This window comes from Kribbella sp. NPDC003557, from assembly GCF_040610805.1.
GTDB lineage: Bacteria > Actinomycetota > Actinomycetes > Propionibacteriales > Kribbellaceae > Kribbella.
Window position 1 is genome coordinate 340782 of sequence record NZ_JBEXMY010000001.1, and the last position, 207442, is coordinate 548223.

Below are 207442 nucleotides of genomic sequence, written 5' to 3' on the forward strand. Positions count from 1 at the left end.
ACCAATGCACCAGACTCGTTGCCTCGCGCATCAGTTCGAGGGCGGGCAGCGCGGCCAGCTCGGCCTCGGTCAACGGGAACGCGTCGAGATAGCCGCGCTGGAAAGCCGCACTCGGGTGGCCGACCTCCCCGAAGAAGTACCTGCCGACCGCGAGATCCATGGCGCGGTAGCCGAGGCCGGCGGTCTCGAAGTCGAGGATCGCGCTGACGCGGTCGCCGATCATCAGCACGTTGGTCAGCGCGAAGTCGCCGTGAATGATCTGCTGCGGGAGCTCGGGCAGCGGCCCGATGTGTTTCAGGATCGGCGCGACCGCGGGGAGGGCGTCGAGCACGAGGTCGAGGTTCGGCACTTCCGGATGCACGGTGGTCAGGTCGCCGTTCCACACCGGTGACGTCGGCAGGTCGGCCGGGTTCAGCTCGGCGAGTGCTTGGTCCAGCTCGCCCAGCGCACGTCCGCACGCCTCGGCTCTGGCGGTGTCGCCGCGCGCTGGGTGCTCCCCCGGGATGCGCCGGCTCAAGCTCGCCAGGACCGGTTCGCCGTGGATTTCGCCACGGACCGCGGTCTCGCCGTCGGCCGGCACCGGTGTCGGTACGGCGAAGGGCAGGCCGGTTACTGTCCGCAGTACCGCGTGCTCGTAGGTCGGCGGGATCGCGTTGCGGTGGATCCGGAGTACGAACTCCTCACCGACGTAGTAGCCGGTGTTGTTGGTGCCTTCGGTGAGCGGGCGAACGTCTTGTCCCTGAAGGCCCCAGCGCCGCAGCAGAGTGTCCACCTGGGCATCTTTCCGTACGCCTTTCCGTACGCCGAAAACTGTCCATGGTCCCCGGTAGCGTCCCTTAGTGAACCCGGAGTCGAGGCCGGGGGCGGTTAGGGACTCGGATAGGTAATCCTCCGCATGTGTGAACCGGACCTCATGCGGGAGCGTATAGCTACCAGAACAGACCGGCAGGAGGAAGACGATGCGACAGCTGCAGATTCGTCGGCGCCCCCGCATCACCACGACGCGCCGTCAGACGCAGACTCAGACTCTCGACCTGCGGACGCCGTCCGGCCGCAAGCTGCCGTTCTGAAAGCCGATCGTCATGAAACTCCGACTGCATGTCCACCACGTCCGCACCGGCGGCTGGTGTGCCGATATCGACGACGACAACGACCGGCAGCCCGACGACCCGTACTGGTGCGTCGACGCTTGGCCGACCCTCGAGTCCGCCCTCACCGCCGGCTGCGCCCGCCTCGCCGAGCTGGCGAGCAGCACGACACCGTCCCGCGTCAGCGGCTACTACGAACCGGCCCTCGCCGCCTGAACCAACGACCACTCAACCAACGGGGAACGGGGAGGCCCGGCGAACCGCAGGGGGTTTGCCGGGCCTCACTTTTCGTGGATCCGCTCCCGCCGGTCCGCGGGCAGGTCGCCGAGGTCGGCGTCCCAGTCGTCGTCCCAGTCGTCGTCATCGTCCGGCAGGGTCGCCTCGTTGCGGCGGGCGATCCGGACGAAGGCGATGATCAGCAGGACCGGGCCGAGGACCATCGCCGTCTCGGGAATGCCGCCCAGGTGCAGCGCGATCATGACGCCGTCACCAGGGCGATCCCGCCGGCCGTGAAGGCGACCATCGCGGCCAGCATCGGGTACTGCGCCCGGCGCAGCTGACGCCGGCGGAACAGCTCGGTGGCGCGGTCGTGCGCGGACACGACCCCGAGCACGTGTCCGAGCACGATCGCGCCGATCTGGACCCCCGCGATCAACCCGGTGCCTAGGAACGCGTAGTCGACCGGCGTCCCGCTCGTCCCGAGCAGGTCCCAGCCGCGCCCGAACGGATCGGTCGCGAGCAGCCAGCCCTCCTGCCCCTGGAACATCGCGAACGAGAAGTAGTGCGCGACGGCGTACCCGATCGCGATCGGCACCAGCGAGTGCACGAACGCCCCGGGCAACCCTGCGGTACCGACCGCGCCGGGCCGGATCCGCGCCGCGCCGGTCGTCCGCGCGGCCAGCAGGAACAACCCGGTGACGATCGCGACCGTGACGACCAATCCCAGCGTGTACGCCGGAATGTGGGCGAAGCCGCCCGTCAAACGCGTCCACACCGACCAGCGGGAGATCCCGTCGAAAGCCGTCGACCCGAGCAGCAGACACAGCAGCCCGACAATCCCCGGCTGCCGCGGCATCGTCGCCAGCCCGGCCAGCGGGTTCCGCAACTCGAGCCGGCCCTCGGCACCGCGCCCGAGCGGGCTCAGCCGCGCCAGTACCTCGGCGTACACCTCGAAGCTGTCCCCGACGCCGAACCAGGCCGGCCCATAAACGATGCCCGCGGCAACATTCAGCACGGCGTACGTCGCGGTGAAGATCGCGACCACCCGCGGATCGGATCCCTCCGGGTACACGAGTTCCAGCCAGAGGAATCCGGCCAGGCCGGCGGCGGCCGGCCAGTACGCGATCCCGCGGGGCAGCGGCCGGTACGACGAGCGACGTACGACGCCGGCGATCGTCCGCAGCGGGTTCGCGAGCCGCCAGATCGGGCCGCAGAGCAGGGACAGCGGGATGATCCCGACCCAGATCCACACGTACAGCCAGGTCGGCGCCGGGTTCAGCGTTGGATTGCCGAACCAAGCGGCGCCGAGCAGGAGTGCCAGCGCCGCTAGCCCGACCAGCTTGAGGACGGTGCGCGTGGGCGGAGCGTCGACGACCCGCGTCAGGACGCCGAGCGGCCGGCCCGCGGTCCCCTCGAACCGCGGGCGCGACCAGAACGCGGCGAGCGCGAAGAACGACACCGCGACGGCGGCACCGGCGGAGTAGATCGCCAGCCACAGCGGCACCGGCAGGTCCCCTCGACCGCCGATCCCGTGCAGCGGCACCAGCAGCTCCAGCACGCGCGCCGCCTCCGATCAGTATCCGACCGATCGAATGTAACACGCACGATGTCACATAGAAAGCGTCTGATATTCCGCGGGATCGAAGCGCCGGGTCAGCTGCCGGAACCGGAAGGTGAACGACGGCCACAAGGTCGTGTTGCGCCCCTCCGAGTCCAGGTACCAACTGGTGCAGCCACCGCGGGTCCAGACCGTGTTCCGCATCGACGAGCGAACCCCGTCGACGAACGCGCGCTGCACGTCCCGCCGCACCTCGACCTCCCGGAGCCCCTGCACGTCCATGGTCTTCAGCGCGTCGAGGATGTACGCGATCTGGGACTCGATCATGAACACCATCGAGCTGTGCCCGAGGCCGGTGTTCGGCCCGATCAGCATGAAGAAGTTCGGGAAGCCGGCGATCGCGGTGCCGAGATGCGCCTCCATGCCGTCGGCCCAGGCCTCGCGCAGCGAGACGCCGTCGCGGCCGTGCACCATGTCCATCACCGGCAGGTCGGTGACCTTGAAACCGGTGCCGTAGATGATCGTGTCGACCTCGTGCTTCACACCCTCGGTCGTGACGACGCCGGTCGGCGTCACCTCGGCGATCCCGTCGGTGACCACCTCGACATTCGGCCGGGCGAGCGCCGGGTAGTAGTCGTCGGAGATCAGCACGCGCTTGCAGCCGAGCGTGAAGTCCGGTGTCAGCTTGGCGCGCAGCAGCGGGTCGCGGACCTGGTGCGCGAGGTGCTTCTCGGCCACCTTCTGCGCCTGCTTCATGATCGCGGGCAGCTTGGCGAACCCGAGCACCATCAACTCGCGGCCCCAGTAGATCCCGGCCCGGATGGCCTTCTGTACCAGCGGGAAGCGGCGGTAGACAGCCTTCTCGGCCGCGGAGATCTTGCGGTCGGGCCGCGGCATCACCCACGGCGGCGTCCGCTGGAACAGATGCAGTTCCTCGACCTCGGGCTGGATCGCCGGCACGAACTGGATCGCCGACGCGCCGGTGCCGATGACAGCGACCTTGCGGCCACTGAGGTCCAGGTCGTGGTTCCAGCGCGCGGAGTGGAAGACCTCGCCCTCGAAGTCCTCGATCCCGGGCAGCTTCGGGTACGACGGCTCGGCCAGCGGGCCCATGCCGGACAGCACGATGTCCGCGGTGAACGTCTGCTGGTTCGTGGTGATCTGCCAGCTGCCGTCCTGCCAGCGCGCCGACTCGACGGTGTTGCCGAAGCGGATGTGCGGGCGTACGCCGTACGCGTCGGTGACCTTCCGCAGGTAGTCCTCGATCTCGGGCTGCGGCGAGAACGTCGACGACCAGTCCGGGTTCGGGGCGAACGAGAACGAGTACAGGTGCGACGGCACGTCACACCGGCAGCCCGGGTAGGTGTTGTCACGCCAGGTGCCGCCGACGTCCTCGGCACGCTCCAGCACGACGAAGTCGTCGTACCCGGCCTGCTTGAGCCGGACCGCCATCCCGATGCCCGCGAACCCGGTCCCGATCACCACGATCCGATGCCGCTCGCCCATGCCTGGCCTCCGCTCGGCTGTAGAACTTACTCGTAGTAAGTTACTCGGAGTCAGTTAGACTGCGCAAGTGACCTCGACCACGGAACGTCCACCGAAGCGCCGCCGTGATCGCGCGGCCCGGGAGCGGGAGATCCTCGAGGCCGCCGAGCGGATCTTCGGCGAGCGCGGGTATCAGGGCACGTCGATGGACGACGTCGCGGCACAGGTCGGGGTGTCGAAGCCGCTGATCTACCAGTACTACGGCTCCAAGGACGGCCTGTTCCTCGCCTGCCTCGCCCGGCTCCGCGGCCACCTGCTCGACACCGTGGCCGACGCGGTGATGGCCGCCCCGAACGCCGAGGACGCGTTGTACGCCGGGTTCCTGGCCTGGTTCCGCTTCCTCGACGAGCACCCGCAGGCGTGGTCCGTGCTGGTGGACGAGGGCATGCTGAGTGCCGGCCCGGCCGCGGAAGCGACCGACGAGGTCCGCGCGGCCTTCATCGAACTGATCGCCACCATGGTCCGGATGAACCTCCCGGCCGGCCGCCCGGTCGACGACGACGAGGTGCAGATCGTCGCCCAGTCCATCTCCGGCGCCACCGAACGCCTGGCCATCTGGCGCACCCGCACCCCCGCCCCGCCCAGCCCCGAAAAGGTCGCCCGCACGCTCCAGGACCTCCTCTGGCAGGGCCTGCACACCATCAAATCGAGCTGATGCAGGTCGAGTCCTACCCGGAGGCCGCCGTACCCCCGGCCCTTCGCGCCCAGGTCCACGAGCTACAGAACCAGGCCTGGCCGTCCGATCCCCCGCCACCCGCCGATGCTCCGGTCCACGACCCGGCGCTGCATCCGCTCTCCATGCTGCTCGTCGACGAGGGGCTGGTGGTCGCCGCGCTGGACGTCCTGCGCAAACCGCTCGAGCACGGCGGCACCACCTTGCAGGCCGGGGGCCTCAGCACTGTCGTCACCCGCGAGACACTCCGCGGCCGCGGGTACGGTCACCGACTGGTCGCCGCGGCCCGCGACGCGATGGCCGACCTGCGCCTCGACCTCGGCCTGTTCACCTGCGACCGTGCTCTGCAGGCGTTCTACGAGTCAGCAGGCTGGCAACACCTCGCCGGCACGGTTCTGATCGGCGGCACGCCCGACGACCCGTTCCCCAGCGACCAGCCTGGCTTCGACAAGGTCACGTTGGCCACGTTCTTCACCTCGACCGCCCGGCAACTCGCCCCGACGCTCCACCACGCCCGCATCGAGCTCTACCCGGGCTCGATCGACAAGCTCTGGTGACGTCAGGCGCTCGACGTGAAGTCGCTCAGGATGTCGGCGACGGATTCCTGGCCGTCCGCGAGGGTGCCGGGGCGGCGGTCCAGGTAGTACGGGATCGCGATGACGACCAGGGACAGCGCCCAGCCTCGGGCGCGGAGCCAGGTGGCGTGGTCGATCTCGAGAGCCTCGCGGTACGCCGCCCGGGACTCGCCCTCGAACAGCCACCACGCGGGCAGTACGTCACCGGCGGGGTCGGCCGCGCTGGCGGTGGCGAAGTCGATCACCGCCGAGAGCTTGCCGTCAGCAACGAGTAGGTTGCCGGACATCAGGTCGCCGTGGATCCACCGCGGTACGCCGTCCCAGGTGTCGGCCGCCAGCGACTCCTCCCACGCGGCCGTGAGCAGGCCGGCGTCGAAGTGCTCCTTCAGTTGGTCCAGCGCCTCGCGGAACATCGCGTCGCGCGGCGCCAGCGGCGTACCGCGGGTGAACGGGTCGCCGTCCGGCACCGGCGCGCCGGTGGTGTCCACCTCGCGCAACGTCCGGACGAAAGCGGCCAGTTGCTGGGCCGCTCGTACGCCGTCAACCGACTCGGGCGTGAACGGTGCCCCAGGCAACCACCGGTAGACGCCCCAGGTGAACGGATAGACGTCGGACGGTTGCCCGAGCTCCAGCGGTTCCGGGATCGGCAGCGAGACGTGCGGCGCCAGACGCGGCATCCAGGCCAGGTCCTTCTCGACCTGCCCTTGATTGCGTACGGTGCGCGGCAACCGGACCGCCAGGTCGTCGCCCACGCGGAAAGTGACATTGTCGGTGCCCGACCGCTCGACCACGCGCACCGGCAACCCGGCCCACCGCGGGAGCTGCTCAGCCAGCAGCCGCTCCACCACGGCAGCGTCGATCCGCACCTCGTCGTCATGCAGCTTCGGCACACCCGTCACGCCCGCGACCCTCACACCCGCCACGCGCACGGTCAACCGATTTCGCGGAGCCCGACTAGAGTATTGACCTCGTGGAGCTTCCTGAGAAGTGGCAACGCGCCGTCGTACCGTCGCTGCCGGCAGCCGGTTCTGATGTCGTCGGCGAGTTCGCGGACACGATCTACGGCCGTACGCCGGACGGTGGTGAGCTGACCGAGTTGGTCCTGCGTTCGCGCGACGACGGCGTACTCGACGGCGCGGCCGACCGGTTGCGGCACCGCGCGGTGATCGCGTGTCCGCTCGGGGACGTCGTACTCGACACGCTCACCCACCGGCCGGCCGGTGCCGGCGCCGCGCCTGTCGTCGTGGTGCTCAACTTCAAGGGCAACGACGAGACGATCGAGACCTGGCCGTACGCGACGGCGATCGCGGCCGGGTACGCCGTACTCACCGTCGACTACCAGCAGATCGAGCCTGACGACCCGGCACCGGCCGCACCTGGCGTACGCGCGCGGTTCCCCGCCGAGACCTGGGGCGCGGTCGCGGCCTGGGCGTGGGGCCTGTCCCGGCTGCTCGACATCGCCGGGCGCATCCCCGGCGTCGCCACGGCGGGCGCGGTCGCGCTCGGCCACTCGCGGCTCGGGAAGGCCGCACTCTGGGCGGGAGCCCAGGACGACCGCTTCGCCGTGACGGCCGCGAACGGCTCCGGCTGCTGCGGCGCCGCGCTGTTCCGGCACCCGGCCGGCGAGGACATCGCGGCGATCACCACGAAGTTCCCGCACTGGTTCGTCCCGTCGTTCGCCGCGTACGCCGGCCACGAGAACGACCTCCCCGTCGACCAGCACCAACTCCTGGCAAGCATCGCCCCACGCCGAGTCGCCATCACCAGCGCCGAAGCCGACGCCTGGGCCGACCCGGTCGGCGAGCACCTGGCGGTCACCGCCGCCCGCCCGTCCTTCCCCCCGAACGCCATCGGCTACCACCTACGCCCCGGCACCCACGACCTCCTCGAGGAGGACTGGCGGTACGTGCTGGATTTCGCGAAACGGGGATGAGTCCCGGTCAGTCCCCGAACATTTCGTGGATGGCGGCTTCCTGGTCGTCGGTCAGGTCGGTGTGGATCAGCTTGGCGCGCAGGCCGGTGCGCTTGAAGGTCGCGCGGATCTGATCGGTCTCCTCCTCGCTGGACAGCAGGAACAACGCCGACGTCCCCGGCGTCACCTGCCGGCGGACCTCCTTGATGAAGTCGTCGTCGATCCCGACGTCGATCAGCGATCCCGCGACCGCACCCGCCGCCGCCCCGATCGCGGCTCCCGCCCACGGCATCAGGAAGATCGTCCCGAACAGCGCCCCCCAGAACATCCCGCCGAGCGCGCCCGGCCCCGTCATGTTCCGCACCTGCCGCGTCCGCGGCCGCCGCTTCTCCGGCTGCCACGTCACCGACGCCGCGTCGTGGATCCGGATCAGCTTCTGCTTGGCCAGACCCTCCAACGTCCCGATCGCCTGGTTGGCCCCGTCCCACGTCTCGAACTTCCACACCGTCAACGTCGCCATCCCACCGCTCCCCTCACACGCACCCGCCGTCTCCCCCCGAGCCTGCCCGTGCACACGGACCCGAACCCCCGCAGGCAACCCACCCCGAGTCCGCCGCACCACGACCCCACCGTGCACAACCCCCGCTACACCAAGCACCGCACCCACCCCGATCGCCTTCCCTTCCTCAACACTCCAGTGGACGCTCCCCAACCCCGATCAGTTGCCGATTCCCCACCCCGACCAAGCAGTCCACCACCACGAACCACGCGATGCCAGACCTCGCTTGCCACCGGCCCGGCAGGCGTACGCCGCCAGGCCTCGCACAGCCGGCGCGAAGCGCCGTCCTCGTCCCGGCCCACCACAAACCGCCGCCCAGCAACCCATCCCCGAACGACGTGCGGTGCTCGGCACCCGGCCTCCCGGCACTCGTCACCGGCACTCGGCAGGCGGCCCCCGGAACGCCGAGGACGTGGTGGAGATCAGTCCCCCGGCCACAGTCCCCACCCAGTACTGCTGTCCGCACCACCGCGTTCGCCGCACCAAGTTCTTAACACCAGAGAGCCCGCACCCAGCGCGGTCCTTCCCAGCCCACCAGCCAGCGCGAAGCGCCGCCGTTTTCGCTTCGCTTACCACCACTCCACGCGCCCCAGAAACCCTGCCAGCGCAAGCACCATCCTCTTTCCGGCCACGCCACAACCATCCGGCGCCAGCACAACCGCTCCAACACCGTTCGCGCGCCAAGAGCCGCCAGCGCAAAGCGCTGTCCTTCCCTCGCCTCACCACAGCCGCCACTCCACGCATCCGCCGTCACGACAGTCCACGCCCCAGAGGAACTGCCAGCGCGAAGCGCTGTCCTTTCCGCCCACCAGCCCCCTGCACCCAACGGATCCGCCGCCGGCACAATCCACGCCCCAAAGGAACAGCCAGCGCGAAGCGCTGTCCTTTCCGCCCACCAGCCCCTGCACCCCAACGGATCCGCCGGCGCCACAATCCACGCCCGACAGAACTGCCGGCGCGGAGCGCTGTCCTTTGAACCTCATGGGTTTCGGCTGACGGATGTCATGGGTGGGTCGTGACGGGCGATCCAGGGGTGTGGCGAGGGGTTCCAGCAGGCTTCTGGGTATGACGACAACGACTGCGGTCAGCCTGCGGGGTGTGACCAAGAAGTATGCGGATGTGCAGGCCGTCGCCGGGGTGGATCTGAGTATCCGGGCCGGTGAGGTGGTGGCGTTGCTCGGGCCGAACGGCGCGGGGAAGTCGACCACGATCGAGATGCTGCTCGGCCTGGTGAAGCCGGATCAGGGCACGGTCCAGGTGTACGGCGGTACGCCGACGGACGCGATCGCCAAGGGGCAGGTCGGCGTGATGCTGCAGAGCGGCGGGATCATCGAGGATGCCAAGGTCGGCGAGCTGCTGAACCTGGTGGCCGGCCTGCACAACGACCCGATGCCGGTCGAGGAGGCACTCGAGCGGGCCGGGATCGCGGACCTCACCAAACGGACGATGAAGGGCCTGTCCGGCGGCCAGAAGCAGCGGGTCCGGTTCGCGATGGCGATCATCCCGCAGCCGGACCTGATCGTGCTGGACGAGCCGACGACCGGCATGGACGTCGAGTCCCGCCGCGACTTCTGGGCGTCGATGCACGCCGAGACCGCCCGCGGCCGGACGGTGCTGTTCGCGACCCACTACCTGGAGGAGGCGGACTCGTACGCCGACCGCGTGGTGCTGATGCGCAACGGCAAGGTCGTTGCCGACGGCACCGCCGCGCAGATCAAGGCGAGCGTGTCCGGCCGCACCATCCGGGCCACGATCCCGGGCGCCGACCTGGCCGCCCTGGCGTCGCTGCCCGGCGTGCGGAACGTCGAGACCCGCGGTGACGTCGTGCTGTTGCAGTGCGCCGACTCCGACGGCACCCTGCGGCACCTGCTCGCGAACACGAACGCCCATGACATCGAAGTGACGTCCGCCGACCTCGAGGACGCCGTCCTCGCGATCAGCGCGGCCCAAGAGGAGAGCCTGGCATGAACCGCGACTACCTGATCTTCGACATCCGCCGCACGCTGCGGAACCGGCGGGTGCTGATCTTCTCGATCCTGATGCCGCTGGTGCTGTTCCTGATCTTCGGCCTGACGATCCCGCAGGACGCGAACGAGGCGGGCATCTCCGCGATCGCGTACGTGATGGTGAGTATGGCGATGTTCGGCTCGATGTCCGCGGCGATGAGCAGCGGCGGCGTGATCGCGGCCGAGCGCGACGGCGGCTGGAACCGGACGCTGCGGCTGACCCCGCTGAAGCCGCAGGCGTACGTCGTGAACAAGGTCATCCTGAGCCTGCTGCTGGCGATCCCGCCGCTGCTCGTGGTGTTCCTGTGCGGCATGACGTTCGGGCACGTGCACCTGGACGCCGACCAGTGGCTGACGGTCGCGCTGGTGTCCTGGCTCGGCGCGCTGCCGTTCGCCGCGATCGGCCTGGTCATCGGGTACATCGCGAAACCGGACAGCGTGCAGCCGATCACCGGTCTGAGCACGATGCTGATCGCGGCCTTCGGCGGCCTGTGGCTCCCGGTCGACCAGATGCCGTCGGTGATGAAGCACATCGCCCAGCTCACCCCGGCGTACTGGACCGGTCAGACGTCGCGGAGCGCGCTGACCCAGGGCGGCCTGGACACCCACGCGCTGCTCGTGGTGCTCGGCTGGACCGTCGTGCTCGGGTTCATCGGCCTGCGCCGGTTCCGCGCCGACACCGCCCGCGCCTGAGGAACCGAGCGATAGCGTGACCACCGTGAAGACTTCGCCGACGCTGATGGAGGCGCTCGCCGAGCGTAGCGGCCGCCCGGGACCCGGGCGGTGGGGCTGGCTGGCGGCCGGGGTCTGGCTGTTCTACCTGTCCCAGCCGTTCGAGGAGATCATCCACCGGCACGGGCCGACCCGGATCCTCGGCCTGGTCACGCTGTCCCTGTTCGCGCTGTCGTACCTCGGTTTCTTCGGCTGGGTCCGCTGGGTCGGCCTCGGTGCCCGGGGGATGCCGACCTGGCAGCGCCTGGTGTACCTGGGCGGCATGCTCGCCCTGTGCCTGCTGATGCTGCCGGCCGCCGGGCAGCAGGCGCTGACCTGCCTGGTCTACATCTCGGCGGTCGCGATGATGGCCGTCGACCTGCGGATCGCGATCGGTATCGTCGCGCTGCTGCTCGGCGGCGCCGAGCTGTCGATGCGGATCGTGCCGGGCTGGACCGACGACGGCAGCTACGGGTTCGCGATCTTCCTCGGCGCGCTGGCCGTGTTCGGGATGCGGCGGGCGATCCAGCGCAGTATCGAGCTGAACGCGGCCCGCAAGGACATGGCCGAGCTGGCCGTCCAGGAGGAGCGGAACCGGTTCGCCCGCGACCTGCACGACATCCTCGGCCATTCGCTGACGGTCATCACGGTGAAGGCGGAGCTGGCCGGCAAGCTGATCGAGGCGAATCCGGCGCGGGCGGCGGCCGAGGTCGCGGACGTCGAGAGCCTGGCGCGGGCGGCGCTGGCCGACGTCCGGGCCGCGGTCGCCGGGTATCGCGAGCTGAGCCTGGCCGGTGAGCTGGTCTCGGCGCGCGCCGCGCTGCAGGCCGCCGGGATCAAGGCGGACCTGCCGACCACGGTCGACGAGGTCCCCGAGGAGAACCGCGAACTGTTCGCCTGGGTGGTGCGCGAAGGCGTCACGAACGTCGTACGGCATTCCGGCGCGAAGCGGTGCACGATCCAGATCTCGGCAGTGCAGATCGAGGTGCTCGACGACGGCAAGGGTCCGACGCCGGGCGGCGGCGCCTCGGGCCACGGACTGGTCGGCCTGCGCGAACGGGCCGACCAGGCGGGCGCGGGCTTGCAGGTCGGTCAGGCGCCGGGCGGCGGGTTCCGGCTGGCGGTGAAGGTCGGCCTGTGAGGATGGTGCCGTGAGCATCCGATTGCTGATCGCCGACGACCAGGCGCTGGTCCGCGGTGCCCTGGCCGCCCTGCTCGATCTGGAGCCCGACCTGGAGGTGGTGTCCGAGGTCGGTCGCGGCGACGAGGTGATCGACGCGGCGAAGAACTCCCGGCCGGACGTCGCGCTCCTCGACGTGGAGATGCCCGGGCTGGACGGCATCGAGGCGGCCGCCGCGCTGCGCAGCGCCGTACCCGGGGTGCGGGTCCTGATGGTGACCACCTTCGGTCGGCCCGGGTACCTGCGCCGCGCGATGGAGGCCGGCGCGGCCGGGTTCGTCGTCAAGGACACCCCGGCGACCCAGCTCGCGGACGCCGTACGGCGCGTCCACCAGGGGCTGCGCGTGGTCGACCCGTCGCTCGCCGCGGAGACCCTGGTGGCCGGGACGAGCCCGCTGACGGGCCGGGAGTCCGACGTACTGCGGGCTGCTCGGGAGGGCGGCACCGTGGCCGACATCGCCAAGGAACTGCACCTGTCCGAGGGAACGGTCCGCAACCACCTCTCCGCCGCCATCGGCAAGACCGGCGCCCGGACGCGCGCCGAAGCCGCCCGGATCGCACTGGACAACGGCTGGTTGTAGCCGGTCTCTACCTCTAGGGTTGCTTCAGGGGAGGGATCTACGATGTCGATCGAGAGTTTCAGCGTTCGGGGGCGGTTGGCGGACACGGGTGAGGGGATCACCGCCGACGAGCTGCAGCTGGCGGCGCGCAACCACGGCATGCCGCTCGAGGGGCTGCGGTACGACGTGACCCCGCCGGGCCTGCACTACGTGCTGGTGCATTACGACATCCCGGCGACGAATGCGGGCGACTGGGAGCTGAGCGTCGACGGATGCGTCGAGCAGCCGTTGTCGTTCGGGCTGACCGAGTTGCGCGCGATGGGCCGCCGTACCGTGCGGGTCACGTTGGAGTGCGCCGGCAACGGCCGCGCGACGCTGCAGCCGCGGCCGATCAGTCAGCCCTGGCTGTCGGAAGCGGTCGGTACGGCGGAATGGACCGGCGTGCCGCTCGCCGACCTGCTGCGGCTGGCCGGGCTGCGCGAGGACGCCGTGGACGTGGTGTTCACCGGCGCGGACCACGGCGTGGAGCGCGGGGTCGAGCAGGACTACCAGCGCGGCCTGTCGGTGGCGGAGGCGATCGACTCGGGCGCGATCGTCGCCTGGGAGATGAACGGTGCGCCGCTGCCGCCACAGCACGGCTACCCGCTGCGTCTCGTCGTCCCGGGCTGGTACGGGATGGCCAGCGTGAAGTGGCTGCGCTCGATCGAGGTGATCGACCACGCGTTCGAGGGATTCCAGAACGCGGTGGCGTACCGGATCCGGGCCGACGCGGACGACCCGGGGACGGCGATCACCCGGATCCAGCCGCGTGCGCTGCTGATCCCGCCGGGGTTCCCGGACTTCATGAGCCGGCACCGGTTCGTTGCCGCGGGCACCGTCGCGTTGTTCGGCCGGGCCTGGTCCGGGTGGGCGCCGATCGAGCGCGTCGAGGTGAGCACGGACGCCGGCGTGAACTGGCACGAGGCGACGTTGGATGCCCCCAGCAACCAAGACGGGCCCGAGGAGCTCGCCTGGCGGGCGTTCGCCTACGACTGGGAGGCGACGCCGGGCGAGCACGTGCTCACGGTCCGCGCGTACGACGCCGCCGGGAACGAGCAGCCGATCGAGGCCGAGTGGAACCGCGGCGGCTTCAGCAACAACACGGCCCAGCGGATCACGGTCCTGGTCACCTGAACCACCGCGTGTCGCTGGCGCGTTCCTGCCGACCGCGGTCACATCCTGGAGACGTACACGGTTCTCACTTCCAGGAGTGGTGCGGTGAACGACAACCAGCTGCACGCGCGGGTCTTCCGGACCGCGGACGAGTGGTACGCCGACGTCGACGACGAGCTCGACCCCCAACCGGACAACCCCCTCTGGTGGGGTGCGTACGAAACCCAGCCCGCGGCGCTGGAGGCCGCCTGCGCCCGCCTCGCCGCGCTCCGCCAGGCGTCCTGACCTCAGCCGAACGCGATCGCCACGCCCATCCAGAGGCACAGCAGGCTGATCACGACGCCGAGCGGCCAGGCCCACCACGGCGTGGACCAGTCGACGGCTGCCGCGATCACGTACGACGTGTCCCCCGGGTCGGCGACCACGTCGATCCGGTCGCCGACCGCCGGCCTCGGATCGAGGTCGTTGCCGCCGTCCACCTCGACCGGTGTACCGTCGCCCGGTCCGGCCACCTTCACGATCACGTCGTCGTACTTGGACCACTTGTCCTCCTCGACCGACACGACCACGGCCTGCTGGACCGGCCCGTCGGCGACCAGTTGCCGGTTGTCGTTCCCGGCCGCGATCCCCAGCGGCACGATCGCCAGCGACCCCACCGCGATCGGAACCCCGACAAGCAGCCGGCCGGCCCTGATCAGCCCCTCACCCCACCCGATCCGGCGCTTGCGTCCGGTCCGGGCCCGGTGCCGCGCGTCCGCCAGGGCGCGGCTCAGCAGGCGGTCCCGGCGCGCCTGGCGGCGTTCCTCGAGGCGGTTCCACCAGGCGAAGCGTTCGGCCAGGAAGCGGGCGGGGTAACAGGCCCCGCCCGCGACGGCGGCGCAGATCAGCGGGTGGTCGTAGAGGAAGCTCGGGCGGGTGAGCCACCCGATGAGGTACAGCCCGCCGCCGACCGTGACGAAGAACGCGAGCATCAGCAGCAACTGACGGCCGTGCAGGTCGTCGTCGCTCATCGCAACATCATGAACGATGGACGCGCTCCGACGGGCGCCGGTTTCACTCCGGCTCGTTGTGCGAGTCGCCGCCGACGCGGTACGGCGTGGTGACACCCTCGTACATCAGGTGGGTCATCAGGCCCTCGGAGGCGTGCGGCAGGTTGTGGCAGTGGTCCATCCAGACACCGGGGTTGTCGGCCACGAACGCGATCTCGTACGTCTCGTCGTTCCCGACCTCGAGCGTGTCGACCCACCACGGCGAACCGGTCGCCGCGACCCCGTCCCGGGACAGGACGACGGCGTGGTGACCGTGCAGGTGCATCGGGTGCGCCTGGCCGCTGGTGTTGGAGATCTTCATCCGCACCACGTCCCCCTCGGCGACCATGAACATCGGCACGTCGGGGAACTTGTGGCCGTTGATCGTCCACCACAGCCCCGGCACACCGTCGAGGAACCCGGGCCGCCGCCCGATCCGGTACTCGAAGTTGCGGTCCGCCGTCGCCGGATCGAAACCGACCGGTGCGGATGTCCCGTACGTCAGTAGATCCACCGTCTCCCCCGGCAGGTCACCTTGCGCCGGGTCGCCCGGCCCGATCCCGAGCGACAACGCCGACGTACCGGCCACGAGCCGCATCCCGCCGGGCGGCACCACGGCCTCCAGGTCGACGCGGGCACCGGCCGCCAACGGGAACGCGGCCGTGACGGCCGTCGGACCGTGGACGTCGCGCCCGTCGACCGCGACCACCTTGTACGGCGTGCCGACCAGCCCGACCCGCAGGATCGCGTTGTCGGTGTTGATCACCCGCACCCGCGCCGTCGTACCGGCCGGCAGCTCGGCCTTCGCGGTCCCGGTGCGTCCGTTGATCGTCCGCTTCCCGTCGTACGTGTGGATCGCCGCCACCACCTCACCGGGCGACGGCGGCGCGATCACGATCGGGCCGAACAGCCCGCCCTTCACCTCGTCGCTCGACACCTGGTGCGAGTGGTACCAGTACGTGCCGCCCTGCTCCGCCTTGAACCGGTACACGTGCTTCCCGCCCACTGGTACGGCGTCCTGCGTCACCCCGGCGACCCCGTCCTCGGCGTTCGGTACGTCGATCCCGTGCCAATGCAGCGTCGCGCCGTCGGGCACGGACTCGTTCACCAGCGTGACCTGTACGAGGTCGCCGACGCGCGCCCGGATCAGGGGGCCGGGCGAGGTCCCGTTCAGCGTGTATCCGTCGACCGTCTCACCCGACGCCAGCTGGAACTTCTGCTTCCGCGCCACAAGCGTCACGTCGACGTCCGGCGTACCCGTCTTCGGACCGGCCAGGTCGACCACGCTCGTCCCGCCGTGGTGATGCTCGTGCCCCGCCGACGGGCCGCCGCCGTAGTCGGCGTACCCCATCTCGGCCGGGTTGTACTCGCCCGGGACCAGGCTGGTCGCCCAGAGGTACCCGAGCGGTACGAGTACCGCCAGGGTGATCCCCAGAGCGAGCAGCCGGCCCCACCGGCGCTTCTTGACGTCAGGCACTGGTCACAGGCTGTTTCGGTACGACGGCCCGCCGCGCGCCCGCACTCGCCACACCGGCGATCGCGAGTCCGTTGATGCCGTGCAGCAGACCGAGCGCCGGCACCCCGAAGGACACCACCGCGAGGACGAACTGCAGCGCCACCAGGCCGACGACGATCCCGGCCAGCACCCGGCCGCGCGGGACGTCGGTCAGGAACGACACGATCAGGAACGCCAGCGCGAGCAGCGCGATCACCGAGCCGGCGATGCTGTGGTAGCTCTGCCCGAAGTTGCTGTAGTCGGCGCCGATCGAGGTGCCGTCGTCGGCGTCCTTCGCGATCGTGAACCCGGCGAGCGCGATCGACGCGACCTGCAGCACGACCGCGACCGCGATCAGCAGTCCCAGCACGCGGTACACGTTCCTCATGCGCGACGCTCCGTCCGCCGCTTCCGCACGAACAGCACCGCTGCCACGATCAGCAGCAGCGGCAGCACCGGCGGATGACCACCGCCCACCACACACCCGACCGAGGCCAGCACGGCGAACGCCCCGAGCAGCATCAGCAACGGCAGCGGGATGCGGCCCAAGGGCCCCCGCGCAGCCCACGGCGGCCGGCCGGCGAATCCTCCCGCCGGACGTCCGGCATTCCCGGGATCGGCGTCGGCCGGAGCCGTCCACGGCGGCTTGCTCCAGCCCCACGGCCCGGCCCACCCCTCGCCGTCACCAGAACCGCCGGCGTCGGGGCCGGGCGGGGTCTGGTGGGAGCCGGGGAGGTCGGCGAAGAGGGTTTCCAGGTCCGCGCCGGTTCTGGCGCGGAGGGCCTGGTCGACGCGCTCCGAGTGTTCCTCGGCGCTCAGCCGGCCGGCTTCGTAATGCTCGCCCAGACGCTTGACGGCGTCCTCACGCTCACTGTCGCCGATGCGGATCGATCCGCCCGGCCTCTCGTCGTCCATGACACTCCTCGGTGCTCGTGGATCTTCCAACGGCACCAAGACTGGCTTTCAGACCCCTTTCACCGCGTCGGCCCAGCGGCGACACCTCCGCTACCCCCGGAGGAGCACGCTGCACCGCAGGACGCAGTACGACGTACTCCCCCGGGCGTAGACCGTCCCAGGGACAACCCTCAGCTGTTCGCGGACAGGATCTGGTTCACCTCGTCGTTCGCCTTCGCGAGCGACGACGGTTCGGCCTCGAACGACATCACCGCGTCCATCGCCGGCGTCATCACCGCGGTCACGTCGGCCGCGTTCGGGTTGGCCGGGTACGCGAACACGTCACCCGCCTCGACCGGTTCCAGGAACGGTGTCACGTCCCACCCGCTCTTCGCGAACGCCGCCTTCGCCGCCGGCATGCTCGCCGCCACCGCCGGGAACACCACGCCGGCCTGCGCGACGATGTCCTGCGCGGTCTGCGAGCCGAGGAACTTCACCCACGCCCAGGACGCGTCCCGCCGGGTGGTCCCGGCCCAGATCGTGTCCGCGAGCCCGTTCATCATCGACATCCGCTTGCCGACCGGACCGACCGGCAGCCGGGCGAGCTTGGTCTTCACCTGCTTCAGCCCGCCGTACGTGCCGAGCATCCAGGAGCCGTTCGGCGTGATCGCGTACTTGCCCGCGCCGAACGAGGTGGTCACGTCCACACCGGACTTCGCCTGCGCGTACGTCGGCATGTACCCCTTCGTGATCAGCGAGCGCCACCACCCGATCGTCTCGGTGAACTTCGGGTCGCCGTAGAAGAACTTCGTCCCCCACGGTTCGCCCTCGGAGTACTTCCAGCCGTTGCTCGCGGCGTACCAGCTCCAGCTGGTCTGACCGTCACCGCCGCCGGCGTCGCCGTACCCGAGTCCGTAGACCTTGACGTTGTCCTTGTCGAACCCCGGCTGGTCGCCGCGGCGGCCCTTGGAGTCCACCGTCAGCCGCCGGACGATCTGCTCGAACGTGCCGCCGTCCTGCGGGTTCCACGTCATCGCGTTGAGCTGGTCGGCGCTGATCCCGGCCGCCTCGGTGAACGCGCTGTTGTAGAAGTTGACCTCGGTGTCCCAGTCCTTCGGCAGGCCGTACCGCTTGCCGTCGGCCCCGATCCAGCGGTCCGCCAGGCCCTTCTGGTAGATGCTCAGGTCGACGCTGTCCCGGCTGACGTAGTCGTCGATCGGCAGCACCTGCCCCTTGTCCGCGAAGAGCGGGTACTTCGAGGAGTGCCCGGTGAACACATCCGGCGCGGTGTCGGAGATGAACCCGGTGACCAGTTTCGACCAGTAGTCGTTCCAGCCGTACTGCTCGATCTTCACCGAGTACTGCGGGTTCTGCTCGTGGAACACCTTCGCGCACTCGGTGTACATCGGCAGCTGGGCCGAGTCCCACAGCCAGTAGATGATCTCGCCGTCGCCGCGGGCCGCCGCGCCGTTGTTGCACGCGGCAACCGACGGTACGGCCAGCGCGGCCAGTCCGGCCTTCAGCAGGGTCCTTCGTGAGAGATTCATCATTTGATCCCCGAGAAGCCGATGGAGTTCGTGATCCGCTTGGCGAAGGCCAGGAAGAGGATGATCATCGGCAGCGCCGCGATCAGCGTCGCCGCCATCAGGCCGGCCCAGTCCGGCCCGCCCTGCGGCGTCTGGGACCGGAACACGCCCAGCGCGACCGTCAGCACCCGGACGTTCTCCTGCTGGCCGACCAGCAGCGGCCAGAAGTAGTCGTTCCACGAGTTGATGTAGGTCAGGATCGCCAGCGTCGCGATCGGCGCACCGCTCATCGGGATGATCAGCCCGAAGAAGATCCGCCGGTGCCCGGCGCCGTCGATCATCGCCGCCTCCTCCAGCTCCCGGTTGATCCCGAGGAAGAACTGCCGGAGGAAGAAGATCGCGAACGGCGTCATGAACGCGCCCGGCAGGATGATGCCGGCGAAGCTGTTCAGCAGCCCTAGGTTCTTGATCAGCACGAAGTTGGGCAGCGTGGTGAAGATCGGCGGCACCATCAGCGCGGCCAGGAACAGCGCGAACACCTTGTCCCGCCCGGGCCAGCGCAGCCGGGCGAACGCGTATGCCGCCATCGCGCTGAAGAACACCTGGCACACCGTCGTGATGGTTGCCACCACCAACGAGTTGCGCAGGTACAGCCAGAAGTTGACCGCGGCGCCGGAGCCGCCCTGGGCCTGCGCCTCCTCGATCGTGGACAGCCCGAGCACGCGCTTGAACGCGCCGAGCGTGCTCTCCACCGGCAGCAGCGAGCCCGGGTGACCGGGCAGCTGGGTGTTGTCGGAGAAGGCCGTCCGCAACATCCAGTAGAACGGGAACAGCGTGACGATCAGCAGGATGAACAGCAACACCCAGGCGACCGTACGGCCGACGCTCACCTGTCGCCTCATGCGAGATCACTCTCCTTGGCCCGCAGCAGCCGCAGCTGCACCAGGGACACGACGGCGAGGATCGCGAAGAGCACCAGCGCCATCGCGGACGCGTAGCCGAAGTCGAACCGCGTGAACGCCCGCTCGTAGATGTAGTAGTAGATGACCCGCGTCGCGTTGATCGGACCGCCCTGCGTGGTCACGGCGACCGTGTCGAAGATCTGGAACGAGCCGATCATGGTGACCACCAGGACCATCACCAGGACCGGCCGCAGCAGCGGCAGCGTGATCCGCCAGAACGTCTTCCACTCGGTCGACCCGTCCACCTCGGCGGCTTCGTAGACGTACGCCGGGATCGTCTGCAGCCCCGCGAACACCAGCAGCGCGGTGTACCCCATGTGCCGCCAGACGTTGATGCCGGCGACCGTCGGGATCGCCCAGTGCGAGTCGCCGAAGAACGCCACCGGGTCGATCCCGAGCCAGCTGAGGCCCTGGTTCACGATGCCGACCTGGAAGTCCAGCATCCAGTACCAGACCAGCGCGACGACGACGTTCGCGACCAGGTACGGCGCCAGGATGATCGCGCGGACCGTGATCGACTTGGTCAGCCGGTACATCACCATCGCGATCCCGACCGCGAGCACGGTCTGCACGCCGATGTTGATCACGACGTACTCGACCGTGACCACGAGCGCGTTCCAGAAGAAGCTGTCCTGCAGCATCCGCTCGTAGTTGGCCAGCCCGTTGAACTTCGGCGCCGACAGCAGGCTGTACTCGGTGAAGCTCAGGTAGGCGCCGCGCAGCGTCGGCCAGATGTAGAACACCACGAAGCCGAGCGTGGCCGGGGCGAGGAAGATCATCGCGACCTTGAGGTCGCCCAGGCTGCGCCGCCTCCCCGGCGGCGCCGCCTGTTCCCCGTGACTTCGTTTCCTGGTAGGTGGAGCGTTGGTGGTCGCGGTCACGGGGGATCTCCTTCTCTGGTCCGGCGATCGGGCGGGCTTACCCGATCGCTGTCACGTCCAGCAAGATCGCGCTCTCGGGCCACTGCGCCGGCATCAGCACACCGACCGAGGCGAGGGCGGCGCCGTTCAGTTCCACGCTTCCACCGTCGGCCGACCAGGCCGTGGACCGCGACTCGGGTCCGGGTGTCGCCACCTTGCTGATCCGGTACGTCCGGGCGGGGTCGAGCCCGGGCAGGCGCACCCGGCCGACGGCCGAGGTCACCGACTGCTTCGTCTGGACGACGCTGAACACCGCACGGGCAGCGTCCTGCGCGACGACGCCGTGCACCAGCACGTCCTCCGGGCCGCGGTCGGCGCGCACCACACGACCGGAGTGCAGCAACGGCCGCAGCTCCTTGTGCAGCGCGACCCAGCCCTTGAGCTCGGCGCGCTCCTCGGCGCTGGCCGACGCGATGTCCCACTCGATGCCGAAGTGACCGAACAGCGCGGTGATCGCGCGGAACGACAGCGTCTGCGTCCGGCCGGTGGTGTGCGCCCGCGGCGGGCCGACGTGGCAACCGATCAGCTCCGGCGGCAGCAGCAGCTGCGTGTAGCGCTGGATCGTCTGCCGCTCGAGCGCGTCGTTGCTGTCGCTGCCCCAGATCCGGTCGGTGCGCTCCAGGATGCCGAGGTCGACGCGGGCGCCGCCGGACGAGCAGGACTCGATCTCGAGGCCCGGGTGCCGGCGCTTCAGCTCGTCGATCAGCCGGTACACCGCCAGGGTCTGCTCGTGGATGCCCGCCGTACCGGTGTGCTGGTTGCCGCCGTCGACGAAGTCGCGGTTGTGGTCCCACTTCAGGTACGCGATGTCGTACTCGGACAGGATGCTGTCCAGCCGCTCGAGGATGTAGTCGTACGCCGCCGGGACGCCGAGGTTCAGGCCCTGCTGGTGGCGGGCGGTCGGCGGCATCCGGTCGCCGGCGGCGAGGATCCAGTCCGGGTGCTCGCGGGCCAGGTCGGAGTCCGGGTTCACCATCTCCGGCTCGACCCAGAGCCCGAACTGCAGGCCGAGGCTCTTCACGTGGTCGACGAGCGGGTGCAGGCCCTTCGGCCAGATCTCCTCGTCGACGTACCAGTCGCCGAGCCCGGCGTGGTCGTCGCGGCGGCCGCGGAACCAGCCGTCGTCCAGGACGAACCGCTCGGCGCCGACCTCGTGGGCCGCGTCGGCGAGGGCCTTGAGCTTGTCCAGGTCGAGGTCGAAGTAGACCGCTTCCCAGGTGTTGAGGACGACGGGGCGCTCGGTCGCCGGGTGGTTCGGGCGGGCGCGCAGGTAGTCGTGGAAGCGGTGCGAGACCTGGTCGAGGCCGACGCCGTACGAGCCGTAGATCCACGGGGTGCTGTACGTGCCGTTCGGGGCGATGCGGCCTTCACCCGGCAGCAGCAGCTCGCCGCCGCCGATCACGCCGTACCCGCTCATGCCGCGCTCGGCGTACGACCGGTGGTTGCCGCTCCAGGCGGTGTGCACGCCCCAGACCTCGCCGGTGCGGAACCCGAAGCTCTCGGTACCGGCGAGCAGCAGCAGGGTCGCGTCGGCGCCGGTGCGGCCGCGGCGGTTGTCGCGGATGTGCGCGCCCTGCGTGAACGCGTGCCGCTGCGGGTGCCGCTCGCCGATGTGCCGGCCGGTCATGTCGAGCAGTTCGGTCGCCTCGGTCGGGACCGGCAGCGCGAGGTAGAGCCCGTCGACCGTGTACGGCGTCGTACCCGTGTTGGTCAGGTCGGCCTGTGTCCTGACCAGGCCGGAGTCGGTCAGCTCGACGGTCAGCCGCAGCCGCAGACCGGCCTTGGCGTCGGCGGCGTCGATCCGCAAGGTGTTGTCGGTCCGGGCGACGGTGCTCAGTTCGAAGCTCGCCGAGAAGTCCTGTCCGTCGCGGTGCCCGTTCAGGCCCGGGAGGCCGAACCAGCCGGCCGAGTACTCCGGGACGATCCCGATCGGACGGTTCTCGTCCAGGCCGTTCCCGTCCTGGACCGCACCCGCGCCGCGGCGCAGCTCCAGCAGAGCGTTCTCGGTCAACTCACCCAGGTCCGCACCCCAGTGCAGCACGGACGGAAGGCCGGGACCGGAGCAGTCCAGCACCAGGCTGACGCCACCGGCGCGGAGCTGCAGAATCTCGATGTTCGACACTGTTGATTCACTCTGCTTTCTGATTGATTTCAGGACGGAACTATTTACCCCGCCGAGCCGGTTGTCAATGCTTCACGAAGTTAAGTAAATAGCTTAGAGCTGACAGCGCTGTCAGCACAGCACCTGCGGCAACCGCTTCCCCAGGGTCAGGCGTCAGCCGGGGTAGCCGAGGGCTCGCCTGTCACGCGTCGCCGAGACTTCTTCTCCGAACGGACCGCAGCCACTCGTCGACCCGCGTCACATCCGGGGTCGCCGGGAGGATCGTGCGCTGCAGGGCCTTGTCGAGTTCCTCGTGGAGGGAGAGGCGCCAGTGCTCGACCTCTTCCCAGGGCAGCTCGCCGCGTTTGATTGCCAGGAGGCGTTCGCGGTGCGGGCCGGCGTCGACGACGAGGGTTGCTTCGAGCAACAGCTCGCGGGCGGACAGCAGGAGCCGGATCAGGTGCATGACGTGCTTCCACTTCGGCGCACCGTCGCGGCGGAAGTCGGTCTCCAGCTTCTTGAACTGGCTGAGCACGTAGCCCGAGTACGTCTGGTAGGCCAGCTGGGACAGGAAGGAGCGACGCAGGCTCAGGAGCTCTTCGCCGAGCGGTGTCTGCCTGACAACGAGTGGTGAATGCAGGACCTCGAGCAGGTTCGGGTTCGACTTGAGCGCGAGCTCGCAGAAGCGCTCGATCTCCCAGGAGAACCATTCCGGCTCGGGCCCGTCGACGTGGGTCGGCGGCTTCGCGAGCGACCAGAACGCCTCGGTCGGGGCGACGTACACGCCGCGGGTGTCGGTGTCGGAGTCGTCGGTGTCGAGCCCGAAGGCCCGCGACCCGACGACGGCCGCGTAGATCGTGTGTTCGCGCACCAACCGGTCGCCGTCCGGCTGATCCAGCTCGATCGCCTCGTCCTGGTACGCCGTCCGCAGGCTGAGCTGATCGCGCCGGGCCAGCGTCTCCCGCCCGTCGACGAGCCGGACCGTGTAGCGGCCGTCGGCGGTGATCCCGGCGACCCGCCCGGTCGCCCCGCGCTGCGCCGTACCGCCCTGGTCGTCGGGTGCCGCGACGCGGATCACCACCTGCGTACCCACCGGCAACTGCGGACCCATGCGGGCATCGTGTCATCCGCCCGGTCGATCTATTGACAAATTTTTCTGTCAAGTGGAGATTGGAAGCATGCTGCGGTACGTCGACGAGCCCGAGAAGGTGCGGATGGCGCTGTCGCCGATCCGTCGGCGATTGCTCGACCTGCTGCGGGAGCCGGCCTCGGCGACACAGCTCGCCGCGGCGCTCGACCTGCCGCGGCAGCGGGTGAACTACCACCTGCGGGAGCTGGAGAAGGCCGGCCTGGTCGAGCTCGTCGAGGAGCGGCCGCGGCGCGGGTTCACCGAGCGGATCCTGCGCGCCTCGGCGGCGCTGGTCGTCGATCCGGCGGTGATGGGACAGGCGTTCACGCAGATCCAGGACCAGTACGCCGCCGAGCATCTCGTCGAGGTCGCCGCCGGGACCGTGCGGGACGTCGCGCGGATGCAGAGCGCCGCCGACGTGGACGGCAAGCGGCTGCTGACGTTCACGCTGGAGGCGGAAGTGCGGTTCGCGGAGCCGGGCGCGGTCCACCGGTTCACCGATGCGTTGACCGCCGCGCTCCAGCAGGTGGTCCAGGAGTTCGACAGCGAGGGCGGGCGGCCGTACCGGTTGATCGCGGGCGGGCACCCCGCACCCCGCCGTACCGAGGGAGGGACATGAAGATCGAGGTGACGGTGGCCGCGCCGGTGGCGTCGGTGTGGGACGCCCTGCGGAACAAGGACAAGATCCGGCACTGGCACGGCTGGGAGTACGAGGGCGGCCTCGACCAGGAGATCGACCTGATCTACTTCACCGACGCGGTCGAGGAAGGGACGACGCTGCGGCTCGGCAACGGCGACGAGTTCGCCGTGGAGCCGGCCGACGGCGGGTCGCGGGTCACGCTGACCCGTGCGCCGCTGGGCGCGAACCCGGACTGGGACGCGTACTACGACGACATCACCGAAGGCTGGATCACCTTCCTCCACCAGCTCCGGTTCTTCCTCGAACGGCACCCCGGAGACACCCGGCACACGCTGTTCTACTCGGGCACCGGTCCCGTCTCCCCGGTCGACGAGCTGCGCATCCCGGCCGGCGACGCCTTCGAGCTGGACCTGGTCGGGCAGCGGGTGAAGTGCGAGGTCTGGTACCGCTCCGACCACCAGCTCGGCCTCACGGTCGATGCCTGGGGCAACGGCCTGCTGGTGCTCAGCCACGTCCCACCCGGCGACCGGAAGCCGGACGGCGCCACGATGGCGATCCTGTCTCTGTACGGCGCCGTCGACCGCGATGTGGACCGCGACGCCGTGGACGCCCGCTGGCGCGCCTGGTGGAGCAAGCGCTGGCCGGAGGAGCTCAACCTCCCGGGCTGACCCCTGACACTGCGGTGACAGCGCGCAAAGATGTCAGCACGCTGAGTCTGCGGACGGTTGTTACCGGGAAGTATCTCGTCGGTGATCAAACGATCACTGAACTCCGGCGAGAGAGGCCTTCCGGTGATCACACCCCGAAGTCGTCGAGTGTCCGCAGCAATCCTCCTACTGTCCCTGACCGGGCTCGGCCTGGTCGCTCCCCCGGCGCACGCCGACGGTCCCGGTTCGGGGACGCCGTACGTCGTCACCGTCGGGGACTCCTACATCTCGGGTGAGGCCGGCCGCTGGGCCGGGAGCTCGAACGACTCCGAGACGCCGGCCGACGCCCTCGGCTCGCACGCCTATCACGACAACGCGACCCACACCGCCGAGGTGATCCCGCGCTGCCACCGCAGCCTGTCGGCGGAGGCGTACATCGGCGGCGGGGTCGGCGGGCTGAATCTGGCCTGCTCGGGTGCCCGCACCACGACCTCGACCGGCGACTACTTCAAGCCGGGCATCGACTTCTACGACGACGGCGCCGGCCACCAGGGTCAGGCGAAGATGCTGCAGTCCTTCGCGGCGACCCACAACGTGAAGCAGGTCGTCGTCTCGATCGGCGGCAACGACTTCAACTTCGCGTCGATCGTCACCCAGTGCGTGCAGGACTTCCTGCTCTCGCCATCCTGGAACCCCGACTACTGCAAGGACGACTCGTCCGTCGTCGCGAACTTCACGTCCGCCAACATCACGACGGTCCGCGGCAAGATCGCGACGGCGTTCCAGAACGTCCGGACGGCGATGCGCAACGCCGGGTACGGCGACAGCGCGTGGAGCCTGGTCGTCCAGACGTACCCGTCGCCGATCCCGGCGTCCAGCGGCTTCCGCTACGGCCAGTCCGGCTACACCCGGCAGAGCGTCGGCGGCTGCGGCTTCTGGAACGCGGACGCCGACTGGGCCAACGCCACCGCCCTCGTCACGATCAACAACACGGTCCGCGCGGCGATCGGCCAGTCCGGCCTCACCAACGCGCGACTGCTCGAACTGCAGTCCGCGTTCAACGGCCGCCGGCTGTGCGAGAAGACGGTCGGCCTGTAGAGGAGGTCGGCCTCAGCTCGTGGACGCAGCCGACCGCCGTCGACAAGACCGAGTGGATCAACCAGATCCGCACGGTGACGACCGTCGGCTCGAACTACTACATCCAGGAGTCCCTGCACCCGAACTACTGGGCCCAGCTGGCGCTGCGCTCCTGCGTCCGCCAGACCTACACCCAGAACCGCGGCGGCACCTGCTCCATCGCCGGCACCGGCCTCGCCAACGGCGAACCCCGGATGACGCTCGGCTGAGACATGAACCGGCCGCCGCACCCCTCGCCCGGGTACGGCGGCCGATTCAGCTAGCGGGTCAGCTCAGGTTGAGACCCGTGTCGTCGATGACGAACGAGGTCTGCAGCGAGATGTCCTCGGTGCCCGTGAAGCTGATGGTCACCGTCTGGCCGGCGAACGACGAGAGGTTGAACGACTTGAGCGAGTATCCGCTCGCCTTGTTCAGGTTCGAGTACGTCGCCAGCGTGGTCGAGCCCGCCTTCACCGTGAGCTTGTCGTACTGCGTGGTCGTGGTGGTCTCGGCGGAGTCGATGTGCAGGTAGAACGACAGCGTCGCGCTGCACCCGGCCGGGATCGCCACCGACTGGCTCAGGGTGTCGGTGTGGGTCGTGCCGTAGCCGTCCAGCCACGCCTTCCAGGTGCCGCTACGGGCCGGCTGGGAGGCCGTGTTGTCGATCACGCCCGCCGACGCCGACCACGGGGACGCCGTACCGGTCTCGAAGCCGGGGTTGCCGAGCTTCTGGCCGGAGCAGCCGCCGGTGCCGCCGATCGTGAACGTGAACGAGGTGTTGCCGGATCCGCCCGCGCTCGCGGTCGCCGTGACGGTGACGTTGAACGTGCCGCTCGCGGTCGGCGTACCCGACACGGTGCCGGTGGACGAGCCGATCGTGATGCCGGCCGGCAGACCGGTCGCGGACCAGGTGTACGGCGCGGTGCCGCCGGACGCGGTCATCGTGAACGGCGAGATCGCGGTGCCGACCGTGCCGCTCTTGTTGCCCGGGTTGGTGACCGTGACGCCTCCGGAGGTGGAGCAGGTCGGGTCGGCCGTCTGCGCCGGAACGCTGACCGCGTCCCAGGCCGCCTTCACGGTGTTGAACTCGGCGCAGCTACCCGGGTACAGGTTCTTGGCCGCGGTCAGCGTCCAGGTCCGGTACTTCAGGTACGAGCTGCTGCTGGTCTTCATCAGCATCGCGTTGTACATGATCCGGATGGCCTTCTGGATGCCGATGCCGGTCACGGTCGAGCTGTTGCAGGTCGGGCTCGACGGGGAGCCGTTGCTGCCCTGCGAGAGCAGGTAGAACCAGTGGTTGCCCGGACCGGCCGCCGCGTGCACCTCGGTGCCCGGGATCGAGCTCGAGTAGCAGTTCGGGTCACCCAGCGCGGACGGGTTGTACATGTTGCGGATCGGGCCCTGGCCGACCAGGTTGACCTCTTCGCCGACCAGGAAGTCCGGCGGGTCGTACTGGGAGGCCTGGTTGCTGTAGTACTCGGTCGCCGCGCCGAAGGTGTCCGCGACGAACTCCTGCGTCCCGCTGCCGGAGATCCCGCCCGGCGTGTGGTCGTCGATACCGTGACCCATCTCGTGCGCCACGACGTCCAGCGAACCGATCCAGCCGCCGGCGGTGTTCTTGCCGATCTGGACCTGCGTGCCGTCGTAGTACGCGTTCTGGTCGTTCAGACCGACGCGGATCGGCCAGGCGCCGCCGCTACCGTCCATCCCGTTGCGGCCGAGCCAGTCGGTCAGCATCTTCTTCTCGGTCTGGGCGGCGAACAGCGCGTCGACGCAGCCGGTCTCCTTGTTGGTCGCCGTCCCGTTGCCCCAGTTGTCGTCCGGGCCGGAGAACGTGGTGTTGTTCGCCGAGTCCTGGCAGGACAGGTTGGTGGTGGCGGGGTCCTTCATCGAGTACGTGCTGCCGGACAGGGTGGTGTCCAGGTGCACCGGGTTGGGGCCGCTGTAGACCGCCGTACCGTTGCCGGCCAGCACGTGTTCCTTGGTGCCGAGCACCTTGCCGCTCTGCGCGTCGACGTACACCGACAGGCTCGACGGCTCGTGGCCGTTGCTGCCGGTGACGCGCGACTGCCAGGCGAGCTTAGGCGTGCCGTTGAGGGCGTAGACCGCGAGCGTCGGCGTGGTCGAGCCGGTGACCTGCTTCAGCTGCTTGTTCGCCGTCTTCTGCGCGGCCGCGGGGGCCACCGTCGCGGTCGTGGACAGCTCCGGTACGGCGGTGGTCTGCGCGACCGAGGTGTACTTCACGGCCCCCTTCGCGTCCGTGACCACGACGAAGTCGCCGCCGACGACCGGGAGGCCCTTGTACGACCGCTCGTACGGGACGTACTGCAGACCGCTCTGCTCCGAGATCACCGGCTTCGCGACGAACTTGTCGTCCTTCGAGGCGTGCAGGGCGCTCGGACGCCCGGCCACCAGCGAGGACGCGGAGCCGGCCGCGAACGCCTTGGACTCCGCCTGGGTCGGCCGTGGCGGGGGTGCCGCACTGGGGGCCGCGCCGGCGGCTGACGAGCCGAGCCCGGCGAGTGCCGCCGCCGCGAGGCCGGTCAGCCCCAGGACGACAGCAGGTTTGCGGGAACGCTGGAACAAGACCATGGATGTGGTCCCTTCACGATGCGGTGCTGGGCGGGTTGCGCCTCGCCGGACTGCAGTCGGTGCACCACTCCGGCTGGAACCTCCGGCCTACTCATCGACCGGCTTGGTGGAGGACCCCGTTCCATCCAGCCCCGATGAATCGCGCGGAGGGACACTATGTCCGCCACCGCGGCCGGGCAAGGCGCTGTCGTGCCGTTGGCACGCCGATGACAACTGACCGCGTTGTCATCGCTACCAAGCGCTGACAAACCCGCCCCAATCTGAGAATCATCACGACCCGGGCCGGCCGGCGGGGATTGCGTGAGGGGTCTGTCGCGGAGGGTGCTGGGGTGGGGCTGGCGGTGGTCTGCGGCGGATGCGAATGGCAGAATCGCGCCGACGGGATGGCTGCCGCGGGGTGCGACGCGCCGGCGGCGCGACCGATCGCGATCAGACGACGCCGGCTGGGGTGTGAGTGGAAACCGAATTCGTGCTGTCGCTCGGTGAGCAGCAGTGGACACTGCCGGCCGGGACCGACACGATCACCATCGGCCGCGCCTCGAACGCCGACATCCGGCTGCAGGCCGACGACCAGATCTCCCGCATCCACGCCCGCCTCAACCGCGACGGCACCACCTGGACCCTCCACGACGAGTCCCGCAACGGCACCGGCCTCAACGGCCGCCGCCTCACCACCCCCACCCCCCTGAGCACCGGCGACCGCATCCACATCGGCCGCTCAGTCCTGACCTTCACCAAATCCACCACCCCCGCCCCCACCCCGCAGGCCCCACCCACCCTGGCGACCCCAGTACCCGCACCACCCGCGCCCCCGGCACCCGAACCGCCTTCCCAGAACGAGTACGGCGCCGCCCTCACACCGCCCGCCGACGAACAGCCGCCCAACAGCACCCCGTTCGCACAGCCAGACCAGGCCGACCCGTTCCCAGAGGCGGACCAGCCCCGCGCCGGCAGCCAACTCGGGCAAGCAGAGCAGGCGCGTGGCGGCGCCCCGTCCCCGGAGCCGCACCAAGCGCCGGACACATTCCCGGACGCGGAACGCGCGCGTAACGCAAGCCCGTTCACGCAGCCGGAGCAAGCCCCCGGCGGCGGCTCGTTCCCGGAGCCGGAGCAGGCACGTGGCGGCAGCCCTTTCCCGGACGCAGAGCAGGCGCGTGGCGCAAGCCCGTTCGCGCAGTCGCAGCAGGCCCCTGGCGACAGCGCGTTCCCGGGGTCGGAGCAGGCACATGGCGAGAGCCCGTTCGCACGGTCGGAGCAAGCCCCCGACGGCAGCCCGTTCCCGGAGCAGGCACGTGGCGGCAGCACCTCCCCGGAAGCGGAGCAGGCGCGTGGAGTAAGCCCGTTCGGGCGGGGGCGGGTGGGGGATGCGGAGGAGTATGGGGCTGCGGGGGTGGTTCCTGGGTTCGAGCGGGCGGCTGACGGAGGGTCTTGGGCGGCTTATCCGTCTGCGGATGTTGCGGAGCCGGTGCGGTCGCCGTCGGAGGTTTCCGGGCAGATCGCGCATGCCGAGCCGAACTGGAACGAGTCGGCCAGCTGGCCCGACCCCACCCCGCCCACCGTCGACCGCCGGACCGGGGCCGACGCACGAACCGGCGGAGACCCGCGAACAGGCGCGGACCGGCGTACGGGTGCCGACCGACGCGGCTCGCGCCGGGACCGCCGGGCGAGTGCCGCCCAGCCAGACGCAGACGGCTACGGCTCGAACGGGTACGGCGTGGACGGCTCAGACGGGTACGGCATGGACGGCTCGGGCGGGTACGGCGCGGCCGGCCAAGGCGTGGACCGCTCGGGCGGGTACGGCGCGGCCGGCCAAGGCGTGGACCGCTCGGGCGGGTACGGCGCGGACGGCCAAGGCGTGGACCGCTCGGGCGGGTACGGCGCGGACGGCTCGGGTGAATACGGCGCGGGCGGCGCGGGCGTAGGCGGCGCTGGCGTGGACAGCCCGGTCGGCTACAGCTCAGACGGCTACAGCTCAGACGAATACGGCTCCGGTGGTCATGGCGCGGAGGGCTCGGACGAATACGGCTCGGGCGGCTCGGGCGGGTATGTGTCGGGGCGTGGTGGGCGGCGTTCGGGTGGGCGTTCAGGTGGTGCGCAGCGGTTGCCGGGGGTGGATGACGTCACGGGCGACGCCGTGGGGAGTGTGCGGCTGGCGCGGTTGCTGGTTGTGGCTGGTGGGATTGTCGGGCTCGGCATTGTCGTGAATCTTGTCGTCACGTTCCTTGCCGACGGACCGGGTGGAGCGCTGCGGTGGCTCGTGCCGCCGGGGATTGCGCTCGTCGTGGCGATGGTGCTCGCGCTGATCGACGCCGCCACACCTACGGATCGCCGCGCAGGGCGCCTGGACGTGTCGGTGCTGGTTGCGATCGCGGTGGTGCTCGTCGGCGTCGGCGTCGGCGGGTTCGCGCTCTCGGCCGGTGCGGAGTACGTCGGCGGCTACCTGACCGGCAACGAGTCCGGCGAGGACCGTCTGGTCAAGCCGGTCGCGAAGGCCGGCACCGACGTCACGATCACGGTCGAGAACGTCACGTACACGAGCCATTTCACCCGCGTCGAGGTCAAGCTGACCAGCTCCGCCAAGGAGGCGGTCAAGATCCCGATCGACGGTACGACGTTCACCGCCGCCGACGGCACCGCCCTGCGCGCCGACCCCGGCAAGAGCGCGTGGCCGAGCCGGATCGCGGCCGGCGGTACGGAACACGGCACGATCACGTTCAAGGGCCATCTCCCGGACAGCGCCGACGCGGCGGTTCTCGCGTTCAAGTCGGGTAACACCACGTTCGCGGTCGGAGTTGCCCTCAGCCACTGAAGTATATCGATTTTTGATATAGTCGCGTCCGTGCCCGACCTGGACGTCGACCGCTTGACCACGGTCATCGAGGACTTCAACACGATCTTCATCCGGCTGCCCTCGGTGCGGCGGCTGAACTTCTCAGCCCTGTCCGTCCTGCACACACTCGGCCGGCGCGGCCCGCTGCGGCTCACCGACCTGCTGGCGACGGAGCAGCTGAAGCAGCCCGCCCTGACCAGCCTGGTCGCGAAGCTGGAGCAGGACGGCCTCCTCCAGCGCCGTCCCGACCCCGCCGACGGCCGCGCCAGCCTGCTGTCGCTGACCCGCACCGGCCGGGACCTCGTCCGGTCCCGCCACGCGAACCGGGTCGAGAAACTGGCCGCCCTGGTCGCGCGGCTCACCCCCGACGAGCGCGCGGTCCTCGCGGGCTCGATCGACGTATTGCACCGCCTGACCGACCTCGCGGAGGACCCCGCATGATTCCCACGCCCGTCGCCGTATCCGATGACGTCCTCGCCGACCTCCGCCGCCGGCTGCGCGCGACGAAGTGGCCGTGCGACGCCGGGAACGACGACGGCTTCTACGGCGTACGACGGACCCGGCTGCAGCCGCTCGTCGAGTACTGGGCGGACGGTTTCGACTGGCGTGCGGCGGAGCGGAAGATCAACGCGTACGAGCATTTCCGCGTCGACGTCGGCGACGTACCGGTGCACTTCCTGCGCCGGCCGGGCGTCGGCCCGCGGCCGGTCCCGCTGATCCTGAGCCACGGCTGGCCGTGGACGTTCTGGCACTGGTCGAAGGTGATCGACCCGCTCGCCGACCCCGCGGCGTACGGCGGTGACCCGGCCGACGCGTTCGACGTGATCGTCCCGTCGCTGCCGGGATTCGGCTTCTCGACGCCGACCCGGCCGGACATGAACTTCTGGAAGATCGCCGACGTCTGGCACGAGCTGATGACCGGCGTCCTCGGCTTCCCGAAGTACGCCGCGGCCGGCTGCGACGTCGGCGCACTGGTGACCGGGCAGCTCGGCCACAAGTACGCCGACGAGCTGTACGGGATCCACATCGGGTCGGCGCTGAAACTCGATTTCTTCAACGGTGACCGCGGGTGGGACCTGAGCGGCGGCCGGCCGATCCCGCCGGGGCTGCCGCCGGAGATCCACGACGGCATCGTCCGGTTCGAGCGCCGCTTCGCCGCGCATCTCGCGGCGCACGTGCTGCACCCGACGACGCTCGGCTTCGGCCTCGCCGACTCCCCCGCCGGCATGCTGGCCTGGATCATGGAACGCTGGCTGAGCTGGTCCGAGGGCGACGACGCGTTCACCGACGACGACCTGCTCACGCACGCGACGATCTTCTGGGCCGGCGACGCGATCGACACCTCGATCCGCACCTACGCGAACAACAACCGCTACCCGTGGACGTCGTCCCACGACCGCACGCCGGCGGTCGAGGCCCCGACCGGCATCACCTTCGTCGGCTACGAGAACCCGCCCGGCGTCACTACTCCCGAGGAGCGCGTGCAGAACTTCCTCGCGAGCGACCGCGCCGCCTGGTACAACCACACGAACGTCACAGCCCACCCGAGCGGCGGCCACTTCATCCCGTGGGAGGCCCCGGACGAGTGGACCACCGACCTCCGCCGCACCTTCCGCCCACTCCGCTGACGCGTGCCCGGCAGCGACGCACGACGGAGGTCGTGCAGACGATTCTGATCACCGCCCCGAACCTCCCGACCGGCCGCTACTTCAACGGCCTCCGTGAGTCCCGCGCCAACGACCAGGCATACGGCGCCGATGCCCGCGACCGCCTCCGCGCCCTGTCGGACGACCTGATCGCGCTGCGCTGGTGGTCCAGCGCGCGGCGCTCGGCGCGGACCAGGTGCAGGCGGAGTTGCTGGGCGATCGTGTCGGGCGCGCTCTCGTCCGGCGCGTTGTGGTCGAGGCCGGGCAGGATCCGGTACTCCGCGTTCGGCAGGATTCCTGCGAGGCGGGGGATCACGCCGGTCAGGTACGCGGGCGACTTCTCACCACCGAGGAGAAGGGTCCGCGACGCGATCCCGGCGTACCGGCTGCCGTCGGAGTCCAGGCGGACGATCTCGCCGATCTCGGCCGGGGTCGTCGGCATCAGGTCGCGGGTCTCGCGCCCGCCGGCGCCGCGCAGCATCAGGAAAGAGATTGCCCAGAGCAACGGAGCGGACCGGAACCGCAACAGGTCCGTGCCTTTGAGGAAGGTCGTCATCGCGCCGACGCGCTGCCCAGCACCGAGCTGCCGGGTGAAGTCCGCCAGCCAGCCGCCGTCGAAGGACCCGCCGATGCTCACGCCCGGCTCATACGCGATCAGCTCATCCAGGGACTGCCGCAACCCCACGTGCAAGGCGATCAACCCGCCGTAGCTGTGCCCGAACACCACGCGTGCACCGGTGTGTTCGAGGACCGCAAGCACATCGTCGGCTTCGGTCTCGATGCTGTACGTCGGACCGCGCGCCGCGCTCGCCCCACGCCCGCGCCGCTCGATCACATGCACGGTATTCGCCCCCGCCAGCCCGCGCGCCAACTGCTCGTAGTGGTGCGATCGCCGATTGTTGCCCGGAATCACCACCACCCCGGGCCCGGCCCCGGTCGTCGAGACCTCGACCCCCGCGACCAGCTCCCGCTCCCACTCCTCCGTGCGCCCCATCCCCGGACCTCCCTCGTTCACACTCCCCAGGATGTCCAACAGCACTGACACCTCACTGTCTTCCCACTGGCACGAAAGTCGGGCCGGATCAGCGGTCCGGACCGCTCACCGTCCGGTAGCCGGTCGGCGGTACGCCGTACCGGCCGCGGAACCGCCGGGAGAGGTGGAACTCGTCGGAGAAGCCGATCCGCCGGGCGATCTCCCGGCAGGTCAGATTGGTCGCCCGCAACAGGGTTGCCGCGACCTCGAGGCGCCGGTCGTTGCGGAACGCCAGCGGCGACCGGCCGAAGCGCTCCCGGAACGTCCGCCGGAACCGGTCGTACTCGAGGTCGAGCCGGGCCGCGACGTCGCGCATCTCCAGCTGGCGTGGCAGGTCCTCGCCGAGCAGTCGCGCCGCCCGGTCCCAGAGCGCCGTCTCGTCGTCGACGGACGGAGCGAGCGCATCGGACAGCCAGGACGCCAGCGCCCAGATCTGCTGCTCGGCCCCCGACCGCGGCGGCGCGTTACGGAGCAGCAGCGCCAGATCGGCCGACCGGACACCCCGCGGGAGCGGCCGCGGACCGGACCAGGTGAGCCGGCCGGTCTGCCGTACGAGGTCGAACGCCGGCCCTTCGACGACGGCGAACCATTCGCTCCAGCGCTCACCGGGGCGGGTCCCGTACCAATGCTGCTCGCCCGGCAGCACCACCGTGAGCGAAGGCCCGGCGATCGGTTCGGTGCGCAGATCGGCGTGCCGGTAGAAGCCGGTGCCGGCCGTGACCAGCGAGATGACCGTGCCGGGGAGCGCGTGCAGTGGCCCGGGCACCAGCGGCTCGGCATCGGAGACCTCCCCGGCCAGCAGCACCCTGCCGAACGGGGTCGGGTCCTGGTCCGACATCGTGATCCGCTGGAAGCCACCGGCCATCAACGTCACCCTCCCTGCCAGAACGTACATCGAACAGCCACCGCGAGCATTCCGCCGCCTGCGGCCGGTTTGCCAGAGTGATCATCATGACGCAGACGCAGAATTCCCCACTGGTCTCCGACGAGCAGGTCGCGCAGTACGCCGCGGAGGGCTACTTCGTCCTCGAGAGCGTGATCGGCCCGGAGGACCTGGAGTTGCTGCGCGGCGCCGCGCAGTTCTCCATCGATCGCCTCGACGCCGCGATGGACGCCGCCGGCGTGGACCGGATCGGCATCAACGCCAAGGGCAAGCGGTACTTCAGCAACATGATCTACCAGCAGCGCCCGGAGCTCCGGAGCTTCATCTTCGGCCCGGTGATGGAGCAGATCTGCCGCCGGGTGCTCGGCGACGACGCCTACCTGTTCTGGGAGCAGTACGTGATCAAGGCGGGCGACCCGGACACCACCTTCGCCTGGCACCAGGACTCGGGCTACGTCCACGAGAACCACACGCCGTACCTGACCTGCTGGATCGCGCTCGACGACGTGACCGAGGAGAACGGGTCGGTCTACCTGCTCCCATACAGCCGCTCGGGCATCAGGTCGTACATCAAGCACGTCCCGATCGAGACCGGCGACCGGGTCTGCTACTTCGGCTCCGATCCCGGTCTGCCGGTGATCGTCCCGGCCGGCTCGATCGTCTGCTTCTCCAGCACGGTCATCCACCGCAGCGGGGCCAACCTGACCGACAAGCTGCGCCAGGTCTACCTGCTGCAGTACTCCCCCGAGGTGATCATGAACGCCGAGGGTACGGCGCCGCACGGATCCTTCGAGGCGTTCCTGGTCGGCGGCGAGGTCACCGCCGACCGGTCCTGACCGTTCAGGCGCGGGTCGCGGCGAACGGATTCGGGATCGCATCGAGCAACTGCCGGGTGTAGTCGTCGCGGGGCGAACGGATCACGTCCAGGGCGAGTCCCTGCTCGACCACCTCGCCCTCGTTGAGCACGACGACCTCGTCGCAGAGCATCCGGGCGCTGAGCAGGTCGTGGGTGATGTAGAGGATCCCGACGTCGCGCTCGTGGACCAGCTTGTCGAACAGTTCCAGTACCTCGGCCCGGGTCGACACGTCGAGGCTGGAGATCGGCTCGTCGGCGACGATCAGCTCGGGTTCGACGGCCAGCGCGCGGGCGATCACCACCCGCTGCCGCTGGCCCCCGGACAGCTCGTGCGGATACCGGTTGACGAAGCGTTGCCCCGGGGACAGCGCGACCGTCTCCAGCAGGTCGATCACCCGTTCCCGGAGCTCGTCGCCGCGCAGGTGCTGGTAGTTGATCAACGGCCGGGCCAGCGCGGCGCCGAGGGTCTTCGTCGGGTTGAGCGCCGAGTACGGATCCTGGAACACCATCTGGACGCTGCCGCGATAGTCGCGCAGCCTGCGACCGCGCATCCGGGCGACGACCTGATCGCCGTCGGAGCCGTGGAAGGTGATCCGGCCCGAGGTCGGCGCGTCGACCCCGGTGATCATCCGGGCGATCGTCGACTTCCCGCTGCCGCTCTGCCCCACGAGTGCCGTCACGCCGCCGCGGCGGAGGACAAAGCTCGCGCCCTTCACCGCCTCGGTACGGACAGCGTGCAGTCCCTGCCTGCGGACGTACGTCTTGGACACGGCGTCGACCGTGACCAGCGGCTCGCTCCGGATCGCCGCTGCCGAGTCCGAGGCGGCCTTCACGAACTGCGGCCCCGCGAAGGTCCGGATCGGCGGTCCGACGTCCACGCCGGTCGCGTCGTCGGCGGCACTGCGCTGGATGGCGGCGACGTGGCACGCCACCAGCCCGTCCCCGATGACCGTACGGGCGGGCTCGATCTCGGTACAGCGCTCGATCCGCTCCGGACAGCGGGCCGCGAACGCACACCCGTCCGGCCGATGCGCCAGGTCCGGCGGCCGGCCCGGGACGTAGGTGATGCGGACGGTCTCGGCACGGGGGTCGCCGTACGAGCCCAGCAATCCCTTGCTGTACGGGTGCAGCGGATCGTGGAGCAGTTGCCGGGTGGCCTGCTCCTCGGCGAGCTTACCGGCGTACATCACCAACGTCCGGTCGGACAGGTCGAGCACGGTGCCGAGGTCGTGGCTGATGAACAGCACCGCGAAGCCGAGCTCGGCCTGCAGCCGCCGGACGTTCTCCAGGATGTTGTGCTGGACCACGACGTCCAGCCCGGTCGTCGGCTCGTCGAGGACCACGAACCGGGGCTCGATGGCCAGCGCCAGGGCCAGGTTGACCCGCTGCCGCATACCGCCGGACAGCTCGTGCGGGTAGGCGGTCATGAACTTCGGGTCGATCAGCACCATGTCGAACAAGGACCGGATCCGGTCGGTCACCTCCCGGCCGCGCAGCGCGGTGTGGCACTGGATGACGTCGGCGAACTGCGCCTCCACCCGGGCTACCGGGTTCAGCGCGTTCATGCTGCTCTGGAAGACCGTCGAGATGTCACGCCAGCGGTAGGTGCGCAACTCGTCCTGGCTGAGATGCGCGATGTCGGTGCCGTCGAAGGTGATCGAGCCGCCGGTGATCCGTCCCGGCCGCTCGAGCAACCGGAGCACGGCCATGCCGACCGTGGTCTTGCCCGAGCCGGACTCGCCGATCAGGCCGACGAACTCACCCTCGTCGATGCTGAAGCTGAGCCGGCTGACCGCGTCGACGGCGGCCCGCTGCTTGGGTTCGTAGCGGATCGACAGCTCGCGGATGTCGAGGAGCGCCATGTCTCAGTCCTCCCTGAGATGCGGATTGCTGAGCAGATCGATGCCGAAGTTGACGAACGCCATCGAGGTGATCAGGACGGCCAGCACCAGACCGGGGACGAACACCCAGGCGAACAGCCCCTGGGAGATCGCGCCGGCGGCGTCGGCCTGGTAGAGGATCGTTCCCCAGGACACCGAGTCGTTGCTGCCGAGGCCGAGCACCGCCAGCCCGGCCTCCGCGCCGATCGCGCCGGTGGCCGCACCAACGAACGCGGCGGCGACCAGCGAGGTCATGTTCGGCAGGATCTCGGAGAAGATGATCCGGAACGCGCCGTCCCCGGAGAACTTCGCCGCGGTGACGAAGTCCCGGTTCCGCAGCGTGATGATCTGCGCCCGCTTCGACCGCGCGGCGCCCGCCCAGGACGTGATCGCGATGACGCCGACGATCAGCGGGATGCCCCGGGTGTTGGAGTACGCGACGAGTGTGATGATCAGCGGCAGCACCGGGATCACCAGCGCGGTGTTGGTGAGGAAGGTCAGGACGTCGTCGACGACGGTGCCCTCCGCGTAGCCGGAGACGAGCCCGATCAGCAGCGCGATCACGGTCGCGAGCAACCCGCCGAGCAGCCCGACGATCAGCGAGACCCGGCTGCCGTAGATCACTTGGGAGAACACGTCGACGCCGGCCACGTTCGTGCCGAGCAGGTGCTGCGCCGACGGTCCGGTCAACGGGGTGAAGGAGCCGTCGGTCGGCCCGTACGGCGCGATCACCGGGGCCAGCAGCGCGACCAGCGTGTAGAACGCCACCACGATGATCCCGACCCGGGCCTTCTTGCTGCTCCACACCACCCGGTACCAGCGGTCGACGGCGTCCGGTCCTGCGGCCACGGTGCTCATGTCGCTGCCCTCCTGGCGCGGGGATCGAGGACGCCGTACAGCAGGTCGGCGATCAGATTGGCCACCAACGTGGCGACCGCGGTGAGCAGCATCAGGCCCTGCAGCAGCGGGTAGTCCTTGATGCCGACCGCCTCCCCCATCAGCCGGCCGAGGCCGGGATAGTCGAAGACCGTCTCCACCAGGATGGTGCCGCCGAGGACGCCGCCGAGCGCGAGGGCGAACCCGGCCACGCTGGGCAGCAGGGCGTTCCGGGCGGCGTACCGCAGCGCGACCATCCGGTCCGGCAGCCCTTTCGCCCGGGCCAGCCGGATGTAGTCCTCGCCGAGATTCATGATCATCGTGTTCCGCATCCCGAGCACCCACCCGATCGGCGTCACGATCATCAGCGTCACGGCCGGCAGGAACGCGTGCGACACCGCGTCGTACACGAAGGCTCCGTTGAAGCCCGGTGTCGACGCCTCGTAGCCGCCGGCCGTCGGGAACCAGCCCAGGCCGTAGCCCAGACCGTAGATCAGCAGCAAGGCGATCCAGAACGGCTGCAAGGTCCCGACGAAGGTGGAGATCACGGTCACCGAGGTGTCGAACCGGCTGTTCCGCCGCCAGGCGGCGAAGGCGCCGAGCAGGATCCCGATGACGAACGACAGCACCTGGACGGTGCCGACCAGGATGACGGTCCACCAGAACGACTTCCCGATCACCTCCGCCACGGTGTACGGGAAGTACGTGTAGGAGACCCCGAGGTCGCCGTGGGCCAGCTGCGCGAGGTACCGCCCGTACTGGTCGACGAGTGAACCGGACGGGGCGCCCAGCAGGTCGCGCATGGCCTCCACCTGGGCGCGGTTCAGTTGCGCGTTCTTGCCGGCGAGGTTCTGCACCATCAGCTCGGCCGGATCCCCCGGCTGCAGCCGGGGGATCATGAAGTTCAGCGTGACGACCGCCCACAAGGTGAGCAGGAAGAAGCCGATCTTGCGGGTGAAGTACCGCATCGGGCTACTTGGACGACGGCGCGGTCAGGTGCGTGATCCACACCAGCGGCTGGTCCTGCGGGTTCGCGTACGGGTCCTCGGCGGACGGCCAGCCGACGGCGTGGTCGGTGCGGTAGATGGCCCGGGCCGGCGCGTAGAGGATCGGCAGCACCGGGAAGTCGGTCATCATCGCGTCCACCATCACGCCGACCTGTTCCTTGGTCGCCGGCTCGTCGGTCGCGGCCGCGAGCGCCCCGATCGCCTTGTCCACGGCGGGATTCGTGTAGCGGCCGACGTTGCCCTTGATCGTGGTCCGGTCGGGAATCTCGGCCGTCGAGATGGTCGCCCCCATGCCGTGCGCGTAGTCACAGCCGGCGTCCATGTAGTTGATCATCAGCTGGAAGTTGCCGCTCTTCTTCTGCTGGTCGACAGCCTCCGGCGGCATCTTGCTGCCCTTGACGTCCAGCCCCAGCTTGCGGAAGTTGCTGGTCAGCTCGTCGGCCATCGCCTCGTAGTCGATCCAGCCGGCCTGGATCGAGAAGGTGATCTGCAACGGCGAGCCGTCGGGGTTCTGCCGCAGGCCGTTCGAGCCCTTCCGGTACCCGGCCGCGTCGAGCAGCTGGTTGGCCTTGGCCTGGTCGAACGGGAGCACGGTGCTGTCCGCCGGGTACTTCGCCGGCAGCAGGTCGTCCTTCTCCGGCAACGGCAGACCGGACTGGCTGGCGACCTTCATCAGGCCGTACGTCGCCTTCTGGGTCGCGCTCTGCTTGTCCATCCCGTACGCCAGCGCTTCGCGGAACTTCACGTCGCTGAACGGCTTCTTGGCCAGGTTGGGCGCCGCCACGGTGACGCCGTTGGGCGCGTACCAGACGTGGTTGGTCTTCGGGTCGGCGGCGACGAACGCCTTCTCCGGGTTGGGAATCTCGCCGCTGTAGAAGTCCAGCTCGCCGGCCTTGAGCTTGGCCGCCGCCTGGTTGGCGTCGTAGTTGCCCTCGAGAACCAGCTTCTGGACCTTGATCTTGTCGGCCTGCCAGTAGTCGGGCCGGCGCTCGAGCTCCAGCCGCCGCCCGTTGTACGAGGCGATCTTGAACGGCCCGGTCGAGATCGGGTCCTTCGAGACGTACTTGGCCGGGTCGCCGGCGGCCGCGAACTCCTTCTCCGACACGATCTTCTGACCGATCAGGTAGGGGAACTTGGTGGCCGCCGGGCCCGCGAACTCGAACGTCACCTTGTCGCCGTCGGCCGTGACCGACGTCGCCTTGGCCCCGAAGGTGTCGTTCCAGACGCCGGCCAGGTCGATCGCCGGGTACTTCTTCGTCAGGTTGTAGGTGAACGCGACGTCCTTCGCGGTGAAGGGCGAGCCGTCGCTCCACTTCACCCCTTGGCGGATCGTGAACACGAGCTTGGTCGCGCTCTCCCAGGTGTAGCCCGTCGCCAGCCACGGAACGACCTTGCAGTCCAGGGAACTCTGCTGCATCAGCGGCTCGAACAGCCAGGTCCGGACTGTCTGTTGCGGCGCGAACGGGTTGTAGTTGACCAGACTTCCCATCGACGCGTCGGACTCGGTCGACAGATTCAGCTCCGGGATCGTGCCCGCGGCCCCGGCCGCCGAACTCCCCTGCTGCTGTTGCTTCTCACCGGCGACCCGGCTGCCGGCACAGGCCGGCAGCGCCAGAACGGCCATCGCCGATACCGCGACTAGGACCCCCCGCCATGACCGCTGCCCTCGTCGGATGCGGAACGAAGTACTTGCCATGACGACACCTCCGTGTGTCAGGTTGCTACCTGGTTCGGATGCTGCGCTGGAAGTTGTTTCGAATCAGCTCTCGCAGCCGCAGCTGGCTCTCCGGACCAGCCGCGACGGAAGGACGGTCTCGGGTGCGACCTCCGCACCGTCGATCAGGTCGAGCAGCAGCCGGGTCGCTGTCGCTCCGAGCTCGGCCAGCGGCCGGGCAACTGTGGTGAGACCGGGACTCACCAGCGAGCTCATCGCCACGTCGTCGACGCCGGTGATCACCAGGTCACCGGGAACCCGCCGGCCACGTCCGAGAGCCGCCATCATCAGGCCGAGTGCGGTTTCGTCGTTGCCGCACACGGCACCGTCGTACCCGCCGGCCAGTACCTCGTCGGCGGCCTGTACGCCGTGGGTCTGCTCGAGGCCGGTCCGCAACTGCTTCCCCGGCCGGAGCCCGAGCGCCGCGTGCGCGGCCACGAAGGCCTCCCAGCGCTCGGTCAGATCCGGTGACCCTTCCGGATTTCCGACGAAGATCAGCTTCCGCAGGCCGTGATCGGCCAGCAGGTGGGTGACCAACTGCCCGAACGCCTGCTGATCGGTCCGGACGACGACCGGCGCCGGAGACGGATCCGGACCGATCATCACGACCGGATGACGCGCCGCCAGATCCTTGATCACCGCCTTCGGGACGGTGCCGCCGTGGATCGCCATCCCGTCGACCCGCCGGGCGATGTCGAGCAGCTCGCCCGGCGCCTCGCGGCGGAGGTGGGTACCGATGACGTGCACGCTCATCTGCCGCGGCACGGCGACCGTCTCGACGCCGTTGATCAGCTCGGCGAAGTACGGCCCGGACAGGCCCGGGAACACCACCGCCAGGGCACCGTGGCGCCGGTTGGCGAGGGCCTCCCCGAGGTGGCTGGGCCGGTAACCGTACTGCTCGATCGCGGCCTGCACCTTCGCCCGGGTGGCCGGTGAGACGCTGCCGATCCCGCGGTAGACGCGCGACACGGTGGCAGTGGAAACGCCCGCCAGCTTGGCGATCTCGCGCACGCTCATACGGTCGTCGGTCACTGCCACGCCTCCTTCTCCGGACCGGGTAAGGGCTTGCCGGGTTGGGAGTGTAACCGGTTACAATTCCAACCGCCAGAGCTCGTTGCCAGACCCGACCGGAGCGTCACCGCACCGTTGAAGGAGCCTCATGAGCCCAGCAGCCGAGAGCGGCCAACGCCCCGGCGACGCCCCGCGCCGCGGGCGGATCGCCTTGCGGGCAGGCCGGATCGAGATCGATGGACAACCCAACGTGCTGCTGTCCGGCGAGGTGCACTACTTCCGGCTGCGGCGCGACGAATGGGCCGATCGCTTGACCCAGGCCAGGGACGCCGGGCTGGACACCATCGCCAGCTACATCCCCTGGATCTGGCACGAGTTGCCGGACGGCGAGCTCGATCTCACCGGCCGGACCTGCCCGGAGCGGGACCTGGCAGCCTTCCTCGACCTGTGCGACTCGCTCGGCCTGCGGTTCCTCGCCCGGCCCGGCCCGTTCGTGATGGCCGAGCTGAAGAACGAAGGCATTCCGTACCGGATCTATCGCGAGTACCCGGATGCCCGGCCGACCGGCTGGGACGGCGTGGTCGCCCGGACCGAGGACCTCGACTATCGCCACCCCGGCTTCCTGACCGAGGCCAAGCGCTGGCTCGACGCCACGTTCGAGGTCCTTGCGCCGCGGCAGGCCCCCGACGGGCCCGTCGTCGGCGTCCAGCTGGACAACGAGGTGGGCATGCTCGCCTGGGTGTCGAACACGCCGCATCTGGACGAGCAGGCCGCCGGCGATCCCGCGCCGACCCTCGCCTTCCACCAGGAGCTCGGGCTGAAGGCCCGGGACGACTTCGCGAGCTATCTGCGCGAGCTCGAGTCCTTCGCCCGCGACCGCGGCATCGCGGTGCCGTTGCTGATCAACGTGCACGGAACGGGTGGCGGGCGGGGGACGACGTTTCCGATCGGGATCAGTCAGCTCGCTCCGGCCTATCGGGGCCGCGACGGTGTGCTGGCCGGCTCGGATTACTACCTCGGCGAGCTGACCGTGCAGAACGTCGCGGATCTCTATCTCTGCAACGCGATTCTCGCTTGCGTCAACGGGCCGGACCAGCCGGCGTCCTCACTGGAGTTCGAAGTCGGCACGGGTGACTACGGCGACAACCTGGACGCACTCAGCTCGCCGGAGTCCGGAGTGAACAAGACGCTGCTGACGCTCGGCCAGGGCAATCGGCTGATCAATTACTACCTGCTGACCGGCGGCCGCAACCCGGTCCTCGACGGCTCGCCGGACGACGGCATCCCGCGAATCGCCTTCACCGGCGAGCGGCACGGTTTCGCGGCGCCGATCGATCCCGAGGGACGGACGACACCGGCCCTCGACGCGCTCGCGGAGCTGATCAAGGACATTCGCACGTACCAGCCGATCCTGGCGACGGGGCGGCAACTGACCGACGAGCTCGGCTTCGGCTTCGTCGCCGATCACTACCTGACCGAGTACGCGCATCCTGCGGCCGCGGACCGGCGTGAACAGGTCGCCGACCTCGAGCGCTATCGCGGCTTCGGCTCCCGGGACGCACTCGGCCGGGCGATCGTGCTCGGCGGCTACCACGTCGACGCCGTCGACCTGCAGGCGATCGCCGACCCGGAGTCGGCCTGGGCCGCCGGCACGACCGCGCCCGAGGCACCGCGGACGATCGCCCTGAGCACCCCGCGGACGCTGGGCGCGAAGGTCCAGAGTTGGCTGACCGAGTACGTCCGCGACGGCGGCAACCTGCTGCTGACCGGGCTGTTGCCGGACCGCGATCACGACGGCACCCCGTGCACGATCCTGGCCGACGCCTTCGGCCTGTCCTCGGCCGGTGTCCTCGCCGACCGGCGAGACGAGGCGGGACCGTACTGGCCGACAGTGACCGGAGCCGGCGGCTTCCCGATCGACGCCGACCTCCGGATCAGTTCCGCGCAACTGCTCCAGACTCCGGCCGAGGCCGAGGTGCTGCTTCGCGAGGTCGGATCCGGTCTGCCGTGCGCGGTCCAGGTGCGGCTGGGCGCGGGCTCGATGATCTTCCTCGGCTGCGACCTCCCGGCCGCGCACCTCGGCAACTGGCGGACGCTGTTCGCCAGGCTCGGCGTACGGTCCCAGGTCGGGATCGACGCCGACCGGCCCGGACTGGTGACTGTGCCGGTCACCTCCGAGCACGGCAACCTGCTGATCGCCGTCAACGTCGCGCCGTACCCGATCAGGGCGTCGATCAGCGTCGACGACCGGCAGGTGCAGTCACCGACGACCTTCCCCGCCCGCGGCCACGCGCTGCTGCCGTTCTGAACCCTCGCCGAAAGGACCGCCCATATGACTTCCTCGACCCCCGCCCCCCAGCACTTCCTCTGGGGCGCCGCGACCGCCGGCCACCAGATCGAGGGCGGCAACACCAACACCGGCCACTGGCTGCTGGAGCACGCACCGGACACCTGGGCCAAGGAACCCTCGGGTGACGCCTGCGACTCCTACCACCGGTACGGCGAGGACATCGCCCTGCTGGCGGAGGCCGGCCTGAAGGCGTACCGGTTCTCGCTGGAATGGTCGCGCATCGAGCCGGCCAAGGGCGAGGTGTCCCGGGCCCAACTCGACCACTACCGGCGGATGATCGACACGTGCCGGTCGGCCGGCGTCGAGCCGATCGTGACACTGCAGCACTTCACCGTGCCGCTGTGGCAGCACCAGGAAGGCGGATGGTACGCCGCCGACGCCGTCGACCGGTTCCGGATCTTCACCGAGACCGCGACCCGGATCCTCGACGACGTCAGCTGGGTGGTGACGATCAACGAGCCGAACATGATGGTCAACCAGACCGAGGCGCGGATCGACACCGAGGTCGGCGTGAACTTCCCCGGCCCGTCCCCGCACGCCTCCCGGGTGATCGCCGAGGCCCATCACGCCTCGGTCGAGGTCCTGCGCGGGCTCGGCCACATCCAGGCCGGCTGGACGGTCGCCAACCAGGTGTACCAGGCGGTGCCCGGCCACGAGAAGGAACGCGACGAGTGGGGCTACTGGCGCGAGGACTTCTTCCTCGAGCAGAGCCGTGGCGACGACTTCGTCGGCGTGCAGTCCTACCTGCGCACCATCATCGGGCCGGACGGGCCGGTGCCGTTCGCCGACGGTGTCGAACGCACCCTCACCGGCTGGGAGTACTACCCGGAGGCGCTCGGCCAGGCGCTGCGGCACACCCGCGACGTCACCGGCGGCGTACCGATGCTGGTGACCGAGAACGGTATGGCCAGCGCCGACGACGCCCGGCGGATCGACTACACGACCGGGGCGCTGAGCGGTCTCGCGGACGCGATCGACGACGGCTGCGACGTTCGCGGCTACCTGCACTGGTCGCTGCTCGACAACTACGAGTGGGGTTCGTACGAGCCGACGTTCGGGCTGATCGCGGTCGACCGCGAGACCTTCGTCCGGACGCCGAAGCCGAGTCTGGCGTGGCTCGGTGAGCTTGCCCGGCGCAACGAACTCCCGCGGGTTCCGGAACGCCCGGAGGCCGCGGCGAACTTCGCCGCGGCCATTGCCCGTTAGGCGATAGGTTGCTGCTCGATTCCGAACCCGTGGCTCCGGTAGATGTGATCTGACGGCTGCTCGGTGAAGCGTGCGGCTGTGGTCAGTAGCGGGTGCTCGAAGAACGACTTGCTCGAGGCCGGGAACTCCAGCGGGGTCCCGGCCTCCAGCCAGTGGCTGACATGCACCATGGCGATCATCGGCCGCGGCCGGTCGGTGTGGTTGGGCATCCCCGCGTGCCACAGCCGGACGTCGCGGATCAGCACGCTGCCGCGCCGGATGTCCGGCTGGATCGGCGGCGAGATCGCGCGCCGGGCCGCCAGCGCGTCAGGCGGTACTTCGATGTCGCCGCCGACACCGACCGTGAGGTCCAGATGCGTTCCGGGCCAGATCTCGGTGGCGCCGTTCTCGGCCGAGACGTCGACCGTGGGCACGTTCACGACCAGCTGGGCCGGCGGATGCGCGACCTCCATCGCGCCGGACGGCCACAGGTGACCCATGTCGGCGTGCACCGGCTGCCGGGTGTCGCTGGGCAGCGAGGTGTTCCCGCTGTACATGACGTTGCGCAGGCCGGGCCCGAGGATCGCCGACGTCACCGCGATCACCTGCGGATTCAGCAGCACGTCCTCGAACAGGTACGGCGCGAACGGCGGCGGGTCCTGCTGGATGTTGCCCGCCGTCCAGTTGTACGGCGCGTCCGGCCGCGCCCGGAGCAGCGCCAGATCGCTGACCATGCGTTCGTGCAGAACGTCGAGGTGCTCCAGGTCGACCACATCGGCCAGCACCAGCAGGCCGTCGGTCCGCAGCGCGTCGAGCGCCGCCTGCAGCTTCTCCGGCGCCAGCCCGCCGGACGCCCGGTCGGCTTCTCCAACGTCGATCGTGATCACGGTGCTCCCGTTTCGCTCGCCAACAGGTCCGATGATCACTTTGGCAGCGCAGCCCGAGCCGGCGGAATGACCGCCCTGGCAGACGGATGAACGTTCTGGCACCTGCCGGCATCGTCGGCTTATGATCCACCGACCGGCGGCCGGGAGGAGCTGTGATCGTGCGTCCAGTCGGAGCGGTCCTGGTGTGTGCGGGTCTGTTGCTCGCCGGGTGCTCGGAGCCGTCCGCCCCGGAGTCCGCCGGGACGCCGTCGCCCAGCCCGGCGTCGCCCAGTCGGCCGTCGCCCAGCCAGGCGCTTCAGACGCCGTCGCCCTCGGTCGAGCTGACCGCGTTGGCGGAGAGGTGCGGCCTGGCGGGTCAGCGCGCCGCCGCGACTCCGCGGGTGGTGAAGGTGAGCAACGACGTCCAGCTGTACTCGGCCGGCGCGGGCCGTGGGAGGCTTGGTGTCGTGCTCGTGCACGGCTCGGGATCGCGGGGTATCTGCAACTGGGCCGTGGAGATCGGCTGGCTGGCCGAGGCGGGGCTGAACGTCGTCGGCTACGACCAGACGTGTGTCGGCGCGAGTACGTGTGTCGACGAGGTCCGGCCGGTCGAGGACCTGCTCGCGGTGGTCGCCGACCTGCGGGCGCGCGGAGCCACCCAGGTCGTGGTCGTCGGTGCGTCCGCGGGCGGTTCCATCCCGCTCGTCGCCGCGGCCCGGCCCGACTCCGGCATCACCGCGGCCGTCTCCCTGTCCACCGCCGGTCTGGCGACACCGCTCGGCACCGCCGACGCTCCCGACACGAGTGCCACGTCGGTCGCCGGAACCATCCGCCAGCCCGTCCTGTACGTCCTCGCCCGGGACGACACGGCGTCCTCCGTCCCGGAGGTCACGTCGATCAGCAAGGCCACCAAGCGAGCCCGCCTGGTGCTCCTCCCCACGGGCTCCGGGCACGCCCAGGAAGTCCTCTACACACCCGGCGGCCAGACCTCGTCCCCGTTCCGCCAGACATTCCTCAACTTCCTCCGCACCCCGTCCGCCTAGGACCTTCGACGACCACGGCCGCGGCGAGGCGTACCAGATCCAGCGCCGGTGCTGACCGCTCAGAGGGTGTGAAACGACGAAGTGCCTGGTCGATCTTGCTCTGACCAGGCACTTCTTCGAGGGGTGGAGGTGGCGGGAATCGAACCCGCGTCCTTCGGCGTCGCTTCAAGACTTCTCCGGGCGCAGTCTGGATGTCGCTTTTCTCAGCCCCAGCGTTTGTACAGACATCTCGCTGACAGGCTCAGTCACTGTAAATGTCCCGTGTCAGCCCCGTGACCGGGCTAACAAAGCAAGCTCCCTAGATGAGGCCAGGAGCCGGGGCGGGAGCATCCCCGGGCTGACCGCTTCTTTAAGTGCTCAGGCCGTCAGGCGGCGAGAGCGAAGCTACTGCGCTTGGTGTTGGCAGTTATTGGTTTCCAGAGATCGTTAACGAGATAACCCTGGATCCTCGGCCCGCTTCCCTTGGAACGTACGTCCAAAGTCGAAACCGTTCACCCCCTGTTGAGTTGTCAAACTCCCACCCGCTACCGGCGGTGGAAGATCCACACTACCAAGTCCAACAGGCTGCCCGCACCTGACATTCCCCCGGCCGCCTACTTGATCAGGCGCAGCGTGAACGGGTAGCGGAACTTGCCGCCGGCCGCGGTGGCCAGGCCGCCGATGCCGGTGAGCAGGAACCACAGGATGCCCAGGACCGGGAACAGGAACGACAGGAACCCGTCGGTGATGCCGGTGGCGATCCCCAGCAGCGCGAACGCCCCGAACGCGGTGAGCTGGAAGTTCAGCGCCTCGACGGCGTGCCGGCGGACCGCGGGGTTCTTCTGGCCGGCGCTCGCGACCACCAGCGCCGGACCCACGAAGAACGTCGGGTACCCGAGCCAGTGCGCGACCGTGCCCATCCCCCGCCCGTCGCCACGGTAGGTCTGCAGCGGCGCCGGCCGGGTGAACGCGGCCGGGGCGTACGTCGGCACCGGGCGCGACACCAGCCCGTCGAACGTGCTGTTCAGCTCGGCCCGGGTCCGCGCCTTGAGTGCCTTCTCCAGCCGGAGGTCGAACTCCATGTGGTCGAGGCGGCCGTCGGCGTACATCTCTTTCAGGATCTCGACGGCCCGGTCGCGCTGCGCCGTCGTCACCAGCAGCTCTGAAGTGGACATGGTTCCACTGTGCGCGCCGGACGCCGTACGCCCCATCGGGTTCAGCCCGGACGGACCCCTGACCGGACCCGGATCAGCGTGCTGGTTGCCCGTAGTCCGAGAGTACGAACGGCGGGATCAGGTCGACGACACCGCTCAGCACGGGCAATGCCGTCAGCGTCTGCGGCACCGTCCAGGGTCCGGCGGCGTACGCGACGATCAGGTTGCCGGAGAACCAGATGTTCAGCGGCGGCTGCCCGAGCAGCCACTCCATCATCCGCGGGTGGAGCACGGCCGACACGTAGCGCGCGTCCACGCCGGCTGCGCGGAACCGCCGGTTGAAGGCCTCGCTCTCCGTTTCGACCCACTCCATCCGCGGCACGGCGGTGTCATCGAGGACGGATCCGGAGCCGATGACCAGCTCCGGGCCGACGGCCAGCTCCGGCAGCCCGACGGGCAGCTCGATCGCGACCAGGTAGTTGACCCAGGTGGTCGGCGGGAAACCCTCGCCCGTGTGGACGAATTCGGCCATCCGGATCGGCCGGCTCTGGTACTCGCCGACCAGGATCCGGCGCAGACTCCCGTCCGGAGCGAAGATCCGGCACCCCGCGGCCAGCAGTTGCCCGTCGGCATCGGCCCCCGGGAGCCAGCCGTACCGCTCGGCACCGGTCTGCTCGCGTGCGAGCTTGGCCTTCGCCCGGTCGACCCACGGGCCGCCGACGCGCGCGATCAGCAGGCCGAGCACGACGATCCAGCCGATGAACAGGGCCATCCCGAGCAGGATTCCGCCCACGGCCTCGAGCCAGCGGGGCACTGCGAGAGCGAGCACGAACGCAACCTAGCTCACCCAAGGGCTGAGCTACCCCCGGCGACGCTCGGACAGTGCGCGCTGGGCTTCGCGGTTGGCCTGGCGCTCGGCCAGGGCGTGACGCTTGTCGTAGTCCTTCTTACCGCGGCCGGTGGCGAGCTCGACCTTCGCGTAGCCGTCCTTGAAGTACAGCGACAGCGGGATCAGGGACACGCCCTGCTGCTCCACCTCGCGGATCAGCTTCTGCACCTCGTCCTTGTGCAGCAGCAGCTTGCGGGTCCGGCGAGGCTCGTGGTTCGTCCACGTACCGTGCTTGTACTCCGGGATGTGCATGCCCTGCAGCCAGAGCTCGTTCCCGCGGACGGCGGCGAACGCGTCGACGAGGGAGGCCCGGCCCTGCCGCAGGGACTTGACCTCCGTCCCGGTCAGCACCAGCCCGGCCTCCACCACGTCGTCGATGTGGTAGTCGTGTCGCGCCTTACGGTTCTGCGCGATCGGCTTCTCCCGGCCGGACTGTTTCACCATCCGACCAGTATCCCAGATCGCCTACAGCCACTTCATGGGATTAACCACGCGGCCGTCCTGGTACACCATGAAGTGCAGGTGGCACCCGGTGGAGTAGCCCGTGGTGCCGGCGTACCCGATGATCTCGCCCTTCTTGACCCGCTCACCGACGTGCGCCTTGTACCGCGAGAGGTGGTTGTAGACGGTGGTGATGGACGAGCCGCCGATCACACCGTGTGACACGAACAGCCGGTTTCCGTAACCGCCGTTGTAGTACTTGTCCGTCACCTTCCCGTCGGCCGCCGCGCGGATCGGCGTACCGCACGGAGCGCGGAAGTCGGTGCCGTCGTGCAGCTTCCAGTAGTGCAGGACCGGGTGGAAGCGCATTCCGTACGGTGACGTGATGTAGCTGCTGACGGGATAGCTGAGCCCGCCGTCGCTGTCGCCGCCGCCCGGGTTGTCCGGGATCTTCCGCGGTGGCCGGCGCTCCTTGCGCGCCTTCTCGCGCTCCGCCTTCTCGGCCGCGGCCTTGCGCCGCGCCGCGGCGGCCTTCTCGGCCTTCGCCCGCGCGATCAGCAGCTGCTCGACCCGGTTCCGCTCGCGCAGCAGCGAGTTGTACTGCGCCAGCTCGGTGTTCTTCTCCTTCTCGGCGGCCTTGAACGCGGTCAGCTTGACCTTGGCGATCGCCGCCGCCTCGGCCCGGTCGGCCGCGACCTGCTTGGTCAGCTCGGTGACGCGCTTGACCGTCGCCGCCGCCTCGGCCCGGGCGCCCTCGGCGTCCTTCTCCGCGGCCGCGACCTTGACCCGCTTGCTGGCGAGCTGCGCCTGCGCGTTGTTCAGGTTGGTGATCGCGTTGCTCTGGATGCCGAACACGTTCCGCTGGACCTGCATCCCGGTCGCGATATCGGCCGGCGCGGCACCGCGCAGCGCGATCGTCAGCCCGACCAGGCTGTTCTGCTGCTGGTACGCCGAGCGGACGGCGCGGCCCGCGACGGCCCGCTTCTCCGCGATCAGCTTCTCACCGGCCTCGACGTCGGCCACCGCGGTCGTCAACGCCGCCTCGGCCGCGGCGAGCTTGCCCGCGGCAACCGCGTCGGCGGCCTTCGCGGCGGCCAACCGGCCCTGCGCGGCGGCGTACCGGACCTGGACGGCCTGGTACTTCACGACCGCTTGGTTGTACGCGGCAACGGACTTGCCGAGCTGGTCGGAGGCGTCGTCGAGATCGGCCTTCTGCTGACCGAGCTGCGCGTCGAGTTGCTTCTTCTTGGCGGCCGGGTCCGGCGGTTTCGCCTCCGCGGACGGAGCGGACGGAACCGCGGCCAGGACACCGGCGGACAGGGACAGGACAAGGCAGCATGCGGCGACCACCGTCTGCCGTCCCGGCGGTCGCGTGCGTGATCGCGGGTACGGCGCTGCGGAGGTGCCGGTGCTGTCGTCTCGCTTGATGCTCCCCCGCTCAGGCGGGTTCGCACCGGGGAAGTGCGGGACCACAGGTCGACCCCTTGCTCTGGATGAAGTTGTGCGGTACAGGAGTTACTCGTGTGACTCCTGATACTGCACGATAGGTCACCCGGGTCAGACTTTGAGGTATTTCCGCGTTGTCAGGAATGTCGGGATCACGGCGAGGATCACGCCGACCAGCACCATGTAGAGCATGGCGCGGAAGGTCTCGGTGGTGCCGACCCACTGCCAGACGCGGAAGGTCTCCTGCGCCCGCTGCATGACGATCAGGTACACCCCGAGCCACAGCGTGCCGCAGGCAAGCACCGCCCCGACGAGGGCCGCCAGCACCGCTTCCAGCAGGAACGGTAGCTGGATATAGAAGTTCGACGCGCCCACCAGGCGCATGATGCCGATCTCCCGTCTCCGGGCGTACGCCGCCAGCCGGATCGTGTTGAAGATCTGCATCAGGGCCGCGGCGAGCAACAGGCCGGCCGCGAAGATCGCGCCGATCTGCAGGCCGTTGAGGGCCTTGAACAACGGATCGAGGTACTGGCGGAGGTCCTGGACGGTGTCGACGCCAGGCAGGCCGGCGACGGCGCTGACCAGGTTCTGGTAGCGCTGTGGATCCTTCAGCTTGACCCGGAAGGACTCCTGCATCTGGTCCTCGGTGACCGTACTGACGATCGGCGAGTCCTTGTACAGCTTCTTGAAGGACTCGAAGGCTTCCTTCTTCGACTCCGAGAACACGCCGTCGGGCGCGGTGTCCGGGTTCGTCTGGATGACCTGCTGGATCCGGTTCTTCTGCTCCTGGGTCACCTCGGCGCCGGAGCAGCCGCGGCCGCCGGAGTCCTTGGTGCACAGGAACACCGAGATCTGGATCTTGTCGTACCAGTTGCCCTTCATCAGGCTGACCTGCGAGTTCGCCAGCAGCGCGCTGCCGAACAGCGCCAGCGAGACCCAGATCGTGACGACCACCGCGATCGTCATCGAGAGGTTCCGCTTCAGGCCGATGCCGAGGTCGGAGAGGATGTAGTTGAGGCGCATCTTCAGTCAGTCCCTGTGCTCGGCGATCAGTGCTGGTAGCCGTAGACGCCGCGCGACTCGTCGCGGACGACGTGGCCGTTCTGCAACTCGATCACGCGCTTGCGCATCTGGTCGACGATCGACACGTCGTGGGTGGCCATCACGACCGTCGTACCGGTCCGGTTGATCCGGTCCAGCAGCTTCATGATGCCGACCGACGTGCCCGGGTCGAGGTTTCCGGTGGGCTCGTCGGCGATCAGGATCATCGGCCGGTTCACGAACGCGCGGGCGATCGCGACCCGCTGCTGCTCACCGCCGGACAGCTCGTCCGGGAGCCGGTCCTCCTTGCCGTCCAGACCGACCAGCTCGAGCACCTCGGGCACCGTCTTGCGGATGTGCGAGCGCGGCTTGCCGATCACCTGCAGCGCGAACGCCACGTTCTCGGCGACGGTCTTGTTCGGCAGCAGCCGGAAATCCTGGAACACGGTGCCGATCTGGCGGCGCATCTGCGGGATCCGCCAGCTCGCGAGCCGGTTCAGGTCCTTGCCGGCCACCATGATGTGACCCTTGGTCGTCCGCTGCTCGCGCAGCACCAGACGAAGGAACGTCGACTTGCCGGACCCGGAGGTACCGACCAGGAAGACGAACTCGCCTTTCTCGATATCGACGTTGACGTTCAGCAGAGCGGCCCTGGACTGGCCCTCGTACGTCTTGGACACATTCTCGAAGCGGATCACGGGTTCATCCGGCCGTGGTCGGGAACAGGGAGCGACGCGACGGTAACCACGAAGTGCACCGTACGCCACCGGAGCGGCCGGCGATCAGTCTAGGCGCTCCACGGCGTGCCGCCGACCAGACCTGCCGGTCCGTACACCCCCGTCCGATACCCGGTCCGTTTGAAACAGGTGTACGACGCGGCGAGTCGCCCGCCGCCCTGACCTTTCCTGCTTGAGCGTATCCGTTCCGGCGATTCAGCGTGTGGGGTTGTCCACAGGCGTCACGCCGGAGCCGCCGCCGGGGCGCCGTTGCCGTTGTCGGGGCGGGCATCGGCGATCCGGGCCACACCGGCGTCGGGTTTGCGGCCGGCGCGGCGGGCGGCCTCGACGTGCAACCGGGCCAGCTCGACGGCCTGGCGGGAGACCTTCACGGTCCTCTTCTCAGCCATGGTCACTGTCTCCCTCGACGACCTCGATATCCGCGTCCGCGATATCAGCGTACGCGGCCGGGCCGACGCGGTCGATCGCAACGGCGGCGGTCAGCGCGGCGACCAGGTCGTAGTCCTCCGGCTGTAACAGCTCCGACCTCATCAGCGAACGCAGCGTCACCACGCCGGCATCCGTGCCGGCGTCCTCCCCCTCGAGGATCTGCTCGACCGCCCACCGGACCATCCGCATCGTCTCCTCACGATGCCGCCAGGTGTCGAGCTCGCGGTCGGACTTACGCGTCAGGTACGACCCGAGCAGCACACCGCCGAGAGCGAGCAGCGGACTCAGCACCGTCATCACGACCCCGACAACCGAGATCCAGGTAGGGATCACGGACACCCTCCCAATTCCGTGGTCTTGACCGGTCGATGATGCTACGAAAGAAGCATTCCACCCACCGCCGACAAAACAGGATGACAGGGAGCAGTGCCACCGTGACGGACGAGCAGGACCGCTACGACGTGTTCGTGCAGGGGACCGTGTTCCTCGACATCGTGATGACCGGCCTGGAGACCGCGCCCACCACCGGGACCGAGATCTTCGCCGAGGGGATGGGGTCGTGCCCGGGCGGCGTCGCCAACTTCGCGATCGCGGCCGCCCGGCTGGGCCTGCGGACCGGGCTCGCCTCGGTGTTCGGTGACGACGCGTACGCCGACTTCTGCTGGCGGACGCTCGCCGACCAGGAGGGTGTGGACCTGTCGCACTCGCGGCGGATCGGGCACTGGCACTCCCCGGTGACGGTGTCGATGTCGATCGACCGGGACCGGGCGATGGTCACGCACGCACACGAGGCGCCGGGCGACCCGAGCAAACTGGTCGGTCCCGGGCTGAAGACCCGGTCGGCGATCGTCCCGGTGGCCGACGAGTTGCCCGGGTGGACGGTCGAGGCCCGGGAGTCCGGCGCGCTGCTGTTCGGCGATGTCGGGTGGGACCCGACCGACGAGTGGTCGCCGGCGGTTCTCGACGTGCTGGAAGGGTTCTACTCCTTCACGCCGAACGCGGGCGAGGCGATGGCCTACACCCGGACCGACACCCCGAAGGCCGCGCTGCACAAGCTGGCCGACCGGGTGCCGCTCGCGGTGGTGACCAACGGCGCGGACGGCGTGCTCGCGATCGACTCCGAGACCGGCGAGGAGGAGCAGGTGCCGGCGCTGCCGGTCCGCTCGTACGACCCGACCGGCGCCGGCGACGTCTTCCTCGCCTCCCTCGTCCTGGGCACCCTCCGGGGCTGGCCGCTCGCCCACCGGCTCGCGTTCGGCAACCTGTGCGCGGGCCTCTCGGTCCAGCACTTCGGCGGCTCACTCGCCGCGCCCGGCTGGGGCGACATCATCGACTGGGTCCGCGACCACAGCCGCCACCGCCCCGGCGACGTCGACCCGGACGTCTTGCAGCACTACGCCTTCATCGGCGACGTCCTCCCGGCCGGCCCGGTCCCAATCGTCCGCCGCGCCTCAGCCACGATCGCCCGCCTGTCGGACGCCTGAGCACTGCCAGCGCGACCAGAGCCAGGAAGGTCCCGCCGGCCAGGAAACCCCAGGTCGGTGTGGACCGGTCGACGACCAGGCCGGCGAGGGCCGCGCCGGCTGCGGAGCCGAGGTTGTTGGTGGTGTTGATCCAGGTGCTTGCCTCGGTGCGCTGGTGCGGGGGCGTGACCTCGTCCGCGGCCAGGTACGCGACGACGAACATCGGTGCCACCGCGACTCCCGCGATCCCCAGCACCACCCCGAGAACGAGCAGGCCGGGCGCGAACGCCGCGACGACCAGTCCGGCGGCGAGTACGGCGATCAGCCCGGCGAGCTGGGTCGTCCACGGACCGGTGTGCGTACGGCGTGCCCAGAGCAGCCCACCCGCAACGCTGCCCAGCGCGATCGCCGCCTCGACGTACCCGGCCGAACCGGGATGGCCGGCCCGCTGTGCAACCCCGGCGACGCAGACGTAGGCCATGCTGAGCCCGCACGCTGCGCCCATGACGACGACCAGTACCCGGCGCAGCCCCCGGATCGCCAACGGGCCGAGTCGCGCCGCCGCGCCGGCAACAGCGACCGGAGCCGCAGTTCGCGTGGTGACCGGGCTTGTCACCATCGCCAGGGTGCCGACGAGCATCAGGGCAGCCGAGCCACACAGAGCCGCCGGTGCGGACACGATGCTCATCAGCGTGCCGGCGATCAGCGGCCCGGCAAGAAACAGGCATTCCTCGGAGACCGCGTCCAACGCGTAAGCGCGTTCCTTGAGCGCTGAGCCGTCGGTGAGCAGGCGCCAGTTCGACCGCATCGACGGTCCCAGCGGCGGCGCGAGCAGGCCGGTCGCGCCGACGAACAGCAATACGGCGGGGGCCGACGTACCGACCGTGGCCACGACCACCAACCCCGCCGAAGCGCCTACAGCGAGGAGCGGAAGAACGCGGCGCTGGCTGAAACGGTCGACGAGGCGCGCCTTGAACGGCATCGACAACGAGGCCGCGCCGAAGACGGCGACCGCGACGCCGGCTGTGGCGAACGAGCCGGTCGACGACTGGACGGTGAAGAGCAAGGACAACGGGAGCAGCCCGTACGACAGCCGGCCGAGCAGCGCGGGCACGAACGTGCGCAGCGCCGACGGCAACAGCAGGACAGCACGGTAGCTCCCGGCACGAGTGGTGCCGGACACGAGAACGCTCCTAGAGATTCACAACGGAAATGGGCTCCGACCACGCCAGGCGTGGGAGCCGTCTCTAGTCACGGGCGTAAGACATGGCGGAAGCATACCGTTCTCGACGGCTGGAAATCACGCCGTTCTGGGCCCGCGCGGTCGTAGGGTCGGTGGGTGGTGCGCGGGCTGTGGGACCGCGCCGGACGGAGGTACGTGAGATGACGATCAGTCGGCGGCAGGTCCTCGGGTTCGGGGCCGGCCTGGCCGCGATGGCGGTGGCGGGATGCGGATCGAACTCCGGGCGGCCGTCGTCCGGTGGGTCGGACGGGGCGAAACCGACGCTCCAGCAGTGGTACCACCAGTACGGCGAGGCCGGCACGCAGCAGGCCGTGGAGCGGTACGCGAAGGCCTACCCGGACGCGACCGTGAGCATCCAGTGGTCGCCGGGCGACTACGACAAGAAGGCGTCGACCGCGCTGCTGACCGACCAGGGCCCGGACGTGTTCGAGTACGGGAACGGGCCGACGATCGACATGATCAAGGCCAACCAGGTGGTCGAGCTCACCGACGTCCTCGGCGACGCGAAGGACGACTTCAACCCGGCGCTGGTCGAGCGGATGACGTACCAGGGCAAGCTGTACGGCGTTCCGCAGGTCGTCGACATGCAGCTGCTCGTGTATCGCAAGAGCCTGCTGAGCGCGGCCGGTGTCCAGCCGCCGCAGACCGTCGACGAACTGCTCGAGGCGTCGAAGAAGCTCACCAACGACAAGGTCAAGGGCCTGTTCGTCGGCAACGACGGCGGTGTCGGCATCCTCGGCGGGCCGGCGCTGTGGTCGGCCGGGCTCGACTACTTGACCGCGGACAACCAGTTCGGGTTCGACGACCCCGCGGCCGTCGAGTCGCTGCGCAAGCTGCGCGAGTTCTGGACCGCGAAGGTGCTGTTGCTCGGGGCCCCGACCGACTGGTCCGACCCGTCCGCGTTCACCCAGGGCCTGACCGCGATGCAGTTCACCGGGCTGTGGACGCTGCCCGCGATCGAGAAGGCGCTGCCGGGCGACTACGGCGTCCTTCCCTGGCCGAAGCTCAACGCCACCACCGGCAAGCCGAGCGTCCCGGTCGGCGCGTACGGGTCGTGCGTGAACGCGAAGTCGAAGAACGTCGACGCCGCGAAGAAGTACGTGAAGTGGCTGTGGGTCGACCAGACCGACGACCAGCTCGACTTCGCGCAGTCGTACGGCTTCCACATCCCGGCCCGCAAGAGCCTGGTCGAGAAGGCCGAGAAGCTGAAGTCCGGCCCGGCCGCCGACGCCGCCAAGCTGGCGACCGAGAACGGCCACGCGCAGACCCCGATCCTGTGGTCGCCGAAATCCGGTACCGCGTACACCGACGCGCTGAACCGGATCATCCGCAGCGGCGCCGACCCGGCCGCCGAGATCAAGAAGGTCAGGACGGTCGTCGACGCCGAGCTGAAGCGGATCGCCGGCTGATGGACCTGCGCCCGCTGACCGACGACGACCGCGCGCTGATCGAGCTGGCCCGCCGGACGGTCGATGCCAACACCGACGGGCCTGACGGGGTGTACACCATGGGCGCCGCGGTCCGCGGTGTGGACGGCCGGATGTACGCCGGTATCAACCTGTACCACTTCACCGGCGGCCCGTGCGCCGAGCTGGTCGCGCTCGGCCGGGCCCGCGCCGAAGGTGCCCGCGAGCTCACCACGATCGTGGCCGTCGGCAACGAAGGGCGCGGCGTCGTCGGCCCGTGCGGCCGCGACCGCCAGGTCCTGGTCGACTACCACCCGACGATCCGCGTGATCCTGCCGACGCCGGACGGTCCCGCCTCGGTCCTGGTCACCGACCTGTTGCCGGGCGCGTACCGCTGGACCCCGAACCCGTAGGAGTGCGATGACGTTCTCGATCGTGGCGTTCGACCCGGGCACCCGCTCCTGGGGGATCGCGGTCGCCTCGAAGTTCCTGGCGGTCGGCGCCGTGGTGCCCTGGGGACGGGCCGGCGCCGGCGCGGTCGCCACCCAGGCCACGGCCAACCTCTCGTACGGCCCGGACGGCCTCGATCTGCTGGCCGGCGGCGCGACCGCCGGCGAGGTGGCGGCCCAGCTGACAGGCGCCGACGACGAGCGCGACCACCGCCAGGTCGGCCTGGTCGACGCCGCGGGCCGTGGCGCCAGCTTCACAGGCCCGTCCTGCCTGGACTGGGCGGGCGGCGAGGCAGGCGACGGGTACGCGGTCCAGGGCAACATCCTGGCCGGTCCGCAGGTGGTGGCGGCCATGGTCGAGGCCTGGCACGGGCACGCCGACGAACCGTTCGAGCGACGACTGGTCGCGGTCCTGGCAGCCGGCGACCTGGCCGGCGGGGATCGCCGCGGGCGCCAGAGCGCGGCGCTGCGCGTGTGGCGTGCGGGAGCGGCGTACGGCGGAGTGCTGGACACGGCTATCGACCTGCGCGCCGACGATCATGCAGCGCCCGTCGACGAGCTGCGCCGCCTGCTCGACCTCCACGAGTTGTACTTCGGCAAGCCGGACCCGGCGACCCTGCTGCCGCTGGAAGGCCCGCTGGCCACCGAGGTGGCCGACGGCCTCGAAACGCTCGGCTACCCCACCGCCGGCGGAGCCGACCTGGCCGAGGCGCTCGGCACCTGGGCCGGCACCGAGAACTTCGAGGAGCGGCTGGTCGACGGCAAGCTCGACCCCGTGGTCCTGGAGCAGCTCCGCCGCCAGGTCAAACGGCCGGAATGATGTCCTTCCCGTACGACGCCAGGGTCTCCTCCTTGGCGTCGTGCTGGAGGTACAACGCGAACTGGTCGACGCCGAGCTCCTTCAGCTCGGCGAGCCGGGCCAGGTGGTTCTCGACCGGGCCGAGGATGCAGAACCGGTCCACGACCTCGTCCGGCACGAAGTCGGTGTGGGTGTTCCCGGCCCGCCCGTGCTCGGCGTAGTCGTACCCCTTGCGGCCCTCGATGTAGTCGGTCAGCGCCCGCGGCACGGCGCCGGACGCCCCGTAGCGCGCGACGATGTCCGCGACGTGGTTCCCGACCATCCCGCCGAACCAGCGGGTCTGCTCGCGCTGGTGCGCCAGGTCGTCCCCGACGTACGCCGGGGCGGCGACGCAGAACTTGATCGCCAGCGGGTCGCGGCCCGCCTGCTCCGCGGAACGCCGTACCGCCGCGATCATCCAGGCCGCGATGTCCGGGTCGGCCAGCTGCAGGATGTACCCGTCGCCGACCTCGCCGGTCGCCTTCAGCGCCCGTGGCCCGTACGCCGCCACCCACACGTCGAGTGCGCCGTTGTCGACCCAGGCGAACTTCAGCTGCTGCCCGCGATACTCGACGGTCTCGCCGCGGGTCAGCGAGCGCACGATCTCGACGCACTGCTTCAGCTCGTCGATCGTCCCCGGCTGCGCGCCGAGCGTCCGCAACGCCGAGTCGCCGCGCCCGATCCCGCAGATCGTCCGGTTGCCGAACATCTCGTTCAGCGTGGCGAACTGGGACGCGATCACCGTCCAGTCCCGCGTCCCCGGATTCGTCACCATCGGCCCGACCACCACCCGTTGCGTGCTGGCCAGGATCTGGCTGTAGATCACGAACGGCTCCTGCCAGAGCAGGTGCGAGTCGAACGTCCACACGTACCCGAAGCCGGCGTCCTCGGCCTTGCGGGCCAGCTCCACGACCGTGGACGCGGGCGGATCACACTGGAACACCACACCGAAGTCCACGTTCTCCCCCTTACATCAGGTAAGACGACAGACCGCGCTTCAGGAACTTCCCCCGGCCCTTCCGGCCATGGTAGTTGCCGTCAGCCACGATCACCTCTCCGCGCGAGATCACGGTGCCCACCCGGCCCTTGATCTCGACCCCTTCGTACGCCGAGTGGTCCATGTTCATGTGGTGCGTCTCGACCCCGATCCGGGTCGTGCCGTTCGGGTCGTAGACCACCAGGTCCGCGTCCGAGCCGGGCTGCACGATCCCCTTGCGCGGATACAGGCCGAACATCCGGGCCGGCGTGGTCGCGATCGTCTCCACCCAGCGCTCCAGCGACAGCTTCCCGTCCACCACACCCTGGAAGACCAGGTCGACGCGGTGCTCGACGCCGCCGATCCCGTTCGGGATCTTGGAGAAGTCGCCGAGGCCGAGCTCCTTCTGGTCCTTCATGCAGAACGGGCAGTGGTCGGTCGACACGATCGCGAGGTCGTTGTTCCGCAGGCCCTTCCACAAGTCGCGCTGGTGCGGCTCGTGCTTGCTGCGCAGCGGTGTCGAGCAGACCCACTTCGCGCCCTCGAACCCGGGCGCGCCGAGCTGGTCCTCCAGCGTCAGGTAGAGGTACTGCGGGCAGGTCTCGGCGAACACGTTGCGGCCGTTGTCCCGCGCCGCCGCGACGTGCTCCAGCGCCTGGCTGGCCGACAGATGCACGATGTAGAGCGGGCAGTCCTGGGCGACCTCGGCCAGCGCGATGGCCCGGTTGGTCGCCTCCGCCTCGAGCGCCGCGGGGCGGGTGATGCCGTGGTAGATCGGGTCGGTCTCGCCCCGCTGGAGCGCCTGCTGGACCAGCACGTCGATCGCGATGCCGTTCTCCGCGTGCATCATGATCATCGCGCCGTTCTCCCGCGCGGTCTGCATCGCCCGGAGGATCTGCCCGTCGTCGGAGTAGAAGACGCCCGGGTAGGCCATGAACAGCTTGAAACTCGTGATGCCCTCGTCGGTGACGAGCTGGTCCATCGCCTTCAGCGCGTCGGCGTCGACGCCGCCGAGGATCATGTGGAACGCGTAGTCGACATGGCACTCGCCGTCGGCCTTCGCGTGCCACGCGGCGAGCCCGTCCTGCACGACCTCGCCGGTCCGCTGCACGGCGAAGTCGATGATCGTCGTGGTCCCGCCGTACGCCGCCGCGCGGGTGCCGGTGTCGAACGTGTCGCTGGCCGCCGTCCCGCCGAACGGCAGCTCCATATGCGTGTGCGCGTCGATCCCGCCCGGGATCACGTACTTGCCGGAGGCATCGAGCACCTCGTCGACCGCGATCGTCGGGCTGAACGACGGATCCAGCACCGCGACGATCTTCTCGCCCTCGACCAGCACGTCGGCGACCCGGGTCCCGGTCGGTCCGACGACGGTTCCACCTTTGACGAGCAGCGACATTCGCGGTCCCCTCTATGGTTTCGTCAGGTCTCCGTACGCGTCGGGGCGGCGGTCGCGGTAGAACTGCCAGCGGTCGCGGACGGTGTCCAGCAGGCTCAGGTCCAGGTCGCGGACGATCAGTTCCGGATCGTGGTCGTGCCCGACGTCGCCGACGAACTTCCCCTCCGGGTCGACGAAGTACGACGTGCCGTAGAAGTCGTTGTCGCCGAACTCGGACTCGATCCCGACCCGGTTGATCGCGCCGATGTAGTACTCGTTGGCGACCGCGGAGGCCGGCTGCTCGAGCTTCCACAGGTACGCCGACAGGCCGCGGCTGGTCGCCGACGGGTTGAACACGATCTTCGCGCCGGCCAGCCCGAGCGCCCGCCAGCCCTCGGGGAAGTGCCGGTCGTAGCAGATGTAGACGCCGATCCGCCCGACCGCGGTGTCGAAGATCGGGTACCCGAGGTTGCCCGGCCGGAAGTAGAACTTCTCCCAGAAGCCCTTCACCTGCGGGATGTGGTTCTTCCGGTACTTGCCCAGATAGGTGCCGTCGGCATCGATGACCGCGGCCGTGTTGTACAGCACGCCCGGCTGCTCCTGCTCGTACACCGGCAGCACCATCACCATGCCGAACTCTTTGGCGAGAGCCCCGAACCGCTCGGTGGTCGGCCCCGGCACCGACTCGGCGTACTCGTAGTACTCGGCGTCCTGTTTCTGGCAGAAGTACGGCCCGTAGAACAACTCCTGGAAACAAATCACCTTCGCACCCGCCGCGGCCGCCTGCCGCGCGTAGTCCTCGTGCGCCTTGATCATGGACTCCTTGTCACCCGTCCACGACGTCTGAACAAGCGCAGCCCTGACAACCTCCGCCACAAGAACCTCCCCAAGTAGCTGAGCCCCCATGCTCCATCCGCCCCGGCCCACCCGTCAACGGATGCCGGGAACCGCGATCAGATCCTGATGGTGCGCGGAGCTTCGGGGAGGACGTGGCCGCCGACTGTGGCGTGGGTGGGTGGGTGCCAGGTGGTGTGGAGGTGGGAGCCGGTGCCTTGGACGACCAGGAGGTCTCGGGTGAGGTGGGCGGTCAGTTGGGTGACCGCGGAGCCGGTGGCCTCGTCTTCTTCGACGTTCATGGCGGGGGCGAAGGCTCGGGCGCGGATGATGCCGGCGGGCTCGTCCTGCCAGGACCAGAGGAAGGTGTGGCCGGCGGTGTACGTCGCGGGGTCGGCGGCCAGGACGTCGGCGGGGGTTGCCAGCTCGTGCCAGTCCCAGGTGCTGCCCCAGGTGGTGTCGGCTCGGACGGCGTAGAGGTCGCCGGAGCGGGTGACGGGGATGGCGCCGGCGGGGACGTGGAGCGTGTCGACCGGGTGGCCGTGGGTGTGCAGCCAGGCGGCGGCGCCGACGGTGGGGTGGCCGGCGAAGGACATCTCGCCGGTGGCGGAGTAGATACGGAGCGTGCCGGTGGCGGCGTCGTCGACGTACACGGTCTCGCTGTAGCCGAGCTCGGCGGCGACCCGTTGGCGGTCGCCGGGACCGACCAAGCGGCCGTCGACGATGCCGAGGGGGTTGCCGAACCGGCCGTCGGGGTCGGTGAAGACCCGGACGACCTCGACGGGGAGGAACAAGTCAGAGGACGGCGATCGCCGCGATGATCGCGATCAGCAGCACCGCGCCGCCGACGATCGCCAGCATCCGGCCGTTCACCTTGGGTTCGGCGGCGGCCTCGGTCTGGCCCTCGTTGACGAAGGCGCGGAACATCTGCGTGTTCGCGCCCGGGTCCTGCTCGTTCTCCACGTTCTGCGGGACGTTCTGGTCAGCCATGGCCCCAGACCCTACCTGCCGTGCGTGCCGGGACCGCAGACCGCCCGCCGAAGCCTCACACAGACCTGATGTACCATTTGGTACATGCGCTTCGATCACTCCAGCACGATCCAGGCCCCGGCCGACCGGGTCTGGCAGGTTTTCAGCGACGTCGAGCGGTGGCCCGACTGGACCCCGACCGTCGATTCCGTCGAGCGGCTGGACGCGGGCCGGATCCACGTCGGCGCCCGCACCCGGATCCGCCAGCCCAAGCTCCCGGTCGCGGTCTGGGAGGTGACGGAGCTGAAGGAGGGTGAGTACTTCGAGTGGGTCTCGAAGGCTCCCGGCATCAAGACCACCGGCGGCCACCGCGTCGTCAGTACGCCGGAGGGCACCGTCGCGACCGCGACGATCGTCCAGGAGGGCCCGCTCGGCTGGCTGTTCGGCCGCCTCTACGCCAAGCTCACCAGGGACTACATCGCCACCGAGACCGCCAAGCTGAAGGAAGTCAGTGAGTCGAGCAACCCTGCTGGATGACGCGATCGGGCACTTTGCGAAGAACGGGATCGGCGACGCGAGCCTGCGCAGTATCGCGACCTCGATCGGCACCAGTCACCGGATGCTGATCTACCACTTCGGCTCCCGCGAGGGCCTGCTCGCCGAGGTGGTGCGGACGGTCGAGCAGCAGCAGCGGGACCTGCTGGCCACGCTGTCGGACCTCCCGATCGCCGAGCAGGCGGAGGAGTTCTGGCGCCGCGTCACCGAGGCCGCGCTCGTCTACGGCCCGTTGTTCTTCGAGCTCAGCGCCCACGCGATGCAGGACCTGCCGCACACCGAACCCCTCAAGGCCGACCTGATCAACGTCTGGCTGCCGCCGCTGATCGAGCTCTGCGTCCGCGCCGGCATCCCGCCGGACCAGGCCCCGGCGTACGCGCGTCTCGGCCTGGCCGCCTCGCGTGGCCTGCTGTTCGACCTGCTGCTGACCGGTGACCGCGCGGGCGTCGACGAGGCGTCCGCGCTGCTCAACCGGCTGTTCACTCTCCCGGTTCGGTAGGCCGCTCGACCCGGCCCGCCACGATCGGCAACCGCGAGTCCCGCAGGACGGCGACGAACGCGAACGGCCGGTCCAGCGTGACCTCCAGCCGGCGCTCCTGCGACGTGATCATCGCGGCCCGCGTCATCGCCATCGCGGTCACCGCCGCGGCCTCGAACCCGGTCGCGAAGAACCGCGCGAGCACCTTCTGCTTCGCCTGCCCGAGCTGCAGCGGCGTCGGGCTGAGCGCGCTGAAATGCCCGTGCGCGCCGGGATCCGATGCGATCGCGGTCAACCCGAACAGCCCGGCGAATTCCAGCAGGTCGTGCTCGACCTCGATGTTGAACGACGGCAACGACACCTTTACGTCCGGCCGTCCCGCCGTCGTCCGCCCGATCGTCAACCCGGGCCCGGGCCGATCCTCGTCGATCAGCCGGCTTCCCGGTACGCCGTCGCCCGGCCGGGCCGCCGCCTCGAGCAGAGCGGGCAGCGCGTCGTCCCCGATCCCCAGCAGTACGTCGACGTCGGCGTCGCCGCGCACCGTGATCACGGTCAGCTCGCCGTACCGCCGGACCGAGTCGAGGTCGGTGTCCGAGCGCTCGAGCCAATGCCACGAACCGGCCCAGGGACCGTTGGCGATCCGGCGGATCTGCTCGGTGAACGGACGGTCCCAGGTGGTCCGCAACAGCAGTGCTGACGCCAGCACGAGCATCAGATCGGAATCGACCTCGAGCGGCATCTCGCGGATCAGGTCGTCGGTGTGTTCCGCGGCCCAGGCGTCGAGTTTCGCCTTGTCGACCGCGGGGTTGCCGGTCAGCAGACCGACGAGCGGCGCGGGCAGCACGCTGTCGAACGTCTCGGCCAGCTTGAGGTTCTCGCTGACCCACACGCCGAGCGCGGCGTTCAGGTCGGCGGAGTTCTCGATGGTCTCGACCAGCCGGATCGCGTTGGTCGCCGCGGTCGCCGGGTCCACTCCTGCCGCGGCGGCGAGCTCGCTGCGGCCCGGCTCGTCGGCGCCGGTCGCGAGCAGTGCCAGCAACGGCCAGAGGCCGAGCCCGGCCACCACCGTGTTCTCGGCCGGCAGCGTGCGGGCCCAGCGGGTGGTGAGGTCGTTGACTGCGCGCACCACGTCGGCATCCATACCCCCACACTGCCACACGCCCGACAATGACGGTGATTTTCATTTCCAAGGGATTTCTGCCAGCATTCCGCCCATGGCAACGGCCGAGCAGCAGGAGACCCACGAGGAGGCACCGGAGGAGGCACAGCAGGAGGCGGCACAGCAGGAGGCCCAGTCGGCCAAGGAGCCGTCCGGGTCGTCGATCGTGTTCACCGCGACGCTGGTGCTGCTGGTCGGGCTCGCGCTGTTCGGGCGGCGGCTGTTCAACGCGTGGTTCACCGGCGACGGGATCCGCACGTGGGCGACGATGTTCGTCGGCGTGACCGTGCAGGCGCTGCCGTTCCTGGTGCTCGGCGTGCTGCTCTCGGCCGCTCTCACCGCGTTCGTCCCCGCATCGTTCTTCGCTCGAGCGCTCCCGAAACGTCCCGCACTCGCCGTGCCGGTGGCGAGCGTGTCCGGGGTCGTGCTCCCGGGCTGTGAGTGCGCGTCGGTACCGGTGTCGGCCGCGTTGATGAACCGCGGCGTCACGCCGGCCGCGGCCATCGCGTTCCTGTTGTCGGCGCCGGCGATCAACCCGGTCGTGCTGGCGTCCACCGCGGTCGCGTTCCCCGGGCAGCCGAAGGTCGTGGTCGCCCGCGCGGTGACCTCGCTCGCGGTCTCGATGATCCTGGGCTGGTTGTGGTTGCTGACCGGCAAGGGCGGTTCGTGGCTGAAGATGCCGAAGAACCGGCACGCGCACGACGACGGCAAGTTCGAGGTGTTCCGGTCGGCGATGCTGCACGACTTCCTGCACGCCGGCGGGTTCCTGGTGATCGGCGCGGCGGCCGCGGCCACGCTCAACGTCGTCGTACCGCGCGCCTGGCTCGACCACGTCGCCGGCAACCTGCTGCTGTCGGTGCTGATCCTCGGGCTGCTCGCCGTCCTGCTGGCGATCTGTTCCGAGGCGGACGCGTTCGTCGCGGCGAGCCTGACCCAGTTCTCGCTCACCGCGCGGCTCGCGTTCATGGTCGTCGGCCCCATCGTCGACGTGAAGCTGGTCGCGCTGCAGTCCGGCACGTTCGGCCCGAAGTTCGCGGCCCGCTTCGCCCCGGCCACCTTCGTCGTCGCCCTCCTTGCCAGCCTGCTCGTCGGATGGTGGTTACTGTGAAGCGCAACGTCGCCGGTCTGGTGATTGTGTTCGTGGGGGCCGCGATGGTGCAGCTCGCGACCTCGGGGACGTACTTGCGGTACGTGAAGCCGGGGATGCGCTGGATGTTGTTCGCGGCCGGGCTGATCCTGATCGCGCTGGCGATCACCGACGTACTGGTGCGGACGCGTGCGGCGCACGGCCACGGGCTGCCGCGGGCGGCCTGGTTGTTGCTGGTGCCGGTGTTCGCGCTGCTCGTCGTCGATCCGCCCGCACTCGGCGCGGACGCTGCGCAACGGCAGTCGCCGGTCGCCGCGAAACCGGTCGCCCCGCAGGGCAACGCGTACTGGGACGGCGACCAGTCGCACGGCCCCAAGCCGATCGCGGTGCGCGACTACGCGGTCTGGGCGGTGTGGGAGAAGGAGACGATGAAGGGCCGGTCGTTCCAGCTGACCGGTTTTGTCACGCCGGCGAAGAACGGCGTCTGGTACGTGACCCGCATCGGCCTCACCTGCTGCGTCGCCGACGGTACGGCGTTCATGGTGGAGGCCCGCGGCCATGCCGCGCCGCCGAAGAACCAATGGGTGACCGTGACCGGCGAGTGGGCGGAGCCGACCCGCCGGGTCGACGGCGATGTCGCGGCGCTCACCATCAAGACGGTCAAGCCGGTCACCGCGCCGGCCAATCCCTACGAGTAGTTCACCCAGCCCGCGACCGCCGGCACACCCGTCGGCCGATGCACGGCGATGAACCCGAACGGCCGCTCGAGATTCACATACAGCGCCTTCGCACCGAACGCCGCAGAGCCGGCAGCCATCGGCATCGCCGTGACAGCGGCCGCCTCGAACCCGGTCGCCGAGAACCGCGCCAGCACGGCCTGCCGAGCCTCTCCGATAGCCAACGGCTGCGGGCTCAACCCCGGAAAGTGTCCTTGATTCGCATCGGACGCCGCGCTCAACCCGAACACCGCCGCATGCTCCAGCAGATCGTGCTCCGCCTCGATCTCGAAGTACGGCATCGACAGTACGACGACCGGCTGCACGGACTCGATCACCTCGACACCAGGCACCGGCTGCTCCGCCGCCAGCACCTCGGCCCCGCTCCGCCCGTCCCCGTAGAGCTCCAGCGCCGCGGTCAGCACCGCCGCCCGTCCGCCGTCCCCGATGACGAGCCGTACGTCGAACTCCCCGACTCCACGCACCGTCACCACGGTCAACGGACCCGTCGCCGTGTCGTACACCTGAAGGCTGTCCAGGTCCGCATCCGCCCGGCTCAACCAGCGCCGATCATTCCGCGGGTACTCCTCGAACGGCAGCGCCCACTCCGTCTTCAGCACCAGCGCCGACGCGAGCACCAGCAACACGTCAGGCGTGAGCTGGACCGGCATCCGGCGCAGCAACCCGTCCGTCCGCTCGACCACCCAGGCGTCCAGCGCGGCACGATCGGTCAGCGTGCCGCGGACCTCGGGCGGCAGGAAGCGATCCACGCCCGGCTGCAGCTCGATCTCCGGACGTGTCCACAGCCCCAGCGCCATCCGCAACTCGGACGATTGCAGCAAACCGCCGTACCGGCCGCCGGCGGCCTCGACGAGTTCGGTATAGGCAGGCTCGTCCGCGACCTCGGCCAGCATCGCGAGCAACGGCTGGACACCGAGGCCGGAGATCACCGTGCTGTCCTCGCCGGGCAGCTCGGCGATCCATCGTGCGGTCAGGCGAGCGACTTGGGATGCGTCCACTCACACATCCTGGCGCATTTCCGTTTCATCTCCATGAAGCGCACAGTCGAGCCCAAGGTCCTGTACTTCGGTACGCCGGTCGTCCTGATCAGCTCCGCCAACCCCGACGGCAGCACGAACCTCGCCCCGATGTCGTCCGCCTGGTGGCTCGGCTACACCGCGATGCTCGGGATGGGGGCGAGCGCACAGACCGTGAAGAACCTGACCGAGCGGCCGGAGCTGGTGCTGAACCTGGTCGACCCCGAGATGGTCGCGGCGCTCGACCGGATCGCGCTGCTGACCGGGTCCGCGGAGATGTCCGACGCGAAGCGGGCCCGCGGGTACCGGTACGAACCCGACAAGTTCGCGGCCGGCGGGCTGAGCCGGGAGCCGAGCGAGCTGTCCGGCCTCGATTCCGTCCAGGAGAGCCCGATCAACCTGGAGGGCCGGATCGAGTCGATCACCGGGATCGGCGGGCCGGACTCACGTCTGTGCGCGCTGGAGATGAAGGTCGAGCGGGTCCGGGTGCGCGAGGACCTGCTGATGAGCAACGAGCGCTACATCGACCCGCTGCGCTGGGACCCGCTGATCATGAAGTTCACCGAGTACTTCGCGGGCGGCGCACCGGCGTACCCCTCCTCACTTGCTCGGGGCTGGCAGATGCCGCCGATGGTCGTCGGCTCGAACGGCTGAGCGCGTCGCAGGCCGTCGGACGAGCGTGCAGGCCATACCGCCGATGACCAGCACCGCGGCGATCGCCTGCTGCGGTCCGACGGCCTCACCGCGCAGGGCCCACGCCGCGGACATGCCGACGACGGGCACGAGCAGCGAGAACGGCGCGACGGTGCTGGCGTCGTACTGCCGGAGCAGGTAGCCCCAGACGCCGAAGCCGAACAGGGTGGCCGCGAAGGCGAGGTACGCGATCGCGCCGATCCCGCTGAGGTCGATGGTGCGGAGCGCCTCGACGTCGGCGCGCGGCCCTTCCGTGAGCAGCGAGAGGATGCCTAGCGGTACGACGGCGACGGCGCTGACCCACACCATGAAGCGCAGCATGTCCGGCGGCTTGGCGTACCGGGTGATCAGGTTCGACACGCTCCAGGACGCCGCCGCGACGATCACCACGACGAGTGCGCCGAGCGGTGCGGACAACTGGCGGTCCAGCACGATCAGCACGATCCCGACGCAGGCGATCCCGATGCCGAGGACGTGCGTCGGCCGCGGGCGTTCCCGCAGGACGACGATCGCGACCAGGACCGTGAAGATCACCTGGCTCTGCAGCACGAGCGACGCCAGGCCGGCCGGGACGCCGTGGTCCATCGCGATGAACAGCAGCCCGAACTTCGCCACCCCGAGCGCGAGTCCGACGCCCACGACGTACTTCCAGGCGACCCGTGGCCCGCCGAGCACGAAGATCGCGGGGACGGCGGCGAAGAAGAACCGCAGCGCCGACAGCAGCAGCGGCGGCATACCTTCCAGGCCGACCTCGATCACCACGAAATTGATGCCCCAGACAACGACGGCGGCGAGGGCGAGGAGCAGGTCACGAGGGGTCATGCCGTCCAGTCTCAGCCGGAGTACACTTAAGGACCAGCACCGATTACTACCGCTATCGATGTAGGAGTGCTACATGATCGATCTCGGCCGGCTGCGCGCGTTGCACGCGGTCGCGCAGTACGGGTCGGTCAACCGCGCGGCGGAAGTGCTCGGCTACACGCCGTCGGCGGTGTCGCAGCAGCTGGCGAAGCTGGAGCGGGAGACCAGGACGACGCTGATCGAGCGTCAGGGCCGCGGGATCGTGCTGACCGACGCGGCCCGCCAACTGGCGGCGACGGCGGCGCGGATCCTCGAGCTGGTCGAGGACGCCGAGCTGACCCTGGAGGAGCAACGCGGCCAGGCCATCGGGACGCTCGGCATCGCGGCCTTCCCGACCGCGGCCCGCGGGCTGCTGCCGCCGGCCCTGGCTCGACTCGTCGACGACCATCCGCAGCTGGATGTCCGCGTGCTCGAGACGGATCCGTTCGAGGCCGTGGCGGCGGTCAACCGCGGCGAGATCGACATCGCGATCGTCCACGACTGGCACAACACGCCGCTCGCTCTGCCCGACGGGCTGTCGCGGGTGAAGCTCGGCACGGATCCCGCCGACGTCCTGGTGCCGGCGACGCATCGCCTGGCGGGCAAGGAGTTCGTCCGCGCGGAGGACCTCGTCGGCGAGCGCTGGATCTGTCAGCCCGTCGGATCGATCTGCTACGAGTGGCTGATCCGGACGATGCGCCGCGCGGGCGTGGAGCCGGAGGTCGCGTACTCGGTCGCGGAGTACCAGACCCAGCTGGCCATGCTCGACCGCGGCCTCGGCATCGGTCTGCTTCCCCGCCTCGGCCGCGGCCCGGTCCCCGCCGGCGTGGTCGCCGTGCCGTTGCAGCCCGCCCCGAGCCGCCGCCTGTACGCCGTCTGGCGCACGACGACCTCGCGTCGCCCGGCGATCACCGTCACGCTCGCGACACTGAAAGCCGCCTGGCCGGACCGCGACACCGCCTGATCGATTCTGATCACATTGCGCGACCGGTTGACAGCGTTCCGCGTCGGCCGCTACGTTCACGTGAACTATTAGGAAACCTTCCTAATGATCCTCCCCGACGCCCCCTCGGAGGACGTTCATGATCCACTCCCTGCTGGCCGGCGCGCTGCTGGCCGCTTCGACCCTCCTGCCAGTTTCCGCCCAGGCCGACGACACCCCGGTCGGCCGCAACGGTCAGCTGCACGTCTGCGGCACCAAGCTCTGCAACGAGCGCAACGAACCCGTCCAGCTGCGCGGCATGAGCACGCACGGCCTGCAGTGGTACGCCAACTGCCTCAAGACGGCCTCGCTGGACGCCCTGGCGAACGACTGGAACGCCGACATCCTGCGTATCTCGATGTACGTGCAGGAAGGCGGCTACGAGACCGACCCGGCGAAGTACACCAACCTGGTGAACAACCTGATCGAAGAGGCGACGAAGCGTGGTCTGTACGCGCTGGTCGACTGGCACCAGCTCGACCCCGGCGACCCGAACGAGAACCTCGACCTGGCGAAGCGGTTCTTCAGCGAGATCGCCGAGCGGCACAAGGACAAGAACAACATCATCTACGACATCGCCAACGAGCCGAACGGCGTCAGCTGGGCCGGCATCAAGTCGTACGCCGAGCAGATGGTGCCGGTGATCCGGGCCAAGGACCCGGACGGCGTGATCTTCGTCGGCACCCACGGCTGGGCGTCGCTCGGGGTCTCCGACGGCGGCAGCGAGGCCGACGTCATCGGCAACCCGGTGAACGCGTCGAACCTGATGTACACGTTCCACTTCTACGCCGCCTCGCACCAGCAGGAGTACTTCGACGCCCTGTCCCGCGCCGCGGACCGGATCCCGCTGTTCATCACGGAGTTCGGCACCCAGACCTACACCGGTGACGGCGGCAACGACTTCACCTGGTCGCAGAAGTACCTGGACTTCCTGGAGAGCAAGCAGATCGGCTGGACGAACTGGAACTTCTCCGACGACTTCCGCTCCGGCGCGGTCTTCACGGAAGGCACCTGCGACGGCGACGACTTCACCGGTACGGCGATGCTCAAGCCGGCCGGCGTCTGGATCCGCGACCACATCCGTAACCGCACCGCTTCCGCCGCGACCACCGACGTCAGCACCTCCGCGGAGCTGACGGCCGCGCTCGCCGACGCCGCGCCGGGCGACACGATCAAGCTCGCCGACGGCACCTACAGCGGCAATTTCAAGACCACCGTCGACGGCACGTCCTCGGCGCCGATCACGCTGACCGGCTCCGCGAACGCCGTACTGAAGGCCGGCGGCGGCTACGGCCTGCACCTGAACGGCGCGTCGTACTGGACCGTGCGCGGCATCACCGTGACCGGCGGCCAGAAGGGCATCATGATCGACAACGCCACCCGGGTCACGATCGACGGCGTCACCGTGCACGGGCTGGACATGGAGGGCGTGCATTTCCGCAACAGCAGCACGTACGGCGTGATCAAGAACTCGCGCATCTACGACACCGGCAACGACGGCCGCGGGATGGGCGAAGGCGTGTACGTCGGGAGCGCGGGCGGCACGTCGGACAAGTCCGACCGCGTGCAGATCCTCGGCAACACGATCGGCCCGGACGTCGGCGGTGAGGCGGTCGACCTCAAGGAGGGCACGACCGGCGGCCTGGTGTCCGGCAACAGCTTCGACGGCCGCGGCCTCACCGGCGCGAACTACGACGACAGCTGGATCGATGTCAAGGGCAACAACTACGTCATCGAGAACAACACCGGCAAGAACACCACGAACAACGGCTACGAGACCCACACCCAGCAGTCCGGATGGGGCTGCGGGACGGTGTTCCGCGGCAACAAGTCCGACCTCACCGGCGCCACCGGCAGCGGCCGGTACGCCTTCAACATCACCAACTACAACGCGAGCAGTTGCAAGGTCACCATCGACCGCACCAACACGATGACCGGCGGCAAGGCCCTGACCAACCCAGGCATCCCGGTCACCTGACAAATCTCCCCGGCCGCCCTGCCCGGCGGCCGGGGCCCCGGGCCCGGCTGGCCCGCCCCGTCAGCCGGGCCGCACGCCGACGATCGTGCGGAGTTTGGTCTCGGTTTCGTCGTCGCGGGCGGTGTAGACGGTGGCGCGGAGGGGGCCGAGTTGGGACAGCCAGAGGTTGATCGGCTCGATGTGCAGGATGCCGAAGCCGTCGATCTCGAGCATCTTCGTGCGGGTGCTCGGCGCCGCCACGTCGTAGCGTTCCCAGAGTTCGGCGAAGTACGGCGAGCTGTTCAGCAGGCCGTGGATCAGTTCCTGCCAGAGGGCGTCGCCGAGGTGGTCGGCGGATGCGGCGCGGAAGGCGGCGACCATGTGGTGCTTGGTCGTCTCCGCGTCGACGAAACTGCACTTCCACTCGTCGGACACGAAGTTCAGCCACAGCATGTTCCGCTCGTCGACCGGCACCTGGTCGAGGTCGAGGACCACCCGGCAGTACGCCTTGTTGAACGCGAGGATGTCGTACCGCTCGTTCAGCACCACCGCCGGGTACGGCGAGACGGCGTCCAGCGTCTTCTGCGCCGACGGGGGCAGCGCGGAGCACACACCCTGCGCCGGCCCGAACCGCAGCCCGGCCAGCCGGAACAGGTGACTGCGCTCCTGCCGGTCGAACCGCAGGGCCGTCGCGATCGCGTCCAGGACCTGCGCGGACACGTTGATGTCGCGGCCCTGCTCGAGCCACGTGTACCAGGTGACGCCGACCCCGGCGAGCAGCGCGACCTCCTCACGCCGCAGCCCCGGCGTCCGGCGCCGGCCGCCCGGCGCGAAGCCGACCTCGTCCGGCCGGATGCGCTCGCGCCTGCTGCGCAGGAACACCCCGAGCTCGCGGCGCTGGGCCGTTGCCGTTGTGTCGGAGGTGACTGTCATGCTTCCATCATGGACACGGGCCCAGCCGGGTGCCAGGTGCTGCGAGTAATAGGATAACCAGACTCTCACTACCAGTCTCGACGCGCCGTCAGGCTGGACGCATGACAGACCAGCTCCAAGCCACGACAGTCCCGGTCGCCGCCCGGTCACGGGCCGCGACAGGGCTGGGACCGGTGGCCCTCACCAGCCTGCTCTTCGGCTCGCTCCTGCCGATGCTCTCGTTCTTCATGGTCAACGTCTCGCTGCCCGCGATCGCGACGGACCTGCACGCGAACGCCGGCCAGCTCCAGCTCGTCGTCGGCTGCTACGGCATCGCGGTGGCCACGCTGCTCGTCGTCGGTGGCCGTCTCGGCGACAGCTTCGGACGCCGGCGCCTGTTCCTGATCGGCCTCACCGGATTCACCGTGTCGGCGCTGATCTGCGCGGTCGCGCCGACCATCGGCGTACTGCTGGCGGCCCGCATCGTGCAGGGCGTGTCCGGCGCCGCGATCACCCCGCAGGTCCTGGCGTCGATCACCAGCCTGCTCACCGGCGAGCGCCGATCTCGCGGCATGGCCATGTTCGGGGTCGCGAACGGCATCGGCGCCGCCCTCGGCCAGATCCTGGGCGGCGTCCTGATCGAGGCGAACCTGTTCGGGCTCGGCTGGCGCGCGGTGTTCCTCGTCTTCGTCCCGGTCGGCATCGTCGCGATCGCCACGGCGCTCCGGGTGCTTCCGGAGAGCAAGGCGGAGCAGGCGCACCGCGTCGACCTCGTCGGGGCCGCGCTGCTCGCACTGACGCTCGTACTGCTGCTCTTGCCGCTCACCGAAGGCAGGCCGCTCGGCTGGCCGCTGTGGACCTGGCTCAGCCTGGCCGCGGTGATTCCGGCGACAGCGCTGCTCGGCCTCCACCAGCACCGCGCCGAGCGGTCAGGCCACGCCCCGCTGATCCCGCCGACGGTTCTGCGCCTGCGCGCGATGCGAATCGGCCTGCTGCTGGCGGTCGGGTTCTTCAGCACGTTCGGCGGCTTCATGTTCTGTTTCGCGCTCGCGACGCAGGGCGAGGCGCACATGACTCCGCTGGAGGGCGGGCTCAGCCTGCTGCCGCTGGCGGTCGGCTTCCTGATCACCTCGGTCTACGCGCCACGTCTGCAGCAGCGGTACGGCGCTGGGCTCATCCTGCGCGGCTGGATCATCCAGGCGGTCGGCTACGCCCTGCTAGGCGTCGTCGCGCTCACCCTCTGGCCGCACGTCACCCCGATCACCATCGGCGCCCCGCTCCTGGTCGGCGGTATCGGCGCAGGCCTCGTCATGGTGCCTCTGATCGGCGTAGTGGTCGGCCAGGTCCCGCCGGCGCAAGCAGGCCTGGGCTCCGGCATCCTCCTGACCAGCCAGCAGACCTGCCTGGCACTAGGCGCAGCCACCGTCGGTACGGCGTACCTGTCCCTGGCCGGCACCTCCTGGGGCCAGGGCGGCGCACTGGCCGCGGTAGCCATCGGAATCGCAGCAATCTCGTTGCTGATGACCCCGGTCACCCACCAACTGCGGTCCGAGCGCCGCTGACTCTCGCTACAGTTCCCGCATGGGCAGCGGGGCAGCAAGGACGCCCTGGCGCCGGCTGGCCAACGCCGGTACCAGGGTCGTCAGCCTGACCTACCCTGTCGCCGCTCTTGTCATCCTCGGTCTGGCGATCGCGGATCTGCCGAACGCTCTGCACGCGGCGCGGAACGACGGTGCGCCCGGCACCTTCGTCGTGACACACAAGGACTGCAAGCCGCGGTGGGAGAAGGGCAGCGGGTGTGCCTCCTTCGGCGACTTCGTCAGCAACGACAAGACGATTGCGCTCCGCGGCGTGCGGTTCGAAGGCAACCCTGGTGAGGTCGGCGCAGTCGTGCCTGCGCAGGTTGTCGATCCTGACAGTGGCGTGATCGATCAGGTCGATTCCAGGGAGTGGATCTACAACGTCGCGATAGGACTCGTGGCGGCCGGGTATCTGGCCTGGCGGGTCGTGCGGTGGCTCACCAGTGCGAAGGACGGCTGAGGGCACTGGGGAGCTTGGTGCTGCGGTCGCCGCGGGCGGCGTTGAGCTGGGACTGGGTGAGGAACAAGGCGCCTGTGAGATCGGCGCCGCTCAGGTCGGTGTCTCGGAGGTCGGCGCCGATCAGGTCTGCCTGGCGGAGGTCGGCGTCGCGGAGGTCCGCGCCGATCAGGTACGCGCCGCGCAGGTTGGCCTTCGCGAGGTCGGCTCCGCGAAGGCGGGCGCCGATCAGGTCCGCGCCGCGGCGTTCCTTCTTCTTGGGTTGCTTGCCGCGGACGCGCCGGCTCGTGGTCAGAAGCAGCTCGTTGACCAGCGCCCGCTCGGCCGCCACGTCGACGGCCGTGAGGTCCGCCGTACGACTCACAGCCTCGACCCTGTCGATCGCGGGCCGGGCGTCCTCGGTGTATTCGAGCGCTTCCGTGAGGTACCAGAGCAGCTCGTGCAGCTGGCGGAGGATCGGGAGGGCGGCGAACATCTCCGGCCCCGGCTTCCCCATCCGCTGCGAGATCGCCTGGCCCGCACCGAAGCAGTCGTAGACCGTGCAGCCCGCGAATCCCTCGGCTCGCAGCGTGCTGTGGATCGTGCAGCGGTAGTCGTCGCTCAGGTTCGGGCAGGCCTCACCGGCGGACTTGTCGATCGCGAAGTCCGCCGACCTGGTGAACGTCAGCGCGACGCAGCAGAGGCCGAAGCAGCTACCGCAGTCCGCCTGGAGCTCAGTTCTGCTCGGCAACCGTCTGGCCGGTGCGGCGCCAGCGGATGCCCGCCTCGATGAACTCGTCGATCTCACCGTCGAACACCCCGGAGGTGTTGCCCGACTCGTACTGCGTCCGCAGGTCCTTCACCATCTGGTACGGGTGCAGGACGTACGAGCGCATCTGGTCGCCCCACGAGCCGGCCACGTCGCCGCGCAGCGCGTCCAGCTGGGCCCGCTCCTCGGCCTTCTTCAGCGCGAGCAGCTTGGCCTTCAGGATGACCATCGCGCTGGCCTTGTTCTGCAGCTGGGACTTCTCGTTCTGGCAGGAGACCACGGTGCCGGTCGGGATGTGCGTGATCCGGACCGCGGAGTCGGTGGTGTTGACGCTCTGACCACCCGGGCCGGACGACCGGTACACGTCGATCCGCAGCTCTTCCTCCGGTACGTCGATCTCGTCGGTCTGCTCCAGCACCGGGACCACCTCGACGGCGGCGAACGACGTCTGCCGGCGGCCCTGGTTGTCGAACGGCGAGATCCGCACCAGGCGGTGCGTCCCGGACTCGACACTCAGCGTGCCGTACGCGTACGGCGCCTTGACCGCGAACGTGGTGGACTTGATCCCGGCCTCTTCGGCGTACGACGTGTCGTAGACGTCGGTCGGGTAGCCGTGCCGCTCGGCCCAGCGCAGGTACATCCGCTGCAGCATCTCGGCGAAGTCCGCGGCGTCCACACCGCCGGCGCCGGAGCGGATCGTGACCAGGGCCTCGCGCTCGTCGTACTCACCCGACAGCAGCGTGCGGACCTCGAGGGACTGGATCGCCTTGGCGACCGACCCGATCTCCTTCTCGGCCTCGGCCAGGCTGTCCGCGTCGTTCTCCTCGCGGCCCAGCTCGACCAGCACGCCGAGGTCGTCCAGCCGGCCGCGCAGCGTGGTCACCCGCTCGACGTCCGCCTGCAGGCTGGACAGTCGCGACGTCACCTTCTGCGCGTTCGCCTGGTCGTCCCAGAGGTCGGGCGCAGCGACCTGCTCGCCGAGCTCGTCGATCTCCTTGCGCAGTGCAGGGAGATCCATCACTTTCTCGATCGAGGTCATCGTCGCGTCGAGCTGCTTCAGCTCCGCGTCAAAATCCAGTCCAGCCACAACTAAGCAGCTTAGCTCAGGCGAGCCCACGACGAAGAACGGCGAAGACCTGGGCGATCGCATGCTCCAGCGCCGCCTGGGCCCGGTCGAGCTCCGCCGATGACGCGTCGTCAGGCAGCACCGCCATCAATCGCTCCTCGAGAACCTTCTGCGCGGCGGCGTACAGGGCCGCGATCAGGCGGTTGCGCAGGTGATCCGGCGACCGCTCGTCCAGGGCCTCGGTCAGCGTCACTTCCAGCTGGTCGGCGTTCAGCCGTCGCCGGGCCTTCAGCGCCGGACTGTCCTCGATCGTGCGCACGAACTGCTTCCAGGTGGCCAGGTGCCCGACCGCGAGCCGGTCCCGCGTCTCGGCCAGGTACTGCGCCTCGAGGACGTCGACCGGATCCGCGTCCGCCGGCGCCTCGCGGATCGCGCGCGCCGGCCCCGCCCACCACCCCGGCTCGTCGAAGAACAGGTCCTCCTTGGCCGGGAAGTGGTTGAACACGGTCTGGACGGCGACATCGGCGGCCCGCGCCACCTCGGCGACGGTGACCGCGTCGAAGCCGCGCTCGAGGAACAGCGTGGTGGCCACGTCCGAGATGGCCTGCCGCGTCTGCTGCTTCTTGCGTTCCCGCCGCCCGAGCTCCATTGCCGGAACTGTAGCCGGTCTGCTTTACTGATTCCATTGTTGTAGTCACTACATTTTTGGAGCTCATCCAATGACTGTTCTCGTCACCGGCGGCCGCGGCGCGATCGCCCGCGCCGTCACCGCCGGCCTGATCGCGGCCGGGCAGGACGTCCGCGTCGCCAGCCGCGAGCCCTCGGCCCTCCCGTCCGCGGTCGCGTACGACCCGGCCGACCCGGCCCCAGCGCTGCGCGACATCAGCCAGGTCTTCCTGTACTCCGACCCCTCGACGGCGCCCGCCTTCGTGGCCGCGGCGGAGGCGGCGGGTGTGAAGCAGGTCGTCCTGCTGTCCTCGCTGTCGTCCCTCGGTGGACCCGAGGACCCGCACGCCAAGACCGAGCAGGTGGTGGCGAACGCGTCGTACGCGACCACCCGGCTGCAGCCCGGCGCGTTCATGAGCAACGCGAAGTACTGGGCGTACCAGGCGCGCGCGACCGGTCAGATCCGGCTGCCGTACCTCGACGCCGAAGAAGCGCCGATCCACGAGCAGGACATCGCGGACGCCGCGCTCCGGGTACTGCTCGACGGGCCGGGTCACGGGCACGACGGACGTGGGTATCCGATGACCGGACCGGAGTCGATGACGCGGCGGCACCAGATCGGGCTCGTCACCGAGGTCACCGGCGTGCCGATCGAGGCCGTCGACCTCACCGCCGACGAGGCCCGCGCCGAGATGCGGATGCGCGACGAAGGACAGCGCGAGACCCTGCTGGCCTACTGGGCCTCTCGGGTCGGCACACCGGCACCGATCGAGCCCGGCGTCGAACTCCTGACCGGCCACACCGCCCGTACCTTCACCACTTGGCTCAAGGACAACCCCGGCCTGTTCGGCTGACCGATCGGCTCTCGGCGGCGATCGGGTCTCAGCGGATCGGGACGATGGCGGCGGCCTCGGAGGCGACGGCCGCCGAGCCGGGGAAGCCGGGTGGGCGGAACGGCAGCTCGGCAGTGGAGCTCAGCCGCACCGTCACCGTCGTCCCCTCGACGTCCACGGACCAGTCGAGCTCGTCGAACCTGTTGCTCGCGGCAACATCGTCGAGGTAGTCCGCGGTCAGCTGCCGCGCCTGCTCGGGATCGATCGCGGCATTGCCGCCCGCACCCGGCTGGGCGTACACCGCGGCGAGCCCGTTGGCGGCCGCGAGCACCGCACCGTCGGCCGTGGCATCCAGGTCACGACGCACCAGGAACGCCTTCGAGATGTCCGTCACCACGACGACCATCAACAGCACGACCACGGTGAACCCGACGATCAGGACGGTCATCTGCCCTTCTTCACCCCGACAGCCGCGCCTCATCCGTCCCCCTTGGCCTGGCGGTAGTCACCGAACGACTCGGTGTGCGAAGCGCTGATCCGGATCGCCGGCGGTTCGCCGCCGAGCGCGTCCGGGATCAGCGGCAGCCGGACCTTGGTCTCCAGCGTCACGGTCACGGTCGAGCCCGGCTGCAGGCACGCAGGGTCGCAGGAGATCGTGAGTTCGTCGGAGCCGAGCTCCATGCCCTGGTCCTTCATCGCCAATCGCGCGGCGTCGAACGCGCGAGCCCGTGCCTCGGCCTCGGACACACCGTCCGGCACGATCACGAAGGCCCGCCCGGCGGCCCGGGTCGCCGCGGTCGCGCCGTACGACGCCCGCTGGACGTCGAACACGCCGAGCATGAAGTACACCAGCGGAACCAGCAGCAGGATCGCCAGCCAGGAGAACTCCACGACCGCGCTCCCGCGGTCGTCCCGGCGCCGCCTCACTCGCCGGTCTCCTTCACGGCATGTCCCTCGACGGAGAACGAGATCCCCGGTCCCCACAGCCCCAGCGGCGGCATGTGCGCGCGGACGGTCACCTCGACACCGGGCTGACCGTCGATATCGGTCTCCTCCGCGGACACCGAGTCGATCAGGCCGTCGGTCACCACGCCGTGGATCAGCTCGCGGGTGCGCGCCTCGCCGTCCGCGGGCGCCCGGTTGAGCACGGCCGCGTAGTGCGCGCCCTCGGACGCGGCGGCGGTCACGGTGTTGCGCACGTACAGGAACAGGCCGACCTGCAGGATGCCGAGGAACAGCGGCACGAGGATCGTCGAGACCAGGACGAAGTCGACGACAGCCGATCCCCGCTCGCCGCGCACGCGCATTACTTGTTGGAGACCGAACTCAGCGCGTCCGAGAGCATCTGCGCGAGCTGCTTGCCGGCGAGCTGCCAGATCGCGACGACCAGGCCGGCCGTCATCACGGTGATCAGCACCCAGCCGGGCACGTCGCCGCGCTCCTTCTCCGCCGGACGCGGCTTCAGCAACAGCGTCAGGAACAGCCTCGTCAGGTACAGGGTCATGACCTCTCCTCAGTTCATCCGGCGATCAGCCGGATTCCGACAGCGCCCGGGTAGAAGGCGAAAGCGATGGTCACCGGCAGGACCAGGAAGATCACCGGGATCATCATGGCGACCTCACGGCGCGCACCGGACTCGATCAGTTCGCGGCGCCCCGCTTCCCGGATGTCGCCGGCCTGCGCCCGCAGGACGTCGGCCAGCGGGGTGCCGCGCTCGAGCGCCACCGCCAGTCCGTCCGCGAAGCGCGAGAGCGCCAGCAACCCCGTGCGGTCCGCGAGCGCGTCGAGCGCGCGGACCAGTGTCTCTCCGGCCCTGGTCTCCGCCAGGACACGTTTCAGCTCGTCGGCCAGGTCGCCACGGCACGCCCGCGTCACCCGGTCGAGCGCGGCCGCGGGGCCCTCGCCGGCGGCGACCGACAACGCCAGCAGCTCGGCCACGGTCGGCAGCTCGGTGAGCAGCCGGCGCTCACGGCGACGGACCTGTGAGGTGAGATAGGTGTCCCGGGCAAGCACTCCGACGACCCCGAGGATCAGGCAGAACACCAGCAGGCCCACCGGATTCCCGACGCCGAACGCGACCGAGACGATCGAGATCACCAGACCGCCGCCGAAGGCGAGCGTCCCCCAGAGCAGCTGCTCGATCCGGAACTCCTCGACCGTCCGCTCCAGCCCGGCCCGCTGCATCCGGCGGCGGATCGTGCCCGCCCCGCCGAGGATCCGCTCCAGCCGTTGCGCGGCCGATCGCAGCGACGGCCCGAACAGCCGCAGGATCGCGTAGAACGGCGACCGCGAGTCCACCACGCCGACGAACACGTCCGGCGCGCCGAGATCCCGCAGGTACGGCGAGATCCGCTCGTCCACCGACGGTTTGCGCAGGAACGGCAGCCGCGCGACGACGACCAGCAGGCCGACACCGAGCAGCGCGCCGAGGAAACCACCGACCAGCACCGGGTTCATCGCAGCACCCGCTCCTGCTCGGGCAGCCGGCCGATCCGCAGCATCAACCGGTACGCGATCACGCAGACGACCGCACCGGCGCCGATGATCACCGCACCCAGCGGCGTGTTGTACCGCTGGATCACGTCGCCCTGGAACGACAGCAACGCGAGCACCAGCCAGGGTGCGGCAACCGCGACCCGCGCGCCGTTGACCGACCACGACTGCCGGGACTCCAACTCCGACCGGGTCCGCGCGTCATCGCGCAGGAACGACGACAACGACCGCAGCAGCCGGCCGAGATCACCGCCGCCGACCTCGCGCGCGATCCGCAGCGCCTCGACCACACGGTCACCGACCGGGTCGGCCAGCCGTGCCTTCAACCGGTCCAGCGATTCCGCGAACCGTCCGGTCGACGCGTAGTCCGCACCGAACCGGCGGAACGGCTCCCGCAGCGGCAACGGTCCCCGCTCGCCGACCTGGGCCAGTGCCTCCGACAACGACAGGCCGGCCCGGACCGCCGAGGCGATGTTGTCGACCACGTCCGGCCACAGCTCGCGGAACTCGGCGATCCGCCGCCGGGCACGCGAGCGCACCAACGCGATCGGCAGCCAGCCCGCCATCAGCCCGAACACCACACCGACCGGCGGCGCCTTGGACACCACGAACATCAGCAGGAACGCCGTCAGGCCGGTGATCGCACACGCGCCCATGAACGCGCCAGGTGTCAGGCCTTCGATCCCGGCGCTCGCGAGCAACTCACGGCTCTTGCCCCGCAGCCGGCCGTCCGCGCCGGGCGCCGCCTCGGCCGGCGCCACGATCGCCGCGATGATCAGCAGCAGACCGACGCCGAAGAACATCCCGATCAGGAGCCCCATCAGCCCGCCACCCCACGCGGCAGCTCGGTGAGCAGCCCGGCCACGTTGTACCCCGCCTGCTGGAAGCGCTCCGGATGCGGCAGGTGGCCCTCGGCCCGTCGCAGGTATCCGTCGTACGTCCCGAAGAGGGTCTCGGTCTCGATCGCCTGCTCCTCGACCCGCCCGGTGACGGCCACGATCTCCCGCACCCGCCGGTGCCCGTCGGCGGCGATGCCCAGGTGGACGACGAGATCGACGCAGCCGGCCACCGTCGGCAGCACGAACCGGGAGCCGATGTTCTCACCGGCCAGCAGTGGCAGCGTGCACATCTTGGTCAGCGCCTCGCGGGCCGAGTTCGCATGGATGGTGCACATGCCGGGGAGGCCGCTGTTCAGCGCGAGCAGGAGGTCGAGGCACTCCTCGCCGCGCACCTCGCCGACGATCACCCGGGACGGCCGCATCCGCAGCGACTCCTTCACCAGGTCGCGCAGCCGCACCTCGCCGGTGCCTTCGAGACCGGCCTGCCGGGTCTGCATCGACACCCAGTCAGGGATCGGCAGCTTGATCTCGAAGACCTCCTCGCAGCTGATCACCCGCTCGCTGCCGGGGATCGAACCGGCCAGCGCGTTCAGCATCGTGGTCTTGCCGGCCTGGGTGCCGCCGGAGACCAGCACATTGAGGCCGACGGCAACGGACGCCTCCAGCACCGCCGCCGCGTGCGGCGTCAGCGAACCGAGCTGGACCAGGTCGCTGATCCGGGTCGCGCGGACGGTGAACTTGCGGATGTTGATCGCCGCATACCGCTGGGTGATGCCGCCAAGGACGATGTGGACACGGCTCCCGTCCGGCAGCCGGGCGTCGGTGAACGGCTGCGAGACGTCGATCCGGCGGCCGGTGGTCTTCAGCATCCGCTCGACCAGGTCGCCGACCTCTTCCTCGGTCAGCACGGTCGTGGTCAGCTCGTGCCGGCCCTCGCGGGCGATGAAGACCCGGCTGGGCTCGTTGATCCAGATCTCCTCGACCGACGGGTCGTCCAGGTAGCGCTGCAGCGGCCCGAAGCCGGCGACGCGGTCGTGCACCTCCCGGCTGACCGCCTCCACGTCGCCGATCGGCGGCACCACGCCGGTCAGGCTGCGCTCGTCGTACTCCCGCACGACGGTGGCGACGATCGCGTTCACCGCGGCCGGGTCGCGGAGCGGGTCGATGCCTTCGCGGCGCACGACGTCGCGCACCTGGGCGTCGATCAGTTCCACGGCGCCGCTCCAGCTCGAGCGGTGCGCGTCGAGCCTGTCCGCAGTCATCGATCTCCCCGTGTGAGTCCCGTCCGGCGACCACGCCTGGTCACCCTGCGCGACCATCCTTTCAACCGTGGGGCATCGGGCGCCACTCGCGTCCGGCCGTCCTGTGGATAACCGTGACACGCCGCAGGCTCACTCACCGTATCGATCGGGTCACGAGCAGGTCCAGGAAATTGCACCTTGTTGCAATTCCGCCGGTAACAGAACCGCGACTCACGGCGTCGAACCGGATGACAGGACCTCGGGAGGGTGGCTTTGACACGGTCGACGGAGGATTTCGAGGAGTTCGCGAAAGCGCGTACGCCGCAGCTGTACCGGTCGGCGTGGCTGCTGGCCGGTGAGCACCACCTGGCCGAGGACCTGGTCCAGGAGACGCTGGCCAAGCTGTACCGCGCGTGGCGGCGGGTGGAGCAGGCCGACAACCCGGCGGCGTACGCCCAGACCGTCCTGGCCCGGACGTACATCTCCCAACGTCGCCGACGCAGCTCGACCGAGCGTCCTGTGGAGCGGACACCTGATCGCGCAGACCCGCCCGGCGACCACGAGCTCCGGCTGGCTCTCGTGCAGGCACTGGCCGAGCTGTCCCCGCTGGACCGAGCAGTGCTGGTGCTGCGGTACTTCGAGGACCGCAGTGCCGAACAGGTCGCGTACGACCTCGGCAAGAACACAGGCGCGATCAGGACGCGCACGTCACGCGCACTCGACCGTCTCCGGGCAGTCCTGGGCGATGAAGCCGTCCATCTGGCCGCACTCTGACCCGGGAGCCTCGATGAGCGACCTGCACGACCACCTCCCGGACCTGATGCGCCGGGCAACCGATGACCTCCAGCCGGCCACTACTGACCTGGTTGCCCGCGGCATCCGTCGCGGCAAGGTGCTGCGACGCCGGCGGACTGCGCTGGCGAGCCTGTCCGGCGCGGCCGCAGTACTGGCCACCGTCGGGATCATCATCAGCAGCAGCCAGGCACTGCGAGTACAACCTGCCACCCCGCCGCCCGTGAGCCCACCTCCGACGCACAAAGCGTCTGCGTCAGGTCCTGTGACGCCTGCGGAGACCCTGGCGACGTTGACCCGCCTGCTTCCGAACGGGCTCACACCGACGAGCTCTACGACGTCCGGCGGCTACGGTCTCGGTACCAACGAGGCCGGCGTGCTGCTGGACGACGGTGCCGGCGCCTCACTGCTGACGTTGAGCATCACGACCGCCGACGCGATCACCGACTGCAACCCGTTCCCGCCCGGCACCTGCACGATCCAGGCAGACCGCAGCGTGTACGTGGTGTACGACGACCACCCGGTGTACCCGGACGGCCCGAACCCGGGCGGTGTCCGGGAGACCATCGTCGAGCTGTTCCGTCCCAACGGCACTCAGATCAGCCTGACCAACTACAACGCGCCCAAAGAGAACGGCGAGCACACCCGCGCCAGTCCCCTACTGACAGCTGCTGAGCTCACCCGGATAGCCCGCAGCACGCACTGGGTCTTCCCACCCCGCCAGGCCGCAGACTTCCCCGGAACTCAGCGCTGAACCAGGGTGTGCTCGAACGAGTAGCGGCTCGCCCTGTACAGGTGCGAGCCGTACTCGACCGGCTGGCCGTGGTCGTCGTACGTGATCCGGGTCGTCGCCAGCAGCGGCGAGCCAGGCTCCTCGGACAGCAGTCGCGCCTGGTCGGGCGTTGCCGGTATGGCGGAGATGGTCTGGTGCGCCACCTTCAGCCGGACACCCTCGGCACGGAGCAGCTGGTACAGACCGCGCTCGGCCAGCGTCGCCGGATCGGTGTCCAGCATCTCCGGCGGCAGCCAGTTGCGCATCAGTGCGAGCGGTTCGCCGTCCGCGCGCCGCAGCCGCTCCAGCCGTAGTACTCGGTCGCCCTGCTCGCACTGGAGTGCTGTGGCGACCTCTGCGGTCGCGGGCGAGATACCGAAGCGCAGGACTTCCGTTTCGGGCTTGCGGTGCGCTGCGGTGAGGTCGTCGTACAGGCTGGTCAGTTCGAGCGAGCGACGGACCTGTCCGGAGTTGCCGACCACCTGGGTGCCGACGCCGCGCTTACGGACCAGGAGGCCCTGGTCGACCAGCCGGGCGATCGCCTGGCGGACCGTTGGCCGGCTCAGCCCGTACGCCTCGGCCAGGTCCACCTCGTTGCTCAGCCGGGACCCGACGGGCAGGTCACCACCCTGGATGGCCGCCTCCAGCTGCTGCGCCAACTGCACGTGCAACGGCGTACGGCTGTTCCGATCGACCTGGACCTGGACGGTGCTCATGGGCTCATCCTGAAGGCTGGACCGGAATCCGTCGACCCACCACCCGGATTTGATCAGACCTGCCCGGCACGGCGCCGATCGATGAACGTTCGGTGAACCGAGTCCGGATCACGGGCACGCGGTGTCCGCCGCCTGCGATCGTCAGGCAATATGGCACGTTCGCCGTCGGCGCGGGGGACTACCCTTACCGGCGGAACACGCCCCTCGGACGCTCCCGCCGTACCGGATCCGGAACGGCCGACCATCGAAGGAGAAGGCATGGAACCGCTGCGGATCGGCATCCTCGGTGCCGCCCGGATCTCGGGCCGGGCCATCGTCGAGCCGGCCAAGCTGACCGGCGCCCGGCTGGTCGCGGTCGCCGCCCGCGACACCGGCCGGGCCGAGGCCTTCGCCGCCGAACACGGCGTCGAACGGGTCCATGCGTCGTACCGGCAACTGCTGGACGATCCGGAGATCGAGGCGATCTACAACCCGCTGGCCAACGGGCTGCACGGGCCGTGGAACCTGCGAGCCCTTGCCGCAGGCAAGCATGTGCTGACCGAGAAGCCGTCGGCGGCCAACGCCGCCGAGGCCCTGCAGGTCCGCGACGCCGTGCACGCGTCCGGGCTGGTGTTCATGGAGGCGTTCCACTACGCGTACCACCCGGTGATGCGGCGGCTGCAGGAGCTGATCGCCAAGGGCGAGCTGGGCGACCTGCAGCACATCGAGGCGACGATGGTGATGCCTCCGCCGCCCGAGGACGACCCGCGCTGGTCGCTGCCGCTGGCCGGCGGCGCCGTGATGGACGTCGGCTGCTACGCGTTGCACGCGCAGCGGATGTTCGCGCCGTACGCCGGGGGCGCGCCGCGGCTACTCGGTGCCCGGGCCGGCGAACGCAAGCGGATGCCCGGCGTCGACGAATGGCTGAACGCCGACCTGGAGTTCCCGAGCGGCGCGACCGGTGCCGTGCGGACCAGCATGGCCGCCGAGGACGTCGAGTTCAGCCTCAAGGTCGTCGGCAGCCGCGGCGAGGCGTTCGCCCCGTTCTTCGTGCTCCCGCAGAACGACGACCGGGTGATCGTGACGACCAAGGAGGACACCTGGGTCGAGCACCTCGGCACCCGGACGTCGTACACGTATCAGCTGGAGGCGTTCGCGAGCGCCGTCCGCAACGGTGCTCCGCTGCTCACCGACGCCGACGACGCGTTGGCCACGATGGAGCTCATCGACGCCTGCTACGTCGCAGCGGGCATGGAGCCGCGGCCGGTCTCCACCATCTGATCGTCGCGGCCGGCGACCGCATGCGCGAACGCCTGGATGAACGGGTGTGGACGCCTGCCGTCGCCGGCCAGCTCCGGCTGGAACAGGGTGGCCAGGTAGAAGGGATGACCGGGCAGCTCGGCGACGCGCGGCTCACCTTCGTCGTCGTACCCGCTGAAGACCATGCCGTGCTCACGAAGCAGGTCGAGCTTGCTGCTGTCCAGGCCGTAGGAGCAGTGGTACCGCTCCGTTGACCGCTCCACGCCCAGTAGCTCGGCCGCACGGGTCCCCGGCCGTACGCGCACCGCGCCCTCGTGCCCCTCGAGCGAGCACTGCAGCGGCACGATGAGAAGGTCGTCGGCGTCCGGCGTACTTTCACCGTGCTGTACGCCGGTGGCGCCGCAGACGGTGCGCGCGAACTCGAGCATCGCGTGCTGGAACCCGCCGCAGGTACCGAGGAACGGGATTCCGCGCTCGCGGGCGATCCGGACCGCGCTGACCGCGCCGGCCTCGCTCCGGTACGGGCTGCCGGGCAGCAGCCACACGCCGTCGAAGCCCTCCAGCGCGTCATCCACCTCGTCGGTCGGGACCCAGTACACGTCGAGGTCCAGGTGGTCGCGCTGCTCGAGCGCGTCGAGCAGACCGGGAATCCGGGCGTGCGAGCGGACGTGCGGCGAGCGGTCACCGACCAGGGCGAGGCGTCCGGAGTAAGCGTTCATGGCTCCATCCTCGGGTCGCGGCCTGCATCAGCGCCAACGATGATCTCTGCATACTCGATCAGCGATACTGATGGGCGTGGATCCTCATCTGCTGCGGACGTTCGTCACCGTCGCCGCGTGCGGATCGTTCTCGGCTGCCGCTGCGCGACTCGGCTACACGCAATCAGCCGTGTCGCAGCACATCGCCGCCCTGGAGAGCGACCTCGGTACGCCGCTGCTCCGGCGACGGCCCGTGGAGCCGACGCCGGCGGGTGAGCGGCTGCTCGAACACGCCGCCCCGATCCTGCTCCGACTCGACGCCGCCCGCGCCGATGTTCGCCGTACCGTCGCGGACCCGCCCAGCACACTCACACTCGCCGCCTCTCCCCTGGCCGCCGGGCGCCTCGGGACCGCGCTGGCCGAGGTACGACGCTCCTACCCCGGAACCGAGACGTCACTGACCGTCTGCGGCCGCGCTCAGGTAGCCACTGGAGTCGCCGCCGGCACCTTCACGCTCGGCCTGATCGACGGCATAGCCACCCCCACCGACCCCCTCCACCTGACCACCGCCGTCCAACTCCGCACCACCCCCATAGCTCACGACACCCTGGCCGTAGCCCTCCCCAACCACCACCCGCTGGCCCTCCGCCCCACAACCGGCCTCCCCGCCCCAGCCTCCGCTGGCCTCCCCGCCCAAGCCTCCGCTGCCCAGCCCGACCAGGCCTCCGCCGGCCAGCCCGTCCCAGCCTCCGCCGGCCTCCCCGCCCCAGCCTCCGCCGGCCAGCCCGACCAGGCGTCAGCCGGCCAGCCCGATCAGGCGTCGGCCGGCCAGCCCGTCCGGGCGTCAGCCGGCCGACCGGACGGCGCCTCGCCGCGGGCACGGCGAGGGCTGGCGCTGGGGGATCTGGCTGATGCGCGGTGGATCGACGCCCCCGACCTCGCCGCGCCCCTCCCGGCCTTGCGCGCCGCTGCCGGCTCCGACGCGCTCCGCCCGGCCTTCACCTACAACGGCACCGACCTCCACACCCTGCTGAGACTCATCGCCTCCGGCCACGGCCTCGCGGTCCTGCCCCAGTCAGCAATCACCCCGGACCTAGCAGCCGTCCCACTCACCACCCCGCGCCTGGTCCACCGCACCGAACTCCTCCACGGCCACCTCACCGAACCAGCAGCCGAAGCCCTCGCAACGGCACTCTCAACCCACGAGTAGCCGCTCCAGGCCACCACAGGTCATCGGCCGATCAAGCACCCCGACAGCCTCCCGCTCGGCAAAGACCGCCCGGTCGGCATCCTCCGGGTCGATCGCCTCACACATCGCGTTGTACGACCAGTTGAGCCACCCGGAGATCGCGACGGCGAACGAGGACAGATCAAGCCTCGGCCACTCCCGCACCTCGCCGTACCCGTCCTTGAAAGCGTCGAGTCCGCGGACGTTCAGCTCCGGCCGCAGGAACCACTGCGTCAGCGCGGACCCGAGCTCGAGGTCCGGCGTGAGCGATCCGGCGAAGTCCCACTCCATCACGACCAGCCGACCGTGATGCCCCTCCCGCACGTGCGTCGGGATCAGGTTCCGGTGACACAACATCAGCTCGTCAGGTAGCTCCAGCTCAACCGCCTGGAGTTCGCGAAACGTCGGCAGCAGCGCGTCCAGCCGCTCCGCCCATGGCTTCTCCGCGGCCCGCGCACGACCGAGCAACTGCTGCCACTCACCGTCCGGGTGGCGATAGGTCAGATAACCGTGGACCGGCTGCTCACTCGGGATGGCCAGCGTGTGCAGTGTCGCGATCAACACACCCACGCGGCGGGCTACGGCCGCAGAGACCGGCAGTGCCGGCGACGGGCCGACTTCGAGCCACTGGTGCACACGCCAGCTCTCGCCTTGCACGGTCTCGACCAGCCGCCCTTGTGGACTCCGTGCGGCAACCGGCGCCACTACGCCGGCTGCGCTCGCGGCTTCCCGCAACCGCGCGCCGAGCTCCGCCTGCTCATTCGTGATCCACTGGTAGACGGTCGTTGCCAGCCACCGGCCACTGTCGGTCGTGAGCTCCCAGCAACGTCCCATCGCCGTCAGCATCAGCGCTCTCGGCGCAGCAGTCGGCTTGCCCAGGCCGAACACATCCGCCAGCTCCTCTGCCAGGCCTTCAGGCGCTGCCGGCGCGACCCGACGCTCCACCTCGGCCTTCAGCGCGGACCAGTCGCGCACGCCGTACTCCGCGGCCAACGCACGTTGCGCCTCCGCGAGCGACGTGTCCGGCCGGGATTCCCGCAGTACCGCGAGGAGATCCTTGGCTTCCTTGCGCAGGTAGTCGAGGCTCGGCCGATCAGGGAGCAGTTTCACAACGCGTCCTTTCACACCCGGACTCGCACGGGCCTGAAGGAGACGTCACCAACCGCGGTCAGCTTCGGAATCGAGGTGGCTTCCAGCCTTCCGGCGACTCTCGACGCGCCCTCGAACGCAGCCCGAAGCTACCCAACCGAACCGCCACCGGTCAACGGCTCCCGGGGCGAACGGGGAGCCGTCGACCGCCGGATCAGTCGTGCGTCGGGAAGCCGAGGTTGATACCGCCGTGGGACGGGTCCAGCCAGCGGGACGTGACGACCTTGCCGCGGGTGAAGAAGTGCACGCCCTCGGTCCCGTGCGCGTGGGTGTCGCCGAACAGCGAGTTCTTCCAGCCGCCGAACGAGTAGTACGCCATCGGCACCGGGATCGGGACGTTGATCCCGACCATGCCGACCTCGACCTCGTTCTGGAACCGGCGCGCCGCGCCGCCGTCGTTGGTGAAGATCGCGGTCCCGTTGCCGTACGGGTTCGAGTTCACCAGGTCGAGCGCGTCGTCGTACGACGACGTGCGCAGCACCGACAGCACCGGCCCGAAGATCTCGTCGGTGTAGATCGGCATGTCCGCCGTCACCTTGTCGAACAGCGTCGGCCCCAGCCAGAACCCGTCGGCCGCACCGTCGAAGTCGCCCGCGCGCCCGTCGACCACGAGCTCCGCGCCGGCCTCGACCCCGGCCGCGACGTACCCGGCGACCTTGTCCCGGTGCTCGCCCGTCACCAGCGGACCCATGTCGCAACCCCGGGTCCCGTCACCGGTCTTCAGCTTGCCCATCCGCTCCTTGATCTTGCCGATCAGCTCGTCCGCGATCGGCTCGACCGCGACCAGCGCGGAGATCGCCATGCACCGCTCGCCCGCCGACCCGAAGCCGGCGTTCACCGCCGCGTCCGCCGCGAGGTCCAGATCCGCGTCCGGCAGCACGATCATGTGGTTCTTCGCGCCGCCGAGCGCCTGCACCCGCTTGCCGTTGCGGGTGGCGTTCTCGTAGACGTACTTCGCGATCGGCGTCGACCCGACGAACGACACCGACTTGATGTCCGGGTGCTCGAGCAGCCGGTCGACCGCTTCCTTGTCGCCGTGCACGACGTTGACGACGCCGTCCGGCAGGCCGGCCTGCTTCCACAGCTCGGCCATCGCGTTGGCCGCCGACGGGTCCTTCTCGGACGGTTTGATCACCACGCTGTTGCCGCAGGCGACCGCGATCGGGACGAACCACATCGGCACCATCGCCGGGAAGTTGAACGGCGAGATGACCGCGCAGACGCCGAGCGGCTGCCGGATCGAGTACACGTCGACCTTCGTCGAGACGCCCTCGCTGTACCCACCCTTGAGCAGGTGCGGGATCCCGCAGGCGAACTCGATCACCTCGAGCCCGCGGGTCACCTCGCCGAGCGCGTCGGACAGCACCTTGCCGTGCTCGGCGGTGATCAGCTGCGCGATCCGGTCCTTGTCCCGGTTGACCAGCTCGCGGTACGCGAACAGGGTCTGCGCGCGTTTCGTCAGCGAGGTCTGCGCCCAGGTCTTCGACGCCTCGTGAGCGACCTTGACGACCTCGTCGACCGTGCCGGCCGAGGCCAGGTCCAGCTCGCCGGTGACCTGGCCGGTCGCCGGGTTGTAGACCTTGCTCGTCCGCTCGGCGACGCCGGTCCACGAGCTGCCGCCGACGAGGTGGGTGATGCGCTTGGTGTCAGTACTCACGATGTTTCCTCACTGCCGGGGGTGTTTCAGAACGCTGTCTTTCCTGCGGGCGATTCAGCCCAGAACCTTGGCGCGGTCGGCCAGCACGACATCGACGGGTTTGCCGGTGCTCAACGACTGCAGGCCGGCCTCGCAGACGGCTGCCGCCGCGTAGCCGTCCCAGGCGCTCGGCCCGTCGATCTCGCCGCGCGCGGTGGCGTCGACCCAGCGCTGCACCTCGATGTCGTACGCCTGCTCGAACCGGATCCGGAAGTCGGCCGGCATCGCGCCGCCCCACTTCGCGCCGGCCCGGGTGAAGACGCCGGACCCGAGACCGATCGTCGCGCTGCCGCGCTCGGCGACCGCCTCACACCGGACCTCGTACCCGACCTGGAAGTTCACGAACACCTCCACATCGGCCATCGCGCCGTTCGCCATCTCGAACACGGCGAGCTGCGGATCGAACACGCCGTCCGCGACGAGACTCGTCGGCGCCGGGGTGTGCACGGTGATCCGGGCGATCTCCGCACCGAACAGCCACCGGGCGATGTCCACCTCGTGCACCATCGAGTCCCGGACGATCATCTCGCTGCGGAACGTCGGCGCGGCCGACTTGTTCCGGTGCACGTTGTGCAGCAACAGGGTCCGACCGAGGTCACCCGAGTCGAGCAGCTGCTTCAGAGCGGCGTACTCCGGGTCGAAGCGGCGCATGAACCCGACCTGGATCAGCGGCCGCCCGAGCTTGTGCTCGGCCTCGACGACCCGCAACGCCGACGCGGCGTCCATGGTCAGCGGCTTCTCGCACAGCACGGGCCGCCCGTGGTCCAGGCAGGCGAACAGCTGCTCCGCGTGCGCGAATCCCGGCGACGCCAGGATCACCGCGTCGATGTCGTCGGCCGCGATCAGGTCCATCGGATCCTCGACGACGCGCACGGTCTCCGCGTACGCCGGGCCGCCCGGGGGCCTCGCACCGCTGTCGCGGGACGTCCGGCCCGACGATCCGTCCGACAACCGGGCGGCCAGCGCCTCCGCGCGCGCCTGGTCCGCGTCGGACACCGCGACCAGGCGTGCGCCGGCCGTCTTCCGCGCGATCCGCTCGGCATGGTCGGCGCCCATCACCCCCACGCCGACGATGCCGACCCGCAGCTCGCTCATGTCCCCGCCTGCCCCTTCTCCTCGTCGTCGGCCACCACCGTGTCCGCCGGCCGTCCCGCGTCCCCGTCGGCCGGCGCCACGACTACTCCAGGATCGATCTCCCGGAGCTCGTGACTCAATGCCTCGAGCTCGGAACCACCCGCCATCTCGGTCGTCAGCTGCTCCAGCGTGATGTCGGCCCGATGCGTGTCGAGCGCCACCCGGCCGAGCTTCAGGACGACGAAGTGGTTGCCGACGAGGTACGCGTGATGCGGGTTGTGGGTGATGAAGATGACCCCGATACCCGCGTCGCGCGCCTTCACGACGTACTTCAGCACCACACCCGACTGGTTCACGCCGAGCGCGGCGGTCGGCTCGTCGAGGATCAGCACCTTGGCACCGAAATGGATCGCGCGGGCGATCGCCACGCACTGCCGCTGACCGCCGGACAGCTTGCCGACCGGCTGCTCGAGGTCGGGGATCGAGATCCCCATCTTCGTCAGCTCCTCGTGCGCGATCCGCTTCATCTTCGCCGCGTCCAGCTGCCGGAACGGTCCCTTGGTGATCTCGTTCCCGAGGAAGAAGTTCCGCCACACCGACATCAGCGGCGCCAGCGCGAGGTCCTGGTAGACGGTCGCGATCCCGCTGTCCAGCGACTCCCGCGGCGAACCGAAGTGCCGCTCCTCGCCGTTCACCGACATCCGGCCGGAGGTGTAGTCGTGCAGCCCGGCGATGATCTTGATCAGCGTCGACTTGCCCGCGCCGTTGTCGCCGAGCACGCAGGTGATCTCACCCTGCCGGACCGCGAGCGACACCCCGCGCAGTGCATGGATGTTGCCGTAGCTCTTGCCGATGTCGTCGAGCAGCACGATCGGGGTGTTCGGGCTGGTCGCGGCGTCGTCCGCGAAGGACTCCGTGGTGGTCATCGTGCCTCCGCCCGCTTCTTGACGGTGAGATTGACGATGGTTGCCAGCAGCAACATGGCACCCAGGAACGCCTTGAACCAGTCCGGGTTCCAGCCGGCGTACACCACGCCCAGCTGGACCATCCCGAAGATCAGCGCGCCGACGGCCGCGCCGACGACGGACCCGTACCCGCCGGTGAGCAGACAGCCGCCGACCACCGCCGCGATGATGTACAGGAACTCCTTGCCGACGCCCTCGCCGGACTGCACCACGCCGTTCTGCACGAACAGCAACTGCATGCCGGAGAACCAGGCGAAGAACCCGACCGTCATGAACAGGCCGATCTTGACCTTCTTCACCGGCACGCCGACGGCCCGGGCGGCCGCCGCGTCACCGCCGACGGCGAAGATCCAGTTGCCGATCTGGGTCTTCAGCAGCACCCAGGCCGCGATCGCGACGAACACGATCCACCAGACCACGATGATCTTGATCGTCACGCCGCCCAGCTTGAACTCCGACGCGAACACGGCCTTCGCCGCGCCGAACCCGTCCATGTCGCTGATCGAGTTCGACGCGACGGCGCCGGAGGTGGACCGGGTGACCGCGATGTTCAGGCCTTGCAGGATGAAGAACGTCCCCAGCGTCACCAGGAAGCTGGGCAGGCCCGTCCGCATCAGCAGCCAGCCGTTGAACAGGCCGATCGCCAGCGAGACCGCCAGGGCGACGACGACGCCGACCCAGACGTTCACGCTGAACTGGTAGGCGACCAGACCCGCGGTCAGGCCCGATGTCGTCACCGCGACACCGGCCGACAGGTCGAACTCGCCGCCGATCATCAGCAGCGACACCGGCACCGCCATCACACCGATCAGAGCGGCCTGGTACAGGATCGTGCCGGTGTTGTTGATGTCACGGAACGGTGGCGCTGTGATCAGGAAGAACACCAGGATGACGGCCGCGCCGACGAGCGATCCGATCTCCGGCCGGCTGAGCAGCCGGGCGCCGAGGGACCGGGCGGAGACGCGGTCGTCCGCCGAGACGGGTGAGGTGATGGTCGATGCCATGGCGCTACCTCAGCGCGTCCCGGCTTCGGCGAACTTCTGCACGGCCGCGATGTTCGACTTGTCGATGAAGGCCGGCCCGGTCAGGGTCGCCTCACCGCCGCCGATGGTGTTGCCGTTGGTCCGGTAGAGCCAGATCCCGTCGATCGCCAGGTAGCCCTGCAGGTACGGCTGCTGGTCCACGGCGAACTGCACGGTCCCGTCGGCGACGGCCTTGGCCATCTCCTTGCTCATGTCGAAGCTGCCGATCTTCGCCGACGAACCAGCGTCCTTGGCCGCCTGAACCGCGGTCAGTGCGATGCCCGCGTTCAGCGCGACGACGTAGTCGGCGGTCTTGTCCGCCTGCAGCTTCGAGGTCAGGGTGGCCTGCGTACCAGGCTGGTCGGTGCCGTTGACGTTGACGTTCTCGACATTGCCGAACTTGTCCTTGATGCCCTGGCAGCGGGCCTCCAGGCTGACGTTGCCCTGCTCGTGGATGACGCAGATGACCTTCTTCGCGCCGAGCTGCTTGAGCTTGTCACCGGTCGCCTGGCCGGCGATCCGCTCGTCCTGGCCGAAGTAGCCGAGCGCGCCGGTGGTCTTCCACTGGTCGAGCCCGCCGTTCAGGATCGTCACCGGGATCCCGGCCGCGATCGCCTTCTTCACGTTCGGGATCACCGCGTCGGGCTTGTTCAGCGTCACCGCGATGCCGTCGACCTTGGAGTCGATCGCGGTCTGCACCAGGTTCGCCTGGGCCGCGCCGTCCGGGTCGGCGGAGTACTGCAGTTCGATGTTGTCCTTCTTCGCGGCCGCCTCGGCGCCGCGCCGGACGATGTCCCAGAAGGTGTCACCAGGACCCGAGTGGGTGATCAGGGCAACCTTCATCCGCGGCGTGTCGGCCACCTTGCCGCCGCTGTCGCCGGAGCTCTCCTCCTTCTGCTTGCCGCCGGAGGAGCTGCACGCGGCCAGCGCCGCGGCGAGCGCGACCGCCGCGACCGCGGCCGTCGCCTTCTTCTGCCACCGAACCATGAGTTGGTACCAGCCTTTCAGGTGTTCCGCGGTCAGTCCGCGGACTTGCGTGGGACCCGAGAGTGTCACACTCCCGCGGTCGTCATCTCGATCCGCCACCCCCACATCCAGTGAGATAGGCCAACGTCCGCTCCGCGATCGGCAGCGGCACATCGGGCGCGCACGGGTACATGTCCTGCTCGACGATCGCGAACACGTCGGCGTCCAACGCAGCCAGTGCGTCCAGCACCGGCGGCAGCTCGGGTACGCCGTTCGGCGGCTCGCACATCACGCCCCGCCGTACCGCTTCGTCGAAGCTCAGTCCGTCGACCTCGGCCAGGACCTTCGGATCCACCTGCTTCAGGTGGACGTAACCGATCCGCTCCGGATACTTCCGGATCAGCTCGAGGTTGTCGCCGCCGCAGTAGCTGATGTGCCCGGTGTCGAGGCACAGGTTGACGAAGGCGCTGTCGGTCTCCTCGAGGAAGCGCTCGACGGTGTCCTGCGTGTCGACATGGCCGTCCGCATGCGGGTGGTACTGCGTCCGGAGCCCGAACTCCTCCGCCAGCCGGCGCCCCAGCTCGGTCACGGCCTGCCCGTGTCTCGCCTGCCCTTCGCGGTCCAGTCGCTCCTCGACGACCTCACCGTTGTCACCGCGCCACATCGACGGCATCACGACGAGGTGCTTCGCGCCCATCGCGGCGGTCAGCTCGGCGGTCTTCACGACGTCGCGCCAGGTCGCGTCCCAGCCGCCGGCGCGATGCAGCTGCTCGAACGTCGTCCCCGCGGTCATCGTGAGGCCCCGTCGGTCGAGCTCATCCTTCAGCCGAACCGGATCTGTCGGCAGATAGCCGTACGGACCGAGCTCGATCCGCGTGTACCCGGCCGCGGCGACCTCGTCGAGGAACCGGGTCCACGGCGTCTGCTGCGCGTCATCGGCGAACCAGACTCCCCACGAGTCCGGCGCCGTACCGATGTCGACTCTGCCCATCAGCGGTCGCCTTCGACCGGAGCCAGGTACGCCCGCTGGGCCTTCTTGCTCTCCTCGTAGGTCGCGCTCGCGGCCTGGGTGGACTGCAGCTCCGAGACCTCGCTGACCGGGACATCCCACCAGGAGTCGCTGTCCGGCCCGCCCACCAACGGATCTGTGGTGACGTGGATCGCGATCGGTCCCGTGGCCGCCTTCGCGGTCTGGATCGCCTTCTCCAGCTCGGGCCGGCTGTGCACGTCGATCACGTCGACACCGAAGCTGCGTACGTTCGCCGCGAGGTCGACCGGTAGGTAGTCGCCGTCGAGCCGGCCATCGCCCGTGCGCTTGCGGTACGCCGTCCCGAACCGCTGGGAACCGAGCGACTCCGAGAGCGCGCCGATCGACGCGAAGCCGTGGTTCTGCACGAGAACCACGATGATCTTGAGGTTCTCCTGGACCGCGGTGGCCAGCTCGCTCGACATCATCAGGTACGACCCGTCGCCGACCATGACGAACACGTCGCGATCCGGCGCTCCGAGCCGCACGCCGAGCCCGCCGGCGATCTCGTATCCCATGCAGGAGAAGCCATATTCGACGTGGTATCCCTTCGGGTCGCGCGGCCGCCACAGTTTGTGGAGGTCACCCGGCATCGAGCCGGCCGCGCAGACAACCACATCAGACGCCGCCGACAATTCGTTGACGGCACCGATCACCTCGCCCTGTGTCAGCAGTCCTTCGGCCAGTTTCGCCGTGACTTCGGCGGAGGGCCGGAAAACTGCGTCCACAGTTCTGTTCCAGTTCCTTGTGAGTTCCTGCGCCTCAGCGGTGTACTTGGCATCCACGGACCACTCGCCGAGCGCGGATCCCAATGAAACAAGGGCTTCCCGGGCATCGGCCACTACCGGGAGGCCGGCATGCTTGTCACCGTCGAAGCGCGCCACGTTGATGTTCAGGAAGCGGACCCGCGGATTCTGGAACGCGGTTCGCGACGCTGTCGTGAAGTCGCTGTAGCGGGTTCCGATCCCGATCACGACGTCGGCGTCACGAGCCAGCGCGTTCGCCGCCGTGGTGCCGGTCGACCCGACCGCACCCACCGATTGCGGGTGATCGTAGGTCAGCGATCCCTTGCCTGCTTGGGTTTCCGACACCGGGATACCGGTCCGCTCCGCGAACTCCCGCAGCGCCTCCTCGGCGCCGGAGTAGTGCACACCGCCACCGGCGACGATCAGCGGTCGTTGCGCGGACCGTAGAAGCTCTACCGCCTTGTCGACAATTGATGTCTCTGGCAAGGGCCGTGCGACGTACCAGGTGCGCTCGGCGAACAGCTCCTCCGGCCAGTCGTAGGCCTCGGCCTGCACGTCCTGCGGCAGCGCAAGCGTCACCGCGCCGGTCTCGACCGGGTCGGTCAGCACGCGCATCGCGTTCATCAGTGCCGACGGCAACTGTTCGGGACGCCAGATGCGGTCGAAGTACTTCGACACCGGGCGGAAGGCGTCGTTGACCGACACGTCACCGGCACCGAAACTCTCCAGCTCCTGCAGCACGGGTGTCGCCACCCGCGTCGCGAACACGTCGGAAGGGAGGATCAGCACCGGCAACCGGTTGATCGTCGCCAGGGCCGCTCCGGTCACCATGTTGGTCGAGCCCGGGCCCACGCTTGCGGTGCAGGCGTAGGTCTGGAGCCGGTCACGGGTGCGGGCGAAGGCTGCCGCGGTGTGCACCATGGCCTGCTCGTTGCGGGCCAGGATGTACGGCAACGCCTTCGGGTCTTCGAGCTCGGACTGCAGCAACGCCTGGCCGAGCCCGGCCACGTTGCCATGGCCGAAGATGCCCAGCGAGCCGGCGATCAGCCGCTGCCGAACGCCGTCCCGCTCCGAGTACTGGACGCTCAGGAATCGCACCAGCGCCTGCGCGACCGTGAGACGTACCGTCATGAGTTTTCTCCTGTTTGTCCGAAAGGCAGGCGCGGATCGATATGTTGGGAGTTCCACAACTCGCGGACCCAGGCGTGCTGCGGGTCGTCGGTGATCAGCCACTGGCGTTCGGTGCCGGGGCCGGCCATCACGTTCAGGTAGTACATGTCGTAGCCGGGCGGCGCCATCGCCGGACCGTGCCAGCCGTGCGGGACCAGCACGACGTCACCGCTGCGGACCTCGGCCAGCACGTCGATCGGCCGCTCCTCGGTGCCGTAGACCCGCTGGTAGCCGATCGGGTCGTTGCCCTTGACACCTTCCGGCACGTCGTCGGACAGCTGCAGCTCGAAGTAGTAGATCTCCTCGAGCTCGCTCTCCTTCCCCGGCTTGTGCTCGTCGTGCTTGTGCGGCGGGTAGGACGACCAGTTCCCGGCCGGTGTGATCACCTCACAGGCAATGATCGAGTCCGCGTCGAGGACCCCCGGCGTGCCGAAGTTGCGGACCTGCCGGGACGCGACCCCCGCACCCCGCAGTTCGGTCTCGACCTCGTCGACGCCGATCCGCCGGAACGGACGGTCCGTCGCCGCCTTCGCGTGCGGGAACGCGATCCGCGCGCCGCCGGCGCTGACGACGGCGAAGGTCGAGTTGCGCGGCACGTAGGCCAGATCCGTCGCGCCGGCGAACACGTCGGCCCGGCCACCCAGCGGGACGGCCTCGCCGTCGACGATCACCTCGGCCGAGCCACTCAACGGAAGGACGATGTACTCACAGTCCCCGGTCTCGATCTCGACCGACTGCCCCGGCAGCAGGCTCCGCACCAGGAGCCCGCTGTGGTGCCACTGCGCCTCGCCCGGCCGCACCGCCAACTCGAAGCCGTCACTCGCCGCGGTCCCGGCCGGCCGAACCCATTCAGTCATCCCAACTGTCCTTCCTCGGAACGTCAGCAGTCCGGGTCATACCGCGTCGCCGTGGACAAGGGCGGCGGCCTGGTCGACGGCCGCGGCCACGTCACCGTCGGGCGGGAACAGCAGCGCACGTCCGACCACGAGTCCACGGACCGACGGCAGTTCGAGCGCCTTGCCCCACGAGGCGTAGGTCGCCTCCGGAGCGGCGGTCGGATCGCCGCCGAGCAGCAGCGTCGGCAACGTCGTCGCCTCCATCACGCGATCGAGCTCGTCCACGACCGGCAGCTTCAGCCAGGTGTACGCACTCGTCGCGCCGAGACCGGACGCGATCTGGATCGACTTGATGACCGAGTCGGGGTCGAGCAGGTTCGTGACCCGCCCGTCCTCGCCGCGCGTCGACCAGAACGGCTCGACCATCGCCATCAACTTGTGCTCGGCCAACCCGGTCACCGCCGCCGCGCTGCTCTCCAACGTCGCCACGGTCCCCGGATCGTCGAGGTCGATCCGCGTCAGCATCTTCCCGCCGTCGAGCCGCCGCGCCGCGACCTCGTCCGCAGTCCGGTACGCCGTGAACCGATCGTCCAACTCGAACGCCGCACCCTGCAGCCCGCCCCGATTCATGGACCCGATGACGACCTTGCCTTCCAGCGCGCCCAGCAGGAGCAGGTCCTCCAGCACATCCGGCGTGGCCAGCACGCCGTCGACCCCAGGCCGCTCCAACGCGATCATCAACCGAGCAATCAGATCCGCCCGGCTCCCCATCGCCATCCGATCCCCACGCACCCCCAGCGCTCCCCGCGCCGGATGATCCGCCGCCACGATCAACAGCCGCCCGTCATCCCCCACCAACGCCCGGGTCCGCCGCTGCAACCACCCTTCAGCCACCCGCTCCGGATGCCGAACCCGAACCTCAGTCAACTCCCCCAACCGCTCCCCGAACTCTCTCCACTCATCCCCCCACTCACGCCCACCAGAATCCCCCACAACTCCCCGCACACCGGCCAGACCCTCACCAGTCACCTCACCAGCCGACGCGTGAACAGCCTCGGCCTGCCCACTCCCACCACGAACTGCCCCCGTGGCAGGACCGACTGCCCCCACAGCCGCACCGACTGATTTCGCAGCAGCGCCAGCGTGCCCGCCGACAGAACCAGCCAGCTCCTCACCAGCACTCGCCCGCTCGCCGGCAGCGGCGGTCTCACCACCTGCATCGCCGTCCGGAGCACCAGTCGCCCCCGCAGTCGCCTCACCGGCCAGGCCCGCAGCACGCTCATCCGACAACCCAGCCGCGTCATCACCCGACAGCCGACTCGCCTCGCCCGCCACATGCCCAGCCGCCTGGCCACCTACACCTTCGTCGACATCTCCCGGTGACTGCCCGACCGAACCGCGCTCAACTCCAGCATCGGCCGCGTCAGGCGCCGTACCAAGAGCCCCCACCGCGCCGACCACTTCAGCTGCACCGACTACACCAACTGAACTCGCAATGGACCTGTCAGCCGCGCTGCCAGTACCCGCGGTGCCTGCGGCTTCTTGTTCGCCGGCATCCGCTCCATCAACCGAGCCAGCTCGTCCCGCGGGACTATCGGTCGATGCCTCGACGACTGGGTCGTCGCCGCCAGGCTCGGTCGCCGGAGCGCCTGCTCCTACCTCCGCGTCAGGCTGAGGTGCGCCGGCGTGCGCGGAGACGGCCGACTGCTCGGCAGTCTCGTCGTCGGTTGTCGGGATGCCCGACGGCGCGCCCGACTGTTGGTCGTCCGACGGGACCGACTGATCGACGAGCGGCTGACTTGCCGTGTCGGCTTCATCCGTGGTCGCGGCCTCTGCGCGTGTGCTTGCCGGTTCCAGATCGCGCGTCTGGTCATTTGCGAGCGCTTCTTCACTGGCGTTCCCACCACGCTCGGCTCGCGATGCGTGCGACGACTGCTCCGCCTGTGGAGCGGGTACGGTCGCCCGCTGCTCACCGCGTACGGTCACACCACTCAACTGATGACCAAGCGATGTCGCCGCCTCGCCGCGTCCCAGGCCGCCTCCAGCAGACACACCCGCAGCCTGCGCACGAACGCTCTCCTCGCCAACGCCCCGCTCACGCACGCCCTGCTCGCGGGCGGCTTGCTCACGCACGGCTGAGGTGGGAGTGGGGAGGCTGAGGGTTCCGATGACTGTTGTTTGGCCGTCGGGGGTTGCCTGAGCTTGGGAGGTGTCGAGCATTACTGTCAGATCGTCGGGGCTGGGGCTGTCTGCGCGGCGTACGGGGACGGTCGGGTCGTTCAGCCCTGCGGTCGGGTCGTTCACGCCTGCGGTCGGGTCATTCAGCCCTGCGGTCGGGTCGTTCACGCCTGCGGTTGGGTCGTTTAGGCCTGCGGTTGGGGCGTCCGGGTCGGCGTACTGGCTCGCGGCGGGTCCCGCGGACGCGCTTCCAGGCAACCGCGCGCTGGGCATCCCGGGAGCGTTCTGGGCTCCGGGTCCGGGTGAGGGCGTGGCCTGCGTCGGGCGGCTGCTGCGCTCGGCGGGTCCGCCGGACGTCGCGTGAGAGCCGTGCTGCGACGAGTCTGAGATAACTGTTGGGTCGTCGGGGCCGCCGACCTCGGGGCGGTGCGCGATCACCGTCGGGTCGTCTGACCCCACGTACGCACGAACTGCCGGATCGTTCGACCTGACATGCCCGGCACCCGCCGGACGGTTCGATCCCACGTGACCGATGATCGTCGGGTCATCCGACCCGTCGTACTCAGCAACCGTCGGGGCGCCCGCCCCTCGGCGGCCAGCACCCGTGGGGTCCGCCGGCGCGGTATGTCCAGCACCCCGCGGGCTGTCCGGCGCGGTGGGGCCGGGGGGCGTTGGGGTGTTTGGGTCTCTGTGCGCGACGACTGTTGGGTCGTTGGGGCCGGGGGTGAGGGTGGTGGGGTCGGGGTCTTCGGGGCGGTGGATGGGGATGGGGCGGGCGTGTTCGGTGTACTGGTCTTCGTCGTGGGGGGTCATGATTCGGCTCCCAGGTGGGCGAGGACCTCTTCGGTGGTGGGCATGGCGGTGGAGCATTCGAGGCGGGAGGCGACGATTGCGCCGGCGGTGTTCGCGAAGCGGATGATCTTCTCCAGCGGCCAGCCGGAGAGGAGGCCGTGGCAGAGGGCGCCGCCGAAGCCGTCGCCGGCGCCGAGGCCGTTGACGACCTCGACCGGGTACGGCGGGACCTCGACGCGCTCGTCGCGGGTGCGGGCGAGGGTGCCGCGGGGGCCTTGTTTGACGACGGCCAGTTCGAGGCCGCGGTCGAGGAGGGCCTGGGCGGCCTTGTCGGGGTCGGTCTCGCCGACGGCGACCTCACACTCCTCACGGTTGCCGACAGCAACGGTGCAGTACTCCAGCGCGCGCGAAACCTGCTCGTGCGCCTCGGTCGGATCCGCCCAGAACATCGGACGGTAGTCCAGGTCCAGCACCGTGAACCGGGGTCCCGAAGACCCACCGCCGGGAGTCCCGGAGGAGCCCGTCGCGGCGTTGCCCGGCGAGGGCGGTGTGGGGTTGGCGGCGTCGGCAGGTCCCGGGGTGGTGGAGTGTGGCGAGGTGGTTCTGCCGCGGGCTTCCCAGGCTGTGAAGTGGGCGGAGCGGGAGGGTTCGGCGGAGAGGCCGGTGACTGTGGACCAGTAGATTCTGGCGTCCCGGATGGCGGCCAGGTCTAGTTCTGAAGGGTTGATGACCAGGTCGGGGGCCTTCGGGAAGCGGTAGAAGTAGAGGGGGAAGTTGTCCGGGGGGAAGATCTCGCAGAAGGTGATCGGTGTCGGTAGGCCGTCTACGGGCGTGACGAAGCGGTCGTCGACGCCAAGTTCGCCGAGGGTGCGGTGGATGAACGTGCCGAACGGGTCGTTGCCCGTCCGGCTGATCACCGCCGTCTTCCGGCCGTGCCGTGCCGCTGCCACCGCCACGTTCGTCGCGCTCCCGCCGAGGAACTTGCCGAACGAGGTGACGTCTTCCAGATGTGTCCCGATCTGCAGCGGGTACAGGTCGACCCCGATGCGCCCGATCGTCAGTACGTCGTCCACCATCAGACCTTCCCATCCGCACGGGTCCCGGGGGCAGTCATCCCAGCTCCGCCGCGATCGACCGCAGGTGCGCGATACTCGCCCGTACGTCGACCACGGGCCCTTCGTCCACCGGGCGGGCCGGCAGGATCGTGTCCTGCTCGAGCACGTACCAACCGTCGTACCCGGACTTCTCCAGCGTGCTGACGATCGTCGTGATGTCGATGTCGCCGGCGCCCAGCGGCCGGTACATCCCGGCGCTCACGGCGTCGGTGTAGGTGACCTCGCCGGACTGCACCCGCGCGGCCCACGCGGCGTCCACGTCCTTCAAGTGCGTGTGCCGGATCCGGGCGGTGTGCTCGACGGCCAGCGCCACCGGGTCGACCCCGCCGATCAGCAGGTGCCCGGTGTCCAGGGTCAGACCGATGGAGGACCCCTCCAGCACCTGTGCGACGTCCGTAGCGTTCTCGACCATCGTCCCGACGTGCGGGTGGACGGTCGCGAGCACGCCGCGCGAGGCCGCAAGCGCGGACAGCTTGTCCAGGTTGGCGAGCAGCGTCCTCCACCCGGCCGAGTCCAGCTCCGGGCGTTCGTCGTAGCCGTCCTGGCCGGTCGCCGCGGCGAGGACCAGCGTCCCGGCACCGGCCGCGACGAATCCCTCCAACGCGGCGGCGACCTCCGGAGCCGGGTCGTGCGAAGGGTCGTGCAGGACGACCGGCACGAATCCGCCCACAGCCCGAAGGCCGACGTCCGCCAGCTTCTTCGCCTTGTCGGACGGGTCGTCGGGCAGGAAACCGTCCGGGCCGAACTCGGTCGCCGCCAGCCCGACCGTGCGCATCTCCGCGAGTACGGTCTCGGCGTCGTACTGCCAGCCCCAGCCCGGCACCTCGCACACACCCCACGAGATCGGGGCGCCGGCGATACGGGCGGCAAGTTCAGTCATGTCGAGGAGGCCCTTCACAGCGTGACGATGCGGTTCTCGTGGCGGGACAGTTCACAGGCGTCGGCGATCCGGAAGGCCGCGAGCGCGTCCCGGACCGTACACGGCACCTCGCGGGTGCCGGCGACGACCTCGATGAAGGCGGTCAGCTCGGCGACGTACGCGGGCTGGAACCGGTCCATGAAGGTCATGTGCGGCGGCCCCTCCGGGAAGCCGACACCGGGCTCGGCCGAGCGGAGCGCGGTGTGCGAGTCCAGGCCGACCGCGATCGAGCCGAGGCTGCCGTGCAGTTCCATCCGGACGTCGTGCCCGGCGCCGTTGTAGCGCGTGCCGCTGACCGCGACGAACGTGTTGTCGTCGAGCGTCAGCAGCGCCGCCGCCGAGTCGACGTCGCCGTACTCGCCGAAGAAGGTCTCGCCGCGGTTCGCGCCGGTCGCGTAGACGCTGACGACCTCGCGGCCGGTGACGTACCGGATGATGTCGAAGTCGTGCACGGTGCAGTCGCGGAAGAAGCCGCCGCTCTGCGGGATGTACTCGCGGTGCGGCGGGAAGGCGTCGTTGGTGTTCGCCCGGATGTGGTGCACGAACCCGAGTTCGCCCGACGCCACGGCCGCCCGCGCCGCCTGGTACCCGGCGTCGAACCGGCGCTGGAAACCGATGTGTACCGGCACCGTGGACGCCTCGACCAACTCCACCACCCGCGACGTCTCGGCGAGGTCCAGCGCGACCGGCTTCTCACAGAACGTGGGTACGCCGGCCGCCAGACCGGCCTCGATCAGCGCAGCGTGCGCGGACGTCGCCGCCGCGATCACGAACCCGTCGACACCGGACGCGAGCAGCGCCGGTACGTCGGGGGCGGACTCGACGCCGAGCTCCTTCGCGACCACCTCGGCCCGGTCCGGGTCGGCGTCGGCGACGACCACCTGATCCACCGCCGGCAAACCCTTCAGCGTCGCGGCGTGGAACGCCCCGATCCGCCCGACCCCGACCAACCCGATCCGCATCCGCGCTGCCCCTCTCGAGAACGGCGCGCCACAGTCCCCGCGGCGCGCTGGTTGCTCGTCAGCTTTCCGGCCGCGTGGCCCGGGTGTCAATACTTTGTTAACACATTCTCACGTCGGCACATATGCCTGTAGCATCCGTTCATGACCGCCATGCTGCCGATCCAGCTCGATCGGAGCAGCCCGGTGCCGCTGTACCACCAGCTGGCCGAGCAGTTGACGGCCGCGATCACGGAGGGCCGGCTGCGTCCGGGCGATCCGTTCGAGAACGAGATCGGCATGTCCGACCGGCTGAGCCTGTCCCGACCGACGGTCCGGCGGGCGATCTCGGAGCTGGTGAACCAGGGGCTGCTGGTCCGCCGCCGCGGCATCGGCACCACGGTCGCGAACCAGATGGTGCACCGCAAGGCCGAGCTGACCAGCCTGTACGACGACCTCGCCCGCGAGGGCCGGACGCCGCGGACCGAGGTGCTGGCGCTGGACTGCGCGGCGCAGGACGACCGCGCCGCCGCCGTCCTCGAGGTCCCGCCGGGCACGCCGCTGGTCGCGATCGTCCGGCTCCGGTACGCCGACGACCTGCCGCTCGCGATCCTGCGCAACTGGTTGCCGCCGGCCCTCAACGACCTGACGCTCGACGAGCTGACGAGCGACGGCCTGTACGCCGTACTGCGGGCCCGCGGCGTCCGGCCGACGGTCGCGCGCCAGCGGATCGGCGCCCGCAACGCGACCGCCGAGGAACGCCGCACCCTGCACATGTCGAAGGCGGAGCCGCTCATCACGATGACCCGCTCCGCCTACGCCGCCGACGGATCACCGGTCGAGTACGGCAACCACTGTTACCGCGCCGACCAGTACTCCGTCGACGTCGTCGTCTCCGAACGCTAAGCCTGGCTGGCGATCAGCGTCCGGACCAGGCGGAGGCCGACCGAGAGGTGGGCGAGTTCGGGGCCTTCGGTTTCGACGATCTCCTCGAGCATGGTGGCGGCGCGGGCCAGGGCCGTGGCGTTCTGGTCCTGCCAGGTGACGACCCGGTCCTCGGGGTCGGCCGACGGGTCGGTGGTCGCGAGGACCTGACGGGTCAGGCGGGCGTGCACCGCGTGCAGGTCGTCGCGGAGCGCGGCGCGGGCCATGGTCTGCCAGCGATCGGTCCGCGGCAGGCCGATGATCCGCTCCAGGAAGCGGCCGAGCTGCAGCCGCTCGCCGAGCGCGAAGTGCACCTTCGCGACCTCGAAGATGTCGATGTCGTCGCGCGACGCCGTCTCCACGATCCCGAGCCCGGCGTACGCCGGCGGCAGCACCGCGATCCGGGTCGCGAACTCGTCCGAGACTCCCTTCTGCACCAGGGCTTCGCGCCGCTGCTCGAACAGCGCCAGCTCGCGCCCGCGCAGTACGTCGGGCAGCGCCGCCGTCAGCTTCGCGATCCCCGGACCGAAGAACTCGATCAGCTCCTCGATGTCGACCGGGGGCCGCCGGTTGCTGACCAGCCACCGGGTCGCACGCTCGACCAGCGTCCGGGTCTCCAGCCGCATGTGCGTCTGCGTCCCGGCGTCCACGACGTTGTCCAGGTCGGAGTTCCGCGACAGCAGCTCGGGCTGCGCGAAGATCCGGGATGCGGCCAGGTTCGCCCGGACGACGTCCTCGACGGTCCCGCCGGTCTCCAGCGAGAGCCGGTGGTACGCCGTGATGCCGGACGTGTTCACGAACTCGTTGACCACCTGCGTGGTGATGATCTCGCGGCGCAGCTGATGACTCTGGATCTGGTCGGTGAACCGCTCCTGGATCGCCTTCGGGAAGTAGCTGGCGAGCTTGTGCTTCAGATACGCGTCGTCGGGCAGCGAGGTCTTGAGCAGCTCGGCCTCCATCACGATCTTGGTGTAGGCGATCAGCACCGACAGCTCCGGCGACGTCAGCCCGCGGCCCTCGGCCTTGCGGCGCTTGAACTCCGTCACGCTCGGCAGGAACTCCAGCTCGCGGTCGAGCAGGCCCTGCTTCTCGAGCCGCCGGACCCAGTCCTGGTGGACGTGCATGAGCGCGGCCGCCTGCGCGCCGGCGTTGGCGAGCGCGATGTTCTGCCGGTAGTTGCTCTTCAGCACCAGCGCGCCGACCTCGTCGGTCATCGACGCGATGATGTCGTTGCGCTGCTTCTCGGTCAGGTCCCCGTCGGCGACCACGGTGTCGAGCAGGATCTTGATGTTCACCTCGTGGTCGGAGGTGTCCACGCCGGCCACGTTGTCGATGAAGTCGGTGTTGATCCGGCCGCCGGCCGCGGCGTACTCGATCCGGCCGAGCTGGGTGCAGCCGAGGTTGCCGCCCTCGCCGACCGCGCGGGCGCGCAGCTCGGACCCGTTGACCCGGATCGCGTCGTTCGCCTTGTCGCCGACGTCGGCGTTCGACTCGGCGGTGGACTTCACGTAGGTGCCGATGCCGCCGTTCCAGAACAGGTCGACCGGCGCCTTCAGGATCGCGTTCATCAACTCGGCCGGTGTCATCGTCGGCGACGTGCTCTCGATGCCGAGCGCGGAGCGGACCTCGGCCGAGATCGGGATCGCCTTGTCGGTGCGCGGGAACACGCCGCCGCCGGCCGAGATCAGCGACGCGTCGTAGTCCGCCCACGACGACCGCGGCAGGTCGAACAGCCGCCGCCGTTCGGCGAACGAGGCGGCCGTGTCCGGCGCCGGGTCGAGGAAGATGTGCCGGTGGTCGAACGCCGCGACCAGCCGGATGTGCTCCGACAGCAGCATCCCGTTGCCGAACACGTCACCGGACATGTCGCCGACGCCGACGACCGTGAAGTCCTCGCTCTGGCAGTCGTGGCCCATCTCGCGGAAGTGCCGCTTGACCGACTCCCACGCGCCGCGGGCGGTGATCCCCATCGCCTTGTGGTCGTAGCCGACCGATCCGCCGGAGGCGAACGCGTCGCCGAGCCAGAACCCGTACTCCTTCGCGACACCGTTCGCGATGTCCGAGAACGTCGCCGTGCCCTTGTCCGCGGCGACGACCAGGTAGGCGTCGTCACCGTCGTACCGGACCACGTCGCGCGGCGGAACGATGTCGCCGGCAACGATGTTGTCGGTGATGTCGAGCAGCCCGGAGATGAAGGTCCGGTACGACGCGATGCCCTCGGCCAGCCAGGCGTCGCGGTCCGCGGCCGGGTCGGGCAGCTGCTTGGCGAAGAACCCGCCCTTCGCACCGACCGGCACGATCACCGAGTTCTTCACCATCTGCGCCTTCACCAGGCCGAGCACCTCGGTGCGGAAGTCCTCGCGCCGGTCCGACCAGCGCAGACCGCCGCGGGCCACGGCGCCGAACCGCAGGTGCACACCTTCGACGCGCGGCGAGTACACGAAGATCTCGTACGCCGGCCGCGGCTGCGGCAGGTCGGGGATCGCCTTCGGCTCCAGCTTCAGCGAGATGTACGAGCGGGGCTGCCCGTCGGCGCCCGGCTGGAAGTAGTTGGTCCGCAGCGTCGCCTTCATGACGGTCAGGTACGACCGCAGGATGCGGTCCTCGTCCAGGCTCTGCACCGTGTCCAGCGCGGCCAGGATCTCCTTCTCCAGCTGGTCCGTGAGCATGCCGCGGTCCGGGTCGTCGGCGGGGCCGCGCGCCGGGTCGAAGCTGGTCTCGAACAGCTGCACCAGCAGGCGTGCCACGTCCACGTGGTTCAGGAAGGTGTTCTCGATGTAGTCCTGGCTGAACGGCGTACCGCCCTGGCGGATGTAGCGCTGGTAGGCGCGCAGGATCGACACCTGCCGCCAGCTGAGGTTGCCGCGCAGCACCAGCGCGTTCAGCTTGTCGGACTCCGCCCGGCCGTCCCACACCGCCCGGAACGTGTCGGAGAACAGCGTGCGCAGCTCTTCGCGCTCGTCGGTGTCCTCCGGCGCCCGCAGGCCGAAGTCGTAGATGTAGGCCATCGTGCCGTCGGCCCTGCGGATCTCGTACGGGCGCTCGTCGACGACCTCCACGCCCATCGCGCTCAGATGCGGCAGGACCTGCGACAGCGACAGCGGCGACCCGCTGCGGTACACCTTGAAGCGCCGCTCGTCCTCCCACTCCTCGTCGAGCGGGGTGTAGAGCGACATGGCCAGCCCGTTCGCAGGGGGCAGTCCCTCGAGGACGTGCACGTCGTTGACCGCGACGCGCGCGTCGAAGTCCTCCTTGTACGCCTCCGGGAACGCGCCGGCGTACCGGCGGGACAGCTTCGTGACCGCGCCGTCGCCGCCCTGTGCGTGCAGCGCCGCGGTGAAGTCGTCCTCCCACGCCCGGGTCGCCTCGACGACCTGCTGCTCCAACAGCTCCGCGTCGTACTCACCGACGGTCTCGCCCTGCTTCATCCGCACCACGAAGTGCACGCGGGCCAGCACCGACTCGGTGACGTAAGCGGCGTACGTGACGGTCTCGGCGCCGATCGCGTCCTGCAGGATCTGCTGCATCTTCAGCCGGACGGCCGTGGTGTAGCGGTCACGCGGCAGGTACACCAGGCAGGACAGGTACCGGTTGTAGACGTCGCGGCGGACGAACAGCTTGACCGCGCGCCGCTCCTGCAGGTGCAGCACCGACTGCACGATCGGCAGCAGGTCCTCGACCGGCGCCTGCAGCAGCTCGTCGCGCGGGTAGGTCTCCAGGACGTCGAGCAGGCCCTTGCCGCTGTGGCTGTTCGGGTCGAAGCCGGTCTGGCGGAAGAGCTCCAGCGCCTTGCGCCGCAGCACCGGGACCTGCATGACGCTCTCGGTGTACGCCGTCGACGACAGCAGGCCGATGAACCGGCACTCGCGGACCGGGTCGCCGTTCGCGTCGAACTGCTTGATGCCGACGTAGTCCAGGTAGGTCGACCGGTGCACCGTGGAGCGGGAGTTCGCCTTGGTCAGGATCAGCAGCTTCCGCTCCTGCGCCTTGGCGCTCACCTCCGGCGGCAGCTTGCCGGAGCCCGGCTTCGGGTCCGGCCGGAGGATGCCCAGCCCGGTCCCGGGGCTGCCGCGCAGGATCCCCTGCTGCCCCTCCATGGTGAAGTCGTACTCGCGGTAGCCGAGGAACGTGAAGTGTTCGTCGGCCAGCCACTCGAGCAGCTCCCGCGCCTCCTCCACCTCGCCCTCGGAGACCGGCAGGTCGGCGGCGTCCAGGCCGGCGGCGATGCTGACCGCCTTCTCGTGCATCTTCGGCCAGTCCTCGACCGCCTCGCGGACGTCGTTCAGGACCTTCTGCAGCGCCTTCTCGAGGGCGCGCTGCTCGGCGACGTCCGCGATCCGCTCGATCTCCAGGTGCATCCAGCTCTCGCGGACCAGGTCGTGGCCGTCCGCGGTCGTGGTGTCGTCCAGGACCTCCTGCAGGGTGCCGGCGACGTCGCGCCGGACCACGAACTGCGGGTGGATCAGCAGCTGCAGCTCGAGGTTGCGTTCGGTGATCGCCATCGAGGCGCTGTCCACCAGGAACGGCATGTCGTCGATGACGATCTCGACCACGGTCCGGCCGCTCGCGGACCAGCCGTGCTCCTCCAGCGTCGGCGTGAAGACGTGCACCTTCGCGGTCCCCTGCGGGCGCGACATCGCGGACTTGTAATGGTGCCGCGCGGCGCCCAGACAGTCGTTCGGCTGGCGCTCGGCGACGTCCTCGGCGGCGACGTGCCGGTAGTACTGCTCGAGGAACGCCTTCAGCCTGCCCGGGTCGGCCGACTTGTCGTGCCCATGTGTTCCCGCGGCGACCGCCTTGGCGAGTACATCGGCCTTCTGGACGTCCAGCTTGCTCTGCATTCCCCACCGTCTCCACACGTGACGTCGGCGTCGCTCGCGCCGGACCGCACGACATTGTGCGGTCACTCAGAGATTAGTCCACTCTTGTCACTGGTGTGGTGTCGGGACGGGCCTGTCACCGATTCGCGAGGCGCAGTGCGAGAGCGGGGCAGGCGAGGACTGCGCGGCGCGCGTCCGGGAGCTCACCGGCGGTGATTTCACGGCCGCGCAGGACCGGGAATCCCCACTCGTCGAGGACGATGTCGTCGGGCAGCAGGCCGGCGCACAAGCCGTGGCCGTCGCACCTGGTCCAGTCGATCTCCACCTTGTTCATCGGGTACCTCCGAGGACTCCCAGAACCGGCCGGCCGCATCCCTGACCGGACAGGTGACGCCGTACGTCGTCGCCGAACACCTCCAGCGCCGATGTGAGGAACCTCGCAGTCCCGTCCGGGTGCGCGCAGGCTCCGCGGCCCGGGACCAGACCGAGGTGCCGCTGGGCGTCGTGCCAGCCCTGCGCGTCGCCCACGGTCAGCCGGGCGAAGTCGTCGACCAGCGACGCCAGACCGAAGACACAAGGCCCGCACTGTCCGGCTGACTGACCTCTCAGCCATTCAGCGACCCTGGTGACCTCGCCGAGCGGGCAGGTGCTGGAGCCGAGCGCCAGGACGATGCCGGCCGACACCTCCGGCCGCTGCAGCAGCACGCCCTCGGTCTGCGCCAGCCAGCGCCCGTGGTAGCCGCCCAGCAGGACAGGTCCGGGCTCTGCTCCGGCGTACTGCAGGACGGTGTCGAGTGGGACGCCGGTGGGTGTCTCGATCACACCGGGCCGTTGGACGGCTCCGTCGATCGTCAGCAGCTGGGTGCCTGGCTCGCTCGACAGACCGGTACTGCTGAACCCGCGGGACCCGAGCCGCGCGAGGACGGCTAGCTGTGCGAACGTCTCCACGTTCGACAGAAAGGTCGGGCGCCGGTGGTACCCCTTCCGCGTCGGCAGCACCCGCCGACCGGGTGGTACGGCGTTGCCGCCCTCCAGTGCGCTCAGCACGGCACGAGCCTCACCTGCGACGAAGCGTCCTGGCGTCTCGCGCACCTCGATCGCCAGCCGGTCGTCGCGCTCCAGCAGCGCCTCACGCAGCGACCTGGCCGCGGCGTTGTCGTGTACGGCGATCAGCACGTGGGGCGCCCGCAGCGCATGCGCCAGACCGACTGCGCCGTCCAGAACCAGGTGCGGCGACCGCGTGAGGAGCAGCCTGTCTTTTCGGCTCACCGGCTCGCTCTCCGACCCGTTGACCACGACGGCCTCCACACCACGAGCTGGCAGGTCCTGCAGCTTCAGCGCGACCGGGAACGCTGCCCCGCCGCGCCCCCTGAGCCCTACCGCTTCACAGAGCCGTACGTAGTCGTCGCGGGTGAGCTCCGGCTGCGGACCGTGCGTCAGAAGGTGCCGCTGAAGGTCCAGGCGACCCTGGTCGAGTCCGGCGAGGACTCTGGCCTCACCGATGACCCTCGTGTCCTCGGCCGTAATCACTGCGTCCTCCAGGCTCGTGTGGGCGTTGCGTTGAGGCGGTACGCGCCGGCAGTGGCCACGGCGGCCAAGCAGCCGAGCGTGATGCCGAGCATCCACGGCGTACCGCGGTCGGTACCTGCCAGCAGGGCGTGGCCGATGGAGAGCAGCCACCCGACCGACGCGGCGATGTGGAGCTTGCGCCAGTGCTTCGTGAACGACGCGGACACGGCCAACCGGCCGCGGGCCGCGCCGACAAGTGCGGCCAGTACAAGGCTGTAAAGAGCAAGCGCACCGATAAACATGGCGAAGGGCCGGTAGCCGGCGCCGAACGGCCACACAAGGACAGTCGGACTGATGGCCACGTAGCTGTCGGCGATGACCGCGACCACATGGGTCGCCAGCAGGACCAGTCCGGTCACGGCTGCCGACCGATGGACGTACTGCAGCCAGAAGCGAGGCTCTGCCCGCCGTACGACCGGCATGACCATGCCGAGCACAGCAGACACCGTGAACATGACCATGGTGACCACGCCGGCTGCGCGGGCCAGGTACCACAGCGTCATCAGGCGGCCCTGCTCGCCGTCGGCCACCCCGACAGCTCTGTGACCTCACCGTCGTCAGCAATCAGCCGTGCCGGGTGACCGGCCAGCGTGAGCCGGCCGACAGCCGCCTCGCCAGTGGCGATCAGTGCTGTGCTGAAGGTGTTCGCGCGTACGGCGGTCGGCGCCCAGACGGATGCCGTTCGGTACGGACCGTCGGCGGGGCGACCTGTGCGCGGGTCGATGACGTGGTGGCCGTAGCCGGTCGGGGTCTGCCAACGCCGTACCGTCCGGGTCGACGTGGTGAGCCCGCCATGGGCGAGCGTGACGAGGACACCCTGGTCGCCGGCACGTTCCGCCACGGTGATGACCCACGGCTCCTTCGGTGTACCCGCCGCACGGAGGTCGCCGCCGATCTCGACGAGGACAGCGCAGCCGTACCGCTTGCTGATCACGTTGGCCGCCCGGTCCGCGGTCCAAGCCTTGGCAGTGGAGCCGAGGTCGAGAGCGCAGTCCTTGGGCACGCCGAGCAGCGCCAGCTTCCGGTTGAGGCGGACCTCCTGCCAGCCGACGACCGGCTTCGGGTCCCCGGCCGGCTGCGGGAAGCGCCGGCGTACGGCCTCGATGTCGGCGTCGTACCCGGCCGCGATCACCGCCGGGCCGACGGTCGGGTCCACCGCACCACCACTCAGCTGGGCCGCGACCAGGCTCACGTCGACAAGGTCGACGAGCAGCCGCGACACCGGTACGAGTGCGCCGGCGCGGGTGTTGACGACCGACAGCTCGGAGTCCGGACGGAACCGGCTCGCGGCCTTGTCGACGCGGTCCATCAGCGCCTTGAGCTCACCGCACGCTGCCCCGAGTACGGCGGGGTCGTCGACGGTCAGCCGGACCGTGCAGCTCCACGCGGTCCACGTGCGGGAGGCGGTCATGACCCGTTGCTCCCGCCCTGCGAGGTCGAACCGGAGTCGGCCGAGCCGAGCCCGCTCGAGCTGCTGCTGCTGTCGTCGGAGCCCGAACTGGACGTGGAGGTGGAATTCGAATCGCTGGATGTGGCCGTTGTTCCGGTGCCGCTGGAGTGCTTCGACGACACGACGGCGACCGAGATCCCGGTCGCGCCGACGCCGAGGACGGCGGTGGCTATCGCGGCCGCGGACGCTCGGTGGAGCCAGCGCCGGCGGTTGGGTCGGGATGCGTGTGTGGTGACCATGCAGCAAGCCTCGGTCGAGGCTGCTCAGCCGCACTCCAAGGGAAGATCAAGCCACCGTCAAGTTCTCCTGAAAGCTCTCTGAGAGCAGTCCTCAGGAGCGCGCCTCCAACGGGCAGTCGTCGTCGCAGTGCCGGCCGATCGCGTCGACGACCTCGTCGGAGACCTCACCCAGCACCGCGAACCGGTCCGGCCCGAACACATCGACGAAGAACTCCCGGACGCGTGCGGCATGCGCCGGCGCGCACTCCTTGATCGCCGCCAGGCCCTCCTCGGTGATGACGATCTCCGGGTACCGCGAGTCGCAGGCCTCCTTGCGGATCAGGCCGCGCTTCTCCATCCGGGTCAGGTGATGGGACAGCCGGCTCTTCTCCCATTGCGTCGAACGGCTCAGCTCGAACGCGCGCATCCGGCCGGCGTCGGACTCGGACAGGTTGACCAGGATCTCGAAATCCGATCCGGACAGGCCGAACTCGCGCTGGAGGTGACGCTCCAGGTGCGTCTCGAGCGTCCGCTTCATCAGCAGATAACTGCGCCACGACTTCTGCTCGCCGTCGTCCAACCAGGGTCCTTTGCTGCTCACGCCCACCATCCTACCCGGCTGGGTTGACACATCAACCCAACGCGCTATCTTAGTCGAGTTGACACATCAACCCGACTCTTTGAGGAGTGGATATGAGCAAGCTGATCGTCGTCGTCGGGGCCACCGGAGCGCAGGGCGGCGGGCTGGTCCGCGCGATCCTGGCGGATCCGTCCGGCGACTTCGCCGTCCGGGCGCTGACCCGGAACCCGGACTCCGGCGCTGCGCGGGAGCTCGCCGCGGCCGGGGCCGAGGTGGTCGCCGCCGACCTCGACGACGAGGCGAGCGTGCGGGCCGCGTTCGACGGTGCGTACGGCGCCTTCGTGGTGACGAACTACTGGGCTCCGCTGACGCCCGAGGAGGAGGCCGTCCGGACCCGCGCCGAGATGGAGCTCGCCCAGGCCGAGACCGCCGCGCGGGCCGCGCGCGACGCCGGCGTACGGCACCTCGTCTGGTCGACGCTCGAGGACACCCGGCCGTTCTTCGCCGGCCGCGACGACGTCCCGAGCCTCGACGACGGGCGCTACAAGGTCCCGCACTTCGACGCCAAGGGCGAGGCCGACGAGATCTTCACCAAGGCCGGCGTCCCGACGACGCTGCTGCGGACCACGTTCTACTTCGACGCGTTCGTCACCGCCATGGCGCCGGCCCGCGGGGCCGACGGCACCCTGACCATCACGTTCCCGATGGGCGACCGCCGCCTGTCCGGCGTCGCCTCCGACGACATCGGCCGCACCGCCCTCGCGATCCTCAAGCGCCCCGACCTGATCGGCGAGACCATCAGCATCGCCGGCGACCACCTGACCGGCGACGAGTACGCCGCCGCCCTGTCCGACACCATCGGCGAGAAGGTCGTCTACCACTCCCCGACCCTCGACGAGTACCGCTCCTACCCGTTCCCGATGGCCGTCGAGATGGCCAACATGTTCCAGTTCTACGCCGAGAACCACGACGACTTCACCGGCGACCGCGACCTCACCGAGGTCCGCGAGCTGAACCCGGACCTGGAGTCCTTCGAAACGTGGCTCAACCTGCACAAGGACGAGCTCCGGGCCGCAATCCAGTGACCCTGATGTAGGGCGGCTCGCGCCTTGAGCCGTCCAACATCACTGAGAGATATTTCGGGCTGTTGACCATCCGTTGGCGACGTCTCACGGAACAGCGACGGAACAAGACCGAAGCGCCAGAGCGGCGAGTCCAGGAGACGCTGCGGACTCGAGCAGCGCGGGTTCATCAGAGTCGTCAACAACCCCGGCCACCCCTCCAGCGCCGTCCCATGCCCGGAGGGGTGGCGGATACCACGCGCTTGGCAGTCGCCTTCGCGGTCGCGCAACCAGCCGTCGGCAAAGAGCTCACCACGCACCATGTCGAGTCGCCTCGATTGGACCCTGGGGACTGGTGGAGGGCTCGATTCATCCTGCAGATCGAACCGATGAACGACCCGGACTTCCTCGATCGCACGCCGACCGGAACCTCGAGCGACGGGAGTTGGCTGTCCTCTCTCGCGCACAACGCCCGACTGGCCCCGTCGACCGGCTGCGACAGGATGACCAAATGCTGAAACTCGCTGCCACGTTCTTCGCCGGACTCGCCGTCGCCATCGGCCTCATGCTTATCCAGCAGGCGATCCGAGACACCTCGCCTCGCCGGTGACGCCCCGAACACGTGCAGCGCGCGCCAGGTTCAGCCATGCGACGTCGAGCAGGCCGTCTGATGCCAGGCGCCGCAGAGCGCGAAAAGTGTCGTCTTCGCTGATGCCGGCGGCCTGGGCGATCCCCCAGCCGGGCCCCTCGACGTCGCGCTAGCCGCCACCTGGTCGGACACCCCGGGGCGCAGGAGTCCAACCGAGCTCGGGCCGTTCACACCACCCGGCCCTGTGTGCTTCACTGTCGCACGATCACGCCTCGACGAGGAGGTTCGAGAATGTTGCGCAAGGGCATAGGCCGCGCTGCTGCCATCGCGGCGGCGAGTCTTTTACTCGGATTCGGGCAAATCGTCGTTCCTGGGGCAGCGCATCTTCCCGTTGCTCACGCTGATGCGGGCTACTTCGATGATTGCGCATACGACTGGCTCCACTGTGGAACCGGTGAACAGGTCGACCTCACTGCTGACCAAGTTCGCGCACGCACTGACCTTTGTCTGTGGGACAACAACGACGGCAGTCATCCGAACGCCGCAGTGTGCATCAAGCGGGACGGAGACGTGGTCTTCGTGCGGGACACCGACAGCGACGGCAGATCAGCACTCGGGCAGATCGGCTTCACTGTCGACAACATCTATGTCTGCAGGAACGGGCACGGTTCCGGGACCTGGGCGCGATGTGACTTCCAGTGGCCGGAGAACGATGCTCGCCTTCGCACGGTGGACTGCGATTTCGACAATGCGCCGATCAGTTTCGGGTCGTCCGAATGCACCAGGTCGGAGCGCTACGTCGACTTCATGGGGTGACTCGGGCCGGTGTCTGCGAGGAGCTGCGGGAGCGCCCGGGTCTGACCGACGACCTGCATGAGTTGGATTCGTGCGAGATCGGACTGCCACCGTGCTCTCTGCGCCGGGCTCTGCGATGTCTGACTGCCGCTATCACGCGTACCCGGTGACGCCATCGGCCCCGCAGACTCGCACCCGAGGTCGAGCCCGGCCTGGCCGGCGACTGCAGCGCGGTACAGCCGCCGATGAGCTCGCCAGGACGTACGGCGTCTCGCGGGCCACCGTCTACCGGATTCCTCGCGAGCATCACGTGAAGAACAGCCCGCGGCCCCCCAGTTCCACGCCGAGAACCACGACGACTTCACCGCGACCGCGACCTCGCCGAGGTGCGCGAACTGAACCCGGACCTGGAGTCCTTCGAAACCTGGCTCAACCTGCACAAGGACGACCTGCGGGCCGCCGTCAAGTGACCCCTTGAGGTTGGGCGGCTCCACCCCGAGTCGCCCAATCGTGCAGTGCCCATTCTTGCCAAATTCGGGTGTTGCTGGCGAAAACGGGCAATTCGTTTACACGTGTCCCCGGTGCTGATCAGATTCGGTCACCCCAGACCACCGAGAGGACACCATGCGTTCTTCTGCCCGTCGGCTGCTCGTGCCGGCCGCTGCGCTTCTCCTGGTCGCCGGTCTCGCCACCCCGACGACGGCCGGCGCCGAACCTCCCCCACCACTCCCCACAGCCGGCGGCGCGGCCGCGACAGGAGGGACACCTCTCGACCTAACGCTCATCACCGGCGACAAGGTCACCGTCGCGCCCGGTCCTGGCCGCGCCGTGTCGGTGCAGGCTGTCGTACGCGCTCCGCGGTCGACCGGACCGGTACGGATCAGCGTCGAGAACGGCGACACGTTCGTCTTCCCCGGCGCCGCGATGCCGTACGTGGCGACAGGGCAGCTCGACAAGCAGCTGTTCAACGTCAGCGAGCTGGTGGCCCAGGGGTACGACAACGCCCGGAGCAAGGACCTCCCGCTGGTCGTCACGGGCTCGGCCGGCGTGGCCGCCAAGTCCGCGCGCCGCTCGGCGCTGCCGGGCACGACCACCACGCTTGACCTGCCGTCGGTCGACGGCGCGGCCGTCAAGGCCAAGAAGGCGGAAGCTGCCGCGCTCTGGTCGGCGCTGACCGGGCAGAGCGGCCTGCGGGCGAAGGCGAGCAGCGCCGCGGCGCCGTCCTTCGCTGCGGGGATCGGCAAGGTCTGGCTGGACAGCAAGGCGCGGGCGATGCTCGCGGACACCACCACACAGATCGGCGCGCCCGCGGCGTGGGCAGCGGGCGCGACCGGCACGGGCGTGCGGGTCGCGGTGCTGGACTCCGGTGTGGACCTGGGGCACCCGGACCTGGCACCGCGGATCGTGGCGACCAAGAGCTTCGTGGCCGGTGAGGACATCGTCGACCGCAACGGTCACGGCACGCACACCGCGTCGACCGTCACCGGTACCGGCGCGGCCTCGGACGGCACGGAGCGTGGTGTCGCACCGGACGCCGATCTCATCGTGGGCAAGGTGCTCGGCGACAGCGGCTCCGGTCCGATCTCCGGCATCATCGCCGGGATGGAGTGGGCGGCGCGGACCGAGCACGCCAAGGTGATCAACATGAGCCTGGGGACGCCGGCCTGGCACACCCAGGACGATCCGCTGAGTCAGGCCGTGAACGAGCTGAGCGCCGAGACCGGCGCCCTGTTCGTGATCGCCGCGGGCAACTCAGGCAGCAGCCCGTACAGCGTCAGCTCACCTGGTACCGCGGACGCCGCCCTGACCGTCGGCGCGGTGGACGGTTCGGATCAGCTGGCCGACTTCTCCAGCGTCGGCCCGCGGCTGATGGACGACGGCCTCAAGCCCGACCTGACCGCACCTGGCGTCGACGTGCTGGCCGCGCGGTCGCAGTACATGAACGATGGCGGTGAGGGCTACTACCGGACGGACAGCGGTACGTCGATGGCGGCTCCGCACGTCGCCGGCGCGGCCGTCCTGCTCGCCGCGCAGCACCCTGACTGGACCGGGCAGCAGCTCAAGGACGCGCTGATGAGCACCAGCAAGCTGACGCCCGCCTACACGCCGTACCAGGCCGGGACCGGGCGCGTCGACGTTGCGGCGGCCTCGCTGCACGGTCAGCTCACCGCCACCGGATCGGTCGACGCCGGGCTCGTCCAGTGGTCGCCGAAGCCGGACCGGACGCCGGTCGAGCGGCAGATCAGCTACCGCAACACCACAGACGAGCCCCTTACGCTGCAGCTGTCCACCGACCGCGCCGGGATCTTCCGCCTCGCCGCGACCCAGGTGACAGTGCCGGCGAAGGGCACCGCCGCGGTCGGTTTCACGGCCGACCCGAACGGCCTGGCTCCCGGGCAGTACGCCGCCCAGGTCATCGCGACCTCCCCGACCGGCACCGTGCACACGGCCGTCGGGCTGGCCGTCGAGCCGAAGAAGTACAACCTGAACGTCCAGCTGAAGGACCAGGCCGGCAAGCCGGTCAGCGGTGAGGTCGAGGTCACCGGCGCGGACGGGAAGTCCACCGTGCTGTGGGCAACGGACGGCAAGCTCACCAGCCGCTGGGCGCCCGGCTCGTACACGATCGTCTCGACCCTGGATGTCCCCGGCAGCAACGGCCCGCACTCGCTCGGCCTGGCCTTCCTGACCGCGCCGGAGGTCGACCTGACCGCAGACCGGACCGTGGTGCTGGACGCGTCGCAGAGCCGTCCGATCAAGGTCGAGACGCCCAAGCCGACGACCGTTACCACGAGCAGGTTCGACCTCTTCCGGTCGTTCACCTCGGCGCAGCCGACCCCGAACGACACGGCGGCGCTGCACGAGATCTTCATGCCGCCGCCGGAGTACGACAGCTTCTGGGCACTGCCGACGAAGGACAAGGTCCGCACCGGCAGCTTCGTGCTGACCACCCGGTTCCGGGCCGAGCAGACGCCGCTGACGATCAGCTACGACGGCCGCAGCCTCGACGACTCGCTGCTCGTCCAGCCCGGCTCCCCGGCGTTCCGCGCCGGCACGACGCGCGTCCAGGCGGTCTTCGCCGGTACGGGCACGCCCGGCGAGTACGCCGGTCTGGCCGTGCGCGGCAAGGCGGTCGTCGTCCGCAACAGCATCGACGTACCGCCCGCGGACCGGGCCGCCGCGGCGCACGCCGCCGGCGCGGCCATGCTGCTCGTGGTCAACGACGGCATCGGCCGCTACAACGACTGGTACGGCGGAGCCGACGGCCGGACCCTCGGCCCGATCCCGACGGCGTCGCTCACCCTCGACGACGGCGAGGCGCTGATCAAGAAGCTCAGCACACGCCGGACCGAGCTGACCGTCACGGCCAACCCGGTGCCGTCGTACCTGTACGACCTGGTCGACTACCACCAGGGCAAGGTCCCCGACGACCCGTCCGCGGCCACGGACCCCGGCAGCCTCGCCCGGATCGAGAACGACTTCGCTCCCCCGAACGGGCAGCAGGTCCTGGAGAGCCGCGAGGACAGCCCGGCGTACGAGCACTTCCCGGCCGCCTTCCCGTACGCCGTGTTCGGGTCGATCCGGGTACCGCGGTTCCCGGCGAAGCCCGCGGTGGGGCACCGGACGGACTGGGTGTCGGCGGGCGCGAAGTGGCAGCAGTACGCCTCGATCAACGGCTGGGCGACGTTCACCGACATCACGAGCTACCAGCCGGGCAGCGTGCAGAGCCAGCGCTGGTTCGGTCCGATCGTGCGGCCGCGGATGCTCGAGTTCGAGCTCCCGCACCGGGTCGGCAACGCGATGGGCGGCATGGTCGCCGGGTTCGGTGACGGCGGGTCCGCGCACAGCGGCGACTCGCTGATGACGCGCAGCTTCGCGCTGTACCAGGGCGAGGAGAAGCTGGTCGGGAGCGGCCCGCGGCCGGACTTCGGCGTCGGCGACCTGGCGCCGGAGAAGCGGCCGTACCGGCTGGTGGCCGACACCGTCGGGAACGCCGAGCTGACGCCGTACTCGACGAGCACGCACACCGAGTGGAGCTTCACGTCAGGGGAGGCGGAGAACCAGCCGCTGCCGCTGGCCCAGCTCGACTACGGCGTGGACGTCGACGCGGCAGGGCGGGCGAAGCGGAACTCGGTCTTCGCCGTCAAGCCTGTGGTGCTGGGCAGCAATGCCCGGCAGGACGCGGTCGTCTCGGTCGGGCTGGAGGTCTCGTACGACGACGGAGCGACCTGGCAACGGCTGCAACTGAAGGAGAGCAAGGGCAGCTGGGAGACACGGCTGCAGGCACCGTCGCGGGCCGGGCAGGTGTCGGTGCGCGTCACCGCCAAGCAGCGCAACGGCGGCGGCATCAGCCAGACGATCGTCCGGGCCTTCGGGCTCAGATGACGCGAGCGGGCGGCCGGCGAACGCCGGTCGCCCGCCCTTCTGTCATCTGACCCGCTTCACACCGAGGATCGCGGCAGCTCCCAGCGTGGCCGACGATCCCGCCGCTGTGTAGAGGACGGCGTAGCTGCCGTTGCCCAGGGCCAGGATTCCTGGCGCGAGAGCGGGGGCGACGAAGAACGGGAGGGCGCTGGCGATGTTGAAGACGCCCAGATCCTTTGCAGCGGTGGCACGGTCGGGGAGTACGTCGGCAACGAGAGCGAGATCGACTGCGACGTACAGGCCGAAGCCGAGTCCGCTGATCGCCATGCCGACGAGGTAGCCGGTGAAGGTGTCGGAGACGGCGATGACGAACATCGCGGCGCCGTACAGGATCGACGCGGTGACGACGAGGATCTTTCGCCGGCCGGTCCGGTCCGAGACGTAGCCACCGGCGAGGGATGCGGCGATCAGCACGACGGACTGGACGAGGGTGCCCAGGAAGATCTGATGCGGTACGTCGGCCTCCGGGCTGCCGATCTGGTCCAGCAGGTAGTAGGCCTGGTAGGTGGCGAGGAAGGCGTAGGCCAGCACCAGCAGGAACCGGCTGGTGAACGCCCAGGCGAAGTCGGGGCTCGTGCGTGGGTTGAAGTAGAAGGTGCTGAGCAGTTCCCGGACCGACCAGGGCGGCTTGTCCGCCGGGTCGAGCCGGCGATCCGTCAGGGTGACCGCGAAGAGCAGGACGAAGAACCCACCGATCGCGCACGGAGCCAGGAACATCAGGAGCCGGTTCCCGGTGAACAGCTGGACCAGATAGGTCGCGGTCACCGACGCGACGGGCAGACCGATGCCGAGGAATCCCGCGACCGAGCCGCGTTGAGTGACCGGGACCTGGTCCGGCAGGACGGCCACCAGAGCGGCGAGCAGAGCGTTCAGGGCGAGTTGCGCGAGGCACCATCCGGCCAGGACGACGGCGACAGTGGGTGCCAGCGCGACGATCAGGATGCCGACGCACCCGCCGCCCAGGCCGGCGACCATCCACGGCCGGCGCATTCCCAGTCGCGAGGACGTGCGATCACTCAGCTTGCCGAAGAACGGGTTCGCGATCATCGACACGACGGATCCGGTCCCGGCGACGAGTGCCAGGCTTCTCGGAGCCTGCTCGATCCCGACGAGCGAGTTGACCTTCAGCGCCAGGGTGACCAGCAAGGGAGCCAGGAACACCAGCGATGTGCCCATCGATGCCAGGGCATAGCGCGAGACGAAGCCCCACCCGACCCGGTCCGGTTCCCTCACAGCAGCGATCATCCAGGCGAATGCGGCCCACCGCCATCGGCGGTGGACCGCACCGGGGAAGTCAGTCGACCTTGGTAAGACCGGCGGTGACCGGCGCCGGCTTGAAGCCCTTGAAGGCCAACCAGCCGCCGACCGAGAGCTCCCAGCAGGCGATCGGGACGGTGGCGAGCATCGTGACGGCCGAGGTCTGCTCGTTGTGGCCGAACACGGTCGCGACGTTGGCGGTGAACAGCAGCGGCGCACCGACGAGTCCCAGGGTGGGGATGATCCGCGGGACCAGCCGCGACTGGTACATCAGCGTGCCGAGCAGTACGGCGTTGATGCTGGCCATGAACCCCGGACCGAACAGGAACGTCCAGTCGCGGACGGCCACGAGCGCCTGGCTGGTTGCCGTCGTACCGGTGCCGTTCTGGTTCAGGGTGACGACCGCGAGCAGGCTGACGACGCCGGTCATGATGATGGCGGCCTCGAGCAGCCGTGACGTGACGAAGCCGAGCGCGAGGGACTGGTTCTGGCGCTTCAGGACCGGGAACAGGGCCACGGCGCTGCCGATGCCGGTGAGGGCGGTGACGAAGTCCAGGAAGCCGGCCGACAGGAGCTGGGTGTCGTGCCCGGCGGCGACGGTGAGGTCCGGGTTGACCGCCGAGCCGATGACGGCGAAGGCGGGCAGCGACGCCGCGAACGTGAGCAGGTAGAAGATGCCGGCTGCGCGGGCGTGATTGCGGGTCGGGTCACTGGTCGCTGTCGTGGGTCGTGCGGTGGTGGTCATGGCTGTCTCCGGTCGTCGGGTCGTGCGGATCTTCTGGGTTGGAGTGCGGATCGGGCTCCACCTGGGCGACCGAGAGGAGGGGGAGGCCGAGGTCGCGGAGCCGTTGCAGCAGCCCGTGCAGGGCGGCCTGGTCCACGACAGGGCCACTGATGGTGGTGGTGCCGTTGGCGGTGGCGGTGAGGGCGAGCCCGTCGAACCAGGCCGACCACCGCGGATCGAGGCGCCCCCGGAGGCGGATCTCGTACCACTGCGGCGTGCTGTTCACGGGGTGCTCCTCTTGTTCGATACCCGCAAACTAGGAGCCGATGTGGTGAGAGGGCCTCACATCATCTGGTGAACTCGGTGATGATCTCTTCAGCGGCGCTGGGACAGCAGGTTGAGCTGGTGCGCCCGGCGGACCGCGGCACGGCGGTTGTTGACGCCGAGCTTGGCGTAGATGTTCTTGGTGTGGGTCCGCACCGTGTTGAGCGACACGACGAGCCGGCGGGCGATCGACGGCCCGTCGAGATCTCCGGCCAGCATCCGCAGGACATCCAGCTCACGCTCGGTCAGCGGCTCGATCAACCCATCTCGCGGGGCGGGCACGGCCGCCGCACCCGGGCAGGCGTCCAGGAGTCGCCGTACGTACGGCCGGCCAGGGTCCAAGGCAGCGAGTAACTCGGCCATCGGCTGCCCTTGGCTGGAGAAGACCCGCACGTAGCCTTCGGGCTCGGCCAGAGTCAGCGCGCGTTCCAGCACCGCCCGTGCTTCCTTGTCGTCGCCCGTCGCATGCTGGGCAAGCGCCATCAGGGTCAGGACTTCGATGAGGGTGCCTTGCCTACCGCCGTCCTCGGCCACGGCGATGAGTCGCTCGAGCAGCCCGATGGCGTCCTGCAGCCGCGATCCGTCCGCGAGCAGGACCCGGACGAGAGTCACGTGCTCGTACTCGCTCAGATACGACGCCTCGTCGTGCACGGAGACGCCGCGCTGGCGTGCCCAGTCGAAGGCGGCGGCCACCTCCCCGTGCGCAGCCAGCATTCGTGCGCGCAGTGCCGGGATCGGTCGCACATTCGGCGCGAAGTCGCCGACGTACACCCGTTCGGCCTCGGCGAGCAGCCCGAGCGCCGCGTCGAGATCACCCTCGGCCTCGCGGACCTGGGCCATCGCGACCCGCCATCGGTACGGGTTCTGCGGCAGGCCGAACTGCTCCCCGAACTGATCGCCCTGTCTCAGGTGCTCGATGGCACTGGTCAGATCGCCGCGCTCCAGCGCCACCTGGCTCAGACCGACGTACATGTCCCGGATCCCGCGTAGGTCGGGGTCGTGGCCGGCTGCGAGCTCGATGGCGCGCTCATAGGTCCGCTGCGCCTGCCGCAGCCTTCCTTGCGTGATCTCGAGGTCGGCGAGCGTGATGGAGCACCCGAGTACGTCGGCGACGTAGCCGACCCGGTGGAGCCCGTCGGCCGCGGCGGTGTAGCTGCGGTGTGCGGCCTCGAGGTCGCCCGCCGTCCAGGAGGCGATTCCGGCCAGCGCCTCGGCCGAAGCCCTGGTCAGGTGGTCGTGCTCGGGCGCACGGTCGACCGCCGAGCGGGCGTGCGCCGAGGTACCGCTGAGGTCGCCTCCGATCAGTGCCAGCGCGGCCCGGTACAGCTCGATACCGCCAGGCAGCCGGGCGAGTTCAAGCTCGTCGACGACCACGGTCTCTTCGGGTCCGTCCAACAGCTGCTCGATGTGGCGCAACCTGCGCTCGACGTCGCCGAACTCGTTGCCGGCCATCAGCGCGCCGACGAACCCCATCGCGAGCACGGGCCGGCGCTCGACCACGTCGTCGGGAAGCTCGTCGATCCACCGGCACAAGGTGTGCTCCTGGCGGTTCTTGCGCAGCTCCGGTACGGCGCGCTCGACCATGTCGGCCGCCCGCGAGACGTCACCGGCCGCGAGCGCGTGCCGGACCGCCGGCTCCGGCCGGCCGTCACCGCCGTACCAGTCGGCAGCGCGTCGATGCAGCTCTGCGACGTCGATGTCCTCATCGGTCAGATGGGCGTGGAGGACATCGCGGAAGAGGTGGTGATAGCGGTACCAGCGTCGCTGGTCGTCGAGCGGGACCAGGAAGAGATTGGCGCGGTCGAGCCGCTCCAGCATCGCCTTGCCGTCGTGTTCGCCGGTCACTGCATCGCACAGGGGTCCGGTGAGACGGTCGAGAATGCAGGTCGCCAGCAGAAACCGCCGGACCGCATCGGGCTGGCGGTCCAGAACCTCTTCCACGAGGTAGTCGACGACGAAGCGATCGTCTCCGGCGAAGCCGGCGATGAAGTCGGCGGCGTCGCCGCGACTGCGCAGTGACAGGACCGCGAGTTGCAATGCCGCGGCCCATCCTTCGGTGCGTTCCTCGAGTGACGCGATGTCCTCGGCGGACAGCCGCAGGTCGTTCACGTCATTGAGGTAACTGACCGCCTCAGCGAGGGTGAAGCGAAGGTCGGCGGCGCGGATCTCCAGGAGCTCGCCGCGTGCGCGCAGGCGTGCCAGCGGCAGGCCGGGGTCTGCTCGGGTGCTGATGATCAGCCGCACCTGCGGAGGCAGATGATCGAGGAGGAAGGTCATCGCCGGCCGGAGGCCGGGGCTGTCGACGAGGTGGTAGTCGTCCAGGATCAGGATGACCTCGTCCGATCGAACGCTCAGCTCGTTCAGAACCACGGTCAGCATTGTCTCGATTGGAGTCTGCCCGGCCTGCAGCAGCGGCAGGGCGCTGGCAGCGACGCCTGGAACGGCACGGTCCAGGGCGGTGACGACGTACGTCCAGAACGACGAGGCCTCGCGGTCGCCCTCGTCGAGAGCGACCCACGCGACTGTCGCTCCCGCCGAGGCGGCGTGGTTGCCGATCCACCGTCCCAGCAGGGTGGTCTTGCCGAACCCTGCCGGCGCCGAAACCAGAACCAGTCGACCGCCCCGAGTCAGGCCCTCGTCCAGCCGTGCCCGCGCGACGAGACCGGCCCGTGGCGCGGGCGGGAAGAACTTGGTCTCGACGAGCGCGTCGGTCATCGCAGCCCCGGGGTGTTGGCGCTATATCCACGAGAGTAGGACACGTGCGTTCAGCTACCGTGTGCGCGTGAGCGTTGATCCGGTAGCGCACAACCGCGCGGCGTGGGACCTTCAGGTCGAGAACGGTAACGAGTGGTCGCGCCCGGTCTCCCCCGAGACGGTCGCGCGGGCACGCGCGGGTGATTGGTCCGTCGTGCTGATCGGGTACCAGCCGGTCGAGCGCGCGTGGTTCCCCGACGACCTGTCCGCTGTGGACGTCCTCTGCCTGGCTTCAGGTGGTGGGCAGCAGGGCCCGACGCTGGCCGCGGCCGGCGCGCGGGTCACGGTCTTTGACAACTCGCCGCGTCAGCTCGCCCAGGACCAGATGGTCGCGGAGCGCGAGGGTCTGGAGCTGCGCACCGTGCTGGGCGACATGCGCGACCTGTCGGAGTTCGGCGACTCCTCGTTCGATCTCGTCTTCAACCCGGTCTCGAACCTGTTCGTGCCCGAGCTCGCCCCCGTCTGGCGTGAGTGCTTCCGGGTACTGCGGCCGGGCGGCGCGCTGCTGTGTGGCTTCCTGAACCCTGACGTGTACCTGTTCGACAACGAGGCCATGGACACCCGCGGCGAACTCGTCGTCCGCCACCGCCTTCCGTACAGCGACCTGACACACGTCCCGGCCGAGGAGCGCGAGCGGCTGTGGGGAGCCGACGCCCCGCTGGAGTACAGCCACACGATGGCCGAGCAGCTCGGCGGGCAACTCGCGGCCGGCTTCGTCATCACCGGGTTCGAGGAGGCACCACACCACTCCGACGCCACCGCGGGCTGGCTGCCCGGCTACTACGCCACCCGCGCCCTCAAACCCTGAGCGACACGGGCCGCCCGCTCGCGCGGAGGGCCGGTCATCGGCCGGCGTTGTCGCCGAGTGCTGCCCGGTTGCGGGGTTCGTTGTAGGTTCCGGCGGCGGCCTCGTCCTGCTGGTCGAGCTTGCGGCGGTAGAAGTCGTACGCGGCCTGCTTGCTCATGCCCAGAGCGGTCCCGACCTGGCTCCAGCTGGAGCCCTCCTCGCGGGCCTGACGGATCATGTGCCACCGCGCTCCGGTCAGCAGCTCCACGACCCGCCGACTCGCGCGCAGCGCCTCCAGGCCGGACACGCCCGGCAGATCAGCCAGGGCTCTCGCGAAGGCCGCCACGGGGTGGCCCGTTGCCTGCTGCCGCTCGATGCCACGCTCGTACAACTCCCGTTGATCGCTGATCCGCAGAACCTCGAGAAGCTCATCGAGGCTTCTCGTGTCCGGGGGGCGAATATCACCAGCCACAACGTCAAGATAGCTTGACACCAACGATCCGTCAAGGTAGCTTGACGTTGATCAGGTCGTCAAGTTACCTTGACGCTACGGGCTCACTGGAAGCACGCGAAGATCCCCATCACCACTTCGCTGCGACTCCGGGCGCGGTTCAGGTCCGCTCACAGTCCGAGACACCCGACAGGACGGAGGAGCGGCACATGTCCCTGCTAGAGGTATCCGCAGATTCAACGGCCGAGCGCTTCGCTCAACTCTCCCTCGACCTGCACGACTCCGTCGGCCTGGAAGAAACCGTCCAGGCAGTCGTGGACTTCGCGTTACAGGCACTGGACTGCTCCCACGCCGGCGTCGCCCTGGTCGTCAACGGCCGGAAACTGGAGATCCCCGCGGTCACCGACCCGGTCGTGGCCGAGATCTACGCCTTCCAGGTCAACGGCGGCAACGGCCCACTCGCCGACGCGCTACGCGACCACTCCACCATCCACGTCCGCCACACCGCCGACGACGACCGCTGGCCCGAGTGGGCCGCCAAGGTCCTCGACCTCGGCGTCCGCAGCGTCCTCGACGTCCCCCTCACCACCGCCGCCGGCACCGTCGGCGTCCTCGGCCTCTACAGCACCCAGCCGGACGCGTTCGGCCGCGACGAAGAGGCGATCGCACACATCCTCGCCCGGCACGCCTCGATCGCCGTCGCCACCGCCCGGCACGAGGACAACCTCGCCCAAGCCGTCGACGCCCGCAAACTCGTCGGCCAGGCCATGGGCATCCTGATGGAGCGCTACCACCTCGACGACGACCAAGCCTTCGCCGTCCTCCGCCGCTACTCCCAAGACACCAACACCAAACTTCGCGACGTCGCCACCCAACTCATCGAAACCCGCAAACTCCCGCACTGATCGCTGGAGTTGCTTTCAGCCACGCACCGAGAATTCGTTGCCGGAGTTGAACTTCGCTTGCCGGCGGTGGTCGCAGCGGAGGCAGAATCTCGTGGTCGGGATCGCCTCCAGTTGGTGTACGGAGATCGAGTTCCCGCAGAGTTCGCAGTTGCCGAATCGGCCTCTGGACAGCCGCGCGAGTGCGGCCTCGATCTCTGCCAGGGCCTGCTGCGCGCCGGCCGCGAGCACGGCTCGCACTTCGGCTTGGGCGGCCGGGCAGGGCAGGTTCGCCTCGTTGAACAGCGTGCCGAGTTGCTCGAGCCGGAACCGCCTCTGAAGATTCAGCTCCCTCCGGAACGGCTCCAGGTCGAGCGCGGATCTACCCGGTGATCCAATGCCCTGGTTCATCGACGATCTCCTGTCACGACTCAGGTCCACCGCTGTCCGAAAGTCGTTGTTCCCCAGGGCTTCCAGGCTGTTGGACCACCGCCGTCAGGTACCCGCTCGGGCGGCTTCAACTCGCGAAGTAGCCGGAAGAACCATTGCGGGCAGGTTTGAGAGTCGAATGCGCAGGGAACCCGAAACCAACTGCGCTCAGATGAGCGCTTAACGGGTGGGAGGGTCGATCGTGACTTTCGGCGGCGTGGATACCTATTACGACTATGGCGAACGCCAGTGGAAGTTCCGTCGACTGGGCGGCGGACCTGTCCGCAAGCCGGTCGTCTGCCCCGAGGCTCGGCCGTCGGCAGCCGACGAAGAGCCATCAGTGCCCCATGACGCACTGGCGACGCGAGCACGCCGGCCGCGCGCCGGCAAGGCCTGAACGCGGAGCACGAACCACCCGTAGGTGGGGCCGCGCTTGGACGCCCACCACATCGAGCGCTTCGCGTCGAACAGCGCACGGCCAGGCCGAGTGCAGCCAAGCTCGAAAGCCGGGTCTCGTCCTGGCATCCGGGAATGGGTTCGGCGCGAAGTACGTACGACACCAGGGGTTGCGGCCCGGAGGTAATCATGAGCTTCGATCTGCCTGATCCGGACGACAAGCACGGAACAGTGAGCGACACGGAGATCAACGAAGCGTTGGAGAACGCCGACCTCGACAAGGGCGCTCTGGACTTCGACAAGGTCGAGCACGTCGAAGGACAGCGCTCGCCCGGACCCGAGCGCGACGACGGGCGACAGACGCCGCCCGCCGAGGACGTCACAGCCGACCCGTCCGGTCGTCCGAGCGAGCCACCGGATTAACAAGATCAGGTGCAACCGTCCTGCCCTACGACGGAGACAGGTAGATGTCTTCGGATTCCGCCGTGGAACGGTGCTCGCACCGTAGACAGAGCCTGATGGTCGGTAGCGCCTGGAGACGGTGCGGTGAAATCATCTCCCCGCACATCTCGCAGGCCCCGAAGACGCCGCCGGCGAGGCGGAGCAGGGCGGCGTCGATCTCTGCCAAGGCTCGCCGTGCTCCTGCCTCCAAGACAGCCCGCACCTCCGCGACCGCCGCGGAGCACGGCGTTGTCGTCTGCTCGGTGGTCAGGCCGACCAGTTGGTCCAGACGGAACTGACGCTCGTGACAGAGCTGCTGGCGGAACCAGCCCACATCTAACGCTTGCTGATTCGGCCGAACGTCGGCCGGTCGCTCCTGGTTCATCGACTGCTCCTCGTGCGAGGTCACAAACCCAGGCCGCTTTTTGACCGTCCGGAAAGTACACCTCAAGTACCCGGCCGGAGCGACGAAAACTCCTGCGCGGACAAGGATTTCGCTGTATCGCCAAGGTGTGTGCCGCATCCTAGGAGCCTCTGACGGGAAGGCTCCGCGCTACGTTCGTCGCAGGAAGTCGGAGCGGAGGCCGACGGTCTTGGCGAAGGTGCGGATTGCTTCGGGGTCTGTCGAGTGGTGGAAGCCGACGACCAGCTCGTCGACGCCGGCCTTCTCGTATGCCGCGACGCGTTCCCGGACGGTGTCCGGTGTGCCGTACAGGAGGTACGAGGCGAAGTCGCCGGGATAGAACGCGCCCATGCTCGGGTGGAGTTGCGCCCGGGCGGCATCGTCGGTGTCGGTGATCAGCGCTCCGGTCGTCGCGCTGACCTTGATCGAGCGGACGTCACGCCCGACGTCCGCGGCGTGTTTGCGGAGGATCTGCAGCTTGCGTTCGATGTCGGCCGGCGACGCCATCAGGTTGCACACGTCCGCGAACTCGGCAACGATCCGCAGCGTCACCTTCTCGCCGCCGCCGGCGATCATCAGCGGGATGCGCGGCGTCTGAACACCCTTCGGCTGCACGTAAGCGTTCTTCAGCGAATAGAACTCACCGGTGAAGTTGCTGACCTCGTCGGTCCACAGCGACTGGATCACCTGCACGGCCTCGCGCAACTCGCGAAGGCGCCGGCCCGCACCCGGGAACTCGTACCCGAACGCGTCGTAGTCGGCCTGATACCAACCTGCGCCGATACCGAAGGTCAGTCGCCCAGCCGAGAGCACGTCGAGCGTCGACGCCATCTTCGCCTGGAGAGCAGGGTTCCGGTAGCCGTTGCCGGTCACCAACTGGCCGACACGGATCCTGGTGGTCGCGCGGGCCACCGCGGTCAGCAGCGTCCAGGCCTCGAACAAGTAGCCGTTCGACGGCGGGATCGTCTGCAGATGATCCGGCAGCCACACCTCCGAGAACCCGACGGACTCGGCCGTCCGCGCCAGCTGGATGATCCGCTCGACCGCGTCCACCGGATCACTGAAGGACGACAGGTCGCTACCGAATCCGGTGGGGAGGAACAGATTGAACTTCATCGTCGGACTCCTGCTTCGTCTGGGTCAGGCTTTCGAGAGGTACTGACCCGACGTACAGGCAAAAGGAATCGCACACTCGCCGCACGCGTCGGCGACCGGATGGGCTCGATCAGGAGGCGGCCGGGGCCATCGGGGCGAGGCCGAGTGTCGTGAGTGCTGCGGTGCCGCGCTCGGCGTGCTTGCCGCCCGCGAGCACGAGGGTGCGCGCGGCTTGGTACCGGCAGCCGGCAGCGTCGAATGCGTCGGCGGTGGCGAGCAGCGCCTCCTGCTCGCCGTCGAGCAACGCGGCGGCTCGCGCCACCATGGCACCGGCAACCGGGTTGCCGGCCACGATGGTCCGGGCCTCAGCCAGGCGGTCGCGGGCGTCCGGCGTTCGCGCGAGGACCGCGGTCTCGGCACGCAGCGCGACGTACCAGTGGTGCCAGATCCAGGTGACCCACTTCCACACCTGCTGCGGCGCGGGCGACATCCGCTCCAGCGCCTCGGACAGTTGCCCGTGGTGCAGCAGGAGCATCGCGTCGAACACCGCACCGTAGCCGTGGGTGTGCTCGGGCAAGGGGCCGAGCTGATCCAGAACCTCTTGCCATTCCTGCCGCGCGTCCTGGTCGTCACGGACGCCGTGCGTCATCGCCACGGCGGCGACTGCCGGGCCGAGGGACGACCCGGCCGGGCGGCCGGCCCGTCGCCACGCGTCGAGGAATCGGACGCTCCCGTTGAGCAGTTGCTCGACATTGCCCGCGAAGGCATCGGCGACCAGCAGCCAACTCGTGGCACGGTGGCCGACCTCGGCCAGCAGTGGATGGTCCGCGAGCTGTCCTGCCCAACGGCGAGCTGCCGGCAGGTCACCGGTGCCGAGGCTGGCTTCGGCGGCCTCGCCGAGCGCCTCGATCACCTCGTGGGTGGCGGCCGGGGTGCTCGGCAGGGACGACAGCAGCGTGATCCGGCGCTGGGTCGTCGCCGCGGCGGCGAACGAGTCACCTGCCCAGCTCAGGGCGCCGGTCAGGACATCCAGCGCGACGGACTCCTCGAGCGGATCGCCTGTCCGGCGGGTCAGGTCGACCGCTCGTTCGGCGCGCGCGATCGTGTCCGTGACGGAGGCGCCGGGGTGGCCCTGGGCGGTGCTGATCGCGCCGCTGAGCAGCTGCCCGGCCTCGGCCACCGCCACCGTGGCCTGCGCCGCCGGGTCGTCGCCGGCCAGGTCCCCTGCACGCGCGACGAGCGAGTCCGTTTCCTCCACGGACAGCTTGCGGACGAACTTGGTCGAGAACCGGTACGCCGTCGTGGCGATCGCCGCGAGATCACGGGCAGCGCCGGCGGAGTCGCCCGCGCTGGAGGCGGCTTCCGCAGCCTCGCCGTGCAGGCGATACAGGTCGTCGCCGCGCATTCGGCAACCAGCCACCGCCGCGGCCTGCCGCAGTGCCGAGGCAGCCAGCTCCGGGTCCTCGGCCAGTGCGGCTGCTTGCTCGTACCGTTGCTGGGATTCGCCGATCAGGTTGCGGGGGAAGGTCAGCTCCGCGAGCGTGAAGGCGACGCGGTAGGCGTCGGCGCGACGATCCGGCTCCTGCGCGGCCCAGGCCAAGGCACCGCGAAGATCGTCGGCGACCGCGTCGAACCCGGCTCGCCATTCCGGGCGGCCGACCTCCAGCGCGTCGGCCTGGGCCAGGCTCCAGCGAAGATGCCGGGAGCGAGTGTCGGCCAGCTCACCGGCTTCGGCCAGCCGCTCCGTCGCGTACTCGCGGATCGTCTCCAGCGCGCGGTACGCCGTACCGCGCGGGGACGCCGTCACCACCAGCAGGCTCTGCTCGGCGAGCCGGGCAAGGCCCTCGGCGACCAGGAACTCCTCGGCCCCGGTCACCTCCGCCGCCGCTGCGGCCGTGAACGGCGCCACGAACACGGCCACCCGGCGCAACAACGCCTTGTCGGCCGGCTCCAGCAGGGCATGGCTCCAGTCCAGCGCTGCTCGCACCGAACGGTGCCGTTCGTCGGCACGGAAGCCGCCGGTGAGCATCCGGAGCGGGTGGGACAAGGCAGCGGTGACGCCGTCGAGGCCGAGCGTGTGGTACCGCGCCGCGGCGAGCTCGATCGCCAGCGCCATACCGTCCAGCCGCTCACAGATGGAGACCACCTGGTCGCGCGAGGCCGGGTCCAGCGGTGCGCCGGCCGCAGCGGCCCGTGCCAGGAACAGCGCGACCGCGTCCGACTGGCCGTCGCCGGGCAGCGACATCGGCGGGACCTGGTACACGCGCTCGAACGGCACCATCAAGCGGGCCCGGCTCGTCGCCAGTACCGTCAGCCGCGGGCACGACGCCAGCAGCCGCTCGACGAACAGCGCCACCCCGTCGACCGCTTGCTCGCAGTTGTCCAGCACCAGCAACGACTGCCGATCAGCCAGCGCGGCAATCACGGACTCGGTCGTGTCACGGCCAGGCTGCTCGCCGAGTCCGAGGGCACTGGCCACCGCCGTCGCGATCATGCCCGGATCCGTGACCGGGACGAGGTCGACGAACCACACCCCGTCGGCGTACTCACCGGAGATCTCGGCGGCTACCGCCAGCGCGAGCCGTGTCTTGCCCACTCCCCCCGGCCCGACCGCGGTCACCTCCCGGTGGGTCCTGAGCAGCTCGGTCAGCTCCGCCTGCTCGCCGACCCGGCCGACGAACGGCGTCAACGGGGCCGGCAGAACCGGTACCGGCCGTGGCTCCGGTCGCGCCGGAGCGTCACCGACCGGCTCCGGTGCGCGCTGGGCGAGCGCGCGGCGATCCGGCACCTCCAGCTTGCGCAGCAACGAGGAAACGTGGCTCTCCACGGTCCGCACCGAGATGTAGAGCCGGGCCGCGATCTCGGCGTTGCTGAGCCGAGCGCCGACCAGTTCCAGGACCTCGGCTTCGCGCAGCGAGATCTCCACTGTTGCTGTCACCGCCCCATCTTGCCCCACCCGCTCCGTGCCACCGATCCGTACCACCGCTCCGTACCACTGATCCGTGCCCGCCATCCGTGGTGCGGATCCGTGCTCAGCACGGATGTGGACCGGTAGGGCCGGCGGAAAGACTGTGACCACGACAGCGGGTCGATGGGACCCACAACCAGAGGAGTAACCGTGACCAGCGCTTCCACTTACGGCATCAAGACCGTGCTGCACCCCGTGTCCGACCTGGCGAAGGCCAAGGCCGTCTACGCGGCGCTGCTCGGCATCTCGCCGCAGACCGACTCGCAGTACTACGTCGGCTTCGAGGCCGAGGGCCAGCACATCGGGCTGGTGCCGGGCGGCGGGCCGCAGGGCATGACCTCCCCGGTGGCGTACTGGCACGTGCCCGACATCGAGGCGACGCTGGCCGGGCTGACCGCGGCCGGGGCCACCGTCAACGAGGCCGCGCACGAGGTCGGCGCCGGCCGGCTGGTGGCGACCGTCGTCGACCCCGACGGCAACGTCCTCGGGCTCATCCAGGACCAGTGAGCGCCGCTCCGGCGCTGTCCCCGAAACACACCACCCCCTTCTCACCCAAAGGATCTGCCATGACCACCTTCGACTCAGTCATCCTGGAAGCGTCCGACCCGACGGCCGCCGCCGCCTTCTACCGGGCCGCCGGCCTGGACACCTACGTGACCGTCCGGGGCACGGACGCACCGAGCGCCGGCTTCCGCGGTTTCGCCCTGTCGATCGTCGCGTCCCAGCCGGGCAACGTCGACGCGATCATCGGTGCCGCCGTCGACGCCGGCGCGACGATCCTGAAGCCCGCCACGAAGAGCTTCTGGGGCTACGGCGGCTTCGTCCAGGCCCCGGACGGCACGATCATCAAGGTCGCGTGCTCGAAGAAGAAGGACACCGACCCGGCCTCCCGCACCATCGACCAGGTCGCGCTCCTGCTCGGAGTGACCGACGTCAAGGCCAGCAAGCGGTTCTACGTCGAGAACGGTCTGGCGGTGGCGAAGAGCTTCGGCGGGAAGTACGTCGAGTTCGACACCCCGTCGTCGGCCGTCACGCTGGCCCTCTACCCGCGACACGCCCTCGCCAAGGACACCGGCGTCTCCCAGGACGGCACCGGATCACACCGCCTCGTGCTCAGCGGCGACGCCGGACCCCTCACCGACCCCGACCGGTTCCTCTGGGAGACCGCCACCGCCTGAAGCATTTCGCCCGACCCGGACAGCACCCATCCGCACAAGGAGAACTCTGAAATGAGCAGCGTCGCCACCAGCAGGTACGAAGGATTCACGGCCGAGGAACGGGCCGCGATGAAGGATCACGCCCAGGAGCAGAAGACCGCAGCGCGCCGCGGCTCCCGCGCGGACAAGGCCGCCGAGGCAGTGCGAGACGTCCTCGCGAAGATCGCCGAGATGCAGGACTCGGACCGTGTCATGGCCGAGCGTGTCCATGCCGTCATCACGGCGAGCGCTCCGACTCTGGCGCCGAAGCTCTGGTACGGGATGCCGGCCTACGCGCTGGACGGCAAGGTGGTCTGCTTCTTCCAGAGCGCCGAGAAGTTCAAGGCACGCTACGCGACGCTCGGCTTCAGCGATCAGGCCAACCTCGACGAGGACGCCATGTGGCCGGCCGCCTTCGCCCTGACCAGGATGACCCCGGAGGTCGAGGCGCGGATCAGCGCCCTGGCACAGCAGGCCGTCCGCTGATCCGCTCAGGGGGTCGTGACCCCCACGGCGAGCTCGTGGCGGCCGGCGTCGAGCAGGGAGGCGAAGACTCCGCCGGGCCGGGCGCGAAGGTCCGCCGGAGTGCCCTGCTCGACCACGCTGCCGTCCTCGCCGAGAACGATGAGATGCGTCGCGGCCGAGACGAACTCGAGACGGTGGCTGATCATCACCACCGTCCGGTCCGGATCCGCCATCCACTCGGTCATCGGCCGATGCACCTCGGCGAACGTGAACGCGTCGACACCGGCCAGCGGCTCGTCCAGTACGACGATGGACGCCTGATCCACGAGGATGCGCGCGAGGGCCAGCCGCTGCTTCTGGCCCTCGGACAGCTTCCGCGCCTGGGTGTCGAGCAGTTGCAGCGCGGCCTCGTCGGTGGTGGCCAGCCGGACTGTTCGCAGCGCGTCGGCGAGTACGGTGTCGGCGACGTCGTCAGGCACGAACAGGTTCTCGCGAACGGTTCCGTCGATGACGTGGCCGGTCTGCGACAGGTAGCTCATCTCCTTCAGCAGTTCTTCACCGTCCCAGGAGCTCGTCGAACGGCCGCGGACCTTGACCTCGCCTTCGTCCGGCGTCAGGAACTTCAGCAGCATCCGGGCGATCGTCGTCTTGCCCGCCCCGGAACGGCCGACGATCAGTGTGACACCACCCGCCGGAATGGTGAACGAGCAATTCTTCACGACCGGCTTCCCGGGAACGTAGGCGAACGACACCGCGGAGAACTCCGCCTCCCCCGACGAGGCGGGCTCCGCTGACGCCGGCTGGACCGCAGCGTCCTCGTCCTTCGCGAGCAGGCGCAGCAAGGTCCGCGAGGTCGACATCGACCGCCGCACGTCGTCGTACCCGGCGAGCATGTTGCGGATCGGGTTCATGATCCGGGCGAAGAGCGAGACGTAGAAGTACGCGTCGCCGACCGCGTTGACGTTGGTGCCGCGCGCGGCCGCGACCAGCACCACCCCGAGGATCGCGATCAGCCCGAGATCCTGGATCAGGTTGACCGACCCCTGATACACGCTCTCGCGCGTGGACAGGTCCTTGTCGATCGTCCCGAGCTCGTGGCTCGAGGTGCCGAGGCGGTCGACGTACCGCTTCTTCTGCTCGTGGGCCAGCAGGACGTCGCGGTTCGCCAGGACCTGTCCGGTGAAGCCGAAGAGATCACGACGGCGGTCGTCGTACCGCTCGCGGCGTTCGTTCAGACGGCGGCCCTGCAGCCAGCTGATCACGGCCAGCGCGGCAACCACCGTCAGGCTCAGCGCGGCGAAACCGGGGTGCACGTCCGCGAGTACGAGGAAGACCGCGACCAGGCTGAAAAGGTACTGGCCGGCCTCGACCAGGAAGGCGTACGCGCCGGACACCGCGCGTGCTCCCTGTTGTACCGATCCCGCCAGACCGCCCGGCTCGTCCTCGATGTCGACCGGCACGGCGGAGCGTGTGAACGCCTTGTTGATGCCTGCCTCGAACAGCCCGGAGAACAGCCGGCGCGAGATGTTCTCCCTCGCGCTCGTGGTCGCGACGGTCAGCAGCACAGCGACCACACTGACCACGACGTACGTGACGATCCCCCAGCGGAACTCGATACCGCTGAAGAAGCGGTTCGCCACATCGACCACCCAGTCGGAGTCACTCGACCCGACGTCCCCCAGACGCCGTGACCAGATCGATCCTTCGCCGTTCCCGTTCATCACGTCGGCGACCGCGGAAATGATCCGCGACTCGATCAAGGACTTCACGGTCGCGATCGTGCCCGCGACGAACGCACCGACGACGACCGCGGCGATGGCCCGCTTCGACCCCAGCAACGCACGCCCCAGATACCGAAGCGTCACCTTCCACATGGTTCCCCCCTTGCCGCCCGCCGCAGATACGGAGGACGACAGTGACTACATCGCGTCACGAAGCCACGGCGTTACCGGCGCGGCCGCGGTCTGATCAGCGTGTCGAGGAGGTCGCGGCCTTCTTGCCAACGTCCGAGGGTGCTCGCGGAGTTGAGGTGGCCGTGGGGACCGGTTAGGCGCAGGGGCGCGTTCCAGGCTGTCCCGCAGGCCGAGGGGCTTGGGGAGGTTGTCGACGGGCTCGCCCGGTTCGGATTCGTCACCGCCTCGCTCGTGCTCCGCAGATATCCCCCGAAGCGTTGGCCGGGGCTAGCTAGTAGCCGTTGCCTTGGTGGGCTGCCTCGCGAACAGCGCGGTGCAGAAGGCGATGGTGGCGATGGAGAAGGTCACCAGGGGCGGGCCGGGGACCCACAGCGCGGCGATCGCCAGCGCCAGGACTGTTGCGACGAGCGCGACGACGCCGAACGGGCGTAGGCGGTCCGGAGTCGTCCGGAGTGTGTTGGCGATCATCCACAGCAGAGCGCCGACGACGATGACCGCCAGACCCATGACGAGGCTTACACCGCGATGCAGTGACTCGGCGTTCAGGTCCAGCGGGCCGATCTGGATCTGGCTCTCCCGCATCACCGCATCCAGCTCAGGATCACTGGGCAGGAAGAAACTCAGCACGGTGTGACCGGCACCCGTGACGACCCAGGTGATCGCACCGACCCGGAACGCGGTCGCGTTCATGACGCCGCCATCAGGTCGGGCCAGCAGCGGGTGTCGGTGATCTGCCGCAACGACAGGATCTTGCCGTCCTTCGTGGTCAGGACGTGGGCGAACGGCGCCCGCCAGCCGTCACCGCGATAGTGGCCCAGGACAACGAACTCGTTCGGTGCCACCGGGAGTCGGCGGTCCGGTTCGCAGTGCAGCTCGACGCCGGCCGGTTCGTGTGCGGTCAGGCTGTCGTAGAACTTCCGTACGGCGGGTTCTCCGGAATCTTCGTTCATGCTCAGGAAGCTACGCCCGCCCCGACATTCCGGGCAACGCGAGCTGGCTCACACATACATACATGCGTGAATGTATGATGATGGTATGACGCGGCGTACCCAGGCGGAGCGGATCGAGTTGACGCGGAACAAACTGCTCGAGGCCGCGGCGCGCGGATTCTCGACGTACGGCTACGGGAACGTGCGGCTCGACGACATCGCGCGGGAGGCGGGTTACACCCGCGGCGCGCTGTACCACCTGTTCGCGAACAAGGAGGAGCTCGCGCTGGCCGTCATCGACTGGGTGAGTCGCACGTGGCGCGCCGAGGTCGGCGATCCCGCGGAGGCGATCGCCGACCCGGCCGAGCGGCTGCTGTGGACGGCGCGGGCGCACGCGACGTACTGCCGCAAGGACGTCGCCGCGGTGCTGATGAGTCTGCGGGTCGAGTTCGCCGGCCGCGACCACGCCGTCACGAAGGCGCTCACCGAACTGATGCTGCCCTTGAAGGACACCATCGCCAAGCTGATCACCCGAGGACGGCGAAGCGGCTCCATCCCGGCCGGCCCGCCGCCGCGCGCGGTCGCGTCGGCGTACCTCGGCGCCCTCGAAGGGGTCACCGCCGCGGTCGGCGGACCGCCGCACGACAGAGAGCTGACCGTGCGCGCGGTCCGCGGCGTGCTGGGCCTGCCTCCGAGCTGAGCTCAGCCGCGGGGCAACGGGGGCAGATCGACGTGCCGGACCTTGTAGTCGCCCTTGGTCACCGGGGCGAACGGCGCCGGCGCCATGCAGGTGCCGACCGGTGCCTCCTCCCACTGACCAGAGGCGCCCTGCTGCAGATTGACCACGGTCCACGACAACCCCACGCGGTCGTGACGGCCGTTGTCCTGGACGCTGAAGCCCAGTCGCTTGCCGACCCAGTCCTGGACCGGCTCGTCCGCCTTGGTGATCTTCGCGGTGAGCGAGGCGACACCCGGCGCGGTCACCAGGCAGTCCACCGTCCCTTCCGCCCGGATGGTCTTCTTCCAGGCCGCGACGTAGTGAGAGATCTTCACCGTCCCGTTCGCGTCGGACGGCAGCCCGATCGGCGCACCGGGGATCGGCCGGCTGTACGGCGCGGCCGTGGCGTCGAAGTCGAAGTGGCGGACGTCGTCGTCGGGGCCGAAGGGCAGCATGAAGTCGGCGCCGCCGGACACCCGGGCCACCTTCGGCTTGCCCGGCTCGGCCTGCGCGGTGGAGATCCCGGCCACGGCGGTCGTGGCGACAACGGTCAGAGCGGCGAGCTTCTTGATCAGGTTCATGCCCACGATCCTCGCGATCCGCCCGCGCCGGGACCTCCCTCGCAGGAGGGGATCAGCTCCCCCACAGGTACCAACTCAGGAGATGCCCCAGAAGCGGGTGATGCGGGCGGCCGCACCACACCACAATTGGTCAGTGCAGCGTGTAGCCGCCGTCGATGACGAGTACCGAACCGGTCATGAAGCTGGAGGCCTCCGAGGCGAGGAACACGACGGTCGGGGCGATCTCCTCGGGTACGGCGTAGCGCTGCATCGGGGCGTCGTCGATCCAGCGGGCCTTGAACTGCGGCTCGTCGACCGGCGCCATCTCGGTCTTCACGTAACCGGGCGCGACCGCGTTCACCCGGATGTTCAACGGCGCCCATTCCGCCGCGAGCGACTTCGTCAACTGATGGACCGCCGCCTTGGACGCGTTGTACGCCGGCTGCCACTGCGGGCGGTTGACGATCTGCGCCGAGATCGACCCGATGTTGACGATCGTGCCGCCGCCGACGGTCGTGAAATGCCGCGCGGCCTCCTGGCTGAGCTTCCACAGGCCGTCGACGTTCGTGGCGAACACCTCGTCCCACTCGTCGTCCGGTACGTCGAGAGCCGGCCGGTGGACGCACGCCCCGGCATTGTTGACCAGGATGTCGAACCGGCCCGTCGCGTCGAGCGCAGCCCGGATCGCGGCCCGGCCGGAGTCCCGGTCGTTCACGTCGAGCCCGACGCCGACCACCGTACGGCCCGTCGCAGCGGCCAGCTCATCAGCGGCCTGCCGGGACGCCGCGGCGTCGCGCGCCCCGATCACCACGTCCGCCCCGGCCTCGGCCAGCGCCGCCGCGAAGGCCCGGCCGAGCCCTCGGTATCCACCTGTCACCAGCGCCGTTCGCCCGGCCAGCGAGAACCTCTCGAGAACAGTCATCGCACCATTCTCCCGGCCCGCGCAGCGGTCGGGCGCTGCTTCCGGAAGCGGAGTCGCGGTCTTAGGCTGGAGCGATTCGGGAGACTGCGGCGGGACGGACTCGGCGCGTCGTAGGCGTACCGCGAAGGGCGGCGGACGGTGGAACGTGGAGACGGGTTCCGCGGCCTGGGGGCGGGGCGGACGCAACCTGCGAGACTGCTCGGCAGGCGGCCGGAACGGGCCGTCCTCGACCAGTTACTGACCGACGTCCGCAGCGGCAGGAGCCGGGTCCTGGTTGTGCTGGGCGAGGCCGGGGTCGGCAAGACCGCGCTGCTGACCTACGCGACCGAATCGGCAGCGGACGTCAGCACGCTGCGCGCGGTCGGCGTCCAGTCGGAGATGGAGCTGGCGTTCGCGGCGCTCCATCAGCTCTGCGCGCCGCTGCTGGACCGTCTGGACCGGATCCCCGAGCCACAGCGCCGGGCGCTCGCGACGGTGTTCGGGCTGGCGCCCGGGCCTGCTCCGGACCGCTTCATGGTCGGGCTCGCGGTGCTCAGCCTGATCTCGGACCTGGCCGGGGAACAGCCGGTCCTGGTGGTCGTCGACGATGTGCAGTGGCTCGACACGGCGACGGCGCAGGTGCTCGGGTTCGTCGCCCGCCGGACCGGCGCCGAAGCGGTCGGGTTGTTGTTCGGCGCCCGCGAGATCGGTGTCGAGTTCCACGGTCTCGCGGAGCTCCGGGTCGAGGGGCTACCGGCCGACGAGGCCCAGGCGTTGCTCGGTTCGGCCGTCGAGTTCCTGCTCGACGAGCCGGTCCGCCGCCGCATCGTCGCCGAGACCGGCGGCAACCCGCTGGCTCTGCTCGAACTGCCGCGCGGCCTGACCGCGACCCAGCTCGCGGCCGGGTTCGGCCTGCTCGGCGGGCAGGGTCTGCCCGGGCGGATCGAGCAGAGTTTCCTGCGGCAGGCCGACACCCTGCCCGCGCCGACCCGGCAACTCCTGCTGGTCGCCGCGGCCGAGCCGATCGGCGATCCGGTCCTCGTCCGGCGGGCCGCCGACCAGCTCGGGATCGAGGCGGTCTTCGCCGAGATCGACGGGCTGCTGAGCCTGGGCGAGCGGGTCACGTTCCGCCATCCGCTGGTCCGGTCCGCGCTGTACGGATCGGCCTCCGAGATCGAGCGGCGCGCGGTGCATCTGGCGCTGGCCGGCGCGACGGACTCGGCGACCGATCCCGACCGGCGCGCCTGGCATCTGGCCGCCGCCGCGACCGGACCTGACGAGGGGGTCGCCCTCGAGCTGGAGCGGTCCGCCGACCGCGCTCAGGCCAGGGGCGGTTTCGCCGCCGCGGCTGCCTTCCTGCAGCGGGCCGTCGCCCTGACCCGCGACCCCGTCCGTCGTACCGAGCGTGCGCTCGCGGGCGCCCAGGCCAGTTTGCAGGCCGGTGCGTTCGGGACCGCCTGGGCGCTGCTGGCGACGGCCGAGGCGGGGAAGATCGACGACCTCGGGCGGGCCCGGATCGATCTGCTCCGCGCCGAGGCGGCGTACGCGCAGCAACGCGGCGCAGACGCGCCCGGGCTGCTGTTGCGCGCGGCCAGGACGCTCGAGCCGCTCGACGTACGGCTCGCCCGCGACACGTACCTCGACGCCTGGAGCGCCGCGCTGTTCGCTGGTCAACTGGCCACGGAAGCGGGTCTGCGCGAAGTCTCACTGGCGGCCGAGGCAGCACCCCGGCCGAAGGCGTCGACGCGCAGTTCGGACGTCCTCCTGGACGGGTTCGCGTTGCTCTTCGCCGAAGGTCGTCCTGCCGCGGTGCCTCTGCTCAAGGAGGCTGCCCGGGCGTTCGGTGATCAGGATGCGTCGGTCGAGGAGGTGCTGCGCTGGGGTTGGCTGGCCACCGCGGCCGCGGCCACCGCGTGGGACTTCGAGGCGTGCCTGTCGACCTCGACCCGGCAGGTGGAGGTGGCGCGCGGTGCCGGAGCGCTCGCAGTCCTGGCGGTCGGCGTCAACGTGCTCGGCCAGGTCGTCGCGCTGGCCGGCGACTTCGCCGAGGCGACCTCGCTGCGGGCCGAGGCCGACGCGGTCCGCGAGGCGACCGGCGCGCACGTCCTGCCGTACGGCGGGCTGGTGCTGGCCGCGCTGCGCGGGCTCCCGGACGAGGCGTTCCCCCTGATCGACGAGACCATCGAGAGCGCGATCGCCGGAGGGCAGGGCACGGCGGCGCAGTACGCGCGCTGGGCGAGGTCCGTCGTCCTGAACGGCCTCGGCCGCCACGACGAAGCTTTGCCGTGGGCCGTGTCCGCGAGCGAGGACACGCCGGAGCTGTTCGTGTCCTCGTGGGCACTCAGCGAGCAGGTCGAAGCGGCAGTCCGCAGCGGACGCCCGCGCGAAGCCGCCGCCGCGTTCGGCCAACTGCGGGAGAAGACACAGGACACCGACGAGCGCTGGGGTCGCGGTATCGAGGCACGCGCCCGGGCTCTGCTGGACGACGGCCCGGCCGCGGAAGCTGCGTACGTCGAGGCGATCGAGCAACTCACCGGGACCAGGCTGCGCCCGGACCTGGCCCGTGCACACCTGCTGTACGGCGAGTGGCTGCGGCGCCGCACGCGCCGTGGAGAGGCGCGGGCGGAGCTGCGTACGGCGTACGACCTGTTCTCGTCGATCGGCATGGCTGCTTTCGCCGAGCGGTCCCGTCGCGAGCTGCAGGCGACCGGAGAGACAGTCCGCCGACGGGCGAACGGACCGGCCACGAATGACGAGCTCACCCCGCAGGAACTCCAGATCGCACTGCTGGTCCGCGACGGCCTGTCGAACCCCGAGGTGGGCAGCCGACTCTTCCTGAGCCCCCGCACCGTCGAATGGCACCTCCGCAAGATCTTCGACAAGCTCTCCATCAGCTCACGCAGACAGCTGCGGGACGCACTGCCGGACGTCAGCGAGGCAGCCGGTTAGTGCCGCAGCAGCTGCTGACCGCCGTCGACGTCGTACGTCGCGCCGGTGAGCGCGGTATTCGTCATCAGGTGCAGGATCAGCGCCGCGACGTCGTCGGGCCCGACCACCCGCCGGATCGGCAAGGTGGCCCGCAGGTCGGCCCGGCGCTCTTCGAGCTGATCGCCGAGCAGCCGCGCCGACAGCGGCGTGTCGACGAACCCGGCGGCGACGGCGTTCACCCGGATCGGGGCGAGCTCCAGCGCGGCGTTGGCGGCGATCGCCTGGAGTGCGACGGTCCCGATCGCGGCGACGCTCAGGCCGACGCCCGGCCGGCGCGCGCCGGTACCGCTGATGAAGGTGAGCGAGCCACCGGCGCGCACCCGTCCGATGCACAGTTTCGCGATCCGCAGGGCCCCGACCAGATCCTCGTCGAAGACGCGCAGCGCCTCGTCGAAGTCCAGGTCGGCGATCGGTGCGTAGAACGGCCCGCCGCCGCTGACCAGGACGTGGTCGAGGTCCGCGGGCAGCTCCGCGAAGACCTGTGCGAGGCGGTCCGGATCACCCAGGTCGAGCATCGGCGCGCTCTCGGCGCCGACCTCCGCGGCGGCGTTGGCGAGCCGCTCGGCGTTCCGGCCGGTGACGACGACGCGAGCACCGGCGCCGCGGGCCTGCTGGGCCGTCGCCAGTCCGATCCCCGAGCTTCCGCCGATCACGACCACGAGCTGCCCGTCGAGACTTCCGGTCATCGTGCTTCTCCAGTTCATCAGGTCAGGTGGACACCGGCACGGCGCAGCCGTGCACCCGCGGCGTCGCCGGCAGTTGGGTGGCGGGCGGGCGGCCGCGGGCGACGAACCCGAGGGTGATCAGCGCGGCGACGACGCTGAGGGCCGCCATCACCAGCATCGCCGCCTGGTACCGCTGCGCCAATGGCTGGACGAGGTCGTCCGAACCGCCCACTCCGAGCAGGGCGGGGACGAGCGCGATCAGCACCACGCCCCCGACCCGGGACGCCGCGTCGTTGATCGCCGACGCCTCGCCGAGGTCGGCGTCGTCGACAGCGGCCAGTACGCCGGCCGTGAGCGGCGCGACGGTCAGCCCGATGCCGAGGCCCCACAACAGCGCGCCCGGAAGGATCGCGCGCAGGTAGCTCTCGCCCGGGCTCGCCGCCGACAACCACGCGAATCCACCGGCGACGATCAGGATGCCGATGGTCATCGGCCAGCGGACACCCACCCGGGCCACCAGACCGCCGGCGAGCGGCGAGACGAGCAGGAACACCGCCGACTCCGGGATGAGCGCCGCACCCGCCTCGGTGGCGCTGTAGCCGAGCCGTAGCTGGCACTGCAGTACGACGAGATAGCTCGCCGCGGACAGCGCGCCGTAGAACAGGATCGTCGCGGCGTTGATCGCGACGAACTGGCGGATCCGGAAGAGCGCCGTACGCAGCATGGGCGCCGCCCGTCGCTGCTCCACCGGCACCAGTACGGCGAGACAGACCACCCCGACAGCACCCGGGACCAGCACCTTCGCGCTCCCCCATCCGGCGGCAGGTCCGGCTGTCAGCGCGTAGATCACGCCACCCAGTCCGACGACGGTGAGCAGAGCGCCGAGAAGGTCGACCGAGAGCTCCCGGCGCGGGCGGCTGACTTCCGGTACGTCGCGCAGGACCCACAAGGCAGCTGCTATCAGCGGGACGTTCAGCAGGAACACGTACCGCCAGGAGCCGTGGTCGACCAGCCAGCCTCCGCCGTACGGGCCGAGCGTCGTACCGAGGGTCGACAGACCTGCCCAGATGCCGATCCCCTTGGCACGGTCCGCCGGCCTCAGGGTGCCGTTGAGCAAGGCCAGGCTGCTGGGCACGACCATCGCCCCACCGGCGCCCTGCACGACCCGGGCCACGATCAGCGCCGCGGTGTTCGGGGCAGCCGCGCAGCACAACGACGCGATCAGCATGACCACCAGGCCGACCATCAGAAGGCGGCGCCAGCCGAAGTGATCGGCCAGGGCGCCGGCGAGGAGAAGCAGCGACGCGACCGTCACCAGGTAGCCGGTCAGGATCCATTGCAGCCCGCTCACGCCGGTCCCGAGGTCGCGGCCGATCGCGGGGATCGCGACGTTGACCATGTAGGCGTCGATGAAGCCCACCATCGAGGCGAGCACCGTCGCCGCCACCAGCAGGGCCCCGGTCCGCCCGCGCACCGCCACCCCGGCGTACGACGCCCCACCGGCCGCCGGCCCGTACCTCGCCGCCATCACGAGGCCGTGCCGGGGTCGTTGGGGTGCGGGGACAGCTCGGTCACCTCGTCGGTCCGCCAGATCCGCAACGGCATCGAGGCCAGGACGGTCTCCAGGGCCGCGGCGTCGTCCGCCTCGAACAGACCGAGCGTCCGCCACTCCCCGGGGGCCAGCGGCGGGCGCCACAGCCGCTTCAGACTGCCCTGCTCTGCCAGCTCCGCGGAGTGCGCGGCCTCGCGGGCGCGGACGCCGGCCACCTCGGCGTCGGTGACTCCGTCCGGTACCCGGGTCGTCATCGTGACGAGAAATTCCATCTCCAGCCTCCGGCTCGTGGATGCTCCCGGTTCCACGATCCGCCTCGCCGGGCGGCCACCACCCCCGTGACGGTCCCTGGTCGGTGCGGACCAGGGACAGTCACTGGCCCGGCGGCCGCCTGGTCCACGCCACGCTGGACGCAACCGAAGGGAGTGCGAGATGGACAGCAAGGACGAGTACGACGTGATCGTGCTCGGCGCCGGGGCACCGGGCGAGCACTGTGCCGCGACGTTGGCCAAGGGCGGCGCGCGGGTCGCCGTCGTCGAGCGCGAACTGCTCGGCGGCGAGTGCTCGTACTGGGCGTGCATCCCGTCGAAGACCCTGCTGCGACCCGGCGAGGCGCTGGCCGAGGTACTCGACGCGCCCGGTGCCCGGGAAGCCGTCACCGGTTCCCTCGACGTGCCTGCGGCCCTGGGCTGGCGGGACTTCATGGTCTCCGGGTACGACGACTCCGGTCAGGTCTCGTGGGCCAAGGGCGCCGGGATCGACGTGCTGCGCGGTCACGGCCGGCTCGCGGGTCCGCACAACGTCACGGTGGACGACCGGACGTACACCGCCGGCGCGATCGTGGTCGCGACCGGCGCCGACCCGGTGATCCCGCCGGTCCCCGGGCTGCAGGACCTGCCCGGCGTGTGGACGAACCGCGACGTCACCGGGATGGTCGAGGTGCCGGACCGGCTGATCGTGCTGGGCGGCGGGGCGACCGGCGTCGAGATGAGTCAGGCGCTGGCCCGGATGGGCGCGGCCGTCACGCTGCTCGAGCGCGGCGAGCACGTGCTCCCCCGCGAACCGCGAGCGGTCGGCGAGGCGGTCGCGACCGCGCTGAGCACGGACGGCGTGGACGTCCGGGCCGGCACCGGCGCGGAGCGCGTCACGCTGGCGGGATCGACGTACGTCGTCGAGCTCAGCGACGGGACGCAGGTGACCGGCGACCGGGTCCTGGTCGCGACCGGGCGCCGGCCGCGGGTCGAGGGCATCGGGCTGGAGACCGTCGGCATCGACCCCGACCCGCGCGGCATCCCGGTCGACGACACGCTCCAGGCAGCGCCCGGCGTCTGGGCGATCGGCGACGTCACCGGCCTGTGGCAGTTGACGCATGTCGGCGAGTACCAGGGACGCGTTGCCGCAAGCAACATTCTCGGCACGCCCCGGACGGCGAGCTACCAAGCGGTGCCGCGGGTCGTGTACTGCTACCCCCAGGCCGCGTCCGTCGGCACCGCGGACGGCGCGTTCGTGGCTACCGTCCAACTGTCCGGCGTGCCACGAACCGCGACGTACCTGCGCTCCTACGACACCCAGCCCGGCTTCCTGAGCCTTGTCTCGGACGGAACCCTGCTCACCGGCGCGTACGCCGTCGGCCCGGAAGCCGGCGAATGGCTCCAGCAAGCCACCCTCGCCATCCGCGCGAAGGTCCCGCTCCCCGTCCTCCTCGACGTCATCCAGCCGTTCCCGACATTCTCCGAAGCCTTCCTCCAGGCTCTGCGCGACCTGGAGACACAGGTCGCCGCGCTCTGACGAAGGGGCGGGGCCGGTAGAGCTCGGCGCCGCCGGCCGACAGCGCGAGGGACAGCACCAGAAAACCGCCGTACAGGTACCAGGGATTGACCGGGTCGGTCCTGCTCAAGGCCCAGAGCGCGAGCTCGCCCAGCGCGATACCGACGGCACCGATGATGCGCGCCCACCGGTGACGAAGGTGGAGCAGGCCGCCCAGGAGGAACGCCGGGAGGAAGAGGATGCCGGGGCCGGCGAACGTGAGCAGACACGGAGCGGCGAGGATCCGCCACCAGCGTGACCGGCCGGCGCGGCGGAGGCCGTACAGAACCCCGAGCAGCAGACCTGATCCGCCGGTCAGCGCGAGGATGACAAGCGTTCCGGCCCAGGTGAACTCGGGTTCGGTCGAGATCAGCCGCATCCAGACCCGGGCCGCGACGCCCCACGCGAGGCCGAGTCCGAGTCCGGCGGCCGCCGAGCGCAGCACGCTCACCACGACACCGGGAGGCAGGCCAGGCGTGGGCCGGCCGCACCGTGGTCGTCGGTGGGCTCCTGGTGGATCACGATCGCGCGGTTGCCCGGCGCCGGGACGAACGGGACGCGCGCGGAGGCGTGTCCGGTGCCGCCGCCGGTCGCGGTGAAGTCGAGCCAGACCTCGGTCGTCTCGTCGATCCTCGGCGGCACCCGGCCTGCCAGGACATCGGTGTTGTAGTGCGGCCCCGCCGCGGCGCCGTTCCCCGCGACGCACGGACCCACGTGCAGGTGCGCACCGAACGTGCGGTCCGCGGCCGATCGGTCGATGCCGTAGAGGTTCAGCCGTACGCCGGTGTGCCCGTCGTCGGACACCATCACCAGCACCGCGTGGGCACCGTCGAACGGGCCTGTCGCCGCCGGCGCCAGATCCCGGAGCGCGCCGTGCTCCGTGACAACGTCCGACGCCGCCGCGGCCGGAGCGGTGGCGAGTGTGACGGCGGCGAGCACCGCCGTCGTCGCGAAAAGCTTCAGACCTGTCATGACTCCCCCTCGATAGCCGATGCTGGTTGCACGGATCACAACGACAGACGGCACAGCGCCGCGGAACGGGTGACACCGGAAGAAGATTCGTTGCCGTGTCACCCGCTCCGCCGGCTCATCCGTCCGTAGAGGTGATGGGGGCTATGGATGCGGCTGCGGACCTGCCGGCCGTCGGCGTTCGAGGGGACACCGATGCGCTGGTCGTCACGCTGTTCCGGGCGGAGGCGGCGCGCCTCGTCCAGCTCGCGCGCTGGTTCGTCGACGACCGGACGGCGGCCGAGGATCTCGTCCAGGAGGCGTTCCTCCGGCTGGCCCGCAGTCAGCACCGGATCCACGACCAGGACCGCGCGGCGGCGTACCTGCGCTCGATCGTCATCAATCTCGCCAGGGACCACAACCGGCGCGGCCTGGTGTCCCTGCGGCACCGGCTGCCGGCCGATCCGGACGACCGGTCGGCCGAGGACCACGCGGCCGAGGACGAGAGCCGCCGCGAGGTGGTCGCCGCCCTGCGCGCGCTCCCGCGTCGGCAGCGCGACTGCGTGGTCCTGCGGTACTACCTCGAACTGTCCGTCGCCGACATCGCCGGCACTCTCGGCCTGTCGCCGAACTCGGTCAAGACCCACCTGCAACGCGGCCTGCGGTCGCTGAAGTCTGTTCTGGAGGTCCAGGGATGACACGACGCCCCGAAACTCCCGGCGAACCCTCCGAGGTCGAACGCCGGCTGTACGACGCACTGGACCCGGCGGCCACCCGCCCGCCGGCACCGGACCTGTTCGAGCGCGTGCTCGGCAGCATCGCCGACGACCGGATCCGCCGGCGCCGGATCGTCCGCACCGTCGCGACGCTGGTCCTGGCAATCTTGTTGCTCGCGGCAATCGTCGCGGTCTTCGCACCGCGGACCGGGTCCGGGCAGCTGCTGCTGGAGTGGTGGATCCTCGAACTGTTCACCGACGCACTGCTGATCGGCCTGGCCCTGTGGCTCGGCCCGTTCATCAAGCGCTTCGGCCGGGCGTACGCCGCCGACGTCTTCCACGACAACCCGCAGACCGGCAAGAGCTACATCGTCCTGACCGACATCGTGTACTACCTGATCTTCATCGCGTACATCCTGTTCACCGTCAGCTTCCAGCCCCGGGAGAACTGGTCGATCTTCGCCACCGCCGAACAGGCGGGCTTCGAGGCCCGCCGGATCGGCGGCATCCTGCTGATCATCGGCGTACTGCACGGGGTGAACATCGTCCTGATGCCGATCCTGGGACGGTTGTTCTCCCTCAACCGCAGGATCTCGCGCCGGTAGCCGCCCTCACAGCCGGACCTCAGTGCTTGGGCTGCTCGCTCAGCTCCGAGCGGTACGAGCGGAAGGCGTCGATGGACGCCGTCAGATAGCGCTTGACGACCTCGAGCTCGTCCGGAGTGAAGTCGCCGGTGGCCGCGCGGTGATGCGCCCCGAGCGGCGTGAAGAACCGGCCGGCGAGTTCGCGGCCCGGCTCGCCGTACCGCAGGATCACCCGGCGGCGGTCCGCCGGATCACGTTCGCGGCGGACGTGACCGGCGCGTTCGAGCCGGTCGAGCAGCGTCGTCACGGACCCGGTCGTCAACCCCAGCTCTGCGGCCAGTTGCCCCGCCGTCAGCGGCCGGCCGCGCTCGCCGGCCACGAGGATGCGCACCAGTGCCTCGACATCGGTCCCGTGGATGCCGTGCCGCTGGGCGAAGACGTGCGCGATCCGCTGCCCCTCGGCGACCAGCATCTGCACCAGGCCGACCAGGTCGTCCTGCGGGGACCGGGACTTGCGCTCCACCACCTCCACCTCCTAATGTCTTGAAAATCAAGATACTTGATCATCGAGTTTTCATCGCCCCGTTGGGAGTCACTGTGCCAGGTCCGGCCCGGTTGGTGCGCAGTCGGCGCACGGCCGCCCTCGTGGTCCTCGTCGCCGTCCTGCTGGCGGCCGCGGCGTTGCTGCTGCCAAGCCCGGGAGAGGCCGGGCCGAGATCCGCGACCGGCCTGTCGACCGCGGCCGAGTCGGCGCAGGTCGAGCAGCTGCGCGCGCAACTCCCGCGGGCCGACGCGTCGGCCGCCCTGATCGTGTTCAGCCGGTCCGACGGCGGCTCGCTGACCGCCGCCGATCGGTCGGCGGCGCAGGCCAAGGCCGGCTCGGTGGGTGTGCGCGCGCCGCTGCAGGTCCCGGAGAACGGGCGCGTCGCGCTCGCCGTGCTCCCCCTGTCGGAGCGCGACGACGCCGCGATCGCCACCGCGGTCGACCAACTACGCGAGAAACTGCGCGATCTGCCGTCCGGCCTGGAGACCGCCGTCACCGGCCCCGCCGCCTTCACCACCGACCTCACCAAAGTCTTCGACGGCGCCGACACCAAGCTGATCCTCGTCACCGCCGCGGTGGTCGCGCTGCTGCTCCTGCTGACCTATCGCAGCCCCGGCCTGGTGCTGCTGCCCCTGATCGTCGTCGGGCTCACCGAGCAGGTCACGACCAGCCTGTCCGACCAGGTCCTGTCCCGCCTCGGGATTCCCGGCGGCGGGCAGGTCACCGGGATCGTCAGCGTCCTGGTCTTCGGCGCCGCCACCGACTACGCGCTGCTCCTGATCGCGCGCTATCGCGAGATCCTGCGGCACGAGGAGCGACCCGGCTTCGCGATGGCCCTCGCCGTCCGCCGGGTCGCCGAACCGATCCTGGCCAGCGGCGGGACCGTCATCGCCGCGCTCGGCCTGCTGCTGCTCGCCAGCACCGAGACGCTGGTCGGCATCGCGATCGGATGCATCATCGGTATCGCCCTGGCGATGGTCGCCGGGCTCGTCGTCCTGCCGGCGGTCCTGGTGCTGTTCGGGCGGAGGGTGTTCTGGCCGTTCGTCCCGCGGGTGGGTGACACCGCGACCGAGGGCAAACTGTGGGGCCGCCTCGGGGCGGGCGTCGCGCGCCGGCCGGCGGTGGTGCTCGTGCTCTCCACACTGGTGCTCGCCGGGCTCGCGCTCGGCACGTTCGGCGTCCGCACCGGCCTCGCACAGAACGAGCAGTTCCGGGTCGAGCCCGAGGCGGTTCGCGGCGCCAAGATCCTGGCCGAGGCGTTCCCGGCCGGCTCCACGGAGCCGCTGACCGTGATCGGTCCGGCCCAGCAGGCGTCCGCCATCACGACGTCGATCAAGGCCGCGCCCGGTGTCGCCGAGGTCCGGCCGGCCGCCCGCAACGACCAACTGGCTTCGTACGACGTGGTGCTGACCGCCGAGCCGGGCAGCTCCGAGTCCTTCGACGTGGTCCGGGACCTCCGGCAGCGGCTCGATCAGGTCGGAGCCGATGTCCTGGTCGGCGGCGGCGCGGCGGAGACGCTCGACTCGAACGAGGCCGACCAGCGCGACCGGCTGCTGATCATGCCGTTGATCCTGCTGCTGGTGGGAGTGGTGCTGGTCGCCGTCCTGCGCTCGGTGCTGGCGCCCGTGTTGTTGCTGCTGACCGTCATCGCCTCGTTCTTCGCGAGCTTCGGGGCCAGCTGGCTGTTGTTCGACCAGCTGCTGGGATTCCCGGCCCTCGACGGACAAGTCATCCTGCTGTCGTTCCTGTTCCTGGTGGCGCTCGGCGTCGACTACAACATCTTCCTCACCACGCGGGCCCGCGAGGAGGCGCGGACGACGAGCACCCGGGAAGGCATGCTGACCGGGCTCCGGGTGACCGGCGGCGTCATCACCAGCGCCGGGCTGCTGCTGGCGTCCGTCTTCGCGGTGCTCGGCGTGCTTCCGCTGATCACGCTGACCCAGGTCGGGGTGATCGTCTGCGTCGGCGTTCTCCTCGACACCCTGCTGGTCCGCACCGTCGTCGTCCCGGCGCTGGCCTTCCTGCTCGGCGACCGGTTCTGGTGGCCGAGCAGGTCCCAGCGAAAGGTGCCTACGGCAACATCATGAGCGGCACTCAGGTCCAGGACGTGGCGAACAGGAAGCTCGCCAGCGGATAGTCGCGCAGCGCCCGGGTCACCTCGTCCCGGAGGCGGGCCACCAACGCGGGTGGCAGCCGGCGGAACTCGAGCAGCGCCGTGATCCAGCTCGCGGTCTGAGCGACCGGACGCGGGTCGGTGGTCAGCAGCGCCGCCCAGACCGCGTGCAGCAACTGCTCGACCGAGTCCTTGACCAGGTCGGGATCCAGATCGCACTCCTCGCCCGGCCATCTGGACATCAGGCCGGCGACGAGGGCCGAGTGCTCCAGCTCGAGCGCGGCCTGCTCGGCCGCCGCGGCCGCGGGCAGCGGATCCGCCCTGGGCACCACGGCCGGCAGGGTCCGCATGACCTCGATCGCGTGGGTCGCGTCGGCGGCCCAGGCGGTCGCGCCGAGGCTGCGGGCCCGCAGGTCGTCGGTCCCGAAGGCAGGCCCGCCGACCAGCACCGGGATGCCCGCGGCTCTCGACGCCTCGATGAATCGTCGCGTCGTCGGCAGCGAGCCGAGGACCGAGCAGCTGACCGCCACCGCGTCCGGGCCGAGATCCTGCAGGTACTGGCTCAGCCGCAGCGCCGGTGTCGACGCGCCGAGCAGCGTCGTCTCCCAGCCGTCGGAACGCAGCGCGCAGTCGATCATCATCGCCGCGAGCGCATGCCATTCACGCTCGGCGCACGCCACCACGACCCGCCCCCGGACGACCGGCGTACGGCGTACTGCCCGGGCGATGGTCTCGGTCGCGGACATGGCCACCGCGGTCGCGGCATGCTCGTCCGCCACCGACCACTCGCCGCGTTGCCACTTGTCGCCGACCACGCGCTGGGCCGGACCGACGACATGCGTCAGCAGCGCGACCGGGTCCGCGCCGGCGAGCAGTGCCGTGTCCACGACGTCGAGCGCAGCGGTGACGTCCACCCTCGCCACCGCGTCCTGGAACGCCGTCAGGGTCGCTCCGAAATCGGTCGCGCTCATCCGGTCGTCCGCGCGCAGCCGACGGATACCACGGCGATGTCGTCATGACTACGGCCGTCGAGGTGCTCGACCACGTCCTGTTCGACCGCCGCGCACACCACGTCCGGTGCGGCGCCGGCGAGCCGGCCCAGCAACTCGACCAACCGCTCGTCGCCGTAGAACCCGGACGCGCCGCGGGCCTCCTCGACGCCGTCGGTGTACAGCACCAGCTGATCGGCGGGCCCCAGCCGGACCGTGGTCGCGTCGTACTGCGCATCGCCGACAACACCGAGCACGGCACCTTCGGCCTCGACGGCCTCGACCTGGCCATCGGCGCGGACGAGCAGTGGCGGGGCGTGACCGGCGGACGCGACCTCCACGACCAGGTCACCGGCCTCTTCGGCGCGGACACGCAGGCAGAGCAGCGTGATGAAGCGCTCCGAGGTGTCGTTGTGGAAGACCGAGCTCAGGGCGGACAGCAGAGCGCCCGGTTCGCGCTCGAAATGCGCCGCGGTCCGCAGGCTCTGCCGGGCCCTGCCGGTCAGGACGGCAGCGTTCACACCCTTGCCGCAGACGTCGCCCAGGGCGATCAGCCAGTCCTCGCCCGCACGGAAGACGTCGTAGAAGTCACCGCCGATGTCCAGCTGCTCGGCCGCCGGCCGGTAGCGCGCCGCGAGCACCGCACCAGGCACGTCCGGCAGCGGGGGCGGTACCAGGCTGTCGTGCAACGCCGACGCGATCTCGCCGCGCTGCTCGTACAGGCGGGCCGAGTCCAGCGCCAGCGAGGCCCGGGCGGCGATCCGCTCGGCCTGCTCGATGTCGTCCGGACCGAACCCACGCCCCTGCCCGCGCACCATGATCAGCGCGCCCAGTGTCGCGCCGCGGGCGGTCAGGCCGATGGCGAGGACGTCGGCGGGCCGCAAAGACGCTGCTTCCTGACGCAGCGCCGAGTGCGGGATCAGCGCGGACAGACCGTCCTCGACCCCGGCGGCGACATGCAGGAGCTCCCGCAGACCGGTCGTCAGCACCCGCCCGAGGGCCGTGCCGGCCACTCTGCGCCGGGACACGGTCAGCTCGGCCGTGACGTCGCTGCCGCCGAACAACTGGAGACCGGCGCCCTGCGGACCGGCAAGTGCGACCACCGCCCAGTCGGCGACCTCCGGGCGCACCCCGTCGAGCAGTTGCAGGACGGAGCGCCGCAGGTTGAGCGAGCCGGCCATCGCCAGCGCGATGTCCTCGGCGAGCTCGGGACGGACCCCGGTCGTCGCCGGCACGTCGAGGCCGGCGTACCCGGCGCCGGTCGTGTCCTCAGCCTTGATCATCGGTCACCGTGCCGGCGGCCGTGGCGACCGCTTCGACCGCCTGGTCGAGCGTCTCGTGGACGGCGAACACCTTGTGCAGCTTGGTGACCTTGAAGATCTTGTGCACCCGCGGACTCGGCGCCGCCAGGACCAGGGCCCCGCCGCGCGCCACCGCCTCCTTGTGCGCACCGACCAGGACACCGAGTCCGCTCGAGTCCATGAACTCGACCCCGCTCAGATCCAGCACGACCGGGCGTGGTCCGAGCCGTGCTTTCAGGTTCGCGGTGAGCACCGGCGCGCTCTCCAGGTCGAGGTCACCCACGACCCGGACCAGCAGGTACGGCCCGGCATCGGTGGTGCGGAGGACCAGTTCGGCACCTTCATCGAGCATGAGGGCAGCAGCTTTCTGCCGGACACCTGATCAGTCGACGACGCAGGCAACCCGACGGCTCAGCGCGCACGAAGGCGCGGGCCAGTACTCGGCTGCTGGCTAAACCGATCGACCTCGCCTACAACTATCACCGCCACACCCCACGGGCAACCTGACACACCCTCATCCCCCGCGATCGCGACTGTCCGCTCACGGCCGCGCACAGAGAGCCGAACGGTCAGCGGGAGACCGGCAGGTCGCGGTCCTCGATGACCCGGCGAGCGATCTCGGGCAGCGTCACGTTGTACTCCAGCGAGATCCCGCTCAGCACCTCGTACGCCTCGCGGCTGTCGATGCCGTAGCGCTCCATCAGCATGCCGAGGCTCGAGCTGACCACCCGGTGCGCCTCGATCGACGCGTGCAAGCGGTGCTGGTACCACAGCGATTCCATCGCGACCGCGACGTGGGTCGAGAACGGCCCGACGTACGTCAGGTCCGGGGCCGCCCCGGGCCAGTACAGCGACAGCATTCCGAAGGCCCGCCCGCGGCCCGGGATCAACGGCACGTGCGTCACGCGCCGCTCACCGCCCTGTCCGCCGGCGGAGAGCGGCTCGCCCGCCTCGAGCGACCGGCGCAAGGCGCTGGTGGGCACCGACGCCTCGTCGCGGACGAGGTCCGCGGCGGGACCGGCGACGTCGAGCAGGGCCGCGTCCCGGCCGAGCGCGGCGACTCCGACCAGCGGGCAGGCGAAGAATGCCGCCGCGAGCTCGGCCGTCACTGTCAGTAGGTCGGTCGTGTCCATGGCGGACTGGAGTCGCAGCGCCGCGTCGGCGAGTTCTGCCGCCTTGCGGCGCACGCTCTGCTCGTCGTCTGTTCGCAACGGGATTCCCATCGGCAACGTGGACCGGCCGGCGCCGGGTCCTCTCCTGGATCGTCGGGATCATAGGCGATCCGCCGCGGCCGGTCTGCCGGTCGGGGCAGGGTGGGCACGATGGACCGCAGGACGCACAATGAATCCACCGGTCGGCGCCGCCGACCACACGAGTCGAGGGTACTGCGATGGAACTACCGGAGTTGGCCGACCTGATGTCGACGGTCGCCGACACACTGCGAACGCCGGTCACGGCCGATGATTCGCTCGAGCTGATCACCTCCAGCGTGGCCGCGACGATCCCCGGGATCACGGGTGCCAGCATCTCGGTGACCAGCACCGACGGCACGATCGAGACGCTCGCGCCGACCAACCCGGTCGCGGCCGAGGCCGACCAGTTGCAGTACGACCTGGGCGAGGGACCCTGCCTCGACGCGGCGCTGACCGAGCCGGTCGTGCAGGTCGACAACCTGGGCGCGGACGACCGGTGGCCGCAGTACGGTCCGAAGGCCGCCGCGCTCGGGATGCACTCGCAGCTCTCGTTCCAGTTCCGGGCCGCCCCGCGCGTCCGCGGCGCGCTCAACCTGTACGCCGACAAGCCGCAGGCCTTCGACGCCGACGCCCACTACGTCGCGGGCATGTACGCCGACTGGGCCGCCGTCCTGCTGGGCTGGAGCCGGCAGGAGTCGACGATGACCGAGGCGCTCGAGAGCCGGACCACGATCGGCACCGCCATCGGGATCCTGATGGAGCGCTACCAGTTGGACGCGAACCGGGCCTTCACGTTCATGGTCCGGACGTCGCAGACCGGCAACATCAAACTCCGCGACGTCGCGGCCGGGGTGGTCGCGGACACCGCCAGGAAGGCCCGCTGATCTGCGCAAACCCTAGGCGAGGTAGGGGTTTCCGGCGCTGTTCCACTTCACGACACCGGTGTACGCCTGCCGCTTGTTCGAGTCCTTGACCCCGTTGTGGTTCGCGTCGACGTAGGCGTGGAACGCGATCCGGGTGGTCGCGCCGACGGTCAGCACGGTCGCCCCGCCGGGCCCGCAGAGTCGCGTCGACCTGGTCGTCATCAAGGTCTTGACGCGGGTGAAACGTCCACCCCAGAAGGAGTTCGCGGACCACACGTCGGTGTTGTACGAGCAGTTCACGTAGTCTCCGCGTGAGGCGAACAACCACACCTTGCCGCCGTGCGCGATCACCGACGGGCCCTCGATCTTGGTCGAGCTGACGATCTTGGCGATGCTCTTGCCGACGACGCGCGTGCCGGTTCGGCTGTCCATCTGCACCGCGCGGATCTGGAATCCGGACGCGTTGCGGTAGTCGCTCTTGTAGATCAGGTACCGCTTGCCGTCCTTGGCGCGGTACGCCGCCGGGTCGATCGCCTCGTACCCGCGCGAGACCCACGGCGAGCAGACGACCGGCTTCGCACCCGGCGTGTAGTTGCCGGCCGGCCGACGTGAGGTCGCGACGCCGATGCAGTGCACGTGCCGCGACGCGGACTCGCCGGTGAAGTACATGACGTACAAGGCGCCCCGGCTGTCCGAGCTCTGGAAGACCTCCGGCGCCCACAGCAGCGGCTTGCTGTGGTCGACCCAGGCCGGGATCGACGCCATCGACTTGTGCACCGCGGACCAGCCGCCGCTCGTCGTCCAGCGCGCGCCGTACCCGGCGCCGGTCCGGAACAGGTAGTACTTCGAGCCGAGATGGGCGAATCCGGGATCGGCGAACTCCTCGGTCCCGACCCTGCGCACGCTGCTCGGCCCGGCGGCCTCGGCGACACTCGCTTGGGTGACGAGTCCGAGAGTCGCGCAGAGACTCGCGACGATTCCCAGGACCAATGGCGTACGGCGCATACGAACTCCCGTGGGCGTCGGGTTGTCGAGGTGCTGCAATGTACCTCGGCTACCGGGCCACCTTCAGCGACACCAGGTCGAACGCCCCGTCCGTGACGAACAGCCCAAGATGCCCCGCACCCACGTCGTACCGACGGAAGCTCAGCGCGACCCGGTCGTCGACAACGACCTGGCCGGTCGTCCCGTCGAGCAGCACCTGCACGGTATGCCGGCCAGGCGGCAACGGGCAGGCTCGCTCGAGTTCCACCACGTACGGCACGTCGCCGCGGACCTGCCACTGTGCGGGGCCGGTGCGACCACGGGGCCAGTGGTCCAGGACCAGACGGTTCGCCTGTGGCTCCAGCCGGACGATGGTCGCGTCCTCGCCGTCAGGCCCGGCGTGCACCAGCAAGCCGAACGACTGCGTGCCGGGATCGACATCGGCGGTCAGCGTGATCAGGCACTGCTCGGGAACGGGATCACCGATCCACGCGGCGTACCGGTCGAGCGCGCCCTGCCCCGGTTCGGTGTCCGCACCGTCGAGCGGGGACACCTTGACGTCCTGCTCGTCGGCGTACGCCGCGACCACCTCGCGCGGGAACCCGAAAGCCAGCGTCCCGTCGTCCTCCTGGTGCGCCTCGAGGACGGCCAGGTCCCCGGCCCACTGCCACGGGCTGGTGTCGGAATCGCCTTGTTTCGTGGGGATCCAGCCGACGAAGAACCGGCGTCCGTCGTACTCGACCGACTTGGCCGCGTAGAACGCCCGTCCGTCGACGGTGTCGCGACCGGGCGCGCGCCACGGACCGTCCGGGCCGCGCGCGATCCGGTAGCGCGTCTGGAACGCGTCGGTGAACTCGGAGTACACCAGGTACCACCAGTCGCCCCACCGGAACACGTCCGGGCACTCCTGGGTAACGAACCGATGCGGCTCCCACAACGGCTCCGCGAGCTCCCACTGGTCCAGATCCGTCGACGTGAGCCGGGCGACCACGCCGCAGCGGCGATCGGGCGCATCGGCGTACCGCGCGGCGAGCACCAACTGCCACGGCTGATCCGGAGCGACCCGGTAGACGAACGGATCGCGCCAGTCCTGCGGCACGAAGCCTTCAGGCGCGCCGAAGGACAACGCGGGCTGCTTGGTCCACTGCGTCGGATCGCCGTCGCTGACCGCGTGACACACCACCTGGAACGAGCCGTCCGCGTCGCCGCGCCGCGGGTTGTGACCGGTGTAGAACAGATGCAGCCGGGACCCGTCCGCGACCACACTGCCTGTGTAGCAGTCGAAGTCCTCGTCGTCGCGGCCACCCGTCGGCAGGACGACGCCGTGGTCGGTGTACTCCACGAAATCTGTTGTCGACAGCAACGCCCACGGCATCCCGCCCGACCCTGCGGCCGGATCGTCAGGACGTCTGTCCAGCAGGTAGAACAGCCAGACCCGACCGTCGTGGCTGAACGGGATCACATCACCGACGAAGCCCGACGACGGGCGCCGATGGATCATGGCCGGGTCCCCCGCCGACGTCGCCGCGGCGGATCGCCGACCGAGTCGCGCTCGATCAGCTCACAGTCGACGATGATCCGCTCAGGCGCGTCGTCCGGCGCGGACAGCACCAGCTCACCGGCCCGGCGGCCCAGCATCAGGTGCGGCAGCGCGGCGGTGGTCAGCCCCGGGCGGACCTGGTCGGCGACGTCGGGCTGGTCGTCGAAGCCGACGATGCTGACGTCGCGCGGGCACTCCAGGCCCAGGGCATGCAGAGCGAGCAGAGCGCCGATCGCCATCCGGTCGTTGCCGCACACCAGCGCGGTCGGCCCGTGCTCGGACACCACGTCGGTCGCCAGGTCGTACCCGGAGCCGATCTGGTAGTTGCCGTACCGGTGGACGAGATCCGCCGGACGCAGACCGGCCGCCCGTGCGGCGTCGTCGAAGCCGCGCCGGCGTTCCTTGCAGGCGTAGTCGTTGCGCATACCGCCGAGGAACGCGACTTCGCGGTGCCCACGGTCGAACACCGACGCGGCCGCGGCCCGGCCACCGGCGTACTCGTCGGCGAGCAGGACCGTGTCGGCGTGCCCCTCCTCCGGCCAGCAGTTGACGAAGATCGTGCGGATCCCGTCGAGGCGCGGACTGCGGTGCAACGGTTTCGGCGCGAGCGACGCGTACACGATCGCGGCCACGCCCTGCCCGACCAGGCTCGCCACGGCGTCGTCGCCCTGGCCCGGATCGTCGGTCGTGTCGACGACCATGCACACGTACCCGGCCGGCTGGACGACCTGTTGCAGGCCGAGCACGATCAGACCGGCGTACGGCTGGGAGACGATGCCGCTCGTCACGACGCCGACGGTGAACGACTTGTTCGACCGGAGCAGCTGCGCGGCCCGGTTCGGGACGAACTCCAGCTCGGCCGCGGCCTCGAGCACGCGCCGCCGCGTCTCCTCGGCCACCGCGACGTCCCGACGGTCGTTCAGCACGAACGAGACGGTCGGCTGGGACACCCCCGCGCGGCGCGCGACATCGGTCATCGTGACGCGCTTCGGCCCGGCTGCCGCCTTCTTCGCCATCGGTCCCCCTCCACGGTGAGCACTGCCGCCAACAACTATCACAGATGGTGCCAATACGTATTGACCCCACTCTAAGCCGCTGCTACGGTCCCGGGTCAATACGTATTGGGCGCAAGGAGGACATCCCATGACCGGTATTCATCCGCCTGCCGGCACGCTCGGTCGCCGGACCCTGCTGAAGGCCGGAGCCGGTGGTCTCGGCCTGGCCGCGCTGGCCGATCTGGCCGCCTGCGGCAAGGACAGCGGCGGCTCGTCGAAGTCGCTGAAGATGCTGTACTTCGGTGAGCAGGCCGCGGCCACCCAGCTGCAGAACCGGCTGCAGCCGCAGATCGCGAAACTCGACGCGAGCATCAGGTTCGAGATCTCCGCGATCAACGGCACCGACTGGAACGACTTCCTGGCGAAGGTGCTGACCCAGATCGCCGCCGGCACGCCGCCCGACATCATCAGCGTCGCCACCGAGGGCCTGCAGCTGATGGCGTCGAAGGAACTCGCGATCCCGCTCGACGACTACGTCACCAAGGACCTCGACGCGCTGAAGGAGTACTTCGCCGACATCCACCCGGCGCTGGTCGAGTCGATGATGTACCAGGGCCACCTGTGGGAGCTCCCGGACAGCTTCAACGCCGGGAACATGTTCTACAGCACCGGCCTCTTCCAGCGCGCCGGCGTCGTACCGCCGAGCGAGGACTGGACCCTCGACGACTTCGAGGCGGCGGCGACCAGGATCGCCAAGTTCCAGGGCATCAACGCCTTCGGCTGGGTGGTCCGGCTGTGGGGCAGCTGGACGTCGTTCATGTACGCCAACAACGCCAACCTGCTCGAGGAGGGCAAGTACGACGGCGGCGACTGGCTGTGGAACAAGGCGTACGCCGGTGACGCGGCCGCCGCGGGCCGCAAGGGCGGCTGGAAGTGGGGCGCGCCGACCGCGAACTCCGACGCCACGGTCGAGGCGCTGAACTACATGATCGAGCTGACCAGGAAGGGCCTGTCCCCGTCACCCGACGTCGGCGGCGGCGGCACGCTGCAGGGCCTGTTCGCATCGAACCGGATCGGGATGTCGATCGGCGGCGGCTTCTGGGCCGGCGGCCTGACCAACGCCGGCATGAAGAACGGCAGCTTCGACGTCACGATGTTCCCGAAGTGGAAGAGCCAGCGGCACCTGTTCGGCGCCGGCGGGTACGCGATCTTCAAGTCCTCGAAGAAGAAGGACCTGGCCTGGGAGGTCCTGAAGCTGCTCGTCAAGCCGGAGACGTTCGACGTGGTGTTCCCGGGCAACGTGACCACGCCTGGCCGCAAGTCCCTGGTGACGGCCGCACGGTACGCGAAGACCGGTCCGAAGCACTGGTCGGTCTTCTACGACACGCTGACCAAGCACCCCGACACCGCCCCGATCCCGGCCCCGCCGTACTACAACGCTCTGGCGACCGCGCTCAACCAGCGCACCACCGAAGCGATCTCGTCCGGTAACGCGAAGGCAGCCCTGGACGGGTTGCAGTCCGACCTCGAGAAGGCCGCGGGGGCCGGCTGATGACCGCTGTCACCGCGGAGGTACGGCGGACGGCCGTGAAGCGCCGCAGCCATCCGGCGTCGCACGGCGAGACGCGGTTCGGCTTCGCGATGATCGGTTTGTCGGTGCTGTTCGTCGCGGTCTTCACCGCGATCCCGATCGTCGCCTCGCTCGGGTTGTCGTTCTTCTCCTGGGACGTCATCTCGTCGCCGGAGTACGTCGGGCTGGAGAACTACCGGCGGCTGTTCACCGACGGGCCGGTGCTCAAGTCCTTCGGTGTGACGCTCGGGATGGCGCTCGCGATCGTCGTCCTGCAGCTGACCCTCGGCCTCGGGCTCGCGGTGCTGGTCAACCAGCGGCGGCTGATCTGGGCCCGGACGGTGTTCCGGACCGCGTTCTACCTCCCGCTGCTCGCGTCGACGGCGGCCGTGTCGATCTTCATGGGCTACCTGTTCGACTACAAGTTCGGCGTCGTGAACTACTACCTCGGCCTGCTCGGCATCCCGAACGTGCCGTGGCTGACCAGTGGTTTCGCGGCCGCGACCACGATCGTGCTGATCGCGGTCTGGCAGCAGGTCGGGTTCACGTTCGTGCTGTTCGTCGCGGCGCTGATGTCGGTGCCGACCGACGTCCTGGAGGCGTCCCAGATCGACGGCGCCGGACCGCTGCGGACGCTGCTGCGGATCAAGATCCCGTTGATCAGCCCGACCATCCTGTTCGCCGCGGTCGTTGCCCTGATCAACGCGATGCAGCTGTTCGACCAGCCGTACATCATGACCAAGGGCGGGCCGGGATCGGCGACCACGACGGTCACGATCGCGATGTACCAGAAGGGCTTCCAGAACCTGCAGTTCGGGTACGGCTCCGCGATCGCGATCGTGCTGCTGGCGGCGATCCTGGTCATCACCGGGCTGCAGTTCCTCGCGGCACGAAAGCTGGTGTTCTACCAATGACACGATCCACCGGAGCCCTCGCGCGGATCGGCCGGATCACCGGCGTCGTGATCCTGGTGATCGCCGCGATGGTGGCCCTCGGCCCGTTGTTGTGGACGGTCACCACGTCGCTGCGGACGCCGGCCGAGGCGTTCAGCAACCCGCCGCAGTGGATCCCGCTGCACCCGGACTTCTCCAACTACAGCGCGGTCTTCGACCGGATCCCGATCGGCCGGTTCTTCGTCAACAGCGTGGTCGTCACCGGGCTGATCGTGATCGGCCAGACCATCACCTGCACGTTGTCCGGCTACGCGTTCGCGATGGTCAGCTTCCCGGGGCGCTCGGTGATCTTCGGGATCTTCCTGGCCACCATGATGGTGCCGCTGCAGACGATCATCATCCCGGTGTTCGTCATCGTCCGGTACCTCGGACTGTCCGACAGCCCGTTGTCCCTGGTGGTTTCCGCGCTCGGCAGCGCGTTCGGCACCTTCCTGATGCGGCAGTACTTCCTGCAGATGCCGAAGGAGCTGGGCGAGGCGGCCAGGATCGACGGCGCCGGGCACTTCCAGACCTTCCTGATGATCTACGCCAAGATGGCCGGCCCGGCGATCGCCACCCTGGCGATCCTGAACTTCTCCGGCTTCTGGGCGGAGTTCTACCGGCCGCTGATCTTCCTGCAGTCGCAGGACAGCTTCACGCTGCCGCTCGGTCTGGTCGGTCTGCAGGGAAATCTCGGCACCGGTTCGATCTCGGTCGTGCTGGCCGGCGTCGTACTGGCGATCCTGCCGAGCGTGGTGCTGTTCGTCATCGCCCAGAGGTACTTCATCGCAGGAATCACGGCAGGAGCGTCACGGTGACCCAGACCCAGTCCGCCCATCGATCGACCGGCACGGTCGCGCACCTGCGGCCCGCGTTCCACGTGCGACCGCCGCGAGGCCATCTCAACGACCCGAACGGGCCGATCGAGGTGGGCCAGGACGTCCACCTGTACTTCCAGTCGCGGCCTGTGCTCGACATGCACGTCCCGGTCGAGTGGGGCCATGCGACGTCGTCCGACTACGTCCGCTGGACGGTGCACCGGCCGGCGATGGCACCCCACCCGGGCGGGCCGGACACCGACGGCTGCTGGTCCGGCAACACGGTGCTCGACGACGGCCGGATCCGCGCGTTCTACTCGGGCCGGATCGAGGAACGCCCGTACCAGTCGGTCCTCACCGCCGTGTCCGTCGACGGCGGCGCGTCGTTCGGGCCGCCGCACCAGGTGGTGCCCGACCCGTCCGACGGCCCGATCATGTTCCGCGACCCGTTCGTCTGGCGGGAGGACGGGACGTGGTGGATGGCGGTCGGCGCCGGGTACGCCGGCCGCGGTGCGAGCATCGCGTCGTACCGGTCGGACGATCTGGAGCACTGGACGTACGCCGGACCGCTCGCCGAACTGCCCCGCGGCGTCGCGGACGGCGAGGACACCGGCGCCGCGTGGGAATGCCCGCAGGTGCTGACGATCGACGGCCGCCGGATCGCGGTGGTCTCGTCGTGGTCGCCCGAGGGAGGTCCTGGCGAGGTGCTGTCGTTCGACGCCGACGCACCAGTGGCTCCGCGGCGGGTCGATCACGGCACGAACTTCTACGCGGCGTCCGCCCTGCGCGACAGCCGGTTCGGCCCGTTGCTGTTCGGCTGGCTGACGGAGGGGCGCGACCGTCCCGGATGGAACGACGACTGGGCCGGGGTGATCTCGTTGCCCCGGGTCGTTTGGCTGGGGGCCGACGCGTCACTGCGGAGCGCCCCGGTTCCGACACTCGACTCGCTCCGGGTCGGGGACGGCTCGCCTGCCGACGGGGCGTCGACGGGTGCGCAGTGCGAGATCGTCGTACCGGAAGGCCCCGGGCAGGTCGTGATCCATTTCAGCGACCAGGAACGGCTCGTGATCGAGCTCGACGCGCACGCGCTGACGATCGACCGCAGCGAAGCGAGCCTCGACCGGCACGCCCACGGCGGGCGGATGCGGGTGACGGACGCCTTCGATCCGGCGTCGGACCGGCCGGCGGCGCGGATCGTCCTCGACGGTTCGGTCCTCGAGGTCTTCACCAGCGCGGGCAGGGTTCTCAGCACCCGCGTGTACCCGACCGCCCCGCCCACGTGGCGTGTCGAAGCCCCGCCGACGGCCCGGCTCTGGACGCTCAGCTGCTGAAAACGACTGATGCCGCGCCGGAGAACCGGCGCGGCATCAGGTCTGTTCGGACTACTCGCCGACCAGCTGGTCGTAGTGGGTGGTGAGAGACACGTGCGTGACGCCGTTGAACGTGGCCGGGATCTTGCCGTACTTGGTGATCGCGGTCGCGGTGCCGTTCGCCTTGCTCATCGCGTACTGGTCGGCGGACTGGGTGTTGTGGTCGGCGAACACGAGCAGCGTGCCGCCGCGGGTGCCGCAGCCCTGCGCGACGATCGACTCGTACGCCGCGAAGCCGGACGAGCGGATCAGCTTCATGACCGGCTTGGCTCCGGCCGCCACCGGGATGTGCGCGGTCCACAGCGCGCCGGCCTTCGAGACCATCAGCAGCGTGTCGTACGTCGCGGTCTCGCTGATCACCGTCATCGCCTTGAAACCGCCGAAGCCCGCGAGCGGGCCGAGCGCCTTGAAACCGGTGCCGACGATCGCGTAGCGGTACAGGCTGCCGTTGGTGTTCAGGCCGTACAGGTACGCGTGCCGCGGCTGGGCGACGCTGTAGTTGGAGGTGGCGATCGACGTGAAGCTGGTCCAGCCGTTCCCGACCTTCTTGAAGGTCGGCACCGGCGGCTTCTCCTCGTCGGCCGGCAGGTACGTCGTGTGCCGGTAGAGGTTTCCGCCCTGCAGCAGCAGGCCGTAGTAGTAGAACTGGGTCTGCGACGCGTTGGTCGCGAAGTACCAGGTCGCGTCCGCGCGGGTGCCGACGAACGGGAACGGCTCGTAGATGTCGGCACGCGGCGGCGTGGACGTGGACGGTGTCGCGTCGATCTCCTGCATCGTGCCCGCCGCGGTGGGCACGCCGACCGCACTGATGCACGGCGTGGCGGCGATCGCAGCCTTCGCGGACAGCGGCCGGGCGGTGCGTTCCGAGAAGTACGGCTTCGGGTCGGCCTGACCGTTCGCGACGGCCGGGGCGGAGGCGGCCGCGGCCGCGAGCAGACCCGCGCCGGCCACCGCGAGCGCAAAGCGCTGCAGTTTCATAGGAGTTCCCCCTCCAGTGTGCTCTCGAAGAGCTCGAGATCGGCCGACTATAGCCGAGCCCTCGGGCCATGGCGACCGTCTTGCAGCTAGTTGCCATTCACCCGGGACCCTCCCGCGGGGGGGCCTCGGGCGGCTTCCTCAGGAGCGGGTACGGCGGATGCGGGTCGCGGCGAGCAGTACGGCGCCGGCCGCGATCAGCGCCAATGCGGCGAGGAGGAGGGCCGGGCCGGCGGGGCTGCCGGTGTCCGGCAGTTCGGTGCCAGGCTTCGGCGGTGTCGGCTGGTCGGGCTTCGGTGGTGTGGGCCGACCGGGCTGCGGCGGCTTGACCGTCACCGTGACCGAGCTGCTGTTGTCGGCCGGGTCCGGGTCCGGCGTGGTCGCCGCGGCCGTCGCCGTGTTCGCCACCGAGCTCCCGCCGTACGACGCGTCCACCACGACCTCCAGCGTCAGCCGGGCCGTCGTACCGGGGTCGATCCGGCCGACCGCGCAGGTGACCTTCTGGCCCTCCGTGATGCAGTGCTCCGGGGTGCCGGCGAGTCGGAGGCCGTTCGCGAGTACATCGGTGACGGTCACCCCCGCCGCGGACGACGGGCCCTGGTTGTGCACGTCAACTATGTAGCGCAGCGTGTGTCCGGCGATGACGGACGGTGCCGAAGCGGTCTTGTGGACGCTCAGGTTCGCGGACTGCGTGGTGCGGCCAATGACCTTCGCCTCGTTGTTGGCGATCACCGGGTCCGGCGTGGCCGAGCCGACGCGGGCGATGTTCTCCAACGTGCCGGTGTAGCCGGCCACCACGGTCGCCGTGATCGTGACGCTGATCTGTGCCCCTTCGGGCAACAAGGCCGTACCGCATTGGACAGTGCCGGCCTCCGGGGCGTCCGGGGCGCCGGGCGCGAGCGGCGGCAGCAGGGTGCAGGTGGTGCCGATCTTCGTCAGGCCACGCGGCAGCTCGTCGGTGATCGTCACCATCCGGGCGTCGGACGGACCGTTGTTCTTCACGGTCAGCACGTACTTCACCGGCTGCCCGGACACCGGCTCGGCCGGCGACATCGTCTTGGTGATCGCCAGATCCGCCAGTGCGGTCACCGGCGACTCCACCGTGCCGGAGTTGTTGTCCGGGTTCGGATCGGTCGTCGGCGACGTCGCGGTCGCGGTGTTGGTCACGCTCGCACCGTCGTACCCGGACGCCAGCCGCACGCGGAGCGCGACGGTCGCCTGCCCGATCGGCAGGTCACCGAGTTCGCAGCGCACCGTACGGCCCTCGACCGTGCACCCTGGCGATGCGGAGCTGACCGTCAGGCCGGCGGGCATCGTGTCGGCCAGGACGACCGCGCGGGCGGTCGACGGACCGGCGTTGGTGACCAGGATCGTGTAGTCGAACGTGCTCCCCGGCGTCACCCCGGCCGGATCGGACGTTTTCGTCACGCTGAGGTCCGCACGGGTCTCGACCGGGGTCGTCACCGTGGAACTGTTGTTGCTCTCGTCCGGGTCGGTCACCGGGGACGTCGCGGTCGCGGTGTTCGTCAACGACTTCCCTTGGTACGCCGGATCGAGCGCCGCTGTGATCACGACGGTCGCCGTCTTGCCCGCCGCGATCGCGCCGAGCGCACAACGCACGGTCTGGTCCGCCGTCGTACACGTGCCCTGGCTCGGGTCCGCCTTCACCAGCGACAGGCTGGTCGACAGGCTGTCCACCGCGCTGACACCGGCGGCATCGGACGGCCCGTGGTTGACCACGGTGAGGCGGTAGGTGACGCCGCCACCGGCGACCACGGTTGCCTCGTCGCTGGTCTTGATCACCTCGACGTCGGCGACCTGCTCGACATCGGTCGTCACCGAGCCGTCGTTGTTCGACGGGTCGGGATCAGGCGTCGTGCTCGTCACCGAGCCCGTGTTCGTGATCGCGGTGGTCTGCGACGCCGCGACCGCGACCCGCAGGACGACCACCGCGTTGCCGCCGGCGGCGACCGCGCCGAGCGTGCAGGTCACGGTCGTGCCGGAGGTCGTACACGTGCCGTCCGCACTCGTTGCCTCCAGCACCGACAGCCCGGCCGGTACGACGTCGGACACGGTCACCGCCTGCGCGGTGGAAGGACCGTCGTTGTGCGCGGTCAGCGTGTAGACCGCCTCACCGCCGGCCACCAGCGGCGACGGGTCCACGCTCTTCGAGAGCGACACGTCGGCGGCCGTCGTCACCTTGGTCTCGGCGGAGTCGCTGTTGTTCTGGTCGTTCGGGTCCGGGGTCTGCGAGCTCACGGCGGCCTTGTTGACCAGCGTGCCCGCGGGTTGGTCCGGTGAGACCTTCACGACGACCGTCACCTCGGCGTCGTCGTCCGGCGCCATCCGGCCCACCGGGCAGTTGACGACCGGTTCGGACACCGCGGGATCCTGGGTGCACGCGCCGCCGGGCCCGGTTCCGCGGACGAACGTCGTACCGGCGGGCAGCGTGTCCGTGACCACCGCGCCGACCGCGTCCGACGGACCGGCGTTGCGCACGGCCAGCCTGTACGTGAGTTCATTGCCTGCGACAACCGTCGCGGGAGCCGTCTTGCTGACCGACAGGTCGGCGCGGGCCACGACGGACGGCGTACTGGTCGAGGTGTTGTCGGACTCGGTCGGGTCGTCCGGCGTCCGCGATGTCGCCGTCGCGGTGTTGACCAGGTCTCCCGGCTCGGTGGATGCGGCCACCGCGCCGGTGACAGTGACGACGAAGCTGTCCCCCGCTGCCAGCGTCGCCGCCAGGCAGCGCACCTGTCCGTCCACCGCCGTGCAGGTCGCGCCGCCGTTCGCGCTCGCGGACACGTCGGTCACAGCGTCCGGTACGTCGTCCTCCACCGAGACAGCCCGCGCGTCCGACGGACCGGCGTTGCGCACGGTCAGCCGGAAGGTGATCGCCTGACCGGCCACCACCGGATCGGGCGAGGCGGTCTTGGTGATCGAGATGTTCGCCTGCGCACCGGTCAGCAGCGTGTACGTGGCGGAGTTGTTGGCGTCGACGGGATCCGGCGTGGGCGAGCTGACCGTCGCGGTGTTGTCGAGCTGGTTCGGCGGCGTACCCGACGGGACGTCCGCCACCACGGTCACCGTCACGAGATCGCCCGGCGCCACGGTGCCGACGGCGCAGCTCACCGTGCCGTCGGCCTCGCTGCAAATGCCGCTGGAGGTGGTCGACGAGACGTACCGCAACGGGGCCGGCACCGGGTCGGTCACCTTCACCGACTGCGCCGCGGAAGGTCCGTTGTTCGTGATCGTGAGCGTGTAGGTCACGGGACGGCCCGCTTGGACAGGCGTCGGCTGGGCGGTCTTCGTGATCGCCAGGTCGGCGCTGGCCGTCAGGTCGTCCGTCGTACGCCCGGTGTTGTTGCCGGTGTCCGGATCGGGCGTGGGACTGGTCACGGTCGCGGAGTTCGTGAGCTGCCCGATCGCCTTGGCCGACACGATGCCCGTCACGGTGACCGTCGCGGTCGAGCCGGCCGACAACTCGCCGAGCGCACAGTCGACCTGGGCCGCGTCGACGGTGCACGAACCCGCGGAACTGTCCGCCGTCACACCCGTCAACGCGCTCGGTACGGCGTCGGTGAGCCGGACCGTTCGGGCGTCGGACGGGCCGTTGTTGTGCACGCTGATCCGGTACGTGATCGGCTGTCCCGCGACCACCGGCTCGGTCAGCGTCTCCTTGAGGACGACCAGATCCGCCGTGGCCGCACCGGGCGTGACGGTCACCGTGCCGGTGTTGTTCGAGTCGTCCGGGTCCGGGGTGTCGCTGGTGACCTTCGCGGTGTTCGTCAGCGCTCCGCCCCGGTAGCCGGAGTCCAGCGTCGCCGCGATCCGCACCGCGACACTCGACCCGGCTGCGAGCTTGGCCAGTGTGCAGCTGACGTCCTGCCCCGCCGTCGTACACGTGGCGGCGGACTGTACGCCGGCGACCGTGAAGCCGAGCGGCACCGAGTCGGCGACCCGGACCTGCTCGGCGTCTGACGGTCCGTTGTTCTTGATCGCCAAGGTGAAGACGACCGACTCGCCCGGCGCCGGTTGTGCCGGTGCGACGGACTTGGTGAGCGCGAGGTCCGCCGTACGCGTCACGTCGGTCGTCACCGAAGAGGTGTTGTTGTCGGGGTTCGGGTCCGAGGTGGAGGTGGTGACCGTGGCCACGTTGGTCAGGTTGGTCGCGGTACTCGCGGCCGAGATACGCACCACCACAGTGATCGTTGCCGTTGACCCCGAATTGATGGTGCCCAGCACACAGGTTGTCGCGGTACAAGATCCCTGGGTGGGGCCGGCTGAGACCAGTTCGATGCCGTCGGGAAGGGTGTCGGTGACCGTGACGTCCTGCGCGGCGCTGGGGCCGTTGTTGCGGGCAACCAACGTGTAGGTCAGCTCACCGCCCGCGGGGACCGGGTCCGGCTTGGCGGTCTTGGTGATCGCCACATCCGCCTCGGCCGCGACAGGCGTGTGCACCTCGTCGGTGCGGTAGGTGTACTGCTTGTTCAGGGTCTCGGCCGTGTAGTCGAGCAGCCCGACGTTGTCGAGTGTGGTGCCGGCGGCGGCCCGGTCGACGGTCACACGGAACTGGACCGTGCTGCTCTGGTTCTTCTTCACGCGGCCGCCGTTCGTGGCGGTCGCACCGGTACCGATCCGGAACCGGACCGTGCGGTCGACGTACTCTGCCTGGTCGTCACCCGCCTGATCGGTCTTGGCACCGGACGTGGGCCCCGCCACCACACTGAGCGAGCCCGGAACGTACGTCGTGTTGGGCGGCAGCTCGTCGCGGACCGTCGCCCGCAGCGCGTCGTCGTCGCCGGTGTTGCTGAAGCTCAGCGTGTATTCGAGGGTGTCGCCAACCTTCGCCGGGTCGTTGCCCGCGAGGTTGCGGACCGTCTTGGTGCCGACGATCGTCGGGGCGTAGAGGTCGATCTGCGTGGTCAGCGCGGCCGGGTAGTACACGTCGCCCGTGCTCGCGAAGGTCAGCTCGGCGCTCGTCGAGCTGTTCGGCAGGATGCCGGCCGCGTCCACCACCTTCGCGTCCATACCCAGGTTGTTGAGGCCGGCCGGCGTCCGGTCGGTGAGGTTGGCGCCGCCGTCGGTGACCCGGCTGCCGTAGAAGTTCGCCGACGGGTTCTGCGCGTCGGCGAGCCGGGTGCCGTTCACCGCGAAGTAGTCACCGGTGATCCCGCCGTCGCCTTCGTACGTGACGCTGCCGAAGCGGGCGTTCACCGCGCCGCTCGGCGGGGCGAGGAAGCCGGAGATGCTGGTCCGCACCGGCTCGCCGCTGCTCACCTTCGCGTACCCGTTGAAGACGCTCAGGTCGCGCAGCGGTTCGTCCGCCGACTGGTAGGCGATCACCAGGCTCCAGCCGGCGTACCGGTCGGCGCCGGTCCCGGTCGGCACGTCGGCGCCCCAGTACTGGCCGTTGCCGCCGGCCCGCACCAGGTCGGTCACGTCGAGGTACGACGAGTAGTCGTTCTTCGAGCCGGTGTTCAGCAGGTCGGTCCGGCTCGCGGTCACCGTCTGGTACGCCGCGCGGCCGGGTAGCCGCAGGCGCATCGTCGTACCGTCCTCGGTGCTCGCCGTACCGCCCTTGCCGGCGCCGCGGGCCGCGCCCCAGAACAGGCCCGCGTACAGCACCTGGGCGCCGGACGGCAGCGCGACCGTCGCTCCCGAGGAGGACGCGGTCGACGGGTCGGAGTCGGTGTCCACCAGCTCCATCGTCCAGTCGTTGTTGTTCGCCCCCGAACTCCCGCCGGCCAGCGCCGCCCGGCAGGCCGCCGCCGTCCGGTCGCAACTCAGCAGCGTGTTCCCGGTGATCCGGATCGCGCCGTTCGCCTGCGCCCCGAACACCTTCCCGAAGTCCCGCACGGTATCGGCCTCAGCCGTTGCCGGCAGCACCGTTCCGGACACCACCACGAGCACCAGCGCAACCAGGATCCGCACCCGTGCGACCATCCGAAGTCCCCGTTCCTGTCAGCAGTCGCCCACCCAACAGGTCACAGAGTAATCAACCAACTACCCGATGTCACCGCCATCCGTTGCCAACGGCCACGTTCAGGGCTCGGGGATCGGGCGGCCGAAGGTGGTCAGGGTGATGGTGTCGGGCGCGGGGCCGCCGCGTTTGTTGGTTTCGAGGGAGTCGATGGCGGCCAGTTCGGCGGTGGTGAGTTCGAAGTCGAAGACGTCGAGGTTCTCGGCGATTCTCTCCGGCTTGGTCGACTTGGGGATGACGGAGCGGCCCTGCTGGAGGCCCCAGCGGAGCATCACCTGGGCCGGTGACTTGCGGTGGGCGGCGGCGATACTGCCGATCACCGGGTCTTCGAGGGCACTGGTGTGGCCACTGTCGCGGTAGAAGGTGATGCCGCCGATCGGTGACCAGGCCTGGCTCAGGATGCCGTGGTCGCGGTCGAACGCCTGCACCTCGCGCTGCTGGAAGTACGGGTGAATCTCCAATTGGTTCACCGCCGGCACCACGGTGGTCGCGTCGAGGAGGGCGCGGAGGTGGTCGACCATGAAGTTGCTGACGCCGATCGCGCGGACCTTGCCGTCGGCAAGGAGCTTCTCCAGAGCGCGGTACGCCTCGAGCGTCTTGCCGAAATCGCCCGGCAGCGCCTGGTGGAGGATCAGCAGGTCGATCTGCTCGACACCGAGCTTGCCCGCGCTCTTGCCGAACCCGTGCAGCGTCTCGTCGTACCCGTAGTCACTGATCCAGATCTTGGTCTCGACGAACAGCTCGTCCCGGGCGATCCCGGAGTCACGGATCGCCTCGCCGACCTCGCGCTCATTGCCGTACGCCGCAGCCGTGTCGATGTGGCGGTACCCGAGACCGAGGGCCGCGGTGACGGCGGCACGGGTCTCATCGGGCGGTGTCTGGAAGACGCCGAGACCGAGGGCCGGCATCCGGACACCGTTGTTGAGCGTGAGGGTCTGCATCACGAAATCCCTTGCAGCAGTCGGAAAATCAACGTCAGTCCTTTGCGGCTTGGTCGAGGACCGGCACGGTCCAGCTGGCCAGGAGCTTCAACGCTTCCTCCGCGGGCGAGTCCGGCGGTGCGGTGCAGACGTTGATGCGCTGCCCAGGGTCGCCGGAAAGCTCGAAGGCTTCGTAGTCCAGCTCGATGTCGCCGACGAGCGGGTGGTGGAAGCGTTTGCGGCCGGTGCGGTGGTAACGCACCTCATGAGCGGCCCACCGGCGGCGGAAGTCCTCGCTGCGAGTGGACAGCTCACCTACAAGGTCGGAGAGGTCCTTGTCGTAGGGGTCGCTACCGGCCGCAGCCCGCAGGAACGCGACACAATCGTTCGCTGTCTTGTCGTAGTCGATGAAGAACTCGGTCGCGCCGGGGTCCAGGAAGCAGAAGCGGGCACTGTTGGGAAGTCGGTGGGGGCCGGCCTGGTCGTACAGCGGGCTGTACAGAGCCCGTCCCAGATCGTTGGCGGCGAGCACGTCGAAGCGGCTGTTCCGCAGGTACGCCGGCATCGGCATCTGGTCGAGGATGCGCTGCACGACCGGACGCACGCGCTGCCTCCCCCGCGTACGGCGTGGCGCGCGTGCCGACGGCGTGGCCGCCGTACGGACCAGGCGGTAGAGGTAGTCGCGCTCGGCCTCGTCGAGCTGCAGCGCGTGTACGAGCCCGTCGAGGACGCTGTCCGAGACACTGCCGGCACTGCCGCGCTCCAGGCGGGTGTAGTACTCGACGCTGATCCCCGCGAGCAGCGCAACCTCTTCGCGGCGCAGGCCGGTGACCCGGCGGTTGGCGCCGTACACGGGCAACCCGGCCTGATCAGGGGTGATCCTCGCCCGGCGCGTGGTCAGAAACTCCCGCAGATCCTTGCTGGAGTCGTTGTTGACGGCCATACCTTCACGCTACGTCCTCGCCACGCTCCTGCCAGACCCTGTCAGTACCCCTCTGATCAGGTGACCGTCACGGGCGCCGCTGTTGCCTTTCGGAGTTCGGCGATCGTGACGGACGGGGCGAGTTCCACGAGGGTGAAGGTGCCGTTGGTGATGTCCAGGACGGCCAGGTCGGTGATGACGCGTTGGACCACACGGCGCCCGGTCAGTGGGAGCGTGCAGGTTTCCAGCAGTTTGGGGGCGCCCTGGCGGGTGCGGTGTTCCATCAGTGTGATGACGCGGCGGGCGCCGCTGACCAGGTCCATGGCGCCGCCCATGCCTTTCACCATGGCGCCGGGGACGAGCCAGTTCGCGAGGTCGCCGGAGGCCGAGACCTGCATGGCGCCGAGGACGGCGACGTCGATATGGCCGCCGCGGATCATCGCGAAGCTGGTCGCGGAGTCGAAGTACGACGCGCCCGGAACGACCGTGACGGTCTGTTTGCCGGCGTCGATCAGGTCCGGGTCGACCTCGTCGTCGTACGGGAAGGGGCCGACGCCGAGGATCCCGTTCTCCGCCTGCAGCGTGACGGACGACCCGGCCGGCAGGTAGTTCGGGACGAGTGTCGGCAGCCCGATCCCGAGGTTGACGTACTCCCCGTCGCTCAGCTCGACCGCCGCCCGCGCGGCCATCTGGTCACGTGTCCACGGCATGTCAGACCTCCCCGGCGGTGGGTCGTGGGCGGGTGGTGCGCTTCTCGACGGACTTCCGCGCGGCCTGCTCCGGTGTCAGCGGTACGACGCGGTGCACGAAGACGCCCGGCAGGTGGATCGCGTCGGGCGCCAGGTCGCCGACCTCCACGACCTGCTCGGCCTCGACGATCGTCAACCGGCCGGCCATCGCGGCGACCGGGTTGAAATTGCGGGCGGACGCGTGGAACACACAGTTGCCCGCGCGATCGGCGACCGCGGCCCGGACCAGGGCGACGTCGGTGACGATCGCCTCCTCCAGCACCATGTCCCGGCCCTGGATCGTCCGTACCTCCTTGGCCGGTGAGGCGACCGCGACCGTCCCGTCCGGCGCGTACCGCCAGGGCAGCCCACCCTCGGAGACCAGCGTGCCGACGCCGGTCGGGGTGAAGAACGCCCCGATCCCGGCGCCGCCCGCGCGCAGCCGCTCGGCGAGCGTGCCCTGCGGCGTCAGCTCGACGGTCAACTCCCCCGCGAGGTACTGCCGGGCGAACTCCTTGTTCTCCCCGACGTACGACGCGATCACCCGGCTGATCCGGCCGCGTTCGAGCAGCAGACCGAGCCCCGCACCGTCGACGCCGCAGTTGTTCGACACCACGGTCAGATCACCCGCGCCCTGCTCCAGCAGTGCCTCGATCAGGAACCACGGGATCCCGGCCAGCCCGAACCCGCCGACCGCGACGCTCGAACCTTCCGCGATGTCCGCGACCGCCTGCGCCGGGGTCGCGACGACCTTGTCGAGGCTCATGAGCCGTCCTCCAGAAGGTGGGCGACGACAGCCGGCGTCACCACGTCGGGCCGTTCCGCGGACGCCAGGTGCGCGGCCTGCGGTACGACGAGAAGCTTGCCGTCGGCAACTGTGTCGGCGATGCGCTCGAGCTGCCACGGCGGGGTGGCCGGATCGTCGGCGCCGGCGACGGCCAGCGTCGGCGCGGTGATCCGCGGCAGGTCGTCGAGCAGGTCCATCGTGGCGATCACCTCGCAACAGGCGGCGTACCCGGCCGGCGGTGTCAGTGCCACCATCTCCTCCGCTTCCTTGCGGACCTGCGGATGCGCGTCGAGCCAGCCGGCCGTGTACCAGCGCCGTACGACGGCCTCCGCGACCGCGGCCGTGCCGTCCGAGCGAACCAGATCTGCGCGCTCGGACCACGCCGACCGCGGATCCAGCCGGGCGCCCGTACACAGAACCACCAAACGGTCCACGCGGTCCCCGTTGCGCGCGGCCAGCCGCAGGCCGGTCATCCCGCCGAGCGAGAGGCCGACGAAGTGGGCGCGCTCGACGCCGAGCTCGTCGAGCAGGTCGACCACGTCGTCGGTGAGGTCGTCGATCGTGTACGGGCCGGGCGGGACCGGTGAGCGACCGTGCCCGCGGGTGTCGAAGCGGACGACCCGGAAGTGCTCCTCCAGCGAAGCCAGGTTCGCGTCCCACATCTCCCAGGTCGAACCGAGTGAGTTCGCCAGCACGACGGTCGGCGCGTCCGGCCGGCCGCTGACCTCGGACGCGACCTTCACCGGACGGCCTCGAAGATCGCGGCGATCCCCTGCCCGCCGCCGATGCACAGTGTCTCCAGCGCGTACCGGCCGTCGCGCCGGTGCAGCTCGCGGGACAAGGTGGCCAGGATCCGGGCGCCGGTCGCGCCGACGGGGTGGCCGAGGGAGATACCGGAACCGTTCGGGTTCAGGCGCTCGTCGAGCGGGTCGACCTTCCATTCGCGCAGGCAGGCCAGGACCTGGGACGCGAACGCCTCGTTGAGCTCGATCAGGTCGAGGTCGTCGAGGGTGAGGTCGGCGCGGGCGAGCGCCGCGGCGACCGCCGGGACCGGTCCGATCCCCATCACCTCCGGCCCCACACCCGCGACCGCCCATGAGCACAGCGCCACGAGGGGGCGGAGGCCACGGCGCTCGGCCTCCTCGCGGGTGGTGACGACGCAGACGGCGGCACCGTCGTTCTGCCCACTGGCGTTGCCGGCGGTCACGGTCGCCTCCGGGTCGTCCTTCAGCATGACCGGCCGAAGCGCGGCGAGACCGTCGAGTGAAGTGTCAGGACGCGGGTGCTCGTCGACGGTCACCAGCGTGCTCGTGCCGCGACGGCCCGGCACCTCGACGGGCACCAACTCGTCGGCGAAGCGGCCCGCGGTCTGCGCGGCGACGGCGCGCTGGTGGGACCGCAGCGCGAACTCGTCCTGCTCCTCGCGTGAGATGCCGTACTCACGGCGGACGTTCTCGGCCGTCTCCAGCATCCCGCCCGGCACCGGGTGGTACTTGCCGCCGGCGGTCTCGCGGGCGCGGATCAGGCGGTCGCTCAGCTCGACGGAGCCGCGGACGCCGGTCCGTAGGCCGAGCGCGTAGTGCTCGACCTGCGACATGGATTCGGTGCCGCCGGCAACGACCAGCCGGGCGGCGCCGGTGGCCACCATACCCGCCGCGTACAGCACGGCCTGCAGGCCCGAGCCGCAGCGGCGGTCGACCTGCACACCCGGTACGCCGACGCCGAGGCCCGCGTCGAGGGCGGCGATCCGGCCGACCGCGGGTGCTTCGCCGTTCGGGTAGCACTGACCGAGCACGACGTCGTCGACATCGCCTTCGCCCAGACCGGTCCGGTGGACCAGCTCGGTGAGAGCGGCCGTGGCGAGCTCGGCGGCCGACAGCGCGGACAGCGCACCGCCGAAGCGGCCCACCGGGGTGCGGATCGGTTCGCAGATCACCACATCGCTCATGCCCTCGACGGTAGGCTGCCAGGACCGATATGGAGAAATACTTATTTACGCTCGACTGAGACTCTGACAGTATCAATCAGGTGGAGCTTCGCCATCTGCGGTACTTCGTCGCCGTCGCCGAGGAACGGCACTTCGGCCGCGCCGCCGCCCGGTTGCACATGGCCCAGCCGCCGCTGTCGCAGCAGATCCGGCAACTGGAGAGCGAGCTCGGCCTGCAGCTGCTGCGGCGGACGACGCGTCGCGTCGAGCTGACACCAGCGGGCGAGGCGTACCTGGTCCGGGCCCGGCAGATCATCGCGGCGGTCTCGTCGGCGGCAGGTGAGGCGCAGCGGGTGGCGGCGGGGCTCCAGGGGCGGCTGGTGATCGGCTGCGTCGGCTCGGCGACGTACAGCCTGCTGCCGCACCTGGTGCGGACGTTGCGCGAGGAGCTGCCCGACGTCGAGGTCGCCGTCCAGGGCGAGATGCTCGCGCCCGAACAGGCCCAGGCGCTCGCGGACGGCCGGATCGACCTCGGGCTGCTGCGGCCGCCGGTGGAGGACGAGTCCCTGCGGGTCGACGTGCTGCGCGCCGATCCGCTGATCGTCGCCGTCCCCGAGGGGCATCGACTGGCCGGCAGTCGCCGGGTGCGGCTGGAGGAGCTGGCCGACGAGGACTTCGTGATCCACGCGGGAGCCGGCCGGTCGGTGATGCACGACACCGTGCTGGCGCGTTGCCGGGCGGCAGGTTTCGAGCCGCGGGTACGGCACGAGGTGGCGGAAACGTCGACCCTGGTGACGTTCGTCGCGGCAGGACTGGGCATCGCGATCGTGCCGGCACCCGTGGCCGAGCTGCTGGTTCCGGGGGTGGCCTATCGCGCGCTCAGCGGCTCGGCGACCGTCGAGTTGGCGGCCGCCACCCGGGCCGCGGACGAAGCGCCGCACCTCGAGCGGGCGCTGGCGGTGCTCAGAGGGCTGGTTCAGTAGAACCCGTCGCGGGCCTGGGTATCCAGGCGCCGGGTGCGGCCGAGCAGGCGAAGGTCCGCGGAGATCGCTGCCGCGGCGTCCTGCATCAACGGAACCACCTTGTCGACGACCTGCTCCGCCGTACGCCGGCCGACCGTCGTCGAGTAGGCGAGGGCCGCGAGCACGGCGCCGTCCGGCGTCCGGACCGGCACCGACGCCGAGAGCAGCCCGTCCTCGAGCTCGGACTCGACCAACGCGTACCCGTCCTGGCGGACCTGATGCAGCGCGTCCCGGAACGCCGTCGGGTCGGTGATCGTCCGCTGCGCCAACCGCGGCAGACCGGCCGCGATCACCGCGTCGACGACCGCCGAGTCCGCCCACGCGGTCAGCACCCGGCCCATCGAGGTCGCGTGCGCCGGCACCCTGCTGCCCACGTCGATCGAGATCGTCATGACGCGGCGCACCTGGACGCGGGCGACGTACACGACGTCGGTCCCGTCGAGTTGCGCGAGGGACGCCGACTCCTGGGTCTCCTCGGCGAGCCGGAGCAGGTGCGGCTGCGCGCTCTCCACGAAGCTGTGCGTGGCCGCGTAGTGCTGGCCGATCGTGAGCACCCGGGGCGTCAAGGTCCACCGGCTGCCCTGCGCGGCGACGTACCCGAGCTTCTGCAGCGTCAGCAGGATCCGCCGGACCGCGGGCCGGGAGAGCCCGGTCGCGGCGGCGACCTCGGCCAGCGTCGGGGTGGGCCGGTCGGCGTCGAACGCGAGCAGTACGGCGAACCCGCGCTCGATGCTCTGCACGTAGTCGCGCTCACTCATGCGGATCATCCTTCCACTTCTGAAGCACGGAAATTTAGTTGAGCCCTTGACAGTCGTTCGCAGGCCTACCATGGTCTTGTCGTACGCCAAGCGTACGAGCTGTACGCAGAGCGTACAATCGAGGAGGTAACGCCGATGGAATCGCGAGAACTCCGGACCGCGTTCGGCCAGTTCGCCACCGGCGTGACCGTGGTGACCTGTACCAGCGAGGAGGGCCGGCCGCACGGCGCCACCGTGAACGCCTTCACCGCCGTCTCCCTCGAGCCCGCGCTCGCGCAGGTCACGCTGACCCGCACGTCGAAGGCATGCCAGTACCTCGACGGCAAGCCGTTCGCGATCAACGTGCTCGCCGACGACCAGCTCGACGTCGCCTGGCACTTCGCCGGACGGCCCACCCAGCTACCAGGCCGCGCGCCCGGCTGGGTCGACGGTCCCACCGCTCCGCTGCTCGAAGGCGCGGCCACGACGATCTCGTGCCGGCCGTGGCGGACGTACGACGGCGGCGACCACCTGATCGTGATCGGTGAGGTGGCCGCGGTCGGGATCACCGCCCGGGACCCGCTGCTGTTCCACGGCGGCCGGTTCCGCTACCTGGGTCCGGTCGAGACCCACTGGTCCGGCTCGCTCGACTGCCCGGACTCCGGCTGGTTCGACGCCAGTGCCGTCTTCACGCCCCTTGCCCCGGAAAGGACTCTTCGATGACCACCACCCTTGATCCGCAGACCACGACCAAGCGCCCGATGACAGGTGCGGAGTACCTCGACTCGATCCGCGACGACCGGGAGATCTGGATCTACGGCGAACGCGTCAAGGACGTCACCGAGCACCCGGCGTTCCGCAACCCGGCGCGGATGACCGCCCGGCTGTACGACGCCCTGCACGACCCCGCGACGCACGACGAGATCACGGTCCCGACCGACACCGGCAACGGCGGCTACACGCACCCGTTCTTCCGGACCCCGCACAGCTCGGCCGACCTGCAGAAGGACCGGGTCGCGATCGAGCACTGGGCCCGCCAGACCTGGGGCTGGATGGGCCGCAGCCCCGACTACAAGGCCAGCTTCCTCGGCACGCTCGGCGGGAACACCGACTTCTACCAGCCGTACGAACAGAACGCGAAGCGCTGGTACAAGGAGTCGCAGGAGAAGGTCCTGTACTGGAACCACGCGATCATCAACCCGCCGGTCGACCGCAACCTGCCGCCGGACGAGGCCGGTGACATCTTCATGCGGGTCGAGAAGGAGACCGACGCCGGCGTGATCGTGTCCGGCGCGAAGGTGGTCGCGACCGGGTCCGCGATCACCAACTACAACTTCATCGCGCACTACGGGCTGCCGATCAAGAAGAAGGAGTACGCCCTGATCTGCACGGTCCCGATGAGCGCTCCTGGTGTGAAGCTCATCTGCCGGCCGTCGTACACCATGCAGGCCGACGTGATGGGCAGCCCGTTCGACTACCCGCTGTCCAGCCGGATGGACGAGAACGACACGATCTTCGTCTTCGACAAGGTGCTGGTGCCGTGGGAGAACATCTTCCTGTACGGCGACGTGGACAAGATCAACGGCTTCTTCCCACAGTCCGGGTTCATCCCGCGGTTCACCTTCCACGGCTGCATCCGGCTGTCGGTGAAGCTCGACTTCATCGCCGGACTGTTGCTCAAGGCCCTCGAATGCACGGGCAGCAAGGACTTCCGCGGCGTCCAGACCCGGGTCGGTGAAGTGATCGGCTGGCGGAACCTGTTCCGGTGCATGGCGGACGCGATGGCGCTGAACCCGGACCCGGGCCCGAACGGGACGGTGCTGCCGAAACTCGACTACGGCCTGATCTACCGGCAGTTCATGATCACCGGCTACCCGCGGGTGAAGGAGATCATCCAGCAGGACGTCGCCTCCGGCCTCATCTACCTCAACTCCAACGCCGTCGACTTCAAGACGCCCGAGGTCCGGCCGTACCTGGACCGCTTCGTCCGCGGCTCGAACGGCTACGACGCGGTCGAGCGGACCAAGCTGATGAAGGCGCTGTGGGACGCGGTCGGCACCGAGTTCGGCGGCCGGCACGAGCTGTACGAGCGCAACTACTCGGGCAACCACGAGAACGTGAAGGCCGAGATCCTGTTCGCCGCCGAGGCGCAGGGCGAGACCGCCGCGATGAAGGGCTTCGCCGAGACGATGCTCGCCGAGTACGACCTGGACGGCTGGACGGTGCCGGACCTGGTCAACCCGACCGACGTCAGCCGGATCCTGAACCGCTGAAGGAGAACCATCATGACCACAGTGCACGATTCACCGACCGCCGCCGAGTCCGGCGCGAACGCCAGCTCGAGCTTCAAGGACCGGGCCCGGTCCGCGGCCGACGTACCGCCCGAGCGGGTCAGCGCGGTCGTCACCGCAGTACTGCAGGGTGTGCACACTGCGATCCGCGACAAGCAGGTCACCTACCCGGAGTTCCAGGCCGCGAAGGCGTGGCTGATGGCGGTCGGCGAAGGCGGTGAATGGCCGTTGTTCATGGACGTGTTCGTCGAGCACGTCGTGGAGGATGTCGCCGCGACGTCCCAGCGGGGAACGCTCGGCACGATCGAGGGACCGTACTACCTTCCTGACCAGGTGCGGCTCTCGTCCTCGTGCGAGCTGCCGCATCGAGACGACGAGAAGGGCACGCCGCTGGTGCTGGCGGGTCAGGTCCGCGACCTCGACGGTACGCCGCTGGCGGGTGCGGAGGTGGACATCTGGCACGCGGACGCCGACGGGTACTACTCGGGCTTCGCGCCCGGCGTACCCGACGGCAACCTCCGCGGCGTCGTGGTGACCGATGCCCAGGGCAACTTCGAGATCCGGACCGTGCAGCCCGCGCCGTACCAGATCCCGACCGACGGCCCGACCGGCAAGCTGATCGCGGCGGCCGGCTGGCACCCGTGGCGCCCGGCCCACCTGCACCTGATGGTGCGCGCCGACGGCCACCGGACGATCACCACCCAGCTCTACTTCGCGGGCGGCGAGTGGCTCGACTCCGATGTCGCCGAGGCGACGAAACCCGAGCTGGTCCTCGACCCGGTCGACGACGGCACCGGCGTCCGGCGCGCGACCTACGACTTCGACCTCGAGGGGAACTAGTGCTCTTCCATGTCCGGATGGATGTCCACCTGCCGCCCGACCTGGACGCCGGCACCCGCGAGTCCCTGGTCACCCGCGAACGCGACCGCGCCGTCGCCCTGCAGAAGTCGGGCGTCTGGCCGCACCTGTGGCGCATCGTCGGCGAGTACGCGAACATCAGCATCTTCGACGTCGAGTCCAACGACGAACTCCACGAGATCCTGTCGAGCCTCCCGCTGTTCCCCTACCTGACCATCCACGTCACCCCACTGGCGAAACACCCGTCGAAGATCTAGCGACGCTCCCCTTGGACAGGCGACGTGGGCCGGGCCGTCGGTAGGCTGACTCCTCAGGCCTGCGACGTGTAGGGGAGCCACGGATGAGCAACACGACAACGGGCCAACCGAAGGACGACCGGGACTACGCGTGGCACCGTCACCCTGCCCTGCTCGCAGGGATCCCGGCCGTCGCGGCAGTAGTCGCCTCGGTCCTGACGATCGTCCTGGGCCAGGCAGGCGCCTTGCCGCAGAGCATCAATCCGGCACCACCGACAACCACCGTGACAAGCACGGTCACAAGCACAGCGACCAGCACGGTGACAACCACCATGACTGCGACGGCCGGCAGCACCGATCGTCCGTCCGGCAGCCCGGCTGCGGGAGGTGCCGGCACCCTGGTCTGGAAGGAGAACGTCAAGGTTCCGGACGACTACGGCGTCAACATCGACCAGCCGGGCCCGGTCGTCAACCAGGACCTCTTGACCATCGAGGTGCGCGAATTCAGGCCGATCGGCGGTGTGCCGTACGCACAACTGGGATTGAGCGCCGAGGCAGGCGTCCTCGCCCCCGGAACACCGGCCACCTACGAGGACTGCCTGAGCGCGCTGGGCACGGACGCTCAGCCGGAATCGTTCCCCGCCGGCAAGGGAACGGCGTTCTGCGTGCGCTCCGGCGAGCCCGTGAACCCGCACATCGGTCTGTTCCGAGTCCAGTCGTGGAACACGACCACGGGACGAGTCGAGCTCGAAGTGACGGTCTGGACGACCAGCTGACCTACGTCGCCGCGAGGGTCAGGACGACCTCGTTGCGGTGCAGGGTCAGTTGGCCGCCGGCGGCTTCGGCGCAGCGGCGGGCTATGTCGAGGCCCAGGCCGGTGGAGCCTCGGTCGCTGCGGCCGCGTTCGCCGGCGCCGAGTGGGATGCCGGGGCCGTTGTCGGCGACAACGATGCGGACGACGCCGTCCGCGCGGGTCAGGGTGATCCGCGCGGGCGTGCCGTCGGGGGTGTGGGCGACGACGTTCTCGACCAGGGCGTCGAGCGCAGCGCCCAGGTCCTCGGCCGAGGAGCGCACTGTCGCGGGGGTGTTCGGCAGGTCCAGCGCCAACTCGCGGCCCTGGTCCTCGAACAGCGGCTCCCAGAAGGCAGCCCGTTGACGCGTCACCTCGACGGCGTCCGAGTGCGGTACACGTCCCTCGCGTTGCGGCCGACGGGCGGCGCTGATGACCGCGGTCAGCGTCCGCTCGAGACTGTTGACCTGGGTGTTCAGCTCCTCGGCGCTCTCCCGATCCGGTAGCGCCTCGACCTGCAGGCGGAGCGCGGTCAACGGCGTCCGCAGCCGGTGGGACAGATCCGCGACCGCCTCGCGTTCGACCGCGATCACCTCGTCGATGCGGTCCGCGAGTCCGTTCAGCGCGGCGCCGACCTTCGCCACCTCGGCCGGCCCGGTCGTCGGGGCGCGGGCGTCCATGTCGCCGCGCGCCAGGCGTTCCGCCGTACTCGCGGTCTCCTCCAACGGGCGCGCGAGCCGACGGGACACCAACTCCGCGCCGACGATGCTGAGCAGCAGCACGAGGAGACTGCCGCCGACGAGGAACAACACCCGCGGCACGAGACCGTCGTACAGCTCCTCCCCGGTCAGGAAGAGACAGACCGAGGCGGTTCCGGTCGGCGTGCCGACACCGACATCCACCGCGAGTCCGCCGTCGACGTCCCGGTAGTCGGCGTCGCCGATCTTCGGCGGCCCCTTGCCGTCGCCGTCCGGGTCGTCGCCGTACCCGGCCGGGACCTCCTTCGGCGTCGGCACCCCGCCGGGCGGCGGCTCGCCCAGCGTCGTACCGTCCGGCATCCGCACCGAGATCCGCCCCGGTTTCTCGGACAGCCCGTTGATGTACGCCGTGATGTCGTCGTTCGTGTGGCCCTTGTCGCCGACGTAGTACGCGACGCTCTCGGCCAGGTACCGCGCCTTGTCCTTGGACTCGTTGGCCGTGGTGCTGCGGAGCAGGATCACCAGCGGGACGGCGAACGCGAGCACGACCAGCGTGGTCATACCCACCGACAGCAGCAGGATGCGACGACGCATGACTACTACCCGTCCGCCGCGAGTTTGACGCCGACACCGCGCACGCTGTGGATGAACCGCGGAGCGGCGGCCGTCTCGCCCAGCTTCCGCCGCAACCACGAAAGGTGTACGTCGACGGTCCGGTCGCCGCCGCCCCACGGCAGCCCCCAGACCTCCGCGAGCAGTTCCCGCTTCGTCACCACGGCCCCCGGGCGGCGCGACAACGCCAGCAGCAGGTCGAACTCCTTGCGGGTCAGGTCCACCGCGCCCCCGTCGACGGTCACCTCGCGGCTGCGCGGATCGATCCGCAGCCCGCCGATCTCGACCGTCGTCTCGCCCTGCTGGTCCTGCCCGAGCCGCCGCAGGACGGCCCGGATCCGCGCATCCATCTGCGCCGCGCTGAAGGGTTTGATCACGTAGTCGTCCGCGCCCGCGTCCAGCAGCCGTACGATACTCGCGTCGTCGTCGCGCGCCGTCGCCACGATCACCGGCACGTCGCTGACCGCCCGCACCATCGCGAGCACGTCGCGCCCGTCGAGATCGGGAAGCCCGAGATCGAGCAGCAGCACCTCCGGCCGCTCCCGCGCGACCGCGGCGACCCCGTCCGCGCCGGCCGCCACCGCCGACACGACATGCCCGGCCGCCGTGAGGGACTTCCCCAACGACGCCCGGATCGCATCGTCGTCCTCGATCAGCAGCACCCGCGCCATGCCACCGAGCGTATCCTCCGCCTGCTCAAGGCAACCTCAAGCCGGAATCAAGCGGACGTCCATCACTCACCAACCTCCGGCCCGGCCGATCGGCCACGCCTGGCGGCGCGATGCGCGCGGCACAGAGCGGGGGTTACTGGGTCGTGGAGGTCCGGGGCGGCTTCAGCCCGGTGGAGCGCAACTCCAGGCGGGCGAGCCGCGCGATCACGTCGGCGTCGCCGTCGCGCCAGGCGGCGACCGGGTCGTCGGAGATCTTCGCGAGCTTGTGCATCGGCTGGTTCGCCATCGCCCGGAGCGCGAACAGGTCGAGATCCGCCGTACTGTCGATGAACCGCTGCGCCGCACCGGCCCGCCGCGCGAACCGGATCCGCCGCGGCAGCCAGATCAGTACGGCGAACAGCACCGGCAGGCCGATCGTCACCGCCGCGAGCACGTACGCGAGCTGCTCCACCGCGTGCGCCTGGTCCCGCCCCGCCTGCGCCAGCTTCCCCGCGGCCCCGGCCGCGCCGTCGATCGGCGACCGCAGCTGGTCCCCCACCGCCGGCACCTTCCCGATCGGCTCGGACAACCGCCGCAGATCTCCCGCCAGCCCGTCCCCCGCCTCGGCCGCCTTCCGCCCCGGCGCCCCCAGCGCGTCGGTCACGTGGAAGACGACCTGCCCGAGCTGCACACAACCCCACACCCACGCGACCAGCATCACGTCGCCGACCACCTGCCCGAAACGCTTCGCCCCGGTGTCGGCATAGAGCTTCATGGGCGGCCTTCCGTGGGCTACAGGTTGCTGCGCAGGTTCCAGAGGAGCGGATAGTAGCGGAGGTCGAGGCGGCTGCGGAGGTAGGTGGCGCCGGAGGACCCGCCGGTGCCCGGTTTGGTACCGATCATGCGCTCGACCATGACGACGTGGCGGGCACGCCAGGCGGCGGCCAGTTCGTCGTGCTGGACGAGGGCCTCGGCGAGTTCCCAGACGGCCGCGTAGTGCGAGCGGTCGCCGGCGATCTTGCGGAGGGCGTCGCGGATCGAGTCCTCGGAGTCGGTGTCGAAGCCCGCCTTCTGCAGCACCTCGAGGTACGCGTCCCACAGGGTCGGCTCCTCCAGCCGGCGGCGCAGGCGGTCCTTCTCGGCGTCGGTCAGCCCGCGGAACCGGCGGACGAACGACGGGTCCTTCGCACCGGACAGGAACTCGACCTCGCGGAACTGCACCGACTGGAACCCGGACGCCGGCGACAACCGGTGCCGGAACTCGCCGAAGTCCTGCGGCGTCATCGTCTCCAGGATGTCCACCTGCTGCGTCAGGACCCGCTCGATCGTGTGCACCCGCCGCAGCAGGTGCTCGGCCAGCCACAGCTCACCGGCGAGCATCGCGTCCCGGGACGCGGTCAGCTCGTGCAGGACCTGCTTGAACCACAGCTCGTACACCTGGTGGATCGTGATGAACAGCAGTTCGTCGTGCGCCGGCGGGTCGGACTCCAGCCGCTGCTGGTCGAGCAACTCGGCCAGCCGCAGGTAGCTGCCGTACGTCAGCCGCCCGCCCTCCTCGCCGAAATTCACGTCGACCCCGCCCCACTGCCCCGCCACGCCGTCACCAGTGCTCATGACACGGAGACTAACCGACCACTTCGTGACTGGTCAGTGATTCGGTCGTTGGTACTCAGGTACGCCGAGTTGAGGAGCCGCATGTCCGCCACGGTCGAGACACCGATCGTCCCGGGGCCCGTCCAGGGTCCCACCAGGGAAGAACCGCTGATCGAGGCGCTGCTGCTCGACGACTACCGGTCGCTCGTCCACCTCGCCTACCTGATCCTCCCGCCTTCGATCAGCCGGGCGAGGCGGGTGGCGGCGGCGCACGCCGTGGTCCAGCGGGCGCTCCCGCCGGGCCTCCCGCTGCCGACCGACCTCGCGCTCCCGTCGAGCCTCACCGTGCCGTCGGACGTCCGGCTGCCGGCGACCAGGCACCGCGAGTTCATGCGCCGCCGGGTGGTCGAGGAGGCGACCCGGCAGGCGGAGCAGCGCTCGCTCCTGGCTCGGCTCGGCAGTGTCGTCGCGCCGTCCGACGAGCTCGGTTTCGACCCGTGCACGATCCGCCCCGACCGCTCCGCGCACACCCGCCGCCGCGCTCGCGGCCGCCGGGTAGCGATCGCGCTCACCGTCCTCCTCACCACAGCGATCCTCGCCGCCCTGCTCACATCTTGACGTAGCGTCATCACCCACCTACCTTCGGTGGCACCGCTGCGCCGATTCCTTTCCCGCCCCACCACCCCAGTCGCTTCCTACCGCCCCAGGGAGATCTGTGATGTACGTTGGAATCGTTTCCAGCCTGTCCCTGCTGATCGCTCCCCTCGGCGCGCCACCACCGGCGCCGGCTGAGACCCCACCGGTGACCATGTCCACCCAGGCAACGATCTGCAACAAGTACTGCGACGCCCGCGACCCCGCACTCGCGCCCGGCGACCGTGCCCCGGTCTCCACCACGCTCTTCGGCCGCACGATCACCCTGCACTTCGACGACGACGACGCGATGGGCTGGGCGTCGATCGAGAACGGCAACCCCGGCGACGAGGTCTGGCTGGACCGCTCGATGGACGGCGGCCGCACCTGGTCCGGCGGCAGCCGGCTCGGCAACACCGCGATCCCCAGCGGGCAACGCGGCTGGCGCACCCAGATGTACAACGTCGACGACTGGAACCACCTCGGCGTCGGCGCCCTCCGCGCCTGCGGCAAGGCCGGCGACCGCGCCGACATCGCCTGCACCCCCTGGGCCCGGACGACGTGGAACGCCTGGGATCGCCGTACGGCGGCCGCGACCGCGCTGATGCAGGACTACAACCTGGCCAGCGGGCTGTTCGGCACCACCGGCTGGTGGAACTCCGCCAACGCGCTCAACGCGCTGATCGACAACGCCCGGGTCAGCGGTATGCCCAGCTACAAGTACGCGATCGGCAGGACGTACGACCTGAACCTCGGCAAGTTCGAGGGCCAGTTCCGCAACGACTACATCGACGACACCGGCTGGTGGGGGCTGGCCTGGGTCGCGGCGTACGACCTCACCGGCGAGGCACGGTACCTGCAGACGGCTCGCGCGGACGCCGATCACATGGCGGCGTACTGGGACAACACCTGCGGCGGTGGCGTCTGGTGGAGCGAGGCGAAGACGTACAAGAACGCGATCTCCAACTCGCTCTACATCCAGCTGAACGCGCAGTTGCACACGCGGATCGCCGGCGACACGACGTACCTGCAACGCGCGCAGGTCGGATGGACGTGGTTCCAGCAGACCGGGATGATCAACGCCTCGCACCTGGTGAACGACGGTATCGACCTGTCCACCTGCAAGAACAACGGCGACACCGCGTGGACGTACAACCAGGGCGTGCTGATCGGCGCGCTCACCGAGTTGTCCAAGGCAACGAACAATGCGGCGTACCTGACGTCCGCGCGCCAGCTCGCCGACGCGGCCACCACCGCCGCGGCGCTGCACACCGCCGACGGCATCCTTCGCGAGCCGTGCGAGAACGGCGACTGCGGCGGCGACGGCCCGTCGTTCAAGGGCGCGCACGTCCGCGGCCTCGGCAAGCTGAACGCGGCGCTGTCCGACCACCCGTACACGTCCTACCTGCAACGCCAGGCCGACCGTGCCTACGCGGCCGACCGGACGCCGATGGACCAGTACGGCCTGCGCTGGTACGGCCCGGTCGACAAGCTCGACGGCGCCCGCCAGCAGTCCGCCCTCGACCTGCTCAACGCGGCACCATGACATCGGGGACATCGGGGACATCGGGGACATCGGGGTGACTTCGGTGATGCCATGATGACCGCATGGAGCTGAAGATGTCGGCGTCGTACGACGCCACCCCTGAGGAAGTGTTCGCGATCGTGACCGACACCGCCTTCCGTGAGCAGGCCTGCGAGAAGACGAAGGCGCTGTCGTACGACGTGCGGGTCAGCACGTCGGGCGCCGACACCGTCGTCCGGGTCTCCCGGGAGATGGAGTCCACCGACATCCCGGACATGGCCCGCAAGTTCGTCGGCGAGACGCTGACCGTCGTCCAGACCGAGACCTGGCACGCGGCGGCGGCCGACGGGTCGCGGACCGCGGACGTGTCCGGCGAGATCTCGAACACCCCCGTCACCCTGAAGGGCACCGCGCGGATCGGCAAGGACGGCGCGCAGACCGTCCAGTCGATCGACCTCGACGTCAAGGTCGCGGTCCCGCTGATCGGCAAGAAGCTGGAGCCGTTCGTCGTCGACGCGATCCGCTCCGGCCTGCAGAAGGAGCACGACCTCGGCCACGAGTGGAGTGGGAAGTAGAGCCGTGTCGTTGCGCTGAGCGCGTCGCCTCCGGTGGCAACCTGAAGGAAGTGTTGTCCCGGAGGTGATCGTTCCGATGCGAAGCACCCTGCGAAAGAAGCGGGATCGGACCCCGCCCACGAGCGGCGCCGACCAGTACTGCGCGTTCTGCGCCGCCGTGACGCCGTTCGAGCGGATCGACCCCTCGGACTACCTGGTCGACGAGCCCGACGAGTGGATCTGCGTGCAGTGCGGCTCAGCCCTCCTCGTCGACCCACCCACCCAGCCACTCCACCGAACCGCCTGACCGCCTGACCGCCGCGCCCAGCTAGCGGGTTGTTTCACCGCCGGCCCACTGCAACCCGCCAGCGGTCACACAACCCGCTATCTGGCCGAGGTCGCGTCGGCGGCGGCCAGGCCGGCCCGCATCGCCGCGCGCACCTCGGCCGGCCACGGGCCGGTGTTGGTGAGCGGGATCTCGGTGATGAACCGGCGCTCGGCCTCGGGGATCCGCGCCGCGACAAGCTCCGGCTCGTCCACGACCGCCGCGTAGAGCCGTGGCCCGTCCGCGCTGAACAGGTCCGCCGCCACCAGCCGCCCGTCGGTGGTGCGCATGATGTTGTCCGGGTTGTCGTCCAGCCGCGGCGCGAACCACGGCAGCTCCCGCGCCGCGCGCCCGTGCACCCGGCGTACGGCGTCCGCGAGCTCGGCGACCGCCGGCTCCCGCGCGGCCAGCGCCTGATGGAACCCGGCGGCCTCGTCCGGGTCGACCGGCTCGAGCCACTCCAGCAGCTGCAGATCCCCGCCGCCCGCCAGCCGCCGATGCCCGAAGACTCGCGGAACCTGGCGGGTGTGCGCCGCCTCGCGATACAGCGCGACCGTGTACGGCCCCGCAGGATCGAACGGACTGATCCGCGCCGCGGCCCGGCCGTCCGGCGCACGCAGCGCGATCGCCCAGTCCCCCGCCCCGCACGGCGTCCACCCGGCCGCCCGCAGCACCCGCTCCGCGTCGCGATGGTCGGCACCCAGTCCGAGCAGGTCCCCGCACGCGCTGCTCGTCATGCCGCCGAGCATAAGCAGCGTCCCGCGGCCCTCGCCGCGGGATTACAGCGGCGGCCCGAACGCGCACACGACCGGCTTCGCGTGGGCGGGATCGAGGGCGTTGGCAACGAGTTGGGCCACCGTCGGGTCGAAGGCCAGGCCGACATGGCCGACCGGATCCAGCGGGCAGCTGTTCTGGACATACAGGTTCGCCACGCCCGGCTCGCGGATGAACGACGTTTCGTGCGGGGTTACCAGGGCGTCGAAGCGGGACGCGATCATCGTGTACTTCACCCCCGGCTGCGCGATCGGGCCTGCGGTCAGCTTCGCCACCGCTGCCCCGCCGACGATGAGCTCGTCACAAGCCGGGCAGCCGAACTGCCGCAGCACCTGGTCGACCAGCGGGCCGAGGCCGAGGTAGTCGCCGACACTGACCAGCCCGCCGAACGTCGTACCGTGCGTCGGCGGCGCCAGCGCGACGACCTTGCCCACCTGACCGGCGTACCCGAGCACCTTCGGGCCGTAGATCGACTGGAAGCCGCCCTCGGAGTGCCCGACGATGTCGACCTTCGCGGCGCCGGTCGCCTGGCGGACCCGCCGGACGAAGGCAGCGATCTCCTTCGACGACTCCGCGATCGAGACCGTGCCGCCGACCGGGATCTCCGGCGTCGCCTGGCCGTAGGTGAGCGTGAAGGCGCAGTAGCCCTTCGCGGCCAGGAACGAGCCGAGGTACGAGTAGTTGCCGGGCCCGTTGCCGCCGAGACCGTGCAGCAGGACGAGTGGGTTCGGATGCGCGGCCGACGGCTTGCAGTCCCAGTCGTCGAAGCCGGCCGAGGTGACCGCGCCGGCAGGGGCGCTCAGGGTCGCGGCGCACAGGAACGCGGCGAGCAGGACCGTGGCGGTCCGGCGAAGGCGGTGGCGCATGACAACTCCCCGTTATGGTGTCTTTCGGTGATCAGCAGATCACGGGTAGTTGAGCACGTCTCCGGGTTCCAAACAAGAGCTCGTGTTCGAAACAAGATCTCTCGGTTACGGATCCGCCACGCGGGGTAGTGTCCAGCGCATGGGCCGCACCATACGGGGACTGGACGCCGAGCAGCGCCGCGCCGAGCGTCGGGAGCAGCTGCTGGACGCGGCGCTCAAGCTGTTCGCCGACAACGGGTATCTCGGGACGTCGATCGAGCAGATCTGCAGCACGGCGTACATCGGGACGAAGAGTTTCTACGAGCTGTTCACCAGCCGCGAGGAGTGCTACCTCGCGCTGCTCCGGCGCACGTCGGAGCGTCTCGAAGAACGCATGACCAGCGCCGCGGCGCAGGCGACCGGCAACGAGCGGCAGGAGGCGCCGCAACTGCTCGCGACCTTCGTGCACGCCCTCGTCGACGATCCGCGGATCACCAGAATCACCTTCGGGATGGCCTCCGGCATCTCGGAGTCGGCCGAACGGCAGCGCCGCGAGAACCGCCGCTGGGCGGCCGGCTTCCTTGTCCAGCTCTGGGACCGGTACGACGGACCGCAGCCCGAGGACCACCGCGCCGTACGGCACGGTGTCGCGATCGGGCTGGTCGGCGGCCTGTTCGACCTGGTGTCCGACTGGCTGCTGGACGCGGACCTGACCGCGCCGCGGCAGATCGAGGCGCTGATCGACGACCTGACCACCTTCTACATCACCGTACGGCGGGGCCTGGCGAACTAGTCGAACACGAGCGTGCGCAGGGCGACATGCCCTTCCTCGTCGATGACGTAGTGCGCGTGGCCCTCGTGGTCGACCGCGACGCCTTCGACGCGGCGGATGTCGCCGAAGTGGTGGACCACCTTGCTCCCGACGATTCCGCCGCCGGACGGCAGCTCGAAGCGCACGTGCTCCGACGCCGCGAGGGCTCCTTCCGGGTGGTCGGCGAGCACCGTCGCCGCCTTGCCGGACGCGTCGAGATCCCCGATCACAGCGTCGAACCGGTCGTCGCCGCGCGTGTCGAGGCCGCGCAGCCCGGCGGGCGCGTCGACACCGCCGATGTCGCCGAGGATCCACACGTCGCTGCAGACCGGGACCGCGGCCGGATCGTCGAACAGCTCGCCGACGTTCGTCAGCTCGACCAGCAGCGGATGCCCGTCGGCCGTCACCGGGTAGCGCAGCCCCAGCACGAGATTGCCGTTGGCGCGGAACTCGGCCGCCTCGATGTTGACCGGGTGGTCCGTCGGGCGGACGGTCCCGCTCCAGCTCTTCGCCTTGGCCTGGCCGCGGGCGATCGTCGCGTCGACGTACGCCTGCTGCCCGAGCGGCCCGACCGGTACCAGCTCGACGTCGGCCAGCGCGTCGTTGATCGCACGGTGCAGCCCGAAGCGCAGCCGGACGACCTCGAGCTCGGCCGGCTCGCCGCCGAGGATCGCCTGTTCCTTGACGCGCGCGATCCAGGACCGCTTGGCCGCCAACGGCCCCGCCTTCTTCCCGAACTGCGATCCCAGCAGGTACACGTACCCGCCGTACGACGCGCAGGCCTCGGCGTCCTCGGTCTTGCCGGCGTGCACGCCCGCGTCGGTCAGCACCCGGCGGGCCGACCAGCCGTCGTCCAGCGGCGCTCCGGCCGCGTGCACCAGCAGTGCCAGCGCGTCCTCGGCCGTCGCTTCGTCCAGGACCGTGACGAACGCCCGGTCCCAGCCGTTGCGGGCCAGGTCGTCGGGCCCGAACACGCGGCAGAGGTCGGATGCTTCGTTGGGTTCGAGGTGCAGGTCGGTCTCATGCATACCCGGGAAACGAGGAATCGGGCCGCGGTGCTCCCACCACGGCCCGATTCCCGGGTAATCCCTGACGCCGGCCCTGGTCAGCCCTGATCAGCCCTGGTGCGGGTAGCGGTAGTCGGTCGGCGGCGCGAAGGTCTCCTTCATCGACCGCGGCGAGGCCCAGCGGATCAGGTTCCACATCGAGCCGGCCTTGTCGTTGGTACCGGACGCGCGGGCGCCGCCGAACGGCTGCTGCCCGACGACCGCACCGGTCGGCTTGTCGTTGATGTAGAAGTTGCCCGCCGCGAACCGCAGGTACTCCGAGGCCGCCGCGACCGCGTGCCGGTCCTGCGCGATGACCGCACCGGTCAGCCCGTACGGCGCCGAGTGCTCCATGCCGCGCAGCACCGCGTCGTAGTCCGCGTCGTCGTACACGTGCACGCCGAGGATCGGGCCGAAGTACTCGGTGCTGAAGATCTCGTCGGCCGGGTCGTCGGAGACCAGCAGCGTCGGGCGGACGAAGTACCCCTCGCTGTCGTCGTAGGTGCCACCGGCAACGACCTGGATCGCGTCGGTCGCCGCGGCCCGGTCCAGCGCGGCCTTGTGCTTGGCGAACGCGCGGTCGTCGATCACCGCGCCGATGAAGTTCGACAGGTCGGTGACGTCGCCCATGGTGATCGCCTCGGTCTCGGCGACCAGGTCGTCACGGATCCGGTCCCACACCGAGCGCGCGACGTACGCCCGGGACGCCGCCGAGCACTTCTGGCCCTGGTACTCGAACGCGCCGCGCACCATCGCGGTCTTCAGCACCGCCGGGTCCGCCGACGGGTGCGCCAGGATGAAGTCCTTGCCGCCGGTCTCGCCGACCAGCCGCGGGTAGGTCTTGTACGACGCGATGTTGGCGCCGACCGTGCCCCACAAGGACTGGAACGTCTTCGTCGAGCCGGTGAAGTGGATGCCGGCCAGGTCCGGGTGGGTCAGCGCCGCCTTGCTGACGTCGATGCCGTCACCGGTGACCAGGTTGATCACGCCGGCCGGCAGGCCCGCGGCCTCGAACAGCCGCATCGTCCAGTGCGCGGCGAACTGCTGCGTCGGCGACGGCTTCCACACCACGGTGTTGCCCATCAGCGCCGGCGCCGTCGGCAGGTTGCCGGCGATCGCGGTGAAGTTGAACGGGGTGATCGCGTACACGAACCCCTCGAGCGGCCGGTAGTCCACCCGGTTCCACACGCCCGGCGAGGAGATCGGCTGGTCACTGACGATCTGCCGCGCGAACGCCACGTTGAACCGGAGGAAGTCGATCAGCTCGCAGGCCGCGTCGATCTCGGCCTGCTGGATCGTCTTCGACTGGCCGAGCATGGTCGCCGCGTTCAGCGTGTCCCGCCACGGGCCGGCCAGCAGGTCCGCGGCCTTCAGGAAGATCGCGGCCCGGTCGTCGAAGGACAGCGAGCGCCAGGCCGGAGCGGCCGCCAGCGCCGCGTCGACGGCGGCCTTGCCGTCCGCCTCGGTCGCGTTACCGAGCGTGCCGAGCACGTGGGCGTGCTTGTGCGGCTGCACCACCTCGATCGGGGCGCCGCCGCCGAGCTTCTGCTCGCCGCCGATCGTGCAGGTGAGGTCGATCGCTCCCGCGGCGGTCAGCTCCTTGAGCTTGGCCTCCAGGCCGGCCCGCTCACCCGACCCGGGCGCATACCCCTTGACGGGCTCGTTGGCAGGCGTCGGTACGGCGGTGACGGCATCCATGGTGCAGGACTCCTCGATCGTGGGGTGGACCGTGTGGGGCACGCCGGTGCGGATGGCCGGGCGTGACACCAGCATGGTGCCACGCCAGCACCGTCAACCACGAACGCGCCTGAATTACTTCCGCATTACTTCCGCCACGGCATGTGCTGGAGTGCCCAGGTGTTGCCGTCCGGGTCCGCGAACCAGGCGTAGAACACACCGCCCAGGTCCTCGGTCTCGCTGACCTCGACACCGCGCCCGATCAGCTCCTGCCGGGCCGCCTCGATGTCCTTCACCACCAGGTGCAGCGCACGCAGCGAGCCGGACGGCATCTCGGTCGCGGGCAGGCCGGTGGTGAGCGTGATCGAGCAGAACGAGCCCGGCGGCGTGAGCTGTACGATCCGGACCCCGTCGGCGGGCGAGACGTCCACGTCCGGGTGGAAGCCGCACTGCTCGGTGTAGAAGCGCTTCGCCCGGTCGATGTCCGACACCGGCACCGGGATCAGCTCCAGCAGGTACGCCCCCGGCTTGACCACCACGGCGCTGGGGTCGTCCGGGATCTCCGAGGCGTCCTTCGGGATCTCGGTCGTCGTCGGCGGCGTCGGCAGATCACTCATGCGGGCTCCCCCTGTGTGCTGCTGCGGGCCGCGCCCCGGCGGGCTCCCCCGGGCCCGCTCATGCCGACTTCTTGGTGGTCTTCTTGGCGGCCTTCTTCGCCGTGGTCTTGGCGGCCGCCTTCTTCGCGGCCGTCTTCTCGGCCGGGGCCGCCTTCTTCGCCGCGGCCTTCTTCGCCGGCGCCTTCTTGGCCGGCTCGGCCTCGCCGGAGCCACCGCCCGCACGCCGTGCCTTCGCGGCCTCGACCGAGGCGCGCAGCGCGGCGACCAGGTCGACGACCTCGGCACCCTCCGGCTCCTCCTCCTCGGACTCCGGCAGCGGCACGCCCTCGGCCTTCGCCATCACGACCTTCTCGAGCGCCTCGCGGTAGTCGTCGTGGTACTGATCCGGGTCGAACTCACCACGCAGCGTGTCGATGTACGACGACGCCATCGCCTTCTCCTGCGACCGGATCTCGACATCCTCCGGCGGCGCCGCGAACGACGCGTCCCGGATCTCGTCCGGCCACAGCATCACCTGCAGCACCAGGATGTCGTCGACGGTCCGGAGCAGCCCGAGGCTCTCCCGGGACCGCAGCGCGACCTTGACCAGCGCATACAGCTCGGAGCCCTCCAGGGCGTCGCGGAGCAGCACGTACGGTTTCGCGCCGGGGCCGACGTCGGCGGCCAGGTAGTACGACTTCCCCAGGTACAGCGGGTCGACCTGGTCGGCCGGCACGAACTCCAGCACGTCGATGACCTTCTTGCTGGACAGCGGCAGGTCGGCGAAGTCGTCCGAGTCCAGCACCACCATCCGGCCGTCGGGCATCTCGTACCCCTTGCCGATGTCGGAGTACGGCACCTCCTCGCCGTCGACCGAGCAGATCCGCTTGTACCGGATCCGGCCCCCGTCGGCGACGTGCACCTGGCGGAACGAGATGTCCTTCTCCTCGGTCGCGGAGAACACCTTGATCGGGATCGTCACCATCCCGAACGAGATGGCCCCCTTCCAGATCGCCTGCATCGCCATCAGCTCCCTGTCAGCTCAGCCCGCTACGCGGCCCCTCCGCCGCGAGCAGATCGGGGATCTCCTGTGTCGCGTACCACAACAGATCTTCACCCTCGCACGAATCCAGGGCAAAGATCGCGTCGTCGTCACCGTTCCGGGCCGCGTCCCAGAGATCGGCAGCCTTGCCGATCACCGCCGTCGCCTGCGCGGCGTCCAGGTGCACCGACGCCACCGAGCGCCACGGGATCACCACGTGCAGTTCCAGCCGCGCGTCGCCGAGCTCCACCGACCCGTCGGCCGGCGGGACCGCGCTCACCTCGGCCGCGATCACCACCCGCCGGCGCGCGATCCCCGGATCCGCTGCCAGCAGCCCGACCGAGGCCCGGGCCGCCTGCGCCATCGCGGCGAACTCCAGCTCCTCGTCGTCGCCCTCGGCATACCACTCGCGCAGCGCCGGTGTCACGGCGTACACCGTCAGTGGGGCCGGGCCGATCTCGCCGGCGTTGCACGCCGTCGCCAGCAGCCCGAGCGTGGACGGTACGTAGACCCTCATGAGCCCGCCTTCTTGGTGGTGCCGCGGGGTTTCTTCCGGCCCCGGGAGGCGCGGTTCCGGCTGCCCCTGGTCGTTTCCAGCAACTCGTCCAGCGCGTCGGTCACGCACTGGGCGAAAACAGCGAGGTCCGGCATGGCGGTGCGGTCCGCGTTCAGACCGTAGTACACCTGTCCGTCGTACGACGTGACGCCGACCGAGAGTCCCTGGCCGGGCATCAGCGGAACGACGGGGTACGACGCGAGCATCGGCGCGCCCTGCGCATACAGCGGGAACTGCGGGCCCGGCACGTTGGTGATCACCACGTCGTCGATCGGCCGGACCGTGGTGGTCGCGACCCGCGCCGCGAGCGCGTGCAGCGTGGTCGGCGCGAACCCGGCGATACCGACCAGCGACCGGGCGCTGACCGCGCGGCCGGTGTCCTTGTGCACCTTGGTCTGGTACGAGATCTGGTGCAGCCGCATGACCGGGGAGTTCTCCCCGACGGGTAGGTTGACGCTCGAGGCGATCACCCGGGAGCCGAGCGAGGTCGGCTCCTCGTCCTCGTCGTCGCGGATGCTGACCGGGACCACGGCCCGCACGCTCCGGGTCGGGCCGACGCCCTCGCCGCGGGTCATCATCCAGGCCCGGAACGCGCCCGCGACCACGGCGAGGATCACGTCGTTGACCGTGCCGCCGTGCGCCGCGCGGATGGCGCGGTAGTCCTCGAGGTCGGTCTGCACGGTGGTGAACCGGCGCTGACCCGACGTCTTCACGTGCAGTGAACTGTCCTGCGCGTGCCGCTGCGCGACCAGCGAACCGACCACGTCACCGAGCACCTCGCGGACCGACGTGGAGCCGGTCAGGCTCGCCATCTCGGCGCGCGCCAGCTCGAGCACCGCGCTCGGGTGCCGGGTCGCGTCGGAGAACACGCCGGCGAGCAGCTCGAGCGCGGACGGCGGATGGTCCGGCTGCCAGGTGTCGGTCGGGGTGTCCCTTGGGTGCGCGGTCGAGTCCAGCACGACCTGGCCGATGTCGACCGTGCTGTTGCCGTCGACAAGCGCCTGGTGGGACTTCGCGATGATGGCGAACCGGTCGCCCTGCAGCCCCTCGACGAGATACATCTCCCACAGCGGGCGGGCCCGGTCCAGCCGTCGCGACATGATCCGCGCAACCAGCTCGAGCAGCTGCGCGTGCGTGCCGGGCCGCGGCAGGGCCGACCGGCGGACGTGGAAGGTGATGTCGAACTCTTCGTCGTCGACCCACACCGGCCCGGCGAACCGCCCGGGCACCTGCTGGACCCGCTGCCGGTACCTCGGCACGAACGCGATCCGGTCCCGGATCAGCGCCACCAGACTCTCGTAGTCGAACCCCTCGTCGCCGTGCACCGGCGGCTCGAAGATGTCCACCGTCCCGACATGCATCGGAGTGGCCGGCGACTCGGCCTTGAGGAAGGTGAGGTCGAGCGACGTCAACCGGTCCGGCATCTGGCCACCTTCCTCTCGATTCGACGGATTCTCACCCTAGCGGCCCGCACCGACAGTGGGCTGCGACACTGGCCGTACGGGAACACTGGGCTATCTGTGTTCGTCAGGCAAGAGGGTGTGTCTTGCACCCTGAGAACTCATGTGAACCACCGAAAGGCTCCTGGACCGATGCGTTCGACGCTCACTCGCGGTGCCGCCACCGCTCTTCTGCCCACCCTCGGCATGCTGGTCCTGGCCGGCTGTGGCGGGGACGACACCGGCAGCGGCAGCACCACTCCCTCCCCGAGCGCCCCGGCCAGTACGCCGACGTCGACGCTGCCGACCAACACGCCGACCCCGGGCTCGCCGAACACCAGCGCCCCGTCGAACACCGCGGACCCGTCCGGCGAGCAGGCCGACGTGACGGTCGACGTCACCGTTGCCAACGGCAAGGTCAACCCGAGCGGCGCGACGGTCAAGGTGAAGGCCGGCCAGACCGTGCTGATCAAGGCCGTCAGCGACGCCGAGGAGGAGCTGCACATCCACGGCTACGACAAGGAGCTGGAGCTCACCCCGGGCAAGGCGGCCTCGGTCAAGTTCACCGCGAACATGAAGGGCACCTTCGAGGTCGAGACCCACAAGAGCGGCAAGCTGGTCGCCAAGCTCGTCGTCTCGTGAGCGTGCCGCTGCTGCTGCCACTGCTGCTGCCACTGCTGCTGCCGCTGCACGGGATCGGCGGGCGGCAGGACCTGCCGGTCCCGTTCGGGCTGGCGGTCGGCGGCGCCGCGGTCGCGGTGGCGCTGTCCTTCGTCATCCTCGGGGTCGCCTGGCGCACCCCGAAGTACCGCGGCAACGCGTCCGGCGTGCCGTTGCCCGCCGCAATCAGCCGGGTGATCGACGCGAGCTGGTTCCGGTGGCTCGTGCGGCTGTTCGGGCTGGCGACGTTCCTCTACGCGATGGTGTCGCTGCTGTTCGGCGTGGACCGGCTGACGAACCCGATCTTCGGGTTCATCTACATCCTGGTCTGGGTCGGACTGGTGCCGATCTCGCTGCTGTTCGGCCCGGTGTGGCGGACGCTGAACCCGCTGCGCACCCTCCATCTCCTGCTGTCGAAGCTGCTCCGCCAGGCGCCGTCCAAGGGCCTGCTCGAGCTCCCGTCCTGGGTGGGTCTGTGGCCGGCCGCGCTCGGCATCTTCGCGTTCGCCTGGCTCGAACTGGTCGCGCCGGACCGCGCGACGATCCCGGTGCTGCAGGCCTGGATCGCGCTGTACGTCGTGATCACGATGTTCGGCGCGGTGCTGTTCGGCGACCGCTGGTTCGCGCAGGGCGACCCGTTCGAGGCGTACGCGACGCTGATGGCGCGGCTGTCGCCGTGGGGCCGCCGGACCGACGGGCGCCTGGTGGCGCGGCGGCCGCTGGAGAACCTCGACGGCCTCCGCCCGCGGCCGGGCCTCGTCGGCCTGGTCTCGGCACTGCTCGGCTCCACGGCGTACGACGGGTTCTCGAACTCGTCCGCGTGGATCGGCTGGGCGCAGGACCAGGACATCTCGATGACCTGGCTCGGCACCGCCGCGCTGATCGTCTTCATCCTGTTCGTGCTGGTCACGTACTCCGGCGCGACGATCCTCGCCGGCCGCCTGTCCGACAGTTCGCGGACGGCGCTACCGGGCCTGTTCGCGCACTCGCTCGTACCGATCGTCTTCGGGTACGTCGTCGCGCACTACCTGACCCTGTTCATCCTGGAGGGCCAGCGGACGCTGATCTACCTGAGCGATCCGCTGAGCAACGGCGCCAACATCTTCGGCACCGGCCTGCTCGCGGTGAACACCGGCATCACCAACCACAGCGCGACGATCGCGGTCGTCCAGGTGGCGGCGGTCGTCTTCGGTCACCTGCTCGGCGTCATCTCCGCCCACGACCGCGCGGTCGCACTGTTCCCCCGCGCCAAGGCCCTGGCCGGCCAGCTCCCCCTCCTGGTGGTCATGGTCGGCTACACCTGCGGAGGCTTGCTCCTGCTGTTCTCCTCCTGAGGCTTCGTGAGGCCGCGGCTGGTGATCAGGAGGAGGGCGAAGGCGATCATGCCGACGATCAGGTGGGAGTTGCCGGGGATCGACTGCCAGAAGCTCCAGCTGAGCTCGCGGTCGTCGCGGAACGGGACCCACCAGATCGAGCGCAGGACGAACAGGCCGTAGAACAGGACGCCGGTCACGACCGCGGGGTTGAGACCCCACACGCGGTTGACGCCGCGGATCACGCTGACGCCGAGCGGGATGATCCACACCCAGTGGTGGCTCCACGAGATCGGCGACGCGTACAGCACGGCGAGCGCCATCACGGAGATCGCCGTGACCCGCTCCTCGGCGAGCCAGTACTTCCTGGCCAGCCAGAGCACGAGCAGCCCGAACGCGGCCGACAGCACGAACCAGGTCGGCTGCACCCAGCTCGCCTCGTCACCGATCCGGTGCAGGAAACCGTTGAACGACTGGTTGCCGGTGTAGGCGATCCCCCCGACCCGGTTCGCGTCGAGGATCACGTCGGTCCAGTACCGCCACGACTGGTGCGGCACGATCGCCAACCCGACCGCCATCGTGGCCAGCAGCCCGAGTACGGCGTTGCGCAGCGCGCGCCACTGCTTGGTGACCACCAGCAGCGCGAGGAACGGCAGCGGCGTGAGCTTGATGCCGATCGTCACGCCGAGCCAGAACCCGCGCAGGCGCGCATCGTTCGGCCGGATCAGGTCCAGCAGGATCATTGCGGTCAGCAACAGGTTGATCTGCCCGAACTGGATGGTCTGCCAGACCGGTTCGAGCAGCAGCGACAGCGCGGTCAGCGCGATCAGCACCGCCGTCCGCTTCCGCTGGGTGACGAAGGACCAGAACGTCTTGGTCAGGCTGGCCCGCCACAGCGCCGTGATGCACAGCACCGACAGCGTCGTCCACGCCACCAGCGCGACGGCCCATGGAACGGCGGCCAGCGGAACCATCGCGATCGCGGAGAACGGCGGGTACGTGAACGGGAGGTTCGAGCCGCCGGGCAGCTTCGCGTCGTACAGCGAGTCGCCGTGCAGGAGGACCGAGCCGCCCATCCGGTAGACACGCAGGTCGATCATGCCGCCGTACAGGTGCAGCGCCCAGGCGCCGAGGGCGACCAGCGCGGCGCACGCCAGCACGGCGATGACGATGCCACGGCGGCCGGCGGGACGAGTCGAGGAGGATGCGGGGGTGGTCACGGTCACGTCAGGTCGGCTCCGAACAGGGTTTCCAGCGCTCGCCGGGTCTCGTCGTACTCGGTGTGCAGAATCGCGGTCATCCCGACCGCACGGGCGCCGTCGACGTTGAGTTGCAGGTCGTCGACGAACACGCACTCGGCCGGTTCCAGGCCGAGCCGGCCGGCGGTCAGCCGGAAGATCTCCGGCTCGGGCTTGCGCAGGCCGACCTCGCCGGAGATGACGATGTCGTCGAACATCCCGTCCCAGGTGTCGCGCGGGTAGGTGTTGCCCCAGGAGTTCGACAGCAGGGCGGTCCGGATCCCGCGTTCGTTGGCGCGCCGGACGAGTGCGGACATCGCGGGCTGGTGCTCGAAATGCGCGAACATCCGCTCGATCAGTCCCTCCGCGGGCACCGGCGAACCGTCGCGGCGGACCAGCATCGAGGCGAGCTTGCGCTCGAAGTCCGGGACGGCGAGCTGGCCGCGTTCGAGCGCGTGCACCGGGTTGAGCTCGGCGGTCACGGCCTCGGTGGGCAGCCATTTCATGACCGCTTCGAGGTAGGAGTCGAAGTCGAAATCGTCCAGCTCAGCCCAGCGCCGCAGCGCCGGCTCCAGGCCCGAGGTGAGCACGCCGCCCCAGTCCACCAGCAGACCTCGCGGCTCCGCGCGCACCTCGACCATGCGCGCAAGCCTACTCAGACCGCGGTCGTCCTCACCCTCCCGGCCCTGGCCCTCACGCGCTGTGTTCAGTGGCTGTATTCGATGCTGACATCGCCCGAGGACGTCTTGGCCCTGATCGTCCGGGTGGAGGCCGGATCGATCTTCACGTTCGCCGACTCGTCACCCGACGACGTGTCGGTGTCGACCTTGTACGCCTCGGTGCCGGACGGGATCCGGATGTCGACGTCGCCCGAGCTCGACTTCGCGTCGATGGTCTGCGGCGCGACGGTGAAGTCCAGCGACGCGCTGCCGGAGCTGCTGTGGGTCGTCACCGATGTGGCGGTCAGCCCGTCCGCGTCGAGGTCGCCCGAGCTCGACCGGAGCTCCAGCGGCCCGCCGACGTCGTGCACCTCGATGTCGCCCGAGCTCGTCTTCAGTACGGCGCCACCCTCGACCCCGGCGACCGTCACCTTCCCGCTGCTGCTCTCGACCGTCAGCTTCACGTCCCGGGGCACCGTCAGCACGTAGCTCGTCTCGCACCCGAACGACAGGAACCCGCAGCCGCCGCTGTCCAGCTCGAGCCGGCCGTCGCCCTCGTCGTACTTCTCCTTCGGGTCCGAGCCGAACACGTTCCGCTCGGACTGCCGGTCGACCCGCACCTCGGGGCCGTCCCCCGGCCGCACCTCGATCGTCGCCGAGCTGCCCTTCACCAGCAGCGAACCGCCCTGCACCGGGTAGCTGCTCTGGCTGCTCTTGGTGCCCTCGGTGAGGCCGGTGAGCGCCCAGTACACCCCGCCGAGGATGAGCGCGACGGAGATGGCGATCCCGTACCGCCGCTCGACGCTCATCGAGCTCCGCGGCCGGCCTTGGACATCGGACATGCCCCAACCCTGGCACATCGCGGGCCTGCTGTCGGTGGGGTTGTCCCCCGAATCGACCCTGAGACAGCGGTCAGGCAGGCACCGAGTGAAGGTCGTCGGCCACCGCGCCGGCGAGCTGCTGGAACGCCTTGCGGAGCTTGCTCGTCCTCGCGGCCTCGGACAGGCTGCGGCCGTGCGCCACGGCGGTGTCCACGGCTCCCAGGTCGTACGGCAGGAGGGCGGCGCGGTCGATCCCGGCATACTGCCGCAGGGCGTCCATGGCCGCGTCGCCGGGCGATCCGCCGAGCGAACCGGAGCGCAGCCGGTTGACGACGACTCGCGTGGTGACCGACGGCACGACCGCGCGCAGCTCGTGGACCGCGCGGATCAGCCGGGTCAGGCCGACCGGGTCCGCCGTACCGACCACGACGACCTCGTCGGCCTCCTCGAGCGTGGCGATCGTCGCCCCGTTGCGGCGCGGCGCCAGCGAGTCGAACGAGATCTCCTCGTCGGTCTCGACACAGAAACCGGCGTCGATCACCGTGATCGGCGCCAGCGACCGCGCCGTCGACCAGATCGCCTCGACGGCGGCGGGCCGCAGCTCGGTCCACCGGTCCGCGCGGCTGAGCCCGGTCAGCACCAGGAGATGCGGATTCAGCTCGCGGGCGTGCCGGGCGAGGGTCGTCACGTCGAGCGAACCGTTCGACGCCGAGCGCGCCGCGGCGGCCAGGCCGGAGGTCTCGTCGAGCATGCCGAGCATCTGGGCGACGGTGCCGCCGTACACATCGACGTCGGCGAGGAGGGTCGGCACGCGTCGCACCGCCAGCTCGCAGGCGAGGTTCACCGCGACCGTCGTCCGCCCGGGAGCGCCGGTCGGGCCCCAGACCGCGACCAGGCGGCCGGTGCCCTGCGGGAACGCCGGCGGCTGCGGGTTGGCCGCGCTCTCCGGAGTGAGCGGCACGAAACCGCCCGCGAAGTGCGAATTGGTGATCGGGGGTCCGGACTCGACCGCGTCGGAGACCGCACGCGCGAGATCCGCCGGGCTCACGTCGGCGGGCAGGATCCGCTCGATCCCCATCCGGCTGAGCCGGTCCTCGGCCCCGAACGGCGCACCGGTCTCGGTCGGGTCGACCAGGGCGAGCACGGCGATACCGCGGGCGTGCAACGCGGCGACCGCGTCGGACGACAGCCGCGGCAGCGCGTCGGCCAGGAGGACGGCACGGGCCTGGCCGCTCGCGGCGGCTGCCATCACGTCGGCGATGTCGACACAGCGCCGGACGACGCGGATCCCGGACGCGCGCTCGGTCCGCCGTACGACATCGGCCTCCCACGGCGCCCCCGTGACGGCCAGCAGGACTGGGACCGACATCAGCCGTCCTTCCGGACCAGGGTCGGCTCACCAGCGCTGATCGCGGTCAGGGCGGCCGGGATGCGGGGCAGGTCGGCCGAGGCGAGCGCGATCGTCACCTGCCGGCGCGCCGTGCTGCCCGCGACACCCTTGACCGAGTCGATCTGCAGCACGCGGACGCTGCTCCACAGCGGCCGCGCGGGCTGCCCCTCGGTCTTGGGGACCACCCAGACGTCCACCACATCGCCTGGCGCGGTGTCGGACGGCAGACGGCCGGAGGCCACCGAGAGCGGGAACTCGGTGCGGTCCTGGTCGGACTTGGGAACGGCGGCCTCCTTCGGCACGAACTCGCCCTGGCCGACGGTGCGACCTACGACCAGACCTTTGAGATCGGCGTCGGCCGACAAGTACCGCCCCGCGTCGTCGCCGCTGGTGAAGCGGACCCGGACCGTCGTCAGGTCGTCGTCGGTCAGCGGGGTGCCGGTCTTGAGCTCGTGCTTGGCCGCCCAGATCGTCGTCGTGTCGTCGGCGGACGCCAGCAGTTTGGCGCCGGCCAGCGCGGTGACGGCGACCAGCAGCACGCCGAGCACCAGGCGACCGTCCTTCCAGCGCGCCTTGCGGTTGCGCTGGGCCGGAGCGGACGGCGCCCCGAACCCGCTTCGCACTGCTGTCTCGACCACGTCGTCTCCCCAGTCGATGGATCGGTGTCGGCGGACATTCTGCCTGGTCGCCGATCGCACGGTGAACGGTCATCCACAGGCTGTCACAGGCTGGGGACAAACTCGGTCATCCGTTCGCCAACCGTGGCAAACTGAAGGAACCAGCCACTACCCGAAGGAGACGACGATGCCGGGACCGCGGTTCCTCCAGCTCGCCGACGTCGCCGAGGTCCTGAACATCTCCGCGAACCAGGTCTACGCCCTGGTCCGGCGCGGCGACATCCCCGCGGTGAAGATCGGCGGCCGCGGGCAGTGGCGGGTCGAGGCGACCGAGCTGGAGAAGTACATCGAGCGTCTCTACACCGAGACCAAGCAGTTCATCGACACCCACCCCTTCGGCGAAGAGGCCGAAGCCACGGAGGACGCCAACCTCTGACCCCACCACCCCTCCGGCGGGCTGGCGCCGGCGAACGGTGGTGGTCACGGCTCTGGTCCGGGGCCCACATCTGGTAGCTGAAGACAGATGGTGGTCTGCCTCCACCCTTCTGGCCTGTTGGCCTCGGTGACGTACGGCGCGGTTCGTACGGCGCGGTTCGTACGGCGCGGTTCGTACGGCGCGGTTCGTACGGCGCGGTTCGTACGGCGCGGTTCGTACGGCGCGGTTCGTACGGCGCGGTTCGTACGT

General features: G+C 69.9%; 205 protein-coding genes and 1 other RNA gene (1 of these 206 running past the window's edge). 78 read left to right on the plus strand and 128 right to left on the minus strand.

From position 1 onward, the window contains the following. Nucleotides 1-772 carry the 5' portion of a phosphotransferase gene (locus ABZW60_RS01655; RefSeq protein WP_355472925.1) on the minus strand. It extends 89 nt beyond the left edge of the window, so 772 of the gene's 861 nt are visible here — the first part of the coding sequence; it begins with the start codon at nt 770-772; its stop codon lies off the left edge, out of view. Between the two features lie 310 nt (nt 773-1082). Here ABZW60_RS01655 and ABZW60_RS01660 point away from each other — a divergent pair, with 310 nt between their 5' ends. Beyond that, a complete protein-coding gene (locus ABZW60_RS01660; RefSeq protein WP_355472927.1) occupies nt 1083-1304 on the plus strand; it encodes a hypothetical protein in 222 nt (73 codons plus the stop codon). Between the two features lie 65 nt (nt 1305-1369). Here ABZW60_RS01660 and ABZW60_RS01665 read toward each other — a convergent pair whose 3' ends face one another. The 3 genes from ABZW60_RS01665 to ABZW60_RS01675 are packed head-to-tail and all read right to left on the minus strand — an operon-like array spanning nt 1370 to nt 4371. Further along, on the minus strand, nt 1370-1567 hold the full coding sequence (locus tag ABZW60_RS01665; RefSeq protein WP_355472929.1) for a hypothetical protein: 198 nt from the start codon (nt 1565-1567) through the stop codon (nt 1370-1372). Beyond that, nucleotides 1564-2865, minus strand: coding sequence for a hypothetical protein (locus ABZW60_RS01670; RefSeq protein ID WP_355472931.1), 1302 nt, complete (start codon nt 2863-2865; stop codon nt 1564-1566). Before ABZW60_RS01670 ends, ABZW60_RS01665 begins: the two co-directional genes overlap by 4 nt. Nucleotides 2866-2916: 51 nt before the next feature. Next, nucleotides 2917-4371 (minus strand): NAD(P)/FAD-dependent oxidoreductase, encoded by a 1455-nt coding sequence (locus ABZW60_RS01675; protein WP_355472933.1) that lies wholly within the window; start codon nt 4369-4371, stop codon nt 2917-2919. Between the two features lie 67 nt (nt 4372-4438). Here ABZW60_RS01675 and ABZW60_RS01680 point away from each other — a divergent pair, with 67 nt between their 5' ends. Then, on the plus strand, nt 4439-5065 hold the full coding sequence (locus ABZW60_RS01680) for a TetR/AcrR family transcriptional regulator (RefSeq protein ID WP_355472935.1): 627 nt from the start codon (nt 4439-4441) through the stop codon (nt 5063-5065). After that, the gene (locus tag ABZW60_RS01685; protein ID WP_355472937.1) at nt 5065-5640 is read left to right on the plus strand and encodes a GNAT family N-acetyltransferase; all 576 of its coding nucleotides are present in this window, start codon (nt 5065-5067) and stop codon (nt 5638-5640) included. Before ABZW60_RS01680 ends, ABZW60_RS01685 begins: the two co-directional genes overlap by 1 nt. A 2-nt stretch (nt 5641-5642) precedes the next feature. Here ABZW60_RS01685 and ABZW60_RS01690 read toward each other — a convergent pair whose 3' ends face one another. Next, nucleotides 5643-6557: an aminoglycoside phosphotransferase family protein gene (locus ABZW60_RS01690; RefSeq protein ID WP_355472939.1), complete on the minus strand. Its 915-nt coding sequence runs from the start codon at nt 6555-6557 to the stop codon at nt 5643-5645. 71 nt (nt 6558-6628) lie between these two features. On the opposite strand from ABZW60_RS01690, the gene ABZW60_RS01695 reads away from it, so the two are divergent. Beyond that, entirely contained in the window at nt 6629-7591 is a 963-nt protein-coding gene (locus tag ABZW60_RS01695; RefSeq protein ID WP_355472941.1) for an acetylxylan esterase, read from the plus strand. Between the two features lie 7 nt (nt 7592-7598). Here ABZW60_RS01695 and ABZW60_RS01700 read toward each other — a convergent pair whose 3' ends face one another. After that, nucleotides 7599-8090, minus strand: a complete 492-nt coding sequence (locus ABZW60_RS01700; RefSeq protein WP_355472943.1) for a DUF1269 domain-containing protein — start codon at nt 8088-8090, stop codon at nt 7599-7601. Nucleotides 8091-9194: 1104 nt separating this feature from the next. Between ABZW60_RS01700 and ABZW60_RS01705 the strand changes: the two genes are divergently transcribed. The 6 genes from ABZW60_RS01705 to ABZW60_RS01730 all read left to right on the plus strand — a co-directional run bounded on the left by ABZW60_RS01705 (nt 9195) and on the right by ABZW60_RS01730 (nt 14022). Then, nucleotides 9195-10097, plus strand: coding sequence for an ABC transporter ATP-binding protein (locus ABZW60_RS01705; protein WP_355472945.1), 903 nt, complete (start codon nt 9195-9197; stop codon nt 10095-10097). Further along, nucleotides 10094-10828 (plus strand): ABC transporter permease, encoded by a 735-nt coding sequence (locus tag ABZW60_RS01710; RefSeq protein ID WP_355472946.1) that lies wholly within the window; start codon nt 10094-10096, stop codon nt 10826-10828. Before ABZW60_RS01705 ends, ABZW60_RS01710 begins: the two co-directional genes overlap by 4 nt. Nucleotides 10829-10853: 25 nt before the next feature. Next, the gene (locus ABZW60_RS01715; protein WP_355472948.1) at nt 10854-11987 is read left to right on the plus strand and encodes a sensor histidine kinase; all 1134 of its coding nucleotides are present in this window, start codon (nt 10854-10856) and stop codon (nt 11985-11987) included. Nucleotides 11988-11997: 10 nt separating this feature from the next. After that, nucleotides 11998-12606 (plus strand): response regulator transcription factor, encoded by a 609-nt coding sequence (locus ABZW60_RS01720; protein ID WP_355472950.1) that lies wholly within the window; start codon nt 11998-12000, stop codon nt 12604-12606. A gap of 42 nt (nt 12607-12648) precedes the next feature. Then, nucleotides 12649-13758: a sulfite oxidase gene (locus ABZW60_RS01725; RefSeq protein ID WP_355472952.1), complete on the plus strand. Its 1110-nt coding sequence runs from the start codon at nt 12649-12651 to the stop codon at nt 13756-13758. 84 nt (nt 13759-13842) lie between these two features. Next, nucleotides 13843-14022, plus strand: a complete 180-nt coding sequence (locus ABZW60_RS01730) for a hypothetical protein (RefSeq protein WP_355472954.1) — start codon at nt 13843-13845, stop codon at nt 14020-14022. A gap of 2 nt (nt 14023-14024) precedes the next feature. On the opposite strand, the gene ABZW60_RS01735 is transcribed toward ABZW60_RS01730, so the two are convergent. The 9 genes from ABZW60_RS01735 to ABZW60_RS01775 all read right to left on the minus strand — a co-directional run bounded on the left by ABZW60_RS01735 (nt 14025) and on the right by ABZW60_RS01775 (nt 23774). Next, the gene (locus ABZW60_RS01735) at nt 14025-14747 is read right to left on the minus strand and encodes a hypothetical protein (protein WP_355472956.1); all 723 of its coding nucleotides are present in this window, start codon (nt 14745-14747) and stop codon (nt 14025-14027) included. Nucleotides 14748-14790: 43 nt separating this feature from the next. Then, the gene (locus ABZW60_RS01740) at nt 14791-16242 is read right to left on the minus strand and encodes a multicopper oxidase family protein (protein ID WP_355472958.1); all 1452 of its coding nucleotides are present in this window, start codon (nt 16240-16242) and stop codon (nt 14791-14793) included. Next, the gene (locus ABZW60_RS01745) at nt 16235-16648 is read right to left on the minus strand and encodes a hypothetical protein (protein WP_355472959.1); all 414 of its coding nucleotides are present in this window, start codon (nt 16646-16648) and stop codon (nt 16235-16237) included. The genes ABZW60_RS01740 and ABZW60_RS01745 overlap by 8 nt, the downstream gene beginning before the upstream one ends. Further along, nucleotides 16645-17175, minus strand: coding sequence for a DUF1707 domain-containing protein (locus ABZW60_RS01750; RefSeq protein ID WP_355472961.1), 531 nt, complete (start codon nt 17173-17175; stop codon nt 16645-16647). The genes ABZW60_RS01745 and ABZW60_RS01750 overlap by 4 nt, the downstream gene beginning before the upstream one ends. Before the next feature lie 170 nt (nt 17176-17345). Then, on the minus strand, nt 17346-18701 hold the full coding sequence (locus ABZW60_RS01755; protein ID WP_355472963.1) for an extracellular solute-binding protein: 1356 nt from the start codon (nt 18699-18701) through the stop codon (nt 17346-17348). Further along, nucleotides 18701-19582, minus strand: a complete 882-nt coding sequence (locus tag ABZW60_RS01760) for a carbohydrate ABC transporter permease (protein ID WP_355472965.1) — start codon at nt 19580-19582, stop codon at nt 18701-18703. Before ABZW60_RS01760 ends, ABZW60_RS01755 begins: the two co-directional genes overlap by 1 nt. Continuing rightward, nucleotides 19579-20523: a sugar ABC transporter permease gene (locus ABZW60_RS01765; protein WP_355472967.1), complete on the minus strand. Its 945-nt coding sequence runs from the start codon at nt 20521-20523 to the stop codon at nt 19579-19581. Before ABZW60_RS01765 ends, ABZW60_RS01760 begins: the two co-directional genes overlap by 4 nt. A 37-nt stretch (nt 20524-20560) precedes the next feature. Next, entirely contained in the window at nt 20561-22684 is a 2124-nt protein-coding gene (locus ABZW60_RS01770; protein WP_355472969.1) for an alpha-galactosidase, read from the minus strand. A gap of 181 nt (nt 22685-22865) precedes the next feature. Then, complete coding sequence (locus ABZW60_RS01775; RefSeq protein ID WP_355472970.1) at nt 22866-23774, minus strand: nucleotidyltransferase domain-containing protein; 909 nt, start codon at nt 23772-23774, stop codon at nt 22866-22868. Nucleotides 23775-23841: 67 nt separating this feature from the next. Between ABZW60_RS01775 and ABZW60_RS01780 the strand changes: the two genes are divergently transcribed. From ABZW60_RS01780 to ABZW60_RS01795, 4 genes are all read left to right on the plus strand, one after another. Further along, complete coding sequence (locus ABZW60_RS01780) at nt 23842-24411, plus strand: helix-turn-helix domain-containing protein (protein WP_355472972.1); 570 nt, start codon at nt 23842-23844, stop codon at nt 24409-24411. Next, nucleotides 24408-25100: a hypothetical protein gene (locus tag ABZW60_RS01785; protein WP_355472974.1), complete on the plus strand. Its 693-nt coding sequence runs from the start codon at nt 24408-24410 to the stop codon at nt 25098-25100. Before ABZW60_RS01780 ends, ABZW60_RS01785 begins: the two co-directional genes overlap by 4 nt. 147 nt (nt 25101-25247) lie before the next feature. Then, on the plus strand, nt 25248-26177 hold the full coding sequence (locus tag ABZW60_RS01790; RefSeq protein WP_355472976.1) for a hypothetical protein: 930 nt from the start codon (nt 25248-25250) through the stop codon (nt 26175-26177). Continuing rightward, nucleotides 26153-26425, plus strand: coding sequence for a hypothetical protein (locus ABZW60_RS01795; protein ID WP_355472978.1), 273 nt, complete (start codon nt 26153-26155; stop codon nt 26423-26425). Before ABZW60_RS01790 ends, ABZW60_RS01795 begins: the two co-directional genes overlap by 25 nt. A 58-nt stretch (nt 26426-26483) precedes the next feature. Here the strand turns inward: ABZW60_RS01795 and ABZW60_RS01800 are convergent, their stop codons facing one another. Further along, nucleotides 26484-28787, minus strand: coding sequence for a M4 family metallopeptidase (locus tag ABZW60_RS01800; RefSeq protein WP_355472979.1), 2304 nt, complete (start codon nt 28785-28787; stop codon nt 26484-26486). A 454-nt stretch (nt 28788-29241) separates the two neighbouring features. Here ABZW60_RS01800 and ABZW60_RS01805 point away from each other — a divergent pair, with 454 nt between their 5' ends. From ABZW60_RS01805 to ABZW60_RS01815, 3 genes are read left to right on the plus strand one after another with little or no spacing between them, the layout of a single operon-like run. Then, entirely contained in the window at nt 29242-31596 is a 2355-nt protein-coding gene (locus ABZW60_RS01805) for an FHA domain-containing protein (protein WP_355472981.1), read from the plus strand. A 30-nt stretch (nt 31597-31626) separates the two neighbouring features. Next, the gene (locus ABZW60_RS01810) at nt 31627-32058 is read left to right on the plus strand and encodes a MarR family transcriptional regulator (RefSeq protein ID WP_355472983.1); all 432 of its coding nucleotides are present in this window, start codon (nt 31627-31629) and stop codon (nt 32056-32058) included. Next, on the plus strand, nt 32055-33245 hold the full coding sequence (locus ABZW60_RS01815; protein ID WP_355472984.1) for an epoxide hydrolase family protein: 1191 nt from the start codon (nt 32055-32057) through the stop codon (nt 33243-33245). Before ABZW60_RS01810 ends, ABZW60_RS01815 begins: the two co-directional genes overlap by 4 nt. A 76-nt stretch (nt 33246-33321) precedes the next feature. Here ABZW60_RS01815 and ABZW60_RS01820 read toward each other — a convergent pair whose 3' ends face one another. Then, nucleotides 33322-34257 (minus strand): alpha/beta hydrolase, encoded by a 936-nt coding sequence (locus ABZW60_RS01820; RefSeq protein ID WP_355472986.1) that lies wholly within the window; start codon nt 34255-34257, stop codon nt 33322-33324. 88 nt (nt 34258-34345) lie between these two features. Next, the gene (locus tag ABZW60_RS01825; RefSeq protein ID WP_355472988.1) at nt 34346-35191 is read right to left on the minus strand and encodes an AraC family transcriptional regulator; all 846 of its coding nucleotides are present in this window, start codon (nt 35189-35191) and stop codon (nt 34346-34348) included. Between the two features lie 56 nt (nt 35192-35247). On the opposite strand from ABZW60_RS01825, the gene ABZW60_RS01830 reads away from it, so the two are divergent. Beyond that, nucleotides 35248-36015 carry a phytanoyl-CoA dioxygenase family protein gene (locus tag ABZW60_RS01830; protein ID WP_355472990.1) on the plus strand — a complete coding sequence of 256 codons (768 nt, stop codon included), beginning with the start codon at nt 35248-35250 and terminating at the stop codon, nt 36013-36015. Nucleotides 36016-36019: 4 nt separating this feature from the next. Here the strand turns inward: ABZW60_RS01830 and ABZW60_RS01835 are convergent, their stop codons facing one another. The 5 genes from ABZW60_RS01835 to ABZW60_RS01855 all read right to left on the minus strand — a co-directional run bounded on the left by ABZW60_RS01835 (nt 36020) and on the right by ABZW60_RS01855 (nt 42544). Further along, nucleotides 36020-37897, minus strand: coding sequence for an ABC transporter ATP-binding protein (locus ABZW60_RS01835; protein WP_355472991.1), 1878 nt, complete (start codon nt 37895-37897; stop codon nt 36020-36022). 3 nt (nt 37898-37900) lie between these two features. Further along, a complete protein-coding gene (locus ABZW60_RS01840) occupies nt 37901-38773 on the minus strand; it encodes an ABC transporter permease (protein ID WP_355472993.1) in 873 nt (290 codons plus the stop codon). After that, the gene (locus tag ABZW60_RS01845; protein WP_355472995.1) at nt 38770-39759 is read right to left on the minus strand and encodes an ABC transporter permease; all 990 of its coding nucleotides are present in this window, start codon (nt 39757-39759) and stop codon (nt 38770-38772) included. The genes ABZW60_RS01840 and ABZW60_RS01845 overlap by 4 nt, the downstream gene beginning before the upstream one ends. A gap of 4 nt (nt 39760-39763) precedes the next feature. Beyond that, on the minus strand, nt 39764-41422 hold the full coding sequence (locus ABZW60_RS01850; protein ID WP_355472997.1) for an ABC transporter substrate-binding protein: 1659 nt from the start codon (nt 41420-41422) through the stop codon (nt 39764-39766). Nucleotides 41423-41557: 135 nt separating this feature from the next. Continuing rightward, complete coding sequence (locus tag ABZW60_RS01855; protein WP_355472999.1) at nt 41558-42544, minus strand: LacI family DNA-binding transcriptional regulator; 987 nt, start codon at nt 42542-42544, stop codon at nt 41558-41560. A gap of 127 nt (nt 42545-42671) precedes the next feature. Between ABZW60_RS01855 and ABZW60_RS01860 the strand changes: the two genes are divergently transcribed. Together ABZW60_RS01860 and ABZW60_RS01865 are read left to right on the plus strand one after the other, a co-directional pair. After that, nucleotides 42672-44831, plus strand: a complete 2160-nt coding sequence (locus ABZW60_RS01860) for a beta-galactosidase (protein ID WP_355473001.1) — start codon at nt 42672-42674, stop codon at nt 44829-44831. Nucleotides 44832-44855: 24 nt separating this feature from the next. Continuing rightward, a complete protein-coding gene (locus tag ABZW60_RS01865; RefSeq protein ID WP_355473003.1) occupies nt 44856-46079 on the plus strand; it encodes a family 1 glycosylhydrolase in 1224 nt (407 codons plus the stop codon). Here ABZW60_RS01865 and ABZW60_RS01870 read toward each other — a convergent pair. Beyond that, entirely contained in the window at nt 46076-46945 is an 870-nt protein-coding gene (locus ABZW60_RS01870; RefSeq protein WP_355473005.1) for a phytanoyl-CoA dioxygenase family protein, read from the minus strand. The genes ABZW60_RS01865 and ABZW60_RS01870 overlap by 4 nt on opposite strands. A 158-nt stretch (nt 46946-47103) precedes the next feature. On the opposite strand from ABZW60_RS01870, the gene ABZW60_RS01875 reads away from it, so the two are divergent. Next, the gene (locus tag ABZW60_RS01875; protein ID WP_355473006.1) at nt 47104-47967 is read left to right on the plus strand and encodes an alpha/beta hydrolase; all 864 of its coding nucleotides are present in this window, start codon (nt 47104-47106) and stop codon (nt 47965-47967) included. A 121-nt stretch (nt 47968-48088) separates the two neighbouring features. On the opposite strand, the gene ssrA is transcribed toward ABZW60_RS01875, so the two are convergent. The 9 genes from ssrA to ABZW60_RS01920 all read right to left on the minus strand — a co-directional run bounded on the left by ssrA (nt 48089) and on the right by ABZW60_RS01920 (nt 54416). Next, nucleotides 48089-48466: a transfer-messenger RNA gene (gene ssrA, locus ABZW60_RS01880) on the minus strand. 94 nt (nt 48467-48560) lie between these two features. Beyond that, a complete protein-coding gene (locus ABZW60_RS01885) occupies nt 48561-49121 on the minus strand; it encodes a DUF1707 and DUF4870 domain-containing protein (RefSeq protein WP_355473008.1) in 561 nt (186 codons plus the stop codon). A gap of 73 nt (nt 49122-49194) precedes the next feature. Continuing rightward, a complete protein-coding gene (locus ABZW60_RS01890) occupies nt 49195-49929 on the minus strand; it encodes a hypothetical protein (protein WP_355473010.1) in 735 nt (244 codons plus the stop codon). Between the two features lie 30 nt (nt 49930-49959). Further along, the gene (smpB, locus tag ABZW60_RS01895; RefSeq protein WP_355473012.1) at nt 49960-50433 is read right to left on the minus strand and encodes an SsrA-binding protein SmpB; all 474 of its coding nucleotides are present in this window, start codon (nt 50431-50433) and stop codon (nt 49960-49962) included. A gap of 21 nt (nt 50434-50454) precedes the next feature. Continuing rightward, nucleotides 50455-51780 (minus strand): M23 family metallopeptidase, encoded by a 1326-nt coding sequence (locus tag ABZW60_RS01900; protein WP_355473014.1) that lies wholly within the window; start codon nt 51778-51780, stop codon nt 50455-50457. 207 nt (nt 51781-51987) lie between these two features. Then, nucleotides 51988-52899, minus strand: a complete 912-nt coding sequence (gene ftsX, locus ABZW60_RS01905; RefSeq protein ID WP_355473016.1) for a permease-like cell division protein FtsX — start codon at nt 52897-52899, stop codon at nt 51988-51990. 26 nt (nt 52900-52925) lie between these two features. Beyond that, a complete protein-coding gene (gene ftsE / locus ABZW60_RS01910; protein WP_355473018.1) occupies nt 52926-53615 on the minus strand; it encodes a cell division ATP-binding protein FtsE in 690 nt (229 codons plus the stop codon). 260 nt (nt 53616-53875) lie between these two features. Next, on the minus strand, nt 53876-54043 hold the full coding sequence (locus ABZW60_RS01915) for a hypothetical protein (protein ID WP_355473020.1): 168 nt from the start codon (nt 54041-54043) through the stop codon (nt 53876-53878). Further along, complete coding sequence (locus ABZW60_RS01920; RefSeq protein ID WP_355473022.1) at nt 54036-54416, minus strand: hypothetical protein; 381 nt, start codon at nt 54414-54416, stop codon at nt 54036-54038. Before ABZW60_RS01920 ends, ABZW60_RS01915 begins: the two co-directional genes overlap by 8 nt. Before the next feature lie 101 nt (nt 54417-54517). On the opposite strand from ABZW60_RS01920, the gene ABZW60_RS01925 reads away from it, so the two are divergent. Beyond that, complete coding sequence (locus tag ABZW60_RS01925) at nt 54518-55567, plus strand: PfkB family carbohydrate kinase (protein WP_355473024.1); 1050 nt, start codon at nt 54518-54520, stop codon at nt 55565-55567. Here ABZW60_RS01925 and ABZW60_RS01930 read toward each other — a convergent pair. Continuing rightward, entirely contained in the window at nt 55485-56729 is a 1245-nt protein-coding gene (locus ABZW60_RS01930; RefSeq protein ID WP_355473026.1) for an MFS transporter, read from the minus strand. The genes ABZW60_RS01925 and ABZW60_RS01930 overlap by 83 nt on opposite strands. Nucleotides 56730-56929: 200 nt before the next feature. Between ABZW60_RS01930 and ABZW60_RS01935 the strand changes: the two genes are divergently transcribed. From ABZW60_RS01935 to ABZW60_RS01945, 3 genes are read left to right on the plus strand one after another with little or no spacing between them, the layout of a single operon-like run. Next, a complete protein-coding gene (locus ABZW60_RS01935; RefSeq protein WP_355473027.1) occupies nt 56930-58198 on the plus strand; it encodes a sugar ABC transporter substrate-binding protein in 1269 nt (422 codons plus the stop codon). Next, nucleotides 58198-58608 carry a cytidine deaminase gene (locus ABZW60_RS01940; protein WP_355473029.1) on the plus strand — a complete coding sequence of 137 codons (411 nt, stop codon included), beginning with the start codon at nt 58198-58200 and terminating at the stop codon, nt 58606-58608. Before ABZW60_RS01935 ends, ABZW60_RS01940 begins: the two co-directional genes overlap by 1 nt. A 7-nt stretch (nt 58609-58615) precedes the next feature. Further along, the gene (locus ABZW60_RS01945) at nt 58616-59464 is read left to right on the plus strand and encodes a DUF1028 domain-containing protein (protein ID WP_355473031.1); all 849 of its coding nucleotides are present in this window, start codon (nt 58616-58618) and stop codon (nt 59462-59464) included. Here ABZW60_RS01945 and ABZW60_RS01950 read toward each other — a convergent pair. The 5 genes from ABZW60_RS01950 to ABZW60_RS01970 form a co-directional block, all read right to left on the minus strand. After that, the gene (locus ABZW60_RS01950) at nt 59448-60440 is read right to left on the minus strand and encodes a TIGR03842 family LLM class F420-dependent oxidoreductase (RefSeq protein ID WP_355473033.1); all 993 of its coding nucleotides are present in this window, start codon (nt 60438-60440) and stop codon (nt 59448-59450) included. The two genes, ABZW60_RS01945 and ABZW60_RS01950, sit on opposite strands and share 17 nt — an antisense overlap. A gap of 10 nt (nt 60441-60450) precedes the next feature. Beyond that, the gene (gene hydA / locus ABZW60_RS01955; protein ID WP_355473035.1) at nt 60451-61857 is read right to left on the minus strand and encodes a dihydropyrimidinase; all 1407 of its coding nucleotides are present in this window, start codon (nt 61855-61857) and stop codon (nt 60451-60453) included. 12 nt (nt 61858-61869) lie between these two features. Continuing rightward, a complete protein-coding gene (locus ABZW60_RS01960; protein WP_355473036.1) occupies nt 61870-62712 on the minus strand; it encodes a nitrilase-related carbon-nitrogen hydrolase in 843 nt (280 codons plus the stop codon). Nucleotides 62713-62789: 77 nt separating this feature from the next. Next, nucleotides 62790-63464, minus strand: coding sequence for a PhzF family phenazine biosynthesis protein (locus tag ABZW60_RS01965; protein WP_355473038.1), 675 nt, complete (start codon nt 63462-63464; stop codon nt 62790-62792). A 1-nt stretch (nt 63465) separates the two neighbouring features. Continuing rightward, on the minus strand, nt 63466-63660 hold the full coding sequence (locus ABZW60_RS01970; protein ID WP_355473040.1) for a hypothetical protein: 195 nt from the start codon (nt 63658-63660) through the stop codon (nt 63466-63468). An 84-nt stretch (nt 63661-63744) separates the two neighbouring features. On the opposite strand from ABZW60_RS01970, the gene ABZW60_RS01975 reads away from it, so the two are divergent. Together ABZW60_RS01975 and ABZW60_RS01980 are read left to right on the plus strand one after the other, a co-directional pair. Further along, nucleotides 63745-64176, plus strand: coding sequence for an SRPBCC family protein (locus ABZW60_RS01975; RefSeq protein WP_355473041.1), 432 nt, complete (start codon nt 63745-63747; stop codon nt 64174-64176). Next, nucleotides 64151-64693, plus strand: coding sequence for a helix-turn-helix domain-containing protein (locus ABZW60_RS01980; RefSeq protein ID WP_355473043.1), 543 nt, complete (start codon nt 64151-64153; stop codon nt 64691-64693). Before ABZW60_RS01975 ends, ABZW60_RS01980 begins: the two co-directional genes overlap by 26 nt. On the opposite strand, the gene ABZW60_RS01985 is transcribed toward ABZW60_RS01980, so the two are convergent. Beyond that, entirely contained in the window at nt 64674-65813 is a 1140-nt protein-coding gene (locus ABZW60_RS01985; RefSeq protein WP_355473045.1) for a serpin family protein, read from the minus strand. The two genes, ABZW60_RS01980 and ABZW60_RS01985, sit on opposite strands and share 20 nt — an antisense overlap. A gap of 73 nt (nt 65814-65886) precedes the next feature. Between ABZW60_RS01985 and ABZW60_RS01990 the strand changes: the two genes are divergently transcribed. Continuing rightward, nucleotides 65887-66939: a permease gene (locus tag ABZW60_RS01990; RefSeq protein WP_355473047.1), complete on the plus strand. Its 1053-nt coding sequence runs from the start codon at nt 65887-65889 to the stop codon at nt 66937-66939. Then, on the plus strand, nt 66936-67616 hold the full coding sequence (locus tag ABZW60_RS01995; protein ID WP_355473049.1) for a TIGR03943 family protein: 681 nt from the start codon (nt 66936-66938) through the stop codon (nt 67614-67616). Before ABZW60_RS01990 ends, ABZW60_RS01995 begins: the two co-directional genes overlap by 4 nt. On the opposite strand, the gene ABZW60_RS02000 is transcribed toward ABZW60_RS01995, so the two are convergent. Continuing rightward, nucleotides 67607-68653 (minus strand): serpin family protein, encoded by a 1047-nt coding sequence (locus ABZW60_RS02000; RefSeq protein WP_355473051.1) that lies wholly within the window; start codon nt 68651-68653, stop codon nt 67607-67609. The two genes, ABZW60_RS01995 and ABZW60_RS02000, sit on opposite strands and share 10 nt — an antisense overlap. A gap of 33 nt (nt 68654-68686) precedes the next feature. Between ABZW60_RS02000 and ABZW60_RS02005 the strand changes: the two genes are divergently transcribed. Next, nucleotides 68687-69325 (plus strand): flavin reductase family protein, encoded by a 639-nt coding sequence (locus tag ABZW60_RS02005; RefSeq protein ID WP_355473053.1) that lies wholly within the window; start codon nt 68687-68689, stop codon nt 69323-69325. Here the strand turns inward: ABZW60_RS02005 and ABZW60_RS02010 are convergent. Continuing rightward, nucleotides 69272-70186, minus strand: coding sequence for an EamA family transporter (locus ABZW60_RS02010; RefSeq protein ID WP_355473055.1), 915 nt, complete (start codon nt 70184-70186; stop codon nt 69272-69274). The two genes, ABZW60_RS02005 and ABZW60_RS02010, sit on opposite strands and share 54 nt — an antisense overlap. A 73-nt stretch (nt 70187-70259) precedes the next feature. On the opposite strand from ABZW60_RS02010, the gene ABZW60_RS02015 reads away from it, so the two are divergent. After that, on the plus strand, nt 70260-71168 hold the full coding sequence (locus ABZW60_RS02015; protein ID WP_355473057.1) for a LysR family transcriptional regulator: 909 nt from the start codon (nt 70260-70262) through the stop codon (nt 71166-71168). A 118-nt stretch (nt 71169-71286) separates the two neighbouring features. Then, nucleotides 71287-73164 (plus strand): cellulase family glycosylhydrolase, encoded by a 1878-nt coding sequence (locus ABZW60_RS02020; protein WP_355473059.1) that lies wholly within the window; start codon nt 71287-71289, stop codon nt 73162-73164. A 60-nt stretch (nt 73165-73224) separates the two neighbouring features. Here the strand turns inward: ABZW60_RS02020 and ABZW60_RS02025 are convergent, their stop codons facing one another. After that, nucleotides 73225-74076: a helix-turn-helix transcriptional regulator gene (locus ABZW60_RS02025; RefSeq protein WP_355473061.1), complete on the minus strand. Its 852-nt coding sequence runs from the start codon at nt 74074-74076 to the stop codon at nt 73225-73227. Nucleotides 74077-74177: 101 nt separating this feature from the next. On the opposite strand from ABZW60_RS02025, the gene ABZW60_RS02030 reads away from it, so the two are divergent. Together ABZW60_RS02030 and ABZW60_RS02035 are read left to right on the plus strand one after the other, a co-directional pair. After that, complete coding sequence (locus ABZW60_RS02030) at nt 74178-75617, plus strand: MFS transporter (RefSeq protein ID WP_355473063.1); 1440 nt, start codon at nt 74178-74180, stop codon at nt 75615-75617. Between the two features lie 19 nt (nt 75618-75636). Then, nucleotides 75637-76095, plus strand: a complete 459-nt coding sequence (locus tag ABZW60_RS02035) for a hypothetical protein (protein WP_355473065.1) — start codon at nt 75637-75639, stop codon at nt 76093-76095. On the opposite strand, the gene ABZW60_RS02040 is transcribed toward ABZW60_RS02035, so the two are convergent. From ABZW60_RS02040 to ABZW60_RS02050, 3 genes are read right to left on the minus strand one after another with little or no spacing between them, the layout of a single operon-like run. Next, complete coding sequence (locus ABZW60_RS02040; RefSeq protein ID WP_355473066.1) at nt 76073-76822, minus strand: pentapeptide repeat-containing protein; 750 nt, start codon at nt 76820-76822, stop codon at nt 76073-76075. The genes ABZW60_RS02035 and ABZW60_RS02040 overlap by 23 nt on opposite strands. Continuing rightward, entirely contained in the window at nt 76806-77927 is a 1122-nt protein-coding gene (gene prfB, locus ABZW60_RS02045) for a peptide chain release factor 2 (protein ID WP_355473068.1), read from the minus strand. Before prfB ends, ABZW60_RS02040 begins: the two co-directional genes overlap by 17 nt. Before the next feature lie 16 nt (nt 77928-77943). Further along, a complete protein-coding gene (locus ABZW60_RS02050) occupies nt 77944-78555 on the minus strand; it encodes a helix-turn-helix domain-containing protein (RefSeq protein ID WP_355473070.1) in 612 nt (203 codons plus the stop codon). A 70-nt stretch (nt 78556-78625) separates the two neighbouring features. Here ABZW60_RS02050 and ABZW60_RS02055 point away from each other — a divergent pair, with 70 nt between their 5' ends. Next, nucleotides 78626-79426: a hypothetical protein gene (locus tag ABZW60_RS02055; protein ID WP_355473072.1), complete on the plus strand. Its 801-nt coding sequence runs from the start codon at nt 78626-78628 to the stop codon at nt 79424-79426. 28 nt (nt 79427-79454) lie between these two features. On the opposite strand, the gene ABZW60_RS02060 is transcribed toward ABZW60_RS02055, so the two are convergent. The 7 genes from ABZW60_RS02060 to ABZW60_RS02090 are packed head-to-tail and all read right to left on the minus strand — an operon-like array spanning nt 79455 to nt 83999. Further along, nucleotides 79455-79853, minus strand: a complete 399-nt coding sequence (locus ABZW60_RS02060; protein ID WP_355473074.1) for a pilus assembly protein TadG-related protein — start codon at nt 79851-79853, stop codon at nt 79455-79457. Between the two features lie 29 nt (nt 79854-79882). Then, nucleotides 79883-80332: a hypothetical protein gene (locus tag ABZW60_RS02065; RefSeq protein WP_355473076.1), complete on the minus strand. Its 450-nt coding sequence runs from the start codon at nt 80330-80332 to the stop codon at nt 79883-79885. Further along, nucleotides 80329-80712 carry a TadE family protein gene (locus tag ABZW60_RS02070; protein ID WP_355473078.1) on the minus strand — a complete coding sequence of 128 codons (384 nt, stop codon included), beginning with the start codon at nt 80710-80712 and terminating at the stop codon, nt 80329-80331. The genes ABZW60_RS02065 and ABZW60_RS02070 overlap by 4 nt, the downstream gene beginning before the upstream one ends. After that, nucleotides 80712-80909 (minus strand): hypothetical protein, encoded by a 198-nt coding sequence (locus tag ABZW60_RS02075; protein WP_355473080.1) that lies wholly within the window; start codon nt 80907-80909, stop codon nt 80712-80714. The genes ABZW60_RS02070 and ABZW60_RS02075 overlap by 1 nt, the downstream gene beginning before the upstream one ends. A 14-nt stretch (nt 80910-80923) precedes the next feature. Next, nucleotides 80924-81862, minus strand: coding sequence for a type II secretion system F family protein (locus ABZW60_RS02080; protein ID WP_355473082.1), 939 nt, complete (start codon nt 81860-81862; stop codon nt 80924-80926). Next, nucleotides 81859-82719 (minus strand): type II secretion system F family protein, encoded by an 861-nt coding sequence (locus ABZW60_RS02085; RefSeq protein WP_355473084.1) that lies wholly within the window; start codon nt 82717-82719, stop codon nt 81859-81861. Before ABZW60_RS02085 ends, ABZW60_RS02080 begins: the two co-directional genes overlap by 4 nt. Continuing rightward, the gene (locus ABZW60_RS02090; protein WP_355473086.1) at nt 82719-83999 is read right to left on the minus strand and encodes an ATPase, T2SS/T4P/T4SS family; all 1281 of its coding nucleotides are present in this window, start codon (nt 83997-83999) and stop codon (nt 82719-82721) included. Before ABZW60_RS02090 ends, ABZW60_RS02085 begins: the two co-directional genes overlap by 1 nt. 246 nt (nt 84000-84245) lie before the next feature. Here ABZW60_RS02090 and ABZW60_RS02095 point away from each other — a divergent pair, with 246 nt between their 5' ends. Continuing rightward, entirely contained in the window at nt 84246-84752 is a 507-nt protein-coding gene (locus tag ABZW60_RS02095; RefSeq protein WP_355473088.1) for a SigE family RNA polymerase sigma factor, read from the plus strand. A 13-nt stretch (nt 84753-84765) separates the two neighbouring features. Further along, a complete protein-coding gene (locus ABZW60_RS02100) occupies nt 84766-85524 on the plus strand; it encodes a hypothetical protein (RefSeq protein WP_355473090.1) in 759 nt (252 codons plus the stop codon). On the opposite strand, the gene ABZW60_RS02105 is transcribed toward ABZW60_RS02100, so the two are convergent. After that, nucleotides 85515-86258 carry a GntR family transcriptional regulator gene (locus ABZW60_RS02105; protein ID WP_355473092.1) on the minus strand — a complete coding sequence of 248 codons (744 nt, stop codon included), beginning with the start codon at nt 86256-86258 and terminating at the stop codon, nt 85515-85517. The two genes, ABZW60_RS02100 and ABZW60_RS02105, sit on opposite strands and share 10 nt — an antisense overlap. A gap of 258 nt (nt 86259-86516) precedes the next feature. Between ABZW60_RS02105 and ABZW60_RS02110 the strand changes: the two genes are divergently transcribed. Further along, nucleotides 86517-87518, plus strand: a complete 1002-nt coding sequence (locus ABZW60_RS02110; RefSeq protein ID WP_355473094.1) for a Gfo/Idh/MocA family oxidoreductase — start codon at nt 86517-86519, stop codon at nt 87516-87518. On the opposite strand, the gene ABZW60_RS02115 is transcribed toward ABZW60_RS02110, so the two are convergent. Continuing rightward, nucleotides 87473-88216 (minus strand): hypothetical protein, encoded by a 744-nt coding sequence (locus ABZW60_RS02115; protein ID WP_355473095.1) that lies wholly within the window; start codon nt 88214-88216, stop codon nt 87473-87475. The two genes, ABZW60_RS02110 and ABZW60_RS02115, sit on opposite strands and share 46 nt — an antisense overlap. A gap of 76 nt (nt 88217-88292) precedes the next feature. On the opposite strand from ABZW60_RS02115, the gene ABZW60_RS02120 reads away from it, so the two are divergent. Then, complete coding sequence (locus ABZW60_RS02120) at nt 88293-89405, plus strand: LysR family transcriptional regulator (RefSeq protein ID WP_355473097.1); 1113 nt, start codon at nt 88293-88295, stop codon at nt 89403-89405. On the opposite strand, the gene ABZW60_RS02125 is transcribed toward ABZW60_RS02120, so the two are convergent. The 10 genes from ABZW60_RS02125 to ABZW60_RS02170 form a co-directional block, all read right to left on the minus strand. Next, nucleotides 89391-90533: a hypothetical protein gene (locus ABZW60_RS02125; RefSeq protein WP_355473098.1), complete on the minus strand. Its 1143-nt coding sequence runs from the start codon at nt 90531-90533 to the stop codon at nt 89391-89393. The genes ABZW60_RS02120 and ABZW60_RS02125 overlap by 15 nt on opposite strands. Before the next feature lie 193 nt (nt 90534-90726). Next, the gene (locus tag ABZW60_RS02130; protein ID WP_355473100.1) at nt 90727-92229 is read right to left on the minus strand and encodes a CoA-acylating methylmalonate-semialdehyde dehydrogenase; all 1503 of its coding nucleotides are present in this window, start codon (nt 92227-92229) and stop codon (nt 90727-90729) included. 54 nt (nt 92230-92283) lie between these two features. Continuing rightward, nucleotides 92284-93363: a Gfo/Idh/MocA family oxidoreductase gene (locus ABZW60_RS02135; protein WP_355473102.1), complete on the minus strand. Its 1080-nt coding sequence runs from the start codon at nt 93361-93363 to the stop codon at nt 92284-92286. Continuing rightward, complete coding sequence (locus ABZW60_RS02140; protein WP_355473104.1) at nt 93360-94268, minus strand: ATP-binding cassette domain-containing protein; 909 nt, start codon at nt 94266-94268, stop codon at nt 93360-93362. The genes ABZW60_RS02135 and ABZW60_RS02140 overlap by 4 nt, the downstream gene beginning before the upstream one ends. Continuing rightward, nucleotides 94265-95311, minus strand: a complete 1047-nt coding sequence (locus ABZW60_RS02145) for an ABC transporter permease (RefSeq protein WP_355473106.1) — start codon at nt 95309-95311, stop codon at nt 94265-94267. The genes ABZW60_RS02140 and ABZW60_RS02145 overlap by 4 nt, the downstream gene beginning before the upstream one ends. Nucleotides 95312-95320: 9 nt before the next feature. Next, nucleotides 95321-96316, minus strand: coding sequence for a substrate-binding domain-containing protein (locus ABZW60_RS02150; RefSeq protein ID WP_355473108.1), 996 nt, complete (start codon nt 96314-96316; stop codon nt 95321-95323). A gap of 82 nt (nt 96317-96398) precedes the next feature. Beyond that, complete coding sequence (locus ABZW60_RS02155) at nt 96399-97286, minus strand: TIM barrel protein (protein ID WP_355473110.1); 888 nt, start codon at nt 97284-97286, stop codon at nt 96399-96401. Further along, nucleotides 97286-99199 carry a 3D-(3,5/4)-trihydroxycyclohexane-1,2-dione acylhydrolase (decyclizing) gene (iolD, locus tag ABZW60_RS02160; protein ID WP_355473112.1) on the minus strand — a complete coding sequence of 638 codons (1914 nt, stop codon included), beginning with the start codon at nt 99197-99199 and terminating at the stop codon, nt 97286-97288. Before iolD ends, ABZW60_RS02155 begins: the two co-directional genes overlap by 1 nt. After that, entirely contained in the window at nt 99196-100095 is a 900-nt protein-coding gene (gene iolB, locus ABZW60_RS02165; protein WP_355473114.1) for a 5-deoxy-glucuronate isomerase, read from the minus strand. Before iolB ends, iolD begins: the two co-directional genes overlap by 4 nt. Before the next feature lie 36 nt (nt 100096-100131). Continuing rightward, nucleotides 100132-101010, minus strand: coding sequence for a deoxyribose-phosphate aldolase (locus tag ABZW60_RS02170; RefSeq protein WP_355473116.1), 879 nt, complete (start codon nt 101008-101010; stop codon nt 100132-100134). Nucleotides 101011-101217: 207 nt separating this feature from the next. Between ABZW60_RS02170 and ABZW60_RS02175 the strand changes: the two genes are divergently transcribed. Both ABZW60_RS02175 and ABZW60_RS02180 read left to right on the plus strand, forming a co-directional pair. Further along, nucleotides 101218-101457, plus strand: a complete 240-nt coding sequence (locus ABZW60_RS02175) for a hypothetical protein (RefSeq protein ID WP_355473118.1) — start codon at nt 101218-101220, stop codon at nt 101455-101457. A 303-nt stretch (nt 101458-101760) separates the two neighbouring features. Beyond that, complete coding sequence (locus ABZW60_RS02180) at nt 101761-102213, plus strand: hypothetical protein (protein ID WP_355473119.1); 453 nt, start codon at nt 101761-101763, stop codon at nt 102211-102213. Nucleotides 102214-103061: 848 nt separating this feature from the next. Here ABZW60_RS02180 and ABZW60_RS02185 read toward each other — a convergent pair. The 3 genes from ABZW60_RS02185 to ABZW60_RS02195 are packed head-to-tail and all read right to left on the minus strand — an operon-like array spanning nt 103062 to nt 106040. Next, entirely contained in the window at nt 103062-104120 is a 1059-nt protein-coding gene (locus ABZW60_RS02185) for a 5-dehydro-2-deoxygluconokinase (protein ID WP_355473121.1), read from the minus strand. A 34-nt stretch (nt 104121-104154) separates the two neighbouring features. Then, nucleotides 104155-105039, minus strand: coding sequence for a sugar phosphate isomerase/epimerase (locus ABZW60_RS02190; protein WP_355473123.1), 885 nt, complete (start codon nt 105037-105039; stop codon nt 104155-104157). Nucleotides 105040-105053: 14 nt separating this feature from the next. After that, nucleotides 105054-106040: a Gfo/Idh/MocA family oxidoreductase gene (locus ABZW60_RS02195; protein ID WP_355473125.1), complete on the minus strand. Its 987-nt coding sequence runs from the start codon at nt 106038-106040 to the stop codon at nt 105054-105056. A 141-nt stretch (nt 106041-106181) separates the two neighbouring features. On the opposite strand from ABZW60_RS02195, the gene ABZW60_RS02200 reads away from it, so the two are divergent. Then, nucleotides 106182-106922 carry a GntR family transcriptional regulator gene (locus ABZW60_RS02200; protein ID WP_355473127.1) on the plus strand — a complete coding sequence of 247 codons (741 nt, stop codon included), beginning with the start codon at nt 106182-106184 and terminating at the stop codon, nt 106920-106922. On the opposite strand, the gene ABZW60_RS02205 is transcribed toward ABZW60_RS02200, so the two are convergent. From ABZW60_RS02205 to ABZW60_RS02225, 5 genes are all read right to left on the minus strand, one after another. Next, nucleotides 106919-111781 carry an NAD-glutamate dehydrogenase gene (locus ABZW60_RS02205; protein ID WP_355473129.1) on the minus strand — a complete coding sequence of 1621 codons (4863 nt, stop codon included), beginning with the start codon at nt 111779-111781 and terminating at the stop codon, nt 106919-106921. The two genes, ABZW60_RS02200 and ABZW60_RS02205, sit on opposite strands and share 4 nt — an antisense overlap. 115 nt (nt 111782-111896) lie before the next feature. Next, a complete protein-coding gene (locus tag ABZW60_RS02210) occupies nt 111897-112094 on the minus strand; it encodes a ferredoxin (protein ID WP_355473131.1) in 198 nt (65 codons plus the stop codon). Further along, entirely contained in the window at nt 112091-113290 is a 1200-nt protein-coding gene (locus ABZW60_RS02215) for an NADH-ubiquinone oxidoreductase-F iron-sulfur binding region domain-containing protein (protein ID WP_355473133.1), read from the minus strand. The genes ABZW60_RS02210 and ABZW60_RS02215 overlap by 4 nt, the downstream gene beginning before the upstream one ends. Then, on the minus strand, nt 113287-113859 hold the full coding sequence (locus ABZW60_RS02220; protein WP_355473135.1) for a hypothetical protein: 573 nt from the start codon (nt 113857-113859) through the stop codon (nt 113287-113289). The genes ABZW60_RS02215 and ABZW60_RS02220 overlap by 4 nt, the downstream gene beginning before the upstream one ends. Beyond that, complete coding sequence (locus ABZW60_RS02225) at nt 113832-114740, minus strand: FAD:protein FMN transferase (protein WP_355473136.1); 909 nt, start codon at nt 114738-114740, stop codon at nt 113832-113834. Before ABZW60_RS02225 ends, ABZW60_RS02220 begins: the two co-directional genes overlap by 28 nt. A 6-nt stretch (nt 114741-114746) precedes the next feature. Here ABZW60_RS02225 and ABZW60_RS02230 point away from each other — a divergent pair, with 6 nt between their 5' ends. Next, the gene (locus tag ABZW60_RS02230) at nt 114747-115100 is read left to right on the plus strand and encodes a hypothetical protein (RefSeq protein WP_355473138.1); all 354 of its coding nucleotides are present in this window, start codon (nt 114747-114749) and stop codon (nt 115098-115100) included. Between the two features lie 9 nt (nt 115101-115109). Here the strand turns inward: ABZW60_RS02230 and ABZW60_RS02235 are convergent, their stop codons facing one another. After that, nucleotides 115110-115607: a MarR family winged helix-turn-helix transcriptional regulator gene (locus ABZW60_RS02235; protein WP_355473140.1), complete on the minus strand. Its 498-nt coding sequence runs from the start codon at nt 115605-115607 to the stop codon at nt 115110-115112. 83 nt (nt 115608-115690) lie between these two features. Between ABZW60_RS02235 and ABZW60_RS02240 the strand changes: the two genes are divergently transcribed. The 4 genes from ABZW60_RS02240 to ABZW60_RS02255 all read left to right on the plus strand — a co-directional run bounded on the left by ABZW60_RS02240 (nt 115691) and on the right by ABZW60_RS02255 (nt 122405). After that, nucleotides 115691-116662: an NmrA/HSCARG family protein gene (locus ABZW60_RS02240; RefSeq protein WP_355473141.1), complete on the plus strand. Its 972-nt coding sequence runs from the start codon at nt 115691-115693 to the stop codon at nt 116660-116662. Nucleotides 116663-117518: 856 nt separating this feature from the next. Next, on the plus strand, nt 117519-118043 hold the full coding sequence (locus ABZW60_RS02245; protein WP_355473143.1) for a hypothetical protein: 525 nt from the start codon (nt 117519-117521) through the stop codon (nt 118041-118043). A 115-nt stretch (nt 118044-118158) separates the two neighbouring features. Continuing rightward, a complete protein-coding gene (locus ABZW60_RS02250) occupies nt 118159-118500 on the plus strand; it encodes a helix-turn-helix domain-containing protein (RefSeq protein ID WP_355473144.1) in 342 nt (113 codons plus the stop codon). Nucleotides 118501-118646: 146 nt separating this feature from the next. Next, complete coding sequence (locus tag ABZW60_RS02255; RefSeq protein WP_355473146.1) at nt 118647-122405, plus strand: S8 family serine peptidase; 3759 nt, start codon at nt 118647-118649, stop codon at nt 122403-122405. Nucleotides 122406-122447: 42 nt separating this feature from the next. Here ABZW60_RS02255 and ABZW60_RS02260 read toward each other — a convergent pair whose 3' ends face one another. The 4 genes from ABZW60_RS02260 to ABZW60_RS02275 all read right to left on the minus strand — a co-directional run bounded on the left by ABZW60_RS02260 (nt 122448) and on the right by ABZW60_RS02275 (nt 127464). Then, nucleotides 122448-123677 carry an MFS transporter gene (locus ABZW60_RS02260; RefSeq protein WP_355473148.1) on the minus strand — a complete coding sequence of 410 codons (1230 nt, stop codon included), beginning with the start codon at nt 123675-123677 and terminating at the stop codon, nt 122448-122450. Nucleotides 123678-123738: 61 nt separating this feature from the next. Then, entirely contained in the window at nt 123739-124446 is a 708-nt protein-coding gene (locus ABZW60_RS02265) for a DUF4386 domain-containing protein (protein ID WP_355473150.1), read from the minus strand. Continuing rightward, nucleotides 124409-124711, minus strand: a complete 303-nt coding sequence (locus tag ABZW60_RS02270; protein ID WP_355473152.1) for a hypothetical protein — start codon at nt 124709-124711, stop codon at nt 124409-124411. The genes ABZW60_RS02265 and ABZW60_RS02270 overlap by 38 nt, the downstream gene beginning before the upstream one ends. A gap of 89 nt (nt 124712-124800) precedes the next feature. After that, complete coding sequence (locus ABZW60_RS02275; RefSeq protein ID WP_355473154.1) at nt 124801-127464, minus strand: LuxR C-terminal-related transcriptional regulator; 2664 nt, start codon at nt 127462-127464, stop codon at nt 124801-124803. A 67-nt stretch (nt 127465-127531) separates the two neighbouring features. Between ABZW60_RS02275 and ABZW60_RS02280 the strand changes: the two genes are divergently transcribed. Next, nucleotides 127532-128311: a methyltransferase domain-containing protein gene (locus ABZW60_RS02280; RefSeq protein ID WP_355473156.1), complete on the plus strand. Its 780-nt coding sequence runs from the start codon at nt 127532-127534 to the stop codon at nt 128309-128311. Nucleotides 128312-128345: 34 nt separating this feature from the next. On the opposite strand, the gene ABZW60_RS02285 is transcribed toward ABZW60_RS02280, so the two are convergent. Continuing rightward, complete coding sequence (locus ABZW60_RS02285; protein ID WP_355473157.1) at nt 128346-128681, minus strand: hypothetical protein; 336 nt, start codon at nt 128679-128681, stop codon at nt 128346-128348. A 269-nt stretch (nt 128682-128950) separates the two neighbouring features. Between ABZW60_RS02285 and ABZW60_RS02290 the strand changes: the two genes are divergently transcribed. Next, entirely contained in the window at nt 128951-129646 is a 696-nt protein-coding gene (locus ABZW60_RS02290) for a GAF and ANTAR domain-containing protein (protein WP_355473159.1), read from the plus strand. Between the two features lie 15 nt (nt 129647-129661). On the opposite strand, the gene ABZW60_RS02295 is transcribed toward ABZW60_RS02290, so the two are convergent. Beyond that, nucleotides 129662-130033, minus strand: coding sequence for a TraR/DksA C4-type zinc finger protein (locus tag ABZW60_RS02295; protein ID WP_355473161.1), 372 nt, complete (start codon nt 130031-130033; stop codon nt 129662-129664). A 603-nt stretch (nt 130034-130636) separates the two neighbouring features. Between ABZW60_RS02295 and ABZW60_RS02300 the strand changes: the two genes are divergently transcribed. After that, entirely contained in the window at nt 130637-130870 is a 234-nt protein-coding gene (locus ABZW60_RS02300; protein WP_355473163.1) for a hypothetical protein, read from the plus strand. A 25-nt stretch (nt 130871-130895) separates the two neighbouring features. Here ABZW60_RS02300 and ABZW60_RS02305 read toward each other — a convergent pair whose 3' ends face one another. From ABZW60_RS02305 to ABZW60_RS02315, 3 genes are all read right to left on the minus strand, one after another. After that, the gene (locus ABZW60_RS02305) at nt 130896-131273 is read right to left on the minus strand and encodes a TraR/DksA C4-type zinc finger protein (RefSeq protein ID WP_355473165.1); all 378 of its coding nucleotides are present in this window, start codon (nt 131271-131273) and stop codon (nt 130896-130898) included. 168 nt (nt 131274-131441) lie between these two features. Beyond that, on the minus strand, nt 131442-132407 hold the full coding sequence (locus tag ABZW60_RS02310; RefSeq protein WP_355473167.1) for a TIGR03560 family F420-dependent LLM class oxidoreductase: 966 nt from the start codon (nt 132405-132407) through the stop codon (nt 131442-131444). 109 nt (nt 132408-132516) lie between these two features. After that, nucleotides 132517-135324: a LuxR C-terminal-related transcriptional regulator gene (locus tag ABZW60_RS02315; RefSeq protein WP_355473169.1), complete on the minus strand. Its 2808-nt coding sequence runs from the start codon at nt 135322-135324 to the stop codon at nt 132517-132519. Nucleotides 135325-135504: 180 nt separating this feature from the next. On the opposite strand from ABZW60_RS02315, the gene ABZW60_RS02320 reads away from it, so the two are divergent. From ABZW60_RS02320 to ABZW60_RS02330, 3 genes are read left to right on the plus strand one after another with little or no spacing between them, the layout of a single operon-like run. Next, nucleotides 135505-135861, plus strand: a complete 357-nt coding sequence (locus ABZW60_RS02320) for a VOC family protein (protein ID WP_355473170.1) — start codon at nt 135505-135507, stop codon at nt 135859-135861. A gap of 59 nt (nt 135862-135920) precedes the next feature. Next, nucleotides 135921-136532, plus strand: coding sequence for a glyoxalase (locus ABZW60_RS02325; protein ID WP_355473172.1), 612 nt, complete (start codon nt 135921-135923; stop codon nt 136530-136532). Between the two features lie 51 nt (nt 136533-136583). Beyond that, nucleotides 136584-137036 (plus strand): DUF1801 domain-containing protein, encoded by a 453-nt coding sequence (locus ABZW60_RS02330; protein WP_355473173.1) that lies wholly within the window; start codon nt 136584-136586, stop codon nt 137034-137036. Between the two features lie 5 nt (nt 137037-137041). On the opposite strand, the gene ABZW60_RS02335 is transcribed toward ABZW60_RS02330, so the two are convergent. The 4 genes from ABZW60_RS02335 to ABZW60_RS02350 all read right to left on the minus strand — a co-directional run bounded on the left by ABZW60_RS02335 (nt 137042) and on the right by ABZW60_RS02350 (nt 139878). Further along, nucleotides 137042-138880, minus strand: coding sequence for an ABC transporter ATP-binding protein (locus ABZW60_RS02335; protein ID WP_355473174.1), 1839 nt, complete (start codon nt 138878-138880; stop codon nt 137042-137044). Between the two features lie 80 nt (nt 138881-138960). Beyond that, nucleotides 138961-139149: an alpha/beta hydrolase gene (locus ABZW60_RS02340; RefSeq protein ID WP_355473176.1), complete on the minus strand. Its 189-nt coding sequence runs from the start codon at nt 139147-139149 to the stop codon at nt 138961-138963. A 46-nt stretch (nt 139150-139195) separates the two neighbouring features. Next, nucleotides 139196-139618, minus strand: coding sequence for a hypothetical protein (locus tag ABZW60_RS02345; RefSeq protein ID WP_355473178.1), 423 nt, complete (start codon nt 139616-139618; stop codon nt 139196-139198). Beyond that, nucleotides 139615-139878: a hypothetical protein gene (locus ABZW60_RS02350; RefSeq protein ID WP_355473180.1), complete on the minus strand. Its 264-nt coding sequence runs from the start codon at nt 139876-139878 to the stop codon at nt 139615-139617. The genes ABZW60_RS02345 and ABZW60_RS02350 overlap by 4 nt, the downstream gene beginning before the upstream one ends. 85 nt (nt 139879-139963) lie before the next feature. Here ABZW60_RS02350 and ABZW60_RS02355 point away from each other — a divergent pair, with 85 nt between their 5' ends. Then, a complete protein-coding gene (locus ABZW60_RS02355) occupies nt 139964-140557 on the plus strand; it encodes a TetR/AcrR family transcriptional regulator (protein ID WP_355473182.1) in 594 nt (197 codons plus the stop codon). Between the two features lie 2 nt (nt 140558-140559). Here the strand turns inward: ABZW60_RS02355 and ABZW60_RS02360 are convergent, their stop codons facing one another. Further along, a complete protein-coding gene (locus ABZW60_RS02360) occupies nt 140560-141156 on the minus strand; it encodes a hypothetical protein (RefSeq protein WP_355473184.1) in 597 nt (198 codons plus the stop codon). 130 nt (nt 141157-141286) lie between these two features. After that, entirely contained in the window at nt 141287-142057 is a 771-nt protein-coding gene (locus ABZW60_RS02365) for a glucose 1-dehydrogenase (protein WP_355473186.1), read from the minus strand. Between the two features lie 138 nt (nt 142058-142195). On the opposite strand from ABZW60_RS02365, the gene ABZW60_RS02370 reads away from it, so the two are divergent. After that, nucleotides 142196-144985 carry an AAA family ATPase gene (locus ABZW60_RS02370; protein WP_355473188.1) on the plus strand — a complete coding sequence of 930 codons (2790 nt, stop codon included), beginning with the start codon at nt 142196-142198 and terminating at the stop codon, nt 144983-144985. On the opposite strand, the gene ABZW60_RS02375 is transcribed toward ABZW60_RS02370, so the two are convergent. The 3 genes from ABZW60_RS02375 to ABZW60_RS02385 are packed head-to-tail and all read right to left on the minus strand — an operon-like array spanning nt 144982 to nt 147513. Then, entirely contained in the window at nt 144982-145710 is a 729-nt protein-coding gene (locus ABZW60_RS02375) for an SDR family oxidoreductase (protein WP_355473190.1), read from the minus strand. The two genes, ABZW60_RS02370 and ABZW60_RS02375, sit on opposite strands and share 4 nt — an antisense overlap. 22 nt (nt 145711-145732) lie before the next feature. After that, nucleotides 145733-147217, minus strand: a complete 1485-nt coding sequence (locus tag ABZW60_RS02380; RefSeq protein WP_355473192.1) for a DHA2 family efflux MFS transporter permease subunit — start codon at nt 147215-147217, stop codon at nt 145733-145735. Then, nucleotides 147217-147513, minus strand: a complete 297-nt coding sequence (locus tag ABZW60_RS02385) for a muconolactone Delta-isomerase family protein (protein ID WP_355473194.1) — start codon at nt 147511-147513, stop codon at nt 147217-147219. Before ABZW60_RS02385 ends, ABZW60_RS02380 begins: the two co-directional genes overlap by 1 nt. A gap of 160 nt (nt 147514-147673) precedes the next feature. On the opposite strand from ABZW60_RS02385, the gene ABZW60_RS02390 reads away from it, so the two are divergent. Then, a complete protein-coding gene (locus tag ABZW60_RS02390) occupies nt 147674-149029 on the plus strand; it encodes an NAD(P)/FAD-dependent oxidoreductase (RefSeq protein ID WP_355473196.1) in 1356 nt (451 codons plus the stop codon). On the opposite strand, the gene ABZW60_RS02395 is transcribed toward ABZW60_RS02390, so the two are convergent. Then, entirely contained in the window at nt 148950-149498 is a 549-nt protein-coding gene (locus tag ABZW60_RS02395; RefSeq protein ID WP_355473198.1) for a hypothetical protein, read from the minus strand. The two genes, ABZW60_RS02390 and ABZW60_RS02395, sit on opposite strands and share 80 nt — an antisense overlap. Continuing rightward, on the minus strand, nt 149495-150019 hold the full coding sequence (locus ABZW60_RS02400) for a hypothetical protein (protein WP_355473200.1): 525 nt from the start codon (nt 150017-150019) through the stop codon (nt 149495-149497). Before ABZW60_RS02400 ends, ABZW60_RS02395 begins: the two co-directional genes overlap by 4 nt. A gap of 143 nt (nt 150020-150162) precedes the next feature. On the opposite strand from ABZW60_RS02400, the gene ABZW60_RS02405 reads away from it, so the two are divergent. Further along, a complete protein-coding gene (locus ABZW60_RS02405; RefSeq protein ID WP_355473202.1) occupies nt 150163-150693 on the plus strand; it encodes a sigma-70 family RNA polymerase sigma factor in 531 nt (176 codons plus the stop codon). Next, nucleotides 150690-151316, plus strand: a complete 627-nt coding sequence (locus ABZW60_RS02410) for a hypothetical protein (protein ID WP_355473204.1) — start codon at nt 150690-150692, stop codon at nt 151314-151316. Before ABZW60_RS02405 ends, ABZW60_RS02410 begins: the two co-directional genes overlap by 4 nt. A gap of 19 nt (nt 151317-151335) precedes the next feature. On the opposite strand, the gene ABZW60_RS02415 is transcribed toward ABZW60_RS02410, so the two are convergent. After that, the gene (locus tag ABZW60_RS02415) at nt 151336-151818 is read right to left on the minus strand and encodes a MarR family winged helix-turn-helix transcriptional regulator (protein WP_355473206.1); all 483 of its coding nucleotides are present in this window, start codon (nt 151816-151818) and stop codon (nt 151336-151338) included. Nucleotides 151819-151913: 95 nt separating this feature from the next. Here ABZW60_RS02415 and ABZW60_RS02420 point away from each other — a divergent pair, with 95 nt between their 5' ends. After that, nucleotides 151914-153926: an MMPL family transporter gene (locus tag ABZW60_RS02420; protein ID WP_355473208.1), complete on the plus strand. Its 2013-nt coding sequence runs from the start codon at nt 151914-151916 to the stop codon at nt 153924-153926. 7 nt (nt 153927-153933) lie between these two features. Here the strand turns inward: ABZW60_RS02420 and ABZW60_RS02425 are convergent, their stop codons facing one another. The 4 genes from ABZW60_RS02425 to ABZW60_RS02440 form a co-directional block, all read right to left on the minus strand. Further along, nucleotides 153934-154923: a cobalamin-dependent protein gene (locus tag ABZW60_RS02425; RefSeq protein WP_355473210.1), complete on the minus strand. Its 990-nt coding sequence runs from the start codon at nt 154921-154923 to the stop codon at nt 153934-153936. Further along, complete coding sequence (locus tag ABZW60_RS02430) at nt 154920-156224, minus strand: SpoIIE family protein phosphatase (protein WP_355473212.1); 1305 nt, start codon at nt 156222-156224, stop codon at nt 154920-154922. Before ABZW60_RS02430 ends, ABZW60_RS02425 begins: the two co-directional genes overlap by 4 nt. Continuing rightward, a complete protein-coding gene (locus ABZW60_RS02435) occupies nt 156211-156594 on the minus strand; it encodes an STAS domain-containing protein (protein ID WP_355473214.1) in 384 nt (127 codons plus the stop codon). Before ABZW60_RS02435 ends, ABZW60_RS02430 begins: the two co-directional genes overlap by 14 nt. Before the next feature lie 217 nt (nt 156595-156811). Continuing rightward, on the minus strand, nt 156812-157453 hold the full coding sequence (locus ABZW60_RS02440; protein ID WP_355473216.1) for an ANTAR domain-containing protein: 642 nt from the start codon (nt 157451-157453) through the stop codon (nt 156812-156814). Nucleotides 157454-157632: 179 nt separating this feature from the next. On the opposite strand from ABZW60_RS02440, the gene ABZW60_RS02445 reads away from it, so the two are divergent. Continuing rightward, nucleotides 157633-158319, plus strand: coding sequence for a GAF and ANTAR domain-containing protein (locus tag ABZW60_RS02445; protein ID WP_355473217.1), 687 nt, complete (start codon nt 157633-157635; stop codon nt 158317-158319). A gap of 12 nt (nt 158320-158331) precedes the next feature. Here ABZW60_RS02445 and ABZW60_RS02450 read toward each other — a convergent pair whose 3' ends face one another. From ABZW60_RS02450 to ABZW60_RS02460, 3 genes are read right to left on the minus strand one after another with little or no spacing between them, the layout of a single operon-like run. Next, the gene (locus tag ABZW60_RS02450; RefSeq protein WP_355473219.1) at nt 158332-159303 is read right to left on the minus strand and encodes a family 43 glycosylhydrolase; all 972 of its coding nucleotides are present in this window, start codon (nt 159301-159303) and stop codon (nt 158332-158334) included. A 49-nt stretch (nt 159304-159352) separates the two neighbouring features. Next, the gene (locus ABZW60_RS02455; RefSeq protein ID WP_355473220.1) at nt 159353-160783 is read right to left on the minus strand and encodes a GH32 C-terminal domain-containing protein; all 1431 of its coding nucleotides are present in this window, start codon (nt 160781-160783) and stop codon (nt 159353-159355) included. Beyond that, nucleotides 160780-161838 (minus strand): LacI family DNA-binding transcriptional regulator, encoded by a 1059-nt coding sequence (locus ABZW60_RS02460; protein ID WP_355473222.1) that lies wholly within the window; start codon nt 161836-161838, stop codon nt 160780-160782. Before ABZW60_RS02460 ends, ABZW60_RS02455 begins: the two co-directional genes overlap by 4 nt. A 127-nt stretch (nt 161839-161965) precedes the next feature. Here ABZW60_RS02460 and ABZW60_RS02465 point away from each other — a divergent pair, with 127 nt between their 5' ends. Genes ABZW60_RS02465 through ABZW60_RS02480 form a run of 4 tightly spaced genes read left to right on the plus strand, consistent with a single transcriptional unit; the run spans nt 161966 to nt 166468 of the window. Further along, nucleotides 161966-163369 carry a sugar ABC transporter substrate-binding protein gene (locus tag ABZW60_RS02465; protein WP_355473224.1) on the plus strand — a complete coding sequence of 468 codons (1404 nt, stop codon included), beginning with the start codon at nt 161966-161968 and terminating at the stop codon, nt 163367-163369. Next, on the plus strand, nt 163369-164301 hold the full coding sequence (locus tag ABZW60_RS02470; protein WP_355473226.1) for a sugar ABC transporter permease: 933 nt from the start codon (nt 163369-163371) through the stop codon (nt 164299-164301). Before ABZW60_RS02465 ends, ABZW60_RS02470 begins: the two co-directional genes overlap by 1 nt. Then, on the plus strand, nt 164298-165137 hold the full coding sequence (locus ABZW60_RS02475; protein ID WP_355473228.1) for a carbohydrate ABC transporter permease: 840 nt from the start codon (nt 164298-164300) through the stop codon (nt 165135-165137). The genes ABZW60_RS02470 and ABZW60_RS02475 overlap by 4 nt, the downstream gene beginning before the upstream one ends. Further along, nucleotides 165134-166468 carry a glycoside hydrolase family 32 protein gene (locus tag ABZW60_RS02480; RefSeq protein WP_355473230.1) on the plus strand — a complete coding sequence of 445 codons (1335 nt, stop codon included), beginning with the start codon at nt 165134-165136 and terminating at the stop codon, nt 166466-166468. The genes ABZW60_RS02475 and ABZW60_RS02480 overlap by 4 nt, the downstream gene beginning before the upstream one ends. Before the next feature lie 51 nt (nt 166469-166519). On the opposite strand, the gene ABZW60_RS02485 is transcribed toward ABZW60_RS02480, so the two are convergent. From ABZW60_RS02485 to ABZW60_RS02520, 8 genes are all read right to left on the minus strand, one after another. Continuing rightward, nucleotides 166520-167485 carry a hypothetical protein gene (locus tag ABZW60_RS02485; RefSeq protein ID WP_355473232.1) on the minus strand — a complete coding sequence of 322 codons (966 nt, stop codon included), beginning with the start codon at nt 167483-167485 and terminating at the stop codon, nt 166520-166522. Nucleotides 167486-167623: 138 nt separating this feature from the next. Then, the gene (locus ABZW60_RS02490) at nt 167624-173428 is read right to left on the minus strand and encodes a hypothetical protein (RefSeq protein ID WP_355473234.1); all 5805 of its coding nucleotides are present in this window, start codon (nt 173426-173428) and stop codon (nt 167624-167626) included. A gap of 99 nt (nt 173429-173527) precedes the next feature. Beyond that, nucleotides 173528-174406 carry an aldo/keto reductase gene (locus ABZW60_RS02495; protein ID WP_355473236.1) on the minus strand — a complete coding sequence of 293 codons (879 nt, stop codon included), beginning with the start codon at nt 174404-174406 and terminating at the stop codon, nt 173528-173530. A gap of 34 nt (nt 174407-174440) precedes the next feature. Next, nucleotides 174441-175328: a helix-turn-helix transcriptional regulator gene (locus tag ABZW60_RS02500; RefSeq protein WP_355473238.1), complete on the minus strand. Its 888-nt coding sequence runs from the start codon at nt 175326-175328 to the stop codon at nt 174441-174443. Between the two features lie 56 nt (nt 175329-175384). Further along, entirely contained in the window at nt 175385-176017 is a 633-nt protein-coding gene (locus ABZW60_RS02505) for a CoA transferase subunit B (RefSeq protein WP_355473240.1), read from the minus strand. A gap of 1 nt (nt 176018) precedes the next feature. Continuing rightward, on the minus strand, nt 176019-176801 hold the full coding sequence (locus ABZW60_RS02510; protein WP_355473242.1) for a CoA transferase subunit A: 783 nt from the start codon (nt 176799-176801) through the stop codon (nt 176019-176021). Beyond that, nucleotides 176798-177565 (minus strand): 3-oxoadipate enol-lactonase, encoded by a 768-nt coding sequence (pcaD, locus tag ABZW60_RS02515; RefSeq protein WP_355473243.1) that lies wholly within the window; start codon nt 177563-177565, stop codon nt 176798-176800. Before pcaD ends, ABZW60_RS02510 begins: the two co-directional genes overlap by 4 nt. Continuing rightward, complete coding sequence (locus ABZW60_RS02520; protein WP_355473245.1) at nt 177562-178770, minus strand: acetyl-CoA C-acetyltransferase; 1209 nt, start codon at nt 178768-178770, stop codon at nt 177562-177564. Before ABZW60_RS02520 ends, pcaD begins: the two co-directional genes overlap by 4 nt. A gap of 80 nt (nt 178771-178850) precedes the next feature. Between ABZW60_RS02520 and ABZW60_RS02525 the strand changes: the two genes are divergently transcribed. Further along, nucleotides 178851-179732: a LysR substrate-binding domain-containing protein gene (locus tag ABZW60_RS02525; RefSeq protein WP_355473247.1), complete on the plus strand. Its 882-nt coding sequence runs from the start codon at nt 178851-178853 to the stop codon at nt 179730-179732. Here the strand turns inward: ABZW60_RS02525 and ABZW60_RS02530 are convergent. Next, entirely contained in the window at nt 179726-180529 is an 804-nt protein-coding gene (locus ABZW60_RS02530) for an IclR family transcriptional regulator C-terminal domain-containing protein (protein ID WP_355473249.1), read from the minus strand. The genes ABZW60_RS02525 and ABZW60_RS02530 overlap by 7 nt on opposite strands. A 135-nt stretch (nt 180530-180664) precedes the next feature. Here ABZW60_RS02530 and ABZW60_RS02535 point away from each other — a divergent pair, with 135 nt between their 5' ends. The 5 genes from ABZW60_RS02535 to ABZW60_RS02555 all read left to right on the plus strand — a co-directional run bounded on the left by ABZW60_RS02535 (nt 180665) and on the right by ABZW60_RS02555 (nt 184669). Then, nucleotides 180665-181231: a flavin reductase family protein gene (locus ABZW60_RS02535; RefSeq protein ID WP_355473251.1), complete on the plus strand. Its 567-nt coding sequence runs from the start codon at nt 180665-180667 to the stop codon at nt 181229-181231. Next, complete coding sequence (locus tag ABZW60_RS02540) at nt 181228-182781, plus strand: 4-hydroxyphenylacetate 3-hydroxylase N-terminal domain-containing protein (protein ID WP_355473252.1); 1554 nt, start codon at nt 181228-181230, stop codon at nt 182779-182781. Before ABZW60_RS02535 ends, ABZW60_RS02540 begins: the two co-directional genes overlap by 4 nt. Before the next feature lie 12 nt (nt 182782-182793). Then, a complete protein-coding gene (catA, locus tag ABZW60_RS02545) occupies nt 182794-183639 on the plus strand; it encodes a catechol 1,2-dioxygenase (RefSeq protein WP_355473254.1) in 846 nt (281 codons plus the stop codon). Next, nucleotides 183639-183914 (plus strand): muconolactone Delta-isomerase, encoded by a 276-nt coding sequence (catC, locus tag ABZW60_RS02550; protein ID WP_355473256.1) that lies wholly within the window; start codon nt 183639-183641, stop codon nt 183912-183914. The genes catA and catC overlap by 1 nt, the downstream gene beginning before the upstream one ends. 83 nt (nt 183915-183997) lie before the next feature. Continuing rightward, a complete protein-coding gene (locus ABZW60_RS02555) occupies nt 183998-184669 on the plus strand; it encodes a hypothetical protein (protein ID WP_355473258.1) in 672 nt (223 codons plus the stop codon). A gap of 1 nt (nt 184670) precedes the next feature. Here the strand turns inward: ABZW60_RS02555 and ABZW60_RS02560 are convergent, their stop codons facing one another. From ABZW60_RS02560 to ABZW60_RS02575, 4 genes are all read right to left on the minus strand, one after another. Continuing rightward, nucleotides 184671-185975 carry a HAMP domain-containing sensor histidine kinase gene (locus ABZW60_RS02560; RefSeq protein ID WP_355473260.1) on the minus strand — a complete coding sequence of 435 codons (1305 nt, stop codon included), beginning with the start codon at nt 185973-185975 and terminating at the stop codon, nt 184671-184673. A 5-nt stretch (nt 185976-185980) separates the two neighbouring features. Continuing rightward, complete coding sequence (locus ABZW60_RS02565; RefSeq protein WP_355473262.1) at nt 185981-186664, minus strand: response regulator transcription factor; 684 nt, start codon at nt 186662-186664, stop codon at nt 185981-185983. 133 nt (nt 186665-186797) lie between these two features. Then, complete coding sequence (locus ABZW60_RS02570) at nt 186798-187418, minus strand: hypothetical protein (protein ID WP_355473264.1); 621 nt, start codon at nt 187416-187418, stop codon at nt 186798-186800. Between the two features lie 17 nt (nt 187419-187435). Next, nucleotides 187436-188257 (minus strand): tryptophan 2,3-dioxygenase family protein, encoded by an 822-nt coding sequence (locus ABZW60_RS02575; RefSeq protein ID WP_355473266.1) that lies wholly within the window; start codon nt 188255-188257, stop codon nt 187436-187438. 81 nt (nt 188258-188338) lie between these two features. Between ABZW60_RS02575 and ABZW60_RS02580 the strand changes: the two genes are divergently transcribed. The 4 genes from ABZW60_RS02580 to ABZW60_RS02595 all read left to right on the plus strand — a co-directional run bounded on the left by ABZW60_RS02580 (nt 188339) and on the right by ABZW60_RS02595 (nt 191255). Next, nucleotides 188339-188854, plus strand: a complete 516-nt coding sequence (locus ABZW60_RS02580) for a hypothetical protein (protein ID WP_355473268.1) — start codon at nt 188339-188341, stop codon at nt 188852-188854. Between the two features lie 100 nt (nt 188855-188954). Continuing rightward, entirely contained in the window at nt 188955-190415 is a 1461-nt protein-coding gene (locus ABZW60_RS02585) for a glycoside hydrolase family 76 protein (protein WP_355473270.1), read from the plus strand. Nucleotides 190416-190477: 62 nt separating this feature from the next. Then, nucleotides 190478-190969: a DUF2505 domain-containing protein gene (locus ABZW60_RS02590; protein ID WP_355473272.1), complete on the plus strand. Its 492-nt coding sequence runs from the start codon at nt 190478-190480 to the stop codon at nt 190967-190969. 76 nt (nt 190970-191045) lie between these two features. Then, entirely contained in the window at nt 191046-191255 is a 210-nt protein-coding gene (locus ABZW60_RS02595; RefSeq protein WP_355473274.1) for a hypothetical protein, read from the plus strand. Between the two features lie 77 nt (nt 191256-191332). Here the strand turns inward: ABZW60_RS02595 and ABZW60_RS02600 are convergent, their stop codons facing one another. Next, on the minus strand, nt 191333-192010 hold the full coding sequence (locus ABZW60_RS02600; protein WP_355473276.1) for a hypothetical protein: 678 nt from the start codon (nt 192008-192010) through the stop codon (nt 191333-191335). A 42-nt stretch (nt 192011-192052) separates the two neighbouring features. Next, on the minus strand, nt 192053-192913 hold the full coding sequence (locus ABZW60_RS02605) for an alpha/beta fold hydrolase (RefSeq protein WP_355473278.1): 861 nt from the start codon (nt 192911-192913) through the stop codon (nt 192053-192055). A 139-nt stretch (nt 192914-193052) separates the two neighbouring features. Between ABZW60_RS02605 and ABZW60_RS02610 the strand changes: the two genes are divergently transcribed. After that, nucleotides 193053-193685, plus strand: coding sequence for a TetR/AcrR family transcriptional regulator (locus tag ABZW60_RS02610; protein ID WP_355473279.1), 633 nt, complete (start codon nt 193053-193055; stop codon nt 193683-193685). Here ABZW60_RS02610 and ABZW60_RS02615 read toward each other — a convergent pair. The 6 genes from ABZW60_RS02615 to ABZW60_RS02640 form a co-directional block, all read right to left on the minus strand. Next, nucleotides 193682-194731 carry a hypothetical protein gene (locus tag ABZW60_RS02615; protein ID WP_355473281.1) on the minus strand — a complete coding sequence of 350 codons (1050 nt, stop codon included), beginning with the start codon at nt 194729-194731 and terminating at the stop codon, nt 193682-193684. The genes ABZW60_RS02610 and ABZW60_RS02615 overlap by 4 nt on opposite strands. Nucleotides 194732-194818: 87 nt before the next feature. After that, complete coding sequence (gene pruA / locus ABZW60_RS02620; RefSeq protein ID WP_355473283.1) at nt 194819-196522, minus strand: L-glutamate gamma-semialdehyde dehydrogenase; 1704 nt, start codon at nt 196520-196522, stop codon at nt 194819-194821. Nucleotides 196523-196572: 50 nt separating this feature from the next. After that, nucleotides 196573-197043, minus strand: a complete 471-nt coding sequence (locus ABZW60_RS02625; protein WP_355473285.1) for a VOC family protein — start codon at nt 197041-197043, stop codon at nt 196573-196575. Nucleotides 197044-197101: 58 nt separating this feature from the next. Beyond that, on the minus strand, nt 197102-198049 hold the full coding sequence (locus ABZW60_RS02630) for a Ku protein (protein ID WP_355473286.1): 948 nt from the start codon (nt 198047-198049) through the stop codon (nt 197102-197104). A gap of 10 nt (nt 198050-198059) precedes the next feature. Continuing rightward, complete coding sequence (locus tag ABZW60_RS02635; RefSeq protein WP_355473288.1) at nt 198060-198581, minus strand: hypothetical protein; 522 nt, start codon at nt 198579-198581, stop codon at nt 198060-198062. Beyond that, the gene (locus ABZW60_RS02640) at nt 198578-200044 is read right to left on the minus strand and encodes a wax ester/triacylglycerol synthase family O-acyltransferase (RefSeq protein WP_355473290.1); all 1467 of its coding nucleotides are present in this window, start codon (nt 200042-200044) and stop codon (nt 198578-198580) included. Before ABZW60_RS02640 ends, ABZW60_RS02635 begins: the two co-directional genes overlap by 4 nt. Before the next feature lie 168 nt (nt 200045-200212). Between ABZW60_RS02640 and ABZW60_RS02645 the strand changes: the two genes are divergently transcribed. Together ABZW60_RS02645 and ABZW60_RS02650 are read left to right on the plus strand one after the other, a co-directional pair. Further along, nucleotides 200213-200701 carry a cupredoxin domain-containing protein gene (locus ABZW60_RS02645; protein ID WP_355473292.1) on the plus strand — a complete coding sequence of 163 codons (489 nt, stop codon included), beginning with the start codon at nt 200213-200215 and terminating at the stop codon, nt 200699-200701. Continuing rightward, nucleotides 200698-202053, plus strand: a complete 1356-nt coding sequence (locus ABZW60_RS02650) for a hypothetical protein (RefSeq protein ID WP_355473294.1) — start codon at nt 200698-200700, stop codon at nt 202051-202053. The genes ABZW60_RS02645 and ABZW60_RS02650 overlap by 4 nt, the downstream gene beginning before the upstream one ends. On the opposite strand, the gene ABZW60_RS02655 is transcribed toward ABZW60_RS02650, so the two are convergent. From ABZW60_RS02655 to ABZW60_RS02675, 5 genes are all read right to left on the minus strand, one after another. After that, entirely contained in the window at nt 202014-203258 is a 1245-nt protein-coding gene (locus tag ABZW60_RS02655; protein WP_355473296.1) for a glycosyltransferase 87 family protein, read from the minus strand. The genes ABZW60_RS02650 and ABZW60_RS02655 overlap by 40 nt on opposite strands. After that, a complete protein-coding gene (locus tag ABZW60_RS02660; protein WP_355473298.1) occupies nt 203255-203911 on the minus strand; it encodes an HAD family phosphatase in 657 nt (218 codons plus the stop codon). The genes ABZW60_RS02655 and ABZW60_RS02660 overlap by 4 nt, the downstream gene beginning before the upstream one ends. Before the next feature lie 65 nt (nt 203912-203976). After that, a complete protein-coding gene (locus ABZW60_RS02665; protein WP_355473300.1) occupies nt 203977-204771 on the minus strand; it encodes a DUF4097 family beta strand repeat-containing protein in 795 nt (264 codons plus the stop codon). Between the two features lie 70 nt (nt 204772-204841). After that, nucleotides 204842-206119, minus strand: a complete 1278-nt coding sequence (locus ABZW60_RS02670; RefSeq protein ID WP_355473301.1) for a hypothetical protein — start codon at nt 206117-206119, stop codon at nt 204842-204844. Further along, nucleotides 206119-206778, minus strand: a complete 660-nt coding sequence (locus ABZW60_RS02675; protein ID WP_355473303.1) for an SAF domain-containing protein — start codon at nt 206776-206778, stop codon at nt 206119-206121. Before ABZW60_RS02675 ends, ABZW60_RS02670 begins: the two co-directional genes overlap by 1 nt. Nucleotides 206779-206944: 166 nt before the next feature. Here ABZW60_RS02675 and ABZW60_RS02680 point away from each other — a divergent pair, with 166 nt between their 5' ends. Next, entirely contained in the window at nt 206945-207193 is a 249-nt protein-coding gene (locus ABZW60_RS02680) for a helix-turn-helix domain-containing protein (protein ID WP_355473305.1), read from the plus strand. Nucleotides 207194-207442 lie beyond the last annotated feature (249 nt).

Bases quoted from the DNA above. Each gene is read 5' to 3' on its own strand.
- ABZW60_RS01660 (WP_355472927.1), top strand. From the start codon at position 1,083: ATGAAACTCCGACTGCATGTCCACCACGTCCGCACCGGCGGCTGGTGT.
- ABZW60_RS01665 (WP_355472929.1), bottom strand. From the start codon at position 1,567: ATGATCGCGCTGCACCTGGGCGGCATTCCCGAGACGGCGATGGTCCTC.
- ABZW60_RS01675 (WP_355472933.1), bottom strand. From the start codon at position 4,371: ATGGGCGAGCGGCATCGGATCGTGGTGATCGGGACCGGGTTCGCGGGC.
- ABZW60_RS01685 (WP_355472937.1), top strand. From the start codon at position 5,065: ATGCAGGTCGAGTCCTACCCGGAGGCCGCCGTACCCCCGGCCCTTCGC.
- ABZW60_RS01700 (WP_355472943.1), bottom strand. From the start codon at position 8,090: ATGGCGACGTTGACGGTGTGGAAGTTCGAGACGTGGGACGGGGCCAAC.
- ABZW60_RS01705 (WP_355472945.1), top strand. From the start codon at position 9,195: ATGACGACAACGACTGCGGTCAGCCTGCGGGGTGTGACCAAGAAGTAT.
- ABZW60_RS01710 (WP_355472946.1), top strand. From the start codon at position 10,094: ATGAACCGCGACTACCTGATCTTCGACATCCGCCGCACGCTGCGGAAC.
- ABZW60_RS01725 (WP_355472952.1), top strand. From the start codon at position 12,649: ATGTCGATCGAGAGTTTCAGCGTTCGGGGGCGGTTGGCGGACACGGGT.
- ABZW60_RS01735 (WP_355472956.1), bottom strand. From the start codon at position 14,747: ATGAGCGACGACGACCTGCACGGCCGTCAGTTGCTGCTGATGCTCGCG.
- ABZW60_RS01745 (WP_355472959.1), bottom strand. From the start codon at position 16,648: ATGAGGAACGTGTACCGCGTGCTGGGACTGCTGATCGCGGTCGCGGTC.
- ABZW60_RS01750 (WP_355472961.1), bottom strand. From the start codon at position 17,175: ATGGACGACGAGAGGCCGGGCGGATCGATCCGCATCGGCGACAGTGAG.
- ABZW60_RS01755 (WP_355472963.1), bottom strand. From the start codon at position 18,701: ATGAATCTCTCACGAAGGACCCTGCTGAAGGCCGGACTGGCCGCGCTG.
- ABZW60_RS01760 (WP_355472965.1), bottom strand. From the start codon at position 19,582: ATGAGGCGACAGGTGAGCGTCGGCCGTACGGTCGCCTGGGTGTTGCTG.
- ABZW60_RS01775 (WP_355472970.1), bottom strand. From the start codon at position 23,774: ATGGGTCCGCAGTTGCCGGTGGGTACGCAGGTGGTGATCCGCGTCGCG.
- ABZW60_RS01780 (WP_355472972.1), top strand. From the start codon at position 23,842: ATGCTGCGGTACGTCGACGAGCCCGAGAAGGTGCGGATGGCGCTGTCG.
- ABZW60_RS01785 (WP_355472974.1), top strand. From the start codon at position 24,408: ATGAAGATCGAGGTGACGGTGGCCGCGCCGGTGGCGTCGGTGTGGGAC.
- ABZW60_RS01800 (WP_355472979.1), bottom strand. From the start codon at position 28,787: ATGGTCTTGTTCCAGCGTTCCCGCAAACCTGCTGTCGTCCTGGGGCTG.
- ABZW60_RS01815 (WP_355472984.1), top strand. From the start codon at position 32,055: ATGATTCCCACGCCCGTCGCCGTATCCGATGACGTCCTCGCCGACCTC.
- ABZW60_RS01820 (WP_355472986.1), bottom strand. From the start codon at position 34,257: ATGGGGCGCACGGAGGAGTGGGAGCGGGAGCTGGTCGCGGGGGTCGAG.
- ABZW60_RS01825 (WP_355472988.1), bottom strand. From the start codon at position 35,191: ATGTACGTTCTGGCAGGGAGGGTGACGTTGATGGCCGGTGGCTTCCAG.
- ABZW60_RS01830 (WP_355472990.1), top strand. From the start codon at position 35,248: ATGACGCAGACGCAGAATTCCCCACTGGTCTCCGACGAGCAGGTCGCG.
- ABZW60_RS01835 (WP_355472991.1), bottom strand. From the start codon at position 37,897: ATGGCGCTCCTCGACATCCGCGAGCTGTCGATCCGCTACGAACCCAAG.
- ABZW60_RS01840 (WP_355472993.1), bottom strand. From the start codon at position 38,773: ATGAGCACCGTGGCCGCAGGACCGGACGCCGTCGACCGCTGGTACCGG.
- ABZW60_RS01845 (WP_355472995.1), bottom strand. From the start codon at position 39,759: ATGCGGTACTTCACCCGCAAGATCGGCTTCTTCCTGCTCACCTTGTGG.
- ABZW60_RS01850 (WP_355472997.1), bottom strand. From the start codon at position 41,422: ATGGCCGTTCTGGCGCTGCCGGCCTGTGCCGGCAGCCGGGTCGCCGGT.
- ABZW60_RS01860 (WP_355473001.1), top strand. From the start codon at position 42,672: ATGAGCCCAGCAGCCGAGAGCGGCCAACGCCCCGGCGACGCCCCGCGC.
- ABZW60_RS01865 (WP_355473003.1), top strand. From the start codon at position 44,856: ATGACTTCCTCGACCCCCGCCCCCCAGCACTTCCTCTGGGGCGCCGCG.
- ABZW60_RS01885 (WP_355473008.1), bottom strand. From the start codon at position 49,121: ATGTCCACTTCAGAGCTGCTGGTGACGACGGCGCAGCGCGACCGGGCC.
- smpB (WP_355473012.1), bottom strand. From the start codon at position 50,433: ATGGTGAAACAGTCCGGCCGGGAGAAGCCGATCGCGCAGAACCGTAAG.
- ftsX (WP_355473016.1), bottom strand. From the start codon at position 52,899: ATGCGCCTCAACTACATCCTCTCCGACCTCGGCATCGGCCTGAAGCGG.
- ABZW60_RS01915 (WP_355473020.1), bottom strand. From the start codon at position 54,043: ATGGCTGAGAAGAGGACCGTGAAGGTCTCCCGCCAGGCCGTCGAGCTG.
- ABZW60_RS01935 (WP_355473027.1), top strand. From the start codon at position 56,930: ATGACGATCAGTCGGCGGCAGGTCCTCGGGTTCGGGGCCGGCCTGGCC.
- ABZW60_RS01940 (WP_355473029.1), top strand. From the start codon at position 58,198: ATGGACCTGCGCCCGCTGACCGACGACGACCGCGCGCTGATCGAGCTG.
- ABZW60_RS01945 (WP_355473031.1), top strand. From the start codon at position 58,616: ATGACGTTCTCGATCGTGGCGTTCGACCCGGGCACCCGCTCCTGGGGG.
- hydA (WP_355473035.1), bottom strand. From the start codon at position 61,857: ATGTCGCTGCTCGTCAAAGGTGGAACCGTCGTCGGACCGACCGGGACC.
- ABZW60_RS01970 (WP_355473040.1), bottom strand. From the start codon at position 63,660: ATGGCTGACCAGAACGTCCCGCAGAACGTGGAGAACGAGCAGGACCCG.
- ABZW60_RS01975 (WP_355473041.1), top strand. From the start codon at position 63,745: ATGCGCTTCGATCACTCCAGCACGATCCAGGCCCCGGCCGACCGGGTC.
- ABZW60_RS01985 (WP_355473045.1), bottom strand. From the start codon at position 65,813: ATGGATGCCGACGTGGTGCGCGCAGTCAACGACCTCACCACCCGCTGG.
- ABZW60_RS01990 (WP_355473047.1), top strand. From the start codon at position 65,887: ATGGCAACGGCCGAGCAGCAGGAGACCCACGAGGAGGCACCGGAGGAG.
- ABZW60_RS02005 (WP_355473053.1), top strand. From the start codon at position 68,687: ATGAAGCGCACAGTCGAGCCCAAGGTCCTGTACTTCGGTACGCCGGTC.
- ABZW60_RS02010 (WP_355473055.1), bottom strand. From the start codon at position 70,186: ATGACCCCTCGTGACCTGCTCCTCGCCCTCGCCGCCGTCGTTGTCTGG.
- ABZW60_RS02015 (WP_355473057.1), top strand. From the start codon at position 70,260: ATGATCGATCTCGGCCGGCTGCGCGCGTTGCACGCGGTCGCGCAGTAC.
- ABZW60_RS02020 (WP_355473059.1), top strand. From the start codon at position 71,287: ATGATCCACTCCCTGCTGGCCGGCGCGCTGCTGGCCGCTTCGACCCTC.
- ABZW60_RS02025 (WP_355473061.1), bottom strand. From the start codon at position 74,076: ATGACAGTCACCTCCGACACAACGGCAACGGCCCAGCGCCGCGAGCTC.
- ABZW60_RS02030 (WP_355473063.1), top strand. From the start codon at position 74,178: ATGACAGACCAGCTCCAAGCCACGACAGTCCCGGTCGCCGCCCGGTCA.
- ABZW60_RS02035 (WP_355473065.1), top strand. From the start codon at position 75,637: ATGGGCAGCGGGGCAGCAAGGACGCCCTGGCGCCGGCTGGCCAACGCC.
- ABZW60_RS02050 (WP_355473070.1), bottom strand. From the start codon at position 78,555: ATGGAGCTCGGGCGGCGGGAACGCAAGAAGCAGCAGACGCGGCAGGCC.
- ABZW60_RS02055 (WP_355473072.1), top strand. From the start codon at position 78,626: ATGACTGTTCTCGTCACCGGCGGCCGCGGCGCGATCGCCCGCGCCGTC.
- ABZW60_RS02060 (WP_355473074.1), bottom strand. From the start codon at position 79,853: ATGACCGTCCTGATCGTCGGGTTCACCGTGGTCGTGCTGTTGATGGTC.
- ABZW60_RS02070 (WP_355473078.1), bottom strand. From the start codon at position 80,712: ATGCGCGTGCGCGGCGAGCGGGGATCGGCTGTCGTCGACTTCGTCCTG.
- ABZW60_RS02075 (WP_355473080.1), bottom strand. From the start codon at position 80,909: ATGACCCTGTACCTGACGAGGCTGTTCCTGACGCTGTTGCTGAAGCCG.
- ABZW60_RS02080 (WP_355473082.1), bottom strand. From the start codon at position 81,862: ATGAACCCGGTGCTGGTCGGTGGTTTCCTCGGCGCGCTGCTCGGTGTC.
- ABZW60_RS02085 (WP_355473084.1), bottom strand. From the start codon at position 82,719: ATGGGGCTCCTGATCGGGATGTTCTTCGGCGTCGGTCTGCTGCTGATC.
- ABZW60_RS02090 (WP_355473086.1), bottom strand. From the start codon at position 83,999: ATGACTGCGGACAGGCTCGACGCGCACCGCTCGAGCTGGAGCGGCGCC.
- ABZW60_RS02100 (WP_355473090.1), top strand. From the start codon at position 84,766: ATGAGCGACCTGCACGACCACCTCCCGGACCTGATGCGCCGGGCAACC.
- ABZW60_RS02105 (WP_355473092.1), bottom strand. From the start codon at position 86,258: ATGAGCACCGTCCAGGTCCAGGTCGATCGGAACAGCCGTACGCCGTTG.
- ABZW60_RS02110 (WP_355473094.1), top strand. From the start codon at position 86,517: ATGGAACCGCTGCGGATCGGCATCCTCGGTGCCGCCCGGATCTCGGGC.
- ABZW60_RS02115 (WP_355473095.1), bottom strand. From the start codon at position 88,216: ATGAACGCTTACTCCGGACGCCTCGCCCTGGTCGGTGACCGCTCGCCG.
- ABZW60_RS02135 (WP_355473102.1), bottom strand. From the start codon at position 93,363: ATGAGCGAGCTGCGGGTCGGCATCGTCGGCGTGGGGGTGATGGGCGCC.
- ABZW60_RS02140 (WP_355473104.1), bottom strand. From the start codon at position 94,268: ATGACCACCACGGAGTCCTTCGCGGACGACGCCGCGACCAGCCCGAAC.
- ABZW60_RS02145 (WP_355473106.1), bottom strand. From the start codon at position 95,311: ATGGCATCGACCATCACCTCACCCGTCTCGGCGGACGACCGCGTCTCC.
- ABZW60_RS02150 (WP_355473108.1), bottom strand. From the start codon at position 96,316: ATGGTTCGGTGGCAGAAGAAGGCGACGGCCGCGGTCGCGGCGGTCGCG.
- ABZW60_RS02155 (WP_355473110.1), bottom strand. From the start codon at position 97,286: ATGGGCAGAGTCGACATCGGTACGGCGCCGGACTCGTGGGGAGTCTGG.
- iolD (WP_355473112.1), bottom strand. From the start codon at position 99,199: ATGACGGTACGTCTCACGGTCGCGCAGGCGCTGGTGCGATTCCTGAGC.
- iolB (WP_355473114.1), bottom strand. From the start codon at position 100,095: ATGACTGAATGGGTTCGGCCGGCCGGGACCGCGGCGAGTGACGGCTTC.
- ABZW60_RS02185 (WP_355473121.1), bottom strand. From the start codon at position 104,120: ATGGTGGACGACGTACTGACGATCGGGCGCATCGGGGTCGACCTGTAC.
- ABZW60_RS02190 (WP_355473123.1), bottom strand. From the start codon at position 105,039: ATGACTGAACTTGCCGCCCGTATCGCCGGCGCCCCGATCTCGTGGGGT.
- ABZW60_RS02195 (WP_355473125.1), bottom strand. From the start codon at position 106,040: ATGCGGATCGGGTTGGTCGGGGTCGGGCGGATCGGGGCGTTCCACGCC.
- ABZW60_RS02200 (WP_355473127.1), top strand. From the start codon at position 106,182: ATGACCGCCATGCTGCCGATCCAGCTCGATCGGAGCAGCCCGGTGCCG.
- ABZW60_RS02205 (WP_355473129.1), bottom strand. From the start codon at position 111,781: ATGCAGAGCAAGCTGGACGTCCAGAAGGCCGATGTACTCGCCAAGGCG.
- ABZW60_RS02210 (WP_355473131.1), bottom strand. From the start codon at position 112,094: ATGAACAAGGTGGAGATCGACTGGACCAGGTGCGACGGCCACGGCTTG.
- ABZW60_RS02225 (WP_355473136.1), bottom strand. From the start codon at position 114,740: ATGACCGCCTCCCGCACGTGGACCGCGTGGAGCTGCACGGTCCGGCTG.
- ABZW60_RS02235 (WP_355473140.1), bottom strand. From the start codon at position 115,607: ATGGTGGGCGTGAGCAGCAAAGGACCCTGGTTGGACGACGGCGAGCAG.
- ABZW60_RS02240 (WP_355473141.1), top strand. From the start codon at position 115,691: ATGAGCAAGCTGATCGTCGTCGTCGGGGCCACCGGAGCGCAGGGCGGC.
- ABZW60_RS02245 (WP_355473143.1), top strand. From the start codon at position 117,519: ATGTTGCGCAAGGGCATAGGCCGCGCTGCTGCCATCGCGGCGGCGAGT.
- ABZW60_RS02250 (WP_355473144.1), top strand. From the start codon at position 118,159: ATGTCTGACTGCCGCTATCACGCGTACCCGGTGACGCCATCGGCCCCG.
- ABZW60_RS02255 (WP_355473146.1), top strand. From the start codon at position 118,647: ATGCGTTCTTCTGCCCGTCGGCTGCTCGTGCCGGCCGCTGCGCTTCTC.
- ABZW60_RS02265 (WP_355473150.1), bottom strand. From the start codon at position 124,446: ATGACCACCACCGCACGACCCACGACAGCGACCAGTGACCCGACCCGC.
- ABZW60_RS02275 (WP_355473154.1), bottom strand. From the start codon at position 127,464: ATGACCGACGCGCTCGTCGAGACCAAGTTCTTCCCGCCCGCGCCACGG.
- ABZW60_RS02290 (WP_355473159.1), top strand. From the start codon at position 128,951: ATGTCCCTGCTAGAGGTATCCGCAGATTCAACGGCCGAGCGCTTCGCT.
- ABZW60_RS02295 (WP_355473161.1), bottom strand. From the start codon at position 130,033: ATGAACCAGGGCATTGGATCACCGGGTAGATCCGCGCTCGACCTGGAG.
- ABZW60_RS02300 (WP_355473163.1), top strand. From the start codon at position 130,637: ATGAGCTTCGATCTGCCTGATCCGGACGACAAGCACGGAACAGTGAGC.
- ABZW60_RS02305 (WP_355473165.1), bottom strand. From the start codon at position 131,273: ATGAACCAGGAGCGACCGGCCGACGTTCGGCCGAATCAGCAAGCGTTA.
- ABZW60_RS02310 (WP_355473167.1), bottom strand. From the start codon at position 132,407: ATGAAGTTCAATCTGTTCCTCCCCACCGGATTCGGTAGCGACCTGTCG.
- ABZW60_RS02325 (WP_355473172.1), top strand. From the start codon at position 135,921: ATGACCACCTTCGACTCAGTCATCCTGGAAGCGTCCGACCCGACGGCC.
- ABZW60_RS02330 (WP_355473173.1), top strand. From the start codon at position 136,584: ATGAGCAGCGTCGCCACCAGCAGGTACGAAGGATTCACGGCCGAGGAA.
- ABZW60_RS02345 (WP_355473178.1), bottom strand. From the start codon at position 139,618: ATGAACGCGACCGCGTTCCGGGTCGGTGCGATCACCTGGGTCGTCACG.
- ABZW60_RS02350 (WP_355473180.1), bottom strand. From the start codon at position 139,878: ATGAACGAAGATTCCGGAGAACCCGCCGTACGGAAGTTCTACGACAGC.
- ABZW60_RS02355 (WP_355473182.1), top strand. From the start codon at position 139,964: ATGACGCGGCGTACCCAGGCGGAGCGGATCGAGTTGACGCGGAACAAA.
- ABZW60_RS02360 (WP_355473184.1), bottom strand. From the start codon at position 141,156: ATGAACCTGATCAAGAAGCTCGCCGCTCTGACCGTTGTCGCCACGACC.
- ABZW60_RS02365 (WP_355473186.1), bottom strand. From the start codon at position 142,057: ATGACTGTTCTCGAGAGGTTCTCGCTGGCCGGGCGAACGGCGCTGGTG.
- ABZW60_RS02375 (WP_355473190.1), bottom strand. From the start codon at position 145,710: ATGACCGGAAGTCTCGACGGGCAGCTCGTGGTCGTGATCGGCGGAAGC.
- ABZW60_RS02380 (WP_355473192.1), bottom strand. From the start codon at position 147,217: ATGGCGGCGAGGTACGGGCCGGCGGCCGGTGGGGCGTCGTACGCCGGG.
- ABZW60_RS02385 (WP_355473194.1), bottom strand. From the start codon at position 147,513: ATGGAATTTCTCGTCACGATGACGACCCGGGTACCGGACGGAGTCACC.
- ABZW60_RS02390 (WP_355473196.1), top strand. From the start codon at position 147,674: ATGGACAGCAAGGACGAGTACGACGTGATCGTGCTCGGCGCCGGGGCA.
- ABZW60_RS02400 (WP_355473200.1), bottom strand. From the start codon at position 150,019: ATGACAGGTCTGAAGCTTTTCGCGACGACGGCGGTGCTCGCCGCCGTC.
- ABZW60_RS02405 (WP_355473202.1), top strand. From the start codon at position 150,163: ATGGATGCGGCTGCGGACCTGCCGGCCGTCGGCGTTCGAGGGGACACC.
- ABZW60_RS02410 (WP_355473204.1), top strand. From the start codon at position 150,690: ATGACACGACGCCCCGAAACTCCCGGCGAACCCTCCGAGGTCGAACGC.
- ABZW60_RS02425 (WP_355473210.1), bottom strand. From the start codon at position 154,923: ATGAGCGCGACCGATTTCGGAGCGACCCTGACGGCGTTCCAGGACGCG.
- ABZW60_RS02430 (WP_355473212.1), bottom strand. From the start codon at position 156,224: ATGATCAAGGCTGAGGACACGACCGGCGCCGGGTACGCCGGCCTCGAC.
- ABZW60_RS02435 (WP_355473214.1), bottom strand. From the start codon at position 156,594: ATGCTCGATGAAGGTGCCGAACTGGTCCTCCGCACCACCGATGCCGGG.
- ABZW60_RS02445 (WP_355473217.1), top strand. From the start codon at position 157,633: ATGGAACTACCGGAGTTGGCCGACCTGATGTCGACGGTCGCCGACACA.
- ABZW60_RS02450 (WP_355473219.1), bottom strand. From the start codon at position 159,303: ATGCGCCGTACGCCATTGGTCCTGGGAATCGTCGCGAGTCTCTGCGCG.
- ABZW60_RS02455 (WP_355473220.1), bottom strand. From the start codon at position 160,783: ATGATCCATCGGCGCCCGTCGTCGGGCTTCGTCGGTGATGTGATCCCG.
- ABZW60_RS02460 (WP_355473222.1), bottom strand. From the start codon at position 161,838: ATGGCGAAGAAGGCGGCAGCCGGGCCGAAGCGCGTCACGATGACCGAT.
- ABZW60_RS02465 (WP_355473224.1), top strand. From the start codon at position 161,966: ATGACCGGTATTCATCCGCCTGCCGGCACGCTCGGTCGCCGGACCCTG.
- ABZW60_RS02470 (WP_355473226.1), top strand. From the start codon at position 163,369: ATGACCGCTGTCACCGCGGAGGTACGGCGGACGGCCGTGAAGCGCCGC.
- ABZW60_RS02475 (WP_355473228.1), top strand. From the start codon at position 164,298: ATGACACGATCCACCGGAGCCCTCGCGCGGATCGGCCGGATCACCGGC.
- ABZW60_RS02485 (WP_355473232.1), bottom strand. From the start codon at position 167,485: ATGAAACTGCAGCGCTTTGCGCTCGCGGTGGCCGGCGCGGGTCTGCTC.
- ABZW60_RS02490 (WP_355473234.1), bottom strand. From the start codon at position 173,428: ATGGTCGCACGGGTGCGGATCCTGGTTGCGCTGGTGCTCGTGGTGGTG.
- ABZW60_RS02495 (WP_355473236.1), bottom strand. From the start codon at position 174,406: ATGCAGACCCTCACGCTCAACAACGGTGTCCGGATGCCGGCCCTCGGT.
- ABZW60_RS02500 (WP_355473238.1), bottom strand. From the start codon at position 175,328: ATGGCCGTCAACAACGACTCCAGCAAGGATCTGCGGGAGTTTCTGACC.
- ABZW60_RS02505 (WP_355473240.1), bottom strand. From the start codon at position 176,017: ATGCCGTGGACACGTGACCAGATGGCCGCGCGGGCGGCGGTCGAGCTG.
- ABZW60_RS02510 (WP_355473242.1), bottom strand. From the start codon at position 176,801: ATGAGCCTCGACAAGGTCGTCGCGACCCCGGCGCAGGCGGTCGCGGAC.
- ABZW60_RS02520 (WP_355473245.1), bottom strand. From the start codon at position 178,770: ATGAGCGATGTGGTGATCTGCGAACCGATCCGCACCCCGGTGGGCCGC.
- ABZW60_RS02530 (WP_355473249.1), bottom strand. From the start codon at position 180,529: ATGAGTGAGCGCGACTACGTGCAGAGCATCGAGCGCGGGTTCGCCGTA.
- ABZW60_RS02535 (WP_355473251.1), top strand. From the start codon at position 180,665: ATGGAATCGCGAGAACTCCGGACCGCGTTCGGCCAGTTCGCCACCGGC.
- ABZW60_RS02540 (WP_355473252.1), top strand. From the start codon at position 181,228: ATGACCACCACCCTTGATCCGCAGACCACGACCAAGCGCCCGATGACA.
- catA (WP_355473254.1), top strand. From the start codon at position 182,794: ATGACCACAGTGCACGATTCACCGACCGCCGCCGAGTCCGGCGCGAAC.
- ABZW60_RS02555 (WP_355473258.1), top strand. From the start codon at position 183,998: ATGAGCAACACGACAACGGGCCAACCGAAGGACGACCGGGACTACGCG.
- ABZW60_RS02560 (WP_355473260.1), bottom strand. From the start codon at position 185,975: ATGCGTCGTCGCATCCTGCTGCTGTCGGTGGGTATGACCACGCTGGTC.
- ABZW60_RS02565 (WP_355473262.1), bottom strand. From the start codon at position 186,664: ATGGCGCGGGTGCTGCTGATCGAGGACGACGATGCGATCCGGGCGTCG.
- ABZW60_RS02570 (WP_355473264.1), bottom strand. From the start codon at position 187,418: ATGAAGCTCTATGCCGACACCGGGGCGAAGCGTTTCGGGCAGGTGGTC.
- ABZW60_RS02575 (WP_355473266.1), bottom strand. From the start codon at position 188,257: ATGAGCACTGGTGACGGCGTGGCGGGGCAGTGGGGCGGGGTCGACGTG.
- ABZW60_RS02580 (WP_355473268.1), top strand. From the start codon at position 188,339: ATGTCCGCCACGGTCGAGACACCGATCGTCCCGGGGCCCGTCCAGGGT.
- ABZW60_RS02585 (WP_355473270.1), top strand. From the start codon at position 188,955: ATGTACGTTGGAATCGTTTCCAGCCTGTCCCTGCTGATCGCTCCCCTC.
- ABZW60_RS02590 (WP_355473272.1), top strand. From the start codon at position 190,478: ATGGAGCTGAAGATGTCGGCGTCGTACGACGCCACCCCTGAGGAAGTG.
- ABZW60_RS02595 (WP_355473274.1), top strand. From the start codon at position 191,046: ATGCGAAGCACCCTGCGAAAGAAGCGGGATCGGACCCCGCCCACGAGC.
- ABZW60_RS02600 (WP_355473276.1), bottom strand. From the start codon at position 192,010: ATGACGAGCAGCGCGTGCGGGGACCTGCTCGGACTGGGTGCCGACCAT.
- ABZW60_RS02605 (WP_355473278.1), bottom strand. From the start codon at position 192,913: ATGCGCCACCGCCTTCGCCGGACCGCCACGGTCCTGCTCGCCGCGTTC.
- ABZW60_RS02610 (WP_355473279.1), top strand. From the start codon at position 193,053: ATGGGCCGCACCATACGGGGACTGGACGCCGAGCAGCGCCGCGCCGAG.
- ABZW60_RS02615 (WP_355473281.1), bottom strand. From the start codon at position 194,731: ATGCATGAGACCGACCTGCACCTCGAACCCAACGAAGCATCCGACCTC.
- pruA (WP_355473283.1), bottom strand. From the start codon at position 196,522: ATGCTGGTGTCACGCCCGGCCATCCGCACCGGCGTGCCCCACACGGTC.
- ABZW60_RS02625 (WP_355473285.1), bottom strand. From the start codon at position 197,043: ATGAGTGATCTGCCGACGCCGCCGACGACGACCGAGATCCCGAAGGAC.
- ABZW60_RS02630 (WP_355473286.1), bottom strand. From the start codon at position 198,049: ATGGCGATGCAGGCGATCTGGAAGGGGGCCATCTCGTTCGGGATGGTG.
- ABZW60_RS02635 (WP_355473288.1), bottom strand. From the start codon at position 198,581: ATGAGGGTCTACGTACCGTCCACGCTCGGGCTGCTGGCGACGGCGTGC.
- ABZW60_RS02640 (WP_355473290.1), bottom strand. From the start codon at position 200,044: ATGCCGGACCGGTTGACGTCGCTCGACCTCACCTTCCTCAAGGCCGAG.
- ABZW60_RS02645 (WP_355473292.1), top strand. From the start codon at position 200,213: ATGCGTTCGACGCTCACTCGCGGTGCCGCCACCGCTCTTCTGCCCACC.
- ABZW60_RS02660 (WP_355473298.1), bottom strand. From the start codon at position 203,911: ATGGTCGAGGTGCGCGCGGAGCCGCGAGGTCTGCTGGTGGACTGGGGC.
- ABZW60_RS02665 (WP_355473300.1), bottom strand. From the start codon at position 204,771: ATGTCCGATGTCCAAGGCCGGCCGCGGAGCTCGATGAGCGTCGAGCGG.
- ABZW60_RS02670 (WP_355473301.1), bottom strand. From the start codon at position 206,119: ATGTCGGTCCCAGTCCTGCTGGCCGTCACGGGGGCGCCGTGGGAGGCC.
- ABZW60_RS02680 (WP_355473305.1), top strand. From the start codon at position 206,945: ATGCCGGGACCGCGGTTCCTCCAGCTCGCCGACGTCGCCGAGGTCCTG.